Origin of the sequence: Pseudomonas sp. B5(2017), assembly GCF_002112825.1 — a bacterium.
GTDB lineage: Bacteria > Pseudomonadota > Gammaproteobacteria > Pseudomonadales > Pseudomonadaceae > Aquipseudomonas > Aquipseudomonas putida_Z.
Window position 1 is genome coordinate 342,705 of the sequence record NZ_NEIR01000001.1, and the last position, 225,347, is coordinate 568,051.

Annotated in this window: 204 protein-coding genes and 3 pseudogenes (2 of these 207 cut by a window edge); 126 read left to right on the forward strand and 81 right to left on the reverse strand. The window is 63.7% G+C overall.

The window, feature by feature from the left end; genetic code table 11:
• Positions 1–334 carry the 5' portion of a YMGG-like glycine zipper-containing protein gene (locus CAG00_RS01590; protein WP_025338638.1) on the reverse strand. Its footprint begins 140 nt before the window's first position, so only the first 334 of its 474 coding nucleotides appear in the window; it begins with the start codon at positions 332–334; its stop codon lies off the left edge, out of view.
• Positions 335–485: 151 nt separating this feature from the next.
• Here CAG00_RS01590 and CAG00_RS01595 point away from each other — a divergent pair, with 151 nt between their 5' ends.
• The 5 genes from CAG00_RS01595 to CAG00_RS01620 all read left to right on the forward strand — a co-directional run bounded on the left by CAG00_RS01595 (position 486) and on the right by CAG00_RS01620 (position 5,568).
• A complete protein-coding gene (locus tag CAG00_RS01595; RefSeq protein WP_025338639.1) occupies positions 486–1,082 on the forward strand; it encodes a paraquat-inducible protein A in 597 nt (198 codons plus the stop codon).
• A complete protein-coding gene (locus tag CAG00_RS01600; RefSeq protein WP_085592668.1) occupies positions 1,079–1,723 on the forward strand; it encodes a paraquat-inducible protein A in 645 nt (214 codons plus the stop codon). Before CAG00_RS01595 ends, CAG00_RS01600 begins: the two co-directional genes overlap by 4 nt.
• On the forward strand, positions 1,707–3,347 hold the full coding sequence (locus tag CAG00_RS01605; protein ID WP_085663282.1) for an intermembrane transport protein PqiB: 1,641 nt from the start codon (positions 1,707–1,709) through the stop codon (positions 3,345–3,347). Before CAG00_RS01600 ends, CAG00_RS01605 begins: the two co-directional genes overlap by 17 nt.
• An 11-nt stretch (positions 3,348–3,358) precedes the next feature.
• Positions 3,359–3,895: a membrane integrity-associated transporter subunit PqiC gene (locus tag CAG00_RS01610; RefSeq protein ID WP_085663283.1), complete on the forward strand. Its 537-nt coding sequence runs from the start codon at positions 3,359–3,361 to the stop codon at positions 3,893–3,895.
• Positions 3,896–4,182: 287 nt separating this feature from the next.
• Complete coding sequence (locus CAG00_RS01620; RefSeq protein ID WP_085618504.1) at positions 4,183–5,568, forward strand: amino acid permease; 1,386 nt, start codon at positions 4,183–4,185, stop codon at positions 5,566–5,568.
• Positions 5,569–5,707: 139 nt separating this feature from the next.
• Here CAG00_RS01620 and CAG00_RS01625 read toward each other — a convergent pair whose 3' ends face one another.
• Together CAG00_RS01625 and CAG00_RS01630 are read right to left on the reverse strand one after the other, a co-directional pair.
• Positions 5,708–7,159, reverse strand: coding sequence for a PucR family transcriptional regulator (locus CAG00_RS01625; protein ID WP_256578925.1), 1,452 nt, complete (start codon positions 7,157–7,159; stop codon positions 5,708–5,710).
• Between the two features lie 201 nt (positions 7,160–7,360).
• On the reverse strand, positions 7,361–9,124 hold the full coding sequence (locus tag CAG00_RS01630; RefSeq protein ID WP_085663286.1) for a phosphoethanolamine transferase CptA: 1,764 nt from the start codon (positions 9,122–9,124) through the stop codon (positions 7,361–7,363).
• A 153-nt stretch (positions 9,125–9,277) separates the two neighbouring features.
• Between CAG00_RS01630 and CAG00_RS01635 the strand changes: the two genes are divergently transcribed.
• The gene (locus CAG00_RS01635) at positions 9,278–9,424 is read left to right on the forward strand and encodes a DUF2986 domain-containing protein (RefSeq protein ID WP_023662626.1); all 147 of its coding nucleotides are present in this window, start codon (positions 9,278–9,280) and stop codon (positions 9,422–9,424) included.
• A gap of 153 nt (positions 9,425–9,577) precedes the next feature.
• On the opposite strand, the gene CAG00_RS01640 is transcribed toward CAG00_RS01635, so the two are convergent.
• Entirely contained in the window at positions 9,578–9,946 is a 369-nt protein-coding gene (locus tag CAG00_RS01640; RefSeq protein ID WP_075044839.1) for a hypothetical protein, read from the reverse strand.
• A 345-nt stretch (positions 9,947–10,291) separates the two neighbouring features.
• On the opposite strand from CAG00_RS01640, the gene CAG00_RS01645 reads away from it, so the two are divergent.
• Positions 10,292–11,224 carry a GntR family transcriptional regulator gene (locus CAG00_RS01645; RefSeq protein WP_075044840.1) on the forward strand — a complete coding sequence of 311 codons (933 nt, stop codon included), beginning with the start codon at positions 10,292–10,294 and terminating at the stop codon, positions 11,222–11,224.
• 123 nt (positions 11,225–11,347) lie between these two features.
• Here CAG00_RS01645 and CAG00_RS01650 read toward each other — a convergent pair whose 3' ends face one another.
• The 4 genes from CAG00_RS01650 to CAG00_RS01665 form a co-directional block, all read right to left on the reverse strand.
• Entirely contained in the window at positions 11,348–12,388 is a 1,041-nt protein-coding gene (locus tag CAG00_RS01650) for an AbrB family transcriptional regulator (RefSeq protein WP_085663287.1), read from the reverse strand.
• Between the two features lie 143 nt (positions 12,389–12,531).
• The gene (gene otnC / locus CAG00_RS01655) at positions 12,532–13,167 is read right to left on the reverse strand and encodes a 3-oxo-tetronate 4-phosphate decarboxylase (RefSeq protein WP_085663288.1); all 636 of its coding nucleotides are present in this window, start codon (positions 13,165–13,167) and stop codon (positions 12,532–12,534) included.
• On the reverse strand, positions 13,164–14,435 hold the full coding sequence (gene otnK, locus CAG00_RS01660) for a 3-oxo-tetronate kinase (RefSeq protein ID WP_085663289.1): 1,272 nt from the start codon (positions 14,433–14,435) through the stop codon (positions 13,164–13,166). Before otnK ends, otnC begins: the two co-directional genes overlap by 4 nt.
• A gap of 108 nt (positions 14,436–14,543) precedes the next feature.
• Complete coding sequence (locus CAG00_RS01665) at positions 14,544–15,614, reverse strand: isocitrate/isopropylmalate dehydrogenase family protein (protein ID WP_085663290.1); 1,071 nt, start codon at positions 15,612–15,614, stop codon at positions 14,544–14,546.
• A 248-nt stretch (positions 15,615–15,862) separates the two neighbouring features.
• Between CAG00_RS01665 and rraA the strand changes: the two are divergent.
• Positions 15,863–16,338 (forward strand): annotated as a pseudogene (rraA, locus tag CAG00_RS01670) (ribonuclease E activity regulator RraA).
• On the opposite strand, the gene CAG00_RS01675 reads toward rraA, so the two are convergent.
• Positions 16,335–17,273, reverse strand: a complete 939-nt coding sequence (locus CAG00_RS01675) for a GntR family transcriptional regulator (RefSeq protein WP_075044845.1) — start codon at positions 17,271–17,273, stop codon at positions 16,335–16,337. The pseudogene rraA and the gene CAG00_RS01675 sit on opposite strands and share 4 nt — an antisense overlap.
• 121 nt (positions 17,274–17,394) lie before the next feature.
• Here CAG00_RS01675 and CAG00_RS01680 point away from each other — a divergent pair, with 121 nt between their 5' ends.
• From CAG00_RS01680 to CAG00_RS01725, 10 genes are all read left to right on the forward strand, one after another.
• A complete protein-coding gene (locus CAG00_RS01680) occupies positions 17,395–18,057 on the forward strand; it encodes an aspartate/glutamate racemase family protein (protein ID WP_075044846.1) in 663 nt (220 codons plus the stop codon).
• 193 nt (positions 18,058–18,250) lie between these two features.
• Complete coding sequence (gene phbB / locus CAG00_RS01685) at positions 18,251–18,994, forward strand: acetoacetyl-CoA reductase (RefSeq protein WP_085663291.1); 744 nt, start codon at positions 18,251–18,253, stop codon at positions 18,992–18,994.
• A 92-nt stretch (positions 18,995–19,086) separates the two neighbouring features.
• Positions 19,087–20,418 (forward strand): CitMHS family transporter, encoded by a 1,332-nt coding sequence (locus CAG00_RS01690; protein ID WP_085663292.1) that lies wholly within the window; start codon positions 19,087–19,089, stop codon positions 20,416–20,418.
• A 64-nt stretch (positions 20,419–20,482) separates the two neighbouring features.
• The gene (locus tag CAG00_RS01695; RefSeq protein ID WP_085663293.1) at positions 20,483–21,370 is read left to right on the forward strand and encodes a LysR substrate-binding domain-containing protein; all 888 of its coding nucleotides are present in this window, start codon (positions 20,483–20,485) and stop codon (positions 21,368–21,370) included.
• A 149-nt stretch (positions 21,371–21,519) separates the two neighbouring features.
• Positions 21,520–24,192 (forward strand): aconitate hydratase AcnA, encoded by a 2,673-nt coding sequence (gene acnA / locus CAG00_RS01700; RefSeq protein WP_085663294.1) that lies wholly within the window; start codon positions 21,520–21,522, stop codon positions 24,190–24,192.
• Between the two features lie 121 nt (positions 24,193–24,313).
• A complete protein-coding gene (locus CAG00_RS01705; RefSeq protein ID WP_085663295.1) occupies positions 24,314–25,366 on the forward strand; it encodes a lactonase family protein in 1,053 nt (350 codons plus the stop codon).
• A 63-nt stretch (positions 25,367–25,429) separates the two neighbouring features.
• Positions 25,430–26,746, forward strand: coding sequence for an MFS transporter (locus CAG00_RS01710; protein ID WP_075044852.1), 1,317 nt, complete (start codon positions 25,430–25,432; stop codon positions 26,744–26,746).
• A gap of 157 nt (positions 26,747–26,903) precedes the next feature.
• Positions 26,904–28,157, forward strand: coding sequence for an OprD family porin (locus CAG00_RS01715; protein ID WP_085663296.1), 1,254 nt, complete (start codon positions 26,904–26,906; stop codon positions 28,155–28,157).
• A 26-nt stretch (positions 28,158–28,183) separates the two neighbouring features.
• On the forward strand, positions 28,184–28,912 hold the full coding sequence (locus CAG00_RS01720; RefSeq protein WP_085663297.1) for a transporter substrate-binding domain-containing protein: 729 nt from the start codon (positions 28,184–28,186) through the stop codon (positions 28,910–28,912).
• A 343-nt stretch (positions 28,913–29,255) separates the two neighbouring features.
• On the forward strand, positions 29,256–29,747 hold the full coding sequence (locus tag CAG00_RS01725; protein WP_013972094.1) for a GNAT family N-acetyltransferase: 492 nt from the start codon (positions 29,256–29,258) through the stop codon (positions 29,745–29,747).
• 60 nt (positions 29,748–29,807) lie between these two features.
• On the opposite strand, the gene CAG00_RS01730 is transcribed toward CAG00_RS01725, so the two are convergent.
• From CAG00_RS01730 to CAG00_RS01745, 3 genes are all read right to left on the reverse strand, one after another.
• Complete coding sequence (locus CAG00_RS01730) at positions 29,808–31,181, reverse strand: 8-oxoguanine deaminase (protein WP_085663298.1); 1,374 nt, start codon at positions 31,179–31,181, stop codon at positions 29,808–29,810.
• Between the two features lie 224 nt (positions 31,182–31,405).
• Complete coding sequence (locus tag CAG00_RS01735) at positions 31,406–32,986, reverse strand: aldehyde dehydrogenase (NADP(+)) (protein WP_085663299.1); 1,581 nt, start codon at positions 32,984–32,986, stop codon at positions 31,406–31,408.
• A gap of 262 nt (positions 32,987–33,248) precedes the next feature.
• Entirely contained in the window at positions 33,249–34,628 is a 1,380-nt protein-coding gene (locus CAG00_RS01745) for an APC family permease (protein WP_085663301.1), read from the reverse strand.
• A 281-nt stretch (positions 34,629–34,909) separates the two neighbouring features.
• Here CAG00_RS01745 and CAG00_RS01750 point away from each other — a divergent pair, with 281 nt between their 5' ends.
• The 5 genes from CAG00_RS01750 to CAG00_RS01770 all read left to right on the forward strand — a co-directional run bounded on the left by CAG00_RS01750 (position 34,910) and on the right by CAG00_RS01770 (position 42,836).
• Entirely contained in the window at positions 34,910–35,752 is an 843-nt protein-coding gene (locus CAG00_RS01750) for a helix-turn-helix transcriptional regulator (RefSeq protein WP_075044859.1), read from the forward strand.
• A 42-nt stretch (positions 35,753–35,794) separates the two neighbouring features.
• A complete protein-coding gene (locus CAG00_RS01755; RefSeq protein WP_025338659.1) occupies positions 35,795–37,177 on the forward strand; it encodes an aspartate aminotransferase family protein in 1,383 nt (460 codons plus the stop codon).
• A 189-nt stretch (positions 37,178–37,366) separates the two neighbouring features.
• The gene (locus tag CAG00_RS01760; RefSeq protein WP_085663302.1) at positions 37,367–38,860 is read left to right on the forward strand and encodes an aldehyde dehydrogenase; all 1,494 of its coding nucleotides are present in this window, start codon (positions 37,367–37,369) and stop codon (positions 38,858–38,860) included.
• Positions 38,861–39,128: 268 nt separating this feature from the next.
• On the forward strand, positions 39,129–42,014 hold the full coding sequence (locus CAG00_RS01765) for an HD domain-containing phosphohydrolase (RefSeq protein ID WP_085663303.1): 2,886 nt from the start codon (positions 39,129–39,131) through the stop codon (positions 42,012–42,014).
• A gap of 558 nt (positions 42,015–42,572) precedes the next feature.
• Positions 42,573–42,836: a DUF3077 domain-containing protein gene (locus CAG00_RS01770; RefSeq protein ID WP_085663304.1), complete on the forward strand. Its 264-nt coding sequence runs from the start codon at positions 42,573–42,575 to the stop codon at positions 42,834–42,836.
• A 194-nt stretch (positions 42,837–43,030) separates the two neighbouring features.
• Here the strand turns inward: CAG00_RS01770 and CAG00_RS01775 are convergent, their stop codons facing one another.
• Positions 43,031–44,743, reverse strand: a complete 1,713-nt coding sequence (locus CAG00_RS01775; protein WP_085663305.1) for an FAD-dependent oxidoreductase — start codon at positions 44,741–44,743, stop codon at positions 43,031–43,033.
• Between the two features lie 194 nt (positions 44,744–44,937).
• On the opposite strand from CAG00_RS01775, the gene CAG00_RS01780 reads away from it, so the two are divergent.
• The 4 genes and pseudogenes from CAG00_RS01780 to CAG00_RS27475 form a co-directional block, all read left to right on the forward strand.
• Complete coding sequence (locus CAG00_RS01780; protein ID WP_085663306.1) at positions 44,938–45,714, forward strand: IclR family transcriptional regulator; 777 nt, start codon at positions 44,938–44,940, stop codon at positions 45,712–45,714.
• 140 nt (positions 45,715–45,854) lie between these two features.
• Positions 45,855–46,907, forward strand: a complete 1,053-nt coding sequence (locus tag CAG00_RS01785; protein ID WP_085663307.1) for a Gfo/Idh/MocA family protein — start codon at positions 45,855–45,857, stop codon at positions 46,905–46,907.
• A gap of 17 nt (positions 46,908–46,924) precedes the next feature.
• Complete coding sequence (locus CAG00_RS01790) at positions 46,925–47,740, forward strand: sugar phosphate isomerase/epimerase (protein ID WP_085663308.1); 816 nt, start codon at positions 46,925–46,927, stop codon at positions 47,738–47,740.
• A gap of 368 nt (positions 47,741–48,108) precedes the next feature.
• Positions 48,109–48,225: pseudogene (locus tag CAG00_RS27475) on the forward strand (sugar phosphate isomerase/epimerase); the annotation flags it as partial.
• Positions 48,226–48,432: 207 nt separating this feature from the next.
• On the opposite strand, the gene CAG00_RS01795 reads toward CAG00_RS27475, so the two are convergent.
• From CAG00_RS01795 to CAG00_RS01815, 5 genes are all read right to left on the reverse strand, one after another.
• Positions 48,433–49,758 (reverse strand): MFS transporter, encoded by a 1,326-nt coding sequence (locus CAG00_RS01795; RefSeq protein WP_085663309.1) that lies wholly within the window; start codon positions 49,756–49,758, stop codon positions 48,433–48,435.
• 191 nt (positions 49,759–49,949) lie between these two features.
• Positions 49,950–51,629, reverse strand: coding sequence for an FAD-dependent oxidoreductase (locus CAG00_RS01800; RefSeq protein ID WP_085663310.1), 1,680 nt, complete (start codon positions 51,627–51,629; stop codon positions 49,950–49,952).
• A gap of 33 nt (positions 51,630–51,662) precedes the next feature.
• Positions 51,663–51,983 (reverse strand): NIPSNAP family protein, encoded by a 321-nt coding sequence (locus tag CAG00_RS01805; RefSeq protein WP_085663311.1) that lies wholly within the window; start codon positions 51,981–51,983, stop codon positions 51,663–51,665.
• A complete protein-coding gene (locus CAG00_RS01810) occupies positions 51,968–53,701 on the reverse strand; it encodes an FAD-dependent oxidoreductase (RefSeq protein WP_085663312.1) in 1,734 nt (577 codons plus the stop codon). The genes CAG00_RS01805 and CAG00_RS01810 overlap by 16 nt, the downstream gene beginning before the upstream one ends.
• Positions 53,702–53,706: 5 nt before the next feature.
• A complete protein-coding gene (locus tag CAG00_RS01815) occupies positions 53,707–54,516 on the reverse strand; it encodes a shikimate dehydrogenase (protein ID WP_085663313.1) in 810 nt (269 codons plus the stop codon).
• Positions 54,517–54,670: 154 nt separating this feature from the next.
• Here CAG00_RS01815 and CAG00_RS01820 point away from each other — a divergent pair, with 154 nt between their 5' ends.
• Complete coding sequence (locus CAG00_RS01820) at positions 54,671–55,441, forward strand: IclR family transcriptional regulator (protein WP_025339626.1); 771 nt, start codon at positions 54,671–54,673, stop codon at positions 55,439–55,441.
• A gap of 229 nt (positions 55,442–55,670) precedes the next feature.
• Here CAG00_RS01820 and CAG00_RS01825 read toward each other — a convergent pair whose 3' ends face one another.
• From CAG00_RS01825 to CAG00_RS01855, 7 genes are read right to left on the reverse strand one after another with little or no spacing between them, the layout of a single operon-like run.
• On the reverse strand, positions 55,671–56,714 hold the full coding sequence (locus CAG00_RS01825; RefSeq protein ID WP_013972112.1) for an ABC transporter substrate-binding protein: 1,044 nt from the start codon (positions 56,712–56,714) through the stop codon (positions 55,671–55,673).
• Positions 56,711–57,844 (reverse strand): FAD-binding oxidoreductase, encoded by a 1,134-nt coding sequence (locus CAG00_RS01830; RefSeq protein WP_085663314.1) that lies wholly within the window; start codon positions 57,842–57,844, stop codon positions 56,711–56,713. The genes CAG00_RS01825 and CAG00_RS01830 overlap by 4 nt, the downstream gene beginning before the upstream one ends.
• Complete coding sequence (locus CAG00_RS01835; RefSeq protein WP_085663315.1) at positions 57,841–59,199, reverse strand: NAD(P)/FAD-dependent oxidoreductase; 1,359 nt, start codon at positions 59,197–59,199, stop codon at positions 57,841–57,843. The genes CAG00_RS01830 and CAG00_RS01835 overlap by 4 nt, the downstream gene beginning before the upstream one ends.
• Positions 59,196–59,486, reverse strand: coding sequence for a (2Fe-2S)-binding protein (locus tag CAG00_RS01840; RefSeq protein WP_025339623.1), 291 nt, complete (start codon positions 59,484–59,486; stop codon positions 59,196–59,198). The genes CAG00_RS01835 and CAG00_RS01840 overlap by 4 nt, the downstream gene beginning before the upstream one ends.
• Positions 59,487–59,500: 14 nt before the next feature.
• Complete coding sequence (locus CAG00_RS01845; RefSeq protein ID WP_025339622.1) at positions 59,501–60,295, reverse strand: ABC transporter permease; 795 nt, start codon at positions 60,293–60,295, stop codon at positions 59,501–59,503.
• A 4-nt stretch (positions 60,296–60,299) separates the two neighbouring features.
• Positions 60,300–61,169: an ABC transporter permease gene (locus tag CAG00_RS01850; protein WP_085663316.1), complete on the reverse strand. Its 870-nt coding sequence runs from the start codon at positions 61,167–61,169 to the stop codon at positions 60,300–60,302.
• Positions 61,166–62,185, reverse strand: coding sequence for an ABC transporter ATP-binding protein (locus CAG00_RS01855; protein ID WP_085663317.1), 1,020 nt, complete (start codon positions 62,183–62,185; stop codon positions 61,166–61,168). Before CAG00_RS01855 ends, CAG00_RS01850 begins: the two co-directional genes overlap by 4 nt.
• Positions 62,186–62,434: 249 nt before the next feature.
• Between CAG00_RS01855 and CAG00_RS01860 the strand changes: the two genes are divergently transcribed.
• On the forward strand, positions 62,435–63,262 hold the full coding sequence (locus CAG00_RS01860; RefSeq protein ID WP_085618551.1) for an IclR family transcriptional regulator: 828 nt from the start codon (positions 62,435–62,437) through the stop codon (positions 63,260–63,262).
• Between the two features lie 101 nt (positions 63,263–63,363).
• Here CAG00_RS01860 and CAG00_RS01865 read toward each other — a convergent pair whose 3' ends face one another.
• Entirely contained in the window at positions 63,364–65,217 is a 1,854-nt protein-coding gene (locus CAG00_RS01865) for an ABC transporter ATP-binding protein (RefSeq protein ID WP_085663318.1), read from the reverse strand.
• A gap of 32 nt (positions 65,218–65,249) precedes the next feature.
• Positions 65,250–65,372 (reverse strand): hypothetical protein, encoded by a 123-nt coding sequence (locus tag CAG00_RS28980; protein ID WP_256578927.1) that lies wholly within the window; start codon positions 65,370–65,372, stop codon positions 65,250–65,252.
• 684 nt (positions 65,373–66,056) lie between these two features.
• Between CAG00_RS28980 and CAG00_RS01880 the strand changes: the two genes are divergently transcribed.
• From CAG00_RS01880 to bcsC, 9 genes are read left to right on the forward strand one after another with little or no spacing between them, the layout of a single operon-like run.
• Entirely contained in the window at positions 66,057–67,547 is a 1,491-nt protein-coding gene (locus CAG00_RS01880; RefSeq protein WP_085663321.1) for a BcsE family c-di-GMP-binding protein, read from the forward strand.
• Complete coding sequence (gene bcsF, locus CAG00_RS01885) at positions 67,544–67,729, forward strand: cellulose biosynthesis protein BcsF (RefSeq protein WP_039613316.1); 186 nt, start codon at positions 67,544–67,546, stop codon at positions 67,727–67,729. Before CAG00_RS01880 ends, bcsF begins: the two co-directional genes overlap by 4 nt.
• Positions 67,722–69,305: a cellulose biosynthesis protein BcsG gene (gene bcsG / locus CAG00_RS01890; protein ID WP_085663322.1), complete on the forward strand. Its 1,584-nt coding sequence runs from the start codon at positions 67,722–67,724 to the stop codon at positions 69,303–69,305. The genes bcsF and bcsG overlap by 8 nt, the downstream gene beginning before the upstream one ends.
• Positions 69,302–69,520, forward strand: coding sequence for a cellulose biosynthesis protein BcsR (gene bcsR, locus CAG00_RS01895; protein ID WP_085663323.1), 219 nt, complete (start codon positions 69,302–69,304; stop codon positions 69,518–69,520). Before bcsG ends, bcsR begins: the two co-directional genes overlap by 4 nt.
• Positions 69,517–70,224, forward strand: coding sequence for a cellulose biosynthesis protein BcsQ (gene bcsQ, locus CAG00_RS01900; RefSeq protein ID WP_085663324.1), 708 nt, complete (start codon positions 69,517–69,519; stop codon positions 70,222–70,224). The genes bcsR and bcsQ overlap by 4 nt, the downstream gene beginning before the upstream one ends.
• Positions 70,221–72,830 carry a UDP-forming cellulose synthase catalytic subunit gene (gene bcsA, locus CAG00_RS01905; protein ID WP_085663325.1) on the forward strand — a complete coding sequence of 870 codons (2,610 nt, stop codon included), beginning with the start codon at positions 70,221–70,223 and terminating at the stop codon, positions 72,828–72,830. Before bcsQ ends, bcsA begins: the two co-directional genes overlap by 4 nt.
• On the forward strand, positions 72,830–75,109 hold the full coding sequence (gene bcsB, locus CAG00_RS01910) for a cellulose biosynthesis cyclic di-GMP-binding regulatory protein BcsB (RefSeq protein ID WP_371915761.1): 2,280 nt from the start codon (positions 72,830–72,832) through the stop codon (positions 75,107–75,109). Before bcsA ends, bcsB begins: the two co-directional genes overlap by 1 nt.
• The gene (gene bcsZ, locus CAG00_RS01915) at positions 75,109–76,224 is read left to right on the forward strand and encodes a cellulose synthase complex periplasmic endoglucanase BcsZ (protein WP_085663327.1); all 1,116 of its coding nucleotides are present in this window, start codon (positions 75,109–75,111) and stop codon (positions 76,222–76,224) included. The genes bcsB and bcsZ overlap by 1 nt, the downstream gene beginning before the upstream one ends.
• Complete coding sequence (bcsC, locus tag CAG00_RS01920; protein ID WP_085663328.1) at positions 76,212–79,730, forward strand: cellulose synthase complex outer membrane protein BcsC; 3,519 nt, start codon at positions 76,212–76,214, stop codon at positions 79,728–79,730. The genes bcsZ and bcsC overlap by 13 nt, the downstream gene beginning before the upstream one ends.
• A gap of 60 nt (positions 79,731–79,790) precedes the next feature.
• Here the strand turns inward: bcsC and CAG00_RS01925 are convergent, their stop codons facing one another.
• Positions 79,791–80,708: a LysR family transcriptional regulator gene (locus CAG00_RS01925; protein WP_085663329.1), complete on the reverse strand. Its 918-nt coding sequence runs from the start codon at positions 80,706–80,708 to the stop codon at positions 79,791–79,793.
• Between the two features lie 120 nt (positions 80,709–80,828).
• On the opposite strand from CAG00_RS01925, the gene CAG00_RS01930 reads away from it, so the two are divergent.
• The 11 genes from CAG00_RS01930 to dapA all read left to right on the forward strand — a co-directional run bounded on the left by CAG00_RS01930 (position 80,829) and on the right by dapA (position 93,175).
• Positions 80,829–81,587 carry a 5-oxoprolinase subunit PxpA gene (locus CAG00_RS01930; RefSeq protein WP_085663330.1) on the forward strand — a complete coding sequence of 253 codons (759 nt, stop codon included), beginning with the start codon at positions 80,829–80,831 and terminating at the stop codon, positions 81,585–81,587.
• Between the two features lie 90 nt (positions 81,588–81,677).
• Positions 81,678–82,565 carry an allophanate hydrolase subunit 1 gene (locus tag CAG00_RS01935; protein ID WP_085663331.1) on the forward strand — a complete coding sequence of 296 codons (888 nt, stop codon included), beginning with the start codon at positions 81,678–81,680 and terminating at the stop codon, positions 82,563–82,565.
• Positions 82,562–83,533 carry a biotin-dependent carboxyltransferase family protein gene (locus CAG00_RS01940; RefSeq protein ID WP_075045569.1) on the forward strand — a complete coding sequence of 324 codons (972 nt, stop codon included), beginning with the start codon at positions 82,562–82,564 and terminating at the stop codon, positions 83,531–83,533. Before CAG00_RS01935 ends, CAG00_RS01940 begins: the two co-directional genes overlap by 4 nt.
• 232 nt (positions 83,534–83,765) lie before the next feature.
• Entirely contained in the window at positions 83,766–84,638 is an 873-nt protein-coding gene (icmH, locus tag CAG00_RS01945; protein ID WP_085663332.1) for a type IVB secretion system protein IcmH/DotU, read from the forward strand.
• 13 nt (positions 84,639–84,651) lie between these two features.
• Positions 84,652–86,730: a type VI secretion system Vgr family protein gene (locus tag CAG00_RS01950; RefSeq protein WP_085663333.1), complete on the forward strand. Its 2,079-nt coding sequence runs from the start codon at positions 84,652–84,654 to the stop codon at positions 86,728–86,730.
• Entirely contained in the window at positions 86,730–87,653 is a 924-nt protein-coding gene (locus tag CAG00_RS01955; RefSeq protein WP_085663334.1) for a hypothetical protein, read from the forward strand. The genes CAG00_RS01950 and CAG00_RS01955 overlap by 1 nt, the downstream gene beginning before the upstream one ends.
• Positions 87,650–90,868: a T6SS effector BTH_I2691 family protein gene (locus CAG00_RS01960; RefSeq protein ID WP_085663335.1), complete on the forward strand. Its 3,219-nt coding sequence runs from the start codon at positions 87,650–87,652 to the stop codon at positions 90,866–90,868. The genes CAG00_RS01955 and CAG00_RS01960 overlap by 4 nt, the downstream gene beginning before the upstream one ends.
• Positions 90,865–91,677, forward strand: a complete 813-nt coding sequence (locus CAG00_RS28985; RefSeq protein ID WP_256578928.1) for a DUF6708 domain-containing protein — start codon at positions 90,865–90,867, stop codon at positions 91,675–91,677. Before CAG00_RS01960 ends, CAG00_RS28985 begins: the two co-directional genes overlap by 4 nt.
• Positions 91,674–91,931, forward strand: coding sequence for a PAAR domain-containing protein (locus CAG00_RS01970; protein WP_085663336.1), 258 nt, complete (start codon positions 91,674–91,676; stop codon positions 91,929–91,931). The genes CAG00_RS28985 and CAG00_RS01970 overlap by 4 nt, the downstream gene beginning before the upstream one ends.
• 103 nt (positions 91,932–92,034) lie before the next feature.
• Entirely contained in the window at positions 92,035–92,187 is a 153-nt protein-coding gene (locus tag CAG00_RS28760; protein WP_155951624.1) for a hypothetical protein, read from the forward strand.
• Between the two features lie 121 nt (positions 92,188–92,308).
• Complete coding sequence (gene dapA / locus CAG00_RS01975) at positions 92,309–93,175, forward strand: 4-hydroxy-tetrahydrodipicolinate synthase (protein ID WP_085663337.1); 867 nt, start codon at positions 92,309–92,311, stop codon at positions 93,173–93,175.
• Between the two features lie 151 nt (positions 93,176–93,326).
• Here dapA and CAG00_RS01980 read toward each other — a convergent pair whose 3' ends face one another.
• Positions 93,327–95,003, reverse strand: coding sequence for an NAD(P)H dependent flavin oxidoreductase family protein (locus CAG00_RS01980; protein ID WP_139832702.1), 1,677 nt, complete (start codon positions 95,001–95,003; stop codon positions 93,327–93,329).
• A gap of 78 nt (positions 95,004–95,081) precedes the next feature.
• On the opposite strand from CAG00_RS01980, the gene CAG00_RS01985 reads away from it, so the two are divergent.
• The gene (locus tag CAG00_RS01985) at positions 95,082–96,629 is read left to right on the forward strand and encodes a PLP-dependent aminotransferase family protein (protein WP_085663339.1); all 1,548 of its coding nucleotides are present in this window, start codon (positions 95,082–95,084) and stop codon (positions 96,627–96,629) included.
• 237 nt (positions 96,630–96,866) lie between these two features.
• Here CAG00_RS01985 and CAG00_RS01990 read toward each other — a convergent pair whose 3' ends face one another.
• Complete coding sequence (locus tag CAG00_RS01990) at positions 96,867–97,265, reverse strand: tetratricopeptide repeat protein (protein ID WP_025339589.1); 399 nt, start codon at positions 97,263–97,265, stop codon at positions 96,867–96,869.
• Between the two features lie 255 nt (positions 97,266–97,520).
• Between CAG00_RS01990 and CAG00_RS01995 the strand changes: the two genes are divergently transcribed.
• The gene (locus CAG00_RS01995) at positions 97,521–99,146 is read left to right on the forward strand and encodes a methyl-accepting chemotaxis protein (protein ID WP_085663340.1); all 1,626 of its coding nucleotides are present in this window, start codon (positions 97,521–97,523) and stop codon (positions 99,144–99,146) included.
• 226 nt (positions 99,147–99,372) lie between these two features.
• Here CAG00_RS01995 and CAG00_RS02000 read toward each other — a convergent pair whose 3' ends face one another.
• The 4 genes from CAG00_RS02000 to CAG00_RS02015 all read right to left on the reverse strand — a co-directional run bounded on the left by CAG00_RS02000 (position 99,373) and on the right by CAG00_RS02015 (position 104,120).
• Positions 99,373–99,693, reverse strand: a complete 321-nt coding sequence (locus CAG00_RS02000; protein ID WP_085663341.1) for a hypothetical protein — start codon at positions 99,691–99,693, stop codon at positions 99,373–99,375.
• 145 nt (positions 99,694–99,838) lie between these two features.
• On the reverse strand, positions 99,839–101,680 hold the full coding sequence (locus CAG00_RS02005; protein WP_085663450.1) for a potassium transporter Kup: 1,842 nt from the start codon (positions 101,678–101,680) through the stop codon (positions 99,839–99,841).
• A gap of 166 nt (positions 101,681–101,846) precedes the next feature.
• Positions 101,847–103,073 carry an MFS transporter gene (locus CAG00_RS02010; protein WP_075045557.1) on the reverse strand — a complete coding sequence of 409 codons (1,227 nt, stop codon included), beginning with the start codon at positions 103,071–103,073 and terminating at the stop codon, positions 101,847–101,849.
• Between the two features lie 201 nt (positions 103,074–103,274).
• Positions 103,275–104,120, reverse strand: a complete 846-nt coding sequence (locus CAG00_RS02015; RefSeq protein ID WP_085663342.1) for a DMT family transporter — start codon at positions 104,118–104,120, stop codon at positions 103,275–103,277.
• A gap of 107 nt (positions 104,121–104,227) precedes the next feature.
• Between CAG00_RS02015 and CAG00_RS02020 the strand changes: the two genes are divergently transcribed.
• Positions 104,228–104,704: an Lrp/AsnC family transcriptional regulator gene (locus CAG00_RS02020; protein ID WP_025339583.1), complete on the forward strand. Its 477-nt coding sequence runs from the start codon at positions 104,228–104,230 to the stop codon at positions 104,702–104,704.
• A 77-nt stretch (positions 104,705–104,781) separates the two neighbouring features.
• On the opposite strand, the gene CAG00_RS02025 is transcribed toward CAG00_RS02020, so the two are convergent.
• Together CAG00_RS02025 and CAG00_RS02030 are read right to left on the reverse strand one after the other, a co-directional pair.
• Positions 104,782–105,657: a universal stress protein gene (locus tag CAG00_RS02025; RefSeq protein ID WP_085663343.1), complete on the reverse strand. Its 876-nt coding sequence runs from the start codon at positions 105,655–105,657 to the stop codon at positions 104,782–104,784.
• A gap of 227 nt (positions 105,658–105,884) precedes the next feature.
• Positions 105,885–106,736: a LysR substrate-binding domain-containing protein gene (locus CAG00_RS02030; RefSeq protein ID WP_085663344.1), complete on the reverse strand. Its 852-nt coding sequence runs from the start codon at positions 106,734–106,736 to the stop codon at positions 105,885–105,887.
• Positions 106,737–107,022: 286 nt separating this feature from the next.
• Here CAG00_RS02030 and CAG00_RS02035 point away from each other — a divergent pair, with 286 nt between their 5' ends.
• The 6 genes from CAG00_RS02035 to metC all read left to right on the forward strand — a co-directional run bounded on the left by CAG00_RS02035 (position 107,023) and on the right by metC (position 113,738).
• On the forward strand, positions 107,023–107,862 hold the full coding sequence (locus tag CAG00_RS02035; protein WP_085663345.1) for a transporter substrate-binding domain-containing protein: 840 nt from the start codon (positions 107,023–107,025) through the stop codon (positions 107,860–107,862).
• The gene (locus tag CAG00_RS02040; RefSeq protein ID WP_085663346.1) at positions 107,862–108,596 is read left to right on the forward strand and encodes an amino acid ABC transporter permease; all 735 of its coding nucleotides are present in this window, start codon (positions 107,862–107,864) and stop codon (positions 108,594–108,596) included. The genes CAG00_RS02035 and CAG00_RS02040 overlap by 1 nt, the downstream gene beginning before the upstream one ends.
• Positions 108,586–109,266 carry an amino acid ABC transporter permease gene (locus CAG00_RS02045; protein WP_085619419.1) on the forward strand — a complete coding sequence of 227 codons (681 nt, stop codon included), beginning with the start codon at positions 108,586–108,588 and terminating at the stop codon, positions 109,264–109,266. The genes CAG00_RS02040 and CAG00_RS02045 overlap by 11 nt, the downstream gene beginning before the upstream one ends.
• Entirely contained in the window at positions 109,256–110,074 is an 819-nt protein-coding gene (locus CAG00_RS02050; protein WP_085663348.1) for an amino acid ABC transporter ATP-binding protein, read from the forward strand. The genes CAG00_RS02045 and CAG00_RS02050 overlap by 11 nt, the downstream gene beginning before the upstream one ends.
• A gap of 29 nt (positions 110,075–110,103) precedes the next feature.
• Positions 110,104–110,694, forward strand: a complete 591-nt coding sequence (locus CAG00_RS02055) for a cysteine dioxygenase family protein (RefSeq protein ID WP_085619423.1) — start codon at positions 110,104–110,106, stop codon at positions 110,692–110,694.
• A 353-nt stretch (positions 110,695–111,047) separates the two neighbouring features.
• Positions 111,048–113,738: a cystathionine beta-lyase gene (metC, locus tag CAG00_RS02060; protein ID WP_085663349.1), complete on the forward strand. Its 2,691-nt coding sequence runs from the start codon at positions 111,048–111,050 to the stop codon at positions 113,736–113,738.
• Here metC and CAG00_RS02065 read toward each other — a convergent pair whose 3' ends face one another.
• Entirely contained in the window at positions 113,739–114,680 is a 942-nt protein-coding gene (locus tag CAG00_RS02065) for a LysR family transcriptional regulator (RefSeq protein WP_085663350.1), read from the reverse strand.
• 143 nt (positions 114,681–114,823) lie between these two features.
• Between CAG00_RS02065 and CAG00_RS02070 the strand changes: the two genes are divergently transcribed.
• The 4 genes from CAG00_RS02070 to CAG00_RS02085 all read left to right on the forward strand — a co-directional run bounded on the left by CAG00_RS02070 (position 114,824) and on the right by CAG00_RS02085 (position 118,725).
• Positions 114,824–115,966, forward strand: coding sequence for an iron-containing alcohol dehydrogenase (locus CAG00_RS02070; protein ID WP_075045552.1), 1,143 nt, complete (start codon positions 114,824–114,826; stop codon positions 115,964–115,966).
• Between the two features lie 45 nt (positions 115,967–116,011).
• Positions 116,012–117,355, forward strand: a complete 1,344-nt coding sequence (locus tag CAG00_RS02075) for an MFS transporter (protein WP_085663351.1) — start codon at positions 116,012–116,014, stop codon at positions 117,353–117,355.
• Between the two features lie 242 nt (positions 117,356–117,597).
• On the forward strand, positions 117,598–118,383 hold the full coding sequence (locus CAG00_RS02080; RefSeq protein WP_085663352.1) for a 2-keto-4-pentenoate hydratase: 786 nt from the start codon (positions 117,598–117,600) through the stop codon (positions 118,381–118,383).
• A gap of 108 nt (positions 118,384–118,491) precedes the next feature.
• On the forward strand, positions 118,492–118,725 hold the full coding sequence (locus CAG00_RS02085) for a hypothetical protein (protein WP_085588058.1): 234 nt from the start codon (positions 118,492–118,494) through the stop codon (positions 118,723–118,725).
• Between the two features lie 1,002 nt (positions 118,726–119,727).
• On the opposite strand, the gene CAG00_RS02100 is transcribed toward CAG00_RS02085, so the two are convergent.
• On the reverse strand, positions 119,728–120,105 hold the full coding sequence (locus CAG00_RS02100; RefSeq protein ID WP_075045548.1) for a termination factor Rho: 378 nt from the start codon (positions 120,103–120,105) through the stop codon (positions 119,728–119,730).
• A gap of 289 nt (positions 120,106–120,394) precedes the next feature.
• On the opposite strand from CAG00_RS02100, the gene pstS reads away from it, so the two are divergent.
• The 11 genes from pstS to CAG00_RS02155 all read left to right on the forward strand — a co-directional run bounded on the left by pstS (position 120,395) and on the right by CAG00_RS02155 (position 130,808).
• Positions 120,395–121,426 carry a phosphate ABC transporter substrate-binding protein PstS gene (gene pstS / locus CAG00_RS02105; protein ID WP_085663354.1) on the forward strand — a complete coding sequence of 344 codons (1,032 nt, stop codon included), beginning with the start codon at positions 120,395–120,397 and terminating at the stop codon, positions 121,424–121,426.
• A gap of 72 nt (positions 121,427–121,498) precedes the next feature.
• On the forward strand, positions 121,499–122,464 hold the full coding sequence (gene pstC / locus CAG00_RS02110) for a phosphate ABC transporter permease subunit PstC (protein ID WP_023661148.1): 966 nt from the start codon (positions 121,499–121,501) through the stop codon (positions 122,462–122,464).
• On the forward strand, positions 122,464–123,357 hold the full coding sequence (pstA, locus tag CAG00_RS02115; RefSeq protein ID WP_024086822.1) for a phosphate ABC transporter permease PstA: 894 nt from the start codon (positions 122,464–122,466) through the stop codon (positions 123,355–123,357). Before pstC ends, pstA begins: the two co-directional genes overlap by 1 nt.
• Before the next feature lie 75 nt (positions 123,358–123,432).
• Positions 123,433–124,194: a phosphate ABC transporter ATP-binding protein PstB gene (gene pstB, locus CAG00_RS02120; protein WP_031324478.1), complete on the forward strand. Its 762-nt coding sequence runs from the start codon at positions 123,433–123,435 to the stop codon at positions 124,192–124,194.
• 93 nt (positions 124,195–124,287) lie between these two features.
• Positions 124,288–124,986: a hypothetical protein gene (locus tag CAG00_RS02125; protein WP_085663355.1), complete on the forward strand. Its 699-nt coding sequence runs from the start codon at positions 124,288–124,290 to the stop codon at positions 124,984–124,986.
• Positions 124,986–125,585, forward strand: a complete 600-nt coding sequence (locus CAG00_RS02130) for a hypothetical protein (RefSeq protein ID WP_085663356.1) — start codon at positions 124,986–124,988, stop codon at positions 125,583–125,585. The genes CAG00_RS02125 and CAG00_RS02130 overlap by 1 nt, the downstream gene beginning before the upstream one ends.
• A gap of 160 nt (positions 125,586–125,745) precedes the next feature.
• The gene (locus tag CAG00_RS02135) at positions 125,746–126,300 is read left to right on the forward strand and encodes a helix-turn-helix domain-containing protein (protein WP_013972148.1); all 555 of its coding nucleotides are present in this window, start codon (positions 125,746–125,748) and stop codon (positions 126,298–126,300) included.
• A 27-nt stretch (positions 126,301–126,327) separates the two neighbouring features.
• Positions 126,328–127,674, forward strand: a complete 1,347-nt coding sequence (locus CAG00_RS02140) for a glutamine synthetase family protein (protein WP_085663357.1) — start codon at positions 126,328–126,330, stop codon at positions 127,672–127,674.
• An 84-nt stretch (positions 127,675–127,758) separates the two neighbouring features.
• Positions 127,759–128,532, forward strand: coding sequence for a gamma-glutamyl-gamma-aminobutyrate hydrolase family protein (locus CAG00_RS02145; RefSeq protein WP_025339571.1), 774 nt, complete (start codon positions 127,759–127,761; stop codon positions 128,530–128,532).
• 69 nt (positions 128,533–128,601) lie between these two features.
• Entirely contained in the window at positions 128,602–129,960 is a 1,359-nt protein-coding gene (locus CAG00_RS02150; RefSeq protein WP_085663358.1) for an aspartate aminotransferase family protein, read from the forward strand.
• A 293-nt stretch (positions 129,961–130,253) separates the two neighbouring features.
• Complete coding sequence (locus tag CAG00_RS02155; protein WP_025339569.1) at positions 130,254–130,808, forward strand: helix-turn-helix domain-containing protein; 555 nt, start codon at positions 130,254–130,256, stop codon at positions 130,806–130,808.
• Between the two features lie 31 nt (positions 130,809–130,839).
• Here the strand turns inward: CAG00_RS02155 and CAG00_RS02160 are convergent, their stop codons facing one another.
• Entirely contained in the window at positions 130,840–131,610 is a 771-nt protein-coding gene (locus CAG00_RS02160) for an SDR family NAD(P)-dependent oxidoreductase (RefSeq protein ID WP_085663359.1), read from the reverse strand.
• A 158-nt stretch (positions 131,611–131,768) separates the two neighbouring features.
• Here CAG00_RS02160 and CAG00_RS02165 point away from each other — a divergent pair, with 158 nt between their 5' ends.
• The 3 genes from CAG00_RS02165 to CAG00_RS02175 are packed head-to-tail and all read left to right on the forward strand — an operon-like array spanning position 131,769 to position 134,039.
• Entirely contained in the window at positions 131,769–132,290 is a 522-nt protein-coding gene (locus CAG00_RS02165; RefSeq protein WP_085663451.1) for a chalcone isomerase family protein, read from the forward strand.
• A 43-nt stretch (positions 132,291–132,333) separates the two neighbouring features.
• Entirely contained in the window at positions 132,334–133,860 is a 1,527-nt protein-coding gene (locus CAG00_RS02170; RefSeq protein ID WP_085663360.1) for a cryptochrome/photolyase family protein, read from the forward strand.
• Positions 133,857–134,039, forward strand: a complete 183-nt coding sequence (locus CAG00_RS02175; protein ID WP_075045543.1) for a DUF2256 domain-containing protein — start codon at positions 133,857–133,859, stop codon at positions 134,037–134,039. Before CAG00_RS02170 ends, CAG00_RS02175 begins: the two co-directional genes overlap by 4 nt.
• On the opposite strand, the gene CAG00_RS02180 is transcribed toward CAG00_RS02175, so the two are convergent.
• The 7 genes from CAG00_RS02180 to CAG00_RS02210 form a co-directional block, all read right to left on the reverse strand.
• On the reverse strand, positions 133,977–134,465 hold the full coding sequence (locus CAG00_RS02180; protein WP_085616096.1) for a DUF2878 domain-containing protein: 489 nt from the start codon (positions 134,463–134,465) through the stop codon (positions 133,977–133,979). The genes CAG00_RS02175 and CAG00_RS02180 overlap by 63 nt on opposite strands.
• On the reverse strand, positions 134,465–135,727 hold the full coding sequence (locus CAG00_RS02185; protein ID WP_085663361.1) for a cyclopropane-fatty-acyl-phospholipid synthase family protein: 1,263 nt from the start codon (positions 135,725–135,727) through the stop codon (positions 134,465–134,467). Before CAG00_RS02185 ends, CAG00_RS02180 begins: the two co-directional genes overlap by 1 nt.
• The gene (locus tag CAG00_RS02190; protein ID WP_085663362.1) at positions 135,702–136,511 is read right to left on the reverse strand and encodes a DUF1365 domain-containing protein; all 810 of its coding nucleotides are present in this window, start codon (positions 136,509–136,511) and stop codon (positions 135,702–135,704) included. Before CAG00_RS02190 ends, CAG00_RS02185 begins: the two co-directional genes overlap by 26 nt.
• Positions 136,508–137,755 (reverse strand): NAD(P)/FAD-dependent oxidoreductase, encoded by a 1,248-nt coding sequence (locus tag CAG00_RS02195; RefSeq protein ID WP_085663363.1) that lies wholly within the window; start codon positions 137,753–137,755, stop codon positions 136,508–136,510. The genes CAG00_RS02190 and CAG00_RS02195 overlap by 4 nt, the downstream gene beginning before the upstream one ends.
• 6 nt (positions 137,756–137,761) lie before the next feature.
• Positions 137,762–138,514, reverse strand: coding sequence for an SDR family oxidoreductase (locus CAG00_RS02200; RefSeq protein ID WP_085663364.1), 753 nt, complete (start codon positions 138,512–138,514; stop codon positions 137,762–137,764).
• On the reverse strand, positions 138,511–138,933 hold the full coding sequence (locus tag CAG00_RS02205) for a nuclear transport factor 2 family protein (RefSeq protein ID WP_085663365.1): 423 nt from the start codon (positions 138,931–138,933) through the stop codon (positions 138,511–138,513). Before CAG00_RS02205 ends, CAG00_RS02200 begins: the two co-directional genes overlap by 4 nt.
• A gap of 102 nt (positions 138,934–139,035) precedes the next feature.
• Entirely contained in the window at positions 139,036–139,482 is a 447-nt protein-coding gene (locus CAG00_RS02210; RefSeq protein WP_085663366.1) for a PAS domain S-box protein, read from the reverse strand.
• Positions 139,483–139,635: 153 nt separating this feature from the next.
• Here CAG00_RS02210 and CAG00_RS02215 point away from each other — a divergent pair, with 153 nt between their 5' ends.
• The 4 genes from CAG00_RS02215 (at position 139,636) to CAG00_RS02230 (ending at position 145,230) form a co-directional block, all read left to right on the forward strand.
• Positions 139,636–140,523 carry a MerR family transcriptional regulator gene (locus CAG00_RS02215; protein ID WP_075045537.1) on the forward strand — a complete coding sequence of 296 codons (888 nt, stop codon included), beginning with the start codon at positions 139,636–139,638 and terminating at the stop codon, positions 140,521–140,523.
• Between the two features lie 217 nt (positions 140,524–140,740).
• The gene (locus tag CAG00_RS02220; RefSeq protein WP_003257627.1) at positions 140,741–141,925 is read left to right on the forward strand and encodes a porin; all 1,185 of its coding nucleotides are present in this window, start codon (positions 140,741–140,743) and stop codon (positions 141,923–141,925) included.
• 274 nt (positions 141,926–142,199) lie between these two features.
• Positions 142,200–143,363, forward strand: a complete 1,164-nt coding sequence (gene nosP / locus CAG00_RS02225) for a nitric oxide-sensing protein NosP (RefSeq protein ID WP_025339567.1) — start codon at positions 142,200–142,202, stop codon at positions 143,361–143,363.
• Entirely contained in the window at positions 143,332–145,230 is a 1,899-nt protein-coding gene (locus CAG00_RS02230; protein WP_085663367.1) for a NahK/ErcS family hybrid sensor histidine kinase/response regulator, read from the forward strand. The genes nosP and CAG00_RS02230 overlap by 32 nt, the downstream gene beginning before the upstream one ends.
• Positions 145,231–145,275: 45 nt before the next feature.
• On the opposite strand, the gene CAG00_RS02235 is transcribed toward CAG00_RS02230, so the two are convergent.
• The 6 genes from CAG00_RS02235 to CAG00_RS02265 form a co-directional block, all read right to left on the reverse strand.
• Entirely contained in the window at positions 145,276–145,941 is a 666-nt protein-coding gene (locus CAG00_RS02235; RefSeq protein ID WP_013972165.1) for a response regulator transcription factor, read from the reverse strand.
• 57 nt (positions 145,942–145,998) lie between these two features.
• Positions 145,999–146,559 (reverse strand): PQQ-dependent catabolism-associated CXXCW motif protein, encoded by a 561-nt coding sequence (locus tag CAG00_RS02240; protein ID WP_075045534.1) that lies wholly within the window; start codon positions 146,557–146,559, stop codon positions 145,999–146,001.
• Positions 146,560–146,851: 292 nt separating this feature from the next.
• A complete protein-coding gene (locus tag CAG00_RS02250) occupies positions 146,852–147,643 on the reverse strand; it encodes an ABC transporter permease (protein ID WP_013972167.1) in 792 nt (263 codons plus the stop codon).
• Positions 147,640–148,380: an ABC transporter ATP-binding protein gene (locus CAG00_RS02255; RefSeq protein ID WP_038409366.1), complete on the reverse strand. Its 741-nt coding sequence runs from the start codon at positions 148,378–148,380 to the stop codon at positions 147,640–147,642. The genes CAG00_RS02250 and CAG00_RS02255 overlap by 4 nt, the downstream gene beginning before the upstream one ends.
• Positions 148,377–149,366 carry a YVTN family beta-propeller repeat protein gene (locus CAG00_RS02260; RefSeq protein WP_085663368.1) on the reverse strand — a complete coding sequence of 330 codons (990 nt, stop codon included), beginning with the start codon at positions 149,364–149,366 and terminating at the stop codon, positions 148,377–148,379. Before CAG00_RS02260 ends, CAG00_RS02255 begins: the two co-directional genes overlap by 4 nt.
• 30 nt (positions 149,367–149,396) lie before the next feature.
• Complete coding sequence (locus CAG00_RS02265; protein ID WP_085663369.1) at positions 149,397–150,590, reverse strand: ABC transporter substrate-binding protein; 1,194 nt, start codon at positions 150,588–150,590, stop codon at positions 149,397–149,399.
• A gap of 151 nt (positions 150,591–150,741) precedes the next feature.
• Here CAG00_RS02265 and CAG00_RS02270 point away from each other — a divergent pair, with 151 nt between their 5' ends.
• The gene (locus CAG00_RS02270; protein ID WP_085663370.1) at positions 150,742–152,016 is read left to right on the forward strand and encodes a histidine kinase; all 1,275 of its coding nucleotides are present in this window, start codon (positions 150,742–150,744) and stop codon (positions 152,014–152,016) included.
• A complete protein-coding gene (locus CAG00_RS02275; protein WP_085663371.1) occupies positions 152,016–152,654 on the forward strand; it encodes a response regulator transcription factor in 639 nt (212 codons plus the stop codon). The genes CAG00_RS02270 and CAG00_RS02275 overlap by 1 nt, the downstream gene beginning before the upstream one ends.
• Positions 152,655–152,815: 161 nt before the next feature.
• Here the strand turns inward: CAG00_RS02275 and CAG00_RS02285 are convergent, their stop codons facing one another.
• Complete coding sequence (locus CAG00_RS02285; protein WP_085663372.1) at positions 152,816–153,475, reverse strand: pentapeptide repeat-containing protein; 660 nt, start codon at positions 153,473–153,475, stop codon at positions 152,816–152,818.
• A 79-nt stretch (positions 153,476–153,554) separates the two neighbouring features.
• A complete protein-coding gene (gene exaA, locus CAG00_RS02290; protein ID WP_085663373.1) occupies positions 153,555–155,450 on the reverse strand; it encodes a quinoprotein ethanol dehydrogenase in 1,896 nt (631 codons plus the stop codon).
• 254 nt (positions 155,451–155,704) lie between these two features.
• Here exaA and pedF point away from each other — a divergent pair, with 254 nt between their 5' ends.
• The 16 genes from pedF (at position 155,705) to CAG00_RS02370 (ending at position 173,529) form a co-directional block, all read left to right on the forward strand.
• Positions 155,705–156,166 (forward strand): cytochrome c-550 PedF, encoded by a 462-nt coding sequence (pedF, locus tag CAG00_RS02295; RefSeq protein ID WP_046613884.1) that lies wholly within the window; start codon positions 155,705–155,707, stop codon positions 156,164–156,166.
• Positions 156,167–156,171: 5 nt separating this feature from the next.
• The gene (locus tag CAG00_RS02300) at positions 156,172–157,047 is read left to right on the forward strand and encodes an ABC transporter substrate-binding protein (RefSeq protein WP_085663374.1); all 876 of its coding nucleotides are present in this window, start codon (positions 156,172–156,174) and stop codon (positions 157,045–157,047) included.
• A 193-nt stretch (positions 157,048–157,240) separates the two neighbouring features.
• Positions 157,241–158,008 (forward strand): quinoprotein dehydrogenase-associated SoxYZ-like carrier, encoded by a 768-nt coding sequence (locus CAG00_RS02305; RefSeq protein ID WP_085663375.1) that lies wholly within the window; start codon positions 157,241–157,243, stop codon positions 158,006–158,008.
• A 40-nt stretch (positions 158,009–158,048) separates the two neighbouring features.
• A complete protein-coding gene (locus tag CAG00_RS02310) occupies positions 158,049–158,981 on the forward strand; it encodes a quinoprotein relay system zinc metallohydrolase 1 (RefSeq protein ID WP_085663376.1) in 933 nt (310 codons plus the stop codon).
• 267 nt (positions 158,982–159,248) lie between these two features.
• Positions 159,249–161,033: a PQQ-dependent alcohol dehydrogenase PedH gene (gene pedH, locus CAG00_RS02315; protein WP_025339553.1), complete on the forward strand. Its 1,785-nt coding sequence runs from the start codon at positions 159,249–159,251 to the stop codon at positions 161,031–161,033.
• Between the two features lie 162 nt (positions 161,034–161,195).
• Positions 161,196–162,716, forward strand: coding sequence for an aldehyde dehydrogenase family protein (locus CAG00_RS02320; RefSeq protein ID WP_025339552.1), 1,521 nt, complete (start codon positions 161,196–161,198; stop codon positions 162,714–162,716).
• 286 nt (positions 162,717–163,002) lie between these two features.
• Positions 163,003–163,074, forward strand: a complete 72-nt coding sequence (gene pqqA, locus CAG00_RS02325) for a pyrroloquinoline quinone precursor peptide PqqA (RefSeq protein WP_003253598.1) — start codon at positions 163,003–163,005, stop codon at positions 163,072–163,074.
• A gap of 52 nt (positions 163,075–163,126) precedes the next feature.
• The gene (pqqD, locus tag CAG00_RS02330) at positions 163,127–163,399 is read left to right on the forward strand and encodes a pyrroloquinoline quinone biosynthesis peptide chaperone PqqD (RefSeq protein WP_025339551.1); all 273 of its coding nucleotides are present in this window, start codon (positions 163,127–163,129) and stop codon (positions 163,397–163,399) included.
• 89 nt (positions 163,400–163,488) lie between these two features.
• Positions 163,489–164,652 carry an alcohol dehydrogenase-like regulatory protein ErcA gene (ercA, locus tag CAG00_RS02335; RefSeq protein ID WP_025339550.1) on the forward strand — a complete coding sequence of 388 codons (1,164 nt, stop codon included), beginning with the start codon at positions 163,489–163,491 and terminating at the stop codon, positions 164,650–164,652.
• Entirely contained in the window at positions 164,636–166,363 is a 1,728-nt protein-coding gene (locus CAG00_RS02340; RefSeq protein ID WP_085663377.1) for a NahK/ErcS family hybrid sensor histidine kinase/response regulator, read from the forward strand. Before ercA ends, CAG00_RS02340 begins: the two co-directional genes overlap by 17 nt.
• 364 nt (positions 166,364–166,727) lie before the next feature.
• Positions 166,728–167,348, forward strand: coding sequence for an isochorismate family cysteine hydrolase YcaC (ycaC, locus tag CAG00_RS02345; RefSeq protein ID WP_046613875.1), 621 nt, complete (start codon positions 166,728–166,730; stop codon positions 167,346–167,348).
• A gap of 272 nt (positions 167,349–167,620) precedes the next feature.
• On the forward strand, positions 167,621–169,774 hold the full coding sequence (locus CAG00_RS02350; RefSeq protein WP_085663378.1) for an FUSC family protein: 2,154 nt from the start codon (positions 167,621–167,623) through the stop codon (positions 169,772–169,774).
• Positions 169,764–169,970: a DUF1656 domain-containing protein gene (locus CAG00_RS02355; protein WP_046613872.1), complete on the forward strand. Its 207-nt coding sequence runs from the start codon at positions 169,764–169,766 to the stop codon at positions 169,968–169,970. Before CAG00_RS02350 ends, CAG00_RS02355 begins: the two co-directional genes overlap by 11 nt.
• An 11-nt stretch (positions 169,971–169,981) precedes the next feature.
• The gene (locus CAG00_RS02360; protein ID WP_085663452.1) at positions 169,982–170,920 is read left to right on the forward strand and encodes an HlyD family secretion protein; all 939 of its coding nucleotides are present in this window, start codon (positions 169,982–169,984) and stop codon (positions 170,918–170,920) included.
• Positions 170,921–170,942: 22 nt separating this feature from the next.
• Positions 170,943–171,842: a LysR substrate-binding domain-containing protein gene (locus CAG00_RS02365; protein WP_025339543.1), complete on the forward strand. Its 900-nt coding sequence runs from the start codon at positions 170,943–170,945 to the stop codon at positions 171,840–171,842.
• 262 nt (positions 171,843–172,104) lie between these two features.
• Complete coding sequence (locus tag CAG00_RS02370) at positions 172,105–173,529, forward strand: OprD family outer membrane porin (protein WP_085663379.1); 1,425 nt, start codon at positions 172,105–172,107, stop codon at positions 173,527–173,529.
• Positions 173,530–173,857: 328 nt separating this feature from the next.
• Here CAG00_RS02370 and CAG00_RS02375 read toward each other — a convergent pair whose 3' ends face one another.
• Positions 173,858–174,754: a LysR family transcriptional regulator gene (locus CAG00_RS02375; protein WP_085663380.1), complete on the reverse strand. Its 897-nt coding sequence runs from the start codon at positions 174,752–174,754 to the stop codon at positions 173,858–173,860.
• Between the two features lie 118 nt (positions 174,755–174,872).
• On the opposite strand from CAG00_RS02375, the gene CAG00_RS02380 reads away from it, so the two are divergent.
• A complete protein-coding gene (locus tag CAG00_RS02380) occupies positions 174,873–175,799 on the forward strand; it encodes a transporter (protein WP_085663381.1) in 927 nt (308 codons plus the stop codon).
• A 242-nt stretch (positions 175,800–176,041) separates the two neighbouring features.
• On the opposite strand, the gene CAG00_RS02385 is transcribed toward CAG00_RS02380, so the two are convergent.
• Together CAG00_RS02385 and CAG00_RS02390 are read right to left on the reverse strand one after the other, a co-directional pair.
• Positions 176,042–176,830 carry a formate/nitrite transporter family protein gene (locus tag CAG00_RS02385; RefSeq protein ID WP_085663382.1) on the reverse strand — a complete coding sequence of 263 codons (789 nt, stop codon included), beginning with the start codon at positions 176,828–176,830 and terminating at the stop codon, positions 176,042–176,044.
• A 212-nt stretch (positions 176,831–177,042) separates the two neighbouring features.
• Positions 177,043–178,764 carry an amidohydrolase gene (locus CAG00_RS02390; protein ID WP_085663383.1) on the reverse strand — a complete coding sequence of 574 codons (1,722 nt, stop codon included), beginning with the start codon at positions 178,762–178,764 and terminating at the stop codon, positions 177,043–177,045.
• A 244-nt stretch (positions 178,765–179,008) separates the two neighbouring features.
• Here CAG00_RS02390 and CAG00_RS02395 point away from each other — a divergent pair, with 244 nt between their 5' ends.
• The 4 genes from CAG00_RS02395 to CAG00_RS02410 all read left to right on the forward strand — a co-directional run bounded on the left by CAG00_RS02395 (position 179,009) and on the right by CAG00_RS02410 (position 183,796).
• On the forward strand, positions 179,009–179,938 hold the full coding sequence (locus CAG00_RS02395) for a LysR family transcriptional regulator (protein WP_085663384.1): 930 nt from the start codon (positions 179,009–179,011) through the stop codon (positions 179,936–179,938).
• A 117-nt stretch (positions 179,939–180,055) separates the two neighbouring features.
• A complete protein-coding gene (locus tag CAG00_RS02400) occupies positions 180,056–181,126 on the forward strand; it encodes a C45 family peptidase (RefSeq protein WP_085663385.1) in 1,071 nt (356 codons plus the stop codon).
• A 53-nt stretch (positions 181,127–181,179) separates the two neighbouring features.
• The gene (locus CAG00_RS02405) at positions 181,180–182,514 is read left to right on the forward strand and encodes an MFS transporter (RefSeq protein ID WP_085663386.1); all 1,335 of its coding nucleotides are present in this window, start codon (positions 181,180–181,182) and stop codon (positions 182,512–182,514) included.
• A 667-nt stretch (positions 182,515–183,181) separates the two neighbouring features.
• Positions 183,182–183,796, forward strand: coding sequence for a hypothetical protein (locus CAG00_RS02410; RefSeq protein WP_085663387.1), 615 nt, complete (start codon positions 183,182–183,184; stop codon positions 183,794–183,796).
• A gap of 387 nt (positions 183,797–184,183) precedes the next feature.
• Here the strand turns inward: CAG00_RS02410 and CAG00_RS02420 are convergent, their stop codons facing one another.
• Positions 184,184–184,414, reverse strand: a complete 231-nt coding sequence (locus tag CAG00_RS02420) for a hypothetical protein (RefSeq protein ID WP_085663389.1) — start codon at positions 184,412–184,414, stop codon at positions 184,184–184,186.
• Positions 184,415–184,706: 292 nt separating this feature from the next.
• Between CAG00_RS02420 and CAG00_RS02425 the strand changes: the two genes are divergently transcribed.
• On the forward strand, positions 184,707–184,949 hold the full coding sequence (locus CAG00_RS02425; protein WP_003257678.1) for a hypothetical protein: 243 nt from the start codon (positions 184,707–184,709) through the stop codon (positions 184,947–184,949).
• Entirely contained in the window at positions 184,946–185,740 is a 795-nt protein-coding gene (xth, locus tag CAG00_RS02430; protein ID WP_085663390.1) for an exodeoxyribonuclease III, read from the forward strand. Before CAG00_RS02425 ends, xth begins: the two co-directional genes overlap by 4 nt.
• 18 nt (positions 185,741–185,758) lie before the next feature.
• Here the strand turns inward: xth and CAG00_RS02435 are convergent, their stop codons facing one another.
• From CAG00_RS02435 to CAG00_RS02465, 8 genes are all read right to left on the reverse strand, one after another.
• Positions 185,759–186,094 carry a hypothetical protein gene (locus CAG00_RS02435; protein ID WP_256578941.1) on the reverse strand — a complete coding sequence of 112 codons (336 nt, stop codon included), beginning with the start codon at positions 186,092–186,094 and terminating at the stop codon, positions 185,759–185,761.
• Between the two features lie 107 nt (positions 186,095–186,201).
• Complete coding sequence (locus CAG00_RS02440; protein ID WP_085663392.1) at positions 186,202–187,311, reverse strand: mechanosensitive ion channel family protein; 1,110 nt, start codon at positions 187,309–187,311, stop codon at positions 186,202–186,204.
• A gap of 85 nt (positions 187,312–187,396) precedes the next feature.
• The gene (locus CAG00_RS28765) at positions 187,397–187,540 is read right to left on the reverse strand and encodes a hypothetical protein (RefSeq protein ID WP_155951623.1); all 144 of its coding nucleotides are present in this window, start codon (positions 187,538–187,540) and stop codon (positions 187,397–187,399) included.
• Between the two features lie 44 nt (positions 187,541–187,584).
• Positions 187,585–187,830, reverse strand: coding sequence for a hypothetical protein (locus CAG00_RS02445; protein ID WP_025339513.1), 246 nt, complete (start codon positions 187,828–187,830; stop codon positions 187,585–187,587).
• Positions 187,830–188,294 (reverse strand): hemerythrin domain-containing protein, encoded by a 465-nt coding sequence (locus CAG00_RS02450; RefSeq protein ID WP_025339512.1) that lies wholly within the window; start codon positions 188,292–188,294, stop codon positions 187,830–187,832. The genes CAG00_RS02445 and CAG00_RS02450 overlap by 1 nt, the downstream gene beginning before the upstream one ends.
• Positions 188,295–188,441: 147 nt before the next feature.
• On the reverse strand, positions 188,442–188,885 hold the full coding sequence (locus CAG00_RS02455; protein WP_025339511.1) for a DUF421 domain-containing protein: 444 nt from the start codon (positions 188,883–188,885) through the stop codon (positions 188,442–188,444).
• 9 nt (positions 188,886–188,894) lie between these two features.
• Entirely contained in the window at positions 188,895–189,401 is a 507-nt protein-coding gene (locus tag CAG00_RS02460) for a hypothetical protein (RefSeq protein ID WP_085663393.1), read from the reverse strand.
• Positions 189,402–189,436: 35 nt separating this feature from the next.
• On the reverse strand, positions 189,437–189,940 hold the full coding sequence (locus CAG00_RS02465) for a CinA family protein (protein ID WP_085663394.1): 504 nt from the start codon (positions 189,938–189,940) through the stop codon (positions 189,437–189,439).
• Positions 189,941–190,125: 185 nt separating this feature from the next.
• Between CAG00_RS02465 and CAG00_RS02470 the strand changes: the two genes are divergently transcribed.
• The gene (locus CAG00_RS02470) at positions 190,126–190,359 is read left to right on the forward strand and encodes a PLDc N-terminal domain-containing protein (RefSeq protein WP_004376302.1); all 234 of its coding nucleotides are present in this window, start codon (positions 190,126–190,128) and stop codon (positions 190,357–190,359) included.
• A gap of 66 nt (positions 190,360–190,425) precedes the next feature.
• Positions 190,426–190,596, forward strand: coding sequence for a hypothetical protein (locus CAG00_RS28770; protein WP_176240845.1), 171 nt, complete (start codon positions 190,426–190,428; stop codon positions 190,594–190,596).
• 50 nt (positions 190,597–190,646) lie between these two features.
• On the opposite strand, the gene CAG00_RS02475 is transcribed toward CAG00_RS28770, so the two are convergent.
• Positions 190,647–191,867, reverse strand: a complete 1,221-nt coding sequence (locus tag CAG00_RS02475) for a zinc-dependent alcohol dehydrogenase (protein WP_085663395.1) — start codon at positions 191,865–191,867, stop codon at positions 190,647–190,649.
• Positions 191,868–191,951: 84 nt separating this feature from the next.
• On the opposite strand from CAG00_RS02475, the gene CAG00_RS02480 reads away from it, so the two are divergent.
• Together CAG00_RS02480 and CAG00_RS02490 are read left to right on the forward strand one after the other, a co-directional pair.
• A complete protein-coding gene (locus CAG00_RS02480) occupies positions 191,952–192,773 on the forward strand; it encodes a DUF2238 domain-containing protein (protein WP_256578943.1) in 822 nt (273 codons plus the stop codon).
• 348 nt (positions 192,774–193,121) lie between these two features.
• A complete protein-coding gene (locus CAG00_RS02490) occupies positions 193,122–193,607 on the forward strand; it encodes a glycine zipper domain-containing protein (RefSeq protein WP_025339507.1) in 486 nt (161 codons plus the stop codon).
• Positions 193,608–193,751: 144 nt separating this feature from the next.
• On the opposite strand, the gene CAG00_RS02495 is transcribed toward CAG00_RS02490, so the two are convergent.
• The 8 genes and pseudogenes from CAG00_RS02495 to CAG00_RS02525 all read right to left on the reverse strand — a co-directional run bounded on the left by CAG00_RS02495 (position 193,752) and on the right by CAG00_RS02525 (position 199,855).
• The gene (locus CAG00_RS02495; RefSeq protein WP_085588129.1) at positions 193,752–194,111 is read right to left on the reverse strand and encodes a cupin domain-containing protein; all 360 of its coding nucleotides are present in this window, start codon (positions 194,109–194,111) and stop codon (positions 193,752–193,754) included.
• A complete protein-coding gene (locus tag CAG00_RS02500) occupies positions 194,108–194,701 on the reverse strand; it encodes a GNAT family N-acetyltransferase (protein WP_176240846.1) in 594 nt (197 codons plus the stop codon). The genes CAG00_RS02495 and CAG00_RS02500 overlap by 4 nt, the downstream gene beginning before the upstream one ends.
• A gap of 609 nt (positions 194,702–195,310) precedes the next feature.
• Positions 195,311–196,564: an organoarsenical effux MFS transporter ArsJ gene (gene arsJ / locus CAG00_RS02505; RefSeq protein WP_085663398.1), complete on the reverse strand. Its 1,254-nt coding sequence runs from the start codon at positions 196,562–196,564 to the stop codon at positions 195,311–195,313.
• Positions 196,565–196,573: 9 nt separating this feature from the next.
• Positions 196,574–197,578, reverse strand: coding sequence for an ArsJ-associated glyceraldehyde-3-phosphate dehydrogenase (locus CAG00_RS02510; protein ID WP_085663399.1), 1,005 nt, complete (start codon positions 197,576–197,578; stop codon positions 196,574–196,576).
• 23 nt (positions 197,579–197,601) lie between these two features.
• The gene (gene arsH, locus CAG00_RS02515; RefSeq protein ID WP_085588137.1) at positions 197,602–198,318 is read right to left on the reverse strand and encodes an arsenical resistance protein ArsH; all 717 of its coding nucleotides are present in this window, start codon (positions 198,316–198,318) and stop codon (positions 197,602–197,604) included.
• Positions 198,319–198,322: 4 nt separating this feature from the next.
• A complete protein-coding gene (gene arsB, locus CAG00_RS02520; protein ID WP_085663400.1) occupies positions 198,323–199,384 on the reverse strand; it encodes an ACR3 family arsenite efflux transporter in 1,062 nt (353 codons plus the stop codon).
• An 18-nt stretch (positions 199,385–199,402) separates the two neighbouring features.
• Positions 199,403–199,489: pseudogene (locus CAG00_RS29230) on the reverse strand (arsenate reductase ArsC); the annotation flags it as partial.
• 9 nt (positions 199,490–199,498) lie between these two features.
• A complete protein-coding gene (locus CAG00_RS02525; RefSeq protein WP_085663401.1) occupies positions 199,499–199,855 on the reverse strand; it encodes a metalloregulator ArsR/SmtB family transcription factor in 357 nt (118 codons plus the stop codon).
• Between the two features lie 383 nt (positions 199,856–200,238).
• On the opposite strand from CAG00_RS02525, the gene CAG00_RS02530 reads away from it, so the two are divergent.
• The 3 genes from CAG00_RS02530 (at position 200,239) to tcuB (ending at position 203,924) form a co-directional block, all read left to right on the forward strand.
• A complete protein-coding gene (locus CAG00_RS02530; RefSeq protein ID WP_085663402.1) occupies positions 200,239–201,159 on the forward strand; it encodes a LysR family transcriptional regulator in 921 nt (306 codons plus the stop codon).
• Positions 201,160–201,307: 148 nt separating this feature from the next.
• The gene (gene tcuA, locus CAG00_RS02535; RefSeq protein WP_085663403.1) at positions 201,308–202,762 is read left to right on the forward strand and encodes an FAD-dependent tricarballylate dehydrogenase TcuA; all 1,455 of its coding nucleotides are present in this window, start codon (positions 201,308–201,310) and stop codon (positions 202,760–202,762) included.
• On the forward strand, positions 202,743–203,924 hold the full coding sequence (tcuB, locus tag CAG00_RS02540) for a tricarballylate utilization 4Fe-4S protein TcuB (RefSeq protein WP_085663404.1): 1,182 nt from the start codon (positions 202,743–202,745) through the stop codon (positions 203,922–203,924). Before tcuA ends, tcuB begins: the two co-directional genes overlap by 20 nt.
• Before the next feature lie 60 nt (positions 203,925–203,984).
• On the opposite strand, the gene CAG00_RS02545 is transcribed toward tcuB, so the two are convergent.
• On the reverse strand, positions 203,985–204,878 hold the full coding sequence (locus tag CAG00_RS02545; RefSeq protein ID WP_013972231.1) for a LysR family transcriptional regulator: 894 nt from the start codon (positions 204,876–204,878) through the stop codon (positions 203,985–203,987).
• A 147-nt stretch (positions 204,879–205,025) separates the two neighbouring features.
• Between CAG00_RS02545 and CAG00_RS02550 the strand changes: the two genes are divergently transcribed.
• From CAG00_RS02550 to CAG00_RS02565, 4 genes are all read left to right on the forward strand, one after another.
• Positions 205,026–206,105: a 4-oxalomesaconate tautomerase gene (locus tag CAG00_RS02550; RefSeq protein ID WP_003256767.1), complete on the forward strand. Its 1,080-nt coding sequence runs from the start codon at positions 205,026–205,028 to the stop codon at positions 206,103–206,105.
• Positions 206,106–206,178: 73 nt separating this feature from the next.
• Complete coding sequence (gene dctA, locus CAG00_RS02555) at positions 206,179–207,492, forward strand: C4-dicarboxylate transporter DctA (protein ID WP_085663405.1); 1,314 nt, start codon at positions 206,179–206,181, stop codon at positions 207,490–207,492.
• 123 nt (positions 207,493–207,615) lie between these two features.
• On the forward strand, positions 207,616–208,920 hold the full coding sequence (locus CAG00_RS02560; RefSeq protein ID WP_025339495.1) for a CitMHS family transporter: 1,305 nt from the start codon (positions 207,616–207,618) through the stop codon (positions 208,918–208,920).
• A gap of 59 nt (positions 208,921–208,979) precedes the next feature.
• Positions 208,980–210,233, forward strand: a complete 1,254-nt coding sequence (locus CAG00_RS02565) for an OprD family porin (RefSeq protein ID WP_085663406.1) — start codon at positions 208,980–208,982, stop codon at positions 210,231–210,233.
• Between the two features lie 48 nt (positions 210,234–210,281).
• Here the strand turns inward: CAG00_RS02565 and CAG00_RS02570 are convergent, their stop codons facing one another.
• From CAG00_RS02570 to CAG00_RS02580, 3 genes are all read right to left on the reverse strand, one after another.
• The gene (locus tag CAG00_RS02570; RefSeq protein WP_085663407.1) at positions 210,282–211,181 is read right to left on the reverse strand and encodes a DMT family transporter; all 900 of its coding nucleotides are present in this window, start codon (positions 211,179–211,181) and stop codon (positions 210,282–210,284) included.
• A gap of 23 nt (positions 211,182–211,204) precedes the next feature.
• Positions 211,205–212,716: a sensor domain-containing diguanylate cyclase gene (locus tag CAG00_RS02575; RefSeq protein WP_176240847.1), complete on the reverse strand. Its 1,512-nt coding sequence runs from the start codon at positions 212,714–212,716 to the stop codon at positions 211,205–211,207.
• Between the two features lie 160 nt (positions 212,717–212,876).
• Positions 212,877–213,977, reverse strand: coding sequence for an SDR family oxidoreductase (locus tag CAG00_RS02580; RefSeq protein ID WP_085663409.1), 1,101 nt, complete (start codon positions 213,975–213,977; stop codon positions 212,877–212,879).
• 73 nt (positions 213,978–214,050) lie between these two features.
• Here CAG00_RS02580 and CAG00_RS02585 point away from each other — a divergent pair, with 73 nt between their 5' ends.
• The 8 genes from CAG00_RS02585 (at position 214,051) to CAG00_RS02620 (ending at position 221,688) form a co-directional block, all read left to right on the forward strand.
• Entirely contained in the window at positions 214,051–214,437 is a 387-nt protein-coding gene (locus tag CAG00_RS02585; protein WP_050706059.1) for a MerR family transcriptional regulator, read from the forward strand.
• A 92-nt stretch (positions 214,438–214,529) separates the two neighbouring features.
• Positions 214,530–215,054 carry an RNA polymerase sigma factor gene (locus CAG00_RS02590; RefSeq protein WP_085663410.1) on the forward strand — a complete coding sequence of 175 codons (525 nt, stop codon included), beginning with the start codon at positions 214,530–214,532 and terminating at the stop codon, positions 215,052–215,054.
• A complete protein-coding gene (locus CAG00_RS02595) occupies positions 215,051–215,887 on the forward strand; it encodes a FecR family protein (protein ID WP_085663411.1) in 837 nt (278 codons plus the stop codon). Before CAG00_RS02590 ends, CAG00_RS02595 begins: the two co-directional genes overlap by 4 nt.
• Positions 215,888–215,964: 77 nt before the next feature.
• Positions 215,965–218,403 carry a TonB-dependent receptor gene (locus CAG00_RS02600; protein WP_085663412.1) on the forward strand — a complete coding sequence of 813 codons (2,439 nt, stop codon included), beginning with the start codon at positions 215,965–215,967 and terminating at the stop codon, positions 218,401–218,403.
• A 273-nt stretch (positions 218,404–218,676) separates the two neighbouring features.
• A complete protein-coding gene (locus tag CAG00_RS02605) occupies positions 218,677–219,222 on the forward strand; it encodes a GNAT family N-acetyltransferase (RefSeq protein ID WP_085663413.1) in 546 nt (181 codons plus the stop codon).
• A gap of 70 nt (positions 219,223–219,292) precedes the next feature.
• Positions 219,293–220,279, forward strand: a complete 987-nt coding sequence (locus CAG00_RS28775) for a GNAT family N-acetyltransferase (RefSeq protein WP_218191630.1) — start codon at positions 219,293–219,295, stop codon at positions 220,277–220,279.
• 164 nt (positions 220,280–220,443) lie between these two features.
• Positions 220,444–220,929: a DUF2165 domain-containing protein gene (locus CAG00_RS02615; RefSeq protein WP_085663415.1), complete on the forward strand. Its 486-nt coding sequence runs from the start codon at positions 220,444–220,446 to the stop codon at positions 220,927–220,929.
• A gap of 42 nt (positions 220,930–220,971) precedes the next feature.
• A complete protein-coding gene (locus tag CAG00_RS02620; protein WP_085663416.1) occupies positions 220,972–221,688 on the forward strand; it encodes an SDR family oxidoreductase in 717 nt (238 codons plus the stop codon).
• A 22-nt stretch (positions 221,689–221,710) separates the two neighbouring features.
• Here CAG00_RS02620 and CAG00_RS02625 read toward each other — a convergent pair whose 3' ends face one another.
• Together CAG00_RS02625 and CAG00_RS02630 are read right to left on the reverse strand one after the other, a co-directional pair.
• Positions 221,711–222,715 carry an AraC family transcriptional regulator gene (locus CAG00_RS02625; RefSeq protein ID WP_085663417.1) on the reverse strand — a complete coding sequence of 335 codons (1,005 nt, stop codon included), beginning with the start codon at positions 222,713–222,715 and terminating at the stop codon, positions 221,711–221,713.
• 78 nt (positions 222,716–222,793) lie between these two features.
• Entirely contained in the window at positions 222,794–223,576 is a 783-nt protein-coding gene (locus tag CAG00_RS02630) for an SDR family oxidoreductase (RefSeq protein WP_085663418.1), read from the reverse strand.
• 251 nt (positions 223,577–223,827) lie between these two features.
• Here CAG00_RS02630 and CAG00_RS02635 point away from each other — a divergent pair, with 251 nt between their 5' ends.
• Together CAG00_RS02635 and CAG00_RS02645 are read left to right on the forward strand one after the other, a co-directional pair.
• Positions 223,828–224,334, forward strand: coding sequence for a GNAT family N-acetyltransferase (locus CAG00_RS02635; RefSeq protein WP_085663419.1), 507 nt, complete (start codon positions 223,828–223,830; stop codon positions 224,332–224,334).
• Positions 224,335–224,860: 526 nt separating this feature from the next.
• A protein-coding gene (locus CAG00_RS02645; protein WP_085616234.1) for an AMP-binding protein crosses the window boundary here: on the forward strand, positions 224,861–225,347 show its start. 1,061 nt of this gene lie beyond the right edge of the window; the window shows 487 of its 1,548 coding nt (coding positions 1–487); its start codon is at positions 224,861–224,863; its stop codon lies beyond the right edge, outside the window.

Sequence of the window (225,347 nt, forward strand, 5' to 3'; positions counted from 1 at the left end):
CGGCGGCCACTTCGCCGGCGCGGTTCTGCCGGTATTGCTCTTTGGCATCGTCACCGACCCGGTCATACAGCTCGTCGTGCTGGTTGCCGCGCACCTGCGCGCCTGCCGCACCGGCAACCGCGCCGGCCGCGGCACCGCGTACCCGGCCACCGACATGGGGGTCGCTGGAGGTCGCGGCACTGTTCGCGGCATTGGTCGCGACGGTATTGCAATCATTGATATCCAGTTGCATCTGCTGGCTGCTCTGGCCCTTGAGCGGCACCACCGACTGCGCCTGGGTTGCCGATGCCGCGCACAGCAGCACCAGCAGGCAACTCCACGTCATCGTACGCATGGCAAACCTCCAGCGGGTGGGGATCCCGTTTCACAGAATAGTTCGCCTTTGCTGCCGATGATGGCAGTTTTGCCGGGATGGTCTAAACCGGATATCAAGCGTGGTTCGCCTGCGTATCACGGCGTGAATCCGGGCTACCTGTGGAAACCCCATGAGCCAGACCCAGCACCTGATCATCTGTGAGTACTGTGACACGGTGTACCACCGTGCGCCGCTGCTCAAGCACCAGCGCGCCGTTTGCCAGCGCTGTGGCGGCGTGCTGTACCGGCACACCTCGCTGACCGTGCAGCAGCGGCTTGCCCTGAGCGTGACGGGTGGCATCCTGCTGGTGTTCGCCAACTTCTACCCGGTGATGACCATCGGCATGCAGGGGCTCACCCATTCCGCGACATTATGGGACTCGGTGCAGATCCTCAGCCACGGCAGTATCACCTTCATCGCCCTGGTCATGGCCTTGTCGATCATCTTTGCGCCGGTGCTGCAGATTACCCTGTTGTGCTGGCTATTGAGTTTCGCCCTGGCCGGCCAGCGCGCCCCCGGCTTTGCCCTGTGCATGCGCAGCCTGGAGAGCCTGCGGCCGTGGAGCATGCTGGAGGTGTGCCTGCTGGGGGCGATGGTGGCGGTGATCAAGCTGGCGGGGTTGCTCGATGTGATACCCGGCATCGGCCTGCTGGCCCTGGCCGCCCTGAGCATGCTGATCATCCATATCGCCGGCAAGGACATCCGCGACCTTTGGGAGCAGGTATGAATACCCCGGCCAACGCCGACGACCTGGGCCTGTGCCTGTGCCATGGCTGCGGCCAGGCCTGCGAACTGGGCAGCGGCAAGCACACCTGCGAGCGCTGTGGTGCCGCCATCCACCGGCGCAAGGCCAATGCCATCAGCCGCGGCTGGGCGTTTCTGCTGGCGGCGCTGGTTTTCTACATCCCCGCCAACCTGCTGCCGGTGATGCACACCGAAATGCTCGGCAGTGGCAGCGCAAGCACCATTGGCGGTGGTGTGCTGGAGTTCTGGGAGGCAGGGGCCTGGGACATCGCACTGATCATCTTCATTGCCAGCGTGGGCGTGCCGGCCATCAAGTTCTTTTCGCTCGGCCTGTTGCTGTTCACCGCCCAGCGCGGCTCTACCTGGGCTTGCCGACAGCGCTCGCAGCTGTACCGTTTCGTCGAGCTGATCGGCTACTGGTCGATGCTCGATGTGATGGTGGTGGCGCTGGTGGCGGCGCTGGTGCAACTGCGCGGGCTGGGCACCATCGAGCCGCGGGTGGGCATCCTGTTTTTCGGCATGGTGGTGGTACTGACCATGTTTTCTGCGATGAGCTTCGATCCACGCCTGATCTGGGATAGCCGTGCCAACGAGGGAGGCCGCATTGATGGTGCAACAGACTGACAAGCGCGAGGGCGCGGGGCAGGTTGAAGTGCACACCCGGCGCTGGAGTGTGTCGCTGGTATGGATCGTGCCGATACTGGCGATCCTGATCGGCGCTTCGCTGGTGGTGCGCAACTGGATGCAGCAGGGCCCGGTCATCGCCATTTCCTTCCACACCGGGGAAGGGCTGGTGGCGCACAAGACCCAGGTCAAGTACCGCAGCGTGGTGATCGGCGAAGTCACTACGGTGGACCTGGCCGACGACAAGAAGAGCGTGGTCGCCAAGGTCCAGCTGTCCAACGACGCCCGCGCGTTCGCCACCCAGGGGGCGCGCTTCTGGGTGGTGCGGCCACGCATTGGCGTGGGCGGCGTGTCCGGTGTGGACACGCTGCTGTCGGGCAGTTTCATCGGGGCGGATTCCGGCGAATCGAAAGTGCCGGAGAAGTCCTTTGTCGGCCTGGAGCTGCCACCGCCGATCACCTACGACGAAAAGGGCAAGCGCTTTGTGCTCACCGCCAGTGACCTGGGGTCGCTGGATATTGGCTCGTCGATCTACTACCGCAAGATCCCGGTGGGCGAGGTGGTGTCCTTTGCCCTGCAGGGCGATGGCAAGGGCGTGGAGATCGGCGTGTTCGTGCAGGCCCCCTACGACAGCTTCGTCACCGCCGATACCCGCTTCTGGAACGCCAGTGGCGTCGACATGCAGATCGGTGCCAACGGCCTGAAGATCGATACCGAATCACTGTCGTCGATTCTGGTGGGCGGGCTGGCCTTTGGCTCGCCCGACTTCGCCCCGCAAGCCGAGCCCGCTGCCGACCAGGCGCGCTTCCAGCTGTTTGCCGACCGCGACACCGCCCTGGCACCGCCCAGTGGCCAGGCGCAGTACCTGCAATTGCGCTTCGACCAGGCCATGCGCGGCCTGTCGGTGGGAGCGCCGGTGGAGTTCAAGGGGGTGGAGTTTGGCCGGGTCACTTCGGTCAAGCTCGACTACGATGCCACCCGGCAGACCTTCCCGGTGGTGGTCGATGCGGTGATCTACCCGCAGCGGCTGGGGCCGGTGCACCGCAAGATGCTGTCCGTGTTCAAGCATGCCGAAGGCGACATGGATGGCGCACGCCGGCTGATCGGCACTTTCGTCGAGCACGGGCTACGGGCCCAGGCGCGCAGCGGCAACCTGATCACCGGGCAGATGTTCATTTCCCTGGACTTCTACCCCGATGCCCCCAAGGTGGCCTTCGACAAGACCGCAGACCCTATCACCATCCCCACCTTGCCCGGCAGCCTGGAGCAGTTGCAGGAACAGCTGCAGCGGGTGGTGGAGCGCATCAGCAAACTGCCGCTGGAGAGCATCGCCAACAACCTGGACGGCAGCCTGCGAGAGTTGCGCGCCAGCCTCAAGCAGTTCAATGGCCAGACGCTGCCGGACGTGAAGGTGGCGCTGGACGAAGTGCACAAGACCCTGCGCACGGCCAATTCGGCCATTTCCGAGGACTCGCCGCAGCGCGAGCGGATGGGCGAAACCCTGGACGAACTGGAGCGCATGTCGCGTTCGCTGCGTGACCTTGCCGATTACCTGGGCCGGCACCCCGAGTCGCTGATACGCGGCCGGCCGAAAGCGGCCGCTGCCGCCGACCTTGAACCCTGAGGAGACAGCCGATGCATCGACTGCGCAATGTGTGTGGCGCCGGCCTGCTGGCCGTGCTGTGGGGCTGCAGCAGTACCCCGAACAACTATCACACGCTGGTACCGAGCGAACCGGTGCGCGACGGTGGCCAGCGCATCCAGGTGGCGAGGGTGGCCGTGCCGCCGCAGGTGGACCGCCCGCAGTTGGTGGTGCGGCAAGGGCAGAGCGGCCTGGCCATCCTCGAGACGGAGTGGTGGGGGGCCAACCTGGTGGATGAGTTCCGCAGCGCCTTGCAGGACCAGTTGGGCGGGCCGGTGGGTGGCGGCAAGGCGTTGCTGCGGGTGGACGTGCAGCGCTTCGATAGCGTGCCGGGGCGCTATGCATCGTTGGAGGCGGTATGGCGCCTGACGCGCCCGGGTGCGGCCGAACTGACCTGCCGTACCTCGCTGCAGACGCCCGCGGACAACAGCATCGCCAGCCTGGTCAATGCCCACCAGGCCAACCTGCGCAAACTGGCCGAGGCGGTGCGGGGGAGTGCCCGGCAGGGCAGCTGTTCTACATCTGCCTGAGCATCTCGCCGACCGTTGTAGGAGCGGCCTTGTGTCGCGAAAGGGCCGCAAAGCGGCCCCAGCAATTGTTGCTGTAACGCTGAAAGCCGGGGGCCGCTTCGCGGCCCTATCGCGACACAAGGCCGCTCCTACACAGAGCGCGCTTCTGCGAATTTCCCGAATTTCCTTCATACATTTGTACAGGCCAGCGCCTGCGCACCTGTTTTTTTGCGATAGGCCATGCGCTGGCCCCTGCATACCCTTGCGAAGCGGCAATGTTGATTACTAATAATAAAAGGAGACAACCAATGCCGATTCAGTCGGAGCATGACCCGCGTCTCAAGCGTGCCCTCAAGACCCGGCACATCAGCATGCTGGCCCTGGGCGGTGTGATCGGGGCCGGTCTGTTCGTAGGGTCCAGCGCGGTTATCGCATCAACCGGCCCGGGTGCCTTCATCACCTATGCCATCACCGGCCTGATCGTCGCGCTGGTGATGCGCATGCTCGGCGAAATGGCCGCCGCGCACCCGGCCAAAGGTTCGTTCGTCGACTACGCCCGGTTGGCCTTCGGGCGCCCGGCCGGGTACATGACCGGTTGGCTGTACTGGTACTTCTGGGTGATCGTGGTCGGCTTCGAGGCCGTGGTCGGCGGGCAGATCATCAATGCCTGGCTGCCCGATATCCCGGTGTGGGCCATTGCCCTGGGCCTGATGGTCGGCATGACCTTGCTCAACCTGATGTCGGTGCACTCGTTTGGCGAGGCCGAATACTGGTTCGCCGGCATCAAGGTCGCGGCCATCGTGGTGTTTCTGGTCGTGGCCGGGTTGTACGTGTTCAACCTGTGGCCTGGCTCCAGCGCCAGTTTTGCCAACCTCACCCAGCATGGCGGCTTCCTGCCCCACGGGGTGGGTGCGTTGTTCACCGGGGTGGTGGTGGTGATCTTCTCCATGACCGGTGTGGAAGTCGCCACCCTGGCAGCGGCCGAATCGGAAGACCCGTCGCGCAACATCCGCAAGGCGGTGAATACGGTGATGCTGCGCATCCTGGTGTTCTTCGTGCTGGCGACGTTCTTCATCGTGGTGGCACAGCCATGGACCTCGATCACCCCCGGCAAGTCGCCGTTCGTGACCACCCTGGAGCATATCGGCATTCCCGGCGCAGGCGACATGCTCACCGTGGTCATCCTGGTGGCGGTACTGTCGGTACTCAATGCCGGGCTGTATACCTCGTCGCGGTTGCTCTATGTGCTGGCCTCCAACGGTGAGGCGCCACGCTGGGTGGCCAAGGTCAGCGGCAATGGCGTACCCGTACGCGGGGTGATTGCCTCGACCTTGGTGGGCTATGGCTGCGTGGTGATTGCGGCGCTTTGGCCGGATACCGTGTTCCAGTTCCTGATCAACTCGTCCGGCACGGTGTTCCTGTTCGTCTACCTGGTGATCTGCCTGTCGCAGCTCAGGCTGCGGCGCAAATGGGTGGCGGAAGGTACGCTGAAGTTCGCCATGTGGGGGCATCCGTGGTTGCCGTTGCTGGTGACCGGGTCGATCGTGGCGGTGCTGGTGAGCATGGCCTTCGACCCGAGCATGCGGGTGAGCCTGGGGCAATGCGTGGTTGCGATTGTGGTGATTGCGGTTTCGTATGCGATGGTGCGGGGGCCGCGGGGGCAGCAGCCTGGTGCAGAGGTTGGGTTGAACTGAGGTGTATTTGGGGCCGCTTTGCGGTCCATCGCGACGCAAGGCCGCTCCTACAAGGGATCGCACCAGGTCGGACCTGTATGCGATCTCCTTGTAGGAGCGGCCTTGTGTCGCGATAGGGGCGCAAAGCGCCCCCAAGGGCCTAGACCAGATGCTCGAACAGGTCGGTATTCTTCCCCGCCTGAATCGCAATCCAGAACCGCGCAATCCCGCCGGTAGTGGTCGGCTTGATCCCGGTAAGCTGCTCCACCAGTTTCAGCCGGTACACCAGCGTCTGCCGGTGAATCCCCAAATCATACGCCGTGGCCTTCCAGTTGCCGTCGTTGTGCAGAAAGGTGACCAACGTCTGCAGCAGCGCCGCACCCTGGGTGCGGTCATGCTCGATCAGCGGCCCCAGGTAACGCCCCACCAGCGCCCGCGCCTCGGCCAGTGACTTGGGCGCCATGATCAGGCCGGTTTCCGCCTCGCCATAACGCAGCTGCTGCGCGCCACTTTCCTCGGCCTGGGTCAGCGCCAGGCGGGCTTGGCGCACGCTCTCGCGAAAGCCGGTGGCCGCCGCGATCGGCCCGCTGATACCAATTACCGTACCCTCGCCGAGGTTGTGGCACAGCGCCGTCAGGCTTGGCGCGTCGTCACGGCTGATCGCCAGCAGCAGGCCTTTGTCGTCGAGCAGTAGTGGCGTGGAGTGATGCAGGGCAGGGGCCTGGTGGATGTCGGCGCTGCTCCACGGGCCGTGGCTGCCCGGCCTGATCGCCAGGCTCACCAAGGTGCCGACCAGGCCACGACGCTCCAGCATCGGCCGCGCCAGGCTGAACTCCGTCTCGCTGTCGAGCAGGCTGCGCAACAGCGCTGCGCCTTCTTCGCGCTGCTGGTCGCGGTGGATCATCAGGCGTTCCAGTTCCACCCCCAGCAAGCCGACCAGCGAGCGCACCAGGATGGCGTCATCCTGCGTGCGGGTGCCTTTGCGCGCCATCAGCAGGTTGGCGCGGGTGCGGCCGCCGATCGGGATGCTTTCCACCCGCTCGGCAGCCTGCGCGGCCCGGCGGGTTTCGACCACGGTGGTGCCGCTGGGGGCATCCTCGATGGCCAGGTCGAGGCCGAGGGTGTCGGCCAGGATCGCCAGGCGCCCAGCCATGTCGGGGGCTTTGCGCAAGGCGTCGGCGTAGGTCTGGAACAGCCGCTCGCTGGCGTTGAAACGCTCGCGCTGGGCCTGCAGCACGCTCTCGATCACGTAGTGCGACAGCTTGACGAACTCCAGTTCGAAGCTGCCATGCAGCACCGGGAACAACAGGCGGTCGGCGGCGGCCAGCAGTTCGCCGGACAGCGCCGGCGCATCGGCCCGCGGCGCCACCACCAGGGCACTGGGGTTGCTCTGCACCAGTTGCTCCAGCCAGCTCACCTGGTCTGCCGGGGCGCTGGGCAGGCCGACGGCGGTGGTCATCACCAGGTCGCCTGGCGATACCCAGCGCCAGGGGTCTGGCAAGTCGACGGTGTGGGCCCAGGTGATCAGCCTGCCGGTGCCGGCCGCGCCAGCCACGGCCTGCAACTTGAGCAGTTCGATATCGATCAGGTCCTGCACCGTGAGCATGGGCATCTCTCATTCCAAAGATGCGCCAAGCATGGCGTTTTACGCTGGGGCGGTAAACCTTTGTTCGCGGTGCAGGGCCAGTGGGGCTGCTTTGCAGCCCATCGCGACACAAGGCCGCTCCCACAGGACAGTGCGCATCCTTGTGGGAGCGGCCTTGTGTCGCGAAAGGGGCGCAAAGCGCCCCCGGCAATCCCTACCGCGCAACACTCAGTTCAGGTTCTTGCCACTACTGGCCGTCTCCCGCACCCGCTCGGCCTTGTCCAGCGGCAGGTGGTCGAACTCGCGCAGACCATCCTTGCGGTACGGGTCGCCAATCCAGCGTGGTGCCACCACGAACTGCGGGCTCACCAGGCTCTTGGCCGGTTCGTAACGGTCATAGCTCAGCCCGGCCAGGTCGGACAGGGTATGGATCAGGTGCGAGCTGCTGTAGGGGCGGTCGGCCATCGCCTGCAGGTCGCGCGGGTGCTCGGCCTGCCAGCTGGGCGAAGTCCACAGCAAGAACGGGATGGTGTACATCGGCCGGGTCGGCGCGCCTTCGTTGCGCCCCAGGCGGTCGTGGTTGCCAGAGCTGTACACATCTTCGCCATGGTCGGACAGGTACAGCAGGAAGCCATTGGAGGTACTGGCCGAGTAACGCTTGATCAGGCTCGACACCACGTAGTCGTTGTAGCGCACCGCGTTGTCGTAGAAGTTGTAGGTTTCCACCTGGTCATCGGTCAGCTTGCCGGGCACCCCCTGGCGGTCTTTGAAGTGCGCGTAGTCGTTCGGGTAGCGGTAGCGATAGTCCATGTGCGTACCCAGCAGGTGCACGATGATGAACTTGTTCGGCGCCGGGTCCTGCAGGGCCTTCTCGAACGGCGTCAGCACCACGTCGTCGTACTGGCTGGCATTCTGGTTGCGCTGGTTGTTCAGGTACACCGGCGCGTCCGTCTGCTGCGAGAAGGTGGTCAGCATGGTGTTGCGCTTGGTCATGGTCTGCTGGTTGGTGATCCAGAAGGTCTTGTAGCCGGCCTGTTTCATCAGGTTGATCAGCGACGGGTCGGTGAGGAAGCGGTCCGGGTTCTGCTCGTCGCCGAAGGTGAGGATCTGCTGCATCACTTCGATGGTGTACGGGCGTGGCGACACCACGTTGCGGAACACCGTCAGGCTCTTGTCGCTGGCGGCCAGCGCATCGAGGTTGGGCGTGGTGTCGCGGTTGTAGCCGTACAGGTGCATGTGCTCGCGGGTGGTGGATTCGCCCAGCACCAGCACCAGCGTGCGCGGCGCTGCACCGCTGCTGTCACGCAGGTTTTGCAGGGGCGGCAGCGCGGCGTTCTTGGCCAGCAGCTCCTGCATGTTGTCCAGCTGCTGGCGGTACTGGCGGTAGCCGACCAGCAGTTGCCAGGGCACGGCGGGTTCCATGCGCTGCTGCACCTTTTCCGCCGCGTCGGCGAAGCTGCGTTCCTGGGTGACCATCTGCTTGTAGAACGGGTACACCAGGTTGGCCAGCAGCAACAGGGCGACCACCGGCAGGCGGCTGCGCAGCGGCAGGCTGACCGGGCGTACGCGCTTCCACAGCAGCACCGCCACCAGCGTGTACAGCAGCAGTGCCAGGCCCAGCCAGGCGCTGAAGTACTGGCTGAAGTACTCACCGGCCTCGGCGGTGTTGGACTCGAACATCACGAAGATGACGCTTTGCGAGAACTCCTGGCGATAGATGCCGAAGTAGCTCAGGCCCACCAGCGAAGCAGCCCACAACACCAGGCCGATGACCGCTGCCGTGGCGCGAGTGAAGCGCGGCAGCAGCAGTACCGGGGCCAGCCACAGGCTGCTGAGGAAGAATGCATCGCGAAAACCGGCGAACCCGGTGGTACCACTGAACAGCAGCAACGCCTGGGTCACGCCCGAGAAGTACCAGAAGAACAGCAAAAGCCAGCCCAGGCCGGCCCAGTCCACGCGTTTGGGCGAGGAGGGGGATGGAGTGTGTGACACGTATGCCTCGTCGTACTTGGCGGCCAGCGGATGTGCCCGTGGCCGGAAAGGGCGTGACGCTAATCTGCCGAGCGTGAAAATAACGTCAACGAGACGCTGGCCCAGGCAAGGTATGATGTGTTCAGCCAAACCGGACTGACAGGTCGAGTGAGAATGAACCGTCGCAAGAAGATCAAGCAGCTACTGCAGGCGCATGCCAAGAAGGCCAGCGCCAAGCTGGCGCCGCGCAAGCCCAAGTACATTTGCAAGGCCGACCGTTTGAAGATGGAGGCCGAGGCGGCGGGGGATACCCCCACCTGACTGGCGCGGACCTTGTAGGAGCGGCCTTGTGTCGCGATCGGGCCGCAGAGCGGCCCCACGATTTCAGCATTGAAGCAGATATCGCCGGGGCCGCTCTGCGGCCCGATCGCGACACAAGGCCGCTCCTACAGGGGGCGCGTTGGCTGCTTGCGGTCAACGGCGATAGTAGCGGTGGTCATCATTGTAGCGGTGGTGCATGGCCCGCTCATGGCGGTGCTCCCAGTCGCGGCGCCGTTCCCAGTCGCGTCGGCGTTCCCAGTCTCGCCGGCGCTCCCAATCACGGCGGGCCTGCTCGCGGCGCCATTGTTCGCGGCGCCAGTCGCTGCGGTGGTCATGCCAGCGGTCGTCATCGTGGGCCAGCAGTGTGGCTGGCTGTTCATCGGCCACACTGGCCACCCTGGACCAGGGGTTGCCGGCAGGCTGCAACGGTGATTGAACCACCGGGGCTGCCACTACGGGCGCCTTCATTTGTGTTGCCGATGCCGTGCCCATCGCCGCGAACGAGAACAGGCCGAGCAGCATCAACCTTGCGACATGTATTTTCATGAGCGAAGCCAACCTCTGATAACAATTGAGCCATCTGGCCAGCAGGTGGTCGGCGAAGCTTGTCTCGCGTTCCGCTACCTTTCTGTGCCTCCCACATAGACCGGTAAACGGGAAAAAGTTCGCAGCGGCAACAAGTTGTAGAACTTCTGTGGCTCAAAACAGATAGTCGGTTGCGAGCAAGCTGAATTCGCGGTGCCGAATGATGCCGCTGACCAGGGCCAGATCATGGCGCAGCTCTCAGGAGCTCTCGTTGGCTATGCTCGCGTATACTGTGGCGCAGATCCGGTAGCGCAAACACCCTCCTTTGATTGGTTCAGGTACATGGCATCGAGCACCCTCGTCCAGAGAATCGTTTCTGAAATCCGGCAAAAGATTCAGCTGGGCGAACTGGCCCCTGGCGCGCACCTCAGTGCGCAGAAGGTGGCCGACAGCTTCCACGTGTCGCGCTCGCCCGCGCGAGAGGCGCTGACCACGCTCGCCGGGCAGAAACTGCTGGAGCAGATTCCCAACCGTGGCTTTTTCGTGCTGGAGATGCCGGGAGGTATGGTGCCGGGCAGTGATGAAGTCACCTCGCTGGAAGAGCCGCCCGAGTACTACCGGCTTTCCGAAGACTGGCTCAACGACGCCATCCCGGCGGAGGTAACCGAAAAGTACCTGCGTGACCGCTACGGCCTGACCAAATTCCAGGTCACCGACATACTCAACCGGGCGGCCAAGGTCGGCTGGGCGGAACCCAAGGCAGGCTACGGCTGGCGCTTTCTCGACGTGGCCAAAACCCCGGAAACCCTCGAGCAGATCTACCGAGTGCGTGCGCTGATCGAGCCAGCGGCGCTGTTGGAAAGCAGCTTCATCGGCGACCTCGAGGTGTTGCGGCGGTTGAAGAAAGAGCAGAGCGACCTGCTGGCCGGTGGCATCGATACCTTGCCTGCAGACATGCTGCTGAAGTCGGGCATTCGTTTTCATGAGGAGTTGATCAAGCTGTCGGGCAACCCACTGTATCTGATGATCCTCAGGCAGTTGAACAACATGCGCCGGTTGATCGAGTACCGCTCGATGATCGACCGCAAGCGGCTTTATACCCAGTGTGCCGAGCACCTGCGCATGGTCGAACTGGTGGAGGAAGGGGATAACCTGGAGGCGGCGCACCTGATGAAACGCCACCTCAGTGGTTCGTTTGCGCGCAAGTCGCCGATCCTGGAGCTGCGCAGGGCGGCGCAGGGGCAACTTGTGCCGAACGTTGTTGTGGAAATCTGAACCTTGGGGCCGCTTTGCGACACAAGGCCATTCCCACAGGTACAGCGCTGTATTTGGGACCTGCGCGGTATCTGTGGGAGCGGCCTTGCGTCGCGATAGGGCTGCGAAGCAGCCCCGGCACTCTCAAGGCTCAACCGCTGCCCGTCGCCCCAACCACACCTTCAACAGCGGTTCCGCACACAACATCACCAACACCAGCCGCATGATCTGCATCGCCGTCACCATTCCCGCCCCAAGGTTCAACGCCTCCGCCGTCAGGTACATCTCGGTGGTACTTCCCGGCATCATCCCCAACGCCAGCGACAACAACCGGCTACCCGACAACCAGGCAAAGCCCCAGGCGAACAGGAAGGTGCAGCCAATCATCGCCAGGGTGAACGCCACCACCTTGCCCAGATACAGGGGGGAGCGTCGGAAGAAGCCGCGGTCAAAAAAGCTGCCCAGCGCACAACCGATCATCAACTGGCCGTAATGGCTCAACTCCACCGGTAGCGCCATGCGCAGATCGAAGCATGCCGTCAGCGCCGCACACAAGGTCATCGGCCCGAACATCCACGGGTTCGGCAGCCCCAGACGCTTCCATGACAAAGCCACCAGCACCCCACCGGCCAGCATCGGCCCCAGCCACTGCCAGTCGGCCGGCAAGCGTGGCTGCGAGGTGCCGGGGGCCGCGTGCATCAGCAGGAGCATCGCCGGTGGCACGCTGAGCACGATCAGCACCAGGCGAATGCTGTGTGCTGCGGCGATCTGGCTGACGTTTGCCCGATAGCGCATACCCAGTTGGATCATCTCGGCGAAGTTGGCCGGCATGAAGGCGAAGTAGGCGGTGGTCAGGTCCATGCCGCGGCGGTGGATGAAAGCGATGCCAACCAAAGCCAGCAGCAGGGTGACGAAGGCGGCGGCCAGCATCAGCAGGAAATGCCTCGCAAGTTCGTGCACCACCGGCTGAGTGAAGTGCAGGCCGATGGAGGTTGCGATCAGCCATTGGCCGGACTTGCGGCCGTTGGGGATTTCGGCAATGGCCCAGCCGCTGCAGCGGATGATGATCACGGCAAGCATCGAGCCGATGATCCACGGTAGGGGCCAGTGGGCGGCGCTGGCGAGTAGTGCGCCGGCGGTGCCTGTCAGCGGGGTGGCCCACCAGGTTTTCAAGGTATTGAGCATGGGGTCCCCTGGTGTTTGTTGGGGGGCTGCTTTGCAGCCCATCACGACACAAGGTCGCTCCTGCGGGAAAACGCGGGTCCCCTGAAGCAGCCTTGTGTCGCGATGAGGCGCAAAGCGCCCCCATGATTCGCCGACGCAACGCGTCACTTGACGGAATACTGCCGCCGCAACTCAGCCACCTGCTCCGGCGTCAAGGTGCGGAACTTGTGCTGGAAAATCAGCAGAAACAGCTGCGCAGTTGCCTCCAGCTCTTCCGTGGCATCCACCGCCGCATTCAGGTCGCTGCCCGCCACCACCGGCCCGTGGTGGGCCAGCAGCATGGCGTGGTGCTTGCCCGAAAACGCCCGCACCGCCTCGGCCAGTGCCGGGTCGCCAGGTGCGTAGTAAGGCACCAGCGGCAGCTTGCCGACGCGCATGGCGTAGTAGGCGGTGATGGCCGGCAGCAGGTCGTCCGGGTCCAGCCCGTCCAGCACAGATACCGCCACCGAGTGCGTCGAGTGCAGGTGCACCACTGCGCCACTGGTGGGCCGCTCCTGGTACATGGCCAGGTGCAGCATCAGCTCCTTGGACGGCTTGTCGCCGCTGACATGGCGACCCTCCCAGTCGAGCTTGGTCAGCCGTGCCGGGTCCAGCCGGCCCAGGCTGGACCCGGTGGGGGTGAGCAGCCAGCCATCGTCCAGGCGCACGCTGATATTGCCGGTGCCGCCGTGGGTCAGGCCGCGGTCGTACATCGACTTGCCCAGCAGCACGATCTCTTCCCGTTGCTTGCTTTCGTTCATGGTGCCAGCTCCAGTGCCTGGGTGAAGAAGTCGGGGCCACCGAAGTTGCCCGACTTCAATGCCAACGCCACGGGCACCTGGCCCAGTCCGAGGGTCCAGGGCACGCCAGGGGCTATCGATGGGCCGATGCGCAGCGCCTTGACGCCCAGGGCCTTGACCACCGCTCCGGAGGTTTCGCCACCGGCGACCACGAAGGTGCGCACGCCCAGTTCCTGCAGGCCGAGGGCGATCTGCGCCAGGGCGCGCTCGACAATTTCCCCGGCGGCCTCAACGCCCAGCCGGGCCTGCACGGCCTTGACCGCGTCCGGCTGTGCGCTGGCATAAACCAGCACAGGGCCTTGGGCCAGCAGTGGCTGGGCCCAGTCCAGCGCTTCAGTCACCAGGTCATGGCCTTCGGCCAGGCGCAGCGGGTCGATGGCGAAGCTGGGTTTGCCGCTGTCGTGCCAATGCGCGACCTGACCATTGGTGGCTACCGAGCAACTGCCAGATAGCACGGCAGCCAGCCCATCGACCGGGGGCAGGTCTGCCGCACAGGCGGTATCGGCCAGCAGGCCGGCGCGCTTGTAGTTGTCCGGCAGGCCCAGGGCAACGCCCGACCCACCTGTGATCAGCCGTTGTTCGCTGGCGGCTTCGCCAATGACCGTCAGATCGGCGTTGCTGATGGCATCGACGATGGCATATCCGAAGCCACCCGCTTGGGCATCGGCCAAAGCCAGGCGCACGGCTGCGGCACCTTGGCTGACAGTGGCATGGCGGACCAGGCCGACTTTGCGCGGCGTTTGCTGTTGCAGCACGCGCACCAGGTTGGAATCGGCCATCGGCGTGAGCGGGTGGTGGCGCATGCCGGATTCGTTCAGCAACGTGTCGCCGACGAACAGGTGGCCATTGAACAGGGTGCGTTGGTTTTCCGGGAAGGCCGGGCAGGCCAGGGCAAATGGCGTGTCCAGTGCGTCGAGCAAGGCATCGGCCACCGGGCCGATGTTGCCTTGCGCCGTGGAGTCGAAGGTGGAGCAGTATTTGAAGAAGTACTGCCGGCAACCGGTGGCCTTGAGCCAGGCCAGAGCCGTCAGGGATTGTTCGACTGCCTGTTCGGCGGGCAGCGTGCGGGTTTTCAGGGCGATGACGATGGCATCGACATCGGCGTCGATCGGTCCGACGGGTACGTCGATCACTTGCAGGGTGCGCATGCCGCCACGCACCAGCATGCTGGCGAGGTCGGTGCCGCCGGTGAAGTCGTCTGCGATGCAGCCCAGAATCGGTTGGCTCATGGCCAGTTCCTCCAGCCCGGCACCGAATGCGCAGGGCTCGGAACACAGGCCTGTGTGGGGGTAGGGAAGGGCGCTTGGCGGCACGCACGGGCGTGCCGCCAACTTGGGTCAACCGGCGATGGCTTCGGCCACGGCCTCGCCAAAGGCGCGGCAGCCCAGTTGGCCACCGAGGTCGGCAGTGCGCTTGGCCGGGTCTTCCAGCACAGCGTCCACGGCCTGTTCCATGGCCTTGCCGGCTTCGAACAGCGCCGGCTTGCCATGGTGCTCGCCCATCCACTGCAACAGCATGGCCACCGACAAGATCATCGACACCGGGTTGGCCTTGTCCTGGCCGGCGATATCGGGCGCCGAACCATGCTGGGCCTGGGCGCAGCAATGGATGTCGCTGGCCATCATCGAACCGGCCAGGCCCAGGCTACCGGACAGCTCGCTGGCCAGGTCGCTGATGATGTCGCCGTAGAAGTTGGTCGCCACCAGCACATCGAAGCGCTCCGGGCTGCGCACCAGGTGGGCCGTGGAAGCATCCACCAGCAGGTCGTCCAGTTGCACTTCGGGGAAGTCCTTGGCCACGTTGCGCACGCATTCCAGGAATAACCCGTCGGTCATGTGGAAGCTGTTGGCCTTGTGGATCGCGGTGACCTTGCGCTTGCGCTTCATCGCCAGTTCGAAGGCGCGGCGGGTGATGCGCTCGCAGCAGTGCCGGGTGATCTTGCGGGTTGACAGGGCCATGTCGGGCGAGGGCATCACTTCACCCCAGCCACGGCTCATGTTGCGGTCCGGGTAGAAGCCTTCGGTGGCCTCGCGCATGATCACCAGGTCCATGTGCTTGCCCGGCTTCATGTTGGATTCCAGGAAGCTGCGGGTACGCGCCGGGCGTACGTTGGCGTACAGGTCCAGGCCGATGCGGAAGCCCGCCGAAACGTTGCGACCGCCTTTCTCCGGGGCCGGGTAGTCGGCATGGGACTGGGTGCCGAGGATGATGCCGTCGTAGGTCTTGGCCTTCTCCAGCACTTCGTCGCGCAGGGTGGTGCCGTACTTTTCCAGGCTGGCGAAGCCGACGTCGTCGTAATCGAACGACAGGCCCAGGTCGAACTTGCGGTTGGCAGCGTGCAGTGCCGCCATCGACGACTCCACGATCTCGGGGCCGATACCGTCGCAGGGAAGAACCAGAATTCGCATCACACTCTCCTAACCATTTTTATTCGGGCGTTCTATTGAGGATCAAGGCGCTTCATCGACGTCGCTCGATAGTGTACGTCGTGATTACGAAATACATTAAAGGCCAGCCGACAAGCGGGTTTTCGGTGCCATTGGTTGTGCATCTTGGGTTGGCGTTATTCGCTCGACTTTGCATTTTATTGCATGCAAAACCAATTCATGCAACATTTGTTTCGGCTACGGAGCTACTGAACAAAGGAGAGCGCAACATGATCAAGACCACGGACCTGTGCGACGAACTGGGCGAGCGGGCGCGGGTGCTGGCGCCGGTATTCGTCGACTTGGGCGGCAAGCGCGACTTCCAGGGGCGGGCGGTGACGGTGAAGTGCTTCGAGGACAATTCACGGGTCAAGGAGCTGAGCACTCAGCCAGGGCAGGGCAAGGTATTGGTGATAGATGGTGGTGGCAGCGAGCGTTGCGCGCTGTTCGGCGACCACATTGCCGAAGACCTGGCGCGCAACGGCTGGGCGGTGTGCTGGTGTACGGCCATGTGCGCGACAAGGCCGTGCTGCAGGGGCTGCCTCTGGCGATCAAGGCCTTGGGCGTGACCCCGCGCAAGTCGGTCAAGCGCAACGAAGGGCAGGTGGGCCTGAGCGTGACGTTCGCCGGGCAGACCATCGCCGCCAGTGACTGGCTGTATGGCGACGATGATGGTGTGGTTGTGCTCGACGCGCCGTGCGCCTAACCCAGGTCGGCGACCGCCAGCGCCTGTTTCAAGTCCCGGGCTTCCTGGGCTTCGCGGGCGGCCTTGAGGCGGCTGACCACGTCGAGGTGCTGGCGCAGAAAGGCCGCTGCCTCTTCGCGCCGGCCTTGTTCAATCAGGTCGAGCAGCTGGATGTGTTCCTTGCACTGGCTGATCAGCCGAGGGCGGTCGACGTTGGACTGGTAGGCCATGAACCGGCGCAGCTGGTTTTGCCGGCGGATCGCTTCAAGGAAGAAGGTGTTGCCCGAGCAGCGCACGATCAGTTCGTGCAGTTGCGAGCCGATCTGGAACAGTTGCGAGCGGGACAGGGTGAAGATATCGCCATCGAGCAGTTCCTGCTGGATGCGCCGCGCCTTGGCGAAGGCAGCGCTGTCGACCTTGTAGGTGGGCTCCAGCAGCGCTGCCGGCTCGATAGCCATGCGGAAGCGGTAGCTCTGTATATGCGCTTCGGAGTCATGCAGGAAGCTGTTGATGCTCCAGCCCTGGCCCGGGTTGCGTTCGATCATGCCTTCGTTGGCCAGGCGATTGAGCACCTTGAGCAACTGGCCGCGTGGTACGTCGTACTTGCGCAGCAACTCGGCCTCGAAGAACGAGGTGCTGATCTCGCCGGCCAGTACATCGTCGACCACGCGCAGGTAGAAGTCTTCGAAGGTGTCGACGTCCAGCGGCAACTTGCGTACGTCGATGTCGCGGGCATCGCGGGTGAGAAAGTAGCCGCGGTTCGGCTCCTTTACTGCCAGGCCGAGGTCTTCGAGCAAGGCAAAGCCGCGGCGCACCGGCGAGCGCGATACACCCAGTTCCTTGGCGAAGGCTTCTTCGCGCAGCGGGTCGCCAGCGCGCATGGAGCGGGCTCGGGCCATGTCGAGGATTTTCGGTGCGAGTTGGCCGGCGAGGTCCGTTTTTATCTTGGAGGTCATGTCCTGGCGCTTCGAGCAACGGGCGGCGAGCCGCAAAAAACAGCCGGGCAACCCCCGGCCGGAAACATCATCCCTGGCAAGCCTGGCTTGCCGTCAACAATGTTTGCACCCCGGAGAACGCATGACCAGCACCAAACGCATTTTTCTCATACACGCCACGCCCGTGGCCATTGCGCCGATCAACGAAACCTTTGCCCGGCTGTGGCCCGAGGCCGAGCTGTGCAACCTGCTGGAAGACTCGCTGTCGCGCGACCTGCGCAGCGCCGGGCAGTTGACCGACGACCTGAAACGGCGCTTTTGCGAACTGGCCCGCTACGCCCGCGATGCTGGCGCGCATGCGGTACTGTTTACCTGTTCGGCGTTTGGCGAAGCCATCGAGTCGAGTCGCCGGGAGTTGGATATCCCGGTGCTCAAGCCTAATGAGGCGATGATCGACGAGGCACTGGGGCAGGCGCGCACGATAGGTATCCTTGCCACCTTCGAGCCCAGCATCGGTTCGATGAGTGAGGAGTTTGCCAAGGCGGCCGACGCGCGTGGTGTGCAGATTCGCATTGTATCGGGTGCTTGCCCGCACGCGCTGGAAGCCCTGCACCAGGGCGATGCAGCCCGGCATGACCGCCTGATTGCCGACCTGGCCGGGCAGATCGAGGCGTGCGATGTGCTGTGCTTTGCCCAGTTCTCCATGACCCGGGCCGCGGAAGGTGCGCGCTATGCCAGCGGGCGACCGGTGCTGACTACGCCAGATAGTGCGGTGCTGATGCTGCGTAGGCTTCTGGAGGCTTGACACTCGACTGGGCCATGCGGGCTTCAGTTACTGCCTATTTAAGTTCAAAAATGCATTTTTGTTTTCGTCGGGCATGCGAAATAAATTGTACTGTGTTGGCTTGCAAAACAATCAGGCTTCGCGTTAAGTAGTCAGCAACCGCCGCCACCGGTGGCCAGCAATGCTCCCCACAAAAACAATACGGAGTACACCCATGAGCAAACGTATCGCCTACGTCACCGCGGGAATGGGCGGCCTTGGCACTGCCATCTGCCAGCGCCTGGCCCGGGATGGTTTCACCGTCGTGGTCGGCTGCGGCCCTGCATCGCCACACAAGGACGCCTGGCTGGCCGAGCAGAAACAGCACGGCTTCGACTTCATCGCCTCGGAAGGCAATGTCGCCGACTGGGACTCGTGCCAGGAGGCCTTTGCCCGTATCAAGCGCGAAGTCGGCCCGGTGGATGTACTGGTGAACAACGCCGGCACCGCGATCAACGTGGTGTTCCGCGACATGCAGCCCGGTGACTGGAGCACGGTCATCGATACCAACCTCAATTCCCTGTTCAACGTCACTCGCCAGGTCATCGACGACATGGTCGCCCGTAGCTGGGGCCGGGTAATCAATATTTCCTCGGTCAACGCCCAGATCGGCCAGGTAGGCCAGGTAAACTATTCCACCGCCAAATCGGCGATTCGCGGCTTCACCCGCGCGCTGGCCCGCGAAGTTGGCGCACGCGGGGTGACGGTGAACACCGTATCGCCGGGCTTCATCACCACGGCCAAACTGCGCTCGGTCACCAGTGCCTCGGTGATGGACCGCATCATCCAGGACATCCCCGCGCGCCGCCTGGGTACCCCGGACGAAATCGCCGCCATTTGTGCCTGGCTGGCATCTGACGAATCGGGCTATGCAAACGGGGCGGATTTCTCGCTCAATGGCGGCCTGCACATGAGTTGACGGCGCAGGCCGGCTGCCTGCCGCTTTACCTTGATGCGTCTCTTCGGCGCTGACTCATAAAAACAATTGTATTTCAAGTCAAGGTGATACAAATGCTGTCAATTCTTGGATACGGCATGATCGTGACCTTCATGGCCCTGATCATGACCAAGCGCCTGTCGCCGCTGGTGGCCATGACTACGGTACCGATTTTATTCGCGCTGTTCGCAGGCTTCGGGCCGGACATGGGCGACATGATGATCGAGGGGCTGCGCAAGGTCGCGCCCACGGCGATCATGGTGATGTTCGCCATCCTCTACTTCGGGGTGATGTTCGACACCGGCCTGTTCGACCCCATAATCAAGAAGTTCATCCTGCTGATCGGCGGCGACCCGATGAAAGCGGTGGTGTTCGCCGCCCTGCTGGCGGGGCTGGTGTCGCTCGACGGCGACGGCTCGACCACCTACATGATCACTGTCACGGCCATGTTGCCGCTGTTCAAGCGCATGCGCCTGGACCCGCTGGCGCTGACCTGCGTGGTGATTCTTGCCGCCAGCGTCACCAACCTGCTGCCCTGGGGTGGGCCGCTGGCCCGTGCCGCCGCCTCGCTGCAGGTGGAAACCGCCGAACTGTTCCTGCCGTTGATCCCGACCCTGATCATCAGCTTCCTCGGCGTACTGCTGCTGGCCTGGTTCATCGGTACCCGTGAACGCCAGCGCCTGGGCCGCCTGCCGCAGTCGTTGGGCGCGGCCGCCACGGTGTTCGACGATACCGACAACGAGGCTACGCCGTCGCTGTCGGAAGAAAACGCCGAACTACGCCGGCCCAAGCTGTTCTGGCTGAATGCCGGCTTGACCATCGCCCTGATGGCTGGCCTGGTGCTGGAAATCCTGCCGCTGGCGATTCTGTTCATGGTGGCGTTCTCGATCGCCCTGGTGATCAACTACCCGCACATGCAGGACCAGCGCAGGCGCATTTCTGCCCACGCGCCGACGGCGTTGAACCAGATCGCCATCTTCCTCGCTGCCGGCATCCTCGCGGGCATCCTCTCGGGCACCGGCATGGTCGATGCCATGTCCAAGAGTTTCCTCGACATGCTGCCGGCAAGCTGGGGGCCGTACATGGCACCGATTACGGCGTTGGCAAGCATTCCCGGCACCTTCTTCATGTCCAACGACGCCTTCTACTACGGGGTACTGCCAGTGCTGGCCAAGGCCGCCGAGGTGTACGGCATCACCCATGCCGAGATCGGCCGTGCCTCGCTGGTCGGCCAGCCCATCCACCTGCTGAGCCCGCTAGTGGCCTCGACCTACTTGCTGTGTGGCCTGGCTGGGGTAGAGTTCAGTGACCACCAGAAGTACACGCTGAAATGGGCGTTCGCGCTGTGCATGCTGATCATGTTCGTGGCCATGGGCTTTGGCCTGTTCCCATGGAGCGCTGGCTGACCCGCGCCGATCAACACCGGGGTGGCCGCAGGCTGCTCCGGCTTCTGCCTTTCAGGACTTTGCCGTGCGTTACGACCTTACCAGCCTGGACCTGTTCATCACCGTGGCCCAGGAGCGCAATCTCACCCGCACCAGCCGCATCAAGCATGTGGCGGTGTCGGCGATCAGCAAGCGCATCACCGAGCTGGAGGCGCAGATCGGCTCGCCGCTGCTGGTGCGCAATGCTCGCGGCGTGGAGCTGACCCCGGCGGGGCAGTCGCTACTGTTCTACGCCCGCCAGCTCAAGCAGACCATGGCCCAACTGGATACCGAGCTGAGCGGCTACGCCAGCGGGGTCAAGGGCCATATCCGTATCCATGCCATTACCTCGGCGCTGTCGCAGTTCCTGCCGCAGGACCTGGCCGGCTTTGCCCAGCTGTACCCGGCGATCAAGTTCGACATCGAAGAGCGGGTAGGCTCGGCGGTGGTCCGTGCAGTTGCCGACGGGCGCGCCGACCTTGGCATCATCGCCGCGCAAACTCCTGCTCAGGGCCTGGAAACCTTCCCCTACCGGCACGACGAACTGACCTTGGCCGTACCTGTCGGGCATGCTCTGGCGACCCGTCAGCGGGTGCGCTTCGAAGAGGTGCTGGAGCACGAGATGGTCGGCCCGCACCTGGAAAGCTCGGTGCACACCTTGCTCACCAGTGAAGCCGAGCGGCTGGGCAAGGCACTGAAGCTGCGTATCCGTATCAGCAGCTTTGACTGCATGTGCCGCATGGTGTCGAACGGGCTCGGTGTCGCCGTGCTGCCGCGCAGTGTCATCGACCAGTACCTGCGCAGCCACAAGATCAAGGCGGTGACCCTTGACGAGCCTTGGGCGCAGCGCACCCTGCTGCTGGCGTTGCGCAAGTTCGATGGCGCCTCGGCCACCCTCAAGACCTTTGTCGACCACCTGAAACTGGCGGATTAGGGCCATTGTTGAGCGTTCGCGATTGGCGAACGCTGCTGTGGTAATTGATCAATTTTCATCCGCCCAGGCTGCTTTTACCATCGGCTCATCCACAACGCCGAGTGCCGATTGCGGCCTGTGCACACGACCAGAAACCGAGCGATACGAGCATGACCGAGACTGCCCGCGACCTGATGAGCACCCTGGAGATCGACCAGGCGCAATTTACCTACGTCGACCTGAAGAAGCTGCTGAACCCCAGCCAGCTGCAACGCCTGCCGTTTTCCATCCGTATCCTGCTGGAGAACGTCGCCCGCTGCACGCCGCAGGCGTTGCAGCCGGTGCTGGCTCGCGCCCTGGGTCAGGGCCCGGACTGCGAGGTGCCGTTCCAGCCCAACCGCCTGATGTTCCATGACACCACCTGCCTGCCGGCGCTGGCCGACTTCGCCGGCATGCGTGACGTGGTGGCCGAGCTGGGTGGCGACCCGGCGGCGATGAACCCGCAGATCCCGGCGGTGCTGACCATCGACCACTCGGTGATTGTCGAGCGCTTTGCCGAGCCGGAAGCGGTCGAACAGAACCTGGACATCGATTTTCGCCGCAACAGCGAGCGCTATCGCTTCATCAAGTGGGCGCAGAAGAGCCTGGACAACTTTGGCGTGATTCCGCCGGGCACCGGCATCATCCACCAGATGAACATGGAAGCCTTGGCCAAGGTGGTATGGGAAAGCCGCACGGAAGACGGCCAGCGCCTGCTGCACCCGGACGATATGGTCGCCACCGACAGCCACACACCAATGATCAACGCCATCGGCGTGCTGGGCTGGGGAGTCGGCGGCCTGGAAGGGCAGGCGGCGATGGTTGGCGAGCCGGTGCCGATCAACTTCCCGCAGGTGATCGGTTTTCGCGTCACCAATGCCCTGCGTCCGGGCGTGACCGCCACCGACCTGTCGCTGCATGTAGCGCAGATCCTGCGCCAGCGTTCGGTGGTGGGCAAGTTCGTCGAGTTCACCGGCCCTGGCCTGACCACCCTCAGTTGGGCGGCGCGCGGTACGGTGTCGAACATGGCGCCGGAGTATGGCGCCACCGTGGTGTTCTTCCCGTTCGACGACCAGACCCTGGACTATCTGAGACTCACCGGCCGCTCAGCCGAGCTGTGCCTGCAAGCCGCCAGCTACATGCATGCCCAGGACCTGCATCGGCGCGATGACCAGCCAGAGCCTCAGTTCGATGAACTGATCGAACTGGACCTGGCCACCATCGAGCCGAGTGTCGCCGGCCCGTACCAACCGCACCAGCGGCAGCCGCTGTCGCGCACGGGCGCCTCGTTCCAGGAGCAGGTGCTCGGTAATGGCAACCTGATTGCCGGCCCCAAGGCAGAGCAGTTTTTCGAGCCATCCTTCGGTACGCCGATCAGTCACGGCGCCGTGGTGATCTCGGCGATCACCAGTTGCACCAACACTGCCAACCCGGCGCAGATGATCCAGGCTGGACTGCTGGCGCGTAACGCCCGACGCCTGGGGCTGCAGCGCAAGCCCTGGGTCAAGACTTCACTGTCGCCGGGCTCCCAGGTGGTGGCTGACTACCTGGCCGAGGCCGACCTGCTGCAGGACTTCTCTGCCTTGGGCTTTGACCTGGCCGGCTTTGGCTGCATGACCTGCATCGGCAACTCCGGCAAGCTTGAAACCCACGTGGAAGCCTTTGCCGACCAGGGCCTGAAAGGCGTGGTGGTGCTGTCGGGCAACCGCAACTTCGAAGGCCGGGTGAACCCCAAGGTGCCCGCAGGTTACCTGGCTTCGCCGGCCCTTTGCGTGGCCTTCGCCATCGCCGGTACCGTCGAGGTCGACCTGACCCGCGAAGCGCTCGGACATGACAGCGCCGGCAACCCGGTGTACCTGCACGACCTTATGCCCAGCGACGAGGAGGTCGCCACACTGGCGGCCCGGGTGGTCAAGCCGGAATTCTTCCGGCAACGCCTGGCCACCGTCTGGGACGGTACCCACCATTGGCAGGCGCTGTCGGCCGAAGGCAGCGTGCAGTTCCCGTGGGATGCGCGGTCCACCTACCTGCGCCGTCCGCAGTATCTGGCCGATATCCAGGCCGAACCCAAGGCCAGCCTGGCGATCCAGGGGGCGCGGCCGTTGATGGTGCTGGGCGACAACGTGACCACCGACCATATTTCCCCTGCTGGCGCGATCCCTGCCAACAGCCAGGCTGGCGAGTGGCTGCTGGCGCGCGGCGAGGACCCGCAGGACCTCAACCAGTACTCCACCCGCCGCAGCAACCACGAAGTGATGTTGCGTGGCGCGTTTACCAACAAGTCGGTGCGTAACCGCCTGCTCGGCGAGCAGCAGCCAGGTCCTGGTGCCTGGGCCTGGAACGCCGACCACAGTCAGTGCCTGCCGCTGTACGACGCGGCGCAGAGCTATGCCGGTACGCCAATGGTGGTGTTCGCCGGTATCAACTACGGCGCCGGCTCCAGCCGTGACTGGGCGGCCAAGGCCCAGGCCCTGCTGGGCGTGCGCGCCGTGGTGGCACGCAGCATCGAGCGGATTCACCGCAGCAACCTGATCGGCATGGGCGTGCTACCGCTGCTGTTCAAGGGCGGCGAGAGCGTGGACGACCTGCAACTGGATGGCAGCGAGCATTTCGACTTCGTCGGCCTGGACGAACTGAGCGTGGGCGAAAACCGCATCCGCCTGCTGGTGCAGCGCCAGGATGGCCGCCGCGACGAGGCCGAGCTGATTGCCCGCATCGATTCGCAGCAGGAAATCCGCTACCTGGTCAATGGCGGGGTGCTGCCCTATGTGATTCGCAAAGTGGTCAAGCGCACCCGCAGTTGACGCTGCTGACCTGAACGATGCTGCTCTGAATGATTCAAGGCGGTGGCCGTGATGGCCACCGTGCGGGGCGCTGCTGCCGCCACAAAGGCCAGCGCTCATCCACTAACGGGAGAACTACCCAATGTTTGCCTACGTCGGTTCGCGCACCACCCGCGAGCGCAATGCCAGGGGTGACGGTATCACGGTCTATCAGGTGGACCAGCAGGCGGGCACCCTGGAGCGCGTGCAGGTGGTCGGTGACCTGGTCAACCCGTCGTTCCTGGCCCTCAATCGGGCCGGCGACCGTCTGTACAGCGTGCATGGCGATCGCAGCGAAGTCAGCGCCTTCAGCGTCGACCGCAACGATGGCAGCCTGGTCCTGCTCAACACCGTCAGCTGCGAAGGCCGCAACCCGGTGCACCTGGCGCTGGACCCGAGCGAGCGCCACATGGTCGTGTCCAACCACATTACCGGCACCCTGGCAGTGCTGGACGTACAGGCTGATGGCCGCCTGGGTGCGGTCAGCCAGCTGGTGCAACTGGAAGGGCCGATCGGGCCGCACCGGGTCGAGCAGCCATTTGCCAAGCCACATTTCAACCCGTTCGATGCCTCGGGCCAGTTTGTGCTGGTGCCGGACAAAGGCCTGGACCGGGTGTTCAGCTTCCGCTTCGACAACGGCAAGTTGTACCCGGCCGAGCAACCCTTCGTGGCCAGTCGCGAAGGCGCCGGGCCACGGCATATCGCGCTGCACCCCAATGCGCCTTACGCCTTTGCCATCAACGAGCTGGATTCCACCGTCACCAGCTACCGCTTCGACGCCATGACCGGTGCACTGCAACCGCTGCAGGTGTTGTCGTCACTGCCCTCGACCTACACCGGCAACAGCCGCGCCTCGGAAATCGAAGTGGACCGCAGCGGGCGTTTTCTCTACGCCTCCAACCGCGGTTACGACAGCATCGCAGTGTTTGCCATCGACCTGCAAAGCGGCCTGCTGACGCTAGCCGATGTGGCGCCGAGCGGTGGCAGCACGCCACGCTTCTTCACCCTTACTCCCAACCAGCGCTTTGTCTTCGCCCTGAACGAAGACAGCGACAGCATCGTTGCCCTGGCAGTCGATGCGCAGCACGGACGCTTGAGCAAGACGGGCTTTGCGGTTTCGACCGGCAGTCCGGTCTGCATGGTTTTTTCTGCCTGAACCGGGCTGCACGTATAACAATGAAAAGGGGCGGGCTCTGGCCTGCCCCATAGTGAGGTTGCCATGAACAACAACAAGACTGTCGATGAACAGGCCACGGTCCGCAAGGTCACCCTGCGCATCATCCCTTTCATGTTCCTGCTTTACATCGTGTCGTACCTGGACCGTGCCAACATCGGCTACGCGGCCCTGGAAATGAACAAGGAGTTGGCCCTGACCAGTGAAGCCTTCGGCTTCATCTCGGGTATCTTCTTCATCGGTTACTTCCTGTTCGAAGTTCCGAGCAACGTCATGCTCAACAAGTACGGTGCGCGGGTGTGGATCGCCCGCATCCTGGTGACCTGGGGAGCCATCGCTGCCGCTACCGCCTTTGCCCAGACCGCCAACCAGCTGTATGTGCTGCGCTTCTTCCTTGGCGTGGCAGAGGCCGGGTTCTTTCCGGGCGTAATCGTGTATCTGACTTACTGGTTCCGCTCCAGGGAACTGGCCACCACCGTGGCCCTGTTCACGGCGGCGATCCCGGTCAGCTACATCATCGGTGCACCGCTTTCCACCTGGATCATGGACAACATCAAGTGGCTGGACTGGAGCGGCTGGCGCTGGATGCTGTTCCTCGAAGGCGTGCCAGCAATTTTCCTCGGCGTGGCCTGCTTCCTGTTCCTGACCGACAAGCCCGAACAGGCCAAGTGGCTTACCCAGGCAGAAAAGGACTGGCTGATCGCCGAACTGGAACGTGACCGCCAGAGCCGCAAGAATGTAAAGCGCCTGAGTGTGTTCAAGACCATGGTCAACCCCAAGGTGCTGTACCTGGCGTTCATCTACTTCGTGTACCAGTGCGGCAGCCTGGGTGTCGGCTACTGGATGCCGCAGATCATCAAGGGCTTCAGCAGCAGCCTGACCCATACCCAGATCGGCCTGATCGCCATGCTGCCGTACATTGTCGCGACCATTCTGATGGTGGTGTGGTCGCGCAGCTCTGACCGGCGCAACGAGCGCAAGCTGCACTCGGCTATCCCGCTGGCGGTGGCGGCCCTGGGCCTGGTAGGTGCGGCCATGCTGCCAAGCCCGGTGGCATCGATGACGATGATCTGTGTGGCGCTGACCGGGCTATATAGCTTCAAGTCGCCGTTCTGGGCACTGCCTACATTGTTCCTCGACCGCGCCACCGCTGCGGTGTCGATTGCCGTGATCAACTCCATCGGCAACCTCGGCGGCTTTGCCGGGCCGTCGCTGATTGGCGTGGTCAAGGGCGAGACCGGCAGTGCGGCGACCGGGTTGATGTTCCTTAGTGCCTTGTTGCTACTGGCGTTCCTGATGACCTTGCTGATGCGGGTTGACAACAAGGAACCCGGTCAGCCGCAGACCGCATCCGCCCACTAGTCCCTTGGGGCTGCTGCGCAGCCCGTTCGCAGCACAAGGCTGCTCCTGCACAGGAGCACGCCACCTCTGAAGCAACACCAAACCACCAGAAGCGGCCTTGTGTCGCGACAGGGCCGCGCCGCGGCCCCAACAATCCCAGCAAATTCGGAACCGCCAGATGCACAACAACAAGAACATCCTGCGTACCCTGCTAACCCTGTCTCCCTGCCTGGCCGCCGGCACCGTCAGCGCCGAAGGCTTCATCCAGGACAGCAAGGCCAATCTGACGCTGCAGAACTACTATTTCAACCGCGACTTCCGCGACGGCACCGGCCAGTCCAAGCGCGAGGAGTGGGCTCAGGGTTTCCTGCTCGACCTGCGCTCCGGCTACACCCCTGGCACAGTCGGCTTCGGCCTGGACGCCCTGGGCATGCTTGGCATCAAGCTCGATTCAAGCCCCGACCGTGCAGGCTCTGGTCTGCTGCCGGTGCACGACGATGGGCGCGCCGCCGACGAGTTCAGCCGCCTGGGCTTGACCGCCAAGGTCAAGGTGTCTGCCAGCGAGTTCAAGTACGGCACCCTGGTCCCCAAACTGCCGACCGTGCAGGCCAATACCGGCCGCATCCTGCCGCAAACCTTCGAGGGCGGCTTGCTGACGGTCAAGGAAATCGAAGGCTTGACCTTCACCGCTGCGCGCTTCAACCGGATGACCGACCGCGACTCGACCAACGCGACCAGGATTACCCTCAACAACAAGAACCGGCGCTTCGCCGGGGCCGTTGAAGGGGATGACTACTGGATCGGCGGTGCTGACTACGCCTTGAGCAAGCAGCTGGGCATTAGCTACCAGTACGCCGAGTTGCAGGACGTGTACCGGCAGAGCTTCTTCGGCCTCAACCATGTATGGAGCCTGGGCCCGGGGAAGCTCAAGAGTGACCTGCGCTACATGCTCAGTGACGACGCCGGCAAAGCCCGTGGTGGTGCCATCGATAGCGGCGCCCTGAGCGGCATGTTTACCTACAGCCTGGGCGGCCATGCCTTTGGCCTTGGCTTGCAGAAAATGAATGGCGATACCTCAATGCCGTTCCTCAACGGTACCGACCCGTACCTGACCAACTACATCCAGATCAACGACTTTGCCGAGCCGGGCGAGCGTTCGTGGCAGTTGCGCTATGACTACGACTTCGCTGCGCTGGGCATCCCGGGGCTGAGCTTCATGACCCGCTATGTCAAGGGCGACCACGCCGATGCGGCCACCTCGACACAGCAGGGGCGTGAATGGGAGCGCAACACCGATATCGCCTACGTGATCCAGGCCGGCCCCTTGAAGAACGTTGGCATTCGCTGGCGTAATGCGGCCTACCGCTCCAATTTCGCCCGGGGTGCAGACGAAAACCGCCTGATCGTGACCTACACCTTGCCTATCTGGTAAGGCCAGAAAAATTCATGGAGAACCCGATGCCTGCCACCATCGCGCAAGCAGTGCTCAATCAACTTGCCCCCAACGGCATCCTCCCGGTTGCCATCAATCTCGGCAATCCGGTCCTCGCACAGCGTGGCCCGGACGGTGAACCGCAGGGCGTATCGGTCGCTCTTGCCAAGGCTTTGGCCGAAGAGCTTGGCGTTACCCTGCAAATGCATACCTTCGACGCCGCCGGCAAAGTTTTCGCGGCGCTGGAGGAGGGGACCTGGAATCTGGCCTTCCTCGCCATCGAGCCGGTGCGCGAAGCACAGATAGCCTTCAGCGAACCCTATGTACTGATCGAAGGCACGTACCTGGTAAACCGCGATGCGCCGTTCCAACAGGTCGAGCAACTGGACCGTGCCGGCTTGCGCCTGGCCGTGGGCAAGGGGGCTGCCTATGACCTGTACCTGAGCCGCACCCTCGAACACGCCGAGTTGGTACGTGCCGATACCTCGGCTGGCGCCGTTGACCTGTTCATCGAGCAAGGCCTGGATGCCGCGGCCGGTGTGCGTCAGCCGTTGCAGAAAGTGGCCGATGCCGACTTGCGGTATCGGGTGCTGGACGGCGCGTTCACCGCCATTCGCCAAGCCATGGCCGTGCCGCGTGGGCGCGAGCAGGCTGCAGCCTATGTGCGGGACTTTGTCGAACGGCAGTTGCGCAGTGGTTTTGTTCGTGGGGCCTTGCTGGCTACCGGGCAAACGGACGTCAGCGCACCGCGTTGAGTTTGGGGGGCGCTTTGCGCCCCATCGCGACACAAGGCCGCTCCCACAGGTACAGCGTGATCCCGAAGCCTGCGCCGTAACCTGTGGGAGCGGGCATGCCCGCGAAGCAGGCGACGCGGTGGATGGCACCGGCTTTGCCGGTGTTCGCGGCTGAAGCCGCTTCCACAGGTACAGCGTGATCCCGAAGCCTGCGCCGTACCTGTGGGAGCGGGCATGCCCGCGAAGCAGGCGGCGCGGTGGATGTGTTCGGTTACTGCGCAGGTTTCGGGTACAAGCTGTACCTGTGGCTGCGGCGCTCATTTACCATGGCGGCTGTTTTTAGCCATTACCAAGGAATCCATCCATGAGCGCCCCTCAGTTCCGCACCCCCACAGCCGCCGACGCCGAACGCTGCTACGCCATCGAAATCGGTGCCTATGAAGGCGATGAGGCGGCCACGCTGGAGAAGATCCGCACCCGCATCGCGCAGTATCCGCAGGGCTTCCTGGTGCTGGAAAACGCGGGCGAGATCGTTGGTTTCATCAACAGCGGCTGTGCCCACGAAGTGGTGATGTCCGACGAGGCATTCAAGGAGCTGGTCGGGCATGACCCGGCGGCGCCAAACGTGGTGATCATGTCGGTGGTGGTGGACCCGGCGCACCAGGGCAAAGGCTACGCCAAGCAGTTGATGGATGAATTCATCGCTCGCATGAAGGCGGCGGGCAAGCTGACCATTCACCTGATGTGCAAGGAACAGCATGTGGCGTTGTACCAGAAGCTGGGGTATCAGTACGTGAAACCGTCGCCGTCGGACCACGGCGGCATGGCCTGGCATGAGATGCTCATGGTCCTCTGATTTCGCAAGACACGGCAGCGTTGCCGGCGAAGGGCCGCCAAGGCGGCCCCGAATGGCTGCTTATTCGCCGCTGACCAGCTGGCGTGCCAACTGGTTGTGGCGCTCCAGCACCCGTGGCAGGTCGACCGTGGCCAGCTGGCCATCCTTCACCACCACACGGCCATTGATGACACTGGTGTGCACCTGGGTCGGGGTGCAGAACACCAGCGCCGCCAGCGGGTCGTGGTGGCCACCGGCATAGGCCACGTGGCCGAGGTCGAAGGCGACGAAGTCGGCCACCATGCCTGGGGCCAGGGCGCCGATGTCGTTGCGGTTGAGCACCTTGGCACCGCCGAGCGTTGCAATTTCCAGCGCCTCGCGTGCAGTCATCGCGTCGGGGCCGAAGCCCACCCGTTGCAGCAGCAGGGCCTGGCGCACTTCACCGATCATGCTGGCGCCGTCGTTGGATGCCGAACCGTCGACCCCCAGGCCCACCGGCACCCCGTGGTCGCGCATCTTGCGCACCGGGGCGATGCCCGAGGCCAGGCGCATGTTCGAGCATGGGCAGTGGGCGACACCCGTGCCGGTGCGGGCGAACAGCTCGATGCCATGCTGGTCGAGTTGCACACAGTGGGCGTGCCACACGTCGTGGCCGACCCAGCCGAGGTCTTCGGCATATTCGGCGGGGGTCATGCCGAACTTCTCGCGGCTGTAGGCGATGTCGTTGACGTTCTCGGCCAGGTGTGTGTGCAACGACACCCCGTACTGGCGTGCCAGCACGGCGGCTTCGCGCATCAGGTCGCGGCTGACCGAGAACGGCGAGCAGGGCGCCACCACGATGCGGCGCATCGAGCCGTGGCTGGCGTCGTGATAGTCCTCGATCAGGCGCTGGGATTCCGTGAGGATGTCGGCTTCCTTCTCCACCACCGAATCAGGCGGCAGGCCGCCCTGGCTGCGGCCCACGCTCATGCTGCCGCGCGCGGCATGGAAGCGCATGCCGATCTCGTCGGCGGCATGGATGCTGTCGTCGAGCTTGCAGCCGTTGGGGTAGATGTACAGGTGGTCGCTGGAGGTGGTGCAGCCGGACAGGATCAGTTCGGCCATGGCGGTCTGGGTCGACACCGCGATCATCTCGGGGGTCAGGCGTGCCCAGATCGGGTAGAGGTTGGTCAACCAGTTGAACAGCTCGCCGTCCTGGGCTGCAGGCACCACGCGGGTGAGGCTCTGGTACATGTGATGGTGGGTGTTGACCAGGCCAGGGATGACCACCTTGCCGGCCATGTCCAGCACCACATCGGCGTGCTGTGGCAGGGTATCGCTGGGGCCGACCTGGCGGATCAGGTTGCCTTCGATGAACATTCCGCCGTTCCTGATCTCGCGGCGTTCGCCGTCCATGGTGACCAGGAGTTCGGCGTTTTTGACCAGTAGCGTTCTTGGAGCATTTGTAGATGACATGGCTTAAGCCTGTCGCAATACGCATCGGCGATTACCGATGTCATAGGCGCATGGCATTGTAAGCAAGGTTTTTGCGGATTGTATACAGGGCTGGTAATCCTGTGCCGGCCTCTTCGCGGGTAAACCCGCTCCCACAGGTACTGCACAGAATTCATGAGCTGTGTAGTACCTGTGGGAGCGGGTTTACCCGCGAAGAGGCCAGTACAGGCTACCTCAATGTCAGATCAAACCGCGCCACGGCTGGCTACCCCATCCACCAACCGCGCAATCCCCAGCGGGTTGGCACTTTTCAGCGCATCCGGCAGCAGTGCATCCGGGTAGTTCTGGAAGCACACCGGGCGCAGGAAGCGGTCGATGGCCAAGGTGCCGACCGAAGTGCCTCGGGCATCGGAGGTGGCCGGGTATGGCCCGCCATGCACCATCGCGTCCGATACCTCTACGCCGGTCGGGTAGCCGTTCAGCAGCAGGCGCCCGGCCTTGCGCTCCAGCAGCGGCACCAGCGTGGCAAAGGCACGCAGGTCGTCCGGTTCGGCAATCAGCGTGGCAGTCAGCTGGCCTTGCAGGTGGCGCAGCGCTTCGGCCAGTTGCTGGGCATCGGCCACTTCCACCACCACGGTGGTCGGGCCGAACACTTCTTCCTGCAGCAGCGGGTCGCTGTCCAGCAGCAGGCTCACGTCCGCCTTGAACAGCTGTGGCTGGGCCTGGGTGCCGGCTTGTGGCTGCCCGGCCAGGTGCTGGATGCCAGGGTGCGCCAGCAGGTGCTGCACACCGCTCTGGTAGCTGCGCAGGGTGCCGGCGTTGAGCATGGTCTGCGGCGCCTGGTCGGCCATGCGCGCCACCAGCGTGTGCACGAAGCGTTCGAACTGCGGCGACTTGATGCCCACCACCAGGCCCGGGTTGGTGCAGAACTGCCCGCAACCCAGCACTACCGAGGCGGCCAGTTCGCCGGCTACCTGCTCGCCACGGGCCTGCAGGGCCTGGGGCAGGACAATTACCGGGTTGATGCTGCTCATTTCGGCGAACACCGGGATCGGCTGCGGGCGCGCAGCCGCCATGTCGCACAGGGCGCGGCCACCACGCAGCGACCCGGTGAAGCCGACCGCCTGGATGGCCGGGTGCTTGACCAGTGCTTCACCCACGCCGGCGCCATAGATCATGTTGAACACGCCTGCAGGCATGCCGCAGCCGGCCACCGCGCGGTCAATGGCCGCGGCCACGTGGGCAGCGGTCAGCATGTGCCCGCTGTGGGCCTTGAACACCACCGGGCAGCCGGCCGCCAGCGCCGAGGCGGTATCACCGCCGGCGGTGGAGAAGGCCAGCGGGAAGTTGCTGGCACCGAATACAGCCACCGGGCCGACGCCGATGCGGTACTGGCGCAGGTCCGGGCGTGGCAGCGGGGTGCGCTCGGGCAGCGCACGGTCGATGCGCGCACCGAGGAAGTCGCCACGGCGCACCACATCTGCAAACAGGCGCAGCTGGTTGCTGGTGCGGGCGCGTTCACCGCGGATGCGTGCCTCGGGCAGCGCGGTTTCGCGCATCACATGCTGGACGAAGTCATCGCCCAGTGCGTCCAGTTCGTTGGCGATGGCGTCGAGGAAGGCGGCGCGCTGTGCCGGGCTGGTGCTGCGGTAGGCCGGGTAGGCAGCCTCGGCGGCCAGCACGGCGGCTTCGACTTCGTCGCTGGTCGCCTGGTGGAAGGCGTATGGCAGTGGCTCGCCGGTGTGGGCGTCGACGCTGTTCAGCAGCACGTCACCGTTGCCGCTGAGCTGGCCGGCGATGTGGTTCAGGCGATGTTCGATGGACATTTCGTTTCCCGTTGGCAATGACAGTCGTTGGGCTGGGACTGTAGGGGGCGAAATGCGTGCTGAATAATGATTAATGCGGATCAGGTGATAACAGATTGTTATCACAACGGCCTTCTCCAAAAGTTTCCATCGTATGCACGGCCCCCTGTGGGAGCGGGTTCACCCGCGAAGCAGGCGACTCGGTGTATGGCACCGACTTCGCCGGTATTCGCGGGTAAACCCGCTCCCACAGGGACCGCGCAAATGCTTGAAAGCGCGTGGGTCACTCGGCCATCTGCAACTCCGGCAGCTTCACCCGGAACGCCCGGGTAAGCCCCAGCAGCACCACCAGGCCCATGCCCATCCAGCACAAACCGATGGTGAACGACAGGCTGGTCAGGCTGCTCCACAGCCACAGCGTGCTGAGGAAGCCCAGGCCGGGAATGGCGCCATACAGCAGGTAGTTGCGGCCACCACGCAGCTTGTGGTCGATCAGGTAGTGCTTGACCACGGCCAGGTTCACCGCCGAGAAGGCGAACAGCGCGCCAAAGCTGATCATGTTGGCCACCGTGTCGAGGCTGATCACCAAGGCAATCAGCGACAGCAGGCTGACCAGCAGGATGGCCGTGGCCGGCACGCGCTTTTTCGTCACCAGCTGGCCGAACGCACGGGGCAACGCACCGTCGCGGCCCATGGCGAACAGTACCCGCGACACGCTGGCCTGGGACACCATGGCCGAGGCGAAGCAGCCGGCCACGTAGGTGGCGGTGAAGGCGGTCACCAGCAGTTCGCCGCCGACCCGGCGCATCACGTCCACCGACGCCGAGTCCGGGTCGGCGAAGCTGCCCCAGTCAGGGAACACCATCTGTGCGCAGTACGACACCACCAGGAACAACATGCCGCCGATCAGCGACACGGCGAGGATCGCCACGGGAATGCGGTAGGTGGGGTTGCTGGTTTCCTCGGCCATGGTCGAGACCGCATCGAAGCCCAGGAACGACAGGCACAGCACGGCGGCGCCGGTCATGATCAACGGCACGCTGAAGCCTTCGTGGTGGAACGGCGCCAGCAGCGACACCGGCTGCGCCTGCCCGCCGAGGTTGTGGATGGACAGGGCGACGAACACGACGATGAACACCAGTTGCACCACCACCAGGATCCAGTTCACCCGGGTGATCGACTCGATGCCGATCAGGTTGAGGAAGGTGACCAGGGCAATGGAGCCCGCCACCCACACCCAGGCGTGGATGGCCGGGAAGTACTCCGACATGTAGATGCCGATCAGCAGGTAGCTGAGCAGCGGCAGGAAGATGTAGTCGAGCAGCAGGGTCCAGCCGGCGATGAAGCCGATGTGGCTGCCGAAGGCCTTGCGGGTGTAGGTGTAGACCGAGCCGGAGTAGGGGTGGGCCTGGACCATGCGGCCGTAGCTGTAGGCGGTCAGCAGCATGGCGGCGAGGGTCAGCAGGTAGGCGGTGGGCAGGTGGCCCTTGGTCATCTGGGTGACCAGCCCGTAGGTGGTGAATACTGCAAGGGGGACCATGTAGGCCAGGCCGAACAGCACCAGGGCGGGCAGCCCCATGGACTTGCGGAAACGGCCGTTGCTGGCGTTGGGTTGCGACGGGCTATGTGCAGGGCTATGGGCTGTACTTGTTGTTGTATGCATTGCTAACTCCTGGAAAGGGATGCAGGACGCCGCGGTATGCGAGCGGGCTCGATACCGGTGGGTGTTGTGCAAGGAGGTCGAGCGGGTGGCTCGCAGCGCTGGGGCGGGTTGATGCTCCCACACCCCGCCGGTACCCGGAATCACCCTTTGGGGTGAGCCGGCAGGGGGCTTTGCCTGCTCACCCCAAAGGGTGATTTCGGTGTTTGCAGTGCCATGGGAGTATCTGGCCAACGACGCACCGCACTGGCGGCGGTGCCTTTACTTGAGACGGCAGGCCCAAAGTGACTGATCAATTGCTTTCGCAACAGTGGTTCGAGCACCTGGCCAAGGTCACCGAGGCGATCGGCCGACCGGGCTTTGCCGCCACCCTGTTTGCTGCGCTTGGCGTGATTCGGCCGATCCAGGCGACCACGGTGTACCTGTACCCGCACGACGGCATGCCCTGCGCGCTGTTCGAGCAGGACGACAAGGCGCCCTGGCAGCCCGAGGGCAATGTCAGCCGCTACCTGTCCGGCTTCTATCTGCTCGACCCGTTCTACGGGGCCTGCGTGGAGCAGGTCGAGTCCGGTTGCTACGGCCTGTTCGAAGTGGCGCCCGACCACTTCGAGGTCAGCGAGTACTACCAGTCGTTCTACCGGCACTCGCACCTGGAGGATGAGCTCAACTACATCCTGCAGGTCGCGCCCGGGCAGAGCCTGGCGGTATCGCTGGCGTTCACCGACAAGCTCGATGGGCAAACCCGTGCGCTGTTCGCGCGTATCACGCCCTGGGTACTGGCGGTGCTCGGCAAGCACTTCGCCGGGCTGGACAGCCGCACCGGGCGCTTCGAGAACATCCTCGAGCAGCGCATCCACGCGGCGCTGAACAACTTCGGCAGCTCGCTGCTGACCGAGCGTGAGTGCCGTATCGCCCAGCTGATCCTGCGGGGCCACTCGACCAAGTCGCTGGCCGAGCGCCTGGGAGTGTCGGAGGACACCATCAAGTCACACCGCAAGAACGTCTACGCCAAGCTCGACATCGGTACCCAGTCCGAGCTGTTCTCCCTGTTCATCGACGCGCTGGCCAATGCCCAGGGCGTGCTGGGCAAGGACCCGCTGGAAAGCTACATGGGCAAGCTGCGCTGAGCGCAAGCCACCCTGCAACCCCACCGCAAAGGAAAACCAACAATGAATGCGCCTTTCGCCCCGCAACGCCAGACCCGTGACTACCAGGCAGCCGATGCCGCGCACCACATCCATGCCTTCCTCGACCAGAAGGCGCTGAACGCCGAAGGGCCGCGAGTGATCGTCGGTGGCGAACGCCTGCACCTGTGGGACAGCGAGGGCAAGCGCTACCTGGACGGCATGTCCGGCCTGTGGTGCACCCAGCTCGGCTACGGCCGCCGCGACCTGACTGCCGCCGCAGCCACGCAGATGGACCAGCTGGCCTACTACAACATGTTCTTCCACACCACCCACCCGGCGGTGATCGAACTGTCCGAGCTGCTGTTCAGCCTGTTGCCGGGGCACTACAGCCACGCGATCTACACCAACTCCGGCTCCGAGGCCAACGAGGTGCTGATCCGTACCGTGCGCCGCTACTGGCAGGTGGTCGGGCAGCCGAACAAGAAGATCATGATCGGCCGCTGGAACGGTTACCACGGCTCGACCCTGGCCGCCACGGCGCTGGGTGGCATGAAGTTCATGCACGAAATGGGCGGGTTGATTCCGGATGTGGCGCACATCGACGAACCGTACTGGTACGCCGAGGGCGGCGAGCTGACCCCGGCCGAGTTCGGCCGCCGCTGCGCCCTGCAGCTGGAGGAGAAGATCCTTGAACTGGGTGCCGAGAACGTCGCCGGCTTTATCGCCGAGCCGTTCCAGGGCGCGGGCGGCATGATCTTCCCGCCGGAAAGCTACTGGCCCGAGATCCAGCGCATCTGCCGCCAGTACGACGTGCTGCTGTGCGCCGATGAAGTGATCGGCGGCTTTGGCCGCACTGGCGAATGGTTCGCCCACGAGTACTTCGGCTTCGAGCCCGACACCCTGTCGATCGCCAAGGGCCTGACCAGCGGCTACGTGCCCATGGGCGGCCTGGTGCTGAGCAAGCGCATTGCCGAGGCGCTGGTGGAGCGGGGCGGGGTGTTCGCCCACGGCCTGACCTATTCCGGCCACCCGGTGGCGGCGGCGGTGGCCATCGCCAACTTGAAGGCGCTGCGTGACGAAGGCATCGTGCGCCAGGTGAAGGACGACACCGGGCCGTACCTGCAACGCATCCTGCGCGAGGTGTTTGCCGACCACCCGTTGATCGGCCAGGTGCAGGGCGCCGGGTTGGTGGCGGCGCTGCAGTTCGCCGAGCACAAGCCGACGCGCAAGCGCTTCGCCAACGAGAATGACCTGGCCTGGCAGTGCCGCACCTTCGGTTTCGAGGAAGGGGTGATCATTCGCTCCACCCTGGGCCGGATGATCATGGCGCCGGCGCTGATCGCCAACCACAGCGAGCTGGATGAGCTGGTGGAGAAGACCCGCATTGCCGTGGACCGCACGGCGCGCCTGGTCGGCAAGCTCTAAAAACCTGCGAGCGCTCCGCAGCCCCTGTGGGAGCGGGTTCACCCGCGAAGAATGCGACGCGGTGCATGGCACCGGCTTCGCCGGTGTTCGCGGCGGTTCGACGCCTCGATGAACCCGCTCCCCCGGGGCTGTATCGACACTGCACCTTACGAGCAACAGAGACCGCCACGACGGTCGCCTGGAGTACAAATGTACACCCTCGAATTCTGGCAACAACGTGCCTCGGACCTCTACCTCCCGGCCAATGCACTGATCGACGGCAAGCCCGTCAGCGCACAGGACGGCGCCACCTTAGCTGCCGTCAACCCCGCTACCAACAAGGTGCTGGCCCAGGTCACCGCCTGCGGCCAGGCCGAGGTCGACCTGGCCGTCGCCAGCGCCCGCAGGGCTTTCGAACAAGGCCCATGGCCGCGCATGGCCCCGGGCGAGCGCAAGAAAGTGCTGCTGCGCCTGGCCGAGCTGATCATGGCCCATCGCGAAGAACTGGCCCTGCTCGACTCGCTGAACATGGGCAAGCCAGTCATGGACGCCTACAACATTGACGTGCCGGGCTCGGCGCAGGTGTTTGCCTGGTACGGCGAGGCGCTGGACAAGCTGTACGACCAGGTGGCACCCACCGCGCCCAACGCGCTGGCCACCATCACCCGCGAAGCCCTCGGCGTGGTCGCCGCCGTGGTGCCGTGGAACTTCCCGCTCGACATGGCCGCCTGGAAGCTCGCCCCGGCGCTGGCTGCCGGTAACAGCGTGGTGCTCAAGCCCGCCGAGCAATCACCATTCTCGGCCCTGCGCCTGGCCCAGCTGGCGCTGCAGGCCGGTGTGCCGGAAGGCGTGCTGAACGTGGTGCCGGGCCTGGGCGAGCAGGCCGGGCAGGCGCTGGGCCTGCACCCGGACGTGGATTGCCTGGTGTTCACCGGCTCCACCCAGGTGGGCAAGTACTTCATGCAGTACTCGGCACAGTCCAACCTCAAGCAGGTATGGCTGGAGTGCGGCGGCAAGAGCCCCAACCTGGTGTTCGAAAACTGCCAGGACCTGGACCTGGCTGCGGAAAAGGCGGCATTCGGTATCTTCTTCAACCAGGGTGAGGTGTGCTCGGCCAACTCGCGGCTGTACGTGCAGCGCTCCATCCATGACGAGTTCATCGAGCGCCTGCAGGCCAAGGCCCGTCAGTGGCTGCCAGGCAACCCGCTGGACCCGGCGAGCCGTGCCGGTGCCATTGTGGATGCCGGGCAGACCGGCCGGATCGAAACCGCCATCGCCCGTGCCGGGCAGGACGGGGCGCGGTTGGTGTGTGGTGGCCGGCGCCTGACTATCGACGGCTCGGACAATTACATCGAGCCGACCATTTTTGCCGGTGTCGATGGCCGTATGAGCCTGGCGCGGGAAGAGGTATTCGGGCCGGTGCTGGCGGTCAGTGCCTTCGACAGTGAAGAGCAGGCCGTGCGCCTGGCCAACGACAGCATCTATGGGCTGGCGGCGTCGGTGTGGAGCGATGACTTCAACCAGGTGCACCGCGTGGCGCGGGCTTTGAAGGCCGGCACCGTGTCGGTGAACACGGTCGATGCGCTGGACGTGACGGTGCCGTTCGGCGGCGGCAGGCAGTCCGGGTTTGGCCGCGACCTGTCGCTGCACTCGTTCGACAAGTATTCGCAGCTCAAGACCACCTGGTACCAGTTGCGCGCCTGATCCCTGAAGGCATACCCAGGACCTGTAGGAGCGGCCTTGTGTCGCGACAGGGCTGCAAAGCAGCCCCAGGGTTTCAGCACGGATGCACAAATTGCCGGGGCTGCTTTGCAGCCCTGTCGCGACACAAGGCCGCTCCTACAAGGGCCGGTGCTGGCTAGAGAGGCCATGCAAGACTAAATTTCTTCTCTAGCCCGGCAAAAAGCCCGTCCGCCCTCTACACTGCTGCGGGTATCAGCCAAGGCAATGTGCCATACATGGAGTACCTGAGATGGGCTGCGTGTCGAATGGTCGTGCTGCTGGCAACGCCGGACGTGGCATTTCACTGCAGTGGCTGGTGGCACTCGCCATCGTGCTGGGCATGTTGCTGCTCGGCGCCGCCCTGGCCTGGCAGGGCTATCACGGCATTCGCCAGACCTTGGTGGCCGCAGCGGGTGATTCTGCCCAGCAAATTGGCAAGACCATCGACGAGCGCGCCCGGCGCCTGATCGACCCGGTGCACAGCAGTATCCGCCTGCTCGCCCACAACCCGGCCGCGCAAACCCCGGCGCAGCGCCTGGAACGCTTGCCGCAACTGGTCGAGACGCTGGACGCCAACCGCATGCTCAGTGCTGCCTACATGGGTTACCCCAGTGGTGAGTTCCTGCTGGTGCGCCGCTTGCGCGACCCGCAGTTGCTGCAGCGTTTCGCCGCGCCGCCGGGCACTGTGTTCCTGGTGCAGAGTGTCAGCCGTGAGGGCGGGGCGGTGCAGGGTGAATGGCGCTTCTACGACCACGCGCTGAACCTGCTGCAGGCCCAGGCCAAGCCCGAATACCGCTACGACCCGCGCACGCGCCCGTGGTTTGTCGAAGCCAGCGCCCAACCCACCACCGTGCTGACCCACCCCTATGTGTTCTACACCACCCGCGAGATCGGCCTGACCATGGCCCAGCGCAGCGTCGACGGCGGGGCGGTTATCGGCATGGACGTTTCGGTCGATGACCTGGCCAGCGAGACCCAAGGCCTGCGCATGACCCCCGGCACCGAGATCGTCGTGGTCGACGATCAGGGCAGCGTGGTGGCCTACCCGGACTTGCAGCGGGTAATCGTGCACGAAGGGCAGGCCGTGCGCCTGTCGCGCATCGGCGAACTGGGCATCCCCAGCCTGGAGCACCTTTACGCCGACCTGCCGCAAGGCACCCGCCCGCAGCCTTATCAGGTGGACGGCCAGACCTGGTATGGCATGCGTGTGCCACTGACCAACCTGGCCGGGCAGGACCTGCAGGTGCTGATTGCCGTGCCAGGCCATGAGTTGCTGGCCGGTGCGCGCAAGGTACTGCTCGAACAGTTGCTCTGGACCGCCGCCCTGATAACCGTGCTGCTGGTGCTCGGTGGTGTGCTCGGCCGGCGCATCGGCCGCCCGTTGCGGTTGCTGGCCGAACAGCTGCAAGGCGTGGCGGGTTTTGATTTCAGCCGCGAAGTCGGGGTGCGCTCGCGGGTGTCCGAGGTGCGTGAACTGAGCCGCGTGCTCAGCCGCATGTCCGGCACCATCCGCAGCTTCCAGGCGATTACCCTCACGCTCAGCCGCGAGCGCGACCTGGAGCGCATGCTCGACGGTGTGTTGACCCATCTGGTGGAAGCCGCCGGGGTCAATGCCGGCGTGGTGTACCTGTTCGATGCCGAACATGCCTTGCTGCGCCTGGCCGCGGCCTGCCGTGGCGAGCAGTACCCTGGCGAGCTGGCCGTGGATGAGACTGCCCAGCAGCACCTGGCCACGGCGGTGACCCAGGCCCTCGGCCTGCATGAGGGCAGCATGGCCTTGGTGTTGAATGACCGTAGCCAGGCGTTGCTGGGCATCCTGGTCCTGCAACTGGGCGATGGGTCTGTACACGAGCAGACAGGCCAGCCGTTCCGCAGCTTTGTTGCCGAACTGTCCGGGGTGGTGGCGGTGGCCATCGAGACGCGTCAGCTGGTCGAAGCCCAGCAACGCCTGCTGGATGCCATGATCAAGCTGCTGGCCGATGCCATCGATGCCAAGAGCCCCTATACCGGCGGCCATTGCGAGCGGGTGCCACAACTGGCGCAGATGCTGCTGGACCAGGCGGTGGCGGCCGAAACCGGCCCGTACGCCAGCTTCAGCATGACCGCGGCTGAACGCTACGAATTCCACGTGGCGGCCTGGCTGCACGACTGCGGCAAGGTCACCAGCCCCGAGTATGTGGTGGACAAGGCGACCAAGCTGGAAACCTTGTACAACCGTATCCACGAGGTACGCATGCGTTTCGAGGTGCTCTGGCGGGATGCCGAGCTGGCCTATTGGCAAGGCCTGGCCAGCGGTGGCGACCAGCAGGCGCTGCAAGCCACCCTGGCGCGCAGCCAGGCGCAGCTGCAGGACGACTTCGCCTTCGTCGCCCAGGCCAACATCGGCGGCGAGTTCATGCAGGACGCCGACATCGAGCGCCTGCAGCAGATTGGCCAGCGCCGCTGGCAGCGCCATTTCGACAACCGCCTGGGCATCTCCCGTGATGAGGTGGAGCGCTTTGCCGATGTGCCTGCGCCTGCGCTACCGGTTGACGAACCACTGCTGGCCGACCGCCCTGAGCATTGCGTGCCCTGGGGCCCGCGCAAGCCCCCGGTGGCCAAGGGCGACCCGCGCAACCGCTGGGGCTTCGACATGCGCTTGCCGGCCTACGCCAGCAATCATGGCGAGTTGTACAACCTGGCGATCCGCCGCGGCACGCTGAATGATGAGGAACGCTTCAAGATCAACGAACACATCGTGCAGACCATCATCATGCTCAGTTCCTTGCCGTTCCCCCGCCAGCTCAAGCGGGTGCCGGACATCGCCGGCAACCACCACGAGAAAATGGACGGCAGCGGCTACCCGCGCCGGCTGGGCGAGCAGGACCTGGGCATTGCCGAGCGGGTGATGGCGATTGCCGACATCTTCGAGGCGCTGACCGCGGCCGACCGGCCCTACAAGGCGCCGAAGACCGTGTCCGAGTCGGTGAAGATCCTGGTGGGCATGGCCCGTGGCGGGCACATCGACGGCCAGCTGCTGGAGCTGTTCCTCAGCAGCGGGGTGTACCGCCAGTATGCCGAGCGGTTCCTGCGTGCCGAGCAGATTGACGAGGTGGATGTGGCGTACTGGCTGGGGCAGATGCGTTGCCCGGCTTGAACGAAAAATCAGATTTAACCCCTTCCTTGTAGGCCATTTCCCAAAGATACTCACGCCGCCTGTTTCCCGTTGCGGCTGCTTTGGCAGCGCTCTAGTCTCAGCGGGTCGCTGCACATCAGCGATCGGCTTTGACAGGCCGCTTCGGGTTGATCGCATGGCTGAGGTTTCAATGGCAGCTGTGCGTAGGGCACGTTCGCGTGCGCCGGTAACTGATCAACTCCGCCGGTCTGTCAACCTACGTGCAGTTGCCGCCCTCCCGTTTGACAGCAGGTGTGTGGTAGCTCCATCAAGGAGTTGATTCATGCTGAAAGTTGTCCCCGATCCACCCCACATCCCCCCATTCCTTGGAAGACACCTTGATCCAGATGCAGATGCCCGATGGGCGCAGCACTTTGCATTAAGGCTTTATTGATTTGTCGCCAAGGCTGGCCTCTTCGCGGGTGAACCCGCTCCCACAGGATCACCACAGACTTCAAGACTTGCACAGTACCTGTGGGAGCGGGTTTACCCGCGAAAGGGCCGGCTCAGGCACTCGAGATATTTCAGGGGGATTGAATAATGACCACAGAAGACACCCAATTCACCGTCGGCAAGACCACCTTCTACCAAGGTGAAAACGGCACCCATCCACTGTTCCGCATCGAGCCCGGCATCCCCTGCCGCGATGCCCGCGAGCAGTCCTCGGAGTTGATGGGCTATGTCCGCGAACTGACCATTACCGGCCTGATGGATGAGAAACCGATGATGATCTGGGCCGCCCATTACCTGAGCGCGATGGCCAAGGCGCTGATGGATGATGCCGAGCTGGGCATGACGCACTGAGGTATCGCAGGCAGGCGCGGTTTCCTGTAGGAGCGGCCTTGTGTCGCGAAAGGGCCGCAAAGCGGCCCCGGCGTTTTTGCGGTGATGCACAGATCGTTGGGGGCGCTTCGCACCCCTTTCGCGACACAAGGCCGCTCCTACAGGAATCGCGCCGTCCATGAGGAACAGGGCACGGCCATCAGTGATCGCTCACCTCATTCATACTCCTGCGCCCCGGCAATATGCCGCCCGGCCACATAGCCAAAGGTCAGCGCCGGGCCCAGGTTGATGCCACCCGACGGATACCAGCCGCCAAACACGCTGGCCATGTCGGTACCCGCCGCATACAGGCCAGCAATCGGCTGCCCAGCTGCATCCAGCACCCGGGCATTCCCGTCGGTGCGCAGCCCGGCGAAGGTGCCAAAGCAGCCGGGCTGCACCTTCACCGCATAGAACGGCCCATGCTCGATGGGCGCCACGCAAGGGTTTGGCCCCTTGTGCTGCGGGTCACCCTGCTTGCGGTTGAACGGTGTGGAACCACGGCCGAACGCCGGGTCCTGGCCGTTGCGGGCATGGTTGTTGAAGTCGCTGACCGTGGCGCGCAACCCTACCGGGTCGATGCCGCAGGCCTCGGCCAGCTGCTCGAGGGTGGCACCCTGCTTGAGATAGCCGCTGCGCACGTGCGGCCACACCGGCAGCGGCGCCGGGCGGGCGTGGCCCAGGCCGTAGCGGCGCAGGAAGCGGTGGTCGCAGACCAGCCACGAACACACCTCTTCGCCCTGCGGCACCGCCGCGATCATCGCTGACACATAGTCGTAGTAGCCATGCGCTTCGTTGACGAAACGCTTGCCGTCGGCCAGCACGCCGATGATGCCCGGTTTGCCGCGTTCGATGATGTGCGGGAAGTGGCCGACACTGCCGTCGCGGTGCGGCACTCGCGAAACCGGCGCCCAGGCGACCGGCGACTTCAGGTCGGTGGCGACCACACCGCCGGCCGATTCGCCCAGGCGCAGGCCGTCGCCCGAACAACCCTTGGGGGGCAGGGCCAGGTTGTCGTGGCCGCTGGCATCGCGCGGGAACAGTTGCCGACGGCGGGCATTGTCGTTGGGGAAACCACCCGCCGCGAGTACCACGGCCTTGGCACGGATCAGTTGCTCGCCCTGCGGTGTAGCCACCAGCGCCCCCCGCACCTGGCCATCCTCGACCAGCAGGCGTTTGGCCGGTGCCGACTCCTGCAGGCGCACGCCCAGGTCCTGCGCCGACCTGGCCAGGCGGGCCACCAGCGCTACGCCGTTGACCAGGTGCATCGCCCGGCCATACCGGGCCAGGTGGTACAGGTGGCGGCCAAAGCGTTTGCACACGTGCAGCAAGGCCTTGGGCGAGCGGGTCATGTTGAGGAACGCGGCAAGGTCGGCACCCGCCATTATCGGCATGCCCATGAATGAGGTTTCGCGCATGGTCTTGCGCAGGCGTGGCAGCAGCGCACCGACCTCGCGGGCGTCATAGGGCGCGGCAATCACCTGGTGCCCGCCCTGGGCCGCGCCCGGTGTGTCGCCATGCATGTCGGGGATGCCGTTGCCGTCGGCAAACTGCAGCGCCGTGTGCTTTTCGAAAAACGCCACCATGTGCGGACAGGCTTCGAGAAAGGCGTCGACGCGTTCGGCGTTGTAATACGCCCCCAGTTCATTGCGCAGGTAGGTACGCGGCTGCTCGATGTCTTCCTCGATACCGGCCCGGCGTGCCAGCGGGTTGCGCGGCACCCAGGCCCAGCCGCCGGACCAGGCGGTGGCGCCGCCGAACACTGGCTCCTTTTCCACCACGATCACCTTCTGCCCGTGCCAGGCAGCCGTCACGGCCGCAGCCAGCCCGGCGGCACCAGAACCTATGACCAGTACATCGCATTCGGTTTCGTAGGGAGCGGAAGGCATTGCGGGATTCCTGTGTTGTTATTGGAACAAGGTTCCACATTATTATTGGCAGCGAATCGGCCTGCAAGGGTGTGGCGGCCCTGCCGGGCAAGTAATGGGCGATAACCGGACAGTTCGTGTCGCGCTGGCTGCAGCGGCTATCGGCGGTATGGAATCATCTTCTAGAATTCGCAAAAATTTCAGGGACCTGTGTCATGGCTGGTAGTCAGATCGAACGCGCCTTCAGTCTTGTAGAAAGCCTTACCGGTGAACCGCAAGGGCTGCCGTTGCAAACCCTGGCCGAGCGCCTGGACATCCCCAAGAGCGCCACCCATCGCATGCTCACCGAGCTGGTGCGGCTGGGCTATGTGCGGCAGAACCGGGACAACAGCCGCTACCAGCTGTCGGCCAAGCTGGTGGCGCTGGGCTTCCGTTACCTGGCCAGCAGTGGTGCCGACATCATTCAGCCGATTCTTGACCGCCTGGCCCAGGACAGCGGCGAACTGGTGCGCCTTGGCGTGATCGACGGTGCCCGCCAGACCTGGATCGCCAAGTCCCAGGGCGCCCGTTCCGGGCTGCGCTACGACCCGGACATGGGCCGCGACGCACCGCTGTTCTATACCGCGTCCGGGCATGCCTGGCTGGCCAGCCTGGACGATGAGCAGGCGCTGCAGATGGTATTGCGCCAGGGCATTGCCGACCCGGCGCAGTTCGGCCCGAATGCGCCGCGCTCCACCGACGAGTTGCTCACCTACCTGCGCCGCGCCCGCGAGCGCGGTTATGCCTGGGTCGAGGAAACCTCGGCCATCGGCACCTCGGCCCTGGCTGCGGTGGTGCGCCGCCCGCAAAGTGACGAGGTGATCGGTGTGCTGAGCATCGCCGGGCCCAGTGCGCGCCTGGCGCAAAGCCGCCTGGCAGAACTGGCGCCGCTGTTGCTGGCGGCGGCGGAGGAACTGTCGGCGGCCAGCCGGGCCAGTGAGTTGTTCGCCTGAAGGTGCATTTCCGGTCGATTACCGCACACTCTGTTCTGCGGCTGCTTCTGAAAAGCGAAACCTGGTTCTAAATTGTTGAATGTAGATTGTGGAATCGAATTCCGGAATCTGCATCACAACAATGACAAGAGGACAGGCTGTTGAACGCACCCCTTCGTATTGCCTTGATCGGCGCCGGCAGCATGGGCCGCCAGCATTACCAGCATTTGCTAAATGTGCCGCAGGCCCAGCTGTGCGCTGTGGCCGACCCGGGCCCGCAGGCCGAGGCCTTTGCTGCCGAATGTGGCGTGCCCTGTTTTGCCGACCACCGCCAGATGCTGGAGCACGCGCGCCCCGAGGCAGTGATCGTCGCCAACCCGAACAACCTGCATGTCGCCACCGCCCTGGACTGCGTCGAGGCCGGTGTACCGGTGCTGGTCGAAAAACCGGTGGGCGTGCACCTGGATGAAGTCCGCGCGCTGGTGGAAGCTTCGCGCCGCCACAATGTGCCTGTGCTGGTCGGCCATCACCGCCGGCACAACCCGCTGATCGCCAAGGCTCACCAGGTGATTGCCGACGGCAAGCTGGGCCGGCTGATCAACGTCACCGCACTGTGGCAATTGCAAAAGCCCGACAGCTATTTCGAAACCCCGTGGCGCCGCGAGCCGGGCGCTGGCTTCTTGCTGACCAACCTGATCCATGACCTCGACCTGCTGCGCCACCTGTGCGGCGAGGTGGTACAGGTGCAGGCATTCACCCGCAACGATGTGCGCGGTTTTGCCAACGAAGACAGCGCCGCGGTGCTACTGCAGTTCGCCAATGGCGCATTGGGCAGCCTGACTGGCTCCGACGCGGTGGCCGCGCCGTGGAGTTGGGAGCTGGACTCCGGCGAAAGCCCGGTCTACCCGCGCCAGGATGGCCAGCCTTGCTACCTGCTGGCCGGCACCCAAGGGGCCCTGAGCATTCCGCAACTCAAGCGCTGGCACTACGCCGAGGTCGGGTCGGGCTGGCACACGCCGTTGTTGCAGAGCGAGGAAAGCATCCCCGCCGGCGAGGCATTGACGTTGCAGCTGCAACACTTCGTGCGGGTTGCCCGGGGTGAACAGGCGCCGCTGATCGATGCCGCCGATGGTGGCCGTACCCTGGCGCTGATCGAGGCGATCCGCCAGGCAGCGGAAACTGGCCGGGCCTGTGCGCCCGAGCACATTGCTTGACTTGTCTGGTGACGATAATGACTGAACGAATTTTCTCCCTGGCGGCCCTGACGGTACTCGAGCTGACCCCGCCGGACATGGTCGAGGCAGCAGCCCGCGCCGGTTACAGCCACGTTGGCCTGCGCCTGGTGCCCGCCACCGAGCAGGAACAGCATTTCCCGCTGGTGGCCGACGCCGGCCTGCGCCGGCAGACCCAGGCGCGCCTGCGCGACACGGGCATCAAGGTGCTCGACCTCGAGATCCTGAGGCTGAAGCCGGAAACCTGTGTAGCCGATTTCGAGCCGATCCTGGCGGTGGGCGCCGAGCTGGGCGGCACGGAGCTGCTGGTGGCTGGCAACGACCCGGATGAAGCGCGGCTGACCGAGCGCTTTGCTGCGTTGTGTGACCTGGCGGCGGGGTATGGCATTCATCCGCATCTGGAGTTCATGCCTTGGACTGATGTGCGTGACCTGCGCCAGGCCATGCGGGTGGTGGCCAACGCTGACCGTGCCGATGGCTGTGTGCTGGTGGATGCCTTCCACTTCAACCGCTCCGGTTCTTCGCTGGACGATCTGGCGCAACTGGCACCGCAGCGCATGCGCTATGCCCAGCTGTGCGACGTTGCCGGCCCGGTGCCGGCCGAGATGGACGAGATCCTGCGCCAGGCACGCAACGAGCGGCGCTTCCCGGGCGAGGGCGATGCCGATCTGGTTGGCCTGCTGCGCGGTTTGCCGCCAAGTGTGCCGTTGAGCCTGGAGATCCCCACACGGCAGTTGCTGGAACAGGGCATGAGCGGCGAACAGCGTGCGCGCATGGCGCTGGAGAAGGCCATGGCAGTGCTGGCCAGAGTCTGATTGATAGCGCGCGGCGCATGGCACGGGCTACCGCCCGTGTTCGCGGGCACGCCCGCTCCCACAGAGCTGCACATGATTCACTGACCTGGCAGGGGCCTTGTGGGAGCTGCAGATTTGCGGTGAGGCTGATGGCCCTATCGCCGGCAAGCCAGCTCCCACAGGTACAGCGCGTGGCTTGAGCCCTGTGGAGCACCTGTGGGAGCGGCTTTAGCCGCGAACACCGGCGCAGCCGGTGCCACGCACCGCGTTGGATTCTTCGCGGCTGAAGCCGCTCCCACAGGTACAGCGCATGTCTTGACTCAGGCGCGACCCCATATAGTGCGTGTATCAGATTGATCAAAAAAAGGCCCGCAAGCGCCCCGCAGAGAAGTGTGCCATTGAGCCTGGAGATCCCCACGCGGCAGTTGCTGGAACAGGGCATGAGCGGCGAACAGCGTGCGCGCATGGCGCTGGAGAAGGCCATGGCAGTGTTGGCCAGAGTCTGATTGATAGAGCGCGGCGCATGGCACGGGCTACCGCCCGTGTTCGCGGGCACGCCCGCTCCCACAGGTACAGCGACAAGCTCTAGAGCAACGCTGTAACTGTGGGAGCTGGCTTGCCGGCGATGAGGCCGGGCAGGCAAGAACTGCTGTTTGCTGACTGGCCAAAAAAAGGGCCCGCAAGGGCCCCGTAGAGGAAAATGGTCAGCGCGTTCAGGCGCTCTCGATCTTGCGTGGTGCCATGAAGTACATCCACGCCAGCGCCAGGAAGTACATCGCCGGGATCATGGTGAACAACACGGCATAGTTGTTGTTGGTAGCGGTCAGCACGCTACCGACGATCTGCGTCATGAACATCCCGCCAATCGCAGCGCACATGCTGCCGAAACCGAACACCGTGCTCACCAGGTGCTTGGGCGTGTAGTCCATCACCAGGCTCCAGATATTCGCTGTCCACGCCTGGTGTGCACCCACCGCCAGCGAGATGGCCGCCACCGCGACCCACAGGCCACTGGCGTTGGCGGCAAAGGTGACGCTGACCATGGTGCAGGCGAAGATCAGCATCGACACCAGCCGCGCCGTGGTAGCGCGCACGCCACGGCCGATCAGCCAGGAAGACAGGATGCCGCCGCCAATGCTGCCGAAGTCTGCCGTCAGCCAGATGATGATCAGCGGGATACCCATCTGGGTCACGTTGATGCCCAGGCTGTATTGCTGGTTGAGGAACGGTGGCAGCCAGTACAGGTAGAACCAGAACACCGGTGCGGTAATCGCGTAGGCCACCGCGAACGCCCAGGTGCCAGGCAGGCGCAGGATGCGGCTGAACGGCACGCGGGTCGGCTCGGGCTCGTCATCCTGCTGGATGTACTCCACCTCGCTCTGGCGCACGCGCGGGTGATCTTCAGGGTTGTAGTACTTCAGCACCCACAGCACCACCCACACCAGGCCCAGGCTGCCCATGGCGATGAACGCGGCCTGCCAGCCCCACACGGCCAGAATCAGCGGCAGCAGGGCCGGCGTGACCATGGCGCCGACGTTGGTGCCGGCGTTGAACAGGCCGGTGGCGATGGCCCGTTCGCCAGCCGGGAACCACAGGCGCACGGTCTTCACGCAGGCCGGGTAGTTGGCGGCCTCGGTCAGGCCGAGGATGAAGCGGCAGACCATGAAACCGGCGGCCGAAGTGGCCAGGCCGTGAGCGCCGGTAGCCAGGCTCCACAGCAGCACGGCGAAGAAGAACGCGCGTTTTACCCCGACCTTGTCGATCAGCCGGCCCTGCAGCAGGAAGCCGACCGCATAGCCGACCTGGAACCAGAAGTTGATGTTGGCGTAGTCCATCGCCGTCCAGCTCATTTCCTTGGCCAGGACGGGCTGCATGATGCCGAGCGCAGCACGGTCGATGTAGTTCAGGGTGGTGGCGAAGAACACCAGGGCGAGCATGCCCCAACGGGTCTTGCCGACGCCGAAGGCGCCGCGAAGCTTGTCGCCGATCGAACCCTGGGGCATCCGGGGGGCGGCGGGGGTGATCTTGGAGTGGTTCATAAACTGCTCGATTCTTGAAATTGTATTCAGCTGCGGTGCTACGAGTACGTGACCGGTTCCCAGGCAGGGGGGCACGCAAGGCCGGTGCATGGTGAGCAGTGAAGGCGGCAGCGTCAATTGAAGGGAAGGGCTAGTGTTCGGTTACCGAACGGTTGCGTCGGGCCCTTGGGCGCAGCCAAGGGCAGCGTAGTTCAGGAGGTCAAGGTACTCAACGCTCTACCGGCCAGATAACCGAATGTCATCCCCGGCCCCAAGGTAATACCGCCACTCGGGTAATATCCGCCCATCACACTGTCCATGTCGTTGCCCACCGCATATAACCCGGGGATCGGCCGCGCCTCGCGGTCCAGCACCCGGGCCGAGGCATCCGTGCCCAGGCCGGCGAACGTACCCAGGCTGCCCGGCAACAGTTTCACAGCGTGGAACGGCCCGTGCAGCAGTGGCCGCAGCGACGGATTGGGGGCTTGCAACGGCTCGCCCTGCGCCCGGTTGTAGGCCGATACACCGCGCCGGAAAAGCGGATCTTCACCTTGGGCTGCATGGTGGTTGAAGTCGTGCACCGTGCGCTGCAACTGCGCAGCGTCGATCCCGCAGCGCTGTGCCAGTTGCGCCAGCGTGCGACCGCTGTGCAGGTAACCGCAGCGTTGATAGTGGCGGGTGGGGAAAGGGAAGGGCTTGGCCCAGCCGATTCCATAGCGCCGTTGCGCGGCATGGTCGCAGATCAACCAGGCTTCCGGCGCTTCACCCTGCGGCGTGGCGGCGAACAGCGCGTTCATGAAGTCGTGGTAGCAATCGGCCTCGTTGACGAAGCGCCGGCCATTGCGGCGCACGGCGAGGAAACCGGGCTTGGCGCGATCGATCAAGTGCGGGAAATGGCCGAAACTGCCATCGCTGCGCGGCACCCGCGACACAGGTGCCCAGGCCCCCGCATGGGTCGCAGTCGTCTGGACCAGGCCACCGGCCTGTTCGCCCAGGCGCAGGCCGTCGCCGCTGTTTTCCCATGGCGCGGCGGAGTAGTGCTGGTCACCGTCCGGCGCATGCGGCATCAGTTGCGCGATGCGCTGGCGATCATGCGCAAAGCCACCGCAGGCCAAAACCACACCGCGGCGGGCATGGATCAGCTGGCCGTCGGCAAACTGTGCGCCGCTGACCCGGCCTTCGCCCAGCAGGCGATTGGCCGGCTTGTCGGTCAGCAGCGTCACGCCAAGGTTCAGGGCGCTGCGCAGCAGCCGTGCCACCAGGGCGTTGCCATTGACCAGTTGCAGGCCGCGCCGGTGCAGCAGCAGGTCGCGGCCATGGCGCAGCAGGCGCTTGCCCACATGCAGCGCGGCCGTGGGCGAGCGCGTGGCGTTGAAGAAGGCGGCCATGTCGGCACCGCCGGCAATGCCCATGCCGGCCAGGCTGACGATGTCCAGCGGTGGGCGCAGCTTGTGCAGCCAGGGCCCGAGCAGGCGCCCGTCGTATGGCAGCGCGCACAGCGAACGGCCACCGCGCGCGCTGCCGTCGCCTTCGCGCATGTCGGGCATGCGGCTGCCGCACTGGAACTGTACGGCAGTGTGTTGCTGGAAGAACGCCACCATCTCCGGGCCATGGTGCAGGAAGGCGCGCTGGCGCGGGTCCAGTTCGCTGACATGGGTTTGCGCGCGCAGGTAGCGCTCCGGCGCATCGTCGGTCTCGACGATGCCTTCGGCAATGGCCAGCGGGTTGCGCGGTATCCACAGCCAGCCCCCCGACCAGGCGCTGGTGCCGCCCAGTTGGCTGGCTTTTTCCGCGACGATCACCTGCAGGCCGTGATGGGCGGCAGTAACGGCGGCAGCCAGGCCAGAGGCACCGGAGCCGATGACGAGTACGTCACATTCGAGGGGTTGCATGGTGGGGTTCCGCTCAGGCGTTGGAGGAAGGTTTTACTGCAGCGGCGAAAAACCGGTGGGCCGCAGCATTCGCGACTGCAAGTGCAGCACCGCGCCCAGCTCGCGGTTGCGCCGTGAGAACTCGGCCCAACGCGGGTCCGCTGCCATGGCTGCGCGGCGTGCCATGCGCTCGTCGAGGCTGGCATAACCCCAGATATGCACCACTTGGTTGACCTCGCCGAACTCGCTGGTGAAAAAGCCGACCAGGTTACCGAGATGCTCGCTTTGCACCTCCAGCGCGTGGCTTTGGTACAGGCTCAGCCAATCGCCCATTTTCAGTGGGTCGAGGGTGTAGGTTCTCAGTTCGTAGTACATGCTGGAGTCTCCATGGGGGTGGTTGGCGCCTGCAGGCGCGCGGCGATGTGGTTGGCAGCGAGCCAGCCGAAGGTGAGGGCAGGGCCCAGGGTGATACCGGGGCCGGGGTAGGTGCCTTTCATCAGCGAGTTCATGTCGTTGCCGACTGCATACAGCCCGGCAATCGGCTGGCCATCGCGGTTCAGCACGTTGGCCCGGGCGTCGGTCACCAGGCCGCGGGCCGAGCCGAGGTCGCCGGTGTGGATGCGGATGGCGTAGAACGGGCCGCTGGTCAGCGGCGCCAGGCATGGGTTGGGCGTGTGTTGCGGGTCGCCCATGTAGCGGTTGTAGCTGTTGCCGCCTTTGCCGAACGCGCGGTCGATGCCGTTGCGGGCGTCGGCGTTGAACTGCTCCAGGGTCTGCATGAATACCTGTGGGTCGACGCCAATGGCCTCGGCCAGGGCCTGCGCTGTTGCGGCGCGGTGCAGGTAGCCGGCGTCGATCAATGCCTGGTTGTCCACCGGCTTTGGCCGCGCCAGGCCCAGGCCGTAGCGGTTCATCGCCTCGGCATCGCAGACCAGCCAGCAGCTGGCAATGCCTTTGGCGAACATGGTCTGCACGAAGTGGTGGTAGGAATCGGACTCGTTGACGAAGCGTCGCCCGTCCTGGCTCACCGCGATCACGCCCGGCTTGGCGCGGTCGGTGACCAGGTGCGGGAAGCGCTCATGCTCGCCACTGGCATGGCGCAGTTCAGAAACCGGTGCCCAGAAGAAGTTGGCCACCAGGCCCTCACCCTGAGCTGCGGCCACGGCTTGGCCAAGGCGCAGGGCAGCGCCGTCATTGCTGGGCGGTGACATGGTCAGGTGCGGCGCTTGCCGGGCCGGCCGGTAGCTGTCGGCCAGCGCGCCTGCAGCGAACCCGCCCATGGCGCACACCACACCGCCCCGGGCCAGCACCCGTTCACGGCGCCCTTCGCGTTGCACCACCACGCCGGTGACCACGCCGCGTTCGACGATCAGCTCCAGGGCTTCGCTGCGTAACCACAGCTGCGTGCCATGGGCGAAGGCGCTGCTGGCCAGGCGGGCAATCAAGGCGTTGCCGGTGGTAAGCCGCGTGCCGCGCGGGTGATGCAGACGGTCCCGCGCATAACGCGCCATCAGCTTGAAGCAATGCCACAGCGACCGGGGCGAGCGGCGGATACTGAGGAAATGCTGGATATCCACGCGGTTGACCATCATGCCGCCGAACAGCAACATGCCGGGCGGCGGCATCTGCAGGTCCTTGAAGTACGGGCCGAGCTGCTTGCCATCGTACTCGACCATCTCCAGCGCCCGGCCAAACTGGGTGGCACCGGGGGCGTCCGGGTAGTAGTCCGGCGAGTGCGGGCGCAGGGCGTAGCGCAGTTCGGTGTTCTGCTCCAGCCAGCGCAGCGCCTGGTGGCCATGCTCGATGAAGGCGTCGACCAGGGCGGGGTCGTAGCCGTCGCCGATGACCTGCCGAAGGTAGGTGCGAATGGCCTCGGGGGAGTCCACCGCACCGGCGGCGCGGGCTTGATCGGTACCGTAGAGCCACACCGCCCCGCCGGAAATCGCCGAGGTGCCGCCAAAGTGTTCGGCCTTTTCCACCACCAGCACTTTCAGCCCATGGCGCGCGGCCGTGGCGGCAGCGGTAAAGCCACCGGCGCCGCTGCCCAGCACGACCAGGTCAAAGTTGTGTTGCGCGTGTTCATGCGTCGGCATGGCTTTCAGATCTCCAGCGGCGTGACGCCCATGAAGGCGCCCAGGTGGCCGAGCTGGGCGAAGGCCATTTCCGGTCCGGTCTGGACCGCGCAGCCAACCTGGCGTGCCCGGTTCAGCAGCGGGGTGATCTCGGGCGAGGTGACCACGTCGGCGACCAGGGTTTCGGCTTGCAAGGTGGCGAGCAGGGCGGCAGGCAGCGGCAGCTCCGCGCTGCCGCCCATGCCGACAGGGGAGGCGTTGACCAGCAGGTCGAAGCCTTCCAGCCCGTCGACCCGGGTGGCAAGTTCGACCGCGGGGAAGGCATTGCCGAGCAGCTCGCACACAGCGCCCATGCGCACAGTGCTGGGGTCGCTGAGGGTGATGCTGGCGATGCCGGCCTCGCCCAGCGCATAGGCGATGGCACTGCCGACCCCGCCACAACCGATCACCAACGCACGCTTGCCCGCCGGCTCGAAGCCATGTTTGCGCGCAGCACCGAGGAAGCCGGCGCCGTCCACGTTGTCGCCCAGCAGGCGACCGTCTTGCTCACGGCGAACTACATTGACCGAGCCCAGCGCGGCTGCGCGCTCGCTCAGGCCGTCCAGGCGGCTGGCCAGGGCCTGCTTGTACGGCACGGTGACCACGCAACCGCGCAGGTTCTGCCAGCCACGCAGGGTGCCGGCGAAGGTATCCAGCGCGGCCTCATGCAGGTCGATGGGCAGCATGGCGAGGTTGCAGTTGTTGTTGGCGAACCAGGTGTTGAAGTTTTCGGGGGACTTCACCTGGGCAATGGGCGAACCGACGATGGCGACCAGTTCAGTGGAACCACGAATCATGCTGAACTCCTTATTGGCGTTGTTATGCAGGCCAAGGGTGAGGCAAGGGGGCGTGGGCAACAATGCGCTGATCGGGCGTTTAATGCGATAATCGCATCCTTGATCCGGTTATCGCGGTAATCGGCTGTATTTGCCCTGCTTGCGAGTCGAATAGATGAACACCCCCGCTATCCACCCCCGTGACCTGATCGCCGGCTTGCAGAAGGGCCTGGCGCTCATGCAGCTGTTCAGCGCCGAGCAGCCGCGCCTTAGCGTGCCGCAGGCGGCCAGGTTGTCCGGCCTTACCCCCAGTGCCGCGCGGCGGTTTCTGTTGACCTTGGTGCACGAAGGGTTTGCCGAAACCGACAGCCGTGAGTACTGGCTTACGCCCAAGGCGCTGCGCCTTGGCCAGGCGTATGTGGACTCGGCACAACTGCCGCGCATGCTGCGGCCGATCGTCGAGCAGGTGGCGCGGCAGACCCAGGAGCATGTGTCGGTAGGTACCCGTGATGGTGACGAGATCATCCACCTGGTGCGCAGCCGTTACAGCCATGTGGCCTCGTTGTCGATCCGGCCGGGTTCGCGGGTGCCGATGTATTGCACCGCCGGCGGGCGCGTCTGGCTGGCCTGGCTGGATGAGGGGGAGCGGGATGCCTACTTTGCGCGTAACCCGCTGCGAGGGTTGACGCCTTATACGCAGACGGACCGGTTACAGCTGGAGGCGGAGTTGCTGCGGGTGAAGGAGCAGGGATTCTGTATCGTGGACCAGGAGTATGAAATCGGCATGCGCGTGCTGGGTGTGCCACTGCTGGACCGGGCTGGCCGGCTGAAAGCGACGTTGACCATCACCACCCATGCTTCGCGGTTGAGTGTGGATGAAATACGCTTGCGGTATCTGCCGACCCTGTACGAGGCCCAGGCGTTGTTGCGGCCGGTGCTGGATTGAGGTGTCAGGGTTTGGAGGTGTGTTGCCTTCTTCGCGGGAAACTCGATCTCATAGAACTGAACATGATTCATTGAGCTAGCCGGGACCCTGTGGGAGCGGCTTCAGCCGCGAACACCGGCGCAGCCGGTGCCATGCACCGCGCTGGATTCTTCGCGGCTAAAGCCGCTCCCACAGGGTACGCGGACCGACAGCGCAGCCCAAAGGGGCGGGAGCGGCCCAGGCCCTCGGCTTATCGCTCGATCTGGCGGTTCCAGCGCGCGTTCCATTCGGGGCGCTGGGTGTTGACCTGGTCCCAGTCGATGGTCACGGCAGTCTGCAGGTAGGTCTGCATGGCTTCGACCTGGCCACGGGTCTTGTCACTGGTAGGTGTGTTGGGGTTGGACGGGATCTGGTCACCCAGCTCCAGGGCCGGCGACTGCGCCTCGGGGCTGAGCAGGAACTCGGCGAGCTTCTGCGCAAGCTCCGGCTGGTCGTTGTTGGCCGTGACGCATTCGGCCTGGTTGAGCACCACGGCACCTTCCTTGGGCGCGGCGTACTCCACCGGGATGCCTTTGAGCTTCAGCGCCGTCACCTGGGTGGGGGTGAGCGGGAACAGCGCGGCTTCGTCGGTTTGCACCATTTCCGAGAGCTTGGCCGAATTGGGGATGTACTCCAGCACGTTCGGGCCCACGTTCTTCTGCCAGGCCGTGAAGCCCGGGTTGACATCGGTATCGCTGCCGCCGTGCAGGCGGTTGTACATCAGGAAACCATGCAGGCCGAAGGTGGACGATGCCATCGACTGGAACACCACCTTGTCCTTGAAGCGCGGGTCGGCCAGGTCGTTCCAGGAGGTGGGCGCTGCCCAGCCATTGGCCTTGAACAGGCGGCTGTTGTAGGCAAGCCCGGTCACGCCCAGGCTGACTGCGGCGGCCTTGTCCTTGATCAGGGCCTTTTCCGGCAACTGGGCCAAGGTCGGGTTGGGTTTGAGTGTGCTGCACAGGCCCATGCCGATGGCGCGGTACATGATGCCGTCATCCAGCACCATCACATGGATCGACGGCTTGTTCGGCGTGGCCTGGACCTTGGCCAGGATGTCGGCCGAGGTGCCGGGGACAATCACCACCTTCACGCCGTTGGCCTGCTCGAACTTTGGCAGGATATTGTCGCTGAACAGCCGTTCCATGGTGCCGCCGTTCATGCCCAGGTAAAGCGTGGGTTGGGCCATGGCGGGCAGGCAGGCGAACAGGCCGGGCACGGTGCAGAACAGGGCGAGCAAACGTTGCTTGTGCGTCATGACAGGTTTTCCTTGTGGTGGTTGGGCTGAAAGCGGTTGATGGAAAAAGCCGCAAGGCTGAGTGCCGGCGCGCCGTGCAGGATGCATTGCGCCAACGCTTCACCGGCAGCCGGGCCTATCTGGAAGCCGGCACCGGCAAAGCCGAAACCATGCAGCAGGCCGGGCTGGTGCAGGCTGGGGCCGAGCACCGGTTCGTCATCGGGCAGGTAGCCTTCGGTGCCGCTCCAGGTGCGAATGGCCTGGGCGCCGGCCAGTGCCGGGTACAGCTCGGTGGCATTGCGCAGGATGTCGAGCACTGCGGCCTGGCCCGGGCGTGCGGTGGTCGGGGTAAGGGCAAAACCGCGCCCGCCGCCCAGCACGCAGTTGCCACGCGCCACCTGGCGGGCGTAGATGCCGCCGCCTTCGACCCCGGTGCTGGCGGTCATGAACAGCGGCAGCGGCTCGGTCACCAGCATGGCGGGGTGGGCCGCGGTCAGCGGCACCGGCTCGCCGAACTGCTCGGCCAGTTGCGCCGACCAGGCGCCGGCGCAATTCAACAGCCAGGGCGCCTTGAAGCCTTGGCCGCTGCTGGTGCTTACGCTGAAATGGTGGCCGTCGTGCCCCACCTCCAGCACTTTGCACTGCTCATGCACCTGGGCGCCGCTGCGTCTGGCCGCCTGGGCGAAGGCCGGTGACACCAGCCGTGGGTTGGCATGGCCGTCCTCGGGGCAGTACGAGGCGCCGACAGCGATATCGCCCACCCAGGGGAAGCGCTGGCGCAGTTCGCGTCGTTCAAGCAGTTGCAGGCGAAGGTCAAAAGCCTGGGTACGCCGGGCATAGGCCTTCAAGGCATCGAAGTCGGTTTCGCTGCGGGCCAGCTTCAGGTGGCCGCTGCGGGCGTATTCGCCATCGATGCCGATCCAATCGCGCAGATTCCCCCAGATGGCATGGGCGCGCATCGACAACGGCAGCTGGGCCAACGAGCGGCCCTGGCGGCGCACACCGCCGTAGTTCACCCCGCTGGAGTGCGAGCCGCAGAAGTCGCGTTCCAGCAATGCCACTTGCCGACCAGCGCGGGCCAGGGTCAAGGCCGCGCTGCTGCCGATGATGCCGCCGCCGACGATGATGGCGTCCACTTCGATCAACTTCATGGTTTTATCTCCAGGCCAAAGGGCAGGGGCTTGACCGGTGCCTGGCCACGCAGGCGCCCTACCTGGTCAATGGCCCGACCACTTTCGCAGGCGATCAACTCGGCGGCAGCGGCACCGCACACTCGGCCCTGGCAGCGGCCCATGCCGACTCGGCACATGGCCTTGACCCGGTTGATTTCCCAGTGCCCGGCACGCACGGTGGCGCGGATTTCCCCGGCGCTGATCTGTTCGCAGCGGCACACGGTGAGATGGTCCGGGGCTTGGCGGGCCCACTGCTCGGGAAATGGAAAGGCCTGCTCCAGCCCTTGGCGGAAGCGCTGCAAGGTGGCCAGGCGCCTTTCCAGTTGCTGCTGGCGCTGCGGGTTGCCGGGCTTGCCGAGGTCGGCCAGCAGTGTCAGGGCGGCCAGTTCACCGCTCATCTCGGCACCGTCGGCACCGAGGATGCCGGCACCGTCGCCTGCCAGGTACACGCCGGGGCTGGTGGCCCGGCCCTGGGCGTCACGTACCGGTAGCCAGGCGCGGTTGAGCGCGCTCCAGGCGAACTGGCAACCCAGCAGGTCGGCCAGTTGGGTTTCACTGCGCAGGGCGTGGGCGAATGCCACGGCGTCGCACGGCAGGTCGTGTTGCTGGCCATTGTGCAGCCAGCGCACACCGCTGGCGCGTTGCTCGCCGTCGATACCCAACAGGGTCACGCCCTGGTGCACCGGCACACCCTTGCGGGCCAGCCAGGCTCGGTAGTACAGGCCCTTGGCAAAGGTGCCCGGTTGCAGAAGCAGGCGTGGCAGGGCACGCACCTGGGCGCTGAACGGTGAGGTGTCGAGCACCGCGCTGACCGTGGCACCGGCCTTGGCGTACTGGTAGGCCACCAGGTACAGCAGCGGCCCGCTGCCGGCCAGCACCACCCGTTCACCGATCGCGCAGCCCTGGAACTTCAGGGCGATTTGCGCAGCGCCCAAGGTATAGACCCCAGGAAGGGTCCAGCCGGGTATCGGCAACACCCGGTCGGTGGCACCGGTGGCGACGATCACCCGGTCGAACGCCAGGCGGTCGGCCAGTTGGCCCTGTTGCAAGGTGTCCAGCACTTGCTGCTCGGCGTTCCATACCAGGGTGTCCGGGCGGTAGTCGACCTGCCCGCGCAGTTGCTCGAGGGTGGCGTGCACGGCTTGCGCCTTTCCTGCCTCGAAGCCGTACAACGCTTTGGCCGAGCGGCGAAAGTTGGCCGGCTGCTGGCGGTAGATCTGCCCGCCGCCGCGGCTGGCTTCGTCCAGCAGCACCGGGCGCAGGCCGTGGGCTACCAGGGTTTGCGCGGCGCGGATGCCGGCCGGGCCGGCACCGATGATCACGATCGCACTCATGGCTGACGCCCCGGGTCGCGGGTCACGCACTGGCCCGGTTCCAGAAAGGTCGAGCAGGCGCGTACCCGGCGGCCATCCTGCAGGCGTACCCAGCAGTCCTGGCAGGCGCCCATCAGGCAGAAGCCGGCGCGTGGTTCGGCGCTGAAGTCGCTGCCGCGCAGGTGCCCGGCATTGGTCAGGATGGCAGTCAGCAGGGTATCGCCGCTCATGCCTCTGGCCGGTTGGCCGTCGAGCAGGAAGGGCACAGGCTCGCGGTCGTGTTCGGCCACGCGCTTGAACAGAGGCATGGGGGCATTCCTTGTCATTGCTTGCCCACCAGCACGCGGTCCAGGCCATATACGCGGTCCAGGGCGACCATGGTCAGGGCGGTGACGGCGATCACCAGCGCCGAGACGGCGGCCATCATCGGGTCGATGGATTCGGTGGCGTATACGTACATGCGCACTGGCAGGGTCTGGGTGGCAGGCGAGGTGACGAAGATCGACAGGGTCACTTCGTCGAAGCTGTTGATGAACGCCAGCAGCCAGCCGCCGGCCACACCGGGCAGGATCATCGGCAGGGTGACCTTGCAGAACAGCGTGACCCGGCCAGCACCCAGGCTTTGCGCGGCCTGCTCGGCGCTGCGATCGATACCGATGGCTGCAGCCAGTACCAGGCGCAGCACGTAAGGGGTGATCACCACGACATGGGCGAACACCAGCCAGGCGAAGCTGCCATTGACCCCCAGCAAGGCGAACAGCCGCAGCAAGGCCACACCCAGCACCAGGTGCGGGATGATGATCGGCGACAGCAGCAGGCCGTTGAGAAAGCCTTGGCCGGGGAAGCTGTAGCGGGTGATCGCCAGGCCCGCCGGCACGGCGATCAAAGTGGCCAGCGAGGCAGCCAGGGCCGCGAGTTTCAGGCTGTTGTAGAACGCATCGAGGAAATCGGCACGCTCGAACACGGCGCTGAACCAGCGCAGCGAGAAGCCGGCGGTGGGCAGGCTCAGGGTGTTTTCCGGGGTGAATGCCACCAGGCACACCACCACCAGCGGGGCGAGCATGAACAGCATCACCAGGGCGTGAAAGGAAAGGGCCAGCGGGCCGTTACGGGTCATCGGTTCAGACTCCAAGTGCGCGTTTGTAGCGGCGTTCGACCAGCCGGTTCCAACTGAGCATCACCAGCAGGTTGATCAGCAGCAGGGCCACGGCGATGGTGGCACCCATCGGCCAGTTCAGTTCGGCCAGGTACTGGTCGTAGATCATGGTGGCGACCATCTTCAGCCGGCGCCCGCCCAGCAGACCGGGGATGGCGAACGAACTGGCGGCCAGGCCGAACACGATCAGCGTGCCCGACAGCACGCCGGGCATGATCTGTGGCAGCACGATGCGGCGGAACACCGTCCACTGGCTGGCACCCAGTGACAGCGCGGCTTGCTCGGCAGCCGGGTCGAGCTTCTGCAGCGAGGTCCACACCGGGATGATCATGAACGGCAGCATCACGTGGACCAGGCCGATGATCACCGCAAAGGGCGTATACAGCAGCTTCACCGGCTGCCCGCCGAGGGCAGTGATGCCCTGGTTGACCAGGCCGTCGGCGCCCAGCAGCAGGCTCCAGCCGAAGGCCCGCACTACCACCGAAATCAGCAGCGGGGTCAGCACCAGGATCAGGAAGATCGAGCGCCACGGCGCGCCCATGCGGCTGAGCACCAAGGCCTCGGGGATGCCGATCAGCACGCAAAGCAGGGTGACCATGGCGCTGATCCAGAAGGTGCGGAAGAAGATCTCGTAGTAGTAGGTGTCGGTCACCAGGCTCAGGTAATGGCCGAGGGTGTACTGGCCGGCCTGGATGCCGCTGCTGTAGTCGAACGCGTTGAACGACAGCAGCACGGTCAGCCCCAGTGGCACCACCAGCAAGGCCAGGAACAACAGCAGCGCGGGGCTGCTGAGGCCGTAGCCCCAGGCGCTGCTGCGCAGCTTTGCCGCGCTCATGCCGCCACCTCGCCAGCGTTCAGTACCCGCAGCAGGGCATCGTTCCAGTCCAGGCCGACCTGTGTGCCTTCATCCAGCGGTGTGTTGCCGTCGTTGGCACGCACCACGGCCAGGTTGCCCAGAGCGGTGTCGACCCGATACAGCCACTGGCTGCCGAGGAAGTAGCGGCAGCTGATGCGGCCTGCGAGCTTGCCGCTACCGGCCGGGCCGAGGCTGATTTTTTCCGGGCGCAGGCTGAGGGTCAGCGGGCCCTGGGCATTCGCCTGCGGTTGCCCGCCGGGGCCGGTTACGCCGCGCAGGCGGTTGGCCTTGCCGACAAAGTCGGAAATGAAGGGCGTACCCGGGTGTTCGTAGAGGCGGTAGGGGTCATCTACCTGGGTGATGCGCCCGGCCTCCATCACCACCACCCGGTCGCTGATCGACAAGGCCTCGGCCTGGTCGTGGGTGACCATCAAGGTGGTAATGCCGACCTCGTTCTGGATGCGACAGATCTCGAACTGCATTTCTTCACGCAGGTGGGCGTCCAGGTTGGACAGCGGTTCGTCCAGTAGCAGTACCGGCGGTTCGATCACCAGTGCGCGGGCCAGGGCCACCCGCTGACGCTGGCCGCCGGAGAGTTCGCGCGGGTAGCGCTCGGCATGCTTGTCCAGACGCACCAGCGCCAGGGCCTGGTCGACCCTGCGGGCGATGTCGGCGTTGGCCACCTTGCGCATGCGCAGGCCAAAGGCGACGTTGTCGCGCACGGTCATGTGCGGGAACAGCGCGTAGCTCTGGAACACCACGCCCAGGCCTCGGCTGGCCGGCTTGGCGTGGGTGATGTCGCGGCCGTCGAGGACAATGCGGCCGCTGGTGACCTCGACGAAGCCGGCAATCATTTGCAGGGTGGTGGTCTTGCCGCAGCCCGAAGGGCCAAGCAGGGAGACGAACTCGCCTTTCTCGATGGCCAGTGACGAGCTGGCCACTGCCTCCGTGGCGCCATAGCGCTTGCAAAGCTTGTCGATCAACAGAAAGGTCATGGCTGTGCTCCATCGCAAACGGAACCGGGGTCAACCGGCAGTTTCAGGGTGGGCAGAGCGCCAGCGGCGAAAAGCAATGCTTTTACGGACGTTGGCGCTCGCTTCTGTGGCGGCGGCCGATGTTGTGATATCGCCCTATGGACCGGAGAGTAGGGCAATGATTAGGATGGCGACAAAGGGTAATTTCACTGGGTGACAGCTATTTTGAAATTATTCCACTGAATGGAATTTTTAAGGGTTTGACGAAAAATGGATTCCGATAAGCGAAATGAGCAGGCCAAGGAAGTAGGTGTCAGTGCGGTGTCGCGTTTGTTCGCCGTGTTGCGTGCGCTGGGAGAATGCGGCGGCGAGGGCGAGAAGGTCAGCCAGCTGGCGCAGCGGGTTGGCCTGGCGCAACCCACAACCCACCGCCTGCTGCGCAGCCTGATTGAAGAAGGCATGGTCGATCAGTGCGCGACCAGCAAGCGCTACCGGCTGAGCCTGGATTTTTTTGCCTTGGCGGCCAAGGCCGGGCAAGCCGGCAACCTGCGCGATGTGGTGCGCCCCAGCTTGCTGCGGTTGTCGGCCTCGCTGGGCGATTCGCTGTTCCTGCTGGCGCGCTCGGGGTTCGATGCGGTGTGCCTGGACCGCAGCGAAGGGCCATACCCGATCCGTACCTTCACCGGCGATATTGGCGGCCGTGTGGCCTTGGGGGTGGGGCAGGGCAGCCTGGCAATCCTGGCCTTCCTGCCGGAGGAGGAGCGCGACGAGGTGATCCGCTACAACCTGCCGCGGCTGAAGGATTTCCACCATTACGACGAAGTCATGCTGCGCGCCGAAATCGACAATGTGCGCAGCCTCGGCTATGCCGGGCGTAATACCGGAGTGCTCGATGGCATGGCCGGCCTGGCGGTGCCGATCCTCGATCGTAACGGCCATGCGGTGGCGGCCCTGAGCGTGGCGACCATCAGCGACCGCCTGGGGCCCAACCGCATGCCGACCGTGGTGGCGCTGCTCAAGCGCGAGGCGGCGGCGATTGGCGAGCGGGTCAACCCGTTCGACCCGGTGCTGCGTCGGCCTTCGCATGTGTTTGGTTGAGCTGCAGGCCCGGAGAACTCAGTACGCAAGCGGTCCGCGTACCGTGTGGGAGCGGGCGTGCCCGCGAAGAATCCAACGCGGTACCTGATCCCACCTCCTGCCTACTCCATCGCCTCGGCCACGCCCTGGTCCTCACCCAGGAACCCGCCGCTCTGGTGCTGCCACAACCGCGCATAAGTACCATTCTTCGCCAGCAGTTGCGTATGGGTGCCTTGTTCGATGATGCGCCCTTCATCCATCACGATCAGCCGGTCCATGGCCGCAATCGTCGACAACCGGTGGGCGATGGCGATGACGGTCTTGCCTTGCATCATTTCATCCAGGCTTTCCTGAATGGCCACTTCCACTTCCGAGTCCAGCGCACTGGTGGCTTCGTCCAGCAGCAGGATCGGCGCGTTCTTCAGCATCACCCGGGCAATGGCGATGCGCTGGCGCTGGCCACCAGACAGCTTGATGCCGCGCTCTCCCACCAAAGTGTCGTAACCGGTGTTGCCCTGGCGGTCGCTGAGCTGGCTGATGAAACCATCGGCCTGGGCATTGGCCGCAGCGGCGCGGATCTGCGCTTCGGTGGCATCTGGGCGGCCATAGGCGATGTTGTCGCGAATCGAGCGGTGCAGCAGCGAGGTGTCCTGGGTGACCATGCCGATGGCGCTGCGCAGGCTGTCCTGGGTGACCTTGGCCACGTTCTGCCCGTCGATGCGGATTTCCCCACGGTCCACGTCGTAAAAGCGCAGCAGCAGGTTGATCAAGGTGGACTTGCCAGCGCCGGAGCGGCCGACCAGGCCGACCTTTTCGCCCGGGCGGATGTGCAGGCTCAGGTCGTCGAGCACCTGACGCTCGCCGTTGTAGTTGAAGCCGACCTTGTCGAAACTCACCGCGCCCCCCTTGGTTACCAGCTCGGCAGCGCCGGGCGCATCCGTTACCTTGGGGCCGCGGGTGAGGGTGGCCATGCCGTCCTGCACGGTGCCGATGTTTTCGAACAGCGAGGTTATCTCCCACATGATCCAGTGCGACATGCCGTTGATACGCAAGGCCATGGCGGTGATCGCCGCCACCGCCCCGGTGCCGACCTGGCCCTGGTGCCACAGCCACAGCGCATAGCCACCGGCAGCAATGATCAAGCCCACCACCAGCGCCTGGTTGACGATTTCGAACTGGCTGACCAGACGCATCTGGCGAAAACCGGTCTGCTTGAAGTCCTCCATGGCCGCGCGCGCGAAGTGCGCTTCGCGGTTGGCGTGCGAGAACAGTTTCACCGTGGTGATGTTGGTGTAGGCGTCAGAAACCCGCCCGGTCATCGATGATCGGGCGTTGGCCTGCTCCTGGCCGACCTTGCCCAGGCGTGGCACGAAATACAGCATGGCCAGGCCGAACAGCACGACCCAGGCAATGAAGGGCAGCATCAGTTTCAGGGCAAAGCCACCGGCCAGGGCAATGATCGCGATGAAGTACACACCGATCCCGGGCAGGATCTCGATGAGGGTGAACAACACATCGCGTACCGCCAGCGCCGTCTGCATCACCTTGGTGGTGACCCGGCCGGAAAACTCGTCAGAAAAGAACGACAGGCTCTGGCGCAGCATCAGCCGGTGAAAGTCCCAACGCAGGCGCAGCGGCAAATTGATCGCCAGTACCTGGTGCTGAAGCATGGTGCGCAGCGCCACCAACCCGATGCTGACCAGCAGGACCACGCCGATACCCCACAGCACCCGGGTTTCTTCAGGGCCGACGGCCCCGCCGGCCTGCCAGGCCGAAAGCAGGTCCACGACCTGGCCGAGGAAGGCGAACAGCCAGGCTTCGTAGATCGATACCCCGGCACTGAGCAGCGCAAGCGCCAGGATGTAGCCGCGCGCGCCCCGGGTGCAGGCCCACATGAAGCGCAACAGGCCAACCGGTGGCGGTGGTATCTCGTCAGGGGGGAAGGGGTCGAGCCATCGTTCAAAAATACGCAGCATGCTTGTCTCCGAAAATCAGCTTTTGCCTGGCGCTAACCATACAGATCACTCAGGCGTGCGGGGGTTCGTGCAGTGTCGTTCTGGCACTCGCTGACCGGCTTGCCGCTGTCCAGCGCTTCCAGCACGGTCCACCGCGTCGCCTGCTTCGCGGGCATGCCCGCTTCCACAGGTACGGCGCGGGCTTCGAGCTCACGCTGTACCAGTGGGAGCGGCTTTAGCCGCGAACACCGGCGCAGCCGGTGCCATCCACCGCGTCGCCTGCTTCGCGGGCATGCCCGCTCCCACAGGCACTGCGCAGGCTTCGGGCTCGCGCTGTACCTGTGGGAGCGGCTTTAGCCGCGAACACCGGCGTAGCCGGTGCCATCCACCGCGCAGTCTGCTTCGCGGGTGAACCCGCTCCCACAGGTCCGGCGCAGACTTCGGTCTCACGCTGTACCTGTAGGAGCGGCTTTAGCCGCGAACACCGGCGCAGCCGGTGCCATCCACCGCGTCGCCTGCTTCGCGGGCATGCCCGCTCCCACAGGCAATGCGCAGGCTTCAGCCTCACGTTGTACCTGAGGCAGCCTTGTGCTGCGAAGCGCCGGGCGGGCGGCGCTCGATCTCACAGGCACCAAACATCCCCAGACATGTACCTGCTGCTAACAATTTTTTGCAATTCATTACATTTCTGCTTGATTTCATTTTGCCTCCCTGCTGTAGAATTGACGGGTTCGGTTGTTAGCTAGTAATTTCGTTGTTTTTTTGACGCTCATCATCGAGCCTCAGCGGCGCATGTGCCCGCAGCCACCTCTCAGAGCCGTTTCAATCTACTTTTCAGAGCCAGTGTTTTGACGAATGGAATGCCGTGGTTGGCTATTTCCGGCTTAGGCGCCGAAAGCAGCCAGCTTCATGTACAAGGACTGTATTGGTTGGCCTGTGACAACGCAGAAGACGCCACCGTGCTATGCCGCCAGGTGGTCGGGGGGCTGCCCGAGCACGTTCGCGCAGCCCTGGTCGCCGATGCGCAAGCCATCGGTGATGTGCTGAGTGCGCTCGATGCCGCGCAGGGCCCAGCCGAACTGGCGCTGTACGAAGCCGACCTGCAAGCCGCCCGGCACCTGGTCGATGACCTGCCGCGTATTGACGCCGCCGGGCGGGTGCTGGTGCTGTTGGCGCCCGCCGACGTCTGGGGTGCCGGCAACGTCGAAAGCTGGTGCAACGCGCTGCGCCCGGTCCTGTTGGCCGAGGCCACGCTATTGCTGGTCATCAGCAGCGGCCAGAGTGCCGGGCTGGTAGAGCGCCTGCGTGCGTTCAATCAGGGCGTCGATGGCCTGGCCCAGGTGTACCGCGGCAAAGGCGGGGTGCGCTACCTGCAGCATTTCTGGAGCAACCCGCTCGGCAAGATCGGTACGCGCGATGTGGAACTGGCGCGGCTTGAAGCGGGCTTCGCCGCCGCCGGGGCGCCGCAGGCCCCCAGCGACACCGGTGGCGACGAGCTGTTATGCCTGGCCCAGCGCCCGGTACTGGAAGGTGCACCAGCCTTCTCCGAGCACTGGCAGGTCTGCGAGAGCCTCGAGGAACTGGGTGCCAAAGCTGGCAGGGCGGTTTCCGCCACGGTCATCTTTGCCATGGACGGCGGGCAGCGCCTGGATAGCCTGGCGCGCCAGTTGCACCGCTTGCGCCAGTTGCGTGGCAGTGCCCTGAAGCTGGTGGTGCGCGAGATGGCACCGACCCTGCGCTACCAGGACGAACAACTGCTGCTGGCCTGCGGGGCCAGCCAGATCGTGCCGTTCGGCGCCAGCCTGTCGCGCTTCCTGACCATGGTCGAGAGCATCCAGGGTTACCTCTGGCGCCGGCGCCTGCCAAGCGATTTCGATGCCTTGCTCGCACGCCTGCGGCCGCTGGCAATCTGCGGGCTGGTGGCGCCGCGCGCGTTCGCCGAAGCGGTGCAGACCATGTGGCACGGGGTGCGCAACGGCGAAATCGCCCACCAGTTGCTGGTGTTGCGCCCGGCCCCAGGGCTGACCCCGCTGCAAGCCTGTTCGCGCACGGTGTTCCGCCGCGACGGCGACATCGCCTGCGTGGTGGGCGATGTGCTGTTCCTGTTCCTGTTCGCCTGTCGCTCCGAAGGCGTCGAGCAAGCCCTTGACCACATCTTCCAGTTGTCGTGGAAAGAGTTGTTCATCAGCCAGGAGGTGCTTGCCGGTGTCGACAGCCTGGCCACCCCGGCCTTCCTCGACGACAGCGTGCCACAGCCACCCCGGCTCGACGCGGCGGCGCAGCTGCCCACCCAGGCCAGGCCGGCCCTGGCGCCGCGCCGGGTGGCCCTGGGCAAGCGGGGTACGCAATGAACTTCGTGCAACTGCTGCAAGTGGTCGGCATCACGGCGCTGGTCACCTTGGCGCTGGCCCTGCTGCTGTTGCGCCTGCGCGCCACGCTGCGCGGCTGGTTGCGCCGCCGCCTTCCACCCCGTTACCTGAAACCGCTGGGCGTACGCCACCGTGCTGCACGCCAGGAACCCCGTAATGACTAATACATCCGCCACCCTCCCGGTACCGGCCCGTTGGCCTGGACTGGGAGGGTGGAACCTTTACTTCCTGGCCAAGTTCCTGCTGGTCGCCCTTGGCATGCTCGACTTCCAGGCGCTGCCGAACCTGTTGTTCGCCGCGTTTCTGCTGCTGCCGTTGCCGGGCAAGTGGCTGCGAATCGCGCGGCAGCTGGTGGCCGTACCGGTCGGCATCGCGTTGTTCTACCAGGACACCTGGCTGCCGCCCTTCAGCCGCCTGCTGGCGCAGCCGGGGGTGTTCGATTTCTCGTGGGACTACCTGCTCGAACTGCTCGGCCGCTTCATCAACTGGAACCTGCTGGGCGCGCTGGCGCTGTTGCTGGTGGGTTACCTGTACCTGCGCCATTGGCTGCGGCTGAGTACCTTGAGCCTGCTGGGGCTGGCGTGGCTGGCGGTCGGCGGCCTGCCAGCGCTGGGGTTCAATGCGGGCCAGGCGCCTGGCGCCGCGGTTGCCGACAATGCCACGCTCGACAGCTGGCTCGAGCGGTTCTTCGCCAGTGAGCGTGAACGGGTGACAGCATTCCCGGCCATGAAGGCCGATGAGCAGCCGTTCGACCTGCTGGTGATCAACATCTGCTCGCTGGCCTGGGATGACCTGTCTGCCGTCGGGCTGCGTGACAACCCGCTGTTCTCGCGCCTGGACGTGATCTTCGACCAGTTCAACTCGGCCACGTCCTACAGTGGGCCGGCCGCCATCCGCGTGCTGCGTGCCAGCTGCGGGCAGTCGTCCCACGCCGGGCTGTATCAGCCGGCCCCGGAGCAGTGCCTGTTGTTCCAGAACCTGGCCAGGCTCGGCTTCCAGAGCAACACCTTGCTCAACCACAGCGGCCGCTTCGACAACTTCATCGGCGATATCACCCAGCAGCACATGCCGCAACCCGGCCTGCGCAACACCGACTTCCCGCGGGCACTGGTCGGCTTCGACGGCTCGCCTATCGCCAGCGACCTGGAGGTGCTGCGCCGCTGGTGGGGGCAGCGCAAAGGCGCGCCGACCGAGCATGTGTCGCTGTTCTACAACAGCATCAGCCTGCATGACGGCAACCGTATCGTCACCGCCGACGGCGGTACCCGCGTGGCCGATTACGCCACCCGCGCCACCCGGCTGTTCGGCGAGCTTGGCAGCTTCCTCGATGAACTGGAGCGCAGCGGCCGCCGCGTGGTCGTGGCCATTGTCCCGGAACATGGCGCCGCGCTGCATGGCGACCGCATGCAGCTGTCGGGCATGCGTGAAATCCCCACCCCATCGATTACCCATGTGCCGGTCGGCCTGAAGTTCATCGGCATGGGCCAACCTGCCCGCAGCGAGCCGCTGCATGTCTCGGCACCCACCAGCTACCTGGCGCTGTCCGAGCTGATCTCGCGCGTGTATGCGGGCCTGGGCCAGCAGCAGGTGCTGGATGTGCCCAGCCTGCTGAGCGACCTGCCGACCACCGAACAGGTCGCGGAAACCGCAGGTGCGCAAGTACTGAACTACCAGGGGCGCGCCTACATGCGCCTGCAAGGCCAGCCCGACTGGCAGCCTGTTCCGAAGGAGCGCCCATGATCACTGGCAAGGCAGACCCTGCCGACCGCAGCGACGATATCGCCCAGTTGCGCCAGCACCTGGATATGCCGGACCTGAACTACCAGGACATCTCATTGCTGGTGGGTGTCCAGCAGGCCTTGCAGCGCTGGCCACTGTTGGGTGAAAGCTGCCGGAGCAGCGCCCAGGGCACCTTGTACACGGTGGCGCCGCGGCGCCAGGTGCTGTCGCCATGACCAGCCTGGCGTTGCACGGCGTTCGCGGTGGCCTGGGGCGCAGCGCCTTGCTGGCCGCGCTGGGGCATGCGTTGCAGGGCGTAGGTGAGCGGGTGCTGCTGGTCGACCTGTGCCCAAGCAACCTGCTCGGCCTGCACTTCAATCTGCCCCTCGACACGCACGAGGGCTGGGCGCTTGCCGAGCGGGAAGGGCGGCCATACAGCGATGCCATGTACGAGGTGCTCGATGGCCTGTACCTGATGCCGTTCGGCAATCTGCCTGCCGGCACGCGGCCGCCGTTGCCCGACGCTGAAGCATGGCGCGCGCGCCAGGCCGAGCTGGCCGAACACTTCGACTGGTTGCTGTTCGACCTGCCGCAACTGCCGGCCGATGCCGCTGGCCAAAGCGTCGAGACTGACGTGCGGGTGTTGGTGGCCGAGGCCGAAATGGCCAGCCACCTGCTGCTCGGGCGCCGGCAGGTCGAGCACTACGACCTGTTGCTGGTCAACCGCTACGACCCCGCCAGCCGCTTGCAGAGCGACCTGCTGATGGTGTGGCGCGACCTGTTCCGTGATCGCCTGCCGATCCAGGTGGTGCACCGCGACGAGGCCTTCCTCGAGGCCCTGGCGTGCAAGGCACCGCTTGGCCACTACGCGCCGCAGAGCCTGGCTTGCCGGGACGTGCAGAGCCTGGCGGTGCGCTGCCTGACGAGGCGCCAGTCGTGACCCTGACCCCTCTGTCGGCCTACGCCTGGTTCCGCACACGTGGCGCGCGGCAGCCGGTCGCCTGGCTGTTTACCCTTGGCGTGTGGCTGGCCTTCCTGTTCCTGCGCCTGGAGTCGCCTGCCTGGCAAGCCCTGTTGGCCGAGCGGCAGCGGCTGTACCCGCAACTGGCGGGCAAGCGCCCAAGCCTGGGCGACCCGCTGCGCCTGCTGATCCAGAGCCTGTGGCTGCTGGTCCGGCGTCAACCGCTGCCTCGCGAACCGGGGTTTGCCCGGCGTGCCTGGGGGGCAGTGCGTGCGCAGCTGCGCGGTATGCGCCAGGTGCTGCGCCGTTACCATGGCCTGCTGATCGACCGCCTGCAGCAGCTGCCTGCGCGCTACCGCGCCAGCGCTTTCAAGCAGCAAGCCTCGGCACGCCTGCGCGGCTTGAGCGTTTTCGCCCGGTGGGTTTTCTACAGCGTGCTGACCCTGGGCGCCATCGGCCTGGCCGTGCTGTGCGTGACCGAACCGTTCGGCTACCTGGCGCAGCTGGTGTTCATCTGCCTGCTGCTGGGCATTGCCCTGCTGGTGCGGCACATGCCGGGCCGCTTCCCGACCCTGATGCTGATCGTGCTGTCGACGCTCATCTCCTGCCGCTACCTGTGGTGGCGCTACACCTCGACCCTGAACTGGAACGACACCACGGGCCTTGTGTGCGGGGTGATCCTGCTGGCGGCAGAAACCTATTCGTGGTTCGTGCTGATCCTGGGCTACATCCAGACCTGCTGGCCGTTGCAGCGCAAGCCGGCGAACCTGCCGGCAAATCCGGCGCACTGGCCGACCGTCGACCTGATGATCCCCACCTACAACGAAGACTTGTCGGTGGTGCGCACCACGGTGCTGGCCGCCCTGGGCCTGGACTGGCCGCGCGAGTGCCTGCGCATCTATATCCTCGACGACGGCCGGCGCGAGGCGTTCCGTGCGTTCGCCGACGAAGTGGGGGTGGGCTACATCGTGCGGCCGGACAACAAGCACGCCAAGGCCGGCAACCTCAACCATGCGCTGGGCGTGACCGACAGCGAGCTGATCGCCATTTTCGACTGCGACCACGTGCCGGTGCGCTCCTTCCTGCAAATGACAGTCGGCTGGTTCCTCAAGGACCCGAAGCTGGCGCTGGTGCAGACGCCACACCATTTCTTCTCGCCCGACCCGTTCGAGCGCAACCTGGGCTCGTTCCGCCGTCGCCCCAATGAAGGCGAGCTGTTCTACGGCCTGATCCAGGATGGCAATGACATGTGGAACGCGGCGTTCTTCTGCGGCTCGTGTGCCGTGCTGCGCCGTACCGCGCTGGAGAGCATCGGCGGTTTCGCCGTCGAAACCGTGACCGAAGATGCCCATACCGCCTTGCGCATGCACCGCCAGGGTTGGTCATCGGCCTACCTGAGCATTCCGCAGGCGGCCGGCCTGGCCACCGAGAGCCTGTCGGCGCACATCGGCCAGCGCATTCGCTGGGCCAGGGGCATGGTGCAGATCTTCCGTACCGACAACCCGCTGTTCGGCCGTGGGCTGAGCCTGTTCCAGCGGGTGTGCTATGCCAACGCCATGTTGCACTTCCTGGCTGGCCTGCCACGGCTGGTGTTCCTGACTGCGCCGCTGGCGTTCCTGTTGCTGCATGCCTACATCATCTACGCCCCGGCGCTGATGATCCTGCTGTACGTGCTGCCGCACATGATCCACGCCAGCCTGACCAACTCGCGCATGCAGGGCAAGTACCGGCAGACCTTCTGGGGCGAGGTCTACGAGACCGTGCTGGCCTGGTACATCGCCCGCCCGACCACGGTCGCACTGTTCGCGCCGAAGAAGGGCAAGTTCAACGTCACCGCCAAGGGCGGCCTGATGGAGCAGGAGCAGTTCGACTGGCGCATCGCCCAACCCTACCTGTGGCTGGCGGCGCTCAACGTGGCCGGCCTGGGCTTCGCCGTGTGGCGCCTGTTCACCGGCCCGGCGGCGGAAATCGGCACGGTGATCGTCAGCTCGCTGTGGGTGATCTACAACCTGCTGATCATCGGCGCCGCCGTCGCCGTGGCTGCCGAAGTGCGCCAGGTGCGCCGCGCCCACCGGGTGCAGATGCGCTTGCCGGCGGGGCTGGTGCTGGCAAGCGGTCACGCCTACCCCTGTACCCTGGTCGACTACTCCGACGGCGGTGTCGGCCTGCAACTGCACCGGGGCCTCGAGTTGCAAGCGGGGGAGCGGGTGCGCCTGCTGCTCAACCGCGGCCAGCGCGAGTTCGCCTTCCAGGCCTGTGTCACCCGTACCGTCGGGCAACACGTGGGCCTGGTGTTCCATGACCTCGGCCAGCAACAGCGTATCGACCTGGTCCACTGCACCTTTGCCCGTGCCGATGCCTGGCTTGGCTGGAACGAGCAGCATGAGGTCGATCGCCCGCTGCGCAGCCTGGTCGACGTGCTGAAGCTGGGCGGTGTCGGTTACCTGCGGCTGGTCGAACACTTGCCGCCATGGGTGGGGGCGTTGCTGCGCCCACTGCACGCGCTGGCGAACTGGCTGGCCAGCTACAGGCCCCGCACACCGCAGCCTGTCCCTTCCTTGAACCCTGTTGATCGAGACGCATGATGACTGGTTATCCCGCGCGTACCTGGGGCCTGGCGATGGCGCTGCTTGCTGCCTTGTCGCAGAGCGCCGCTGCCGCCTCCGTAGCCCCGCTTGCCGAGCCAGCCGTACCCACGGTACCGAACTGGCCGGTTGCGAAAACCTTCGAGCAGCTCGGGCATGCGTCCGACAGCCTGTTGCTGGGGGTGCGCAACAGCGAGCATATCGAATTCGGCCTGCGGCGCGACCGCCTGGCCACCGACGCCAGCCTGCAGCTGGACTACACGCCATCGCCCGCACTGTTGCCGAACCTGTCGCACCTGCGCGTGTACCTGAATGACGAACTGATGGGCGTGGTGCCGGTGGAAAAGGATCAGCTTGGCCAGCGCGTGCGCCGTCAGCTGCCGCTGGACCCGAAGCTGCTCAGCGATTTCAACCGGGTACGCCTGGAGTTCGTCGGGCATTACACCGACATCTGCGAAGACCCTGCGCACAGCGGCCTGTGGCTGAACCTGAACCGCAAGAGCCAGGTGCAGCTGCACGAACAGGCCCTGGCCCTGGACAACGACCTGGCGTACTTCCCGCTGCCGTTCTTTGATGTGCGCGACACCGGCAAGGTAACGCTGCCGGTGGTGTTCAGTGGCGTGCCGAGCCTGGGCGAGCAGCGTGCGGCGGCGATCCTGGCGTCCTACTTCGGCAGCCAGGCCGGTTGGCGCAAGGCGACTTTCCCGGTGCTGTACGACAGCCTGCCGGCCCGTGGCGACAAACCCACGCCGAGCATCGTGTTTGCCAGCAACGACCGTCGCCCGGCCTTCCTTGCCGACCTGCAGCAATTCCCGCCGGTCGACGGCCCGGTACTGCAGATGATCGACCACCCGGACGACCGCTTCAGCAAGGTGCTGCTGGTGCTGGGCCGCAACGACGATGACCTGGTCAAGGCCGCCTCGGCGCTGGCGGTTGGCAACAACCTGTTCCGCGGTGCCCGGGTGAAGGTCGAGCAGATGACGGCACTGCAGCCGCGCCAGCCCTACGATGCGCCGAACTGGACACGCACCGACCGCCCGGTACGTTTCGCCGAGCTGCTCGATTACCCCGAGCAGCTGCAGGTCAGCGGCCTGCAACCGCGGCCGGTTACGCTGGAGCTGAACCTGCCGCCGGACTTGTTCGTCTGGCGCAACCAGGGCATTCCGCTGCGTACGCTGTACCGCTACACGGCCCCGGCAGTGAGCGACGAATCGCGGTTGAGCATCAGCGTCAACGACCAGTACATCACCAGCATGCCGCTGGTGGGCAATGACCGGCGCGGCGGTACGCTCGAGGAAATGCGCCTGGCGGTGCTGTCCGGTGACAACAGCGCATTGACCGAGAAGTCGCTGGTACCGGCGTTGAAGATCGGCGACCGCAACCGCCTGCGCTTCGATTTCAGCTTTGCCAGCACCCTGGGCAGCGCCCAGCGCGAACGCTGCCAGACCTCGTTGCCGGTGGATGTGCGCGCGGCGATCGACGACAACTCGACCATCGACCTGTCCGGTTACCACCACTACATCGCCATGCCCGACCTGCGCGCATTCGCCCGCAGCGGCTTCCCGTTCAGCCGCATGGCCGACCTTTCCGAAACGCTGGTCGTCATGCCGGCCAGGCCCACGGCGATGCAGGTGGGCACCTTGCTCGATGCGGTCGGCGGGTTGGCCGGACAGATCGGCTACCCGGCGCTTGGCCTGCGGCTGGTCGATGACTGGAAGCAGGCCGCAGCGGCCGATGCCGACTTGCTGCTGCTCGGCAGCCTGCCCGAGGCGCTGGGGGATGCGCCCAACCTTGGCCTGCTGCTCAGTGCCCAGCGGGACTGGCTGCTGCAAGGCCGTAGCACAGGGCTGCCGGGCAGCCAGCGCTTCGATACCGCGCCGGTGGCCGCGAGCAGCCGAGTGGCAGTCAGCGCGCAGGCGCCGATTGCGGCCATCACCGGGCTGAAGTCGCCCTTCCATGAGCAGCGCAGCGTCGTAGCCCTGCTGGCCAACAGCGATAGCGACCAAGCGTTGCTGCGCGATGTGCTCGGCGATGTGGGCAAGCTCGATGCGGTGGCCGGCTCTGTGACGCTGGTGCGCAGCAGCGGCGTCACCAGCCAGTTCGTCGGCGAGCACTACTTTGTAGGCGCGCTGCCGTGGTGGCTGCTGCTGTGGTTCCACCTGTCCGAACACCCGGTGCTGCTGGCGGCGATCGCGGCCATTTGCGTGGTGCTGTTTGCCTTCCTGTTGTGGCGGGCACTGCGCTGGGCAGGCAAGCGCCGTCTGGGCGAGGCGGGGTGATGATGCGTCAGTTGCTGGTGGGGCTGGTCGCCTTGGGCCTGCCCGTCGTCACGAGTGCCGCACCGGCTTGCAAATGGCCGGCCTGGGACCGCTTCAAGGCCGAACTGGTGAGTGTCGACGGTCGGGTCATCGACCCGAGCGACGAGCGCCTGATCACCACCTCGGAAGGGCAGAGCTACGCGCTGTTCTTCGCCCTGGTGGGCAATGACCGGCAAGCCTTCGCGCAGTTGCTGCGCTGGACCGGCAACAACCTGGCGGAGGGCGACCTGGCCCGGCATCTGCCCGCCTGGCTGTGGGGCCGTAACGGCCAGCAGCAGTGGCAGGTGCTGGATGCCAACAACGCCAGCGATGCCGACCTGTGGATTGCCTACAGCCTGCTGGAAGCCGGGCGGCTGTGGGACGAGCCGGCCTACACGCAGCTGGGCCAGCGCCTGCTGTGGCGTATCGCCGCGCAGACCGTGCGCAAGCTGCCGGGCCTGGGGGTGATGCTGCTGCCGGGGGACTACGGCTTCGAAGATGCTCGCGGCGCCCGCTTGAACCCCAGCTATTTGCCGCCGCAGTTGTTCGATCGCTTCAGCCTGGTCGACCCGTTGTGGGGCGAGCTGGCGGCCAACACGCGGCGTTTGTGGCTGGCTTCGTCGCCAAAGGGCTTTGCTCCGGACTGGCTGCTGTGGACGCCAGCCGGTGAACTGGCAGCGGACCCGCAACATGGCAGTGAAGGTGACTACGACGCCATCCGCGTCTACCTGTGGGTCGGCATGCTGGCCAAGGACGCGGCGCAGCGTGCCGAACTGGTGGCCCACTATGCCCCGATGGCGGCATTGACCACGCGCCAGGGGTTGCCGCCAGAGCATGTGGATGCGCAAAGCGGTATTGCCAGTGGCCATGGCCCGGCGGGTTTCTCTGCGGCGTTGCTGCCGTTGCTGGCAGCATCGCCGGAGCACGTCGCGGGCCTGGCGGCCCAGCGTCAGCGCCTGCGCGAGCAGCCAGTCGAAGCCAAGGCCTATTACAGCCAGGTGCTGGCGCTGTTTGGCCAGGGCTGGGACCAAGGCCGTTACCGTTTTGACCCGCACGGCCGCCTGTTGCCGGCCTGGAGCGCGCCATGCAGCGAATGATCGGTGTGCTGATGCTGGCGGCAGTGACCTGCCAGGCCACGGCACAACCCAAGGATGCCGGCGAACAGCGCCAATGGCTGCTGGACCAGGTGCGTCGCGGCGAGGCGCTGCATCGTGACGACCTGGTGCGCGATGCACTGGGGCGGCTGCAATTGCTCGAGCCGCGCAACCCGGATGTGTTGCTGGCGGCCCTGAGCCTGGCATTGCGCGAAAAGAACAACACCGAGGCCGAGCAGTTGAGTGCGCGGATCAATGCCATCGCGCCTGGCAGCTTGCAGGCACGCCAGGCCAGGCGCCTGCTCGAGCTGCAGCAGCCGGAGCGCGTGCGGCAATTGCAGCAGGCCCGCTTGCTGGCGGTCACCGGGCGCAATGAAGAGGCGCTGGCGGCCTATGAGCAGTTGTTCGCTGGTGAACCGCCAAACCTGGAATTGGCCCTGGACTACTGGCGCGTGCGCGGCAACCTCCCAGGCCAGCGCCCAGAAGCGATCAGGCAGCTGCAGCAACTGGACCAGCAGTACCCGGGCAGTGCCGGGCTGCGCCAGACCTTGGCCGGTTGGCTGTTCGCCGAAAATCGCGACCGCGAAGCCTTGGCCTTGCTCGACCAGCTGTCGCGCGACCCTGGCGCACGGGATGCCGCTGCCCAGCGGGAGTTCGACTACCTGTCCGGGCAAGCGGTGAGCGCCGCCAGCGCGGCGGCCTGGCAAGCGTTTCTCCAGCGTTACCCGGCCTCACCGTTGCAGGCGCAGGCCAGCGAGACCCTGCAACAGCAGCGCAAACTGCTGGCCGACCCGTCCTGGCAGGCTGGCCAGCGGGGCTTGGCATTGCTCGACAAGGGCCGCAACGCTGAAGCCGAAGCACAACTGCGCCGGGCGCTGCGCCAGTATCCGGATGATGCCAGCCTGCAGGGGGCACTGGGCTATGCGCTGATGCGCCAGAGCCGCTACGAAGACGCCAATGCGGCGTTCCGGGCGGCAAGTGCCAAGGAGCAGGACACCTACTGGATCAGCCAGTGGAAGGACCTGGAGTCGTCCAGCCAGTATTGGGCCCTGCTCAGCAAAGGCGAGCGGGCACTGCAGGCGAAAGACCTGCGCGCTGCCCGTGCCTTCTACCAACAGGCACGCCAGCAGCGCCCGAAGGAGGAATACGCCTTGCTGGGCCTGGCGGATGTCTCGCTGGCCGAGGGCGATACAGCCGCCGCCGAGCGGCAATTCCTGCAGGTTCGGCGCATGGCACCGGATAACGAAAGTGCCGTGCGCGGCCTGGTGCGTGTGTACCAGGCGCAATCGCCCGACAAGGCGCGGGCGTACCTCGACAGCCTGTCGCCTCGGCAGCAAGCGCAGTTCGCCAGCCTGCGCCGCAGCCTGGAACTCGCACGCCTGCGCCAGCAAGGTGACCAGGCCATGCAGCTTGAGGACTGGGCGGCGGCCAGCCAGGCGCTGGGCCAGGCCACGGCCTTGGCCCCCGATGAGCCCTGGCTGGTCTACCAGCTGGCCAGCAGCCTGCGCCACCTGGGGCGCACCGCCGAAGCCGACGCGGCATTCGCCAGCATCGTGCAGCGCCAGCCGGGCGACCCATCTACCCGCTATGCCCATGGCCTGTTCCTGGAGTCCAGCGACCGCGATGCGCTGGCCCTGGACAGCCTGGGCGCGGTGCCGCAGGGGGCCTGGAGCGCGGACATGCATGCACTGGAGCAGCGTATCCGCCGCCGCATGACCCTGGCCTCGGCGCAGCAGCTGCAGGCGCAAGGCCGCACGGCTGAAGCGACCCGCCTGCTCGAGGCCAGCCTGGCGCGTGGCGAAGGCAGCACCGACGACCTGATGCTGCTGGCTGACTGGGCGGCGGCCAATGGTGAGCCTGGCAAGGCGCGCGGTTATTACCAGCGCGTGCTTGTCGTGCAGCCTGGGCAACCCCAGGCGCGCCTTGGCGTGATCGAAAGCGCGGTGGCCGAAGGCAACCTGGCACAGGCCCGGCACATGCTGGCTGTGCAGGTACCGCAACTGGCTGCCGATGACAGCAACGCCCAGCGGCGCCTGGCGGCTGTCTGGGTCGCCTTGGGCGAACACGACCAGGCGGCCAGAATGCTCGACCAGATCGCAGCGCAGCAGCCTCGCCCCGACCCCTTGTTGCGGCGCGACGCTGCCCGCCTGGTGGCGCAGGATGACCCGCAACGGGCGCTGGACCTTTACGCCGCAGCGATGGCCGATGCGCAGTTGCTCGAGCGTGCTGCCGTGTCGCCACGGGATGACCGCGCACTGACGCTGGCCAGCCGTGAGCAGGATGACGACGACTGGCTGGCACGCAGCCTGCGCAGCGACGTCGATGCGCTGTATCGCCAGCGCAATACCCATGTGACGTTGATGCACGACTACGGTTGGCGCGAGGACGACGGCACGCCGGGCACGTCCGAACTGAGTACCCAGTCGACCCTGCTGCATGTCGATACCCCTTGGCAGGACGGCACCGCCTTTGCGCGGGTGGAGCGCATCGGCATGGATGCGGGGTCGTTCGAGCAGAACGACCAGGGGCGCTATACCCCGGATTTCGGCACCTGTCAGTTTGTTGGCAGCACCGCTGACGGGAGGTCGCTCCCCGCGTGCAAGGGCGGTTCGCAAACGGCGGACGGTAGCGTGCTGGCGCTGGGCTGGCAGGGCAGCCGCTGGGCCTTCGACCTGGGCACTACCCAGGGCTACGCGATCAACAACTGGTTGGGTGGCGCTACGGTCAACGGTGACCTCGGCCAGCTTGGCTGGTCGCTGACCGCTTCGCGGCGGCCGATGAGCAACTCGCTGTTATCGTTTGCCGGGGCACGTGACCCGCGCACGGGCGTGCGCTGGGGTGGGGTCACGGCCAATGGCGCCACGCTTGGCCTGAGCTGGGACCAGGGCGGTGACAATGGCGTCTGGGCCAGCCTTGGGCACCACTGGCTGTATGGCGAAAACGTCGCCGACAACCAGCGCACCCGGGCCATGGCCGGCTGGTACCACCGCGTGGTGGAAAAAGCCGATGAGCGTGTGCGCGTGGGCCTTACGCTGATGCACTGGCGTCACGACAAGGACCTGGGCGGCTACAGCCTGGGGCAGGGCGGCTACTACAGCCCGCAGCGCTACACATCGGTTGGCGTACCGGTCAGTTATGCCTGGCGCAACTACGACTGGTCGGTGCTGCTGGAAGGCTCTGTCAGTTGGTCCCAGGCCCACAGCGGTCGCAGCCGCCTGTACCCGGACGCGCACGTCAACCGCAAGGTGCTGGCACAGTATGACGTTGGCTCCAACATCGACGCCATGAACGACGCCAGCGACAGCAGCGGGCTGGGCTACCGACTGCGCGGGCTGTTCGAGCGGCGCCTGAGCGACCAGTGGGTGTTGGGCGGCGGCTTCGACTGGCAGCACAGCGATGACTATGCGCCTAGCCATGGCATGCTCTACCTGCGCTACCTGTTCGAGCCGTGGCGAGGCAACCTGGCGCTGCCGGTGACGCCGCTGGAGCCCTATAGCGAGTGGCGTTGATTCCGAATGCAGACGCTGTGTGCGGATTTACCCGTGAAGAGTCGGGCCTGCAGGGAACGGTCAGCGCCGTGCCGACAACTGCTGCGGTGCCAAAAAAGCATCATGGAAGTAATTGCGCACAGCCTGCATCGCCGGGCTGAACGCCCGTTCCCGGTGCCAGGCTAACCCGACGCTCATCGGTGTCACCGGGTCGCTGATGGTCACCGTCTCGATTCGCTTGCCCTCCAGCGACCAGGGCCGGTGCACCAGGTCCGACAGGATCGCCACACCGCTGCCATTGGCGACCATGCTGCGCACGGCCTCCACCGAACTGGTCCGCACCCGCACTTGCGGCCGCTGCCCGGCCTGTTCCCAATAGCGCATGGCGCTTTGCTCGGCCTCATCCACGATCAGCAGGATGAACGGCTCGCAGGCCACATCGGCCAGGCTTACCGCCGAGCGCTCGCACAGCGGATGGTGGCCGGGCAGCCACAGGCGGCGCTCGGAGTTGAACAGGGTTTCCGAGACGATGTCCGGGTGGGTGAGGTTGGCGGTGAGCACCACTGCCATGTCGAAACGCCCCTCCAGCAAGCCTTGCTCGATGGCGCTGCGTTCCTGTTCGTACAGCTCCAGGGTCACGTCCGGGTGCCAGTGCTCCAGCCGCTGCAGGTGATGCGGCAGGAAGTAGCCAATCACCGTATAACTTGCCGCCAGGCGCAGCAGGCCGCTGGCGCGCACGTCCGGCAGCGGGCTGTTCAGCGCATCGTCCACGCTGCGCAGGATCACGTAGGCGCGGTTCAGAAAGTGCCGGCCGGCCTCGGTCAGGCTCATGCCCTGGGCCGAGCGCTGGAACAGCAGCACGCCGAGCATCGCCTCCAGCTCCTTGATCGCCGTGGTCACTGCAGACTGGGAAATGTTCAGGTGGATTGCCGCCTGGGAAATCTGGCCGATCTCGGCGGTGGCGACGAAATAGCGGACCTGGCGCAGGGTAAGTGACACGGTAGGCTCCCGGGGTATCTGATTTTCAGAAGACACCCTATCTGTTTATAGATCTTCCCAAGGGGGTGCGGAGAATCTAACGTGGCTTGCATGCAGTCACAAGCGCCAGGAGAGACAGTCATGCAGGTGGTGGATTTCAACTCGGACATGGGTGAGGGCTTTGGCCCGTGGACCATTGGCGACGGCGTCGACAACGAGCTGATGGGCTACATCAGCACGGCCAACATCGCCACCGGCTTCCATGCCGGTGACCCCGGCACCATGCGCCGCACCGTCGAGCGGGCCAAGGCCCTGGGCGTCGCAGTGGGGGCGCACCCTGGGTTCCGCGACCTGGTCGGCTTCGGCCGCCGACACATCAATGCCCCGGCCCAGGAACTGGTCGACGACATGCTCTACCAGCTCGGCGCCCTGCGTGAAATTGCCCGCGCCCAGGGCGTGCGCCTGCAGCACATCAAGCCGCACGGTGCCCTGTACATGCATCTGGCACGTGACGAAGAAGCTGCACGGCTGCTGGTGGAAAACCTGCGGGTGATCGAGCCGGAGCTGCTGCTGTACTGCATGCCGGGTTCGGTGATCTGCCGCATTGCCCAGGAGCTTGGCCAGCCGGTAGTTCGCGAGTTCTACGCCGACCGCGAGTACGACCTGAGCGGGTCGATCGTGTTCACCCGCAACGTGCGGGGCCATGAGCCCGGGGCGGTCGCCGAACGGGTGTTGCGGGCTTGTCAGCAAGGCGTGGTGCGCACGGTCGAGGGGCAGGACCTGGCCATCGAATTCGATTCCATCTGCTTGCACAGTGATACCCCGGGGGCGCTCGACCTGGTCGAGGCCACGCGCCAGGCGCTGGACGCTGCCGGTATCGTGGTGCGCGCGCCACGCTGAATCCGTGGGGCATCCGGCAGGTATACGCCGGAGCCCGTGCAATTTGCTTTCGCCTGCCTTTCTATAAAGATTCCAAGAAAAGGAACAGTCATGGCCGAACCGCTTGCTACAACCCCGATCCGCTACAGCTTTGGCGCCGACGAGCACCTGTTTGCCGAAGTCAGCGAGAGCATGTCGCTGGAGGCTTTTTTCAAGGGCATGGCCGTCACCCGTGCGGTGGAGCGGCTGGCCCTGGATGGCGTGCTGGATGTGTGCCTGGCCAACGCCTCGTTCCAGATCCGCTTCGACCCGGACCGTATCGCGCCGCAGGCACTGCTGGAGGCGGTGCGCGGCGCCGAAGCGCAGGCAGTGGCCGAGCGCTCGTTGCAGACGAGGATCATCGAGATTCCAGTGCTGTACAACGACCCTTGGACCCATGAAACGCTGATGCGTTTTCGTGACCGCCACCAGGACCCGGGCAGCACCGACCTGGAGTATGCCGCGCGGATCAACGGCCTGGCCGATGTCGAGGCGTTCATTGCCGCGCACAGCGGCGCGCCGTGGTTCGTGTCGATGGTCGGGTTCGTTGCCGGCCTGCCGTTCATGTTCCAGATGGTCGAGCGCGAGCGGCAACTGCAGGTGCCCAAGTACCTGCGCCCGCGTACGGACACCCCCAAACTCACCCTTGGCCATGGCGGCTGCTTCGGCTGCATCTATTCGGTGCGCGGGGCAGGCGGCTACCAGATGTTCGGCGTCACCCCGGCGCCGATCTATGACCCGCAGCAGACACTGAACTACCTGAAGGAGCACATGGTGTTCTTCCGCCCGGGAGACATCGTGCAGTTCAAGCCCATCGACCGCCGCACCTACGACCATGCGGTGGCGGATGTCGAAGAAGGCCGCTTCGACCTGCGCATTCGCCCGGTGGAGTTCTCCCTGGACGCGTTCCTCGCCGACCCGGTCGGCTATCCACGGACCCTGCAGGAGGTGCTGGCATGATCAAGGTACTCAAACCCGGGCTGGCTACCTCGGTGCAGGACCTGGGCCGCGAAGGCTACTACCACCTGGGCATCCCGCCGTCCGGCGCCCTCGATCAGTACGCCCTGAGGGCGGCCAACCACCTGGTGGGCAACCCGGCCGGCGCCGCGGGCCTCGAGTGTGCGCTGGTGGGGCCGGAGCTGGAGTTCCAGCAGGATGCCCTGGTGGCGGTTTGTGGTGCGCAGATGCCGGCCTTGCTCGATGGCCGCGAGCAACGCCCGGACACGGCGTTTGCCGTACGTGCCGGGCAGGTGTTGCGTTTCGGCTTCCCTACCGCAGGCGCCCGGGCCTACCTGGCGGTGGCCGGCGGTATTGATGTACCCGAGGTGCTCGGCAGCCGCTCCACCTATGCGTTGGGTGCATTGGGTGGCTTCCATGGGCGCAAGCTGATGGCGGGTGACCTGTTGCCGGTCGGCGTACCCAGCGGCAAGACCCGCGCCGGTGCGAGCCTGCCAATGGCCTTGCGCCAGGCCTTGGGTGGCGAGGTGGTGCTTCGGGTGGTGCCGGGGCTGTATTTTCATCGCCTGACCAAGGCTGCGGCGCAAAGCTTTTTCACCGAAGCCTGGACGGTAGGCTCCGAGGCAGACCGTATCGGCTACCGCTACAAGGGCGGCAGTGCCTTGAGCTTCCAGCCACGGGAGCAGCCGTTCGGGGCCGGCTCGGATCCATCGAACATCGTTGACAGCTGCTACCCGATCGGTTCGATCCAGGTACCCGCCGGGCTGGAGCCGATCATCCTGCACCGTGATGCGGTGTCGGGCGGCGGCTACGCCATGATCGGCACGGTGATCAGCGCCGACCTGGACCTGATCGGGCAGATGCAGCCCAACCAGCAGGCGCGGTTCCTGGAAGTCAGCCTGGAGGACGCACTGGAGGCTCGGCGCTCGTACAAGAAGAAGCTGGGTTGCCTGGCCAGGTTGTTTGGCTGATTGATCGGTTGCGGCGCTGCGCCGCCCACACAAGGGCTGGCGCAGTCGTTGCAGGAGCGGCCTTGTGTCGCAAAGGGGCCGCAGAGCGGCCCCGGAATTCCGGCATTGCAGCGTCCAGACAAGCCACGAGGCGAAAATTCCTACAGCGTTTTGGGAAGCCCTACGCTCCTCGAAGAATTGATTCCCCGATAGTGTTCATGTCTTCAGCCTACTGGAAGACAAGGACCTCTTCATGCCCGGCCCATCTGCTGTTCGTCCTGGAAAATCCCAGGCCGCCAACGCTGTTCATGACGTAACCGAAAGCAGCCTGCATGCCATGCTCGATGTCCCGGGGGGCACCGATTCACCCTATCCACCCGGTCAGGGCAGGCGCGCAGATCATCAGGGTTATCCGGCCGACCCGGACTTCCGGCTACGCGGCGGCTTCGCCAACCTGATGCTCGACGCGGCCAACCCGCTGTTCGGCCTGGTCATACGCCTGCGTACGCTGGATGACCTGCCCAACATCGAACAGGTGCACAAGGCCCTGCAGACCCAGGTCAGCGCCATCCGCGAGGAAATACAGCAGCACGGTTATTCCGCCGTGCACCTCGAAGTCTACTCCTATGCCTTGTGCCTTTACCTGGACGAGGCCGTGATGAGCCGCCCCTGGGGGAACAATTCGTGCTGGAGCCACGAACCGCTGCTCAGCATCTTTCATGACGAAACCCAGGGCGGCGAGAAGATCTTCGTGTTGCTGGAGCGGTTGATGCAGTCGCCCAAGGAGTTCCAGGATGTGCTGGAGTTCCTGTACTTCTGCTTTTGCCTGGGCCTGAAGGGCAAGTACGCCCTGGACCCGAAGTGCGATGAAATCATCAACGCCCTGATTTCGCGGATGCACAAGGTCATTCGTGAACTGCGCGGCCCCACGCCGGAATTCGTGGGCGACCCGTATACCAACGTGGTCCATCGCCCCCACCGCAGGCTGCGCCGGGAATGGCCCTGGTGGAGCCCGTTGGTGATCTCCGCCATCGCCATGGTCTGCGCCTACTGCTACTACAGCTACCGCCTGAGCTTGATCACCGCCGAGGTGCTGGAATCGCTCAACGGCATCTTGCAGCAGTAGCAGGGGGATCCGCATGCCTAGCCAATCCGACTTGCGTTTCACCTTCCAGCTGCTGGCTGGCCAGATTGACTTCGAAGTGGTTTCGTTCGAACTCGACGAAATGATCAGCTCACCGTTCCAGCTGAAACTGGAACTGATCAGTTTTGAAGACGAGGTCGACTTCGGCCAGTTGCTCGACAAACCAGTGCTGTTCACGATCTGGCGCGGTGAGCGCCCCTTGCGCTATGTGCACGGCCTGGTCAGCAGTTTCAGCCAGGGTGAGACGGGGTTCTATCGCACCCGTTACCGCGCATTGGTCGAGCCCGTGCTGGCCCGTGCCGGCTTGCGTTCGAACTGGCGCATCTTCCAGCAGAAGACCGTGCCGCAGATTCTCGAATTGATGCTCAAGCGCCAGGGCATTGCCCGTTTCGAAATCAAGAGCATGGGCGAGCATCAGGTGCGTGAGTTCTGCGTACAGGCCGGTGAAACGGACCTCGACTTCATCGCCCGCCTGGCGGGTGAAGAGGGCTTCGTCTATCGCTTCGAGCACACGCCTAAACAACACCTGCTGGTCATCACCGACCGACTGCTGGCGCTGGGGCCGATCAGCCGAAGCGCGCTCAAGGCCGACGACGAAGGTGATGACTTCTTCGACGAAGACGACATCGGCCCCGACCAGGTGCTGTACCGCGCCAACAGTGGTGGCGACCAGGCCAGGCCTTGCCTGCGCCGCCTGCGTTACAGCGAACAGGTGCGTACCGCCCGCCAGGTGCAGCGGGACTACACCTTCACCAACCCGCAGTACCGGCAGGAACACCGCGCAGGTGACAGTAGCATCACCCATCAGTCCCGGGACTATGAGCGCTTCGACTACCCTGGCCGCTACAAGCGCGATGCGGTCGGTGTGCCTTTCACCGCTACCCGCCTGACGGCCCTGCGCCATGACGCCCGTATTGCCGAAGTCGAGGGTGACGATGTACGCCTGCAACCGGGGCTGAGCTTCACCCTCATCGAACACCCACGCAAAGACCTCAACGCCCATTGGCGTGTGATGCGTGTACATCACGAGGGCAGCCAGTTCACCAGCCTGCAAGAAGAAGCTGCCGGGGCCGAACAAGGGACACGCTACTCGCAGGAAGCCGTGCTGGTGCCCGGCCGGATCGAATGGCGTCCGGCGCCACTGCCCAAGCCACGCATCGACGGCCCGCACATGGCCACGGTCGTCGGGCCGCCCGGGGAAGAGATCTACTGCGACGAGTGGGGCCGGGTCAAGGTGAGCTTCCCCTGGGACCGGGAGAGCGAGAACAACGAGTTCAGCTCCTGCTGGGTACGCGTGTCACAAGGTTGGGCAGGCGGCAGCTGGGGCTCGATGGCCATCCCGCGCATCGGCCAGGACGTGATCATCCAGTACGTCAACGCCGACCCCGACCAGCCGATGATCACCGGGCGTACCTATTGTGGCGACCAGCTGCCGCCGTACGACCTGCCCGAACACAAGACCCGCATGACCATCAAGAGCCAGACCCACAAGGGCGATGGTTTCAACGAGCTGCGCTTCGAGGACGAACTCGGCAAGGAAGAAGTGTTCATCCATGCCCAGCGGGACCAGAACAATGTAGTCGGCAATGACGAGACCACGCGTGTGGGGCGTAATCGTGTCGAGCAGGTCGGTAATGATGAGCACTTGAATATCGGCCATGACTTCCGCCAGGAAACCGGGGGCGACCATACCCAGCTCATTGGGCAAAACTGCCGTGTAGATATCAAGCATGACCTGTTCGAGAAAGTAGGCAACGACCGTAGCGAATCAACAGGGGCCAATCACCAGGCCTTTGTAGGAAAGGACGCCGAGCTTGTCGTCAAAGGTGCGCAAAAGGTCACCGTCGGGCAGGGCATGGAGCAACATACGACGATCTATCAGCTGCGCGCCAGTGAGCGCATCGAGTTCAGAACCGCGGGCGGCAGCATTGTGCTGGACGGGCAGGGCATCACCATCAACGGGCTGAAACTCGACCTGCTGGGGCAAACCAGCGCGGCTGCGTCAGGGGCTGGAAACAGCCAGCCACTCTCGCTTACGCCTGACGCCAGCAACAAGTGCGAGGCCAAGGTCTGATGCGCACGGATAACCTGGCCAGGCTCATCGAAAGCCATCATGGGGCGCACTTGTACTGCCATGTGCTGATAGACCCGCTTGCGACTGCTCACGATGGCGACCACGCCGTGCTTGCCCTGCTGCGCAATGCCCTGGGTGAGCAGGCATTGACCCGTGTGCACCGGGCCGACCTGGCCCATGCCCCCCAATTGCATCCCGTACTGGTCTGCCTGGCTTCGCCCGGCACGGTCCCCAGTCGCCGCCTGCTGGAACTGACCGCCCGGGCAGCGCAGAGGGCGTTGTTTCAGCAACGGCGTTACCTGTGTGGCTGGCTGTTCAGTGAGGCGCCTTCGGCCGCTGTCGCGTCCCATCTCACGGCCTTGTGTCGGCTACCCGATTCCTATCGGGAATTTGGCTGCTACCCGGTCTACGAACCCGTCCGTCTGGAGTTGCTTGCGGCGACGTTCGAGCGGCTTGAACAAGGCCCATGGTGGCCGATCAGTGACTGGGTGTTCCTGAGTAGCGGTGGGAGGTTGGCAAGCCTGAAAGGGCAGAGCGGGCAGCGACACCCTTTGCCGACCCCTGCGCGGCGAATTCAGGATGACGTGGGGCTGATCGAACGTGTGCTGGCTACCTGGAGAGTGTTGCGGGCGGGTTCGCAGCACACCAATCAGTGTCAGATTCCACCGTTTGCTGCGGTGCGTGCTTCGAACCATGTCGATGATGCACGCAGGTTGGGCCTGAGCGAGATGGAGGACATCGTGGCCTTCGCTCTCCATCACCTGTGCATTCACCCCAGGCTGCATAGCGTACCTGCGGTGGGCGAAATGTTCGACGCAGCGGCCAGAGGTCAGGCGCCTCTTGCCGCATTGCTCGCCCGCTACTCCGAGGCGCAATGGCGCCAACTGATCGAATGCCTGCCGAAATCCGAGAGTCGCTTATGACCATCAGCCAACGTATTGCCCTCGCGATCGCCGAAGCCGGGCTGCCACACGACCAGTGCATGTCCTGCGAGCGCCAGGGCCTGCCAATCCTGCCGCTGCGTCGCGCCCTGGTGCCGGATACCCGCCCTGAGTGTGTCTCCACCGTGGCGGATAACCGGCATATCTCGACAAAGATCGGCTTGCGCACCTTGCGCATGGGCTACCTGTATGTCCTGCTCGACCAGCAGGTCTGGCATGCCTATGCGGTCAGCGAGCAGGGTCACCTGCGCCGCTTCAACCCTTACGAGCCGCCAGACGGCCCGCCTTCGCCGCTGCCCGAAAAATGCGTGAACGCAGATCACGACATTCCTTCGGCCTTTCTCAACATCGATACCAGCAGGTACGCCAGCGCCTGGCTGGCCTTCTCCAGCGATCCTTGGCCGGTGAGCGTGCTGAACGCCTACAAGAGCGGCGCGTCGCCTGCGCATCGCTTCGAGGGCCTGGACCTGATTCAGGCCCGCAACAATCCCGAACTGCTGGGCATCGCCATGACGCCCGATAAGCTTGGGGTCGACCAGCAGGTATTCGAGTATGCCCAGCATGGCTGCGCCCCCTTCGACAGTGCGCATGGCTTCCACAGCCGCTGGTTGCGCCGGTTCGCCCTGCGCGGCTATCTGGTCAATGCGATCAACCGGCACAAGCTGGAAAACGGCGTGCTGGCAGTAGTGCTCGACGACACCGTCGGGCTGATTCAGGAGTACAACCATCAGCGTCTGAACTGGGTACTGAAGCGTCAGGCCTGGCGTGAAGAACCGATGCGCGCCTATCAGCTGCAGACCTCGCAGATCCTGCAGATCATTCGTGCCACGCACAGGGAATGGGCGGCGCAGAAGGTGCCGTCGCTGGAACCGATGACGGGCGATGGGCCGCCGGTGTTCACCGACCCGGCTGTCGAGCGGCAGCTATTGGTCGAGCGTGCGCAGCAGGAGAGTGACGAGCGGCTTGAAGAGCGCTACCACGAACCGCAGCGGGCCGCGTTCCAGGCTGAATACGAGCAGCAGGAGCGCGAGTTTCAGCGTTACATCGACAAGGACACAAGGGCGTACGTTGCCTTGTTCGATACGCCCATGTTCAAGGTGGCCGAGGCGTACGACTACGACGGTAACGATCGTGAGTCCGGGGTGGCCTACGCCAAGACCATGGCCCTGTGCCTGGGCGGTGGCGTTACGGAAGCTGTCGTCCCCCGCCTTGAACCGCATATTCCCGCTTCCGGCACCAGCGAACTGCTCTGGTTGAAATGGCTGCAGGACCCGGACAGCCCGCCCTACCGCGCCTTGTTGATGCGGGATCGCTCTCTGCTGGCCGGGCTGCTGCCCAGTTTCTCCGCCACAGAAGCGATCAACTGGAACGACAGCGACAAGCTCTACGGCATGCTGAGCAAGATCATCGCCAGCGATGACGCCGGCCTGCGCATGCGCAATACCCTCAAGCAGGCCATTGCTGAAACGCAGGGCGCGCTCAATGCGGCCAGTCAGCGGCTGGCGCCATGTCTGTCACCTGGCATTCAGAAGGCCGTGCGGCATCTGAACAGCGCCACGCAGTTTCTCTACAACGGCGTCCACCTGATCGAGCTGGAAGTGAAGATGAAGCTGGGCGAGTACTACGCCTTGCAGAGCGCCCACCTCCGGGAGTTGCAGCACAAGGCCAACGCGTCGATCGCCGAGGCGCGGGACCGGATGCGCCGCAATATCGATGACTTCGAGTTTGGTTCGATGAAGGCCATGCGCAAGGTGCGGCCGATCATCCAGCACGGGCTGATGAGCCTGGCCGTGCTTGACCCGCGGTTCACCAATTCGATGATCAGCGTAACGGTGTGGGTCGAGGGCAAGGCTGAGGAAGTGCATGGGCGGTTGTTCAAGGAGGCCAGCATGGGGGTGACCCAGGCGAGCAGTGCGGCGCAGCTTGCCTTGGTGGATATCTCGGTGGCAGCGGGGACGTTGGAAACCGATGCGCGCAGGTTGTTGCAGGGGATGAAGATCACAACGCAGCAGGCGGCCCGATTGGTTAGAACCGGTTTTTCCGGGTTGCGCGGGATCGCTGGCAGCTGGGAGGTTCTGCTGGCGATAGGCGGGTTGTATCTGCAGCAGGACAGCCTGGGCAGGAATCAGGAAAAGGCGGAAACGGAGATTGGGCCCAAGGCGTTTGAGGCCAAATTGGCGTTGCAAGGATCTCAATTGGGCGTGTTGGGAGGGCAAATCGAGTTGGTTGGGCTCATTTTGAGATCAAGCGCTGGTCCACTGAATTTGGCACGGGCAAAGGGTGTAGCAGCCACAGGGGAGGCCTTGATAAGGCTTGGTGCTTTGGTAAGTGTGGTTGCAGGGGTCTTTGATACGGCTCAAGCAATCAATGCCATGAGGCGCACCGCCGCTGCGGGTGATGATGTAGCGTACTACCAACATCTAACTTCAGCCGTTTTTTATGCTGCTGGAACTATCGCGTTCGGAGTCGCAGTACTCAATCCGTTATTTTTCGGCCCGCTGGGATTGGCGATAGCCCTCACGCTTGCTGCTTATCAACTAAGCAAACGGGCTGAGAAAAATGAATCAACTGATTTGGAACGCTGGGTAAGGCGGTGCTGCTTTGGAAAGGCAGACGAAAAGCCGAGCGTTCATTGGAATTCTCCAGAACATGCGGATATCGCTTTTGCCGAACTCAATGCTGCCACGTTAGGGGTGCAGGCGAAGTTGCACTTTGAGTCGCACTTGGCAACTGATCCAGGTCTTCCGAAAATCGGTGGCTTGATTAGTGTCGAAATAATGAGGGAGCTAAAATTCTTGATCGCTTTGCCTATGTACGACGAGCGGTCTTCGGGATATCACTGGAAATTGATCGTGCATCGTCACGGTGATGGCCATCACCCTGATTACGTTGGCGGGGAAACTATTGCTTCGGGCAATTTCTTTGCAAACTCTGAAGAGCCTCTCTCACCGTCCTCTTCATTTTCCAGCTTTACATCGCCGCGAATACCCGACCACGACCGCAATTATTCAATCAGCGAGAAGCGAAAACCTTACCCTGCGGGGTTCAGTCAGTTAGAAATTTCTGGCTCGATATCGCTCATGGCAACTATAGGAAACCACACGATACTGGCAGCTACGCTGTTGGTGATGTACTGGCCGGATCGGAGCTTGCCAGGTGGGTATATTGAGATTTGTGCCAGGGAGATTAACGAGTGAAGCGTGATGGTAAAGTTCTGTGGGAGCGCGCTTTAGGCTGGAGTCATGACCTTCCCAAGGTAGATGAAGTGCCAAAGTGGCGGGAAGTGTGGGCAAGTGTCAAACCGTCGCCCAACTACCTCGATGATGTTTATCTCGAGTTACCTCGGAGTAGCATTATCCTCCGAGGTGTCATATTTTTAGTTGGGATTCCGGGGTTGATTTTTATTCTGGGATTGACGCTTTGCCTCTACTGGGGTCTTTTGCATGACGGTTGGCAGCGCGATTGGCTAATAAACATATCAATAATTTTTCCTCCGGCAATACTATGGGCTTTGATTCCCTATGTCAGACTTGATCTGGTTACGCCTAGAGATGAGCCAATTCGCTTCAATCGACTCCGCCAAAAGATATACATTTATGAGTTTCGATATGACCGCATCTTCATCTTCAGCGGCAAACACTGGGGCGTCAAACCGGTCGCCTACAACTGGGACGACGTAACCGCCGAAGTCTACCGAGTCTACGCCCCTGGCCACGGTGGGCTGATCGAAAACGTCATGCTGTCCGTCCGCAACCCGGAAACCAACGAAGTCATCGACCGCGTCTTCTTCACCCACGACCTGTACCACGGTGAAGCCTACTGGGCTATCGCCCGGCTATTCATGCAGCAAGGTCCCGAAGCCCTGCCGAAGTTCGTGCACCCACCCCGTGACTGGAACGATGACGATGGCCTGAGCCACATGCATTGCAGGGCTCCCAAGGTTCATTGGCCAGAGGACATGGACCGTGAATCTCGTACCGGGCCATCAGAAGGAGAAGCTCAATGAACCCTGTCGTACTTGTAGGTCATCGACATGTCTGCCCGCTACATGGCACCAACCAGGTAGAAAGCGGCAGTGCCACGTACACCTTCAATGGCAGGGCGGTTGCCAGGGTGGGGGATCGGACCACGTGCGGCGCCGTGATCGAGAGTGGGGCTGAGCATTTCCTGGTCGAGGGCGCGGCCGTGGCGCGTAAAGGTGACCGGACGGATCACGGTGGTGTGCTGGAGGAGGGTGATGCTGGGTGGATGCTGGATTGATCAAATACCTCTTGTACAAGATCGGGCCCGCAGATCTCTGTGCGGCTTTGGCAGTGAACACCAGCGCAGCCGGATGGGTTTGCTATCTCGGTGTTGACACCGAGTGCGCCGCGCCACCATTATCCAGCCATATCCACGCAACGGGCTTGCCAGCATGTCCATTTCCAACCACGCCATTTTCGCTTCGGGCTTCATCGCCCAGGCAGGCGCGTGCGTTGCCGTTGCCAAGAAATCCAAGAAACAGCCGCTCATCTGACCGAGGCGCGCTGTCTCGTCAGGTGGGCTGACGAGACAGAAGGCGCCAGGTATCCCTGCCAGACCACTTCGACTCTTCGCCCTGCTGACGCTGACTTTCGGTCAACATCAGGAGTTTTTGCATGTCGAATTTCCGTGGTATCTGGATCGCCCTCGTCACGCCCATGCGCGCCAATGAAATCGACTTCGCCGCCCTGGAAAAGCTGGTGAAGAAGCTGCTGGAAGAGGGTGTGGCCGGTTTTGTGGTATGCGGTACCACGGGCGAGGCAGCGGCGCTGTCCAAGGCCGAGCAACTGGCCGTGCTGGACACTGTGCTGGCCTGGGTGGAGCCGGGCAGGGTGGTGATGGGCCTGTCGGGCTACAACCTGCGCGAGCTGTTGGCCTTCCAGGCTGAAATCCAGCGGCGTGACATTGGCGGACTGCTGGTCCCTGCACCGTGCTACATCCGTCCTTCGCAGGCCGGCATCGAGGCGTTCTTCAGCACCGTGGCGGATGCCGCCAGCGTGCCGGTGATCGTCTACGACATCCCCTACCGCACCGGGGTACGCATCGAGCGTGAAACCCTGCGGCGCATCGTGCGCCACCCTCGCATCGCGGCGGTGAAGGACTGCGGCGGCGACAGCGAGACCACCATGGCCCTGATCCAGGACGGCCACGCCCAGGTGCTGGCCGGTGAGGACATGCAGATCTTCAACAACCTGTGCCTGGGTGGCGCAGGGGCCATTTCGGCTTCGGCGCATGTACGCGCCGACCTGTACGTGCGCATGCTGCAGCAGGTCGACCATGGCGACTGGGTAGCCGCGCGCGGAACGTTCTACCAGTTGCTGCCGTGGATGAAGATGGCCTTTGCCGAGCCCAACCCGGCTGTGGTCAAGGCGGCCTTGCAGCTACAGGGGCTGATGAGCGACGAACTGCGAGAGCCCATGCAGCCGTGCACCGAGATGACCCGGGGCAAGCTGCAAGGCGTGCTGGATTCGCTCGGTGCTTGAGATAGAACGGCACATAACTCATTGAATCAACAGGGCCCCTGTGGGAGCGGCTTTAGCCGCGAACACCGGCGCAGCCGGTGCCATGCAGCGCGTTGGATTCTTCGCGGCTAAAGCCGCTCCCACAGGGTACGCGGATCGCTTGCTTCTGAATCTATGAAAGCGGCCTGGCCTCGCCAATCAGGATGTCTTCGAAAAACGCCCCGACCGGCTCGGTAGGGTGGCACAACTGGATCTCCAGCACCCACACCACTTCGCTCGGGACGATTTCCACCTCGGCCAGTTTGTCCTGCCCATACAGCACATGCGGGAAGTCGGCGATGCGATGCCCGGCCAGGTTGCGCTCCAGCTGCCAGCCTTTTGCCTGGGCACTGCGCTCGGCGAAGTCGTACAGTTCGCGCCCGGTCAGGCCACGGCCCCAGGCCTGGCGGGTTTCGTCGAACACTTCATGCAGTGCCTTGACGCAGGCGTGGTGCAGCTCGTGCTGGCCGAACACGAAGGTGTCGCCATAGTCGCCCTCATAGCCATCCCATACCGGGCCGACATCGACCACGACGATATCCGTGTTACGTAATACACGTTGCAGATCAATGCCTTGGCGCGGCGTGCGCACGGTGTCGTCGCCAAAGCGGATGTAGGTCGGGTGCCAGGTGTGCGATGCGCCCATCGCCTGCAAGGTTTGCGCGGCCATCTCCAGCGCCTGGGCGGTGGTCATGCCGACTTTCAGCTGGCTGGCGATCGCTGTCACGGCCCGTACCGACTGCTCGCGGGCAGCGAGCATGCCGTCCAGCGAGTAGCGCGGGCCGACTTTTTCCAGCTCCGGGTGCAATGGGCTGGCTGTTGAGGCCTCGGGCGCCAGTGCGCCGCTGGCAACGAAAGCCTCCGCGACAAAACGATGGGGCTGCAGGCCTGCTGCGAGGCACCGCTCGCGAACCTGGCTGATCATCGTGGCATTGCCGCAGGCATAGACCTGGGTGTCGGCCCAGCGATGGGCCTGGGCCAGCGCCACCTGCTGCACGCGCTCCCGGTCCGACAGCACCGGGTGCCAGCGAAAGTGAGCGTGTGCACGGCTGGCCTGGTCGAGAAACTCACGGTCATAGAAGTCGGCGTCCGATCTGCCGCCCCAGTACAACGTGACCTCGGCATCACCTGCCAGGGCGGTCAGCAGCAATGGCTTGATGCCGGCGTAACCTGTGCCAGTGGCGAACAGCACCAGGGGCCGCTGGTCCTCGTGCTGCCAGGTGCAGGCACCCACCGGCCCTTCCAGCTTCAAGCTGTCACCTGCTTGCAGGGTTGGCAGCAGGCGTTCGGTAAACAGGCCGCCGCTTACCTTGCGGATGTGAAACACCAGTTGACCCTGGTCCTGGGCGGGCAGGTTGGCGATGGAAAAACAGCGGCTGTCACCGTTGTCGAGCCGAAAGCGTACGTACTGGCCAGCCCGTACCGCCAACGGCTGTGCAGGCTGCAGCACCAGTTCGATGATATCGGCGCTCAGTTCGCGTTTGCCATGAACCTGCGCGTGGATTTCCAGCGCCTGGGTTTCCAGGGACCAGCCGGGGATTTCCAGGCGCATGTCGCTGCAGGCGTGGCTCTGGCACAGCAACATTTCGTCGGCGGCTAGGGGGTAGCAGGGCGCGGGCATGTCTGCCGTCCGCTGCTTGTCCCGATACTGCCCCGACACCACCTTGACCTTGCACGAGCCGCAGGCGCCGCGGCGGCATGAGAAGGGCACCGGCAGGCCGCTGGCGAGCATGGCATCGAGCAGCAGCTCCTGGCTGGCGTCGAAGGTTTTGCCCGAGGGCGACAATTCAATGACGTGGCGGTTCTGCATGGGCACCTCGGGGCAAGTGGAGGTTCGATTGTTGCTATAGTCCAGGACCAGTAGAACCTCCAGTTTCGGTTAATTCACATGGTCCAGCTTCGCAAATGGCAGCCGCTGCTCAAGCTCGACGGAGCGCAGCCGCAGGCTTCGTACAGGCAGATCGTCGAGGGCCTGGTAGCCGCGATCTCCGAGGGCCGCCTGCGCCCTGGCACGCCGTTGCCCGGCACGCGGGAAATGGCGCAGCTGCTGAATGTCAACCGCAAGACGGTGATCCTCGCCTACGAGGAAGCCGAGACCAAAGGCTGGCTGGAAAGCGTGCAACGCCGTGGCACCTTCGTCAGTCGGCAGCTGGCGGCTGGCACCCAGGCCGAGCCCGATGCAGCGCAGCCCTTTGCCCTGGTGCTACAGGAGGAGCCTGCCGTTGCCTACTTCGCGGCCAACGAACAGGCTGCCGCGCAGCAGGATCGGCCGGGTGCGCTGTTCTTCGACAACGGCGCCTGTGACCACCGCCTGCTGCCGCAGACCGTTCTGCACCGTTATTACCGTAATGCCTTGCGCAACAGCTTTGCCGCCAACACCGTGCGCCATGGCAGCGCGTGCAGCAGCCACTCCCTGCGCAGCGCCTTGGCCGACATGCTGCGGCACAATCGCAGCCTGAACGTTGGCGCCGAGCATATCTGCCTGACCCAAGGCGTGCAGATGTCGCTGTACCTGGTGGCCAGCGTGCTGCTCAAGCCCGGTGACGTTGTGCTGGTCGAGCGCCTGAGCTATCCGCCCGCGTGGGAGATCTTCCGCCAGCTGGGCGCCCGGCTGGTCACCGTGGACCTAGATGACGAGGGCTGCCGGGTCGAGCAGATCGATGCACTTTGCCGGCTGCACCAGGTGCGCATGCTGTACATCACTCCCCATCACCAGTTCCCGACCACGGTCAGCCTGCCTGCCGGGCGCCGCCAGCAGTTGCTGGAGCTGGCGCGGCAGCACGACTTTTGCGTGGTCGAGGAAGACTACGACCATGAGTACCACTTCGCCGGGCGGCCTTACCTGCCGCTGGCCAGCGACCGTCAGCAGCGGCACGTGATCTACATTGGCTCATTGTCCAAGTCCCTGGGCAGTACGTTCCGTTGCAGTTTCATCGTGGCGCCGGCGGAGGTGACCGTGGCGCTCGAACGCAGGGCGACGCTGACCCTGGGGCAGGGCGATGCGGTGATGCAGCAGATGCTGGCGGACTTGATCAATGATGGCGAGCTGAAGAAGCACTTGCGTCGGGTTACCCGAGAGTATCGCCGGCGTCGAGAGACCCTGTTGGCTTGCTTGCACGATGCCTTTGGCGAGCAGGTAACCGTGCGCGAGCCGGAAGGTGGGCTGGCACTGTGGGTGAGGTTTGCTGACGGGATCGATGTGGATCAGTTGGTTGGCAAGGCGTTGGAGTTGGACCTGGTGGTACGCAGTGGCCGGCAGTTTTCGCCGTTTGGTCATGCGGAAAATGCCCTGCGCCTCGGTTTCGCCTCGCTGGACATGGATGAAATCCGGCTGGCTACACAACGTTTGGCGCAAGCGGCGAAGGCGATTGCAACAGCGGTCCAGCGCAATCCCTGTGGGCGATCACCCAGCCTCTTGGGTTGCGCTGTCGAGTAGAAAACTGAATTCGCAAGCGGTCCGTGTACCCTGTGGGAGCGGCTTTAGCCGCGAAGAATCCAACGCGGTGCATGGCACCGGCTGCGCCGGTGTTCGCGGCTAAAGCCGCTCCCACAGGGTCCCTGCTGATGCAATGAGTTATGGGTAGTTCCATGAGAGCTGACTTGCGGGTGATCACCGGCGCAGCCGGTGGCAAAGCAGGTCAATGGTGGCCTTACGCGCAGCGTCTGATCGCCGTCAGTGTGCAGCCGTCGGCAGCATGCCCGAGCCCTGGGCCTTGTGTGCGGCTTCTATCAGCTGCAGGTTGCGGCTGCGCAGTGCGTGATTGTTGCCAACACGCAGGTTTGAGCGAAGCGCCAGGGTTTCGGCCTGTTCATACTGCCCTTGCTGAAGGCGCAAAACGCCAAGGTAGTGCAGCGTTGCCGGGTTGTTCGGCTGAATGTGCAGCGCACGCTCCAGGGTGGCCGCCGCCTGGTCCAGTTGGCCGTCGGCATACTGTTGCGAGGCGGTTTCGATCAGCACCGTCGAGGCATTGTTGCTGCGTGCGGGCGCGTAGCGTTCGCCGGCCAGTGCTCCCTGTGCCGTGATTGCGCTGAACAACAGGAGCAGGGCTGACAGAACAGGTGTGCTGGGCATCGGCGGTAGACTCGGCAGGGCTTGGGCAAGCCCCTGGCTGGAGGGCGAGGGGATGCTATCGACCGAATTGGAGCGTTGAAGTTCCCGCCTGGTCGGCTTGTTGCCTGTTGCCCGGTCTTTGCCTCGACAACATCTGTTCGGTTACCGCCCATAACCGTACTCCGGCGCCTCAAGCCTGGGGCAGTACCTCCGATAGCAGCACACCCACCGTCGAATCATCGACCAGAAGTGGTGCCAACAAGGAGTACTGCCCGCATGCTTGCCAACCTGAAGATCCGCACCGGAATGTTCTGGGTGCTGTCGCTGTTCAGCGTGACCCTGCTGTTTTCCACCGTCAGTGCCTGGCGGGCGGCGGTGGGCAGTGACCAGCAGATCACCGAACTGGACCAGACCGCGCACCAGTCGGACCGGTTGAACAATGCGTTGCTGATGGCGATTCGCGCCAGTGCCAATGTGTCCTCGGGCTTCATCGAGCAGCTGGGTGGTCATGAGGAAAGCGCCAACAAGCGCATGGCGCTGTCGGTCGAGCTGAACGACAAGAGCCAGAAGCTGGTGGACGAGTTTGTCGAAAACGCCCGCGAGCCTGCGTTGCACGCACTGGCAACCGCGCTGCAGGCCACCTATGGCGAGTATGCCACGGCGGTCGCCGGGCAGCGTGAGGCAACCCGTCAACGTTCGCTCGAGCAGTATTTCAAGGTCAACACCGACGCCGGCAACGCCATGGGCCGGCTGCAGGCGCTGCGTCAGCAACTGGTCGGCGCATTGAGTGAGCGCGGTCAGCAGATCATGCTGGAATCCGACCGGCGCCTGGCGCGTGCGCAAATGCTGAGCCTGGGGCTGCTGGGCGTGACGCTGTTGTTGGCGGCGCTGTGCTGGGCCTTTGTTGCCCAGCGCGTGCTGCACCCGCTGCGCGAAGCTGGTCGGCACTTTCAGCGCATTGCCGGTGGCGACCTGAGCGTGCCGGTGCAGGGGCAGGGCGGTAACGAGATCGGCCAGCTGTTCCATGAACTTGAACGCATGCAGCAGAGCCAGCGCGACACCCTGGGGCAGATCAGCAGCTGCGCCAGGCAACTGGACGCAGCCGCCACGGCGCTGAATACCGTCACCGAGGAAAGTGCCAACAACCTGCGCCAGCAGGGCCAGGAGCTGGAGCAGGCCGCCACCGCCGTCACCGAAATGACCACGGCCGTGGAGGAGGTTGCGCGCAATGCCATCACTACCTCGCAGACCACCAGCGAATCCAACCAGCTGGCAGCGCAAAGCCGCCGGCAAGTCAGCGACAACATCGACGGCACCGAGGCCATGACTCGGGAGATCCAGGCTAGCAGCGCGCATCTGCAGCAACTGGTCGGGCAGGTGCGGGACATCGGCAAGGTGCTGGAGGTGATTCGCTCGGTGTCCGAGCAAACCAACCTGCTGGCGCTCAATGCCGCCATCGAGGCCGCCCGTGCGGGCGAGGCTGGGCGCGGCTTTGCGGTAGTGGCGGATGAGGTGCGTACGTTGGCGTACCGCACGCAACAGTCGACCCAGGAAATCGAGCAGATGATCGGGCGCGTGCAGGCGGGTACCGAAGCGGCCGTGGCCTCGATGCAGGCCAGTACCAGCCGCGCCCAGTCGACGCTGGACGTGACCCTGGCTTCGGGGCAGGTGCTGGAGGGTATCTACAGTGCGATCGGCGAGATCAACGAGCGTAACCTGGTGATTGCCAGCGCAGCCGAAGAGCAGGCCCAGGTGGCGCGAGAGGTGGACCGCAACCTGCTGAACATTCGCGAGTTGTCGACATCCTCGGCAGCGGGGGCGCAGCAGACCAGTGAGGCAAGCAAGGCGTTGTCGGGGTTGGTGGGGGAGATGACGGCGTTGGTGGGGCGGTTCAGGGTTTGAGGTCTGGCGGGCACCAGGCTGTGGGAGCGGGCGAGCCCGCGAACACCGGCGTAGCCGGTGCCATCAACCGCGTCGCCTGCTTCGCGGGTAAACCCGCTCCCACAGGGACCCCACCAGCCGAAGGAATGTGCTGTACCTGTGGGAGCGGGCGAGCCCGCGAACACCGGCGTAGCCGGTGCCATCAACCGCATCGCCCGGTTCGAGGGCACGCCATGTGCGCTTTCAGTTATCGATCATGCTTCGAAGAGGAGCGCCCGGCCTTGTTGTGTTCCTTGGAATGGGCAATGCCGGACCGGGTAGTGCCACGGCCGTTGTCATCATTGCGCAGGCTTCCATAGTGATTGCCGCTCTCGCCATGGTTGCGGGTGGCCTTGCCGGCATGATCACTCTCGTAGCCGGCGCCATTACCGTTGAACCCACCTTTGCCGCCGCCATTGCCATTACCTTTGGCATATGCGGAACCAATCGGCGAGATATCGGCAGGCAACAATGCAGTTGCGCCGAGCGCCAGGGCACAGGTAAAGACGGCTACCAGGGTTTTTTTCATGTTTGTTCGCCTCCAGAAGGCGCAGGGGGGAGCTTGAGTGCGGATACGACATAAGGTTGCTTTTTAAGTTCCGCAGTGCGCAGCCGTTCGATGAAGCGGCTGCCAGGCCCTTTCAGTACCTGGCAGCCTCAAGCTTCATGACTGTTCAGATCTCGACCTGAGTGCCAAGCTCGATCACCCGGTTCAGCGGCAGCTTGAAGTACTTCAGGTTGCTGTTGGCATTCTTCAGCAGGAAGGCAAACAGGTGCTCCCGCCAGCGGGCCATGCCCATCTGCCTGCCTGCAATGACCGTCTCCCGGCTGAGGAAATAAGTGGTGCGCATGGGGCCGAACTCAAGGTCCGCACGTTGGCAGCGGCTTAGCGCCAACGGTACGTCGGGTTCCTCCATGAAGCCGAAATGCAGGCTCACGCGGAAGAAGCCATCACCAAACGCCTCGACCTCAAAGCGCTTGCCAGCGCTGACCCGTGGCTCGTCCTCGAACACGACGGTCAACAGCACCACCTGTTCATGGAGTACCTGGTTATGCAGCAGGTTGTGCAGCAAGGCGTGAGGCACCGCCTCGGGCCTGGCGGACAGGAACACGGCAGTACCGCCCACGCGGTGAGGCGGCTGGGCCTTGAGGCTGGTAATGAACAGGTCCAGCGGCAGCGAGCTCTCGTCCAGCCGCTCGACGATCATCCTTCGCCCGCGTTTCCAGGTGGTCATCAGGATGAACAGCGCCAGGCCGGCAATCACCGGAAATGCACCGCCCTGGAGGATCTTCGGCGCATTGGCGGCGAAATACAGGCTGTCGACCAGCAGGAACGCCAGCAGCATCGGCACCGCCAGCCAGTGTGGTGCCTTCCACAGCAACAGCACCACTGCCGAGGCCAGCAGCGTGGTGATCAGCATGGTCCCGGTCACGGCTACGCCGTAGGCTGCCGCAAGCGCCCCGGACGACTCGAAGCCGACCACCAGCAGCACCACGCCAACCATCAGTGCCCAGTTCACCATGCCGATGTAGATCTGCCCCTGTTCCTCGCTGGAGGTGTGCTGGATGAACATGCGCGGTACGTAACCCAGCTGGATGGCCTGGCGCGTCAACGAGAACGCACCGGAGATCACGGCCTGGGACGCGATGATGGTGGCCAGCGTGGCCAGCCCGACCATGGGCAGCAGGGCCCATTCGGGTGCCAGCAGGTAAAACGGGTTGCGCACTGCCTGCGGGTCGCCGAGGATCAGCGCGCCCTGGCCGAAGTAGTTCAGCACCAGGCCGGGCAGCACCAGCAGGAACCAGGCCCGGGCAATGGGTTTGCGGCCGAAGTGCCCCATGTCGGCGTAGAGGGCTTCGGCGCCGGTCAGCGCCAGCACCACCGCGCCCAGAATCGCCACCCCCATGCCCGGGTGGAGCACGAAGAACTTCACCGCCCAGAGCGGGTTGAGTGCCTGCAGCACCTCCGGGCGCTGGACGATGCCGTGCAAGCCCAGCGCACCCAGTACGACGAACCACAGCACCATGATCGGCCCGAAGAGGATGCCGATGCGCGCGGTGCCGTGCTTCTGGATCAGGAACAGCGCCACCAGCACCACCACCGACAGCGGCACGACCCAATGTTCGATACCGTCGAAGGCCAGTTGCAGGCCCTCGACGGCCGATAGCACGGAAATCGCCGGGGTGATCATGCTGTCGCCGTAGAACAGCGCGGCGCCGAACAGGCCGAGCAGCACCAGTATCCTACCCAGGCGCTGGTAGGGCGCCGCCGCCCGATGCGCCAAGGCGGTCAGGGCCATGATGCCACCTTCGCCCTGGTTGTCAGCACGAAGGATGAACAGTACGTACTTGAGCGACACCACCCAGAGCAACGACCAGAACACCAGTGACAGCACACCCAGTACGCCGGCGGTGTTGGCCTGCACGCCGTAGTGCCCGGCGAACACCTCCTTGAGGGTGTACAGCGGGCTGGTGCCGATGTCGCCATACACCACGCCGACAGCGGCGACGAGCATGCCGATGGGGTTGGACTTGCCGGGAACGGATTGATTTGCGATGACGGTGGACTGGCTCACGAAGGGCTTCTCTGGACTGGCGGGTAGAAATGCATGCCATCCCTGAGCATCGCGCGCCCAGTATTCCTTCTGTCTGTCGGCTCAGCCGTAAAAAGAGCGTAAAAAATCAGCCAGGTTGCGCCGCCAGGCTGTTGCTGACATTACGCCCCAGCACCAGCACCGTAGCGAAACCGCAGCCCACCAGGGCCGTGGCCAGGCTCAGCAGCACCGAGCTGCCCAGCTGGTCGACGATCCGCCCGCCGAAGAACGAACCCAGCGCAATGATCACCTGGAACATGGCGACGAACAGCGGCATGCCGCGTTCGACATCCTTGGGCGCGACGACGAACATCCAGATACTGGCGCAGGCCGGGAACGCGCCGAAGGCGAAGCCCCACAACCCGATCAGCATCGCTGCACCGGTCATGCCGGTGGCGAAGTGAGGGAACAGGGCAGTGCTGGTGCCGATCATCAACGCTACCAGCAGCAGGGTGTGACGTACGCTGCGGTTGGCGGCGAAACCGGCGAAGATATTGCCGAATACCCCGGCCACGCCATAAAGCAGCAGCAACGAGCCAATGGTCGGCCCATCGAAGCCGGAGCTTTGTTTGAAGAAGGGCGCGACATAGGTGTACGCGGCAAAGTGCGCCAGGCCGATCAGCAACACGGCGATCAGGCCAACCCGCGCCTGTGGGTTGATGAACAGGGCCGGCAGGTCGCTGATGCGAATGGCCTTGTCCGGGTTGAGACGCGGGAGCAACAGGATCTGCGCCAGCAGCACCGGTACGCCCAGTAGCGCGGTTACCAGAAAGGTCATGCGCCAGCCCATCAGGCCGCTCAACCAGGTGCCTACCGGCACGCCCAGCACGGTGGCCAGGGTTACACCGACCATGATGATCGAGGTGGCCTGGGCTACGCCGACGCCCTTGGGCGCCAGGCGGCCGCTGAGGGCAATGGCCGTCGCCCAGAAGCCGCCGATACTCACGCCCAGCAGCACGCGGCCGAACAGCAGCAGGTTGAAGTCACTGGCGTAGGCCACCACCGCGTTGGCGATGATCATGATCAGCGTCAGGCCGATCAGCAGGTAGCGACGGTCCAGGGCGCCAATGCCCACCGACAGTAGCGGGGCGGCGAGGGCGGCCATGATGCCGGGCAGGGTAACCATCAGGCCGGCGTGGCCTGCACTGATGCCGAGGTCGCTGGCGACATCGTTGAGTACACCCACCGGCAGGAATTCGCTGGTCACCAGGGCGAAGGCGCCGACGGCGACCGAAAGGATTGCCAGCCACTGCTGGCTGACGCTTTGTTGATCATGTTCGGGGAGGCCGCTAGGGGCCTGGCTGGCACTTGGCATGGTATTGGATTCCAAGAGAGGGATGTCGCCTGAAGCAGGCGCAAGGAGCGGGGGAAATTTGCTGGCGATTATAGGGGGCGCTTTTGCCAGGCCAACATGCGGGTCGCTCGATAGTAATCATCAGCGCAATCGATGAAACGCCTTGCGCAGAGCGCCCGCTGTTGGAGGGAGAGTAATGCTGCAGGTTCCGCAAGCAGGCTTTCAGCGGCGCTGGCCAACCAGCGCAGCGCCTGCGCAGGCCAGGGCAATCGCTGCAATGCCCAGCCACTGGAGCAGCGTCAGCACCTCGTTGAGGATCAGCCAGCCGGCTATGGCCCCGGCGGCGGGTGAAGCGCTGAGCAGCACGCCAAAGATGCTCGGTGGCAGGTGCCGCATCGCATACATGTCGAGCAGGAAGGGCACGGTGCTGGAGAGCAGGGCGACGCCCAGGCCTACCGTGAGCACCCAGGGCGCCAGCAGGTCGGTACCTGCCTGGTCAACGCCTAAGGGTACACCCAGCAACGCTGCGAACAACATCCCGGTGGCGACCGCCTGCTTGCCGTGAACCGCCACCTTGCTGCCGAGCATCACATACAGCCCCCAGGCCAGTGCAGCGGCGAGCGAGTACAACACCCCGCGCGGGTCCAGGCCATGGCTATCCGTACCCCAGGGCAGCAAGGTGAGGCCGGCGACCGACAAGGCGATCCAGAGCAGGTCGATTCGGCGTCGGGAAGACAACAAGGCAGCCCCCAGAGGGCCGATCACCTCGATGGACACCGCGATACCAACCGGGATGTAGAGAAATGCCCGATAGATAAGCAGATTCATCAGCCCCATCATCACGCCGTAGCCCAGCAGGTGAAGCATGTTCGCCTGCTGCCAGATGCGCCAGGGCCGCAACACGCCCAGCAGGATCACGGCTGACAGGCCTAGGCGCAGCGCGGCCACGCCCTCGGGGCCGACCAGTGGGAACAGGGTCTTGGCCAAGGCAGCACCGGTCTGCACAGACACCAGGGCGGCGATGGCAGCGCCGACAGGAGCGAATGCTCCAACACTTTTTGAGTCCACGCTCGTCTCCAGCGACATACGAGACGCAATTTTAGGGCTCGGCGTTCGAAGGAATTGCTGTGAAAATAGCCCCCTGATGAGCGAACTGCTTTCTTTGGAACCCGAAAATGAGTGACTCCACCAGCCGCCCGCTTGACGGCTTCGATCATGCGATTCTGCGGCTGCTTCAGCGCGACAACAAAACCTCCCAGCGAGCGATTGCCGAGGAAATCGGCCTGTCCACGCCTGCTGTACAGCGGCGTATCGCCCAGATGGAGGCAAGCGAGGTGATCGTCGCCAACGCTGCGGTGATCGCCCCGGAGAGTGTCGGCCAGATGATTACCGCCATTGTCGAATCGCGCTTGCGGGACGACCGATCCCTGGTGATGGACCGCGCCAAGCGGTACTTCGCCAATGTCGAGGAGATACAGCAGTGTTACTTCGTCAACGGCGGGGTTTCGTTCATCATCGTCATGCTTGCCCGTGATGTGGCGCATTTCGAAAAGCTGGTCAGGCTGCATTTTGCGGATAACGAGGACATCCTGACCTACCGAACGCTGATTGTTCTGGACAAGGTCAAGGTCGGGTTGTCTGTTCCGGTCTGACCCGCGAAGCAGGCGCCGCGGTGGATAGCGCGGGCTTCGGTGGAGGACACGCAAGCGTCCTCCACAACACCTGCATCCTATGGCGACACCAGCACATCGCATTGGGATTCGTTCAGCACATGCTTGGTTACACTGCCTATCAGCAGCTCTTCAAGCGCGCTTTCCCCTTGCTTGCCAACCACGATCAGGTCGCATTCCAGCTCTTGTTCCTGCTCGGCAATCCGCCAGCCAGGGTCGCCATGCACCACGATCTGCCGAGCATCTGCCACTCCGGCGGTTTCGCTCAAGGCCGCGAGCTGCTTCACCGCATCCTTGCGGATGACATTGCGGTAGTGTGCAAGCGTGTCATGGTCGATGTGGGCGAAGCGCATGCTGCCTTCGAACGGCGCTTCGTACACATGCAACAGAATGATCTCGGCCTGTGGGGCAATGGCTTTTGCCAGTTCGATGGAGCGCAGTGATGAAGGCGAAAAATCAACTGCAACCAGCAAGGTCCGGTAGGCATCGCGTGGCGCCTGTTTGACCACCAGTAAAGGGCAGGGCATGCGGTTCAGCATCTTCTGCACAGTGGAGCCCAGCAGCAGGCGCCGCGCCACGCTCTGGCCCTTCGCCCCGCACACCAGCAGGTCGCTGCGTTTATCCTGCACCACACGGGTGATCTCCGTGGTCACCGAGCCGTGCGCGACCTGCACGCCAGCGGCGATGTCATGGCGCTGGAACAGCATTGCAGCCAGTGCGCGAATTTTTTCGCCTGCGGTGTCCAGCACGCGTTTCAGCAGGTCGTCACCCGGTGCCACCAGCTGTTTCAGGCGCTCGAAGGGGGCCGGGTTGGCAACGTACAGCAGGTCCAGCGATGCCTGTTGCTCCTTGCTCAGGTACGCAGCGCGTTCTGCCGCGTTGCGGGCAGACGTGGACAGGTCGGTGGCTACCAGTATGTGGTTCAGCGGGCTCATGTGGGGCTCCTTGTCCAAAGCCGCGCACAGTGATCGATGGCGATGGCCTTGAGCACAATGCGCATGGCGGTTTTCGATTTGTTCCTTGCTGACAGCCATCGTCGCGCGAACCGGGGGCGGCGGCTTGATATGCGTCAATGGAGTGAAGGACCGAGCTCGAACTGACCACTGCTGCGCACCACCTCAACGCCAGCGGGCTGCCTATGAATTAGCCAGGGCGGCGCGCATCACAACCCCGCGCTGGCGCGCACCATCGCATAGGCCTGGCGCACCAGCGGGTTCACGGTGTTGGCCCGCACCCACAGGTAGTAGGTCACGTCGGGCAGTGTCGGCAGGCCATCGCTTTGCCCTAGCACGCGCATGTCGGGGCCGACCATTTCCTGGCTGCGTGCGGTAATGCCCAGGCCCGCGCGCACCGCCGCCTTGACGCCGATCAGGTTGGATGCCAGATAGGCCTGGCGCCAGGCGATGCCGGCTTGCTCCAGCGCCTCCAGCGCCAGCTTGCGGTACAGGCTGGGTTCGTCCACCAGCACCAGCGGCAGGGGCTCCCCCGGCAGGTGCTGATAGTGCGCCGCGCATATCCACCACACCGGCGAGGTGCGCAACGCAAAGCCTTCCAGGCCCGGCGCGGTGCGGGTCGAGATGACCATGTCGACCTTGCCGCGCTGCAGGTCTTCCATCAGGAACGGGCTGCGGCCAACGTCGATCTCCAGGCGCAGGTTGGGCGCCGAGCGGGCGATGTGGCTGAGCAGTGGCGGCAGGATGGTGTCGGCGATGTCGTGGGGCGAGCCGATCCGCAGCACGCCGCTGGGGCCGTCCTGGCGCAGGCCGGCGAGGGCCTCGTCGTTGAGCGTGAGCATCTGCCGGGCATGGCGCAACAGCTGGCGGCCGGCATCGGTCAGGGACTTGTGGCGACCTTGCTTGCGCAACAGCGGCACGCCCACCTGCTGCTCCAGGCGCTGCATGTGCTGGGTCACCGAAGCCTGGGTGCGGCCCAGGTTACGGCCGGCCTCGGCGAAGCTTGAGTGGTCGGCGATGGCGACAAAGGTGCGGAGCAGGTCGAGGTCGAGGGCGCTCATGGGGTCGGCCGGGTAGGGAGGTGGGGCGGGGCGCGGTGCTTTCCCGCTGTTTTACATTACTGATGGTCGGTTAAAGATAATGAATCTTTATCTGTTGGTCGATTGGATATCACCGCTCGATAGGGATTCTCCAGCAATTACGGTGCTTATGCCCGTTTTGCAAGTTTTCTGGATGCGCTGCGTTATAACGATAGGCAATATTTGAATTTCCCCTCGCCCCTGCAACTTCCTAGGATGCGCCCTCATTGGCCGGGTGTTCCGGCTGCCGGGATGAGGAGCCCCCACCATGTCGCTGTCCACCTTTGCCCGTCGCGGGCTGTTCGCATCGTTGCTGGCCACCGCTACCCTGGCCACCAGCGGCCTGGCCCAGGCCCATGCCACCCTGGACAAGATCCAGCAGCGGCACAAGCTGGCCGTGGGTGTGGTGCTTTCCGGTGGCCCGTTCGGTGCCATCGACCCGGCCACCCGCGAGCCGATCGGTTTCAGCGTCGACCTGGCCCGTGACCTGGCACGCCAGCTGGGCGTGGCGGTCGATCTGGTCGCCGTGCAACCGGCCAACCGCGTGCAGTTTCTGCAGCAGGGCAAGGTCGACCTGCTGATCGCCAACATGGAATGGACCCCCGAGCGTGACAAGCTGTTGGGCCACGTGCCCACGCCGTTCTACCGTGTCGGCGGCACCGCAGCATTGGTCAAGGACAGCCCGATCAAGACCTGGGCCGACCTCAAGGGCCAGCCGGTGTGCACCAGCCAGGGCAGCAGCTACACCCAGGCGCTGGTGGAACTGGGCGCCGACCTCAAGGCTTTCAAGACCTCCGCCGAATCGCTGCTGGCCCTGCGTGGCAACAACTGCGTGGCCGCGGTGCACGATGCCACGCTGATCAACCCGCTGCTGGCCAAGGGCGGCGAGTGGGGCGCCTACCGCGCCCTGGCTCCCGAGCTCAATCCGGCGCCATCGGTGATCTGGACGCGCCTGGGCGAGACCGACACCCAGCAGCGCCTGGACCCATTCGTCAAGCAATGGCACCGCAGCGGCTGGCTGATCGAACGTGAGCAGGCCAACCACATCACCCCGGCCTCGCCTGCGCTGGTGGAGCTGCGCGCCAAGCTGCAGGGCGAAGGCGCCTGATGAGCGAGGCTCTGCACTGGCTGGTCGGGCAGCTCGCCCGAGTTGGCCTGAACTACAACTTCCTGTTCGACGGCTACGCCAGCGGCAAGCTGCTGGAAGGTGCGCTGACCACGCTCTGGCTGTGCCTGTTCAGCATCGCCGGCAGCCTGCTGGTCGGCGTGCTGCTGGCGGCGGCGCTCACCGCCAGGAGCCGCTGGCTGGCCTGGCCGGCGCGGGCCTTCATCGAGGTCACGCGCAACACGCCGACGCTGGTGCAGCTGTACTGCGCGTTTCTGGTGCTGAACATGCTCATCAGCCAGAGCCTGGGCAATGCCAACCCGATGACACCCTTTGCCTGGGTGGTGCTGGTGATTGCCCTGCACAAGGGCGCCTTCCATGCCGAGGCTTTGCGCGCCGGCATCGAGGCGGTGCCGACGGTGACCCTGGAGGCGGCCAGCTCGTTGGCCTTCAGCCGTCGCCAGCAACTGCTGCAGGTGCAACTACCGTTGGCCGTGCGTTTCGCCTTGCCGGCGCTGGTCAACAACCTGATCGACCTGGTGAAGATGACTGCCGTGGCCTCGGCGATTGCCGTCAACGACATCACCTACGCCTCGATCATGATCTGGACCCAGGGCGACAACGTCATCGAACTGATGATCCTGATCCTGGCTTTCTTCGGCCTGCTCAGCTTCGCCGTCAACTGTGCCGGTCGCGCCCTGGAAGCGCGCCTGAGGATGCCTGGCTATGGCCACTGAGAACCTCGCCGCGCTGTGGCATTGGTCACCGACCCTGGGCGCAGGCCTGTTGCAGAACATTCAGATCAGCGTCGGCGCCATTGCCCTGGGCACGCTGCTGGGCTTGTTGCTGGGCATCCTGTTGCTGTCGCCGGTAGCGCCGCTGCGCGGCATCGCGCGCCTGTGGGTGCAGGTGTTTCGCAATGCGCCGTGGCTGGTATTGATCTACTTCACCTCGTACGTGTTCCCTTTCGATATCCAGGTTGCCGGCACCTGGCTGGCCTTCCCCGACTGGCTGAAGGTCACCATCGGTCTGGCGCTGCCGGCCAGCGCCAATGTTGCCGAAATCTTCCGTGGTGCAGTCGCCTCGATCCCGGCCACCCAGTGGGAGGCTGCGCGCTCGCTGGCCTTCAGCCGCGCGCAGATCTTCCGGTCGATCATCCTGCCGCAGTGCCTGCGACGCATGCTGCCGCCGTGGATGAACCTGTATGCGGTGGTGACCATGGGCACCGCCCTGGCTTCGCTGGTGGGCGTGCACGACCTGATCGACAGCGCGCAGATTGCCGCCAATACCGTCAACCGCAGCGGCTTCACCGTGCTGGTGTACTTCAGCGTGCTGGCGCTGTTCTTCGCCTACTGTTACCCGATTGCCCGCCTGACCCAACGCCTGGAGCGTCGCTATGCCTTCTGAACCCTTGATCCAGCTGCGTGACGTGCACCTGGCCTTCGCCGACAACCCGGTGCTGCGCGGTATCGACCTCGATGTGCAGGCCGGCCAGGCGGTGTCGATCATTGGCCCGTCGGGTTCGGGGAAGTCGACCATCCTGCGCTGCATGACCGGCCTGTTGAGGCCGCAGCAGGGCAGCATCCGTATCGGCGGTACCCAGGTCGAGCGCTTGCGGGGCGAGGCCGAGCTGATTGCGCTGCGCAAGCAGGTGGGCTTCGTTTTCCAGCAGTACAACCTGTTTCCGCACCTGAGCGTGCTGGACAATCTGCTGATCGCCCCGACCAAGGTACTCGGTCGCCAGCGTGGCGAAGCTCGCGATCTGGCCCTGGCGCTGCTCGACAAGGTACGCCTGGGCCACAAGGCCGCGGCGTTTCCGGGCGAACTGTCGGGTGGGCAGCAGCAGCGCGTGGCCATCGCTCGCGCCCTGGCGATGCGGCCCAGGTTGATCCTGTTCGACGAAGTGACCTCGGCGCTGGACCCGGAGATGGTCGGCGAAGTGCTGGCGGTGATCCGCGAGCTGACCGAGGAGGGCATGACCTGTGTGCTGGTTACCCATGAAATGCGCTTTGCCGAAGAGATCAGCGACCGGGTGTATTTCACCGAGCATGGCCGCATCGTCGAGCACGGCAGCGCCGAACAGCTGTTCCGCGCCCCGCAGCACGAACGTACCCGCGCTTTCCTGCAGCATGCGCTGGGCGAGGGCGGGCAGCGTCCGAGCCGCCCGGCGCCCGATGTATTCAGCAACCTGGGGCGCTACAGCCTCAGCGTTTGATTTCCGCTAGCGAAGAAGAGAGACCGAGCATGTCCCGTGATTCCGTGATCCAGCCGTTCCTGGCGCAAGTGCGCGCCATCCATGCGCGGGGCGTCGATCGCGCCGCGCTGCAGCAGATCGTCGTTTTGCTCGAAGGGCTGGCCGAGTGCCGCGAGCTGTTCAACTTCGAGCGCTTTCCGGCGCCGGATGCTGCGAGTGGCGAGACCCAGTTCCGCTATCGCCTGAACGACGACGGCGAGTCGCCGACCTTGTATGTCAACTCGCTGCTGCCGGGCAAGGCGACCTTGCCGCACAACCACGAAACCTGGGCAATCATCGTTGCTGTCGAGGGGCAGGAACTGAACCGGGTGTACCGCCGCGAGGATGACGGCAGCGACCCGGCCCGTGCCCGCCTGGCGCTGGAGCGTGAGATCGTGGTGCAACCGGGGACCTCGGTGGCCTTCCTGGGCGAGGACCTGCATGGCATTCGCGTCGAAGGCGATAAGCCGACCTTGCACTTCCACCTTTATGGCCGGCCGCTGGAGTCGCTGGAAAATCGCTATGGGGTCAAGGACGACGGCAGCGTGGTGAACTACAACAAGTCACAGATGGCGCCTTCGATCGAGGCTTATGGCCTTTGATGTGTGCGGCCTGTGCCGGCCCTTTCGCGGGTGAACCCGCTCCCACAAGTAATGCACGGCGCGGTCCCTGTGGGAGCGGGTTCACCCGCGAAGAGGCCGGAACAGGCACCGCATTTTCCCAACCTGATCAACCAAGGACTGCGTCCCATGATCCCCAGCATCACCGGCGCACCTGCATGACTGGCTATTTTGATGCGTGTGGCCTGTGCCGGCCCTTTCGCGGGTGAACCCGCTCCCACAAGTAATGCATGGCTTGTAAGCACGGCGCGGTCCCTGTGGGAGCGGGTTCACCCGCGAAGAGGCCGGCACAGGCACCGCATTTTCCCAACCTGATCGACCAAGGACTGCGTCCCATGATCCCCAGCATCACCCCCGCGCACCTGCATGACTGGCTGTTCGACGGCCAGGAGATCGCCCTGTTCGACCTGCGCGAACATGGCCAGTACGGCGAAGCTCACCTGTTCTACGCCGTCAACCTGCCGTACAGCCGGCTGGAAATCGAGGCCCCGCGCCTGGCGCCCAACCCGGCGGTGCGGCTGGTGGTCTACGATGCAACCGGCGGCGAGCTGGCGCAGCGCGGCGCCCGGCGGCTGCAGGCCCTGGGCTACACGGCGGTACACTGGCTCGAAGGCGGCAGCCTGGGGTGGCAGGCCGCAGGTTTCGAACTGTTCGCTGGCGTGCACCTGCCATCGAAGGCCTTTGGCGAGCTGGTCGAGCACGCGTGCCACACCCCGCGCATCAGCGCCCCGCAACTGGCCGAATGGCAGCGTCAGGGCAAGCCGCTGGTGCTGCTCGACGGCCGGCCGCTGGACGAGTTCGCCAGGATGAACATCCCCGGCGCCACCTGTTGCCCCAACGGTGAGCTGGGCTACCGCCTGGAAGACCTGGTGCAAGACCCGCACACACCGGTAGTGATCAACTGCGCAGGCCGCACGCGCAGCATCATCGGCGCGCAAACCCTGATCAACCTCGGCATCGACAACCCCGTCTATGCCCTGGAAAACGGCACCCAGGGTTGGTACCTGGCGGACCTGCCTCTGGAGCACGGCGGGCAGCGCGGCTATCCGCCCCACAGTGGCCAGGCGTTGGCAAAGCAACGGACGCGAAGCGTGGCCTTGGCGCGCAAGGCGGGGGTGCAGTGGGTGGCGGCAAAGCAGGTGCTGGAATGGCAGCAAGAGGCACAGCGCACGCTGTTCCTGTGCGACGTGCGCACCCCGGAGGAATTTGCCGCCGGCAGCCTGCCCGGTGCGCAACATTGCCCGGGAGGCCAACTGGTGCAGGGCACCGACCTGTACATCGGTGTGCGCAAGGCGCGCGTGGTGCTGTTCGACGACGACGGTGTGCGCGCGCCGGTGGTGACCAGCTGGCTGCGGCAGATGGGGCATGATGCCTATGTGCTCGAAGGCGGCCTGGGCAGTGGCCTGGCACTACCGGGCAAACCCGGTCTGGCTGTGACCCTGACCGAGGCCAGCGCCGAAGAACTCGACGGCGCCTTGCTGCTGGACCTGCGCTCGAGTACGGCCTACCGCAGGCGCCACCTGCGCGGCGCGCAGTGGGCGATCCGCCCGCAACTGGCCGAGCAGGTGCGCACGCAGCCGCGGCGCCTGGTATTCATCGCCGATGACCCTCGCGTCGCCGAGCTGGCGGCCAGCGAATTGCCCGCTGCACAACGCCAGGCGGCGCGCCTGTTCCCTCGGGCGTTGCAGGCCGGGTGGCCCCAGGTCGAGGATGATGCTTCCCTGGCAGACGCCGCCTGTATCGATTTCCTCTTCTTCGTCCACGACCGCCACGCCGGGAACAAGGAGGCCGCACGCCGTTACCTGGCCTGGGAAACCGGGTTGATCGCGCAGATGAGCGCCGCCGAAGTCGCCAGTTTTGCGCCATTGACCCACGCCGACCCGATCGCCACGCGGTTGGTGCATGCCGGTCGTGGCGAGCCGGGCCAGGGTGCGCATGGCGTCAATCCGCCGGTCAGCCGCCTGAGCACGGTGCTGTTCGACAGCGTCGCCGACCAGCGCGAGGCACGCAGCCGTCGTGACCAGCAACGGGTGCTCAGCTATGGCGCCCGCGGCAACCCCACAGCCTTTGCCCTGGAAGACCTGGTCAGCGAACTGGAAGGCGGCCACCGCACCAAGCTGTTCGCCACCGGGCTGCAGGCCATCACTCAGACGTTTCTCGCCTACCTGCGCCCCGGCGACCATGTGCTGCTCAGCGATGGCGTGTATGGGCCGGTGCGGCGCCTGGCGCGCGAGCTGCTGCAGCCGTTCGGCGTGCAGGTCAGCTATTTTGCCGCGGACGGGCAGGGCCTTGAGGCCGCGCTGCGCCCGAACACGCGCATGGTCTACAGCGAAAGCCCGAGTTCGTTGCTGTACGAACTCAACGACCTGCCGGCCATGGCTGCTCTATGCAAGCCGCGCGGGATCCTGCTGGCGGTCGACAACACCTGGGGTTCGGGCTATCTGCACCAGCCGCTGGCGCTGGGCGCGGACATTTCGGTGATGGCCCTGACCAAATACCTGGGCGGGCACAGCGACGTGATGCTGGGCAGCGTCTGCACCACCCGCGAGGCCTTCGCCGCGTTGTCGCGCAGCAGCGATACCTGCGGTTGCACGGTCAGCCCGGACGATGCCTGGCTGGTACTGCGCGGTGCGCGCAGCCTGGCCAGCCGCATAGCGGTGCACGAGCGCCAGGGCCTGGAAATCGCCCACTGGCTGCAGGCACGAGAGGAAGTGGCGCGGGTGTACCACCCGGCGTTGCCGGAGCACCCGGGCCACGCCCTGTGGCGCCGCGACTTCAAGGGCAGCAATGGCCTGCTCAGCATCGAGCTGGCCGACAGCAGCCTGAGCCGGGCTGAAACCTTCATCGATCGCCTGCGCCTGTTCGGCATCGGCGCGTCCTGGGGTGGTTACGAGAGCCTGGTGACCTTGGCCGAGCTGGGCGAGCGAACCTTCGCCACACCCGTGCGTGGGGCCCTGGTGCGCCTGCACGTGGGCCTGGAGGCGGTCAGTTCGCTGCAGCGCGACCTGGACCAGGCGCTACGCTGATCAGCTGTCGGTATGGTGTGCGCCGTGCGGCAGCAGCAGTTCGGCGAGCGTGTCCATGGCCGGTGTCGCCTGGCTGCCTTTGCGGGTGACCAGCTCGTACGGGTCGCTGACCGAGCCCATGGTCAGGGGCAGAATGCGCACCTGTTGGTTCATCGCGCATTGCCGGGCCACGTCGATCGACACCAGTGCCACGAAGTCGGGGTGGTTCTGTAGCAGCGACAAGGTCGCCAGGATCGAGGTGGTTTCCACCAGGTGCAACGGGAAGCGCAGCCCGGCATCGTGGAATTCGCGCTCCAGCTGTACCCGCATCGGCATGTTGGCCCGGTACACGATCCAGCGGCTCTCGGCCAGGTCTGCAAGGTTCAGGTTTTGCGCGTGCTTGAGCGGGTGGTCGATATTAGCGATGACCGCCAGCGTCTCGTCCTGGACAAAGCTGCTGGCAAACAGCTGAGGGCTATTGCTCACGCTGGTGCGGCACAAGGCGACGTCCAGGCGACCGCTCTCGATCTGTGCCAGCAGCGACTGGCTGGTGTCTTCGATGATCTCGAACGACATCTGCGGCTGGATGCTGGCCAACTGCGACACCGCCCTCATCAGCAATGGCACCGCGCCCATGATTGCCCCCACCGCCAGCCGGCCGCCGACCCCGCGCAGGATGGCATCCAGGTCATGCCGCAGGTTTGAAATGTCCGTTTGCACCACGCGCGCGTAGCGGATGGCGCAGTGCCCGGCAGCCGTGGGCTCCAGCCCGCGATTGGTGCGGTTGAACAGCACCGTGCCGAAGGTGGTTTCGATTTCCTGCAACGCCTTGCTCGCTCCGGGCTGGGTAAGCCCGACGCTGCTTGCCGCGCCGAGCAGCGAGCGGTGCTCGTCCAGTTCGATGAGCAGGCGCAGGTGGCGGGCGTGGAGCCTGGACATGATCGAGTTGAGTGAAGGGGTCATCTGGTATGCGTCCGGGTTATACCGATATGGATTGTTCTCAATACCATGGCCAGGCGCGAATTCCTATACTGGCGCTGCACGGTGTCGCATCCAGTGCGGCGGAACCGCCCATAACAATAGCGCCAGGAGGCTGTGAAGGCCCTATGTCCCTGATCAACTACATCACCCAGATCCAGTTCGATATCGGCGCCATTGCGCGCCTGCCTGCCGAGTGCGAGCGCATTGGTATAACCAGGCCTTTGATCGTGACGGACCGTGGCGTGCGTGCTGCCGGTATCGTCGATGTGGCCTTGAGCACCTTCAGTGACAGCAGCGCGCAATTGCCGATCTATGACAGCACGCCGCCCAACCCGAACGAGAACGCCGTGCGTGAAGCGGTTGCCATGTTCCAGGAATGTGGCTGTGACGGGATCATTGCCATTGGCGGGGGCTCGGCGATCGACCTGGCCAAAGGTGTGGCCGTGTGTGCCAGGCACGACGGCCCATTGAAAAGCTTTGCGGTGATCGAAGGCGGCTTGGCCCGCATTACGGCGGCAACCGCACCGGTAATCGCCGTGCCGACCACGGCGGGCACCGGCAGCGAGGTAGGGCGGGGCGCCATCCTGATTCTCGATGACGGGCGCAAGGTGGGCGTGATCTCGCCCCATGTGGTGCCCAAGGCTGCCATCTGCGACCCGGCGCTGACCCTTGGCCTGCCGGCGCAACTCACCGCCGCCACCGGCATGGACGCCATTGCCCACTGCCTGGAAACCTTCATGGCGCCTGCATTCAACCCGCCCGCCGACGGCATTGCCCTGGACGGGCTGTGGCGCGCCTGGCGCTTCATCGAAACCGCCACCCGCGAGCCCGGCAACCTGGATAGCCGCGTCAACATGATGAGCGCCTCGCTGCAAGGCGCCCTGGCATTCCAGAAGGGCCTGGGCTGCGTACACAGCCTCAGCCACGCACTGGGCGGCATCAACCCACGGCTGCACCACGGCACCCTCAACGCGATCTTCCTGCCCGCCGTCATCACCTTCAACCGCAAGGCCGAGACGGTGCTGAACGAGCACAAGATGCAACGCATCGCCCAGGCGATGGGGCTGGCCGACGAAGGCCAGATCGAAGACGCGATCCGCCACATGACTCGTGCGCTGGGCCTGCCGACCGGGCTGCGCGAGCTGGGCGTCAGCGAAGAGCTGTTCCCGCGCATCATCCAGGGTGCGCTGGCCGATCACAGCCACCGCACCAACCCGCGTGAAGCGTCTGCCGAGGACTACCAGTGGCTGCTTGAGGCATCCATGTAGCTCACTGATCCGCTGTTCAACCAATAACAACAAAAGTGAACGCCCATGACTACCAAATATGCGCAAGCCGAGCTTGATCGCGAGCCTGAAGCGATCGCGAGCTCGAACCCGTTCAGGAAGTACCAGGTCATCACCGTCAGCCTGCTGCTGGTGATTGGCATCATAAACTACGTCGACCGCAGCGCGCTGTCGATCGCCAACACCTCGATCCAGCGGGACATGGTGATCACGCCCTCACAGATGGGCATTCTGTTGTCGGCATTTTCCCTGGCATATGCCTTTTCCCAGTTGCCGCTGGGCATGATCATCGACCGCCTGGGCAGCAAGATTTCGCTGGGGGCTGCACTGCTGGGCTGGTCGGTGGCGCAGACGGCCTCCGGCCTGATCAACAGTTTTTCCGCGTTCATCGGGCTGAGGGTGGTGCTGGGGATCGGCGAGGCGCCGATGTTCCCGTCGGCGGCCAAGGCGCTGGCGGAGTGGTTCGAGGCCGAGAAACGCGGCACGCCGACCGGCATCGTGCTGTCATCGACCTGCATCGGGCCGTGCATTGCGCCGCCGTTGCTGACGCTGCTGATGGTCAACTGGGGCTGGCGAGGCATGTTCATAGTCACCGGGGTGTTCGGCATCCTGGTCGCCGCTTGCTGGTTCGCCTTCTATAAAAGCAAGGAACGTTACCTGGCCGAGTTGCCTGCCGAGGAGCGTGAACGCCTGTTGGCGGCCCAGGCGCAGAAGCAGCCAGTGGCAACGGCCAGGCCGAGCATGAAGGCACAACTGGCGGCATGGGCCGAGTTGTTCCGGCACAAGAGCACCTGGGGCGCTGTGCTGGGCTTCATGGGGGTGATCTACATGCTGTGGCTGCACCTGACCTGGTTGCCGGGCTACTTCGAGCGTGAGCACGGGCTGAGCTTGTACAAGACAGCCTGGGTGGTGTCACTGGCCTACGTTTTCGGCGCCCTGGGCACCATTGTGGCGGGCCGTGTGTGCGACCGCCTGGTGAAGAACGGCGCCAGCGTGCTGGGTAGCCGCAAGCGGGTAGTGGTGAGCGCGTTGTTCGCGGCGGCGGCTTTCACCGTGCCGCTATCGTTCGGCAGCGGCTTCATGCTCAGCGTGGCCCTGCTGTGCTGCGCGTTGTTCAGCGTGAACATGGCCAGCTCCACCGCCTGGATGATCGCCAACACCGTCGTGGATAGCCGGCGCGTGGCCTCGTTTGGCTCCATCCAGAATTTCGGCGGTTACCTTGCGGGTTCGGTGGCACCGATCGTGACGGGGTTCAGCATTCAGCAGACCGGGTCGTTTGCCTCGGCGTTCCTGATCAGTGCGGCAGTCGCGGCGGTGGCGGCGATGGCCTACGTATTGCTGCTGAAGCAGCCGGTGTCTGCTGACAGGTAATCCTGTAGGAGCGGCCTTGTGTCGCGATGGGCCGCAACGCGGCCCCGGGGTTTCAGCGCAAATGCACGCATTGCCGGGGCCGCTTTGCGGCCCATCGCGACACAAGGCCGCTCCTACACGGGATTGCGTCAGGCAGGGTCATAACGGTTTGTGATGCCAGACATCATGACAATATATTTATCCTTATCAATGCCACGCTCTAGCATCTGTTGCCCGCCATCGCCCATCAATCAAGAGGTCTTATGAACAATTCGCTCTTCATTCCCCAGCGTACCGCGGCATTGTTGCTGCAGCACTGGCTTAGCGGTGAGCTGCTGGCGGAACTGCCCGCCAGCCTCAAACCCGAGACGTTGAAACAGGGCTATGACAGCCAGGACGAGTTGTTTGCGGCCGCCGCAGGCCAGCGCGCCGGGTGGAAGCTGGGTGTCGGCAGCCCCGCAGCCATGCGTGCAGCCAATTTGTCCCGGCCCTTGATTGGCCAGTTGGAGGCGGGGCGTTGTCATGCTGGTGGTGTGCATATCCGGTTGCCGGCAGTTACACCGGTAACCATCGAATGCGAGGTCGCCTTCGTACTGGATCGCGATATTCCACCCCAGGTTGGGCGGGTGCCAGCCAGCGAAGATATTCGCGCAACCTGCGTCACCTTCGAAGTGGTGCGCTCGCGCTTCGTCGATCGCAAGATTGTTGGGTGGCCAAGCTTCGTGGCGGACAACGTTGGGTTTGAAGCGCTGGTGATTGGCAACAGCCTGGCAGCAGGCATCGATGTGCCGTTGCTGGCTGACCTGGCCGAAACCACCGAGGTATACGTAGACGGCCAGTTGCGGGCGCGGGGCTTGTCTGGCGATGCGGCGACCGACCCGTTGGCATCGCTGGCCCACCTTTATGCGCATGCCGCCGAACGTGGCCAGACCCTGAAAGCAGGCGATGTGGTGACTACAGGGGCCATGTGCCAGCCATTCGACCTGAACGAAACAGGGCATCAGGTTAGCGCCAGGTATCTTGGCCAGGAGCTGTTGTTTACGCTGTAGCGATGCCCCAGCCTTTTCGCGGGTAACCACGGCGTTGCGATTGTTTGTATGAGTCACCTTGATGCTTTCCCTTAGCGGTACTAATACTAAGAGACTGCCGGGAGGGGGATGAACATGCAGACGCGCTTTGTTGTGGTTCCCGCTGTGCCGCTCAAGAAAGAGATTTACCCGCGTAGTCTTGGCTTTCCCGCGACGTTAGGGGAGGGTTATGACCTTTATGACACACAAGAAAAGCTGCGCCTGACCTTCAACTACCCGACACGCGCCGAGGCGGAATTCGTATGCGCGTCCCGCAACAGTTGCCGGGATGCCGACGCGGCGGATATCGCCGGGATTGGTTGATGCAGTTGAAGCTTCGCGGAACTTGAGTGCGATGCGGTCCAGGTGGGCGCAACTGACTTGCTCAATTTTTTGAGACGTGCGCGGTCCCTGTGGGAGCGGGTTCACCCGCGAACACCGGCGTAGCCGGTGCCATGCACCGCGTTGCATTCTTCGCGGGTAAACCCGCTCCCACAGGGTTCGCGCCTGGCCCAAGATCGGCACCATTCCTGTAAAGGCCATAGCCTTGCCCAAGGATCGTGAAGCTTGCACGGCTCGGTGTGGGAGCGGGTTCACCGCGAACACCGGCGTAGCCGGTGCCATGCACCGCGTTGCATTCTTCGCGGGTAAACTCGCTCCCACAGGGATCGCGCCTGGTTCAGGGTTGGCGCCATTCCTGTAAAGGCCATAGCCTTGCCCAAGGATCGTGAAGCTTGCACGGCTCGGTGTGGGAGCGGGTTCACCCGCGAACCGGCGTAGCCGGTGCCATGGACCGCGTTACATTCTTCGCGGGTAAACCCGCTCCCACAGGGATCGCGCCTGGTTCAGGGTTGGCGCCATTCCTGTAAAGGCCATAGCCTTGCCCAAGGATCGTGAAGCTTGCACGGCTCGGTGTGGGAGCGGGTTCACCCGCGAACCGGCGTAGCCGGTGCCATGGACCGCGTTACATTCTTCGCGGGTAAACCCGCTCCCACAGGGATCGCGCCTGGCCCAAGATTGGCACCATTCCTGTAAAGGCCATAGCCTTGCCCAAGGATCGTGAAGCTTGCACGGCGCGGTGTGGGAGCGGGTTCACCCGCGAACACCGGCGTAGCCGGTGCCATGCACCGCGTTGCATTCTTCGCGGGTAAACCCGCTCCCACAGGGATCGCGCCTGGCCCGAGATCGGCACCATTCCTGTAAAGGCCATAGCCTTGCCCAAGGATCGTGAAGCTTGCACGGCTCGGTGTGGGAGCGGGTTCACCGCGAACACCGGCGTAGCCGGTGCCATGCACCGCGTTACATTCGCCGGGCCGGGGGCTTGTGTCATGCGTGTTTGAGCGCTTCCACCAATTGTGCCTTGGTCATGGTGGAGCGCCCCTTGATGTCTTTGCTGCGCGCTTCCTTCATCAGGCTCTGCTTGCTCTGGGTTTCCAGGGAACTGCCCGATGTGCGGGAATGACCCTGGCGTGACTTCGCTGCCCGTTTGGCCGAGTCCGAGCGAGCAGTTTTCTTCTCGCTGGAAGAGGTGGCCTTGCCCGAGCCGCCTTTCTTCTCGCCACCACCGGACTGTTTGTTGACGGTGGCCCAGGCGCGTGCTTCGGCCTGGTCTTCCGGCACGCCTTTGTGCTCGTAGCTTTCCTCGATATGTTCGGCCTTGCGCTTCTGCTTGTCGGTGTACTTGTCCTTGTCGCCGCGTGGCATGGCATTCACTCCCGTCTGGTTCGCATGAGCGGTTGAATGCCGCGGCAACACCCGAGTACCCCGTAATCGACCAGCGGTGCCAGGAAACCTGTCGCCCACTCGAAACAGTCATTCAACCGACACATCGAGGCCTTAGGGTTGAGACAGGAACCCGTCCAGGGCTCTGCTCACTGATGTTGCCGTGATGGCGCCGCCAGACGGCTCTACCGTGCGGCTTGCCATTCATTGGTCACAAAGCTGTAACATTGCTGCTGCAAAGTGTGCCGGCCATCACACGGAGCGCTTTTCGATGATACGCCTGATGAAGTCTGCTGCACTCGCCGTTGCCGTTTCGCTTTGCGCCACTTCGGCATCCTTCGCCGCAGAGAACGTCCGCCTGACCGGTTCCGGCGCCAGCTTCCCGGCACCGATCTACCTGACCTGGTTCAAGGCCTTCAGCAAGGAAACCGACGGTGTCACCGTTGACTACCAGTCCAAGGGGAGCGGGGCGGGTGTTCAGGACTTTCTGAACAAGACCGTCGACTTCGCCGCCAGCGACTCGGCAATGAAAGCCGAAGAAATCGCCAAGGTCGGCGAGGGCGTGCAGTTGCTGCCAATGACCGCCGGTGAAATCGTCCTGGCTTACAACCTGCCGGGCAACCCTAAAGGGCTGAAGCTGCCACGCGATGTGTACTCCAACATCTTCCTCGGCAAGATCACCCAGTGGAACGACCCGCAGATCGTCGCGGCCAACCCTGAGCTGAAACTGCCAGCCACCCCGATCACCGTGGTCGTGCGTGCCGACTCCAGCGGTACCACTGCGGTATTCACCAAGCACCTGTCGGCCATCAACGCTGACTTCAAGCAAGCGCTGGGTGAAGGCAACACCGTCAACTGGCCGGCCAGCGACAAGTTCATCAAGTCGCCGAAGAACGACGGCGTAACCGCCACCGTCCGCCAGACCCCAGGCGCCATCGGCTACATCGAATACGGCTTCGCCAAGCTGGCCAAGGTCGACTTCGCCCAGCTGCAGAACAAGGCCGGCCAGTACGTCGTGCCGAACGCCGAGAGCGGTGCCGAGGCGCTGGCTGCGGTGCAGATGCCGGAGAACCTGGTGGCCTGGCTGCCTGACCCGGACGGTGCCAAGTCCTACCCGATCACCTCCTACACCTGGATGATCTTCCGCAAGGACAACGGTAACCCGGCCAAGGCCAAGGCCATGCGCGAAATGGTCGAATACAGCCTGACCAAAGGCCAGAAGATCGCCGACTCGATGGGCTACATCCCGCTGCCAGCGTCGGTTGTCGATCAGGTACGCAAAGCGTCCGCCAACATCCAGTAACACGCCCAGGCGCTCCCGGTGTGGTCTGGCGGCCATGCCGGGTGTGTTTGCCCTCTGTCCCGGAACTTGCCAATGAACACTCCTTTTGCCATCCCGGCTAACCCCGACTCTGCGTGCCAGCCACCGTCTGCGAAAGACTTCCTGGTTGATCGCACCTTCCGTGCGCTTGCACGCATCGGTGTGGTGCTGGTGCTGGCGCTGGTCTTCGCGCTGGTCTACGAAGTGGGCCGCAAGGCACTGCCAGGCATCGAGAAGCACGGCTTTGACGTGCTGTTCGGCAGTGTCTGGGACGTCAACCAAGGCAAGTACGGTATTCTGCCAGCGATCTGGGGCACCCTCTACAGCGCCCTGATCGCCCTGTTGATCGCCGGTTTCTTCGGCGTCAGCATGGCCATTTTCCTGACCCAGGACTTCCTCCCGGCCCGGCTGGCGGCGGTGTTCCGCACCATCGTCGAGCTGCTCGCTGCCATCCCCAGCGTCGTCTACGGCCTGTGGGGGATCTATGTGGTCATCCCGGCCATTCGCCCGCTGACCACCTGGCTGAACAGCGAACTGGGCTGGATTCCCTTTTTCGGTACTTCCCTGAGCGGCCCGGGGCTGCTGCCTGCCGCGCTGGTACTGGCGATCATGATTCTGCCGACCATCGCCGCCGTTTCGCAGGACGCCCTGACCAGCGTGCCGATGAAGACCAAGCAGGCCGCCTACGGCCTGGGCGCCACCCACTGGGAGGCCATCCTCAAGGTAATGGTGCCATCGGCAGCCACTGGCATCTTCGGTTCGCTGGTGCTCGGCCTGGGCCGTGCGCTGGGTGAAACCATGGCGCTGGCCATGCTGGTGGGTAACGCCAACAACATTTCCCTGTCCTTGTTCGCCCCGGCCAACACGCTGGCGGCCTTGCTGGCGCTGAACTTCCCGGAGGCCGGCCCGAACGAGATCGAGGTGCTGATGTACGCGGCACTGGTACTGATGTTCATCACCCTGGCGGTGAACGTACTCGGCTCGATGATCATGCTCTACGCCCAGCGGGGTAACAAATGATGACCAACCTCACCACCCCTGCAAACGCGTTGCCCAGCCTGCAGCGCAAGCTGGAAGGCCGTTCCCTGCGCAGCCTGGTGTTGACCACGCTGGCATGGTTCGCGGCACTGGTGGCCAGCGTGCCGCTGATTTCCGTGCTGTACATGCTGATCACCCGCGGCGGCGCACGCCTCAACCTGGAGGTGTTCACCGAGTTGCCGCCCACCGGCTTCGAGATGGGCGGGGGCTTTGGCAACGCCATGGCCGGTACTTTCGTCATGGTCGGCATTGCTGCCGCCATCGCCGTACCGGTCGGTATCCTGGCCGCGGTGTTCCTGGCCGAACTCGGCCCGGACAGCAAGCTGGCCAACGCCGCGCGCTTCGCCGCCAAGATGCTCACCGGCCTGCCGTCGATCCTGGCCGGCGTGTTCGCCTACGCCTTGGTGGTGATGACCACCGGCACCTACTCCGCCCCGGCAGGTGGTGTGGCCCTGGCGGTACTGATGCTGCCCATCGTCGTGCTGACCGCTGAAGAGTCGATGAAGATGGTGCCCAAGATCATGAAGGATGCCGCCTACGGCATGGGCTGCACCCGTGCCCAGGTGATCTGGAAAATCGTCCTGCCCACCGGCCTGCCGGCCATCCTGACCGGCGTCATGCTGGCCGTGGCCCGTGCCGCCGGCGAGACCGCGCCGCTGCTGTTCACCGCGCTGTTCAGCAACTACTGGATCCTGCATGACGGCGACCTGGCAGTCATGAACCCGACGGCCTCGCTGGCCGTACTGATCTACAACTTCTCCGGCATGCCATTCGACAACCAGCTCGAGCTCGCCTGGGCGGCCTCGCTGGTACTGGTGATGATCGTGCTGGTAATCAACATTCTGAGCCGAGTATTCGGCAAGCCCAAGTATTGAGAAAGGGAGCATCCGACCTTGAACGTATCCACTGCGCCAAAAGCCGCTCCCGTGGTCAGCGAAGCCCCCATCGTCATGGACTGCAAGCTGGACAAGATCTTCTACGGCAACTTCATGGCCGTTCGCGACAGCCATGTGCCGATCCGCAAGAACGAGATCACCGGTTTCATCGGGCCGTCCGGCTGCGGCAAGAGTACCGTGCTGCGTAGCCTCAACCGCATGAACGACCTGGTGAAGGGCTTCCGCTTCGAAGGCCATGTGCACTTCCTGGGCCAGGATGTCTACGGCAAGGGCGTCGACCCTGTGGTGGTGCGCCGCTACATCGGCATGGTGTTCCAGCAGCCCAACCCGTTCTCGATGAGCATCTTCGACAACGTCGCCTTCGGCCTGCGCCTGAACCGCTACAAGGGCGACATCGGCGACCGCGTCAAGCACGCACTGCAGGGTGCCGCGCTGTGGGACGAGGTGAAGGACAAGCTCAAGGTCAGCGGCCTGGCCCTGTCCGGCGGCCAGCAACAGCGTCTGTGCATCGCCCGCGCCATCGCCACCGAGCCGGAAGTGCTGCTGCTGGACGAACCCTGCTCGGCACTCGACCCGATTGCCACCCGCCGGGTGGAGGAGCTGATGGTCGAGTTGAAGAAGGACTACACCATCGCCCTGGTGACCCACAACATGCAGCAGGCGATTCGTGTGGCCGACACCACCGCGTTCTTCTCGGTCGATATCTCCAAGGGCACCCGCACCGGCTACCTGGTCGAAATGGGCCCGACCACGCAGATTTTCCAGAACCCGCGTGAACAGCTGACCGCCGACTACATCAGCGGCAAGTTCAGCTGAGGCCGTACCTGCCAAGGTGGCCGGGTGTTGCAGCCAGGAAGGCTGCAACACCCGGCCGCATTACCTTCCGCCAAGTGTTACCAGGGATTTCCAATGCCAGCGACGCGTCGTCTTGATCTGCCAGCGGTAGAGCGCGCACTGCGTGAGGTGCAGGCCCGCTTTGCCGAACTCAGCCAGCATTTCACCGAACCGCGGGATCCATTCACCGACGAGGTGCTGCTGAATGTGGTTGAAGGCTATGCCCTGATTGACGACTATGTCGCCCGGGGTGTCGACCTTTTCGACCTGCAGCAGCTGAACCTGATGCTGGAGATCAATGCCACCGTGCTGTGCGGCAGCGACCCGGCACGCAGGCTGGAATTTGCCCCGCACCTGGCGGCGACCGAGGCGCACTTTTTCAACAATGTGGAGGGCGGCATCAAGGACCTCTACAACTGGTATTGCTCGTATGGCAGCGACTCGATCTGGAAGCGCGCGGCGGGTGTCTACGTTCGAATTCTGAGCAAGCCGCAGTTGTTCATCGAAGGCAACAACCGCACAGGGTCGCTCATTGTCAGCTACTTGCTGATGCGCGCGGGGCTACCACCATTCGTGCTGTCGCTGGACAACGCCGAGGGTTACTTCAACCCGTCTTCGGTCATACGCAACTCCGCCAAGCATGGGGTCAAGGCTTTGTACGAACTACCCAAGATCAAGAAAAAGTATGCAGCTTTCCTTGAAGCGCACGCGCCCGAGCCCGGCAAGTTCTTCCTGAGCGGCACATCCATGCCTGCGCGCGAGAGGTGCCGCTGATGCAAAGCCCTTCTCTGTTCCAGCGCGGGCGGCAAGCCCTCGAGCGCACGTTCAATCGCCCGCAGGTACGCATTTCGTTCGATATCGACGACACGCTCGCCTGCCAGGCCGAGCACGCCGCCGCCGAGCACAGCAAGCTGCCGGCGTTCGTCCACCGCTGGTTGGGTGAACCCCTGCGCAGTGGCACGCGCTCGCTGATCCGCGACCTGCGCCGCCAGGGTTGCAGCATCTGGATCTACACCTCGTCGGGGCGCACGCCGTCCTACATCCGCCGTTGGTTGATGCTCTACGGTATCCGCGTCGATGGCGTGGTCAACAGTGACCGGCACCAGCATATCCTGGCCGTGAACGGGCTTGAGAATGCGCCTTCGAAGTTGCCGTCGGCCTTCGATATCGACCTGCATGTCGATGATTCCGAGGGCGTGCGGCTGGAAGGCGTCGACCACGGTTTTCGCGTGGTGGTGGTGTGCCCCAAGGATGAGAACTGGGCGCAGAAAGTGATGGATGCGGCGGTCGATGTCCAGGCACAGCTGGCCTGGCAGCAACCGCACCGCTATGAAATGCCGGTACGGCAGCGTTCGCAGGCCCTCGCTTCCTGAGGGCTTCAAGGTACTTTTCTCGTTACGCCTCTTCGCTACTTGTTGCCCCCCCATACCTCCATTCGCGGCTTCCCATTTTCAGCTTCGGCTTGACTCGTGAAATTTTTCATGTAATTTTTCATGAAAAATAACTCTAATAATTTCACGGCAGTCTCAAACGATGAAGATGCACGAAGAGGTTGAAGCCCTCGCGATCCTTATTCACGACCTGCGCAAATTCAAGAACCTGACCCTGGGCGAACTGGCCGAGCGCATCAACCGCTCGGTCGGCTTTCTGTCCCAGGTCGAGCGCGGTGTTTCGCGCCCTACCGTGGCCGACCTCACCGCCATCAGTGAAGCGCTCGGCGTATCCACCGCGTACTTCTACAACCTGAGCAAGCCGCGCAGCGTCAGCTGGGTCACGCGCCCCCACGAGCGGCGCACGCTGTACCTCGAGTCGGGCATTACCGATGTGCTGGCTTCGCCCACCATTGGCGGCGCGTTCTCCATGCTCGACAGCCATCTCGAGCCAGGCGCCAGCAGTGGCGAGCTGTACCTGACTGACCGTTCCGAGCAGGGCTGTTTCGTGCTCGAAGGCGAACTCACGGTCTGGCTGGACCACGGCGACGCCGTGACCCTGCAGGCCAACGACTGCTTCCAGCTGCACCCCCACGCGCAGTTCCGTTACGCCAACCTGACGGAAAAAACCACCCGCGTGCTCTGGGTCTTCAACTGAATTCGTTCACCTCACAAGGACAAGAAGATGAGTGTCGTCTTTCCGGATCTGCTGACTGAAGTGCGCTCGTTCCGAGCGCAGCACCCAGAAATACGTTATGTCGACCTGATTGCGCTGGATATTCCCGGGCACTTCTACGGCAAGCGCTACCCCATGGACATGCTGGAAAAAGTCGCAGCCGGCGCGCCGCTGAAGTTGCCGCAGAACTGCGTGCTGCTGGGCACCCAGGGTGGCCTCTACCCGATCGGTGACTACTGCTTCGCCGACGGCGACCCGGATGCCGCCCGCCGCCTGGTGCCGGGTTCCCTCAAGCCGGTGCGCTGGGAAAAGGAACCGATCGCGCAGATGCTCATCACCTCCGACGGCACTGCCAAGCCCATCGAGTTCGAGCCCCGTGAAGTGCTGGCCCGGGTGATCCAGCGCCTGGCCAGGCGCGGCATTCGCCCGGTGGTGGCCTTCGAGCTGGAGTTCTACCTGTTCGACCGCAAGCTCGACAACGGCCTGCCACAGTACCCACGCGACAAGGCGACCGACGACCACGACGACCAGCCGAACATGCACATCGAGCGGTTGTCGCGTTTCGCACCGGTGCTGCACGAGATGGTCGATGGCGCCAACGAGCAGGGCGTGCCGGCGAACGTCATCACCGCGGAGCTGGGCCCAGGCCAGTTCGAGATCAACTTCTCGCACAGCGACGATGCCATGAGCGCTGCGGACTGGTCGGCGCTGTTCTGCCGCAGTACCCGCGGTATCGCGATGAAGCACGGCTACCGAGCCAGCTTCATGAGCAAGCCGTACCTCGACGCGCCGGGCAGCGGCATGCATGTGCATGTCAGCCTGTACGACAACGCCGGCAACAACATCCTGGCCGGCGATGACCAGCGCAAGCTGCGCCATGCGGTGGCAGGGTGCCTGGAGCTGCTGCCGCACTGCATGCCGATCTTCGCCCCCAACCACAATGCCTACCGCCGTTACGGCGCCATGGTCAACGCGGCGAGCAAGGCCAGCTGGGGTTTCGAAGATCGCGATGCGTGTATTCGCATCCCCGAGTCCGACCCGCGCAACCTGCGCATCGAACACCGCCTAGCCGGTGCCGATGCCAACCCGTACCTGGTGCTGGCGGCCATCCTGACCGGGATGGAGCATGGCCTGGAACGTGGCGTCGAGCCCATTGCCCCGCTGAACGACAACCGCCAGAGCGGCATCGAGTTCCCCAAGGATGCCTTCAGTGCCCTGGCGGCCATGCGTCACCACCCGGAGGTGAACGAGGGCCTGGGCAGTGAATTCGTGATGGTCTACTGCGAAAACAAATACCAGGAGCAACTGGACTTCATGCGCCACATCGATGCCCGCGAATACCGCTGGTTCCTGTAGCTGCCGGGGTTGGTGCAGCGCCGCTGCACCCTGCCTTTCTACCGTTTCAATACAACGCGCAATATGGATTTGCCGGAGGAAGATATGCCACGTGTGCCCGTTATCGGCATTACCGCATGCACCAGCATGATCGAGCTGCATGCAACCCAGACCATCAGCGAGAAGTACGCGCGCGCGGCGGCCAAGGCAGCGTGCGGGCTGCCCATCGTGATACCCAGCCTCGCAGACCTGATGGACAGCGCCGATATTCTCGACGTGGTGGATGGGCTGATCTTCACCGGTTCGCCGTCCAACATCGAACCGTTGCACTACAACGGCCCGGCCAGTGCAGCGGGCACCCATCACGACCCGCTGCGTGATGCCACCACCTTGCCGCTGATGCGTGCGGCCATCGCCGCCGGTGTGCCGGTGCTCGGCATCTGCCGTGGCTTCCAGGAAATGAACGTGGCGCTGGGTGGCACCCTGCACCAGAAGGTGCATGAGACCGGCATGTTCATGGACCACCGCGAAAGCAAGGGTGAGCCCATCGAAAAGCAGTACGGCCCGCGTCACGCCCTGCATATAGAGCCCGGCGGCATGCTCGACCGCATGGGCTTGCCGGCGGTCATCGATGTCAATTCCATCCACGGCCAGGGCATCGATGTACTGGCCCCCGGGCTGAGGGTGGAGGCGCTGGCACCCGATGGCCTGGTGGAAGCGATTTCGGTCGAGAACAGCAAGGGTTTTGCCCTGGCTGTGCAATGGCACCCCGAGTACCAGGTCATGGACAACCCACATTACCTGACCATCTTCCAGTCCTTTGGCAAGGCCTGCCGGCATCGCTCGGTATTGCGCCAGATGCTGTTGAAGTCCGCCTGACAGCGATCTATCCCAATTACAAAAAAGTACCTGCGTAGCACGGCTGCGCAGCTTGATGGAGTGAAGTCAATGAGTGAGCAGAATTCCCAGACCCTCGCCTGGCAAGCCATGAGCCGCGACCACCACCTGGCCCCGTTCAGCGATGTTCGGCAACTGGCCGAGAAAGGCCCGCGCATCATCACCTCGGCCAAGGGTGTGTACCTCTGGGATAGCGAAGGCCGCAAGATTCTCGATGGCATGGCCGGGCTGTGGTGCGTGGCGGTGGGCTATGGGCGCGATGAGCTGGCCGACGTCGCCAGCCAGCAGATGAAGCAGCTGCCGTACTACAACCTGTTCTTCCAGACCGCGCACCCGCCCGCGCTGGAACTGGCCAAGGCGATCGCCGACGTGGCCCCGCAAGGCATGACCCATGTGTTCTTCACCGGCTCCGGCTCCGAAGGCAACGACACCGTGCTGCGCATGGTCCGCCATTACTGGGCGCTCAAGGGCCAGAAGAACAAGAAGGTGATCATCGGCCGCATCAACGGTTACCACGGCTCCACCGTGGCCGGCGCGGGCCTGGGCGGCATGAGCGGCATGCACCAGCAGGGCGGGCTGATCCCGGATATCGTGCATATCCCGCAGCCGTACTGGTATGGCGAAGGCGGCGACATGACCGAGGCCGACTTCGGCGTGTGGGCGGCCGAGCAGCTGGAGAAGAAGATCCTCGAAGTTGGCGTGGACAACGTTGCCGCCTTCATCGCCGAACCGATCCAGGGCGCTGGCGGGGTGATCATTCCACCGCAGACCTACTGGCCGAAGGTGAAGGAGATTCTGGCCAGGTACGACATCCTCTTCGTCGCTGACGAAGTGATCTGCGGCTTCGGCCGTACAGGCGAGTGGTTCGGTAGCGACTACTACGACCTCAAGCCCGACCTGATGACCATCGCCAAGGGCCTTACCTCCGGCTATATCCCCATGGGCGGCGTGATCGTGCGAGATGAAGTGGCCAAAGTTATCAGCGAAGGCGGCGACTTCAACCACGGCTTCACCTATTCCGGCCACCCGGTGGCGGCTGCGGTGGGCCTGGAGAACCTGCGGATACTGCGTGATGAAAAGATCATCGAGCAGGTGCACGACAAGACCGCGCCTTACCTGCAACAACGCCTGCGCGAGCTGGCCGACCACCCGCTGGTAGGCGAGGTACGCGGCCTGGGCATGCTCGGCGCGATCGAGCTGGTGAAGGACAAGGCCACCCGTGCGCGTCATGAAGGCAAAGGTGTCGGCATGATCTGTCGCCAGCATTGCTTCGACAACGGGCTGATCATGCGTGCCGTGGGCGACACCATGATCATCGCGCCGCCGCTGGTGATCAGCATCGAGGAGATCGACGAACTGGTGGAGAAGGCCCGCAAGTGCCTGGACTTGACGTACGAGACTGTTCGCTGAGCGTCTGGTCAAGGCAGTTACCCCCACCTGATCGGTTGCGCGGTCCGGTGTAGGAGCGGCCTTGTGTCGCGATGGGCTGCAAATCAGCCCCGGCAATTTGTGCATCTGCGCTGAAACCCAGGGGCTGCTTTGCAGCCCATCGCGACACAAGGCCGCTCCTACAAGGGCCCGCGTCAACCGACCAGGCATATCTTCGCCGGCTCGTGCAATGCCGCGAAGTATCTTGCTTTGTGAAATGAATCATGTACTTTTCAGGGCATCAATTTTTCCCATCCGAAAGTCGCGATTCAACCATGAAAGTGCACGAAGAGATCGAAGGCCTGGCCGTACTGATTCGCGACCTGCGCAAGTTCAAGGGCCTGACACTGGGCGAACTGGCGCAGCGCATCGGCCGTTCGGTGGGCTTTCTGTCCCAGGTCGAACGGGGCGTATCCCGCCCAACCGTGGCCGACCTCACGGCTATCAGCGAAGAGCTCGGCGTCTCCACGGCCTATTTCTACAAGCTGGACCAGCCGCGCGAACTCGAGTGGGTCACCCGCCCTCACGAGCGTCGTACCCTTCACCTGGCCGGTGGCATCACCGACGTGCTGGCATCCCCCACGATAACGGGCGCGTTCTCCATGCTCGACAGCCACCTGGAGCCTGGGGCCAGCAGTGGCGAGGAGTACCTGGACGACAGCTCGGAGCAGGGCTGCTTCGTGCTCGAAGGCGAACTGACCGTATGGCTGGATGGCGGCGAGCCGGTAACGCTGCGCGCCAGTGACAGTTTTCAGCTGCAACCCCACGCAAGTTTTCGTTACGCCAACCTCACCGACAAGCCCACCCGCGTGCTCTGGGTGTTCAGCTGACAAGAGAAGCCAAGCCATGCTGGCTTTGGCGTCACCAGGCAATCGGTGTGCCGTCCCACGCCCAGAATGTACCGCTCTGGTCGGGGCCGTGTCGGCTCACCAGCGCTAGGATGCATGTCGCTGCAAATGCCGGCGAGAACAGTTTTCCCGGCGGTACATTGCCCTGAAAGGGTTGGGAAAGGCGGGTGTCGGTGGTCCCGGGATGCAGCAATAGTACTGTGGAAACAGGGTTCAGTCGCTTGAGTTCGATGCTCGCAGTGTGCAGAAGCTGGTTGAGCGCGGCCTTGCTGGCGCGATAGCTGTACCACCCGCCAAGATGGTTGTCGCTGATCGACCCGACCCGCGCCGACAGTGCCACATAGGTCATTGGTTGCTGTCGCAACAAGGGCAGCAAGTGCCTGAGCAGCAGGACAGGGGCGAAACAGTTGGTCGTGAAGCTGGCCAGCAGCCCAGCCATGTCCACCTGTGTCAGCGCTTTTTCGGCCCGTGCGGGTGCCTCTTGCAGCACGCCAAGCGTACACAGTACAAGGTTCAGCTGGTCGCAGCAGGCGCCCACCCGTGCCGCCAGTGTTTGCAGTGCCACTTCGGAACACGCGTCGCAGTCGATGCGAACCAACTGTCTTGGGTGCTCGGCGAACAAAGCATCCAGCGCAGGGCTGCTGGTGGCATGTCGCGAGACGGCAAACACCCGCCCGATGTCGGCGCGCCCCAGCAACTGCGTGCACAGTGCAAGGCCGATTCCCTGGCTGGCTCCGCAGACCAGTACGTTGGCGGGAGAGTGAAGGTCATTGATAAGGCTCACTGAACTGCCTCCTTTTCCTGGCACCACCGTATGTCCGCCTGTTCACCACTTACGCCGACATGTCGCTACGGGGTAGATACGTAAAATTGTACAATATGGCTAAAATCTGTACATAATTAACAATGTTGTACAGGTATTTTGGAGTGCTCGAGGTTACCATGGGGCGCACTGCTCGTTGGACCTGGCTTTGCCTGCTACTGACAGGCCTGTCCGAGGCGGCGGACTGGCGAGCAGAGCTCCCGGGGGCGCAACGGCTGGGCTCCGGTGAGTTCACCTGGTTCGGCCTGCGTCTTTACACCGCACAGCTATGGGCAGCAGGTCCGGTTCAGGGCTGGAACCGGCCTTTTGCCCTTGAACTCGCCTATCACCGAACGCTGTCCAGAGACATGCTGGTGAAGGCCAGCCTCGAGGAAATGTACCGCCTGGATCCTGATAGCCTGACGCCGCAGCGGCGCGCGGCGTGGTCCCAGGCCATGCAGCAGGCGTTCGTGGATGTACGCCCTGGGATGCGCATCACCGGCTTGTACATGCCGGGGCAGGGCTGCCGCTTCTACGTCGATGGCAAACTCAGCCGGGCGGTCGCCGACCCCGTTTTTGCACGGGCGTTCTTCGCCATCTGGCTCGATCCACGGGCCAGGGATCAACAACTGCGTCAGCGTCTGCTGGGGGGCATGCCATGAATCTGCATAGCGGTAACGCTGACCAGCCAGGGGGATCCTGAAGATGCGCCTGGGTCTGGTACTGGGTGACCAGCTGTCCTTCGATCTGGCCAGCCTCAACGCCCTCGATCCTGCCCGCGATGCTGTGCTGATGGCAGAAGTGGAAGGGGAAGCCAGGTATGTGCCGCATCATCCATTGAAGATCGTCCTGATCTTCAGCGCCATGCGGCACTTCGCCCAGGCGCTGCGCGAGCGCGGTTGGCAGGTGCATTATGTGCAACTTGATGATGACGGCAACAGCGGAACCATCGTTGGCGAGTTGCGGCGCTGGCAGCAGGCCCTGGGAGCCACGCATATTCACCTGACCGAGTGCGGAGAGTGGCGCCTGGAGCAGGCGTTGCGCGATGCCGCACTGCCGCTTGTGTGGCATCGCGACACGCGATTTCTCTGTTCTCGCGAAGCCTTCGCGCGCTGGGCCCGGGAGCGCGGCCAACTGCGCATGGAGTACTTCTACCGTGGCATGCGCAAGCGTACCGGTCTGCTGCTGGAGCCTGACGGCAGCCCGGCAGGTGGAACCTGGAATCTCGATGGCGACAATCGCAAGGCCTTGCCCCGCCAGCTGCGTGGCCCCTTCGCCGCGCATTTCGAGCAGGACGAGATCACGGCAGCGGTAATAGCCCTGGTACGCCAACGCTTCAGCGACCACTACGGAGCCATCGACTGTTTCGACTACCCGGTGACCCATGCCGAGGCAAGGCAGCTCTGGCAACACTTTCTGGATTTCGGCCTGGCAGCTTTCGGTGACTACCAGGATGCGATGGCCGAGGGCGAGCCGTACCTGTTCCATGCGCGCATCAGTGCGGCGCTGAACATCGGGCTTCTGGACGTACGTTGCCTGTGCGAGGAGGTCGACAAGGCCTGGCGCGAGGGGCGAGTACCGCTCAATGCAGCAGAGGGCTTCATCCGCCAGTTGATCGGCTGGCGCGAGTATGTGCGCGGCATCTACTGGCTGCGCATGCCGGAGTATGCGGCGCTCAACTACCTGGGCAACGAGCGAGCGTTGCCGGAATTCTACTGGACCGGGCGCACCCGCATGCGCTGCATGGAGCAGGCCATCGGCCAGACCCTTCGCCTGGGCTACGCTCACCATATCCAGCGGCTTATGGTCACCGGCAACTTCGCCTTGCTGGCCGGTATCGCCCCAGCCGCGATCTGTGAGTGGTACCTGGCGGTCTACATGGATGCCTTCGACTGGGTCGAGCTGCCCAACACGCTTGGTATGGTGATGTACGCCGACGGCGGCTACCTGGGGTCCAAGCCTTACTGCGCCAGTGGTCGTTATATCCAGCGCATGTCCGACCATTGCAAGGCGTGCAGTTACAGGGTTGACCACGTGACCGAGGTGGATGGCTGCCCGTTCAATGCCTTGTATTGGCATTTTCTGATTCGCCATCGCTCGGAACTTTCGGCTAACCCGCGTCTGGCGCTGGTCTATCGAAGCCTGGATGGCATGGCGGCTGACCGTCGCGATGCCGTGTGGCAGCGTGGCCAGTCACTGCTGGCACAACTCGATGCGGCGCAGCCGATATGAAAAAGGGTCTTTTGCCCAGCAAGATCTGCGTAGTGTGTGGGCGGCCGTTCAACTGGCGCAAGCGCTGGGCGCGTTGCTGGGCGCAGGTGCGCTACTGCTCCGAACGATGCCGCAAGTCAGCACCGCACCGCGAGGCGCGCGAGCAAGGGCAGGGTAGCGGCCCATATCGGCACCAGTAACAGGCCGGTTTCCAGCGTGCCCATGGGCAAGTCGACATTTGCCAACCTCGCCCCGCTCAGATAGGCCAGAGGGCCGCCAACTGCACCCACCAGCGCACCGAGCCGCCAGTGCCTGTCGGCCCATGCCAGGCTGTGGCGCATGCCGCTGGCCAGCACCAGCCACAGCAGTGCAAGCCACAGCGGCAGTGGCCAGGTGTCGAAACCGAACACGCCCAGCGCGCCCAGCACGCTGTCCAGCACACATCCCACCGGCGTTACGCGCAACAGCGCCTTGACCTCTGCGTGGACGTCCGGGCACAGGCTCAGGTGCACGGCCAGGCCAGGAATCACAAGCAACGACAGGAAGGTTTTTTCGGCCCCCAATACGCATAGCCACCAGCCAGCCTGTAGCCACAAGGCATTGGCGAGCAGCCAGCGACGGCTCATCAGGCACTGCCAGGCAAGGGCGCGCGCCGTGCCTGGGGCGCTGCCCAGAGCAGATGCGCGACACCGATGGCGCGCTCCTCAAAACCGCCTTGGCAGTAACACAGGTAGAATTCCCACAGGCGCTGAAACATGTCGTCATAGCCCAGGTCCGTCAACGTAGCGCGTGCCTGGCGCAGGTTTTCTCGCCAGTGTCGCAGGGTGCGGGCATAGTCCTGGCCGAAATCTTCCATGTGCAAGAGGTTGAGTGCGGTGTGCCGGCTGGCAGTTTCCAGCAACACGCTCAACGAAGGCAGGGCGCCACCGGGGAAGATGTAGCGCTGGATGAAATCGACCGACCGCCGCGCCTGTGCATAGCGCTGATCGCGGATGGTGATCGCCTGCAACAGCATCAGGCCGTCTGGCTTGAGTAGCGAGGCGCACTGTCGGAAATACACCGGCAGGTAACGGTGGCCGACAGCCTCGATCATCTCGATCGAGACCAGTTTGTCGAAGGTGCCTTGAAGATCGCGGTAGTCTTCGCGAAGCACTTTCACGCGCTGCTCCAGCCCCAGGGCCTGAACGCGTTGCAGGGTATGGCTGTACTGCGCCTCGGAAAGCGTGGTGGTGGTGACCTTGCAGCCATATCGGGTGGCGGCGTGGATTGCCAGGCTGCCCCACCCGCAGCCGATCTCCAGCAGATGGTCGGCAGGGCACAGTTCCAGCTTCTGGCAGATGCGCTCCAGCTTGTGCAACTGAGCTTGTTCCAGCGTCTGTTCAGGGTGTTCGAACCGGGCTGCCGAATACATCATGGTGGGGTCCAGCAGCCGCTCGAACAGGGCATTGCCCAGATCGTAGTGCGCCAGGATATTGCGGCGGGCACCGCGCCTGCTGTTGCGGTTGAGTTTGTGCTGCAACCGCAGGGCAGGGCGGCCGAAGCGGGCCAGGCCACCCTCGAGGGTGTCAAGTACCTCAAGGTTTGCGACAAACAGGCGAGTCACCAGCGCCAGGTCGGGACTTCGCCAATAGCCGTGGATGTAGGCTTCGCCAGCACCGATCGAACCATTGCCGGCTATCAGGCTCCAGGTGATGTCATCAAGGATTTCCACCTCGGCCTGCAGCGGGCTGTCGGCGTCACCGAAGCTCCATTGCTGCCCGTGGCTGAGCAGGCGCAAATGGCCATGGCGCAGCCTGCCCAGGCTGGCGAGCACGGCGTTTCGTGCCAGGCCACCGAACAACGGCCCGAGGCCGGCGAACTTGCTAACGCTCAGGGTGGGGTTCGACATCATCAGGGTCCTCGCAGGAATGGCCGAGCGCCAGGTCACTCTGGCTGGGCGTGTGGTCATGGATGGGCGTGCGTTTGAACAACAGGCGCAGTGCCTGCCAGTAGATGGCCGCGACGGTGCGCAGGCTCATCCAGGGGAAGGCCAGTACGTATCGGTGCACGGCGGCTTTATCCAGCGGCTGGCGCTGCAGGGCCAGGTCGGCCTCGAACACCTTGCTATCGGCTTGCCAGTTCTCCATGTGGATGCGCACATGCTCTGCGTCCAGGGCAAAGTGCAAGCGATAGTCCATGTGCAGTGGCATGAAAGGCGACACATGAAAGGCCTTGGTGACAGTGAAGGGACTGGCAAGGTTTTCGCTGACCGGCAGCACGTAATGGAAGCGTTCGCGCCATGGCGTGTTTCGCACCTCCAGCAGGATTGCCGTCAGTCGTCCGTCGCGGTCATGGCAGAAATAGAAACTGACCGGGTTGAACGACAGCCCCCAGCAACGCAATTGCGTGAGCAGGTGCACCGGCCCCTCAGGCATCTCTCCCGTCGCGTTGTGCACCAGCGAACGTGCAGCCTGGGCCAGCGTCTCGCCGCGGCGGGTCCGAGCTGGCAGGTAATCTGCCGGGTGCCAGCTGAGCGGCGCCAGACGCCAGCGCCACAGCCAACGTGACAGGCCTGTCAGCCAGGCTTGCTCGTCCAGGTCCAGGTAGAACATGCCGATCCTGTAGCGGAAGGCGTGGGGGCGCGGCGCCAGGCGCCGGTGGCTGACCCAGCCTACGCAAAGGCTGCTGTTCACAGGTGCTCTCCGAAATGCGCGGCTACCTTCAACGCACTGACCACGCCATCCTCGTGAAAGCCGTTGCCCCAGTAGGCGCCGCAGAAGTAGCTGTGGCGATAGCCCTGCAGCTGTTCCTGGCGCGCCTGCGCGGCGCACGCCGCAAGGCTGTATTGCGGATGGTCGTACTGGAAGCGGGCAATGATCTGCGCCGGATCCACCAGCGCGGTCTGGTTGAGGCTCACGCAGAACGTCGTCGGTGCCTGGATGCCTTGCAGAATGTTCATGTTGTAAGTCAGCGCGGCAGGCGCCTGCTGTGGCCCGCCGAGCCGGTAGTTCCAGCTGGCCCAGGCGCGTTTGCGGCGGGGTAGCAGACGGGTATCGGTGTGCAGCACCACATCGTTGCTGGCATAGCCGATGGCGCCGAGCACTTCCCGCTCCTGCACGCTCGGCGCTTCCAGCAGCGCCAGGGCCTGGTCGCTGTGGCAGGAAAACACCACATTGTCGTAACGTTCGGTACCGGCAGCGCTCATCAGGGTGACGCCACCTTCGTCGCGGCTGACCCGGTAAACCTTGCAGTCGAGGCGGATGCGCCCGGCAAACGGTCGGCACAGCGGACCGACATAGCTGCGCGAGCCCCCTTCGATCACGCGCCACTGTGGGCGTTGGTTGACCGACAACAAGCCGTGGTTGCGACAGAACCGCACAAAGAACGCAAGTGGGAAGCCGAGCATGTCCGCGCGGGACATCGACCATATCGCCGAGCCCATCGGTACGATGTAATGATCGATGAAGCGCTGCCCATACCGCTGCACCTGGAGGTAGGCGCCCAGGGTAGCGTTGGCATCGATACGCTGGTTATCCAGGTCGGCGAGCGCCTGACGGTTGAAACGCAGAATGTCCCTTAGCATCCCCCAGAACCCCGGGGACACCAGGTTGCGGCGTTGGGAAAACAGGGTGTTCAGGTCGTGCCCGTTGTATTCCAGGCCGGTGGCCGGATCATGCACGGAGAAACTCATTTCGGTCGGCCGCGAGGCGACTTTCAGGTGCTCGAGCAAGCGTATGAAGTGCGGATAGGTCCAGTCATTGAATACGATGAAGCCGGTATCTATTGCATGGCGTTCACCCTGCCAGATCACGTCGAGGGTATGCGTGTGGCCCCCGATCCATTGCTCGGCTTCGAAAACCGTAACCTCATGCCTGCGTGACAGCAGATGAGCGCAGGATAGCCCTGCGATGCCGCTGCCGATTATTGCTATACGCATGGATCATCATTCCTGTTCATGACGGGCAAGGTGTTGCCCTAGCGCCAGGCGCAGGCGTGCGGGCAGTGCGCCTAGCAGTCGCAGTACCAGGGTGAAAAGCTGGGGGAAGTTGATTTCCAGCGGGCGCTCGGGAAGGCGTCTGGCGATATGGCTGGCTGCGCGCTGTGCCGACCATAGCTGGGGCATGGGGAAATCGTTGCGACGGGTCAATGGCGTATCTACAAAGCCAGGGCTGACAAGGGTGACGGCGATGCCCTCGCGGGCCAGGTCGATGCGCTGCGATTCCACCAGGTAGCGCACGGCTGCCTTGGACGCGCCATAGGCACCGGCGCGGGGCAGGGCCAGCCAGGTCACCGAACTGCCCATCACTACCAGGTGAGGGTGCTGACCGGCGCGAAGCAAGGGCAGGGCCGCTGCCAGGCAGTAGCTGACGGCAAGGAAATTGGTACGGACCACGCGCTCGACAAGGGCTGGGTCGAAATGGCCCGGTTCCAGGTACTCGCAGGTGCCTGCATTGAGGATCACCCGGTCCAGCGCTCCCCAGGCCTGCTCGATACGGGTTGCGATCCCGGATACCTGTACAGGGTCGTCGAGGTCGCCGATGGCCAGCAGCACCTGCCCGGGAAAGTGTTCAGCCAACGGCGCGAGACGATCCGCATTGCGTCCGCCCAAGGCAACCTGGTGGCCTTGCTCCAGCAGGCATTGTGCAAGTGCGGCACCGATACCGCTGCTTGCGCCTGTCAGCCAGCAGCGGCTCATGCGACCCTGCCTTTGAGCCATCGAATCGCACGGCCCATGACCGGAACGTGTTCGTAGAGCAGTGCTGCTGCGTCGAAATAATCCTGGTGGAAATGGACCCGTTCATGCCATTGCAGGTAACTGCATCCCTGCAAGGTGATCTGCTCACCACCGGCCAGGCGTGGATGGCGGAACTGCAGGGTCCAGCGCAGGTAACCTTGCCCGGGCGTCACTTCGTCGGCGCTGGAAAAGGCATAGCGGATATCGTGAGCGTTGGCGTACAACTGCGCGAAATAGGCCCGCAGAGCCGGCAGCCCCTGGATCTGATGCAACGGATCGCGAAAGGTGACATCGTCGCTGTACAGCTTTTCAAGGGTGCCGAGGTTGCCCCCGTCGACGCGGCTGAAATGCTCGGCGAATTGCTGCAGATACGCTGACATGCTGGGCTCCAGGAAATCCTGTACAGAAATGGCTTGCTGTACAGGTATAGCTGAAGTCTAAGCGTAAATCTATACAAGTCAACGACCTTGTATAGGTTTTGGTCAGCGCTCCGCCTGGCCCAGTTGCCGGCGCAATTCAGCTACCTCGGCCTCCAGCTCGCGTAGCTTTTCCTCGGCGAAAACCTGCGCTGTAACGTCGCGCTGGATGCCGATGTAGTACGTCAACTGGTCCGCTTCGTTGTGCACGGGCGTGATGGACAACTCGTTCCAGAACAGGCTCCCGTCCTTGCGGTAATTGCGTAGCACCTGGCAGCATGGGAGGCTTCCACGGATTGCCTCGCGGATGCTGTCGAGGCCCGCCTGGTCATGATCTTCGCCCTGCAGAAAACGGCAGTCCTGATACAGGATTTCCTCGGCGCGATAGCCGGTCAGGCGCTCGAAGGCGGGGTTGACGTAGATGAGGATGCTGTCGTCGCCTTCTTGCTCTGCGACGACGATGCCATCGTTGGAATGCTCGACCATCAGTTGCAGGAGTTTCGCGTTGATCATGGGGCCCACCTACAGGCATTTGTATGCGAAGTGCGCAGCCTGGCCTGCGTGCAGAAGGCCTCGGCGCCGTTTGTTGCATGATGAACCAACGAGGCTCGCCGCAGAAGGTGCATATGGGTTTAGAATGTGCCACCCCCCAGATAAACCCTCATCATGACTGACGCCACCCCAGCCGATTTGTTACCCATGCGCGATGTGGTCAGCCTGACCGGCATCAATCCGGTGACCTTGCGGGCCTGGGAGCGGCGCCATGGGTTGATAAGCCCGCAGCGCACCGAGGGCGGCCATCGCCTGTACACGGCCCGGGATGTCCAGCGCATACGCGACATCTTGCACTGGACCGGCAATGGCGTGCCCATCAGCAAGGTAGGCGACATCCTCGCAGGTCAGCCAGATGCGCCGGTGCAGCAGCACTCGGGCTTCGACGACTGGCGCGTCGCCGTGGAGCGCGCCACCCAGGCATTCGATACACAAGCGTTGGAAGCCATCCACGGGCAGTTGTTCACCATCCTGCCCAAGGCCAGCGTGCTGCGCCAGGTGCTGATGCCGGTCTGGCATGGCCTGGCTTCAGGCATTGCGCCGGGCCAGCGTAGCCAATGGCTGTTTCTGGACATGTTCCTGCGCGCCCGCCTGCTGCTGCGTCTGCAGATGAACCAGGCCGATGCGCCGCGCGTGCTGCTGGCAGGCACCGAGGGGCAAGCCGAACTGCAGGTATTGTGTACCGGGCTGTTGTTGAGCGGCGAACAGCAACGCATCGAAGTACTCGGGTGCGGGCAGCCGCTGGAAGAAATCCCCATGCTATGTGCGGCGATGCAGCCTGCGGCACTGGTGATCAAGGTTCAGGTGCCGGTGGACCCTGCCTTGGCCAGGCGCCTGCGTTCGCTGCAAATGCAGATCGCTTGTCCGCTGGCCTTGATTGGCGAGGGGCTGGCCGATTCGCCACCCGCCTGGCAAGGCCTGCCGTTGTGTCTGCTGGACGAGCAACGGGCTGATGCCTCAAGCACGCTAGGCGCGTTGCTCAGTGGTGCCCTGGACCTTTGACCGGGGCTCGCTCCAGTCTGCCGTATTGATCCTCGCCTGCTCCTGTGGGTTACGCCAGAAGTCTTGCCTCTGGGTGTAACCCGGTCCTGGGCCGGAATCATCACGCCCCGCGCGCAGGCCCAAAGCACCTGGCAGCCCCCTCCAAGGCAGCGTTTCTGGCTGTTTGCCAGCTTCTGATAATCGCCTCCGACATCCCGTCCCCGTTTCGGAGCGCGCCATGTACAACAATAAGAATCTGTCCCCACGCTTGTTGGCGGCTGTTACCGTCAGCCTCTCGACCCTTTGCCTGAGCAGCCTCGCCCAGGCCGAGATCATGCTGTACGACAAGGACCAGACGACGTTTTCCACCGACGGCTATATCAACGCCTTCTACGTCAACAGCGATGTCGACCGGCAGGGCGAGCAGTTCGATCGCCGCCAGTCACGGGTGAAAATGGGCTTTCTGCCCAATTACCTGGGCTTCAACATGGGCAAGCAGGTGGATGACCTGAAGCTCGGCGCGCGTGCCTCGTTCTGGGTGACCATCAACGACAGCGAAACCAACGGCACCGACACCGCCATCGATGTGCGCCAGTTCTACGGCACCGTGGCCAACCCCGAGTGGGGTGAGGTGCTGATTGGCAAGGACTTCGGGCTGTTCGCCCGTTCCAATATCCTGCTCGACGAACTGCTGGCCGGTTATGGCCAGGTCAGTGACACCCTGGGGCTGGTGGACGGCGGCGGGGTATCGTTCGGCAACATCGGTAGCGGTTACCCGTACCCGTTCCCCACCTCGCAGATCACCTACCGCACGCCAGTGATGGACGGCCTGCGGGTGGCGGTGGGCATCATGGACCCGGTGGACACCAACGACAGCAGCCCGACCGGCAAGGCCTATCAGGAAAACCCGCGTACCGAAAGCGAGATCACCTACCAGTTCGACCTGGGTGGGGCGCAGATCTACAGCTGGCTCAACGGCAGCTACCAGACCTCCGACAACACCGACCCGGCGGTGCAGTCGGTCACCTCCAAAGGTGTCGGCTACGGTGTGCAGGCGAAGATGGGGGGGCTGTCGCTGACCGGCTCGGGGTTCCAGGCCAAGGGCATCAACCCGTTCTTCACCAACAACGCTGGCGAGCCGACCTTGCGCAATGTCGACAGCGATGGCTACCTGCTGCAGGGCTCCTACAAGGTCGGCAAGAACCGGGTGGCGCTGTCCTATGGCAAGACCAAGGACGATGGCAACGGCGCGGTGGGCAGTGGTGCGGATTACGAGACCCGCGGCGTGGCGCTGTTCCATGACGTCAACGACAACCTCAAGCTGGTTGCCGAGTACAACCAGTTTTCCATCGACGGCCATGAAACCAGTGACCAGAACGAAGACACCGATACCTTTGCGGTGGGGGCGGTGCTCACCTGGTAGCCCTCGGCCTCGGCTCAAGATTGCTGGGGCTGCTGTGCAGCCCTTTCGCGACGCAAGGCCGCTCCCACAATGTCCGCGCAGGGTTCGTGAATTGGGCTTGCGCGGTCGATGTGGGAGCGGCCTTGCGTCGCGAAAGGGCCGCGCAGCGGCCCCGGCAATCTTCAGGAAAAGCTATTACAACCATGGAACCGCCCACCCGCTACCCAAGTAGCATTCGTCGTCGATGATCGCCTTCGTACACTCACCACTCAGCCACCCCGCGCCGGAGACCACGATGCAGCAGGCTCACAACGACGGTGTGGTCAGCGCCATGTCCCAGGCAACCGACGCCCGGCAGGCAGCCCAGGAGCTGGCGGCGCAGTTGCTGCACCCGCACCTGGGCTTCGTGCTGTTCTTCTGCTCCGCCGAATACGACCTGCAAGCCTTGGGCGAAGCCCTGGAGCAGGGTTTTGGCGGCATCCGCCTGGTCGGTTGCACCAGCGCCGGCGAAATCACCCCGCTGGGCTACGGTCGCAATTGCATAACGGCAGTCGGGTTCGATCATCGGCACTTTTCCATCGCCACCGAACTGATCGATGAAATGGAGCGCTTCAGCCTGATCGACGCCCAGCAGATGGTCGAGCGCCTGGTCGGCACTTGCCGCAGCAACACCCTGGCGCCGATCAAGGGCCACAGCTTTGCCCTGACCCTGCTCGACGGCCTGTCCAGCCGCGAGGAAATGGTGCTCGCCGCCCTCAGTGCGGCCCTGGGCGATATCCCGCATTTCGGCGGTTCGGCCGGCGACGACAACTACCTGACCCGTACCCACGTGTATTTCGGCGGCGCGTTCCACCACGGCGCCGCGGTGGTGGTGCTGGTCAATACCTGGCTCGACTTCGAAGTGTTCACCACCCACCACATCCTGCCGCGTCAGGAAAAGCTGGTGGTCACCGGTGCCGACAGTGCCCAGCGCCGGGTCTTCGAACTGAATGCCGAGCCTGCTGCCGAGGAATACGCCCGGCACATCGGCGTGCCAGTGGCCGAGCTTGATCATCAAGTGTTCGCCGCCCATCCGCTGGCCGTGCGCATCCATGACCAGTATTACGTGCGGGCGATCCAGCAAGTGCACCCGGACCTGAGCCTGAGTTTCTACTGCGCGGTGGAGAACGGCATCGTGCTCACCGCCATGACCCCGGGCCCGCTGTTGCCGAACCTGCACCAGTTGTTCGACGGCTTGCAGCAGCGCCTCGGCCCGCTGCTGCTGACCATCGGTTGCGATTGCTTCCTGCGGCGGCTGGAGCTGGAAGCCCGGCACGGCCTGGAGCCGATCGGCGCGTTCCTGCGCGAGCAGCGGGTGATCGGCTTCAACACCTACGGAGAACAGTTCAATGGCATGCACATCAACCAGACCTTCACCGGGGTCGCCATTGCCCGCAACCGGCCTCCTGTCGGTCGCTGAACTGCAGGCCGAGGTTGCCCGGCTGCAGCACCAGAACCACAAGCTGCAGCGTATCAACGGCGCACTGATCGAGCGTATCGAGTCTGGCGTCACGCGTGGCAACGACCCTTATGCCGCGTTCCAGCATTCGGTGGTGCTGGCCGAGCAGGTGCGCGAACGCACCGAAGCGCTGAACCAGGCCATGGCCGAGCTCAAGGCCGTCAACCACCTGCTCAGCGAGGCCCGGCAGCGTGCCGAGACGGCACACCAGCACCAGATTCGCCTGATCACCGACCATGTGCCGGCGCTGATCGCCTACCTGAATGCCGACCTGGTCTACGAATTCACCAACAAGGTCTATGAAGAATGGTACTGCTGGCCTCGCGGCGTGATGCTGGGCCAGAGCCTGCGCGAGGCCCACAGCGAGCAGCATTACCAGCGCCTGGAGGCCTACGTGGCGCGGGCGCTGGCGGGGGAGAGCGTAACCTTCGAGTTTGCCGAAACCAACATCAACGGCCAGGAACGCTACATGCTGCGCTCCTACGTGCCGAACCGCCTGGCCAATGGCGAAGTGGTGGGCATCTTCGTATTGATCCGCGACATCACCGAGCGGCGCAATACCGCGCAGGCGCTGCACCAGGCGTATCAGCATCTGGAGCAACGGGTACGCGAGCGCACTGCCGAGCTGACCAGCCTGAACGAACAGTTGCTGCGCGAAATCGAGGAGCGCAGCCGGGTGGAATCGCGCCTGCGCGAGGCCAAGCGCGAGGCCGAGCAGGCCAACCTGTCGAAAACCAAGTTCCTTGCCGCCGTCAGCCATGACCTGCTGCAGCCACTGAACGCGGCGCGGCTGTTCACCAGTGCCTTGCTCGAACACCGCGAGCCACACAACAGTGCTCACCTGGTGCGTAATGTCAGCAACTCGCTGGAGGATGTGGAGAACCTGCTAGGTACCCTGGTGGATATTTCCAAGCTCGATGCCGGCGTGATCAAGGCCGATGTCGCCCCGTTCGCCCTGCGCGAACTGATGGACAACCTCGCTGCCGAATACGCCCAGGTGGCGCGCAGCGAAGGGCTTGAGCTGCATTTCGTGGGCTGTTCCGCCGTGGTGCGCAGTGACATTCAGCTGCTGGCGCGGATCCTGCGCAACCTGCTCAGCAATGCCATTCGCTACACCCGCAGCGGCCGCGTGGTGCTGGGCTGCCGGCGCCAGCGTGGCGGCTTGCGGATCGAGGTATGGGACAGCGGGATCGGTATCGCCGAAGAGCACCTGGAAGAAATGTTCCAGGAGTTCAGGCGCGGCGATGTGCAGCGCCCGGACCAGGACCGTGGCTTGGGCCTGGGGCTGGCGATCGTGGAAAAGATCGCCGGCATCCTCGGCCACCGGATTCGGGTGCGGTCATGGCTTGGCAAAGGCTCGGTGTTCGCGGTCGAAGTGCCGCTGAGCGCCACCGCGCCAAAGGCCCAGCCGAGCCTGGCGATCAGCGAACCGATGCTCGAGCGCCTGCGCGGGGCGCGGGTGTGGGTGCTGGATAACGATGCGGCGATTTGCGCCGGCATGCGCACCCTGCTGGAGGGGTGGGGTTGCCGGGTGGTCACCGCGCTGTCGGAGGAGGACCTGGCGCGCCAGGTGGACAACTACCATGCCGAGGCCGACCTGCTGATCGCCGACTACCACCTGGACAACGACTGCAATGGCGTCGACGCCGTGGCGCGAATCAATGCCCGCCGCGCCCAGCCCTTGCCGGCGATGATGATCACCGCCAACTACAGCAACGAGCTCAAGCAACAGATCCGCGAGCTGGGCCACACCCTGATGCACAAGCCGGTGCGGCCGATGAAGCTGAAGGCGGCGATGAGCCATTTGCTCGGCAGAAGCGTGGTATAGCCGCCGGCCTCTTCGCGGGCAAGCCCGCGAAGAGGCCGGAACAGGTCAACGCCGCAGGTAATCACCAAAATCGATATCACCGGCACTGAGGATGGCCTGCACCCGGTTGTGCACGTTGAGTTTGCGCAGGATCGCCGAAACATGGGCCTTGACCGTGGTCTCGGCGATATCCAGGGTGTAGGCGATCTGCTTGTTCGACTCGCCCTTGGTCATGCGCTCGAGCACCAGCAGCTGCTTGCGGGTCAGGGCCTGGAGCATCTCCGGCGGGAAGCTCGGGGCATCGTTCAGGCGCCGGCTGGTGCTGCTTTTCTGGGCACGGATGATGTCGGGCGGCAGGTAGACGTTGCCATTGAGGATCTGCTCGATCGCCTCGATCATCTGTGAGCGGGGCGAGGACTTGGTGATGAAACCCACCGCACCATAAGTGATGGCCTGCAGCACGATCTGCTTTTCCTGCTCGGCCGAGACGATCACCACCGGCGTGGTCGGTGCCTCGTTGCGCAGGGTGATCAGGCCATTGAGGCCATGCATGCCGGGCATGTTCAGGTCGAGCAGGATCAGGTCGAGGTCGTCGTGCTCGTGGGTCAGCGCCAGGGCGCTGTCCAGGTCGGCAGTTTCCATGACTTCGCTGCCCTGGAAGCCATCGCTGATAACGTTGTGGATAGCTTCGCGAAACAGGGGGTGATCGTCGGCAATCAGAATTTTGTACATGGCCTTTTCACCTCGTTTTTATTGGATGGAGCGGGCACGCGTTTGCAGGCGATGAATTCAGGGGAAGGGTTCTGGCTGCGCCGGTTGCAGCGGCAGGTTGGCCTGCTGCCAGGCGTCCAGGCCGTCGCGGTACCAATACAGATTCTTATAGCCCAGGGCTTTCGCGCGTTTTACCGCGTTCCAGCTTAACCAGCAATCGGAGCGGCAGTAAAAGACCAGCGGTTGCTCCGTGCGCCCGGCGGTGGCTTGTTGCAGGTTGCGCACGAAGTAATCGTGCCACGCCGGGCTCAGCTCACCGTCGCCGGTGTTGGCCAGCCAGCGGCTGCCGGGGATGTTGGCGTGGGGTTCATCTTCGATGAAGCGGCCTTGCAGCCATTGGCGGCGGTAGACGTCGATCAGTACCGGCCTTGGGGTGTGCCCCAGCAGGGCTTGCAGGGTGGCAGTGTCGATGACCTGGCCGCCCTCGACCTGTTGTGGGGTCGGGCTGCGGTAGAGGGTGGTGCGATAGCCGTCGGCGGAGAATAGCGGCGTGGTGTCGGCCTGGGCGATGCCCAGCGTCAGGCTCAGGGAAAGCGCCGCCAGCAATGGGCGTGGCAGCCGGGGCAGGGCACGTGGCATGGGGTTTGTCCTTTTTGTTATAGGCCCATTACATGCCAGTGGCGGTGCATTGTGAATGCGACGATCAGACAGCAAAGGCAGTACCAAAGTAGTAGAAAGCCGGGCGCCTCTGGCCTGATCCTGCCCAATATCTGAATGCATGCGCGATCCCTGTGGGAGCGGGTTTACCCGCGAACACCGGCGAAGCCGGTGCCATGCACCGCGTCGTCTTCTTCGCGGGTAAACCCGCTCCCACACGGACCGTGTTCCTTCAACGGGTTCGGCGAAGGGTCCGGAGGGAGACAGCTGCCAATCAGCGCGGCTTGCGCAGCGCCGCATGCTGGGGGTTGAAGGTAAGGATCGCCAGCAGGGTGAACAGCACGGTCAGCCCCAGGCATACCGCCAGCGCCAGCGGGTTGAAGCGCTCATACAAGGCAAAGCGCACCAGCTCCACGGCATGGGTGAACGGGTTCACTGCACACAGCCAGTACAGCCACTGGCTGGCCTCGCGCATCTTCCACAACGGGTACAGCGCCGAGGACAGGAAGAACAGCGGGAATATCACGAAGTTCATCACCCCGGCGAAGTTCTCCAGCTGGCGAATCGCATTCGACAGCAACAGCCCCAGGGCGCTGAGCATCAGCGCCACCAGCAACAACGCCGGCAGCGCCAGCAACAGGCCCGCAGCCGGTGGCTGCACGCCATACAACCAGGCAATGGCAAGGAAGGCGTACACCTGCAGCAGGGAGATCAACGAGGTTGCCAGCAGCTTGCTGCCGAGCAGGAAGGGCCGCGGCAACGGGCTGGTCAGCAACACGCGCATGCTGCCCATCTCCCGGTCATAGACCATCGACAGCGAGCCCTGCATGCCGTTGAACAGCAGGATCATGCAGGCAAGGCCCGGGATGATGTACACCTCGTAGGGGATGTAGGTGTCGTAGGGCTCGATGATCGCAATGCCCAGGGCCGCGCGAAAGCCGGCGGCGAACACCAGCAGCCACAGCAGCGGGCGCACCAGGGCGCTGAGAAAACGGGTGCGCTGCAGGACGAAACGCAGGCATTCGCGCAGGAGAATGCCGTTGAAGCACTGCCAGTAAGCGTTCATCGGGCATTGGCTCCTGTGGGGGCGCTGGTCAGGCGGGCAAAGGCATGGTCGAGGTCACCGCCGTGCTCCAGGCTCAGGGCGTCGGCCGTGCCGCTGGCCACCAGGCGCCCTTGATGCAGGATCAGCAGGTCATCGCTGGGCTGCACTTCGTCCAGCAGATGGGTGGTCCACAGCACACTGAGGCGCTGCTCGCGGCACAGCAGCCGCAGGTGCTGGTTGAGCGCCAGGCGGCTGGCCGGGTCAAGGCCGACGCTGGCCTCGTCGAGCAACAGCAAACGCGGTTCATGCAGCAGCGCGCGGGCAATCTCCACCCGGCGTCGATGGCCGATGTTCAGCGCCCGGACCGGCTCACGCCGCCGTTCATCGAGGCCCTGGCGGGCCAGTTCGGCATCGACCCGAATATTGCCCTGGCGCCGCGACAGGCCATGCAGCGAGGCGTGGTAGCGCAGGTTCTGCTCCACGCTCAGGTCAAGGTCCAGGGTGCTTTGCTGGAACACCACGCCCAGCTGGCGCAAGGCCGGGCGTGTGGCGTTGCGCAGCGAGCAGCCGCACACGCGGATGTCGCCATGCTGCAGGTCGTACAACCGGGTGAGCAGGGCGATCAGGGTCGACTTGCCGGCGCCGTTGGGGCCCAGCAAGGCGGCGAAACGCCCGGGCGCCAGGCTGAAGCCGACCTGCCTGAGCGCCTCGCGCTGGCCGTAGGCAAAGCTCACGTCACTGACTTCGAGGGTATTCATGGCGTCACCACCACGCCCCAGGGGTAGCGGCCGACCTTCACCGACTTGAGCACCTTGAGGCTTTTTGCATCGATCACCGAAACGTCGCCGCTGACCCCGTTGGTGGCCAGCAACTGGCTCTGGTCCGGGGTGAACGCCAATTGCCAGACCCGCCGGCCCACCAGCAGGTAGTCGAGTACTTCATAGGTCTTGGCATCGACCACCGCCACATGGTTGGCCGGGCCCAGGGCGACGAACGCGTACTTGCCATCGGCGCTGAGCTTGATGCCTACCGGCTGGACCTTGTCCGGGTGCACGCCCTTGATCTGGAAATTCAGGGTTTTCAGCACCTGGCGGCTGGCCACGTCGAGGATGGTCACCGTGCCGCCGATTTCTGCCGAGGCCCACAGCCGCGAGCCGTCCTGGCTGAACTCGACGAAGCGTGGCCGCTGGTCCACCGGGGTGCTGTCCGCCAGGGTCTGGGTGCTGGTATCGATCCAGTGCAGCATGTTGGTGGTTTCGCTAGTGTTGACCGCCCACTTGCCATCCGGGCTCACCGCCATGCCTTCGGGCTCGATGCCGACGTCGATCTGCCCGAGCACTTTGTCGGTCTGGGTGTCGATCACCGTCACCAGCGCGTCGTCCTCGTTGGACACGTACAACCAGCGGTCGTTGGGGTGCAGGGCGAACTGCTCGGGGTCCTTGCCGGAGGGCAGCTCCTTGATGATCTTGCGGGTGGCCACGTCCATCACCTGCACACGGTCCGAATCGCTGGCGCAGATGTACAGCAGCGTGTTGTCGTGGGACAGCAGCAGGCCGCGCGGGCGCTGGCCCACTGGCAGGGTCTCGGTGACTTGCAGGGTGTGCATGTCGATCAGGCTGAGGCTGTTGTCCTTCTCGTTCGACACCCAGGCGGTGGCGGCCACGGCATGCCCGCCGGCAAGCGCCAGGGCGCCCGACAGCAGGCTGGGGTAAAGCAGTGCCCGGTGAAACGGGGAGCGGCGCATGGCGAAATCCTTTTTGTTGTGGTTATCGGGTCAGGGGTAGCCGCAGGTCACTTCGGGCTTGTCGTACCCCAGGCTGTCCATTTCGTTGAACGGGTGCAGGAAGCCCTCCTGCGGCGAGGTGCTGACCAGGGCCCGCGGCTGCACCAGCGGGATTGGCTGGCGCAGCTCGCCGTTCCACGGGCGGTAGCTGAGCTTGCGGCCCTTGAAACCGTCCAGTGGCAACTGCTCGCTGAGCAGCAGTTGCTGCAGGGCGCGGGGGTCGGCCTGGCGCAGTTTGCTCACTGCGCTGGCGACGCTGCGCACGGCCATCCAGGCGGCGAAGTCGCGGTCGTTCATCCAGCGCCCGGCCTGGGCTTCGAAGCGCTTTTGCAACTGCGCCGCGCCGAAGGTTTCCACGGTCTTGTGCCAGCCGGTGGGGGTCAGGCCCTGGGTGCCGGCTACCGGGCGCGGGTACCAGGTCTGGTAGGGCAGGTACTCGCCGAAGTCGCCGCGCTCGTCGGCCACCAGCACCACGTCGTACTCGGCGGTTTGGGTGAACAGCGGCATGTCGGCCTGGGCGCTGCGGCGCTGGTCGTTGTCGAATGTCCAGGCTTTCTCCGCGACCAGCTGCATGCCAAAGCGCTTCATGGACCGGCGCAGGGCCGCCGCGTAGTCGCGGTCGTCGTCGGTCTGGCCGACGATCAACAGCGCTCGCTGCCATTTGCGCAGTACCAGGAATTGCGCCAGGGCATCGGCCAGCATGGCGCGGCTGGGCAGGCTGTGCAGCACATTGCCCAGGCACTGGCTGCTGCGCAGGCTGTCGTCCGGGCTGCCGGCGTTGAACAACAGGCTGTCGGGCAGGGCGGCAGACAGCGCGCGCAGGCTGGCGGCGGGGGCATTAACCACGAACAGCCGCAGGCCCTGGTCATGCTGGGCCTTGGCGGCTTGCAGCAGGGCTTCGGGGCTGTCGACGCTGGCATTGGCCAGGTGGAATTCCTGCTTGAGAAAACGCCCGCTGCTGTTGCTGTCGACAATCGCCAGTTCGGCGCCCTGCAGCCCGGCATCGGTGGGCTCGGGAAGGATGTTGGACAGCAGCGGGCCGGGATCGGGGCGATAGCCGAGGTAGCCGATGCGCACCTGCAACGGTTCTGCGGCCTGGGCCTGCACAGCGGGCGCCGGGCTCGCAGAAAGCGTCGCGGCCAGGGCCAGCAGGCAGGTCAAGGCAAGGTGGGCAGGCTGGCGCATAAGGCAACTCCACGGCAGATGGCGCCAGCATAGGAAGCCCGCCGGGAGGGGGAAATATGCAGAAAGTAGCGCTCGGCCGGTACCAAGGTAGTAATTCACCACACGGGCCCGGGTTTTACGATGAGCCGCAGCCCCTGGAGGAGAATTGCCCATGCGCCTTGTCAACCTGTCGGCCCTGTGGCGAATCAACCTCTGGGTCACCTGTTGCTTCGCGCTGGTGACGCTGGCCTGTGCCGGGGTGCTGCTGCGCCAGGCGGTGGCTGATGTGGAGCGGGAGTTGCAATCGGCGCAAGCCGTGGTGGCGTACCTCGGGGACACCGCCGAACGCGCCCCGCAGAGCCTGCAACCACGGCTGACGCAAAGCCTGCGCCATGTGCGGGTGCACTGGCTGGCGGCGGATGAACCTGCTCGGCTGCCGCAAGAAACCGGCCTGGATGCCTGGCTGGGCCGCCAGCTGCTTGGCCAGCGCCATGACAGCAGCCGGCTGCTGGAGCTGGGTGACGGCCGCCGGGTAATGATCGCCGTGGATGCGCGGGATGAAATCGACGAGGTCCGCGACTCCCTGCAGCAGCTGTTGGTCCTGTGCGGCCTGGCGTTGTTGCTGAGCTTGTTGACCATCCGCTGGGCGGTGCGGCGGGGCATGGGCTTGCTGGACGATCTGCTGCAGGCCTTGCGCCAGGTCTCGGGTGGGCAATTGACCGCACGCCTGAATGAGGCCGGCCTGCCGGAGGCGCGCCAGCTGGCCGAGCATTTCAACCGCATGACCGCGTCTCTGCAGCAGGCCCGTGCCGACAATACCCAACTCACCCAGGCCCTGCTGGCGGTGCAGGAGCAGGAGCGCACCCAGCTGGCGCAGACGCTGCACGACGACCTCGGGCAATACCTGGCGGGTATTCGGGCCCAGCTCTGCCTGCTGCGCATGGTCGCCGACCAGCCCGCCGTGGTGGCGCAGACGACACGTACCCTGGAGCTTGATTGCGAACGCCTGCAGCAAGGTTTCCGCGCCCTGGTACACGACCTGTACCCGCTGGCGCTGCAGCACATGCCGCTGGCCGAAGCCTTTGGCCTGCTGGTGAGCCAATGGCAGGCTAGCCAGGGTATCGATTGCCGCCTGCGGGTCGGCGAGCAGCTGCCGGCGCTGCCCGGGCCGAGCAGGACGCATCTGTATCGCTTGCTGCAGGAGGCATTGACCAACGTCGCCCGGCACGCCGGCGCCAGCCAGGTGCGGGTGCGCCTGCAACGCAGCGCCAAGGGCTTGCGCCTGCTGGTTCGCGACAACGGTTGCGGTGCCAGCGAGCCCCAGCGCCCCGGGGTAGGCCTGCACTCGATGGCCGAGCGCGCCCGCAGCCTCGGCGGTGAACTGCGCATCCTCAGCCGCCCGGGTGCCGGCTGGGCGCTGGACCTGAACATTCCCATGGAGGTGTGATGAATATCGTGTTGGTCGATGACCACGCCGTGGTCCGCCAGGGCTATGCCAGCCTGTTGCGGGCAGTGCTGCCGACAGTACAGGTGCGTGAGGCTGCCAGTGGCGAAGAGGCGCTGGCCCGGGTTCAGGAGCAGGTGCCCAACCTGGTGATCATGGACTTCGGCCTGCCAGGCATCAGCGGCCTGGAAACCACCCGGCGCCTGCGTCAGCGCCTGCCGCAATTGCGGGTGCTGTTCTTCAGCATGCATGACGAACTGCCGCTGGTGCGCCAGGCGCTGGATGCCGGTGCCTCGGGCTACCTGACCAAGAACTCGGCGCCCGAAGTGCTGATCGAGGCGGTGCAGCGGGTGTTGGCCGGGCATGCCTATATCGAACAGCCCCTGGCCACCCAGCTGGCCTGCACCTCACAGCAGAATGCCAGCGACCCGCGCTTGCAGCGCATGACCCAGCGTGAGCTGGAGATTTTCATGATGCTGGCCAAGGGCACACCGGTGCGGGGGATTGCCGAGCAGCTGTGCATCAGCGCCAAGACCGTGTCCAACCACCTGACCTTGCTCAAGAGCAAGTTGCAGGTCAGTTCCCATGCCGAGCTGGTGCATCTGGGGATTGATCTGGGGGTGGTGCGGGTGGCGGGGTGAGGTTTCTTTGAAGGCCAACATATGACTAATGGATTTAGCAGTGACTCTGTGGGAGCGGGTTCACCCGCGAATGAGGCGACTCGGTATATGGCACCGGCTTCGCCGGTGTTCGCGGGTGAACCCGCTCCCACAGGGGAACAATGTGCCCAAGCACGCTTTGCTCAATTGTCCCAGGTGTCGGGGCACCCCTCGCACCCCTCCATGTTGGCCTCCTGAAAATTCCCGTAATGCTGCCGCGCCCCGCGCAAGTCGGCGCGGGCCAGGTTGCTCTGGCCAAACTTGGCCTCCTGCAGGTTGGCATCGCCAAGGTCGGCCTCTTGCAGGTCAGCCTTGCTCAGCCAGGCCATTTCCAGGTCCGCCGCGCGCAGGTTGGCCTGCTGCATCTTTGCCCCTGACAACCTGGCGAACTGCAGGTAGGCCGCGCTGAGGTCGGCCTTGGCAAATTGCGCACCCTGGGCAAACAGGCCCCAGCCCTGAATGGCCACGAGCCGGCCATGGCTCAGGTCGGCAAGGCGCAGGTTGCTCTGCTGCAGGCTGGCGCGCGTCAGGTTGGCGCCTTGCAGGCTGGCCTTTTCCAGGTTGGCCAGGTCCAGCCGGGCATGGCGCAGGTCGGCATTGCGCAGGTCGGCGCCGGCCAGGTTCATCTTGCGCAGGTCCTGGTTGGCCAGGTTGGCGCCCCGCAGGTCGGCCCCCGGGCACTGGCTGGCTTCGGCAATCACGCAGCCGTTGATGATCAGGGGGGGATCGTTGCCAGCGTCGTCGGCATTCTCGGCCATGGCAGGGGCCAGCACGATCAGCAAGGCAAGTGGCAAGTAGTTCATGGCGAAAGGCTCTCAATGTGAAGTCGGGTATGCACCCTGGGGCCGCAAAGCGGCCCCAGTGATACGTCAACTCATGCAGTCAACGCTGTGCAGTCTTGTTGTCCCAGCTGGGGATCTTGAACACCCAGAACGAACCACCCTGGGCCACCGGTTTGGTCAGTTCTGCCATGTCACCGCCCCACAGCGGCACCGCACCGCCGTAGCCCACGGTCACGCCGATGTACTGCTCGCCGTCCTGTTCCCAGGTGATCGGCGGCGAGACGATGCCGCTGCCGGTCTGGAACTTCCACAGCTCCTTGCCCGTCTTGGCGTCGAAGGCCTTGAAGAAGCCGTCGCCGGTGCCGGTGAACACCAGGTTGCCCTTGGTCGCCAGCACGCCGGCCCACAGCGGCAACTGCTCCTTGTGCTCCCACACCAGCTTGCCGGTGCTCGGGTCCATGGCGCGCAGGGTGCCGACGTGGTCGTCATACATGCGCTTGATGCGGAAGCCCATGCCCAGGTAGGCCGAGCCCTTCTTGTAGTTCACTTCCTCGGTCCAGTACTCCTCCTTCCACTGGTTGCCAGGGATGTAGAACAGGCCGGTGTCCTGGCTGTAGGCCATGGGGTTCCAGTTCTTGCCGCCAAGGAAGGGTGGCGAGACCTCCACCGGCTTGCCCTTGGTTTCTCCCGGCAGCGGTTTGGCCGGGCGCTGCCCGGGGTTTTCCACCGGGCGCCCGGTCTTGAGGTCGATGTGGCTGGCCCAGGTGATGTTGTCGACGAAGGGGAAGGCGTTCTGCAGTTTGCCGTTGCTGCGGTCCACCACATAGAAGAAGCCGTTGCGGTCGGCGTGGCCGGTGGCCTTGACCAGCTTGCCGTCCTTGCCCTTGTAGTCGAACAGCACCAGTTCGTTGTTGCCGGAGAAATCCCAGGCATCGTTGGGCGTGTGCTGGTAGAACCACTTCACCTCACCGGTGCTCGGGTCGACGCCGACCTGCCCTGAGGTATACAGGCTGTCGTAGTCATGCGGGTTGCCGCCTTTCGAGGTGCGCGCCCAGGTGTTCCAGGGGCCAGGGTTGCCGGCGCCGACAATGATGGTGTTGGTCTCGGGGTCGAAGCTGGCGCTTTGCCAAGGCGCGCCGCCGCCGTGGCTCCAGGCTTCGACCTTGCCGGTTTCGGTGGTGGGGTCGTCCGGCCAGGACGGTGCCTTGACGTCACCGGTCGGCGTGCTGTCCTTGCCGTTCAGGCGGCCCATGTGGCCCTCGACGAAGGGCCGCATCCACACCTCTTCGCCGGTGTCCGGGTCGCGGGCGAACAGTTGGCCGACCACGCCGAATTCATCGCCGGAGCTGCCGTGGATCAGCAGTACCTTGCCGCTGGTCTTGTCCTTGATCAGCACCGGGGCGCCGGTCATGGTGTAGCCGGCGGCGTGGTCGCCGAACTTCTTGTTCCACACCACTTTGCCGGTGCGCTTGTCGAGGGCGATGACCCGCGCGTCGAGGGTGCCGAAGTAGATCTTGTCGCCGTAGATCGCCGCGCCACGGTTGACCACATCGCAGCAGGGGCGAATGTTGTCCGGCAGGCGGTGGTTGTAGGTCCACAGGCGCTTGCCGGTTTTCGCATCGAGGGCGAACACCCGCGAATAGGAGCCGGTGACGTAGACCACACCGTCACTGACGATGGCCTGGGATTCCTGACCGCGCTGCTTTTCGTCGCCGAAGGAATAGGACCAGGCCGGGGTCAGCTTGAACACGTTCTGGTCATTGACCTGGGCCAGCGGGCTCCAGCGCTGGGCGTTGGTGCCCATGCCGTACTGCAGCACGTCCTGGGTGGTCAGGTGGTCGTTGGCGATGTCTTCCCAGGTCACGTTCTTGCCGGCAGGTGCGGCTGGGGCGGTGGCGGCGGTGGCCGCGTTGCTCAGGGCCAGGCTACCGGCCAGCAGCAAGGCCCGCACGCTCAGGGCCAGAGGGGAAAGGGCGGGTAGCGTTCTTGTTGTCATGGTTGCAGTTCCCAGTGGAGGTTTTGGCCTGCACAGGGTGGGACGGGGCGGGCGTCGCCGGATACGGAAAATGTCCCGCCCTTGCCGGGAATAGTTCCCGCAGGGCACCTCATTTGGCCCTTCGCCACAAGCCCTACTACCAAGGGAGTAAGGCGCGGCCACCAAAGCAGCATTCGGCCGCTTGCGGGCTGTTTCTAAGATGGCGACACGGCCTCTGTGGTTGAGGCCTTGCGTGCAATCGTGAGGGCATAAAAATGACAACAAAACGCAACGTCTTGCTGGCTGCCGGGCTGCTTGCCAGTGCAGTGCTGACCGGCACGGCCTGGGCACATGGCAATGTGGTGCCCCAGGCCGTGGAAACCCAGGGCCTGACCCCGATCAAGGACGCTGGCGTGACCCTGGACGGCGATGGCTGGGCGGCGGTCAACCCGTACCGCAGCTCTCCCGAGCACGACAAGGCCGTGGAAATCGGTGCCTCGGCCTACAACCAGAACTGTGCCGCCTGCCATGGCCTTGAGGCCAAGTCCGGGGGCATCGCCCCGGATTTGCGCATGCTCGATGCCGGCGAGGCGGGGGATGAATGGTTCGTCGAGCGTGTACGCCATGGTGCGGTCCGCGACGGCCGGGTGTACATGCCGAAAATGGCCGACTACCTGAGCCAGGAGGCCCTGTGGGCGGTGCGCACCTACCTGGACAGCGTGCACGTCGAGGAGTGACGGCCATGCGTCTGTTGGCGGTGCTGTTGAGCGGCCTGCTGCTGTGTTGCGCGGCGGCGCAGGCGCAGGTGCGCAGCTACGACGCGATCATCGCCGCTGGCGAACTGAAGGTGGCGGTGTACAAGGACTTTGCGCCCTACAGCTTCGAGGACCACGGCCAGCCGCGCGGTGTCGACGTGGAACTGGCGCAGGCCCTGGCCACGGCGTTGGGGGTGCGCTTGCAGCTGATCTGGGCGCCACCTGGCGAGAAGCTCGACGACGATCTGCGCGACTACATCTGGCGTGGCAGCCCGCTGCGCCACCAGCAGCTGGCCGACCTGATGATGCGGGTGCCGTACGACCATGCCTACGCGCAGCGGCGCAACGAGGTGGGCGAGCTGGAAAACGCCCAGGTGGTCATGTTCGGCCCCTATCAGGAGGAGCGCTGGCAGGTCGCCTACGATCGCCGCCGCCTGGCCTCGGTGGCCAGCGTCGCGGTGTTCCAGCAGCACCCGATCGGGGTCGAGGTGGATAGCGTGCCGTCGTTCTATCTGACTTCTGTGTTCAACGGCATGCTCAGCGCCAGGACCCATCATTACCCCAATGTGCAGCAGGCCTTCGGTGCCATGCAGGCCGGCCAGGTGGATGCGGTGATGGCGATGCGCGGCGAGGTTGACTGGCAACTGCACCAGGCCGCCGACCCGCAACTGGCCCTGGCGGAAAACGCCTACCCGAACCTTGGCAAGCAGGCCTGGGAGATCGGCATGGCGGTGCATGAAAGCAACCGGCAGCTGGCCTATGCGCTGGAGGAAGCGCTTGAGGCGTTGATTCGTGATGGGCGGATGAAGGCGATTTATGCCGGTTACGGCCTGCGTTACCAGGTGCCGGAAATGTATCAGTAACAAGCTTCGCAGGCTTGTGGGTTTCTAAAGGCAACACATCCCCCTGTGGGAGCGGGTTCATCGAGGCGTCGAACCGCCGCGAACACCGGCGAAGCCGGTGCCATACACCGCGTCGCATTCTTCGCGGGTGAACCCGCTCCCACAGGGACCGCGCAAAGTCAGTGAGAGCCGTGTTGATTAATGGGAGTGGGCGATGAACTGGCGAGCAACTTTGCTGCTGGCCTGCTGGATGCCCTGGGCCGCACAGGCCCAGGCCAGCGAGCCGAGTAACCACAAGGACCCGGTGCCGTCGGTGATGTGGGACTTCTACCACAAGCAGCTGCTGGGCCAGGCCGCGTTCGTGTTCGATGACCGGGTCAAGCTGCTGGCGCCGCCGTTTGCCGAGGACGCCCGCCAGGTGCCGCTGGAGATCGACGCCCGGGCGTTCAGCGGCGAGGTGGTGCGGATTCTCGCCTGGGCCGAACTCAACCCGCTGCCGCGCATTGTCGACTTCCAGCCCGGCGAGCGCGTGCTGCCCTGGTTGTCGATCCGCATCCGCATCGAGCAGGCCACACCGCTGCGCGCTGCGGTGCTGACGCGCGACGGCCTGTGGCACGTCGGCTCGGCCCTGATCGATGCCGCTGGCGGCGGTTGTACCGCGCCCAGTGTGGTACGTACCCAGCCCGGCTGGGAGGAGCACCTCGGTGAAGTCCTGGGCGGGCGCTACCCGCGCGGCGACAGCAGCCGCTTGCGCCTGCAGGTGGCCCACCCGATGGACAACGGCCTGGTCAGCGGCATTCCCGAATTCTTCCTCAACCATGCCGAGCTGCAAGGCGCGGACGGCCAGCGCCTGGCCAGCCTGGAACTGTACCCGGCGGTCAGCGAAAACCCCAACCTGGGCTTCGACATCCAGGGCCCTGGGCCGACCCGGTTGGTGTTGCAGGACAACAGCGGCAACCAGTTCGAGGCGGCAGTGCCCTGAACGCCTTGCCCGACTCCATCCCTGATCAGAGGCGCCCGTCATGCGTTGCATTCTGCTGTTGCTGCTGTGCCTGGGCCTGCCGGCCTGGGCAGACCTGGACTATCGGCTCAAGCCCCGGCAGATCGCCGAGAGCACCTGGCTGCTGGAGGGCAGCACCGACAATTTCGCCAAGGACAACGGCGGCAATATCGTCAACACCGCGTTCATCGTCACCGACAGCGGGGTGGTGGTGATCGACAGCGGGCCGTCGAAACGCTACGGCGAAGCCTTGCGCCAGGCCATTGCCGCCACCACCGACAAGCCGGTGGTCGAAGTGCTGCTGACCCATCATCACCCCGACCATGTGCTGGGCAACCAGGCCTTTGCCGATGTGCCCATCGGCGCCCTGGCCGGTACCGGCAAGCTGTTGCGCCAGCAGGGCGAGGCCATGGCCGAGAACATGTACCGCCTGGTCGGCGACTGGATGCGCGGTACCGAGGTGGTGCTGCCGACCCGGGTGCTGGCGCCGGGTATTCACGAGGTGGGTGGGCACCGCCTGCGGCTGCTGGCGCTGGGCGGGCATACCGGTGCCGACCTGGCGATTCTGGATGAAAACACCGGCGTGCTGTTCGCCGGCGACCTGGTGTTCCACGAGCGCGCGCTGACCACGCCCAACACCCCTGGTCTGGAGGTGTGGCTGAAGGACCTGGACACCTTGCAAGCGCTGCCCTGGAAGCAGCTGGTACCCGGTCACGGCCCGCTGGCCAGCGATGCCCGGCCGTTTGCGCAGATGCGTGACTATCTGGGCTGGCTGGATGGGTTGATGCGTGACGGCGCGGCGCGTGGCGATGACATGGCCGAGATGATCCGCAGCCCGATACCCGAGCGGTTTGCCGGTATCAGCCTGACCCGATACGAGCTGATTCGCAGTGTCAGCCACCTGTACCCCCGCTACGAACGCCAGCAGCTGCGGCGCGTGGACAGCAAGGGCTGACACGGTCCCTGTAGGAGCGGCCTTGTGTCGCGAAAGGGCTGCAAGGTAGCTCCGGCAATTTTAGTCATGGGCACAAATCCTGAGGCCGCTTCGCGCCCCTTTCGCGACACAAGGCCGCTCCTACAGGGAACCGCGTAGGTTCACTGATACCAAGGAACTAGAAAACTCCGCACTGCGGGCAATTGTTGGCAAGCAGGTCGGGACCAAGAATTCCCGACACACCGGGAAGTTTTCCCGGATACAACAAAAAAACCAAAGGTAGCCGTCATGACCCGATCCACACGTCGTCCCGTGTTCGCCTTGAGCCTGGTGCTCAGCGCCATGCTGCTTGCCGGTGCAGCCCACGCCGCTGTCAGCAATGAAGAAATTCTCCAGGACCCGAAGAACCCGCAGCAGATCGTGACCAATGGCCTGGGCGTGCAGGGCCAGCGCTACAGCCCGCTGAACCTGCTCAATACCGACAACGTCAAGGACCTGCGGCCGGTCTGGGCGTTTTCCTTCGGTGGTGAGAAGCAGCGCGGCCAGCAGGCCCAGCCGCTGGTCAAGGACGGGGTGATGTACCTGACCGGCTCCTACTCGCGGGTGTTCGCCGTGGACGCCCGTACCGGCAAGAAGCTGTGGCAATACGATGCGCGCCTGCCCGATGACATCCGCCCGTGCTGCGACGTGATCAACCGCGGCGTGGCGCTGTACGGCAACCTGGTGTTCTTCGGCACCCTCGATGCCAAGCTGGTGGCGCTGAACAAGGACACTGGCAAGGTGGTATGGAGCAAGAAGGTGGCCGACCACAAGGAAGGCTACTCCATCAGCGCCGCGCCAATGATCGTCAACGGCAAGCTGATCACCGGCGTTGCCGGCGGCGAGTTTGGCGTGGTGGGCAAGATCCAGGCCTACAACCCGGAAAACGGCGAGCTGCTGTGGATGCGCCCGACCGTGGAAGGGCACATGGGCTACGTGTACAAGGACGGCAAGGCGATCGAAAACGGCATTTCCGGCGGCGAGGCAGGCAAGACCTGGCCCGGCGACCTGTGGAAGACCGGCGGTGCGGCACCTTGGCTGGGCGGCTACTACGACCCGGAAACCAACCTGATCCTGTTCGGCACCGGCAACCCGGCACCGTGGAACTCGCACCTGCGCCCGGGCGACAACCTGTATTCCTCGTCGCGCCTGGCCCTGAACCCCGACGATGGCACCATCAAGTGGCACTTCCAGAGCACGCCGCACGACGGCTGGGACTTCGACGGCGTCAACGAGCTGATCTCGTTCAACTACAAGGACGGCGGCAAGGAGGTCAAGGCCGCCGCCACCGCTGACCGCAACGGCTTCTTCTACGTGCTGGACCGCACCAACGGCAAGTTCATCCGCGGCTTCCCCTTCGTCGACAAGATCACCTGGGCCACCGGCCTGGACAAGGACGGCCGGCCGATCTACAACGAGGCCAGCCGGCCGGGGGCGCCGGGTAGCGAGGCCAAGGGCAGCTCGGTGTTCGTGGCGCCGGCGTTCCTCGGTGCCAAGAACTGGATGCCGATGGCCTACAACAAGGACACCGGGCTGTTCTACGTGCCGTCCAACGAGTGGGGCATGGACATCTGGAACGAAGGCATCGCCTACAAGAAGGGCGCGGCGTTCCTTGGCGCCGGCTTCACCATCAAGCCGCTCAACGAAGACTACATCGGCGTGCTGCGCGCCATCGACCCGGTCAGCGGCAAGGAAGTGTGGCGCCACAAGAACTTCGCGCCGCTGTGGGGCGGGGTGCTGACCACCAAGGGCAACCTGGTGTTCACCGGCACGCCGGAAGGCTTCCTGCAGGCGTTCAACGCCAAGACCGGCGACAAGGTCTGGGAGTTCCAGACCGGCTCCGGCGTGCTCGGCTCGCCAGTGACCTGGGAAATGGACGGCGAACAGTACGTTTCGGTGGTTTCCGGCTGGGGCGGCGCGGTGCCGCTGTGGGGCGGCGAAGTGGCCAAGCGGGTCAAGGACTTCAACCAGGGCGGCATGCTCTGGACCTTCAAGCTGCCCAAGCAGCTGCAAACGGCAAGCGCCAGTCGCTAAGCCGATAACCCGCCGCTTGCTGCAGCAGACCCTGCGGCAGGCGGCCCTACTACCAAATGACGAGAGCCCCGCTGCCAACGATGCATTCGCCCGGCAGGCGGGGCTTTTTACCATCGGCCCATCGCCTGTCGCCGGACAGGCATCGACCCGCAGAGGCTCAGCATGATCTACGCACAACCCGGAACCCCAGGCGCCATCGTGTCCTTCAAGCCACGCTACGGCAACTTCATCAACGGTGAATTCGTGCCGCCGCTGGGCGGCCAGTACTTCACCAACAGCTCGCCGGTCAACGGCCAGCCGATTGCCGAGTTCCCGCGCTCCGGCGCCCAGGACATCGAGCAGGCCCTGGACGCCGCGCATGCCGCTGCCGAGGCCTGGGGCAAGACCTCGGTGCAGGACCGCGCCCTGGTGCTGCTGAAGATTGCCGACCGCATCGAACAGAACCTCGAAGTACTGGCCGTTACCGAAAGCTGGGACAACGGCAAGGCCGTGCGCGAAACCCTCAACGCCGACGTGCCGCTGGCGGCGGACCACTTCCGCTATTTCGCCGGCTGCATCCGTGCCCAGGAAGGCGGCGCCGCCGAGATCAACGAAGGTACCGTGGCCTACCATATCCACGAGCCGCTGGGCGTGGTCGGGCAAATCATCCCGTGGAACTTCCCGCTGCTGATGGCCGCCTGGAAGCTCGCCCCGGCCCTGGCCGCCGGCAACTGCGTGGTGCTCAAGCCGGCGGAGCAGACGCCACTGTCGATCACCATTTTCGCCGAGCTGATCGCCGACCTGCTGCCGGCAGGCGTGCTGAACATCGTCCAGGGCTTTGGCCGCGAAGCCGGCGAAGCCCTGGCCACCAGCAAGCGCATCGCCAAGATCGCCTTCACCGGTTCCACCCCGGTGGGCTCGCACATCATGAAGTGCGCGGCCGAGAACATCATCCCGTCCACCGTCGAACTGGGCGGCAAGTCGCCGAACATCTTCTTCGAAGACATCATGCAGGCCGAGCCCGCGTTCATCGAAAAGGCAGCCGAAGGCCTGGTGCTGGCGTTCTTCAACCAGGGCGAAGTGTGCACCTGCCCGTCGCGGGCGCTGATCCAGGAGTCGATCTACGAGCCGTTCATGGCCGAGGTGATGAAAAAGATCGCCAGGATTACCCGTGGCAACCCGCTGGACACCGCGACCATGGTCGGTGCCCAGGCATCGGAGCAGCAATACGACAAGATCCTTTCCTACCTGCAGGTTGCCCGGGAGGAGGGCGCGCAGCTGCTCACCGGTGGCGCTGCCGAACGGCTCGACGGCGACCTGGCCAGCGGTTACTACATCCAGCCGACCCTGCTCAAGGGCAACAACAAGATGCGCGTGTTCCAGGAGGAGATCTTCGGCCCGGTGGTGGGCGTGACCACCTTCAAGGACGAAGCCGAAGCCCTGGCGATCGCCAACGACAGCGAGTTTGGCCTGGGCGCGGGGCTGTGGACCCGTGACATCAACCGTGCCTACCGCATGGGCCGTGGGATCAAGGCCGGGCGCGTGTGGACCAACTGCTACCACCTGTACCCGGCGCATGCCGCGTTCGGTGGCTACAAGAAGTCCGGGGTGGGCCGCGAGACGCACAAGATGATGCTCGATCACTACCAGCAGACCAAGAACCTGCTGGTGAGCTACGACATCAACCCGTTGGGCTTCTTCTAAACCAAGGATCAGCTTGACGCGATCAGCTGTAGGAGCGGCCTTGCGTCGCGAAAGGGCTGCAAGGCAGCCCCAGGTTTTCGGCCATGTGGCACAGATTGCTGGGGCCGCCATGCGGCCCTTTCGCGACGCAAGGCCGCTCCTACAGGTATCGCGCAAGCTTTTGGGTTTTTTGCTCCCCCTACCAACGCACCCCGCAAACCTGTCCCAAAGTAGCATTCGGCCCCGCCGCCGCCCGTGCATTAATGCCTCTACCGGAATCGCCCGGCACCAAGAAGAGGAATGCCCCATGTGGACTAAACCCGCCTTTACCGACCTGCGCATCGGCTTCGAAGTGACGATGTACTTCGCCAATCGTTGATGCCTGTCCGGCCATCACCGCGATGGCCGGGTCTTCACTGAGCAAACCTGTTGTGAACCTGATCGATCGTGAACAAGCCCTGGCCTTGCGCAAGGGCTTTCGCCTGCGCTGGGAGCCGCGCCAGGCGTGCCATGTGCTGCTGTACCCCGAGGGCATCATCGAGCTCAATGCCAGTGCCGGCTGGGTGCTCGAGTTGCTGGACGGCCAGCGCAGCGTGGCGGCTGTCATCGACCGCCTGGCACAGCGCTTCCCTGGTGTGCCGGGGCTCGACGAGGACATCCTGGCGTTCCTGGAGGTGGCCCGTGCCAAGTACTGGATCGAATGAGCCGTGGTCACGCTTTGGTCTGGTTGCTTTCGCTACGGGATGCTTTACGCTGGCGGTTACCTTCCAGAACAATAAGAACAGGCTTCCCGATGAGCCAGAGTTTCAGCCCGCTTCGCAAGTTCGTTTCACCCGAGATCATCTTTGGTGCCGGCTGCCGGCACAATGTTGCCAATTACGCCAAGACCTTCGGTGCGCGCAAGGTGCTGGTGGTCAGCGACCCCGGTGTGATTGCCGCCGGTTGGGTGGCGGACGTGGAGGCCAGCCTGCAGGCCCAGGGCATCGACTACTGCCTGTACAGCGCCGTATCACCCAACCCACGGGTCGAAGAGGTGATGCTCGGTGCCGAGATCTACCGGCAGAACCACTGTGATGTGATCGTCGCGGTCGGCGGCGGCAGCCCGATGGATTGCGGCAAGGCCATCGGCATCGTGGTCGCCCACGGGCGCAGCATCCTCGAATTCGAAGGCGTGGACATGATCCGCGTGCCCAGCCCGCCGCTGATCCTGATCCCGACCACGGCCGGCACTTCGGCGGACGTGTCGCAGTTCGTGATCATTTCCAACCAGCAGGAGCGCATGAAGTTCTCCATCGTCAGCAAGGCGGTGGTGCCGGACGTGTCGCTGATCGACCCGCAAACCACCCTGAGCATGGACCCGTTCCTGTCGGCCTGCACCGGTATCGATGCGCTGGTGCATGCCATCGAAGCCTTCGTTTCCACCGGCCACGGCCCGCTGACCGACCCCCATGCGCTGGAGGCCATGCGCCTGATCAACGGCAACCTGGTGGAAATGATCGCCAACCCCACCGATATCGCCCTGCGCGAGAAGATCATGCTGGGCAGCATGCAGGCGGGGCTGGCGTTTTCCAATGCGATCCTGGGTGCGGTCCACGCCATGTCGCACAGCCTGGGCGGGTTCCTCGACCTGCCGCATGGCCTGTGCAATGCGGTGCTGGTGGAGCACGTGGTGGCGTTCAACTACAGCTCGGCACCGGAGCGTTTCAAGGTGATTGCCGAAGTGCTGGGTATCGACTGCCGCGGCCTCAACCACCGGCAGATCTGCGCGCGCCTGGTCGAGCACCTGATCGCCCTGAAGCATGCCATCGGCTTCCACGAAACCCTGGGCCTGCACGGGGTGCGCACGGCCGATATCCCGTTCCTGTCGCAACATGCGATGGATGACCCGTGCATCCTCACCAACCCGCGTGCGTCGAGCCAGCGTGATGTCGAGGTGGTCTATGGCGAGGCCCTCTGACGAGCAGCAACGGGCGCTGGCCGGGCTGCTGGGGCTGGGCGACCACTCGGCGCGCAAGAGCCATTACCCGGAGCTGGCGGCGCGCCTGGACGAGCTGGAGGCCGAACGCAACCGCTACAAGTGGCTGTTCGAAAACGCCGTGCACGGGATTTTCCAGGCCAGCCTGCAAGACGGCATGCGTGCCGCCAACCCGGCGTTGGCACGCATGCTGGGTTACGACAACCCGCAAGCGTTGCTGTTTCCGCTGACGGACCTTGCCGCCAACCTGTTTGTCGGCGGGGCCGAAGAATTGCACGCCATCACCGCGACCCTCGCCCGTGAACGCAGCCTGCACGGCTATGAAACCCGCTTGCGGCGCAAGGATGGCAGCCACCTCGATGTGCTGATGAACCTGTTGCTCAAGCCCGGCCAGGAAGGGCTGGTGGAAGGGTTTGTCGCCGACATCACCGAACGCAAGCTGGCCCAGCAGCGCCTGCAGCAACTGAATGACGAACTCGAGCAACGGGTGGCCGCCCGCACCGATGAACTGCTGGAGGCCAACCGCAATCTGCAACAGCAGATCGCCGAGCGCAAACAGATTGCCCGCGCCCTGCGCGATGCCCGCGACGCCGCGGAAACCGCCAACCGCAGCAAGGACAAGTACCTCGCTGCCGCCAGCCATGACCTGCTGCAACCGCTGAATGCCGCGCGGCTGCTGATCTCGACCTTGCGCGAAAGGCCATTGCCAGACGCGGAAAAGGTGCTGGTGGAGCGTACCCACCAGGCCCTGGAGGGTGCCGAAGACCTGCTGACCGACCTGCTGGACATTTCCCGGCTCGACCAGGCGGCGGTCAAGCCGGACGTGGCGCTGTATCGCCTCGACGAACTGTTCGGGCCACTGGTCTCGGAGTTTCGCACGGTGGCCGATGCGGCAGGCCTGAAGCTGCGCGCGCGCATTGGCGACTACGCCATCAGTACCGACCTGCGGCTGATGACGCGTATCCTGCGCAACTTTCTCAGCAACGCCTGCCGTTATACCGACGAGGGCAGGATCCTGCTGGGGGCCAGGCGCCGCGGCGATCACTTGCGCCTGGAGGTGTGGGATACCGGGCGGGGCATCGCGGCGGATCGGCTGCAGGCCATCTTCCTCGAGTTCAACCAACTGGACGTAGGCCGCGCCGCCGACCGCAAGGGCGTGGGCCTGGGGCTGGCCATCGTCGAGCGGATCGCCAAGATTCTCGGCTACCGCATCGAAGTGCGTTCGTGGCCGGGGCGTGGCTCGATGTTCAGCATCGACGTGCCGATCGGCGAAGCCATGCCGCTGCCTATCCACCAGGCCGCGCCGCAGCCGGGCGCCGGCAACCCGTTGCCGGGCCGCCGCCTGCTGGTACTGGACAACGAAGTGAGCATCCTCGAGAGCATGGGCGCGCTGCTCGGGCAGTGGGGCTGCGAAGTGGTTACCGCGACGGACCAGGCCGGGGCCTTGCTGGCCTTGCAGGGGCGGGCACCGGAATTGATCCTGGCGGACTTTCACCTGGACCACGGTGTTGTCGGCTGCGAGGTGGTCAGGCACTTGCGTGAACATTTCGGCGCCGCCATTCCCGCGGTGATCATCACTGCCGACCGCAGCGATCAGTGCCGACGCTCCTTGAACAAGCTCGGTGCGCCGTTGCTGAACAAGCCCGTCAAACCGGGGAAGTTGCGTGCGGTATTGAGCCAGTTGCTGGGCTGAAGCCTCAACCCCACGGCCTTGCGCGACAGATAACTGAATTCGCAAGCGATCCTCGTACCCTGTGGGAGCGGCTTTAGCCGCGAAGAATCCAACGCGGTGCATGGCACCGGCTGCGCCGGTGTTCGCGGCTAAAGCCGCTCCCACAGGGGCCCTGCTAATTCAATGAGTCATGTGCAGTTCTATGAGCGCAGCCTTGTGCTGCTCCTACAGGGGGGCGCGCAGTGCCAGGTGGCTGTTCCTGAAATGGGACTCTGTGTTGCGGATGTCAGCCTGTCACGGCTCTGCCTGGCTGGTTATCTTACCGGGGCGCCATTGTTTGGGCGAAGTCATACCAAACGCATCCAACCCGAGTAAGGAAAACATCATGGCCTTTCAATACAAGCGACTGGACAAGAATAACGCCGCCGTACTGCTGGTGGATCACCAGACGGGTTTGCTCTCTTTGGTAAGGGATATCGAACCCGACCGTTTCAAGAACAATGTGCTGGCCCTGTCGGACCTGGCCAAGTACTTCAAGTTGCCGACCATCCTCACCACCAGCTTCGAGAACGGCCCAAATGGCCCGCTGGTGCCCGAACTCAAGGAGCAGTTCCCTGACGCGCCGTACATCGCGCGCCCGGGCAACATCAATGCCTGGGACAACGAAGACTTCGTCAAGGCGGTCAAGGCCACCGGCAAGAAGCAGCTGATCATCGCCGGCGTGGTGACCGAGGTTTGCGTGGCCTTCCCGGCACTGTCGGCCCTGGAGGAAGGCTTCGATGTGTTCGTGGTCACCGATGCCTCCGGCACCTTCAACGAACTGACCCGTGATTCGGCCTGGCGCCGGATGGAAGCCGCCGGCGCGCAACTGATGACCTGGTTCGGCGTGGCCTGCGAGCTGCACCGCGACTGGCGCAACGACATCGAGGGCCTGGGCACGCTGTTCTCCAACCACATCCCGGACTACCGTAACCTGATGACCAGCTTCAGCAAGCTGTCGAAGTAATCCGGCCGGGGCGCCATGCGCGTGCATGGCTCCCCGATCGCTTGTGTCACACGTCAGTTTTGTGCCGCCGGTGCCTGCGCCTCGAGCAGGGCGGTACCCAACCTGTCGTCAGTTAATCTGCTTATATATCTTACGGTTGCTCGACTCGCGCACTTGAACGGTAATGTGAGTGTGCTCGCGGATGCGCAGAGACGCCTCCAGCTCATGAATCAACCCGGCCCGGAATGCCATGCGCCCATGCGCGGCTCCCTGGCCGTGTCCCGAGGTGCCGGATGGCTCCACTGATTTCCTATTTCAAGATGGCCTTGAACCCTGGCCGTGTGGTGCTGTTCTTCGCGCTGCGTACCATCGTTGCAGGCCTGTTGTGCCTCTACCTGGCGTTCATCTTCGACCTGGAACAACCGAAGTGGGCGCTGATGACCGTGATCATCATCAGCCTGCCGTTGGCCGGCATGACCCTCAAGCGCAGTTTCGCCCAGGTAGTGGGTACCGCAGCGGGGGCGGCCATGGCGGTGGTGATCATGGCCTTTTTCCCCCAGGCGCCAATGCCTTTCATCGTCTGCCTGGCCCTGTGGCTGGCGTTCTGCACGGCGGGCGGCACGCTGCTGCGCTATACCGACTCGCATGCCTTCGTCCTCAGCGGGTTTACCGCTGTGGTGGTCGCGATGCTGGCCGTGCCGGAACCGGACGGCATCCTCCTGCTGGCCATCACCCGGTTGACCGAAACCCTGCTGGCGGTGGCCTGCGTGGCCGTGGTCAGTTTGTTGAGCGCGCGCCCACAGGCAGTGGCGCAGGGCTACTTCAGCAAGGTCGATAGCCTGGTCAAGCTGATCGCCCGGCACGCCGCCGAGGTGGTGCGCAGCGAAGAGGACGAAGCCGCGCTGCACCAGCGGCAGGCGCAATTGATCAGCGAGATCAGTGCGCTGGAAGGCCTGCGCCGTCATCTCTATTTCGATGCGCCGCACCTGCGCAACGCCGATGGGCTGGTGCAGCTGCTGGCCAACCAACTGGTGCTGCTGGTGTCGCGCCTGCTGGTACTGCGCCAACAGCGGCAGTTGATCAAGCAGCACTGGCAAGGGCCGTTGCCAGAAGAAATCCAGCTGTTGCGCCAGGACGAGCTGGACAACCTGGAGGCACTGGCCCGTGACGGCGTGAAGTTGTCGGCGCAGCGCCGCGAAGCGATCCACCACCTGTACCAGCGCTTCGACGCCGCCGCTGACCGGGTCGAGTTTCTCGACGAGCCCTTGCCCCCGCGCATGCGCTCGCTGGCCTGGGCCCTGCGCTGGGAGCAGGCGCGCCTGCTGCAGCAGCTGAACGAACTGATCGAGCTCAACGAGGCGATCCAGCAGGGCAGGGGCGCCAGTTGCCCCCATGCCCAAGGGCAGGCCAGCGCGCTGCATCTGGACTTCCGCCTGGCCGGCATGAACGCCGTGCGGGCGTTCCTGGCGTTGTTTCTCGCCGGTTGGTTGTGGATCGAAACGGCCTGGGACGGCGCGCGTTCCGGGGTGATCCTGATCGGTGTCATGTGCTCGCTGATGGCGACGCTGCCGCGGCCGTTGCTGGCCAGCCAGAACTACAACCGCGGCCTGCTAGTCGCGCTGCTGTTGTCCGCCGTGTACCAGTTTGCCCTGCTGCCGATGTTCACCGATTTCGAAATGCTTGCCGTGTGCCTGGTGCCGTTGCTGTACCTGGCGGCCGTCGGCCTGGCCAGCCCCATGACCGCCGGCATCGGCATGGGCATCGGGTTGATCAGCCTGTTGATGATCGGGCCGCAGAATGTCGGCGCCTACCACAACAGTGCCATGCAGTGGTTCGAGTTTGCTGGTGGCTATGCGGCGGCTGGCGGGCTGGCGATGGTGGTGTTCGCCCTGGTGTTCCCGTTCAACCCGCAAAAGCGCATGGCCCGGCTGTTCCGCCAGACCCGCGAGGATGTGCATGAGTACGTGACGGCACCTGCCAGCGTGGCGCGTCAGTTCGATTTCGAGAGCCGCATGCTGGACCGCCTGTCGGCGATGATCGGCCTGTTGCCCGCCGCCACTGATACGCGCTCCCGGGAGTTGTTCGATTGCAGCCTGGTGTGCCCGGCGCTGGCCATTGCGCTGGGCCAGGCGCATGCCCAGTGCGTCAACCTCACGGTGTTGCCTGAAGGCACGAAGGCGCGTTTGCGCCTAGGGTTGCAGGAGATGGCGGATCTGATCGGTGCACGCCGGCGGGTGGATGTCGACGGGCTGTTGCGCGAGCTGGCCGAGCTTGCCGAAACCCTGGATGCGCTGCACCAGGCACACGCCGAGGCGGGCCGCGAGACGCTGCGGCAGTTGTTCATCCTGCGGGTCGCGCTATCGGTTGCCGGCCAGTTGCTGCAGCGCTATCGACCGGTGCTGGCAGCGCAGACGTTGCCTGAGGAGGAGGGCGCCTATGCCCGTTGATTTCGAGTTTGGCGGGGTCTACCTGCCGCCGATTGCCCAGGCGTTGTTGCTGGGGTTGCCGTTGTTCCTGGTGCTGGACGCCCTGTTGCGGCGCAGTGGCGTGCTGGCGCGTGTGTGGCACCCGGCGCTGTTGCAGGGCGCCTTGTATGCCGCGATCTGCGCGGCGCTGGTGTTGTCGATGGGAGTGAGTGCCTGAATATGCCTGTGTTGAAACCTGTTCTTGCCAAAGCCGTGACCCTGGCGGTGCTGGCGCTTGCGGTGATGCTGGGCTGGTTTGCCTGGGACTACTACACCCGTGCGCCCTGGACCCGTGATGCCCGTGTGCGGGCCGATGTGGTGACCCTGTCGGCCGAGGTGGCAGGGCGCATCATCGAGCTGCCGGTGCAGGACAACCAGTTCGTCAGGCAGGGCGACCTGCTGCTGCAGATCGACCCGGCGCGCTACGAGCTGGCCGTGCTGCATGCTGTGCGAGCCGTCGAAGTCGCGCGTGCGGCGCTGGGCCAGTCGCAGGCCGCCATCGTCGCCAACGAGGCGCAGCTCAAGCAGCGGCGCAGCGAAGAGCAACGCCGACGCAAGCTGCAATCGATGTCGGCAATCTCTGCCGAAGAATGGGAAAAGGCCGGCACCGACGTGGCCGTGGCCCAGGCCGACCTGCTGCGCGAACAGTCCAACCTCGGCCTGGCACAGGCCAACGTGCAACTCGCCGAGGCCACGCTGCAGCAGGCCCGGCTCGACCTCGAACGCACCCGGGTCAGCGCCCCGGTCAGCGGTTACGTGACCAACCTGCTGACCCGCCAGGGCGACTATGCCCAGCCGGGCATGCCGCTGCTGGCGCTGGTCGACAGTTCGTCGTTCCACGTCAGTGGCTATTTCGAGGAAACCAAGTTGCCGAAAATCAAGGTGGGCAGCCGTGCGCGCATCGCCCTGATGAGTGGCGAGGTGCTGGATGGCACGGTAGAGAGCATCGCCTATGCCATTACCGACCGCGAGAACCAGCCGGGCAACCGCCTGCTGGCCAACGTCAACCCAAGCTACACCTGGGTCAAGCTTGCCCAGCGGATCCCGGTACGGCTGCGCCTGGAGCGCAGTGCCGATGCGCCACCCTTGCGTGCGGGTACCACTGCCACCGTGACCATTCTCGAATAGCTGGGGGTGGGCGATGAGCATGATGTTCGATTTGAATGAGCTGTACCTGTATACCAAGGTGGTCGAGTGTGGCGGTTTCGCATCGGCCGGGCGCGCGCTCGGCCTGCCCAAGTCGCGGCTGAGCCGGCGAGTCGCCAATCTGGAGGACCGCCTGGGGGTGCGCCTGATCCAGCGCTCCACCCGGCAGTTCGCGGTCACCGAAGTGGGGCTGGAGTACTACCATCACTGTATGTCGATGGTCGATCGGGCATTTGCTGCCGAGGACGCTATCCAGCGCAGCCGCGCCGTGCCCAGCGGCATTGTCCGGCTGGCCTGCAGCACCTCGCTGCTGGATGCACGCCTGGCGCCGATGCTTGGGCAGTTCATGGTGCAATGCCCGGCGGTGGAGTTGCTGGTGAAGAGCTACAACCGGCGGGTCGATGTGATCGGCGAGGGCTTCGACCTGGTCCTGAGCGTGCGCCATCAACCGCTGGAAAGCAGCGAGCTGGTGATGCGCAAACTGGCGCAGAGCCGCCAGTGCCTGGTGGCTTCGCCCGGCTTGCTGGCGCAGTACGACCGCCCTCTGCAGCCTGCCGACCTGTTTGAACTGCCCAGCCTTGGCTGGGGGGCGAATGTTCAGGAGTACGTCTGGGACCTGGACGGCCCCGAAGGCGGGGTGGCGTCCATTCGCTTCCGCCCACGGTTGGTCTCCGACGATATCGCGGTGCTGTACCAGGGCGCGCTCGCGGGCGTGGGCGTGGTGCTGCTGCCAGCGGATATGGTGAAGGATGACCTGGCCGCCGGGCGTTTGCTGAACGTGCTGGAGAGCTGGGTACCCAGGATGGGCGAGGTAATCGCCCTGTTTCCTTCGCGGCGGGGGCTGACGCCAGCGGTGCGGGAGTTGATCGACTTTCTTGCGGTGGCGTTCGAGCGGTCGGCGTAGCGCCTTTGACGGAGTGGCAGCGTTCACCAGGCAGAACGCTGCGGCGCATTTCATCACCTACCGTCCGTTGCGTCGTGCACCTATCATTCAAGCTTTGCAGCCTGTGCAGCAGGGTGGCCACAGGCAATCGTCAATCGGGAGTTTCAATGTCAGAGCGGCGCAGCGTTGCGCCTGCCGGCTGCCGGCTGCCGGCTGCCGGTTAGAGGAGCAGCACATGAGTACATGCGCCAACTATCCCTTGGCGGGCATGAGGTGCACGGCGATGGCGACCCTCGACGCGAATCGGCGCCTGCTGCTTTGCCCGTTGGGGCTCGGCCTGGTGCTTGCGGCGCCTGCCCAGGCCGACAACGCCCTGGGCCAGAAGGACAACATCTTCACCGGTGTCAATGACCGGCAGGCCGTGGAACTGGGCATCCCGCCCGGTCTGGTCGAAGGCGCGCGCCTGGATGCGCTGGTGAGGAACTACTATTTCCAGCGCGATAACCACTCTGACCTGGTACCCCGCGACCCGACCGAATGGGCCCAGGGTTTTCTGTTTTCGTTCCGCTCGGGCTTCACCGATACGCCTGTCGGGTTGGGCGTGGATGCGCACGCCTTCCTCGGCATCAAGCTCGATGGCGGCGGTGGAAGTGGCGGCGCTGGCTTGCTCCCGCTGGACTCATCGCTCAAGCCGGGTGACACGTTTTCCAGTGCCGGCGCGGCGCTCAAGCTGAGGTACCTCGACACGTTAGTGAAGGCCGGCGACCAATTGGTCGAGAACCCGGTGGTGGCGAGCGGCACAAGCCGCCTGTTCCCGCAGACGTATCGTGGCGTCACCCTGAAGAACCATGGCATCGACGACCTGTGGCTGGATGCCGGGTTCGCGGAATCTACCCGGCTGCGCAACCAGAGCGGCCACTCCCACCTGGTCACCGCCTATGGCGCGCGCAACAGCGCGGGTGTGGCGGCGGACCGCGAAAGCCCTCATATCGGCTGGCTTGGCGCGGTGTATGGCCGGCCGCAAGGGCTGCAGCTGACCGTTTATGGCGGCCAGCTGGAAGACATCTGGAATCAGTATTACCTGGGGGTTTCGCAGGTGTTTCGGGTCAATGATGCGCTACTGCTCAAACCCTACCTGCACTATTTCAAGACCCGGGACCAAGGGCGCAGCCAGCTGGGTGACATCGATAACGACACCTACAGCGCCGGTATCTCCGCGACAGCCTATGGCCAGACCCTGACCCTGGGCTTGCAGAAGGTCGACGGCCGAACGCCGTTCGACTACATCACGCAGAACGACCGTGTCTTCCTTTACCTGAGCAACTCCCAGCAATTTGCCGATTTCAACGGCCCCGGTGAAAAGTCCTGGCGCCTGCAGTACGAAACCAGCCTGGCGCCGCTGGGGGCGCCTGCGCTGCAGTTCATCGCGGCCTACACCCGGGGCGAGGCCGACCTCACCCGGGTCGACCCAGCAAGCGTCGGTTATGGCTATATCTACAACCCGGACGGCAAGCACGCCAAGCACTGGGAACGTGACCTTGCCCTCAAGTACCAGGTGCCAGCCGGCCCGGCGAAGGACCTGTCGTTGACCCTGCGCTGGGCAACGCACCGCGAGGGTGATGGCTATACCGCGCCCGGCAATACCCGCGGCAACTCCAGTGCCGATGAGTACCGCCTGATCGTCGATTACCCGATCAGCCTGTTCTGATTGCGTGATGTGCGTTGGCCACGACGCACAGGCCCGCTGAAGGGATGATGCTTGGTCATGCAAGCCAGCTCTCCTAGAACTGCACATAACTCGTTGAATTAGCAGGGCCCCTGTGGGAGCGGCTTTAGCCGCGAACACCGGCGTAGCCGGTGCCATGCACCGCGTTGGATTCTTCGCGGCTAAAGCCGCTCCCACAGGGTGACGCGGACTGCTTGCGAATTCAGTTCTCTACGCGACAGCGCAGCCGTACTTGTGGGAGCGGGCGTGCCCGCGAAGGGCCGCAAGGCGGCCCCGGCCTGACATCGGCCAGGCGCCGGCATAGCGCCGGTCATTCCCAGATATGTTCGGCCAGAAAGTCGATCAGGCTGCGCACTGAGGGCAACAGGCCGCGGCGGGAAGGGAACACCGCATGGACGATGCCGCAGCGCGGTTCCCATTGCGGGTTGAGCTCCACCAAGCGGCCGTTATCCAGGTCCTGGTCAACCACCATGAACGGCAATTGCACGATGCCTACACCGTCAAGCGCCGCCTGCCGCAGTGCGCTCATGTCATCGGTGATGTAGCGCGGCGTGTGGCGGATTTCGGCATGCGCGCCGTCGGGCCCTTCAAGTTGCCAGATGTGGTCCCTGGGTGGCCCCCAATCCAGGCTCGGCTGCTCACCCAGGTGCTCTGGTTCGACGGGCAGCTGCAGCGCCAGCCGCTCCACCAGCGAGGGGCTCGCGACCAGCCGCTGTGGGCTCCTGGCCAGTGTGCGCATGACCAGGTCGCTGTCCTCCAGCGGCGGGAAGCGCACCCGCAGCGCCAGGTCGAGGCCTTCGCCCAATACATCCACACGGCGGTTGGTGGGTTCCAGGTGCACCTTCACTTTCGGGTTTTCGGCCATGAATCGACTGACCAGCCCGCCAACCCGGTAATGCAGCAGGGTTGTCGGGCAGCTCATGCGGACGGTGCCCTGGGGCTCGGCGCGGGTGCGTTCGACCACCCATCGGGCCGCTTCCGCTTCCACCAGCATGGCCCTGCAATGCTGGAAGAACTCCTGGCCCGTCTCGGTCACCGAAAAGTGTCGGGTGGAACGCTGGAGCAGGCGTACGCCCAGGCGCTCCTCCAGCTGCAGGACGCGCCGGCTGAGTGTTGATTTCGGAATGTTCAGTGCCCGCCCGGCCGGCGCGAAACCGCCGTGCTCGACGACTTGGGCGAAGTAATACAGGTCGTTCAGGTCTTCCATGTTCGATCGTTCACCAGATGGAACTCTGTGACCAATCTATCAGCTCTATCGCATGCAGGGTGAGAGCACTAACGTTTCCAGATTGGCGTTGAAACATGAATGCCCACAGGAGACCTGGATGAGGCCTTACAGAAAGTCCGCTGCACTGTTGTCGCTGGCGACGGCACTGGGCAGCGCAGAAGTCGTGGCCGATGCTGTCAGCCTGCCGCCGTTGCCGCTGGGCAACACCAGCTTCCTGGATGGCGTCGTACGGCCAGGCATGCTGTTCGAACTGCCGATCCAGCACTATCGCGCCCAGGACGCCACGGACAGCCACGGCAGTGCGGTGCCGGGGCGTCAGAAAGTGCACAGCACCACGGTGCTGCCGCACCTGGCCTACATCACCGAGCACAAGCTGCTGGGCGCCAACTACGGTATGGAAGTGCTGTTGCCGCTGGTGCACCTGGAAGTCGATATCGACAACGGCCCGGACGGTTCACGCACGCGCCAGGGCGACCTGATCTTCAGCCCGTTGCTCCTGCAATGGGCGCCGGTGCAGCTGTTCGGGCGCCCGTACTGGCAGCGTTTGAACCTGGTGATCACCGCGCCCACCGGGGATTACGACCGTGATGCCAGCATCAACGTCGGCAGCAACCTGTGGGTGGTCAGCCCGCATTACGCCTTTACCTGGGAGCTGACCGACCGGCTCGAGGTCAGTGGGCGCCTTCATTACGCCTGGTCGAGCCGCAACGAAGACCCTGCCAGGCGATTGCAGGCCGACGACATCCAGCCCGGCGAGGCGGTGCACAGCAACTTCTCGGTGTCTTACGCAATCTCCAATGCCTGGCGGGTGGGCCTTGCCGGTTATCACCTGGGGCAGATATCGGCCGACCGGATCGACGGCCACCGGCAGTCAGCGTCCAAGGAGCGCGTGCTGGCCCTGGGGCCTGGCGTGATGTACAGCAGAGGCAAGCAGGCGTTCTACGCCAACTTCTATGTCGAGCAAGGTGCAAGGAACCGGTCCGAGGGCAATCAGCTGACGTTGCGCTACCTGTTGCCCTTCTAGATCGGCACTGGTACGCCCGAATGAAAACCTGTGGGGGGGGGAAGCCCGCGAAGGGCCGCAAAGCGGCCCCAATTGCCTAAACGACCGGCATTAGGCTACAGCCCGACTGCGTCAGCAACGGTAGGCGATACGCGCAGCTTGCAGAACCGCGCCTGGCGCAAGGCTTGCGCTGTACCTGTGGGAGCGGCTTCAGCCGCGAACACCGGCCAAGCCGGTGCCAGACACCGCGGTTGCGCAATGCCTCACTGCACCTCGCACGCTTCCTGCGAAGGCACACCGTAGGACACGTAGTACGCCAACCCCACGAAGATCGCCCCACCCACCGCATTCCCCAGGAACACGGCCACCAGGTTCTCCGCCAACTGCCCCCAGCTCAAGTACCCGGCAAAGATCGCTGCCGGAATCAGGAACATGTTGGCAACCACGTGCTGGAAACCGATGGCGACGAACGCCATGATCGGGAACCAGATGCCGAGAATCTTGCCGCTCATTTCACGGCTGGCATACGACAGCCACACTGCCAGGCACACCAGCCAGTTGCAGCCGATTCCGGACACGAAGGCGTGGAGGAAGTCGGCGTTGGTCTTGCTGGTCGCAGCCGCCAACATCTTGTTCAGGTAGGCCCCCTCGGTCAGGCCCAGCAGGTGACCGAAGCACCCGGCAACGAACAGTGCACCGAACAGGTTGGCGACGGTCACCAGCAGCCAGTTGCGCGCCACGGCGCCTGGGCCGATACGCCGGGCGAACATCGCCAAGGGCAGGCTCATCATGTTGCCGGTGAGCAGTTCGCCACCGGCCAGGATCACCAGGATCAGGCCGATGGGAAATACCGCGGCGCCCAGCAGTGTGCCGAACGAGGCCCACTGTACCGGGATCATGGTGCTGACGTGGATAGCCAGGAGAAACCCCAGCGAAATGAATGCACCTGCGAGAAACCCCAGGACCAGTGTCGCATGGGTGGATAGATGGGCTTTTTTGACGCCGCTCTCGATGACGAGCTCGGTGATACGGGTGGGGCTATTGACGGACATTTCGCAAACTCGAACACAGTGACGGCGACGCAACTGGCAGGCACGCCGTGGTGGGGCTTGATCAGTACGGGTAGGCTGCGCAGCTGGCGCAAAGGTGTAACGCGCACCTTTGGGCCAGCTGCGAAGAGGGCGGCAAGCTACATGAGGCAATTTGACGCGGTCAAATCGATGGAATGGATGAGCTGATAGACCGCGTCGATGAGGCCCGCAGGTCAGCGCGCGTAGATCAGCTTCCCGGCAAACCAGGTCTGCAGCACTTGGGTATCGCGCAGCGTTTCGGCATCGACGTCGAGCACGTCGCGGTCAACCACGATCATGTCGGCTTGCTTGCCAACCTTGAGCGAACCGATCTGCTGCTCCAGGCGCATGGTGCGGGCGGCGTTGAGTGTATAGGCCTGGAACATCACCTGGCGGTCGATGGCTTCAGCAGCGTTGAGCACACCTTTGGGCCCCTTGCGGCTGATGGCTTGGTAGATCGCCTGCCAAGGGTCCGGGGTGGTGATCGGCCAGTCGCTGGCGCCGGCAAGGGTGGCGCCATGCTTGAGCAGCGAACGGGCCGGGAAGGTGTGCATGAAGGCCATGGCGTTCACGTACGGCTTGACCAGCTCCATGTTCGATTGGTCGGCGCTGGCCCAGTACAGCTGCATTGCTGCAATCACGTCGAGCTGCTTGAAGCGGGCGTATTCCGTGGGGTTGACCATCTGCAAGTGGGTGATGGAATGGGGGATGCCGCTGTGGCGATCACGCCGTGCCTGCTCGATGCCGTTGAGCGCCTCGCGCACGGCGCGGTCGCCGATGGCATGCACGTGCACCAGCCAGCCACGGGCGTCGGCGGCACTGACCAGCTCGCCAAAGTGCTTCGGGTCCAGCAGCAGTTCGCCGTGCTTGCCAGAGTTGCTGTAGGGCTCGAGCATCGCCGCCGTTTGCGCTGGCGCTTCGGCAACGCCGTCGGCAAACACCTTGATGCCTGGCAGGGTGAGGTTGTGCACGCCGAGAAATTGCCGGCGTACCTTGTCCAGTTCGTCCAGGTCGGCGGGGCGTGCCCTGGAATCGGCCATCAGCAGGGCGGCGACGTGGGCGGTCAGCTCGCCGCGCGCGGAGAGGTCCTTGTACACCGGCAGCACGCCCAGCGAATGGTTGTTCACATCGGCCCCCGGCAGCTCGTTGGCCAGCGGGTCCATCCAGCCGGTGATGCCCAGTTGCTTGTAGTGGTCAAGGGCCATGCGCCCTGCGCTCAGCAGGGTGGCATGGGGCAGCGCGGGCAGCAGGTCGGTCACCGGGTAGTAGCTGGCATCGGCGAGGAAACCGTTTGGGGTTCCGTCCGGGTGTTGGCCGATGGTGTTGCGTGCCTCGGCAGGCAGGGCAGCGATGGTGTCGGCATCGATTGCGGCGCGCTTGAGCATGGCCTGGTTGGCCCAGCCGGTGTGCATGTCGTTGGCGGCGAACAGGATCGGTTGCTCGGCCCATTCGCCGTGGTTGAACCGCTGTTCCAGCGCCGGAATGTCATTCCAGTAGGTGCCCGGTACACCACCGACGACAAGGAACTCGCCGCGCACGGCCTTGCCGTCGCTGCGCCACTGGCGCAGGCGCCGTTCCAGTTCGTCCAGGGCAACCTGCTCGCCGGCGAGGTCGGCCAGCACCAGTTGCAGGCCACCCTTTATGGCATGCGAGTGGGCGTCGAGCATGCCCGGCATCAGCACCTTGCCACCCAGGTCGATGACCCGGGTGCCTTCGGCCCTAAGGCGTAGCACGGCCTGGTCGGAACCTACCGCGACGATTTTCTCGCCCTCGACAGCCACGGCCTGCTGCAAGGGCTGGCCGGGCTCGGCGGTGTAGACCTTGGCGTTGTGCAGGATCAGGTCCACTGCCGCGAAACCCGGCATGCAGGTGCAGGCCAGGCCGGCGCTGATTGCCATCTTCAGGAGCTGCTTCATGCTGTGCCTCGTTCTTGTCGTGATGGCGCCGCAGCCTAGCCAGGGGGCCAGGGCGGATAAAGGCGAGGGCAGGCACAACTTTTTTCGTGATGAGGAAAGAATCCCGAGCCCGTATTTGCCAGGCTGCAAGCAGCGGACCTTGCCGTGCCTATTCAAATCGCCGGCATTTGCGGGTTTGATAGGAGGGGCAGATACTCGCCACCCTCGCATCACTCCCACCGTTTGTGCCGAACAGGAAGAAACCATGGACAAGATGATGGCCCTGACCATCTTCGTCGCTGCCGCCGAGCACGGCAGCTTCAGCCGTGCGGCCGAGCAACTGGGCAAGACGCCGTCTGCCATCACCAAGGCTGTTGCGCACCTGGAGAGCGAACTGGGCGTGCGCCTGTTCGAACGCACCACCCGGCGCATGGCGCTGACCGAGGCCGGTACCTTGTACCTGGAAGGCGCGCGCCAGGCGTTGATGCACCTGCAACGGGTGACCGAGGAAGTGGAGCAGTTGCAGCACGCGCTGCGCGGTACCCTGCGCATTACCGCGCCACCGTCGTTCGGCCCCGCGTTTCTCAACCAGGTGTGTTGCCGCTTCATGCGCGAGCACCCGCAGGTGCGCCTGGAGGTCAACCTCAACGATGCCAACGAAGATCTGATCGATGGCGGCTACGACCTGTCGCTGCGCGACGGCCCCACCGATCAGCCGGAGCTGATCGCCCAGCCGCTGATCGAGAACCGCGTGATCCTTTGCGCCAGCCCTGCCTACCTGGCCCAAAAAGGCGAGGCGATCACTCTGGAGAACTATGCCCAACACGACTGGCTGCTGTTGCGCCACCCGCTGCTCAACCGCAGCTTCTGGTGGATCGAACACGGCGGCCAGACGCTGCGTGTGCGTCAGCCCACCCCTCGACTGGTGAGCGACAACTTCGACTTCCTGCTGGCCTGCCTGCTCGATGGGCAGGGCTTGCAGTTCGTACCCACCTGGTGTGCCGCCCCCTACCTGGCCAACGGGCAGCTGGTGGAGGTGATGCCCGACTACTGGCGGGCGCTGAGCGCGTTCGGCCCGTGGGTGCACGTGCTGTATCTGCCGCACCGGCGCAATACCCGCAAGGTGCAGGCGTTCATTGCCTTGCTGCATGAGCACCTGCACGGGCAGGGCGCGCAGGCGCTGGCACGGAGCTGAGTTTTTCCATCGGGGCACAAAAGTTGTGCGGGTTGTGGCGATGATCGATTGGGGGAGGCCTCGTTAGGCTAGCGGTGCTTGCCTGACCACCGCGGCCTGTACCAGGAGTTCCCCGCCTTGAAGATCCACACCCATGTCAGCGACATCCGCAACCCCCTCGAGCGTGGCCACCAGATTGGCGCGCGCTTCGCCGAGCAGATCCGTACCACCACTGCACTGTACCTGGGCTTTTTCTCGCGGGTTGGCGTGCCCTTGAGTGAGGCGCAGCGCATCGGCGAAAACAGCTTGGCAGCCCTGGAAGCCTGGGGCCCGGGCCTGGCCGCTGAAGTGGCCGGCATGGCCAGCGGTGCCGAGCTGCCGCTGTGGCAGCTGGCGAGCCTGAACGCCCGCACTGAAGTACTGGCGGCCCGAACCCGCCACAGCGAATGCTCCACCACCGTGCATGCACCCCGTGGCGCACGTGCGCCGCGGACCCTGCAGACCTGGGATTGGCATGACAGCCTGTGCCCCCATGGCCTGATGCTGGCGCTGCACACCGAGCGCGGCATGAACGTCAAGCTGTTCTGCGAGTTCGGCATGCTCGCCAAGCTTGGTGTGAACAGCGCGGGCCTCGGCCTGCACTTCAATATCCTCCACCACACCAGTGACAACGACAGTGGTGGTGTGCCGGTGCACGCCATCGCCCGGCGTCTGCTGGAGGAGGCCAGCAGTGTCGAGGAGGCCATCGAGCTTGCTCGTTCGGCGCGGGTCAGTGCCTCCACCGTGCTGACAGTGTTCTCCCGCCAGGACCGCAGCCCGCGCGCGGCCAGCATCGAATTGAGCCCCGCGCGCACCGCCTTGGTCCTGCCACGGGAAGACGGCTGGCTGCTGCACACCAATCACTTCCTCGACCCAGAGCTGGGCCTGGGCGAGCAGGTCGCCGACCGTGCCGATACCCAATGCCGCCTGGGCCACCTCGAGCAGGTGGTCGGTCAGATGACCAGCGCTGACCTGCGTGCCCGGGCCGAGGCCATGTGCGGCGCCGAGGGCGACAGGGCGCCGATCTGCTTCCACCCGGACATGGCCATGCCCGATACCGAGCGCTGGGAAACCTTGCTCAGCGTCGGCATCGACACCGAACGCTGTGCCCTGCAGTACGTGGCCGGCACGCCTGTGCAACTGGCCAAGGCCGGCTTCGACACTTTCTGAGCCAACCCGGTGCCGCCAGCTCAAGGCGACGCCGCTGAACGAGAACAACAACAATGCATGCGCAACATTCCCGCCCTGCGTCATCCCGTTCCGCCTTGCGAACCTTCTGCGTCTCCGGACTGGGGACGGCGCTGGAGTTCTATGACTTCATCATCTACGGCACCGCCGCCGCACTGGTGTTTCCCCAGGTGTTCTTCCCGCAGATGGACCACTTGACAGCCACGTTGGTGGCCTTCAGTGCTTTCGGTGCGGGCTTTCTTGCCCGACCGTTGGGTGGCCTGGTGTTCGGCCACTTCGGTGACCGCATCGGCCGGCAGAAGGTACTGGTTGCCACCTTGCTGTTGATGGGCATGAGCACCTTCCTCATCGGCTGCCTGCCCGGCCATGCCAGCGTCGGTGTGGCCGCGCCGATCCTGCTGGTGCTGCTGCGCCTGGTCCAGGGCTTTGCGGCTGGCGGGGAGTGGGGTGGTGCCGCGCTGTTCGGCATCGAGGCTGCGCCACCGGGGCGACGCGGGCTGTGGGGTAGCTTCACAAGCATGGGGATTGGCGTGGGTGGCATCCTCGGGGCTGGGGTGTTCGCCATCGTCAGCGCGGCGTTTGACGACAACCTGGTCGATTTCGCCTGGCGCATCCCGTTCTGGCTGGGCGGTACCTTGGTGCTGATCGGCCTGTACGCGCGCCTGAGGGCACCGGCAGCGGCCACCACGCCCGTGACCAAACCTGAACATGCACCGTTGGCCGCGGCCCTGCGCCAACGTCCGCGGCAGCTGTTGCTGTGCACCGGGATCGCCTTCGGTTACTGCACCATCGCCTACATCGGCAGCACCTTCTTCCTGACTTACGCCACACAGGTGGGCTTTGGCAGCACCGAGGCGTTGATGTTCGACCTGGCGATGTCGGTCGCCATCGTGCTGTCTGCGCCGTTGTTCGGCTACCTGTCGGACCGTTTGGGGCGGCGCACGGTGATGTGCTTCGGCGCAGTGGCAATGGCCGTGGGGCTGTTCGTGTTCTTTTCCCTGGTGGGCATGAAGAGTTTCGCCATCGCCTTGTGCGGCTACAGCCTGACCGGCCTGTTGATGGGCGCGACCCAAGGGCCTATTCCGGCCTTCCTCGGCGAGCAGTTCCCGCGCAGCATGCGCTACTCGGGTATCTCGGCCAGCTACCAGATTGGCGCCGCGCTGGGCGGCGGCACCGCATCGAGCATCGCCACGGCAATCCTGATCCTCACCAACCATGACCCGTTGGGCGTGGCGCTGTATGGCGCGGGGGCACTTGCACTGGTTGCGGTGTGTTCGCTGATGCTGCGCGAGACATCGCGGTTGAGCATGGCGCAGATCGATGAGGAGGTGCCGGGGCGCGTGGCGTCTGCGGCATTGGGCAGTCATTGAGGGTATTTGCGCTGCCTGCCATCACCCAGGACAAATTTGAGGGTGTTGGCAGGCTGAAGGCGACAGACGGGCTGCTGGCAGTGCGAGGCGATCGGAATGGGTCTGGTCTTGGCCTGACTGATGGCACTTCAGCCACGGCCACCTGCAAAACGAGATCTGCGAAACTGCGGAATAGAGCATTCAAAGTCACTTGCGAAGTTTGGATCCAGTTGTCGATAAAACTTTCCACTCGGTCAAATTACAACAACTTAGCAAACTAACTAACTTGACTTAGTGTACCGCCTGTCGGTCGTTTTGCTCGAGAAATGAACGATTTGGGCGACGCTGACTCCTATTTGCCAGCAGGTGCCTTCAATGTGATTGCACCTCGCGCCTTTCCCCCAGAACTTATGGACGTTCAACCTCATCGGCATCGCAGGGATGCTCATGGGGCTTTTTTTTTCCTGAATAGTGGAGCAATGCCATGCCCAACCGAGGCTCTTCGGGTGAGCCACCGTGTGTATTGAATAATGATCTGCTTTTTCATTTAACGATTCGAATTTGGCTTTGCCGCTGCGATTAAATCGTTCGCACGCCTATTGCAAGGTCATCTAGCGCTAACGCATTACGTGGAGAAAACGTCGTGGAGATTAATACAATTATTAGCCTGTTCGGGCAGAAAGAATCCATGGAGCTGGTGCGGTTGTCGGTGATTTACGTTCATTTACTGGCCTGTTGCATTGCCATTGGCCTGGTATTCGCCAGTGACGCCGAGATGGTCAGGAACTTGTTGAAAGGTCATAAAGAGGCCGGGCATGACAGTAAGCATATGACGAGCTTGCAGAAGTCCGTGGCCAATGCCCTGATATTCTTGTGGCTCTCGGGCGCCGCAGTGATTGGAATTGACTACCTCGATAAAGGTATGAACTATTTTGCCAATCCGAAACTTCAAGCGAAGGTCATTATTGTCATGTTGCTGACCTTCAATGGCATGCTGTTGCATCGTTATGTATTGCCTGCCCTGCTCAAAGCGGGCAACTTGCTGGACCTTAATTTTGGCGTGCGGATGTTCGCACTGTTCTCCGGCGCACTGTCGGGTGTGTCCTGGTTGTATGCGGCGATGCTGGGCGTTGGCCGGCCACTGGCCTGGAAATACTCGCTGACCGAGTTGCTGCTGGCTTATCCGGTACTGATCCTGCTTGGCTTTGCCATGATGGCTGCCCTGACCCAGTGGGCACGCAAACGCAGCCAGGCCGAACCGGTTCCGGCGCCTGTCTGGCGACTGGCTGGCATTCCTACCTGATTGCCTGAGTAACGCTTCAATTACGCCGCGAACCGGGAAACCTGGTTCGCGGCGAGCTCGTTTCATGCGCAGCGTCCGGGCGGTTCGGCTGGCGGTTGGTAAAGGCCCGAAGTGATGTGTCGCCTGATCCGGCCTCTTCGCGGGTGCGCCCGCTCCCACAAGGTCCCGCGCAGTTCTGTGGGATATCGCCCAGTCCTTTGGGCTGCGCTGTCGCGTAGAGAACTGAATCCGCAAACAGTGCGCGTATCCTGTGGGAGCGGCTTTAGCCGCGAAGAATCCAACGCGGTGCATGGCACCGGCTGCGCCGGTGTTCGCGGCTAAAGCCGCTCCCACAGAGTCCCCGTTGATTCAATGAGTTATGTGCTGTTCTCCCCATCCGCTGACGGCTCAGGCGCGAACCAATAGAAATATCGCCGGTAGCAGTTGCCCGCCGTCAGGCGGCAGGCCGCCTGCATTGGTTTTTTGCGCTCGTTGCAGCGTGGTGGCGATGGTGATTTCCGTTCGCGACTCGATACTCCGCGCCACACCTCCCACCGAGCCTTCACCGAAGCCTAGCAGCGAGCAGCCGTTGTTGATGAGCACGAAGAAAACGATCACCCAGAATGGGCCGCAGTTCATGGTGCAAGCCCCAGGGCGTCGATGGCTGCGCAAGAAACGATGGAAACGCTATCGCCAAGGTCCGCTGCATCAGCGCCTTGTCTCATTGAGTTGAAAATGGGGGAGGCCATGTACCCGCTCCAGATGTTGCTTGTGGAGCTAATGGTGACGGCGCGGTGATTCAATGAAAAACGATGCTCAGTGATCCAGGATATCGATCCGCTTGATCATTGAACGTAGCGATCAGCGTCGGATTTGAACGTCGCTGCATGGTTGAGGCTCTTAATGCAAAGGACACCGTGAGGGCTCCCTTATGAGCATTGAACGCAGCATCCCTGAGCTCGAGGCCTGGTACGCCCAGTACGACGACATCAGTTACCGCCGTGAGTCGCCGGATGCCTACCACCATGAACTGCTGCGCACCGCCGAGGCGCTGCGTGACGATGGCGCCATCGATTGGGACGACTGGCTGGCACTCAAGGCATTGGCCGATGACGCTCATGTGCGTGCTCTGGAAGATGCCGTGCAGGCCCACGTCAGCGACCCCGACGCATGAAAGCGCTGAAGATTGCCACGTTCAACATCAACGGCATTCGTAGCCGGCTGCCGGCACTGCTGGCCTGGCTGGAGCGGGAAAAGCCCGACATCGCCTGCCTGCAGGAACTCAAGGCGGCGGATCAGCAGTTTCCTCGCCAGGCGCTCGAAGCGGCGGGTTATGGTTGCCTCTACCAAGGGCAGCCTTCGTGGAATGGCGTGGCCATTCTGGCGCGGGGCAGCGAACCGCTGGAAGTACGTCGTGGCCTGCCTGGCATGGAGGACGACAACCAGAGCCGCTACCTCGAGGCAGCCGTGCAGGGAGTGCTGGTGGCATGCCTGTATCTGCCGAACGGCAACCCGCAACCGGGGCCGAAATTCGATTACAAGCTCCGCTGGTTCGAAAGCCTGATCGCCCATGTGAAAGGGCTGCATGACAGTGGTCATCCCGCGGTGCTGGCGGGTGATTTCAATGTGGTGCCTACCGACATGGATATCTACAACACGCGCTCCTGGATGAAGGACGCGCTGCTGCAGCCCGAATCACGTGCGTGCTACCAGAAACTGCTGAATCAAGGCTGGGTCGATGCCATTCGTCATCTGTATCCGGACGAACGCATCTATACCTTTTGGGATTATTTCCGCAACCACTGGGCCCGCAACGCCGGGTTGCGTATCGACCACCTGCTGCTCAACCCCGAGCTCGCGCCTTACCTGAAGCGGGCTGGTGTCGATGCCTGGGTGCGTAACGAACCCAAGGCCAGCGACCATACACCAGTCTGGATCGAGCTGAGCACGCGTCGTCGGCCGTAGGGCAGTTCGAGCGAACCTTCAACTACCGGAACTACCGCTGGAGCCCGAACCACCGGAGCCTCCGGTCCCGTTGCCGCGTTCCGATCCATTGCTGTCACTACCCGATCGGTCGGTAGTGCCATCGCCACCGGTATTGTCAGTATCATTGCTATCGGTGCCGCCAGAGCCCGTCCCCATGGCATCCGCAGGCGTGCCGGAGCCGGTCGCTCCGCCTTGGCCGTTCATGTGCCCACTGTCATGCGGCTGCGTGCCAGGAGCACGCTGATCGTTCATGTCGGTGGCTGCCAGCACCACAGGTGCGCTGACCCCCAGGTACAGCGCGAGCAGTAACGAATGAGGCTTCGTGATCTTCATGGCGATACTCCGTTGCGGGTTGGTCACCTTCTGTTCGGCCTGCATTACCCACGGCCGTGCCGTGAAAGCGACGGAATGCTTGGAGCGCGGACATGCACGGGGGCGGGTTACCCCACGTGAATACTTTGAGGCCCGCGCTTCGATTCCTCTGGCAAGGCCGTGACCTTGATCGCGCGTACCGGTACGGCGAATTTTGCACCCACCTTCGAGAAGCGCTCGAGCAGGTGGAAATTGATCGCTTGCTGGATGTCCATGTACAGGTTGTAGCCGGGGTCCTTGACGATATACACGCACTCGAATTCCAGCGCCTCCTTGCCGAAGCCGCGCAGGTGGGCACGGTCGAAGCGCACCTGCTGCTGTGCCTTGATCGCTTCCTCGACAATGGCGGGTGCTTTCTTCACGGCCTCGGTTGGCGTGTCGTAGGACAGGCCGAACTCGAATACGATCCGTCGTTCCTGCAGGCGCTTGTAGTTCTGGATGGTGCTGCTGATCATGCTGGCGTTGGCCATGACGATCTGCTCGCCGCCCAGGCTGCGGATGCGTGTGGTCTTCAGCCCCACGTGCTCCACCGTGCCGGCCAGCGGGCCGATGACGATGAAGTCGCCCACTTCGAACGGCTTGTCGACGGCGATGGATAGCGAGGCGAACAGGTCGCCGAGGATGTTCTGCACGGCCAGTGCAACGGCGATACCGCCTACCCCCAGGCTGGCGACGAAGGCGGTGATGTTCACGCCCAGGTTGGACAGCATCGCCAGCAGCACCACTGACCACAACAGCACCCGCGCGCCCCATGCCGACAGCGTGGCCAGCGCGCTGCCCTGGTTCAAGCCGTCGGTGCGATGCCGGGCGAAGTAGCGACTCAGGCCCAGGCCGATGGCGCGGTTGGCCCACAGCCCGATCTGCAATGCCGCGACCACGAACCACAGGCTCCCGACCCGGGTCAGCCAGCGCTCGGGCAGGTCGAGCATGCTCAGGCCCACCAGCAGCGAGGCAAGGAACAGCAGAAAATTGCTGGTCCCGGCGAGCACCTTGGCCAGCACCTGGCTGAGCGCGCCGTCACGCTCGGACCAGCGCCTGACCCGATGCAGCATGAAACTGATGGCCGCCCGCGCCACGAGGAATGTCAACAGCGCTACCGTCAGTGCCAGCAAAAAATTGAGAACGGAAACTCCGAACAGTGTGGTATCGGTGAACAAGGCGATGATGCGATCACTCATGAGACACTTGCCTCCTTGCGCAGGATTGGTGACTGGGGGAGCGGCATTGCCGGCGAAGCAGGCAACGCCACTCGTCAGGTGAGCCTCAGCCGTCGGACTGCTCCTCTGGTGGCACCTGGCCTTCGGGCCAGTCGGGCGCTTGCTGCTCCTGTTCCTGTTCAGGCACAGGCTCGCCTGGGTTGTGGGGTACTTCGTCCACGTACGGGTCGGGTGTATTGGGTTCGATCATGGTCTGGCTCCTCGCCGTTGGGCTTTCAGGCATGGGCCGGGCTTTCAGCCCGACTCCACGGCAGTGTTTTTCTTCCAGCCCCGCAGGTTCATGGCGCACAGGCAGCCTTGGAGGAGGATCAGCGCCCAGGCTTGCGCCTGCCACCCCCAGGCGGCCCACAGCACGTTGCTTGCAATGAAGCAGCAGAAACCCAGCTTGCGCCGGCCTGGGCGCCGTGAGCCGATGCACCAGGCGGCAAGTACCGTCAGGACCATGGCGGGCCATTCAAGAAAGTCGATCCAGGCCTCCATCACGCGGCACGCTGTTCGCCCTTGAGCAGTTTCTTCTGCGCTTCCATGGCCTGGCCGAGCTCATCGAGTTCCTGCTTGCCCAGCAGCTTGCGGGCGGTCGGGAACAGCTCGCTTTCTTCCTCCTCGATATGGTGTTCCAACAGTTCCTTCATCACCTTGACCCGCCCGGCGAACTCGACGGTACCGGTCTCGGTTTGCAGCAGGTCCGGCAACACCAGCGAGTCGACGGTGCGGTGCTCTTCCTTGGCTTCGTAATACATCTTCGCTTCTTCCTTGCCGCCGGCCTGCTTGATGGCCGGGTACAGGAGCTCTTCTTCCAGGGCGGTGTGGATGCTTACTTCCTGCTTGATGCGTTCGAGCAACTCGGCGCGCTTCTTCACTGCGCGCTCAGTGGTGGAGGACAGTTCCTCCAGCAGCTTCTTCACCAGCTCATGGTCCTGGATCAACAAATCGATAGCGTTCATGCAACACCTCTTAGGGGCTGGAAAAATCACGATTGCCTTCGATGGAGTAGGGCCCGCGCGCCAAGGTTCAAAGAGGATGATCAACGTACTGGTTTCGCGAAGGCTGCACCCGCAAGAAACCACGCAGGTTGCACCGGTGCGGCAGGGTCACTCCTGTGGGATGATCGAGATCTTGCCGTTGCGCTCGACGATGGCGAACTTGATCTGCCCGACGCTTTCGATGCCCTGGCTGTCCCGCGCCGATTCGAGAATGTCGTCTTCGGTCAGCCGCGCCCGCCGCATTCGGTGGTGGAGAAAGCGCCCATGGTCCACGACCAGTGTCGCGTGGCCGTCGACCAGCCGGGCCAGGCGCCTGGAGTTGAGCTTGGCCAGCGAAAGGCCGACATCCAGGACGATCAGTGTGGCGATCACCAGCATGGCGTTGGTGAACGAGAAGTCCTCGCCGAGCAATGCCTGCTGGGTTGCTTCGCCGATGATCAGCAGCAGGACGAAGTCGAAGGTGGTCAAGTCTGCCAGCGAGCGCCTGCCAGCCACGCGAAACAGCAGCATCAGCGCGATGTACATGCCTGTCGCACGGAGAATGGAGTCCATGTCGCGCTCCTACGGGTAGAGAAAGGTCGAGAAATGCACTGCGCTGCCCGGGCCGGCGCTGACAACACCTTCGAGCGTGCCGACGTGTTCGCTGCGCAGGGTCAGGTAGAGGGTGGCGATACCCTCTTTGCTGGTGCCAAGCTGGAGCAGAAGCGACCTGCCATGGGAAAGCGATACTTGCGGCTCTGGCTGCAGCGTTTCGATGCTGGCTTCGCGTAGCAGGGTCCCCCCGAGCAACAACATCACAGGCTCCCCGGCAGTACCGCGAACCGTGATGAGCAGGTTGTCGGTGGTGCCGCTGCGGCTGAGGCGCTGATACTCCACATGCACCCGGCCGTCCTCACTCATGAGCTGGGCGTCACTGAGCGGACCGTTGCCGAACAACCCGGCCAGGCCCAGCAGCACGACCAGCACCAGCGCGTACCATCCTACCCGTTCGAAACGCCAGACCCGCTGCTGCATTCGCATGTCTTCTTCGACGGGGTGGTGCCTTGAAGCCAGCTCGTCTTCGTCCATGCTCGTAGCCCCTCTTGTAGCCCCTCACGTAGTCCTCAGGCGCGCTCGCCGCGCAGCCAGCGTTGGTGGTAATGGGCCAGGTGCGACAACCCGTAAAGCGCGCCTTGGCGGATTACCTCCGCGCGCTCGCCAAAAAAGCGCTGGCTGCGAGTGAACACGGCCAAGGGCTCGCCGGCAAAGGCCCAGGCAAAGCACACCGTGCCCGGGGCGATGGCACCCTGCGGATCCGGCCCGGCAACACCCGTGCTGGCGATGGCGACGGTGGCGTCGCTGTCTTTCAAAGCGCCGAGCGCCATCTCCCAGGCTACCGCCTCGCTGGTCAGGCCGTAGCGCTCGATAGTCTGCGGGCTGACGCCGAGCAGACGTTTCTTGGCACTGGGCGAGTACACCACGTAGCCGCTTTCCAGTACCTCACCGGTCCCCGGCACTGCTGCCAGCAGCGCAACCATGGCACCGGCCGTGCAGGATTCTGCCGTGGTCAGTACCAGCTTGTGGGCCTTGAGGTAATCAAGGGCCTCGAGTACGGGGTCGGTCGTCATGGATAGTCACTCGTGCGTTGTCTTGTGGTGGACGTGTTTCCTGCGGGATTGGTTCATTGCTTGTGCCACCGATCAATGGCGGGGAAAGCTTCCTGAACTTTGTTCCGCTTGCTGGCTTCCTCTGGGTAGGAGGGTGGTAGCGCGGGCCACGCGCTGCTGCCGGAACAACCGGAGGAGAAGTGATCATGACCGAGCCTGTGACGTATTTCTGGATCGCTGTTGCGGCGATCATCGTGTTGCTCGATCTGTGGGCCATCGTCAGTGTTTTCCGCAGTGACAAGAGCGACGTGACGAAGGCGATGTGGGCACTGTTGCTGTTGGCGCTGCCCATTGTCGGCCTTGCCATCTGGGGCGTGCTTGGGCCGCGTGGAATCAAACGCGGTACCGGGCCGTCGTCGCCTGAACATAGCAAGGGGTAGGAGGGGAAATGAAGAAAGGATCGGAGACACCTCGCAGCGGAACCCAAGGTGAAGAGGAACGGGACAATGACGCGCAGCGTCCTGATGGGTCAACTGGCACGTCCCATGATTCCACTGCGCAGAAAACAGCTCGTGATGAACGCAACGCAAGCGGTCCGCGTAACCTGTGGGAGCGGCTTTAGCCGCGAAGAATTCAACGCGGTGCATGGCACCGGCTGCGCCGGTGTTCGCGGCTAAAGCCGCTCCCACAGGTTCCCTGCTGATTCAATGAGTCATGGGCAGTTCGATCATCGCTGTATCCCCCCGAATGCATGGTCAGGTCCCAATGTACCGGCGGCAGCGCCCGGCACGAGGATGACCTTGCGGCAGTCGTCCTGCTTCTGGTCGAACAACTTGTAACCCAACGCCGCTTCTTCCAGGGCCAGACGGTGGGTGACGATCAGTTCCGGTTCCAGGCGCCCGGCCTCGATATGTTCGAGCAGTTCAGGAAGGAATTTCTGCACGTGGGTCTGGCCCATCTTGAACGTCAGGCCCTTGTCGAAGGCATCACCGAACATGAACGCGTGGATAAAGCCCGCATAGACCCCAGGCACGCTGACCACGCCGCCCCGGCGCACCGCGGCGATGCTCTGGCGCAGCGCCTTGCCGCTGCTGCCCTCGATCTTCAGCGTGGTCAGTACTGTTTCGGTGGTACTGCCCTTGGCCTCGAAACCGACCGCGTCGATGACGGCGTCCACGCCGCGCATGCCTGGGGTCAGGCGGATGATGCTGTCGGCCGGGTCATCATCCTGCTCGAAGTTGATCGGCACCACACCGTAGGCGTCGCGAGCGAACGCCAGGCGGTAGTCATTGTCGTCGACCATGAAGATCGTCTGGGCGCCCAGCATGCGCGCGCAGGCTGCGCTCAGCAGGCCGACTGGCCCGGCGCCATAAATGGCTACTGTCGAGCCGGGGCCGACCTGCGCATTGGTAACGGCCTGCCAGGCTGTTGGCAGGATATCCGAGAGGAACAGCACCTTGTCGTCCGGCAGGGCGGTAGGCACCTTGAACGGGCCGACGTTGGCCTTGGGCACCCGCACGAAATCCGCCTGGCCGCCGGGCACGCCGCCATACAGATGGCTATAGCCGAACAGTGCGGCCCCGGGCGGGATGCCTTTCTTGTTGATGATTGCACCGCGGCCGGTGTTGGTGGTTTCGCAAGCGGCAAACTGGTCGAGCTGGCAAAAGAAGCAGCTGCCGCAGGCGATCACGAAGGGAATCATCACGCGGTCACCGACCTGTAGGTTGGTCACCCCGCGGCCGGTATCTTCGACGATGCCCATGAACTCGTGGCCGAAGATGTCACCCGGCTCGGTCTGTGGAATCTTGCCATGATAGAGGTGCAGGTCGGAGCCGCAGATGGCGGTAGCGGTGACCCGGAGGATGATGTCGTCCTCGTCCTGGATGATCGGGTCGGGGACATTGTCGACCCTGACGTCCTGGTTTCCGTGGTATGTCAGTGCTCTCATTGGTTCATCTCCTGCAGTGGCGGGTCCGGGTGGTCTATGCAGGGGAAGCCAAGGGGGGAGGTAAAGTTCAGGTGGAATCATCCAGTGGCAGGTTTCAGTGCCACCGGCCCCAGCCAACGTAACGAAGTCGTTGGGGTGACATGGCTTCAGCTGAAAACAGCTACCGGAGGAAACTTTAGCTGCCCTGTCAGGCTCAACCGTGCTCAAGCCGAGCGTAAAGCCATGAACAATAATCCAGCGTCGCAAACAAGCTTTGCCCCGTCGGCCACGCCAAGGCAGGTTGCGGGTGTGCTGGCATCGGCCACGTTGATGGTGCTTGCCTCGGGGGTTGCGCCGCATGACCGTGCAGATTGGTGGCTGGAAAACGTTTTGCCGCTGGCACTCCTGCTCACCTTGGCTGCAACCAGCCGCTATTGGCGCTTTTCGTGGCATGCCTACCTGGCAATCATGGTGATGCTGGCGATTCATGAGCTAGGCGCGCATTTCACCTATGCCAAGGTTCCCTATGACGCTTGGCTGCGTGCGCTTACCGATCACTCTCTGAATGCCTGGATGGGCTGGCAACGCAACCAGTTCGATCGTCTGGTGCATCTGAGCTACGGCCTTCTGTTCGTCTTGCCGATCAGGGAACTGCTCCAGCGCCAGGTCCTTTTGCGGGGCGGCTGGTTGGCGTTGTGCGCTGTTTCTTTCGTGCTTGCGACATCGGCGCTGTACGAACTGCTGGAATGGATAGGCGGCCAATACCTGGGCGATGACCGGGCACAAGCCTTTCTCGCGACCCAGCAAGACCCTTGGGATGCGCAAAAGGACATGGCCTTGGCTTTGCTCGGCGCACTTTTCACCTTGTTGATCCAGTGGTTTGGGTCACGCAAGCTTTGGGGTAGAAAAGTAGTGTTTGTGGAGTAGAGGCACAGCTGACGGGGCAGGACTTATCGCTGTGTAGGAGCGGCCTTGTGTCGCGAAAGGGCTGCGAAGCAGCCCCAGGGTTTCGGTGCAGACGCATAAGTTGCTGGGGCTGCTTCGCAGCCCTTTCGCGACACAAGGCCGCTCCTACAGGGCCAGCAGGTAGCATCCAGCGCGACACTGGAAAGGCCTTTCGCAATCAGCCTGTGACCAGCGAAAATCCCTAAAGTTTCCGTTGGGAAAACAGTAACTTGGAGAATTTTTCCAAGTCGTGTCACTCGTCGGATTTCCATTGTAAGGCCCTGTGCAGAGCCTCAGGATCGCCTCCGTATCCCTCTGAGGCTTTCACATATGAAGTACTCCTCGATTCTCTTGTTGTCACTTGGCCTGCTGAGCGGCGTTGCGTCGGCAGGCGGCAATACCGAAGCAGGTATAGGTGGCGCATTGGGTGGAGTATTGGGCTCGGTCGTCGGCCAGTCGATCGGCGGCAGCACCGGCTCGGCAATCGGCGCGGGCCTGGGTGGCGCGGCCGGTGGGGCGGTGGGGGCCGACAAGCACAGCCGTGGCGAGGCGGCCATTGGCGGCGCACTGGGTGCAGCTGGCGGTAACGTGGTGGGTCGCAAGATGGGCGGCACCACTGGCAGCATGATCGGCGCAGCAGCCGGTGGCGGTGTGGGTGGTGCCTTGGGCAACCACATGGGCCGGGAATACGATGACGAAAGCGGGCATCGCTATCGTGATTATGACGACGATGACGATGATCGGGGCTGGCGTCGTCACCGCCACGACCGTGGCAATCACTACGGCTGGCGCAACAAACACCGCCACGACGACTGATCCCGCCGAGGCGGTTACGCTGTTTCTTTACCTGCTTGGGGCCGCTTTGCGGCCCTTTCGCGACACAAGGCCGCTCCCACAAAGGCTCTGTTCCATGCGCGACAGCGCAGCCGTGAGGTAGAGGGCTGTTGTGGCCTGCCGTGCCTAGTTCGCTGGCAAGAGGATCACGAAGTTCTTTTTCATGTCTTCCAGCACGGTCCATTTGCCCTTGGCGCCCGGTTCGATGATGAACGTGTCACCAGCGGCCAGTTTGACGGGGGCGCAACCCTCAAGCTCGATGACGCAGCATCCACTCAGGACATGGCAGAACTCCCAAACCTTGTAGTCGATGCGCCACGCTCCGGTGCTGGCTTCCCATTCTCCGGAAATGCGACCTTGCTGTTCATCGTGATAGTACTTGGACGTCAGCGTATGAGGGGTGCCTTCCACGACCTCTTCAAAAAAGGGAAGGTCGCGTATCGGTTGGATATCCAGTTCGCGGAACACGGTCAGTTTCTTGTTCATGGCTTTTTCTCGAGCACGTTTTGGTTAGGGCGATACATCAAATAGGCTTCACCGGTTACGCCCAGCATCGGGTGCGGAACTATCTGGCAGGTTTTAACAATTTGAAAACCGTGACGTTCGTAGAAGCGGCGTGCACCGTGGTTTTCTGCGTAATCGATCAGGCATAGCCCATTCAGGCCAGACTCCTCGGCGCGCTGCTGGGCGTGGCGAAGAAACTGGACGCCCAGCCCCTGGCTGCGCCAGGCTTCATCCAGGGCCAGGCTGGATATGTACAAGGTGTCGGGTATTTCCATGTCGGAATAAGGCGCGAGGACCGGGTCTGCCTCGACAGACCTGTCAGGGGTCTCGCGCAAGGCATAGCTATGCATCATGCCGATGACACGCCCTTCGAAAGTGGCCATCAGGCAGTTCTTGTAGGAAAAGTCGCCTTGTTCCCTGGCATAGCGAGACGCACCGACGCTCAGCAATGCTTCTCCAGGAGCGGCAAGCTTGCTCCATATGTAATCGGCCATGCCCTCCGATGTCAGTTGAAAGAAGCGCGCAATATCGTGCGCGTCCGAGGCTTGAGCGGGCCTGAAGTCGATAGGCATGTACAGTGCTCCCATGGGACCGGGTGGTCAGTTTTCAAGGATTACGCCTTTGGCAGGGAGGCAGGGTAGGCGGGTTGAAAGGTGCCCATCATGCTGTGGGCGAACACCGTCAGCACGGTGTGCGACGCTGTCCCATGCGCAAAGGCATGGCGGCATCTGTAACCGGGGCCGCTTCGCGGCCCATCGCCGGCAAGCGCGGCTCCCACAGGTACAGCGCATGCATGAAGGCTGGTGATATTCCCGAGGAAGATTGCCCAGCCCCTTTGGGCTGCGCTGTCGCGCAGAGAACAAATATCGCTCGTCTGACGCGTCCTTTGTAGGAGCATCCTTGTGCTGCGAAGAGGCCGGTACAAGCAACAGAGCGTGGATCAGTGTAAGCGCCGGGTCGTTAGCAGCCATCCGAGACCAACCGCTATGGACCCAAAGCGGACGCTAAAAGATAACTGATTTTGTAAGCGCGACGCGTACTCTGTGGGAGCGGGTTTACCCGCGAAGCAGGCGCCGCGGTGGATGGCACCGGCTGTGCCGGTGTTCGCGGGTGAACCCGCTCCCACAATGATTTCTGTTGGGCAGAACGACAGCCAAGGATCGATTGTGGGCAGCTGTGGATCACCCCTTTACCTTTTCCTCTTCGCTAGCCTGGAGCACCCCGGCAGCATGCCTTGGCAATGCGATAGAAATCAGGGCAGCCAGCAGAACAAACGCTGTGGAGATCCACAGGCAGGCTCCCAGCCCGTAAGCCTGGAATACCCAACCGGAAAGCAGCGTACCGACCAGCCGCCCTAGCGCGTTGGACATGTAATAGAAGCCCACATCCAGCGATACCCCGTCTTCCTTGGCATAGCTGACGATCAGGTAGCTGTGCAGCGACGAATTCACGGCGAACAGCACGCCGAACAGCATCAGCCCGCCCAGAAGCACCACCTGCGCCGACCAGCCTGCCGACAGGCCCAGGGCGATAAGCGCCGGCAGCCCGGCAAGGGCAATCGCCCAGATGAAGGCCGCGCGACCGTCAGGCACATGGCCGCGTTTCTTGCCAGTGATGTGGGGCGCAAGCGACTGGACGATGCCGTAGCCGATTATCCATGCAGCCAGGAAGCCGCCGACCAGCCAGAAGTCCCAGCCAAAAGCCGTGCTCAGGTACACCGGCAAAGCCACGACGAACCAGACGTCACGGGCGCCAAAGAGAAACAGCCGTGCGGCCGAGAGAATGTTGATGGCCCGGCTCTTGGACAGCATGTCGCGGAACTTCGGTTTGGCCTTGGCCTTGCCCAGGTCTTTCTTCAGCAGGATCAGGCTGCCGATCCAGATCAATGCCAGTACCGCCGCCATGGCCAGCACCGCCAGGGTGAAGCCGAGCAGGGCGAGCAGGGCACCACCAAGGAAGAAGCCCACGCCCTTTAGCGCGTTTTTCGAACCGGTGAGAATGGCTACCCACTTGTACAGGGTGCCTTGCTGGCTGTCCGGCACCAGAAGCTTGATGGAGCTCTTGGCGCTCATCTTGTTCAGGTCCTTGGCGATGCCGGACAGCGCCTGTGCCGCCATCACCCAAGGCACTGTCAGCCAGGCTGCCGGCACCGTGAGCATCAGCAAGGCCAGCACCTGCATGCCCAGGCCGATGTTCATGGTGCGGTTGAGCCCCAGGCGGGCGCCGAGGTAGCCGCCCACCAGGTTGGTGATCACGCCGAACACTTCGTAGAACAGGAACAGCGCCGCAATCTGTAGCGGCGTGTAGCCCAGCGAATGGAAGTGCAGTACCACCAGCATGCGCAATGCGCCGTCGGTGAGAGTGAAGGCCCAGTAGTTGCCGGTAACCAGCAGGTACTGACGCACTTGTGCAGGCAGGGCTGACAACGCCTTCATGATTGCCGGTTACTCCGCTGCGCCGACCAAGCGTGCCAGTTCAGCTGCACGGTTGGCGTAGCCCCACTCGTTGTCGTACCAGGCGTAGATCTTCACCTGGGTGCCATTGACCACCATGGTGGACAGCGCGTCGATGATCGAAGACCGTGGATCGGTGCGGTAGTCGATGGACACCAGAGGGCGTTCTTCGTAGCCGAGGATGTCCTTGAGCGGCCCTTCGGCAGCGGCTTTCAGCAGCGCATTGACCTCGTCAACCGTCGTCTCACGCTCCACCTCGAACACGCAGTCGGTGAGCGAGGCGTTGGCCAGCGGTACACGCACAGCGTGACCATTCAGCTTGCCGCGCAGCTCAGGGAAGATCTCGGCGATTGCGGTAGCCGAACCCGTGGTGGTCGGGATCAGGCTCATGCCCGAGGCACGGGCACGACGCAGGTCCTTGTGTGGCGTATCGAGGATGCTCTGGGTATTGGTGAGGTCGTGGATGGTGGTGATCGAGCCGTGGCGGATGCCCAGGTTTTCGTGAATCACCTTGACCACCGGGGCCAGGCAATTGGTGGTGCAGGAAGCGGCGGTGACGATACGGTGCTGCGCCGGGTCGAACAGGTGCTGGTTGACGCCCATCACCACGTTCAGCGCGCCTTTCTCCTTCACCGGAGCGCAGACCACCACGCGTTTGACGCCCTGATCCAGATAGGCCTGGAGCACCGCTACCGACTTCATCTTGCCGCTGGCGTCGATGACCAGATCACAGCCCGACCAGTCGGTGTCGGCGATCGTCTTGTTCGCGGTGACTTTGATGCGCTTGCCCTCGATCACCATCGAGTCGCCTTCTGCCCGGGCTTCACGCTGCCAGCGGCCGTGGACCGAATCGAAGTTGATCAGGTGGGCGTGGGTCTCGGCGTCCCCGGCCGGGTCATTGATCTGGACGAATTCGAATTCCGGCCAGCCCCAGGACGCGCGCAGCGCCAGGCGACCGATACGGCCAAACCCATTGATGCCTACTTTGATTGCCATGGTCTTGTTCTCGAGTTGTGACTTCAGATGGATCGTTGATTGACACGCCTGGACAGTTCCTCGGCCGACTCCTTGCGCTCGGAGTAGCGGTCGACGAGGTAGTCGGCGCGGTCGCGTAACAGCAGGGTGAACTTCACCAGCTCTTCCATGACATCGACGACACGGTCGTAGTACGGGGACGGTTTCATGCGGCCCGTTTCGTCGAACTCCAGGTAGGCCTTGGGTACGGACGACTGGTTGGGGATGGTGAACATGCGCATCCAGCGGCCAAGCACGCGCAACTGGTTGACCACGTTGAACGACTGCGAACCGCCGCATACCTGCATTACCGCAAGGGTCTTGCCCTGGGTCGGCCGTACGGCGCCCATGCTCAGGGGGATCCAGTCGATCTGCGACTTGAACACACCAGTCATCGCGCCATGACGTTCCGGGGAGCACCAGACCATGCCTTCCGACCACAGCACCAGGTCGCGCAGCTGCTTGACCATCGGATGGTCATCCGGCGCGTCATCCGCCAATGGCAGGCCGGACGGGTTGAAGATTCGCGTCTCGGCACCGAAGTGCTCCAGCAGGCGGGCGGCTTCTTCGGTCAGCAGGCGGCTGAAGGAGCGTTCGCGGGTCGAGCCGTACAGCAGCAAGATGCGAGGCTTGTGGGTGGACTGCTGCTCGATCGCCAGTTTCTCGGCTGTCGGCAGATCGACCAGGTCGTTGTCGATGTTGGGAATGGGGTGTTCGGTCATGGTTTCACTCCTGGGACAAGGCGCCAGATGGCTGATCGAACCAGCGACGCTTCAGCCACCAGGCCACGCCAACCAGCGAGATCAGTACCGGCACTTCCACCAAGGGCCCGATGACGGTGGCAAACGCGACCGGCGAGGCGAGGCCGAAGGTGGCGATGGCCACCGCGATGGCCAGTTCGAAGTTGTTGCTTGCCGCAGTGAAGGCCAGCGCAGTGGTGCGGGGGTAGTCGGCCTCCAGCAGCTTGCCCATCCAGAAGCTGATGAAGAACATCACCACGAAATAGATGGTCAGCGGGATGGCGATGCGCAGCACGTCCAGCGGCAGTTGCAGCACCATGTCGCCTTTCAGGCTGAACATGGCAACGATGGTCAGCAGCAACGCCACGAGGGTGAGCGGGCTGATTTTGGGAATGAAGTGTTCCTGGTACCAAGTGGCACCTTTACGGCTGATCAGGGTCTTGCGGGTCAGGAAACCGGCCAGGAACGGGATGCCCAGGTAGATCAGCACCGATTGGGCTATATCGAGGAAGCTGGTCTCGATGACGCTACCTTCCAGGCCGAACAGTGGCGGCAGCAGGCCCAGGAAGATCCAGGCGTACACGCTGAAGAACAGGATCTGGAAAATGCTGTTGAAGGCGACCAGGCCGGCCACGTACTGGTTATTGCCGCCGGCGATCTGGTTCCATACCAGCACCATGGCGATGCAACGCGCCAGGCCGATGAGTATCAGGCCGGTCATGTACTCGGGCTTGTCGGAAAGGAACACTACTGCCAGCCCGAACATCAGCACCGGGCCGATCACCCAGTTCTGGACCAGCGACAGGGCGAGGATGCGCTTGTCCTTGAAGACCTGTGGCAACTCCTCGTATTTCACCTTCGCCAATGGCGGGTACATCATGACGATCAGGCCGATTGCGATGGGGATGTTCGTCGAGCCCACCGACAGGCTGTCCAGCCACGCTGGCAACCCCTGGAACAGGCTGCCGAGAGCGATCCCCAGGCCCATGGCCAGGAAGATCCAGACCGTCAGGTAGCGGTCGAGGAAGGAAAGCCGGCTTTTGCTCATGGTGTATCTCCCTGAACGTCAGAGCGTTCCGATGCGCGCTGGTTCGGCCTTGAGCCGGGCGGCATCCAGTTGTTCGAAAGGCAATGCGAGAAATGCCTTTTTTCTCGGCAGTGGTCAGCAGCAGGCAGCGACGCGCTGAGGGCGGTCACCCATGGTGTCCAGTCGTTTGGAGCTGGTGCTCAACCATTCGCGATTGGCCTCCAGCGTGGTTACCAGGACATCGCGTACCCAGGCGGGCAGTTCTGGATGCAGGCGGTAGTAAACCCATTGGCCCTGCCTGCGGTCTTCAAGCAGGCCGCAGGTGCGCAGTTGTGCGAGGTGGCGGGAAACCTTGGGTTGGCTTTCTTCCAGGGCGCAGATCAGTTCACAGACGCACAGCTCTTCCTCACGAGTGATCAGCAGCATCATCCGAATGCGGTTCTCGTCGGCGAGGCATTTGAAGACCTGGGTCGGGGTCAGCGAGTCAGTCATGGGTGTTCTCGGTGCGGGCAACTGGTGCCTATGGCGGGGTATTCAATGTATATGTTTTTTCGAATATACGGATTTTCGAATGTATTGCAAGGCCGCCGGATCTGTTCTGCGCACCTTGTGAAAGCAACGGCCTTGCTCAATTCCCAAAGCTGGCGCGATCCCTGTGGGAGCGGCCTTGTGTCGCGAAAGGGCTGCAAAGCAGCCCCAGCAATTTCAACTTTTGCGCATCAAACCTGGGGCCGCTTTGCGGCCCTTTCGCGACACAAGGCCGCTCCCACAGGGTCCCCGTCAACTTGATGAGGCACGGTAGCGTTCTGTCGATCAAGGCTGTGCAAATACGTTTAACATGCTCCAGGCCTGCCCCCATCGTTGAAGAGATCTGTATGGAGTTACGTCAGCTTCGCTATTTCCTGAGTGTTCTGGAGTACGGCAGCCTAGGCAGGGCTGCGGTCGAGCTAGGGGTTGGCGCCTCGGCTTTGAGCCAGCAGTTGTCGAAGCTGGAGAGCGAGGTGAGTATCCGGCTTTTGACACGTTCGAGCACCGGCGTCGCGCCGACGGCGGCCGGGCTGGCCTTCGAGTACCATGCGCGTCTTGCGCTTCGTCAGGCGGAGCATGCTGTCCTGGCGGCACAAAGTGGTCGCATGAGCGGCTATGCCAGCGTGGGGCTGGCACCGACCACTGCATCGATCCTTGGCTTGGCGTTGATCGACAGGATGCGCGAACGCTATCCCGACATCCGGCTGCACCTGGTGGAAATGCTGTCTGGTTATCTGATGAACCAACTCAATGCCCGGCACCTCGACCTGGCGGTGCTGTTCCAGGCAGAGACGGGGCCGCGGCTGGAGGTACGGGCGCTTCTGACGGAGCGGCTGTTCGTGCTGGTTCCCGCGCCACTGGTCAAGGACGGCTGGGGCGAGTCGCTCACGTTGCAACAGATCGCGACGCTGCCGTTGGTTATGCCAAGCACGCAACACGGTCTGCGAACGACGTTGCGCTCGATTTTCGAGCGGGCAGGGCTGGAGGCCAGCATCGTCATGGAAGTCGATGGTTTGTCGCTGTTGATGGATTGCGTGTGTGCGGGCCATGCCGCCACCATCCAGCCCGGCGCGACGGTGGCCCGGGCGCATCAGGCGGGCCTGCGCGTGTTTGCCATCGATGAAGCACAGGCGCAGCGTCGCAATGTAATTGTCAGCCTGACCGATGACGAGCTCTCGCCGGCAGCGTTGGCAACGCGGATCGTACTGCAGGAGGTCGCTCGGGATCTGGTGGAACAGGGCCGATGGCCTGGGGCCCGGCTGCTTTGACCCGGATTCTGGGTACGCTCATCCAGCCCCTTTAGAAAAACTGAATGCCTCCCCTCGACGATCGCGTTTCGCACCCTCCGGGCTCTCATTAAAGTCCCTGGTCACGAGGAGCAGCCGAACATTCGGCTCTTCGTGATCTGGAGGCGAAATGATCGATGTGCTAGTCATCGGAGGGGGCAATGCCGCCCTCTGTGCCGCGCTGATGGCGCGAGAGGCCGGAGCCAGCGTGCTGCTACTCGAGGCCGCACCCCGCGCCTGGCGTGGTGGCAACTCACAACACACGCGTAACCTGCGGTGCATGCATGATGGCCCCCAGGACGTACTGCTCGAGGCGTACCCGGAAGAGGAGTTCTGGCAAGACCTGCTGAAGGTCACCGGTGGCCAGACCAACGAAAAGCTTGCGCGCCTGGTGATTCGCGCATCCTCCAGCTGCCGTGGGTGGATGCGCCGGCATGGCGTGCATTTCCAGCCCTCATTGTCTGGTGCGCTGCACACCGCACGGACCAATGCCTTCTTCATGGGCGGCGGCAAGGCGCTGGTCAATGCCTACTTTCGCAGCGCCGAAAACCTTGGCGTACAGATACGCTACGACACACCGGTAGCCGACATCGAACTGCGGGACGGACGCTTCGTTGCGGCCCATGTGCCGACACGTGAGGTTCAGGGTCGACAACTGCCTGCCGAGCGCATCGAGGCGCGTACCTGTGTGCTTGCCGCCGGTGGTTTCGAGTCCAACCGCCAATGGTTGCGCGAGGCGTGGGGGCAGAACGAGCGAGGGGAGTGGCCTTCGGACAACTTCCTTATCCGTGGTACGCGTTTCAATGACGGTGTGCTGTTGCGCCGCATGATCGAACAGGGCGCCGACACGATTGGCGACCCGACCCAGGCACATATGGTGGCGATCGATGCCCGCGCACCGCTATACGACGGCGGCATCTGCACGCGCATCGATTGTGTGTCGCTGGGCGTGGTGGTCAACCGCGATGGCCAGCGCTTCTACGATGAAGGCGAGGATTTCTGGCCCAAGCGCTATGCCATCTGGGGGCGCCTGGTGGCGCATCAGCCAGGGCAGGTGGGGTTTTCGATCATCGACCGGAAAGCCCTCGGGCGCTTCATGCCACCGGTTTTCCCGGGCGCCACCGCCGATAGCCTTGAGGCGTTGGCCGGCCTGCTCGGTTTGCCTGTGCAGGCCTTCCTCGAAACCGTGCATGCCTACAACCGAGCCTGCCAGGTGGGCACTTTCGACCACACCCGGCTGGACGACTGCCACACCGTTGGCCTGGAACCGGTGAAAAGCCACTGGGCGCGCCCGATCGATACACCTCCCTACTACGGCTACCCGCTGCGCCCTGGCGTGACTTTCACCTACCTGGGGCTGCGCACCGATGAAACCGCCGCCGTCCATTTCGACGGGCGTCCCAGCCCGAACCTGTTCGTTGCCGGTGAAATGATGGCGGGCAATGTACTAGGCAAGGGCTACACCGCAGGTGTCGGTATGTCCATCGGCACCGCTTTCGGCCGTATCGCCGGGACCAGCGCCGCTGCAGCGGCGGGTTACGAACATCCAGAAAAAGAGAATCGCCATGACTGCGCAACTGCCTGAACCACGCCAGCCTGATGCCGCCGGGTCGGCCCTCGAACTGATCCCGGTGTTGAACGTCGAGGAGCGAGAAGTGGACCGGCAAATGCGGATATGCAACGCCTGTCGCTACTGCGAGGGCTTTTGCGCAGTTTTCCCGGCAATGACCCGCAGGCTGGAGTTCGGCAAGGCCGACATCCATTACCTGGCCAACCTGTGCCACAACTGCGGCGCTTGCCTGCATGCCTGCCAGTACGCTCAGCCCCACGAATTCGCCGTCAACGTGCCGCAGGCGATGGCCAAGGTGCGCGGGCAGACCTACACCGAGTACGCATGGCCGGCCCTGTTCGGGCAGCTGTATCGGCACAACGGCGCCTATGTTGCCAGTGCCTTGGCAGTGGCCTTGTCGCTGTTCCTGCTGCTGGCGTTGTGGGTCAACGGCACGCTGCTACCTGGTCGGCTGGCGGGCAATTTCTATGCGGTCTTCCCGCACAACACCCTGGCGCTGATGTTCGGTAGCGTCTTTGTCGCTGCAGGCTTGGCTCTGGCGGTGGCGGTACGTCGCTTCTGGCGTTCGGTCTCGCCTGCCGAGGCGCTGGCGCAACCGGCAAAAGGAGCTGTGCTTGAGGCATCAAGCGCGGCGTTGACCCTGAAATACCTGGACGGCGGGCACGGCCAAGGTTGCAACAACGCCGATGATCGCTACACGCTCTGGCGCCGTCGCTTCCATCACTTCACCTTCTACGGCTTCATGCTGTGCTTTGCTGCCACGGTGGTCGCCACCGGGTATCACTATCTGCTGGGCCAGCAGGCGCCGTACCCGCTGCTGAGCGCACCGGTGTTGCTCGGAACCCTGGGCGGAATTGGCTTGATTGTCGGGCCTGCCGGGTTGCTGGCGCTGAACCTGCGCAGGGCGCCGGAGCAGGGCGATGTGGCCCAGCGCCCTATGGATCGGGCCTTCATCCTGCTTTTGCTGTTGGTCAGCGCCACAGGCCTTGCCCTGCTGGGGCTGCGTGATACCGCAGCGATGGCGATCGTGCTGGCGCTTCACCTGGGGACGGTGATGGCGCTGTTCATCACGCTGCCCTATGGCAAGTTTGCCCATGGCCTGTTCCGCAGCGCGGCACTGCTCAAGTTTGCAATCGAGAAGCGCCGCCCCAACAAGCTGGGCCTGGGCGGGGAGTGAACCATGAACTCAGCCCGTATTTCCCCCGCGCCGTGCCGAGCCGGAAGCAAGGCATTTCGTTCAGCGGTTGGGCCACTTGTCCAGCAGGATCGACACGAACTTCTCCGCTGCCGGCGACAGCGACGCCCCTCTGCGGTAGACCAAACCAAGGGTACGGGTTACCTGGGGTTCGATCAGCGGCACGCTGACCAGCGTCGGGTGGTCGGCGCTGGGCATGGCCAGGCTGGGCATGGCCGACACGCCCAGACCGGCCTCGACCATGCCCAGCGAGGTGGACAGGTGCTGAACCTCGTAGAACCACTTGGGCCGCAGGTTGAGACCGGACAGGGCATGGTCCAGCAGCATCCGGTTACCGCTAAGCCGGCCTACGCCAATCAGGCGGTAGTCGGCCAGTTCTGTCCAGGTGACGGCTTCACGGTTCGCCAGCTTGTGGTCCCTGCGGCAGGCCAGGACGAAATGTTCCTGTACCAGGGAGACGAACTCGATGTCCGGGTGCTGGCCGCTCATCATGTTGATGCCGAAATCGGCTTCACCGCGCAGTACGGCTTCGAGCCCGTCGTTGGCACTGAGGTCCAGCAGACGAATGCGGATCTTGGGGTATTGCTCGTTGTAGTCACGGATCACCGACGGCAGGAAATAGAACGCTGCAGTCGGAATACAGGCGAGGGTTACCTGACCGGTCTGTCGTTCTGCGAGTTCGCGAATGCTCAGGATCGAGTCTTCGAAGTCATCCAGCAGGCGCCTTGCCTTGGGCAGGAAGTCACGCCCGACGCTGGTCAGGCTGACGCGACGAGTAGTGCGTTCCAGCAACGAAGTGCCCAAGCCTTCCTCGAGCTTCTTGATCCGCCGGCTCAAGGCGGGCTGCGACAGGTGCAACGCTTCTGCGGCTTCGTGGAAGCTGCCGAGTTCGGCGATTTTCACGAAAGATCGTATGTCTTGCAGCTCATATTCCATCTCGGATCGCTCTTGGCAGTCAGTTCTGAATTGATGCTTGGATCGCAATAATAGCTACGATATTTGCATTGGATTGATTTATCCATCCCTGTCAATCTTTTGTCCACAGCATCAATGATCTCCATTGATCAACAAGAGTGCGAAATCATGCAACGAATTCCTTGCGTACTCATGCGCGGTGGCACCTCCAAGGGCCCCTTTTTCCACGCATGGGACCTTCCTGCCAATGTGGTCGAACGCGACGAATTGCTGATCAACCTGATGGGTTCCGGGCATGAACTGGAAATCGACGGCATCGGTGGCGGTAGCCCGCAGACCAGCAAGGTAGCGATTGTCAGCCCCTCGCTGCATGCCGACGCCGACGTCGACTACCTGTTCGTGCAGGTCATGGTCGCCCAGCGCCGGGTCGATACCGCGCCCAACTGCGGCAACATGCTGTGCGCCGTTGGCCCGTTCGCCATCGAGCAAGGTCTTGTCAAAGGTCAGGACGGCAAGACGCTGGTGCGTATTCGCAACCTCAACACCGGCACTTTCGTCAATTCGCTGGTGGAAACCCCCGGCGGCATCGTGCGCTATGAAGGCCGCACGGCGATCGATGGCGTACCGGGCACTGCCGCTCCGGTGCACCTGACCTTCCTCGATGCGGTCGGCAGCAAGACCGGCAAGCTGTTCCCGACCGGCAAGGCCAAGGATGTGATCGACGGCGTTGCGGTCACCTGCATCGACATGGCCATGCCGATGATGGTGGTGGAGGCCAGCCAGCTGGGCGTCACCGGCTCGGAATCCCCGGCCGAACTCGACGCCAACGGCGAACTGCTCGAGCGCCTCGAGGCGTTGCGGTTGAAAGCCGGCAAGGCCATGGGCCTGGGTGATGTCAGCGGTATGGTCATCCCCAAGCCTGTACTGGTGTCCAAGCCCCGTTATGACGGCACGTTGCAGGTCCGCTACTTCATGCCGCACAACTGCCACCGAGCCTTGGCCATCACCGGAGCGATAGGGCTGGCGACTGCCTGCGTCAGCCCAGGTACGGTGATCGGCGAACTGCTGGGCGAGGGCGCCGAGCAACTGGCCGAGGTACGCCTGGAACACCCAAGCGGTGGTATCGATGTCGCGCTGTCACGAAGCGGCGCCGATGGCAAGACGATTCAGGCCTCTGTGGTGCGAACCGCCCGGCGGCTGTTCTCAGGCTTCGTTTACGCGCCTACATTCCGCAGGTTGGCGGGGTAGGCCCAGGCGGTAGTCCAGACCTGTACATTCGCAACAAGCGCATCCGCACAATTTCAACAATGGGTGATGCCTCATGAGACTCGCCAAATCGCTGTACTTCCAGATCCTCTGCGCCGTCCTGCTGGGCGTGGTGGTCGGTCACTTCTGGGCGCAACAGGCCGTTGCGCTCAAGCCCCTGGGTGATGCGTTCATCAAGCTGATCAAGATGATGATCGCGCCGGTGGTCTTCTGCACCATCGTCACCGGTATCGCCGGGATGACCGACAAGCGCTCCCTCGGGCGTTTGATGAGCAAGACCTTGCTGCTGTTCCTGGTATTGACCGTCATCAGCCTGATGATCGGCCTGGCAGCGGTTTACCTGTTCCGCCCAGGTGTCGGCATGAACATCGACCCTGCCACGCTAAGCACCGCGGGGCTCGGCCAGTACGCCGCGTCTGCGGCAAAGCTCAGCGTGGTCGACTTCTTCATGCACATCATTCCCGACACCTTCATCGGGGCGTTCAACAAGGGCGAAGTGTTGCCGGTGCTGTTCATCGCGGTGCTCAGCGGTTTTGCCCTGTCGTCCATGGGCGAGAAGGGCAAGCCGGTACTCGATGTGCTGGAGTCTGCCTCGACCATGGTGTTTCGCATCTTTGGCTACCTGATGCGCTTCGCCCCGGTCGGCGCCTTCGGTGCGCTGGCCTTTACCGTCGGGCAGTACGGCGTGACGTCCCTGGGGGCACTGGCCAAGCTGGTCGGTACGCTCTACATCGCCTGTGCGTTCTTCGTGCTGGTGGTGCTCGGTGGTATCTGCCGTGCTCACGGCTTCGGCCTGTGGAAGCTGCTGCGCTATTTCCGCGAGGAGTTTCTGGTGGTGCTCGGCACCTCGTCCACCGAGCCCGTGCTGCCACGCATGCTGGAGAAACTGGAGAAGCTGGGCTGCAAGAAAGGCGTGGTCGGGTTGGTGCTGCCAACCGGCTATTCCTTCAACCTCGACGGAACTGCCATCTACCTGTCGTTGGCGGCAGTCTTCATCGCTCAAGCCTGCAACATCGACCTGAGCCTGGGCCAGACGGTGACGATGCTGGCGATCATGCTGTTGTCGTCAAAAGGCGCAGCGGGTGTGACCGGTAGTGGCTTCGTTGCACTGGCTTCAACCTTGACCGTGATTCACGACATCCCGTTGGCAGGGCTTGCCTTGCTGATCGGCATCGATCGCTTCATGTCCGAGGCGCGTGCCCTGACCAGCCTGGCCAGCAACGCCGTAGCCACCGTGGTCATCTCGCTGTCGGAGAATGCCTGTGAACGGGAAACCTTGCTGCGCCGCCTGAACGGCATTCCGGCTGCACCGGACGAGGCGGATATTGCGCAGGCCGACTGGTCTGCCGAGCCTCGGCATCACAGCTGAAAGCCTCTTCCATCTCCCATTGTTGACTTAAAATCCCACTCAGCATCCTGGCGATGCCGAGTGGGGTAGGGGGCCGTCTGCCTTGCCGATGGCCGCAATAGAATAAAAACAAGAGAAAAGACCATGCTCGCACTCCTGGGCCTGATCATGGTGGTGACCTTCACCTACCTGATCATGAGCAAACGCCTGTCGCCAATCGTTGCGCTCACCGTGGTACCCATTGTCTTCGCTGTGATCGGTGGCTTCGCCCCCGAACTGGGCAAGATGATGCTCGATGGCTTGAAAATGGTGGCGCCCTCGGCAGCGCTGTTGCTGTTCGCCATCCTGTTCTTCGGCCTGATGATCGATGCCGGCCTGTTCGACCCGCTGATCCGCAAGATCCTCAAGCGCGTCAATGGCGACCCGGTCAAGATCGCCATCGGTACCGCGCTGCTGTCGCTGCTGGTGGCGCTCGACGGTGACGGCACCACCACCTACATGATTACCTGCGCGGCCATGCTGCCGCTGTACAAGCGCATCGGCATGAACCCGATGATCCTGGCCACGGTATCCATGCTGTCGCTGAGCATCATGAGTGGCATGAGCCCTTGGGGTGGGCCGGCCACCCGGGCCATTGCCGCGCTCGGGCTGGATGCGACCGAGTACTTCATCCCGATGCTGCCGACCGTGATCGGCGGTGCGGCCTGGGTGGTGTTCACCGCCTTCCTGCTGGGCCGTGCCGAGCGCCGACGCATCGGCAACATCGCCCTGGAGTCGGGTGGCGGCAACTGCTACATCAAGGAAATCCTCGGCGACAACCCGCACAAGCGCCCGCGCCTGGCGTATGTGAACCTGGTGCTGGTGATCGCCGTCATGACGGCGCTGGTGATGGGCGTCATGCACTCTGCTCTGTTGTTCATGATCGGTTTCGTTGCAGCGCTGATGATCAACTACCCACAACTGGATCTGCAGAAAGAGCGCATCCTCGCCCACTCCGGCAACGCCATGACAGTGGTACTGCTGGTATTCGCCGCAGGCATCTTCGCGGGGATCTTCTCGGGCACCAAGATGGTCGATGCACTGGCGCAGACCCTGGTCGACTGGATTCCCGAGGCTTGGAGCCACTGGTTCCCGCTGGTGGTGGCGCTGACCAGCATGCCGCTGACCTTCGTGCTGTCCAACGACGCTTACTACTTTGGCGTGGTGCCGATCCTTGCCAATGCTGCGGCCGCCTACGGCATCGACCCGGTTGAAATCGCCCGCGCCTCGGTGCTGGGGCAGCCGGTGCACCTGATGAGCCCGCTGGTGGCCTCGACCTTGCTGCTGGTGGGCATGGTCGATCGCGACATCGGCGACTTCCAGAAGGCCACCGTGAAATGGGCGGTGCTGACATCACTGGTCATCACCGCACTGGCCTTGGTCACGGGTGCCTTGTCCTTCTTCGTCTGATCTGCCTCGGGCGCTGCTGGGCGCCCACCTCATCCAAGAACAACAACAGAGTATCGAAAATGTCCCGAACTGTTTTCCGTGGGGCCACCTGTGGCCTGCTCTGCGGCTGGCTGCCTGTGGCCGGCGCTGCCGGATTCATCGACGACGGCAAGCTCAAGCTGCAGCTGCGCAACGTTTACTTCAACGAAAACTTCCGCGACGAACAAGGCATGAGCGCCCGCGCTGCTGCAACTGCAAAGAGCGAGCGTGTGGAATGGGCACAGGGTTTTCTGCTCGACTACCAATCAGGGTTCACCCAAGGCCCGCTGGGGCTGGGGCTCGATGCCCTGGGGCTTGTAGGCGTACGGCTCGATTCGGGCCGCGGGCGCAGCGGTACCGGCTTGCTGCCGGTGCATGACGATGGCCGTGCCGCGGACGAGTTCGCCAGTGCCGGTGTGACGGCCAAGGCGCGACTGGGGCAGACCATCGTCAAGCATGGCACCTTGCTGCCCAAGACACCGGTGCTGGTGTACAACGATGCGCGATTGTTGCCGCAGACCTACCAGGGTACGCAGCTGACCAGTACTGATGTCGATGGCCTGACCCTGACCGCCGGCCGCCTGGACCGTTTCAAGCAGCGGGACTCCTCCGACAGCACCGGCCTGTTCCTGGATGGTTACAGTGGCAGCGAGTCCGGCGATTTCAGCTTTGCCGGGGCCGACTATGCCGCCAGCAAGCAGCTGCGCTTGAGCTATTTCCACGGCCAGCTCGAACACTTCTATCGCCAGGACTACCTAGGTCTGGTCCACGACCTGCCGTTGGCCGGCGGTGTATTGACCACCGACTTGCGCTATTTCAAGAGCCGCGACAGCGGGGCCGCTCATGGTGGTCAGATAGACAATGACATGTTCAGTGGGCAGCTGTCCTATACCCACTCCGGGCACACTGTCGGTGCCGGTTACCAGGTGCTCGACGGCGAGGCAGGGCTGCCATACATCAGCGGCGCGACGGTCTACTCGTTCAGTAACGTTGGCATCGGCAAGTTCATCGAGGAGGAAGAGAAAACCTGGATGGCCAGCTATGCCTACAACTTTGCTGCGGCCGGTGTCCCCGGGCTGACCTTCATGGCGCGTTACCTGAGCGGGGACAACGGTCGCTCGGCTGATGCCGGGCTCAGCGAGTGGGAGCGTGACGTGGAGCTTGCCTATGTGGTGCAATCCGGGCCTGTGAAAGGTCTGGGTGTGAAGCTTCGCAACTACGTCTACCGCTCTGACTTTTCCCGAGGGCGCGACAGCAACCGGATCTACCTGACCTACGATATTGCGATCTGGTAATGCGGCCGTGCGAGCATGCATGCCTCGAGGTGCTTGCTCGCACGCGTTTCATGCTTTGGACGGCTGTGGCGCTTTCTTGCCCAGTCGGATCAGCTCATTGGAGAAGCACAGGCCGAAGAGAATCAGCCCGGCCCCCAGGTACAACGTGTCCCGCGGTACTTCATTGAGCACCACGAACGCCAGCAGTGCGGCAAACAGCGGCTCGGTCAGCTCCAGCGCCTGGACTTGCGAGGGTTTCAGGTATTCGATGGCCTTGGTGGTACAGAAGAAGCCGAGGATGGTCGGCAACGCGGCCAGCGCCAGCAGTGCCATGACCGCCACCAGCGACAGCTCGCCAATGTTGAACCCATCGGTTGCAGCCGGCATCAGCAGGTAGAGGCTGCCGAAAAACAATAGTTGCCGGGTGAAATGCAGCCCCCCGGAAACGCCCATGCGCTTCATGGCAACCGAAAATGCGCCATAACCGCAGCCTCCGATCGAAGCGAGCACTGCACCTTGCAGTGTAAAGCCTTGTTCCAGGTCGGCGCCAAAAATCACGGCAATGCCAGCTATGGTCAAACCGGCGCCTACCGTCGCGTTGGCGGTGATCGGGTCCTTGAGAACTATTCGCCCCAGTATTATCGAAGATATGGACGCGCTTGCCATCAGGATCACCACGACGCCTGCCGCGGCGTAATGGCTATAGGCCGAGGTTTCAAAGTGGAACAACACAAAAATGCCGAGAAATGCGCAAACGGCAGCATGGAACCACTTGGCCGTATGCAGGGGCCGCTTTAGAAACAGGAGCAATGCTGACAGCAACAGGCAGCCGAGGACTGTTTTTATCAGGGCGATGCTGCTGGAGCTGAATCCACTGTTCATCAACACTTTGCTGAGTACGCCGATCGTTGCATTCAATGCAGCGGCGCAGAGTGCAAAGAGTACGCCTTTGCCGAAATGAGATTGCATTTGTACATTCCTTGTTATTGGCTTTATGCCTTCGCCCGGTCGACATGCAGGCGATTGCGGCCCGCCTGCTTGGCGATGTAGAGCGCCCGGTCGGCGCGTTCAATCAGCGATGGCGGGCTTTCGAGGGCCGCTCCATCGGCGCAGGCGATGCCGATACTGGCGGTCACATGCCCGAAAGGGCTGCCTTCGTGAGGGATAGGTTGCAAGGCCAGGCGCTCGAGCATCAGCCTGGCGACGACGACCGCTCCGTCGTTGTCGGTATCGGGCAGGATCACGGCAAGTTCCTCACCCCCGTAGCGTGCCAGCAGGTCGCGAGGGCGGCGGATGCAGGAAGAGAGCAGGGCAGCCATCTGCTGCAGGCAGGCGTCGCCAGCCGGATGCCCATAGGTGTCGTTGTAGCGTTTGAAATGATCGATGTCGATCATCAGCAAAGCCAGCGTGGTGCCGTTTCGATGGGCGGTGCGGATTTCCTGGGTCAGCGCCTCGTCAAAGCAGCGCCGGTTGGCAAGCCCCGTGAGCGCATCGTGCATCGCCAGGCTTTCGAGTTGTTGATTGCTCTCCAGCAACTGCTGCTGGGTCAGTCGAAGCTCGCTTTCGACCGCACTGCGCCGGCTCATGGCGCGAATCAGCAGCCAGCCAATGGCCCCGATCAGTACCAGCAGCGCAGCGACCACCAGTGACGACAGCAGCGCCTCGAGCCGCCAGGCCGAGAGTGCTTCCTGCTTGCCCAGCGCGACCGTTGTCACCAGGGGTAGCTTGTCGCTCTTGCGAAACGCATAGAGGCGCTCCACGCCGTCCAGGCTGGAGGTGAACGATGCGGTGCCCGCTGGCTGGTCAACGAGATACTTGGTAAAGATGGGCGACTTCGAAAAGTTGCGCCCCATGTCCTGTTCCCGAAATGGGTAGCGCACCAGCATGGAACCGTCGGTGTAGGCCAGCCCGATGGCACCGTCATGGCCGACATCCAGTTTGCCGAAAAGCTGCAGGAAGTTCTCCACGCCAAGCGTCATGGCGACAACGCCGGCGAACTCGCCGTGGTCATCGTTGAACCGCCGGCTGATGGTGATCACCCATTCCTGGTTGACGCGGCTACGGATTGGCAGGCCGATGAAGGGGTCGCGGGATGGGTCGTCACGGTGGTGGATGAAAAAGGCTCGATCGCTGCTGTTGGCACCGACGGGTGTCGGCTGGTTGGATGACATCAGCCAGCGTCCGTCCCTGGCGTAGATCATGATGCCGCTCATCGGCGGCATCAATGGTTGCTGGCGCTTTACCAGTTGATCCAGACGTTCGATCTGCGCAGGCCCGGCGCCCTCGGTTTCCAGGCGCTCGACCAGGCCGAGCAGCAGCATCGAGCTCTGCCGGACGATACCTTCCGAATAGGTGGACAGTGCCTGGGTCAGGTTCAGGCCATGGACATTGACGTCTTCCAGGGCGCGCTCGCGAGAAGCCATGACCTTCCACAGCGTTAACGATGCGAGAGAGCAACCGATGACCGATAGCAGTAGCACAACGAGGTGGATGTCACGCTTCACGTCAATTCACACGCCTTTTTCCCTAAAGACCAAGTTGAGCGTCGACACGCTTTAACTAACCAGACGGTCAGGAAGTAACCATCCGGTTCATGCGCAATAATATAACACCGAAGTTGCTGGAGTGTTCGACAGAATTACGCGCTCTGTCAGAACCCGTTTGTTATCTTCCGCCAGGTTTTGCAGAAGTGTGAACATGACGAGAGGGCAAGTAACCCTGGACGTAGCGCACGGTCTTTTCCAACGTTCGCGCCATGTCGGGATGTGCCAACTGATACTTTCGTTCCAGTTGCTGGCTGTCACTCATGTCGAAGCGCTGAGTCTGGATGAAGTTCAATGACTCGGTGCTGATCGAGAATCGGGTGGCCAGGCCGGGAATCGCCAATAGCCACTTCAGCAACCCTATGGGTACATGGCGGCGGGGGGGCTTTATATCCAGCGTTTGTGCCAATTGCTCGAGCATACCCTGCAGGTTCGGGGTGTGCTCATACAGCGCCAGGACCTGCCGGTTGGCCATCGACGGGTCGAACGCCACGCAGGTCATCATCTTTACCAGGTAATCGACGCTGACCAGTGGCAACCAGTGTCTGGCGGAACCAGGGACAGCCTTGAACCGGCCCAGTGCCAGGTTTCGAATGAGGTCGGCCAGAGGTTGCCCTTGAGGGATATGCCCGCTCTCGCTATGGCCACACACCGTAGCAGGATGAACGATCGTGTAATCCGCGCCTGCCTCCTGCATGTAGCGGATGACTGCAAAATGGGACTCCAGCTTGCTGCCTTCGTAGCCACCCACACGACCGTAGACTGCGGGCCAATTGGTGTTTTGAGGGCGCTCGTGATCAACCCCGATACTTGAAAGATGGGTAAGGTTCTGCAGCATATAGCCGCCCACCATCAGCAAGCGGATACGCTGGCTCGCCGCGAGCCTGGCGACTCTCAGCGCACCTTGTACATTGACTGCGCGGGCCTGCTCCATTGTCAGGCCCCAGGTAAACTGCGCCGCGAGGTGGAAGACCACAGCGACTGAAGCTACGCATTGCCTGCCTGTTTCGCTGAGTCCAAGTCCATCCCTGCTGATGTCTCCTTCAACTGCATTTATATATGCAGGGTTACCTCCCAGTTGGCCTACTTGCGCTTTGAGGTGTTCGATATTTTCAGGGTTGCGCATGAGCACCCAGGTCTTGTGCCCTGTCGCAGTAAGACGGGCCAGTAGGTGTTGGCCGACAAACCCACTGCCGCCGGTAACGAAGCATTCCACGCTCATATCTGAATCCTTGTCTGGATGATTGGCGCAGGCTAAGGTGTAGAGCGTACTCTACAGTCAAGGAATTTTTACTGTGAATGTTGGAGAGTTGGAGCGCCGGAGTGGCGTCGGCCGCCATACATTGCGTTATTACGAGCAACTCGGGCTTATCGTGGCCCACCGCCAAGCCAACAACTACCGCAGCTACAGCGACCAGACCGTTGTTGATCTGGCGTTTATTCAAAGCGCCCAGAGCGGCGGTTTCTCGCTCGCCGAGATCGGCGACATCCTTGCGGCCAAGCGAGGTAATACGATCGATTGCGCGCAAGGCGCGATGTTGGTAGCCAGCAAGATGGCCGACATTCAAGCGAAGATCACCACGCTGCAAGCCGCCTATGTCCTTCTGGACGCGGAGCGTGCAAAGCTTGAAGCCAGTGCCATTGCCAACGGGCTGACCATTCCTCACCTGCCTGCGATTTAGCGTGGCTCGACGCCGTAGCTTGTTTATTCGCAATTATTTCTCATTTACACTTGTGTCTTGTTTCGGGGCCTCCCTCTTATTCAGGATGCATCGTGTCGTTCGAACCCGCCAAACCGACGCTGCTGTCTACATTGGTACGTCACTATGACTATCTGGTGGACCACATTCGCCGACGCTTCGGCGACAGAAGCATGGCGCGCGATGTAGTGCATGACGTGTGCGTGCAGTTGCTTGAGCGCGGTGAGAAAGACGACGTCCGAACCCCACTGGCCTTGCTACGAAAAATCTCCCACGACACCGCCGTGAGTCGCTATCGTAGCGATCGCCGCCGAGGCGCCTGGGTAGAGGCTATCTCCGAGCTGCCTGAGGTGGCCTGCCCGGCAGCCACCCCGATGACCAGGTATGACAGCGAGCGCGAGTTTCAACTGCTCGTCGACGCTATCACAGACCTCCCACCTCGCTGTCAGGCTGTTTTCGTCATGCACAAGATTCACGAAATCCCCCAGGCAGAAGTAGCCGCTCGCCTCGGTATCTCCATCAAGACAGTGGAAAAGCACCTGCGCCTGGGGTTGGCTGCGTGCAGGCAACGGCTTGGGCGCGATGAGGTGCATCCGTGACCAAGCAGCCCGAACAGGCGCCGCTGGACGAGGCCCTGGGGCGACATCGTGAAGAGCTCAAGCAGCTGTTCCCCATGCCGCCGTCCAGGCCTGCGCCCTCGAAAGCGGTGAAGTCGGCAGGTATCACGCTGGCGCTTGCGATCGCCTTTGCAGCCCTGGCGTGGCTGAACCCTGCCTACAAGAGCGAGCGTTTCGCTACCGCCATTGGTGAGCGGCGCGCTGTGCTGCTGGGCGATGGAAGCAAGCTGCTGCTCGACAGTGGCACGCATGTCGATATCAGTTGGCGTCTGCTCAGCCGCGAAGTCGACCTGCGCGCAGGGCAGGCGCTTTTCGATGTGTCCTCGGCCGTGTACCGCCCCTTCGTGGTATCCGCTGGCCTGGCGAAAGTCGAGGTGCTCGGTACGCTGTTCAATGTTCGCCGCCTGGATAACGACGCGGTGCGTGTGTCCTTGGCCCGTGGGCGCGTGGACGTCACCGCGGCGGCTGCAGCACAAGCGCCTGTCACCCTCAGGCCAGGGCAACAGGTCGACTCGATTGGCGGGCAACTGATGCCGGTTGCGAAGGCTGACGCCTCCAGGGCGATGGCATGGAAAGATGATCGCATCGTGTTCGAGCAGACGCCGCTGGATGAAGCGGTGTCGTTGCTGCGCCTCTATCGCAAGGCCCCCATCGAGCTGAGCGACCCAAGCCTGGCCGCACTCAAGGTGACAGGGGTGTTCGAGGCGCACAATGTCGACCTGCTACTGGATCTGCTGCCAAGCATCCTGCCCGTCGCCGTGCTGCGAGAAGGGGATGGCAGCGTCCGGATTCAACCCAAATCGACAAGAAAATAATTCTCAGGCGCAGGTAGGGTTTCTCGATCCCCATGGCGGCTACTGGAAAAGCCCAACCATAAAAAGGAACTCGAGAAGTGCATTTTCCCCTCCGCAGTCGCCAACTACGCCTGTCATTGCTCGCCAGTAGCCTGCTCATCGCAATGTCGGCCCAGGGCCGGGAAAAGGTGAACGTCGATCTCCCCGCCGCGCCGCTGGGCGAGGCCATCAACGCGCTAGCACAGCAGTCTTCGGTGCAGATCATCTTTGCCAGCGATCTCGGTGCAGGCAGAAACGCGCCTGCGGTGAAAGGGCGGTTCACACCTGAGGAAGCACTTCAAACGCTGCTCAAGGACAGTGGCTTGCAGGTACAGGCCAAGGATGAGCGCACGTTCGTCATCGTCGCGCAGGGTACCCCTGCATCCAGCCCCGCACCCCACAGCGTGCCCGTGGAAATGGCGCAGATGGAAATCACCGCCTCGCGCACCAGCAGCAGCCTGGTTTCCGCAACGCGGCAATCCACCGTTCTGGAGCATGAACAACTGCAGGAGCTGCGCCAGGGTTCAGAAAGCCTGGCCACGGTACTCGCCAAGGCGATTCCTGGCATGTCCGACTCCAGCCGCACCGTCACCGAGTATGGCCAGACCCTGCGCGGGCGCAGCATGCTGGTCATGGTCGACGGGGTGCCGCTCAATACCAACCGCGACTCTTCGCGCAACCTGGCCAACATCGACCCGGCACTGATCGAACGGGTCGAAGTCATCCGTGGCAGCAGCGCCATCTACGGCAGCGGCGCCACGGGGGGCATCATCTCCATCACCACACGGCCTGCAGGTGGCGAAAATCGTGCCGAAACCAGCCTGAGCGCCACCTCGCCGCTCACCCGCCTGGGCAGCGATGGCCTGGGGGGGCAGTTCCAGCAGTATTTCGCAGGCTCTCAGGGTGCGGTGGACTACTCGTTCGACTTCGGTACCCGCCACATTGGTGCCTCGTACGATGCGCATGGCGACCGGATCGCCCCGGAGCCCAGTCAAGGCGACCTGTTCGATTCGAACATCTACAACATTGGCGGCAAGCTGGGGCTGCACATCGACGAGAACCAGCGAATCCAGCTTGCAGTCAGCCACTACGACGCCCGCCAGGACACAGACTACGCTACAGACCCAAGCGTCGCGAAACTCCCCGCAGGCTCTGTGCCGGCCAATGCCATCAAGGGCCTGGACCTCGACGAGCAGAACCGCATTCGCAACACCCTGGTGAACCTGGAGTACGAGAATCTCGACATTCTCGGAAGCCGGCTTTCTGCCCAGATGTACTACCGTGACTACTTCACCCGCTTCACCCCGTTCGACGCCCGGGCCGTTGCCACCCGTGGCGGCAACATCGACCAGATCATGCAGAACAGTGAAGTCTTCGGCAGCCGCCTGACCCTGCGCACGCCACTTGGCGACAGCGGCAGTACCGAGCTGGTGTGGGGTGGCGACTATAACCAGGAGCGCAGCGACATGCCGCTCGACGTCTTCGACCCGGCGGCTTATGACGCCAGTGGCGGTTTGGTTTTCGACAAGACCGGCAAGCTCACCTACATGCCCCCGCTGAGGACGCGAAGCGCCGGAGCGTTCGCCCAGCTGCAGCATCGCTTCGACGAGCATTGGTCTATCGACGGCGGCCTGCGCTACGAATACTCCACCGCCGAGTTCGATGACTTCGTTCCGTTGTCTGAATCCACGGCTGCCTCCCCGGTGGCGGTGAAGGGTGGCGACATTCATTACGATGCGGTTCTGTCGAACCTGGGCATCGTCTACTCACCGGTACTTGGCCAGGAAATCTACGCCTCTTTCAGCCAGGGCTTTCAATTGCCCGATGTGGGCATTCAGTTGCGCAATGCGCGCCGTGGTTTCGACATCGACGCATCGAACCTGGAGCCGGTCAAGACCAACAACTATGAGCTTGGCTGGCGAGGAGAGCTGGGTAGCAACACCCTCGGCACCTTGGCGCTGTTCTACACCACCTCCAAACTGGGGGATGTGCAAAGTTTCAATAATGGCCTGATTCTGACCCGCACCAAGGAGCGCATCTACGGCGCTGAAGCCAGTGCCGATTGGCTATCGGACGATGCGGTGTGGGGCGCAGGGGGGAGTGCGACCTGGATGCGCGGGCGAGAAAAACCGGACGGCAAAGGCTGGCAAGACATGACCGGCTATCGCGTTCCGCCGCTGAAGCTGACCGCCTACGTGCAATACAAGCCGACCCTGGATTGGAGCAACCGCTTGCAAGCCACGTTCTTCGACGCCAAGGACTACAGGCTCGATGGCGTGGACAGCTTTGGTCGACATCAGGTGAGCAGCTATACGACAGTCGACCTGGTCAGCCAGTACCAGATCTCCACTGACGACAAGGTGAGCGTCGGCATCCAGAACCTGTTCAACCGCGACTACTACCCGCTCTACAGCCAATTGCTGCGCAATAACAACAACACCAGCCACTTGCCGGCACCCGGCACTGTGTTGACTGCCAGCTATACGCACAATTGGTAAGGTGCTGAGCAATCACCGGGCCGGTATCGAGCCCGGTGGTCATTTACATGTTTCGCTCTACCAGGCATGAGGAAGGTGGAGCGGACTATCTATATTTGGCAGATAGCGCTCAGTGCCAATGCTGTCGGCCTGGGGACAGTGTTCAGACAGTTTGCGTTGCTGCTGTACAGGACAAGCCTGAGGGCTACCCGCTGAAAGCGGCAGTTGACCGTTGCATGCCTGGTGGCATGGCAGGTGCAGTAACTGTGTTGAATACTTTTGAGGTCTGATCACATGGAACCCGTCAGCCTGCTACCCAAGCTCCTTGTTCGCAAGCCCGTCAGCGCTGATGCCGCTGCCATTGCCATCCTTCACATCCGCAGTTGGCAGAGCGCCTATGAAGGGCTGTTGTCGAGCCGTTACCTGAGCGCCCTGGACAGCAGTGTGGAACGCCGTGTGGGTTTCCTGAGGCAGGCAATCGAGTCTGGCAATCCTTCCATTCGCGTAGCCGAATTGAATGGGCAGGTGGTTGGCTGGGTTTCCTTCGGCCCTAGCCGCGATCAGGACGCTGTGGATGGCACTGCCGAACTGATGGCGATCTATTTGGCCCCGACCTTCTGGGCGCATGGCATAGGTACGGCTCTGTGGGCAGAGGCCCTGCAGGCGATAAGGAACAATGGGTATCAGCGGGTCTGCGCATGGGTACTTGATGGCAACGAGCGCGCCAAACGCTTTTACCTCAAGCATGGTTTCACTGCGCAGGCTGCAAGCCAGCGCGTCTTTGAAGAGAACAGTGAGCCACTTGCGATAACCCGCTTTGGCTTGATGCTCGAACCCTGACGAGGCTTTTTCGCTCTGCGTGCTTCAGGCCAAATGGCACGAACAAATGGCGAATCAAAGGAGAGCGCACATGGACTTGCTCATTGCCCCGGCAGCCCCTGAGGACCTGGCAGGCATCGCGGCCGTGACGGTGAAGGCCTGGCAGACAACGTTTCAGGGCATCCTGCCGGATGCATTTCTGGCCGGATTGACCACCGAGGCTCAGCAACAACGGCATCAGGCCCTGTTCGCTGTCAGTGGCGTGATCTACCACGTGGCCAAGGTAGCGGGCGAGATCGTCGGCTTCTGCTCGGGAGGGCCGAACCGAAGCCCGGGGTTCGGGGAGGCTAACGAGCTCTATGGTCTTTATCTGCTGCCGCATTGGCAAGGACAGGGCGTTGGGCGCCAGCTGCTGCTGGCCGTGGCGATGCAGCTGCAAGCGCCGGGCCGGCAAGGTTTGCTCGCCTGGGTGCTGACGGATAACCCGAATCGGTACTTCTACCGACGCTGCGGTGGCCGGGAGGCGTCTGTACGGTCCATTGAACTGGCAGGGCAATCACGGCCGCTGACGGGTTATCGTTGGTCGTCTGCCCCTCCAGCCGATACCCGAGTGTTCAATCCAGACCATTACCTTGAAACGCTCGGTGGGCGCGTGTTCAGCCAATCGCGCAACGCCGACGCTTGGCGGCTCACCCTGCTGGCGCTGGAGGCTGCGCTAACGCGCAGTGGCCCGAAAGCGCGATTGCTGTTGGTCGTGGGCATGCAAGCTGCGGGGAAAACCACCTGGATCGAGCAGCATCGTGGGGCAGGGGATGATAACGGTTGCCTGTATTTCGATGCAGCACTGCCGCGGCGCGTGCATCGTGCACCAATTCTGGCGTTGGCCGCGCGCGTTGGCGTGCCGGTCTCGGCGGTCTGGGTTCGTGCCTCGGTGGAGCAGGCACTGGCACGCAATGCGTTACGCCGCGCGGATCATCAAGTGCCGCGGGAGAGTATCGAGGCAGTTGCGGCTGCATTCGAGCCGCCTTGCAGGTCAGAGGGGTTTGTCGAGGTTGTCGAAGTAACGGGCAACGATTGAGATGGCCACCCCTCCAATCGCGTGAAGTAGAACCTGGCTTAACCTGGTTCGCCAGCATGGAAGCCTTCCTGGAAAACGGTATTGACCTCGAGTTAAGTGGAGGTTCTAGAGTGTCGTCCGGACTCTCTCGCAACTTCCGGAAACGAACTCACAAAGGACCAGGAATGGACACTCCGACCTCACTGCTGATTTTTCAGATCACCTGCTGCATTGGCTTGAGCCTGTGGCTGAGCATCAGTCTGATCAACAACCTGCATGCCTTTGCCAGTTCGGCCGGGGCGATCGGGGCGACCATGTCGATGGCGCCGCTGGCCCAACCGCCCGCAATCAGCCTCCCACTGCTGGGGCGAGCGATGACCTCTCCCTCTCTCCATCGCCTGGCCTTGTCGATCATCGTGCTGATACAGGCCGCCGCCGCCCTCACGGCCTGGGTCGGGTGCTATGAGCTGGTGCTTGGCGCCGGCCTGGAGGCTTCGCTGCCCTGGTTGAATCTGGCCTTGAGCGCAGCGCTCGGCTTCCTGCTCGCCATGCTGCTGGGCGGGATATGGTTCGGCTACTGGATCCGTCAGGAAGGGTTGCAACTGACCCATCTGCTGCTGATGGTCTGGATCCTGCTGCAGTTCGTCGTACTCAATGTCCAGTGGGGTTGATCGGTCGATGGATACTTGCAGGATGCCAGGAAGGAGCAACAGATGAAGACGATGATCGTAGGCGCCAGCAGGGGGTTGGGCCGTGCCTTGCTCGAAGGGCTCGGCAAGCCAGGGGACACGCTGATCGGCGTATCCCGCAAACAGCCGGTCGACCTGGCCCTTGCCTCGGGCATCGATCTGCACTGGATCGATGCCGACCTTGCCAAGCCAACGGCAGCTGTCGCACAGATCGCGGATCGAACACCTGCCGATCTGGATGTCCTGATCTGCAACGTCGGCATCTGGGAAGAACACGCCTTCAGCGAGCACTACGCATTCCTCGACGACAGCGACGAATCGATCACCAGGCTGGTCGAGGTGAACATCACCGCCACGCTGCTTCTGCTCAAGCGGCTGGTGCCGAAGTTGCTGGGTGCGCCCCGGCCGCAGTTGATCCTTACCGGTTCGACCTCGGCCCTTCGCCAGAGCGGGCGCCCGGAGGTGGCGTTCGGTGCCTCCAAGTTCGCCCTCAACGGCATGGCTGATGCGCTACGCGAAGGCTTCAGGGATGACAACTTGGCGGTGACCGTGCTTCACCTGGGTTACCTGAATACCGACGACTCCCTGAACACGCCATTGGCGCAAGCCGCAGCACGAGGCGAACGGCGCCAGGTACCGGTGCATGATGTGGTCACCATGGTCGACGCGCTGTTGCGCTTGTCCGAGGCTTCGTTCGTAAGGGAGCTGATCTTGCCGGCGATCGGCGATGAGCGCTTCTGACGCCAAAGCTGCCATTCAGCACTCACGTTTGGTGGCTGTGCTGCCTCCGGTACTCGCCCGGTGTCATGCCTGTCCAGGCTTTGAAGGCGCGCAGGAAAGAATTGGCATCCATGAACCCGATCAGGAACGCAATTTCCCCGGGGGACAGGGTTGAGCGAGACAGGTAATGGCAAGCCAGGCCCTGACGCGTGCCATTGAGTATCTCCTGATAGTTCAGCGCCTCGTCTGCAAGATGACGCTGGAGTGAGCGCTTGCTCATCGCCAGACGACTGGAGACATCATGGATGCTGCTCCGCCCGCTCGGCAGCATATCGAGCAGCGCGCTGTGTACTCGTTCTTGGGTGGTGGCGCCGGCTTCGAGCTTTGAAAGCCGTGTCCGGAGTTCCGGCTCGAAGAATTGCCACATGGCAACGTTCTCGGTAAGGAAAGGGCGCGCAGCATCTTCTTTGGAGAAGCGAATACGATTGCAGTCGCCTTGTCGCAAGCTACATCCCAGGAACTCTTCGCACGGTTTTGCTGGTTCGGGCAGCGCAACCAGCTCTGCCTCCAGCGGGGTGATCGTTTGCCTTGTGGCGAGGCGCGCCAGGTGGGTAAGGAAAACCAGTTCCATCGCAAGGAGGCTGCGCGGGAGCGGACGGTCGTATCCGTAGCACTCGATAAAAACCTCGGTATAAGCGTCGTGGAAGACCACATCCAGTGCCAAGGGACCACACAGACGCTTGTACTCGGCAAGCCGGGTGAGCGCTACGTTGAAGTCCGGGCTGCACAGGCAAGCAAAAAGAGCCGGATCGAAGGCTTCGACTGAAACGGCACCACCGAGTCGCAGTGGTAGATGCGACTCTCCGACCAGCTGCTCAAGGCTTTCGAAAAGTCGAAAATACTCAGGTGGCGAGAGCACGGAGTCCTTGCGGCTGAATAGATCAGCCGGTAGCTCGGCCAAGGCCAGCAGGTCCCCAGGCGCTACTCCCAAATCAGCAATGATCACCTTCCACCCAGCATGCACGGCGAAGTTCTTGGCTTGTTTCATTATCGAGGCATCTCTTTGCAGCGCATTGCCTTGGCACGCAAGTCAGCAAGGCGAACGGGTAGGGCTTCTCTGGCGTTCTCAGGATGCCTTTTCCATTGCCTTGCGGGACATCCTGAGCACCAGTTTGCGAGGCAACAGCGGAACAATCCAGTCGAGCATGACGCGCAACTTGCCTTCATTGAACGCAACCAGTTCACCGCGCTCCATGGCCTGGTAACCGCATTGCGCCACGGATTGTGCCGTCCTGGCATTGTTCCAGGCATCCACACCCTGCAGATCACCTGCGGCGACGAAACCTGTTGCGACTGCTCCCGGGCACAGCGCAGTGGCGGTTACACCGTATTCCCGGGTTTCCTCGGCGATAGCCTGGGTGAAGGATGTCACGAATGCCTTGGTGGCGTAGTAAACCGCCTGCAGGGGGCCTGGTATGAACGAGGCGGTCGACGAGACGTTGAGAATACGCCCGTGTCGACGCAACACCATCGCCTTCAGATAATGATGGGTCAGAGCGGTAAGCGCGGCCATGTTCACTTGCATCATGGCTAGATCGGCAGCGATGTCGCGTTCGACGAACTTCCCGTGGCCACCGAACCCGGCGTTGTTGATCAGAACGTCGATGGACAACCCCAATGCTTCGGTGGCAGCGAATACCCGATCTGCTGCGCCAGGATCGGCCAGGTCTTCCACGATTACATACACTTTCACGCCGTATCGAGTCTGAAGTTCCTGCTTGATGGCCTCCAGCTTGTCACGCGAGCGCGCTACCAGGACGACATCGCCACGCTTGGCCGCATGGAGGCGTGCCAGTTCCAGTCCGATGCCACCCGAGGCGCCAGTGATCAATGCGGTGTCAGTAACCATGTTTTCTCCTTGCTTGGTGCAATACGTTTGGGCAAGGAGATGCTACGGTGCGGGTTTGGGGATGGCACTAGCACAAGATGCCATGGCTAATTCCGATTGCGCCAAGCTGTGGTTCGCGCAACGCGAGCCAAGCGTTATCCATTACTTGATAGCGACTGCTTTCTAGCCGAAGCAGACATCAGGTGTGGCCGCAGTCGAGCCGCAGCTGGCATGCTTGTTGATCGCTAGCGGGAAGACGCAGGGAGTCTACGATGGAACGGTCTTGCATTACTTATTACCTGGAAATGACCTCGGCTTCCGAGCTGCAGGAAAAACCACAGCGTCACGACCTTCAGATCATCGAATGTGAAGTGCCTCAGGCGGAATTCAATCGGTTTCTCTACAAGCTGGTAGGAACGCCCTGGGAGTGGGGCGATCTTGATAGCTGGAGCAGTTCCGAATGGCAGGCACTCGTTGAACAGGAGTGCCACCGTACCTGGGTTGCCTATCACCGCGGCGCGATAGCCGGCTATTACGAGCTTTATCGCCCCGATGGCTGTAACTGCGAAATCCGCTACTTCGGGTTGGCACCGCAGTTTCTAGGGTGTGGCTTCGGCGGGGCACTCTTGAGTCACGCTGTTCGATCTGCGTGGGAATGGCAAGGTACAGAGCGGGTGTGGGTACACACATGCACGTTCGACCATCCTGCCGCGCTTGGAAATTATAAGGCGCGCGGATTTCGTGTTTTCAAGCTGGAGGAGACGCAGCCAAGCCAATGAGCGCTGACGCCAGACTGCGAAAGCTCGCCATGGAAGAAGGCGGCCGTTCACGAGTGGCCGTTTTCGACCCTTGGCTGTCATTTTGCCCCACAGCAATCATTGTGGGAGCGGGTTCACCCGCGAACACCGGCACGGCCGGTGCCATCCACCGCGGCGCCTGCTTCGCGGGTAAACCCGCTCCCACAGAGTACGCGTCGCGCTTACGAAACCAGTTATCTTTTAGCGTCCGTTTTGGGTCGAAAGCAGCCGGTCGCCACTGACCGCAATCGACCCATAGCGGACATCTGAAGGCCGGCACTGACTACAGTGCGTTGGTACGGTATCCGCTATGGGTCGAAATCGCTCCCTCATGAAACAACGCTGCCACAGACAATGACTGCCATATCCCAACCGATCGCCAGCCCCAACATGTCTGGGCCTTACGCCAGCCAATAAAGGTATGGCTCACATCTGAATCTTGTATTTCATCTGCACGCGTTCGCCTGATTAGCATCGTCGATGTCTTCCTGTCGACGAGAACAACAACGTGAACCTTGGAACGATCATTACCCGAAGTGCCCGCTACTGGCCGGACCACATCGCCGTGGCGGACAGCCAGACACGCGTCACATACGCCCAACTGGAGCACCGCAGCAACCGCTTGGCCTCAGCGCTGGGTACGCTAGGCGTGGGTGTCGGGGAGCATGTGGCGATACTCGCCGCCAACCGCGTGGAGCTGGTCGAAGCTGAAGTGGCGCTGTACAAGGCGGCGATGGTCAAGGTGCCGATCAATGCGCGGCTGTCAGTGGATGAAGTGGTGCGGGTGCTGGAAGACTCCTGCAGCGTTGCACTGATCACCGATGCCAGTTTTGCCCAGGCGCTCGCAGCGCGGCGCACGGAGTTACCGCTGCTGCGCCAGCTGATCGTGCTGGAAGACGAGGGCGGTGATCTGGGTTATGCCGCGTTACTAGAGCGCGGCAGTGAGGCACCGCTGGGCCTGGACCCGGCCGACGATGCGCTGGCCGTGCTGCATT

What these genes read in the sequence shown, in the direction of transcription:
- CAG00_RS01605 (WP_085663282.1), top strand. Translation starts at nt 1,707, where the DNA reads ATGGTGCAACAGACTGACAAGCGCGAGGGCGCGGGGCAGGTTGAAGTG.
- metC (WP_085663349.1), top strand. Translation starts at nt 111,048, where the DNA reads ATGATCCCCAGCATCACCCCCGCGCACCTGCATGACTGGCTGTTCGAC.
- CAG00_RS01930 (WP_085663330.1), top strand. Translation starts at nt 80,829, where the DNA reads ATGCAGGTGGTGGATTTCAACTCGGACATGGGTGAGGGCTTTGGCCCG.
- CAG00_RS02050 (WP_085663348.1), top strand. Translation starts at nt 109,256, where the DNA reads ATGCCTTCTGAACCCTTGATCCAGCTGCGTGACGTGCACCTGGCCTTC.
- CAG00_RS02545 (WP_013972231.1), bottom strand. Translation starts at nt 204,878, where the DNA reads ATGGAATATGAGCTGCAAGACATACGATCTTTCGTGAAAATCGCCGAA.
- pstA (WP_024086822.1), top strand. Translation starts at nt 122,464, where the DNA reads ATGACCAACCTCACCACCCCTGCAAACGCGTTGCCCAGCCTGCAGCGC.
- CAG00_RS01810 (WP_085663312.1), bottom strand. Translation starts at nt 53,701, where the DNA reads ATGCCGACGCATGAACACGCGCAACACAACTTTGACCTGGTCGTGCTG.
- CAG00_RS02000 (WP_085663341.1), bottom strand. Translation starts at nt 99,693, where the DNA reads ATGAAAAAAACCCTGGTAGCCGTCTTTACCTGTGCCCTGGCGCTCGGC.
- CAG00_RS02450 (WP_025339512.1), bottom strand. Translation starts at nt 188,294, where the DNA reads ATGAACGCTATCGATTTGTTGATCCAGGACCATGAGCTGGTGAAGAAG.
- CAG00_RS01840 (WP_025339623.1), bottom strand. Translation starts at nt 59,486, where the DNA reads ATGCCTCTGTTCAAGCGCGTGGCCGAACACGACCGCGAGCCTGTGCCC.
- CAG00_RS01980 (WP_139832702.1), bottom strand. Translation starts at nt 95,003, where the DNA reads ATGCAGAACCGCCACGTCATTGAATTGTCGCCCTCGGGCAAAACCTTC.
- CAG00_RS02460 (WP_085663393.1), bottom strand. Translation starts at nt 189,401, where the DNA reads ATGGACGAAGACGAGCTGGCTTCAAGGCACCACCCCGTCGAAGAAGAC.
- CAG00_RS02395 (WP_085663384.1), top strand. Translation starts at nt 179,009, where the DNA reads ATGGACAAGATGATGGCCCTGACCATCTTCGTCGCTGCCGCCGAGCAC.
- CAG00_RS01610 (WP_085663283.1), top strand. Translation starts at nt 3,359, where the DNA reads ATGCATCGACTGCGCAATGTGTGTGGCGCCGGCCTGCTGGCCGTGCTG.
- CAG00_RS02125 (WP_085663355.1), top strand. Translation starts at nt 124,288, where the DNA reads ATGCCAGCGACGCGTCGTCTTGATCTGCCAGCGGTAGAGCGCGCACTG.
- CAG00_RS02440 (WP_085663392.1), bottom strand. Translation starts at nt 187,311, where the DNA reads ATGAGTGATCGCATCATCGCCTTGTTCACCGATACCACACTGTTCGGA.
- CAG00_RS02140 (WP_085663357.1), top strand. Translation starts at nt 126,328, where the DNA reads ATGAGTGTCGTCTTTCCGGATCTGCTGACTGAAGTGCGCTCGTTCCGA.
- CAG00_RS02300 (WP_085663374.1), top strand. Translation starts at nt 156,172, where the DNA reads ATGCGTCTGTTGGCGGTGCTGTTGAGCGGCCTGCTGCTGTGTTGCGCG.
- CAG00_RS01760 (WP_085663302.1), top strand. Translation starts at nt 37,367, where the DNA reads ATGTACACCCTCGAATTCTGGCAACAACGTGCCTCGGACCTCTACCTC.
- CAG00_RS01955 (WP_085663334.1), top strand. Translation starts at nt 86,730, where the DNA reads ATGCGCACGGATAACCTGGCCAGGCTCATCGAAAGCCATCATGGGGCG.
- CAG00_RS01770 (WP_085663304.1), top strand. Translation starts at nt 42,573, where the DNA reads ATGACCACAGAAGACACCCAATTCACCGTCGGCAAGACCACCTTCTAC.
- CAG00_RS02375 (WP_085663380.1), bottom strand. Translation starts at nt 174,754, where the DNA reads ATGGAAGACCTGAACGACCTGTATTACTTCGCCCAAGTCGTCGAGCAC.
- CAG00_RS02025 (WP_085663343.1), bottom strand. Translation starts at nt 105,657, where the DNA reads ATGAGCCCGCTGAACCACATACTGGTAGCCACCGACCTGTCCACGTCT.
- CAG00_RS02465 (WP_085663394.1), bottom strand. Translation starts at nt 189,940, where the DNA reads ATGACGACCGACCCCGTACTCGAGGCCCTTGATTACCTCAAGGCCCAC.
- CAG00_RS02070 (WP_075045552.1), top strand. Translation starts at nt 114,824, where the DNA reads ATGTCCCTGATCAACTACATCACCCAGATCCAGTTCGATATCGGCGCC.
- tcuA (WP_085663403.1), top strand. Translation starts at nt 201,308, where the DNA reads ATGATCGATGTGCTAGTCATCGGAGGGGGCAATGCCGCCCTCTGTGCC.
- CAG00_RS02635 (WP_085663419.1), top strand. Translation starts at nt 223,828, where the DNA reads ATGGAACGGTCTTGCATTACTTATTACCTGGAAATGACCTCGGCTTCC.
- ycaC (WP_046613875.1), top strand. Translation starts at nt 166,728, where the DNA reads ATGGCCTTTCAATACAAGCGACTGGACAAGAATAACGCCGCCGTACTG.
- otnK (WP_085663289.1), bottom strand. Translation starts at nt 14,435, where the DNA reads ATGAGCCAACCGATTCTGGGCTGCATCGCAGACGACTTCACCGGCGGC.
- CAG00_RS02005 (WP_085663450.1), bottom strand. Translation starts at nt 101,680, where the DNA reads ATGCTCGTCGCCGCTGTCGGCGTGGTGTATGGCGACATCGGCACCAGC.
- CAG00_RS02445 (WP_025339513.1), bottom strand. Translation starts at nt 187,830, where the DNA reads ATGGAGGCCTGGATCGACTTTCTTGAATGGCCCGCCATGGTCCTGACG.
- CAG00_RS02550 (WP_003256767.1), top strand. Translation starts at nt 205,026, where the DNA reads ATGCAACGAATTCCTTGCGTACTCATGCGCGGTGGCACCTCCAAGGGC.
- ercA (WP_025339550.1), top strand. Translation starts at nt 163,489, where the DNA reads ATGAGCCAGAGTTTCAGCCCGCTTCGCAAGTTCGTTTCACCCGAGATC.
- CAG00_RS02215 (WP_075045537.1), top strand. Translation starts at nt 139,636, where the DNA reads ATGACTGACGCCACCCCAGCCGATTTGTTACCCATGCGCGATGTGGTC.
- CAG00_RS02250 (WP_013972167.1), bottom strand. Translation starts at nt 147,643, where the DNA reads ATGAACGCTTACTGGCAGTGCTTCAACGGCATTCTCCTGCGCGAATGC.
- CAG00_RS01735 (WP_085663299.1), bottom strand. Translation starts at nt 32,986, where the DNA reads ATGTCCATCGAACATCGCCTGAACCACATCGCCGGCCAGCTCAGCGGC.
- CAG00_RS02620 (WP_085663416.1), top strand. Translation starts at nt 220,972, where the DNA reads ATGAAGACGATGATCGTAGGCGCCAGCAGGGGGTTGGGCCGTGCCTTG.
- dapA (WP_085663337.1), top strand. Translation starts at nt 92,309, where the DNA reads ATGTCGAATTTCCGTGGTATCTGGATCGCCCTCGTCACGCCCATGCGC.
- pstB (WP_031324478.1), top strand. Translation starts at nt 123,433, where the DNA reads ATGGACTGCAAGCTGGACAAGATCTTCTACGGCAACTTCATGGCCGTT.
- CAG00_RS02285 (WP_085663372.1), bottom strand. Translation starts at nt 153,475, where the DNA reads ATGAACTACTTGCCACTTGCCTTGCTGATCGTGCTGGCCCCTGCCATG.
- bcsQ (WP_085663324.1), top strand. Translation starts at nt 69,517, where the DNA reads ATGACCAGCCTGGCGTTGCACGGCGTTCGCGGTGGCCTGGGGCGCAGC.
- CAG00_RS02475 (WP_085663395.1), bottom strand. Translation starts at nt 191,867, where the DNA reads ATGAGAGCACTGACATACCACGGAAACCAGGACGTCAGGGTCGACAAT.
- CAG00_RS01805 (WP_085663311.1), bottom strand. Translation starts at nt 51,983, where the DNA reads ATGTACTACGAACTGAGAACCTACACCCTCGACCCACTGAAAATGGGC.
- CAG00_RS02020 (WP_025339583.1), top strand. Translation starts at nt 104,228, where the DNA reads ATGAGTGACTCCACCAGCCGCCCGCTTGACGGCTTCGATCATGCGATT.
- otnC (WP_085663288.1), bottom strand. Translation starts at nt 13,167, where the DNA reads ATGAACGAAAGCAAGCAACGGGAAGAGATCGTGCTGCTGGGCAAGTCG.
- CAG00_RS02200 (WP_085663364.1), bottom strand. Translation starts at nt 138,514, where the DNA reads ATGAGCCGCTGCTGGCTGACAGGCGCAAGCAGCGGTATCGGTGCCGCA.
- CAG00_RS01880 (WP_085663321.1), top strand. Translation starts at nt 66,057, where the DNA reads ATGCCGTGGTTGGCTATTTCCGGCTTAGGCGCCGAAAGCAGCCAGCTT.
- CAG00_RS01665 (WP_085663290.1), bottom strand. Translation starts at nt 15,614, where the DNA reads ATGCGAATTCTGGTTCTTCCCTGCGACGGTATCGGCCCCGAGATCGTG.
- CAG00_RS01950 (WP_085663333.1), top strand. Translation starts at nt 84,652, where the DNA reads ATGCCTAGCCAATCCGACTTGCGTTTCACCTTCCAGCTGCTGGCTGGC.
- CAG00_RS01640 (WP_075044839.1), bottom strand. Translation starts at nt 9,946, where the DNA reads ATGCTGCTCGGCCTGTTCTCGTTCGCGGCGATGGGCACGGCATCGGCA.
- CAG00_RS02615 (WP_085663415.1), top strand. Translation starts at nt 220,444, where the DNA reads ATGGACACTCCGACCTCACTGCTGATTTTTCAGATCACCTGCTGCATT.
- pedF (WP_046613884.1), top strand. Translation starts at nt 155,705, where the DNA reads ATGACAACAAAACGCAACGTCTTGCTGGCTGCCGGGCTGCTTGCCAGT.
- CAG00_RS01850 (WP_085663316.1), bottom strand. Translation starts at nt 61,169, where the DNA reads ATGAGCGCGGCAAAGCTGCGCAGCAGCGCCTGGGGCTACGGCCTCAGC.
- CAG00_RS02570 (WP_085663407.1), bottom strand. Translation starts at nt 211,181, where the DNA reads ATGCAATCTCATTTCGGCAAAGGCGTACTCTTTGCACTCTGCGCCGCT.
- pedH (WP_025339553.1), top strand. Translation starts at nt 159,249, where the DNA reads ATGACCCGATCCACACGTCGTCCCGTGTTCGCCTTGAGCCTGGTGCTC.
- CAG00_RS01600 (WP_085592668.1), top strand. Translation starts at nt 1,079, where the DNA reads ATGAATACCCCGGCCAACGCCGACGACCTGGGCCTGTGCCTGTGCCAT.
- bcsR (WP_085663323.1), top strand. Translation starts at nt 69,302, where the DNA reads ATGATCACTGGCAAGGCAGACCCTGCCGACCGCAGCGACGATATCGCC.
- CAG00_RS02235 (WP_013972165.1), bottom strand. Translation starts at nt 145,941, where the DNA reads ATGTACAAAATTCTGATTGCCGACGATCACCCCCTGTTTCGCGAAGCT.
- CAG00_RS02365 (WP_025339543.1), top strand. Translation starts at nt 170,943, where the DNA reads ATGTTCGATTTGAATGAGCTGTACCTGTATACCAAGGTGGTCGAGTGT.
- CAG00_RS02435 (WP_256578941.1), bottom strand. Translation starts at nt 186,094, where the DNA reads ATGAAGATCACGAAGCCTCATTCGTTACTGCTCGCGCTGTACCTGGGG.
- CAG00_RS02425 (WP_003257678.1), top strand. Translation starts at nt 184,707, where the DNA reads ATGAGCATTGAACGCAGCATCCCTGAGCTCGAGGCCTGGTACGCCCAG.
- CAG00_RS02405 (WP_085663386.1), top strand. Translation starts at nt 181,180, where the DNA reads ATGCATGCGCAACATTCCCGCCCTGCGTCATCCCGTTCCGCCTTGCGA.
- CAG00_RS01755 (WP_025338659.1), top strand. Translation starts at nt 35,795, where the DNA reads ATGAATGCGCCTTTCGCCCCGCAACGCCAGACCCGTGACTACCAGGCA.
- CAG00_RS02030 (WP_085663344.1), bottom strand. Translation starts at nt 106,736, where the DNA reads ATGAGCGCCCTCGACCTCGACCTGCTCCGCACCTTTGTCGCCATCGCC.
- CAG00_RS02155 (WP_025339569.1), top strand. Translation starts at nt 130,254, where the DNA reads ATGAAAGTGCACGAAGAGATCGAAGGCCTGGCCGTACTGATTCGCGAC.
- CAG00_RS02320 (WP_025339552.1), top strand. Translation starts at nt 161,196, where the DNA reads ATGATCTACGCACAACCCGGAACCCCAGGCGCCATCGTGTCCTTCAAG.
- CAG00_RS01845 (WP_025339622.1), bottom strand. Translation starts at nt 60,295, where the DNA reads ATGACCCGTAACGGCCCGCTGGCCCTTTCCTTTCACGCCCTGGTGATG.
- CAG00_RS01780 (WP_085663306.1), top strand. Translation starts at nt 44,938, where the DNA reads ATGGCTGGTAGTCAGATCGAACGCGCCTTCAGTCTTGTAGAAAGCCTT.
- CAG00_RS01800 (WP_085663310.1), bottom strand. Translation starts at nt 51,629, where the DNA reads ATGCAACCCCTCGAATGTGACGTACTCGTCATCGGCTCCGGTGCCTCT.
- bcsF (WP_039613316.1), top strand. Translation starts at nt 67,544, where the DNA reads ATGAACTTCGTGCAACTGCTGCAAGTGGTCGGCATCACGGCGCTGGTC.
- CAG00_RS02180 (WP_085616096.1), bottom strand. Translation starts at nt 134,465, where the DNA reads ATGAGCCGTCGCTGGCTGCTCGCCAATGCCTTGTGGCTACAGGCTGGC.
- CAG00_RS02055 (WP_085619423.1), top strand. Translation starts at nt 110,104, where the DNA reads ATGTCCCGTGATTCCGTGATCCAGCCGTTCCTGGCGCAAGTGCGCGCC.
- CAG00_RS02045 (WP_085619419.1), top strand. Translation starts at nt 108,586, where the DNA reads ATGGCCACTGAGAACCTCGCCGCGCTGTGGCATTGGTCACCGACCCTG.
- CAG00_RS01790 (WP_085663308.1), top strand. Translation starts at nt 46,925, where the DNA reads ATGACTGAACGAATTTTCTCCCTGGCGGCCCTGACGGTACTCGAGCTG.
- CAG00_RS01720 (WP_085663297.1), top strand. Translation starts at nt 28,184, where the DNA reads ATGCCTGCCACCATCGCGCAAGCAGTGCTCAATCAACTTGCCCCCAAC.
- CAG00_RS02175 (WP_075045543.1), top strand. Translation starts at nt 133,857, where the DNA reads ATGAAAAAGGGTCTTTTGCCCAGCAAGATCTGCGTAGTGTGTGGGCGG.
- CAG00_RS02265 (WP_085663369.1), bottom strand. Translation starts at nt 150,590, where the DNA reads ATGCGCCAGCCTGCCCACCTTGCCTTGACCTGCCTGCTGGCCCTGGCC.
- CAG00_RS02220 (WP_003257627.1), top strand. Translation starts at nt 140,741, where the DNA reads ATGTACAACAATAAGAATCTGTCCCCACGCTTGTTGGCGGCTGTTACC.
- CAG00_RS02380 (WP_085663381.1), top strand. Translation starts at nt 174,873, where the DNA reads ATGAGGCCTTACAGAAAGTCCGCTGCACTGTTGTCGCTGGCGACGGCA.
- CAG00_RS01705 (WP_085663295.1), top strand. Translation starts at nt 24,314, where the DNA reads ATGTTTGCCTACGTCGGTTCGCGCACCACCCGCGAGCGCAATGCCAGG.
- CAG00_RS02135 (WP_013972148.1), top strand. Translation starts at nt 125,746, where the DNA reads ATGAAGATGCACGAAGAGGTTGAAGCCCTCGCGATCCTTATTCACGAC.
- CAG00_RS01715 (WP_085663296.1), top strand. Translation starts at nt 26,904, where the DNA reads ATGCACAACAACAAGAACATCCTGCGTACCCTGCTAACCCTGTCTCCC.
- CAG00_RS02100 (WP_075045548.1), bottom strand. Translation starts at nt 120,105, where the DNA reads ATGCCACGCGGCGACAAGGACAAGTACACCGACAAGCAGAAGCGCAAG.
- CAG00_RS02195 (WP_085663363.1), bottom strand. Translation starts at nt 137,755, where the DNA reads ATGCGTATAGCAATAATCGGCAGCGGCATCGCAGGGCTATCCTGCGCT.
- CAG00_RS02350 (WP_085663378.1), top strand. Translation starts at nt 167,621, where the DNA reads ATGGCTCCACTGATTTCCTATTTCAAGATGGCCTTGAACCCTGGCCGT.
- CAG00_RS01725 (WP_013972094.1), top strand. Translation starts at nt 29,256, where the DNA reads ATGAGCGCCCCTCAGTTCCGCACCCCCACAGCCGCCGACGCCGAACGC.
- CAG00_RS01820 (WP_025339626.1), top strand. Translation starts at nt 54,671, where the DNA reads ATGAACACCCCCGCTATCCACCCCCGTGACCTGATCGCCGGCTTGCAG.
- CAG00_RS02145 (WP_025339571.1), top strand. Translation starts at nt 127,759, where the DNA reads ATGCCACGTGTGCCCGTTATCGGCATTACCGCATGCACCAGCATGATC.
- CAG00_RS01990 (WP_025339589.1), bottom strand. Translation starts at nt 97,265, where the DNA reads ATGCCCAGCACACCTGTTCTGTCAGCCCTGCTCCTGTTGTTCAGCGCA.
- CAG00_RS02270 (WP_085663370.1), top strand. Translation starts at nt 150,742, where the DNA reads ATGCGCCTTGTCAACCTGTCGGCCCTGTGGCGAATCAACCTCTGGGTC.
- CAG00_RS02420 (WP_085663389.1), bottom strand. Translation starts at nt 184,414, where the DNA reads ATGAACTGCGGCCCATTCTGGGTGATCGTTTTCTTCGTGCTCATCAAC.
- CAG00_RS02305 (WP_085663375.1), top strand. Translation starts at nt 157,241, where the DNA reads ATGAACTGGCGAGCAACTTTGCTGCTGGCCTGCTGGATGCCCTGGGCC.
- CAG00_RS01865 (WP_085663318.1), bottom strand. Translation starts at nt 65,217, where the DNA reads ATGCTGCGTATTTTTGAACGATGGCTCGACCCCTTCCCCCCTGACGAG.
- CAG00_RS02085 (WP_085588058.1), top strand. Translation starts at nt 118,492, where the DNA reads ATGAACATGCAGACGCGCTTTGTTGTGGTTCCCGCTGTGCCGCTCAAG.
- CAG00_RS02470 (WP_004376302.1), top strand. Translation starts at nt 190,126, where the DNA reads ATGACCGAGCCTGTGACGTATTTCTGGATCGCTGTTGCGGCGATCATC.
- bcsC (WP_085663328.1), top strand. Translation starts at nt 76,212, where the DNA reads ATGCAGCGAATGATCGGTGTGCTGATGCTGGCGGCAGTGACCTGCCAG.
- CAG00_RS02260 (WP_085663368.1), bottom strand. Translation starts at nt 149,366, where the DNA reads ATGCGCCGCTCCCCGTTTCACCGGGCACTGCTTTACCCCAGCCTGCTG.
- arsB (WP_085663400.1), bottom strand. Translation starts at nt 199,384, where the DNA reads ATGAGCAAAAGCCGGCTTTCCTTCCTCGACCGCTACCTGACGGTCTGG.
- CAG00_RS02040 (WP_085663346.1), top strand. Translation starts at nt 107,862, where the DNA reads ATGAGCGAGGCTCTGCACTGGCTGGTCGGGCAGCTCGCCCGAGTTGGC.
- CAG00_RS02625 (WP_085663417.1), bottom strand. Translation starts at nt 222,715, where the DNA reads ATGAAACAAGCCAAGAACTTCGCCGTGCATGCTGGGTGGAAGGTGATC.
- CAG00_RS01825 (WP_013972112.1), bottom strand. Translation starts at nt 56,714, where the DNA reads ATGACGCACAAGCAACGTTTGCTCGCCCTGTTCTGCACCGTGCCCGGC.
- CAG00_RS02525 (WP_085663401.1), bottom strand. Translation starts at nt 199,855, where the DNA reads ATGACTGACTCGCTGACCCCGACCCAGGTCTTCAAATGCCTCGCCGAC.
- CAG00_RS02075 (WP_085663351.1), top strand. Translation starts at nt 116,012, where the DNA reads ATGACTACCAAATATGCGCAAGCCGAGCTTGATCGCGAGCCTGAAGCG.
- CAG00_RS01830 (WP_085663314.1), bottom strand. Translation starts at nt 57,844, where the DNA reads ATGAAGTTGATCGAAGTGGACGCCATCATCGTCGGCGGCGGCATCATC.
- phbB (WP_085663291.1), top strand. Translation starts at nt 18,251, where the DNA reads ATGAGCAAACGTATCGCCTACGTCACCGCGGGAATGGGCGGCCTTGGC.
- tcuB (WP_085663404.1), top strand. Translation starts at nt 202,743, where the DNA reads ATGACTGCGCAACTGCCTGAACCACGCCAGCCTGATGCCGCCGGGTCG.
- CAG00_RS02560 (WP_025339495.1), top strand. Translation starts at nt 207,616, where the DNA reads ATGCTCGCACTCCTGGGCCTGATCATGGTGGTGACCTTCACCTACCTG.
- CAG00_RS02010 (WP_075045557.1), bottom strand. Translation starts at nt 103,073, where the DNA reads ATGCCAAGTGCCAGCCAGGCCCCTAGCGGCCTCCCCGAACATGATCAA.
- CAG00_RS01765 (WP_085663303.1), top strand. Translation starts at nt 39,129, where the DNA reads ATGGGCTGCGTGTCGAATGGTCGTGCTGCTGGCAACGCCGGACGTGGC.
- CAG00_RS01960 (WP_085663335.1), top strand. Translation starts at nt 87,650, where the DNA reads ATGACCATCAGCCAACGTATTGCCCTCGCGATCGCCGAAGCCGGGCTG.
- CAG00_RS02510 (WP_085663399.1), bottom strand. Translation starts at nt 197,578, where the DNA reads ATGGCAATCAAAGTAGGCATCAATGGGTTTGGCCGTATCGGTCGCCTG.
- CAG00_RS01675 (WP_075044845.1), bottom strand. Translation starts at nt 17,273, where the DNA reads ATGACCTCCAAGATAAAAACGGACCTCGCCGGCCAACTCGCACCGAAA.
- bcsZ (WP_085663327.1), top strand. Translation starts at nt 75,109, where the DNA reads ATGATGCGTCAGTTGCTGGTGGGGCTGGTCGCCTTGGGCCTGCCCGTC.
- CAG00_RS28770 (WP_176240845.1), top strand. Translation starts at nt 190,426, where the DNA reads ATGACGCGCAGCGTCCTGATGGGTCAACTGGCACGTCCCATGATTCCA.
- CAG00_RS01680 (WP_075044846.1), top strand. Translation starts at nt 17,395, where the DNA reads ATGACCAGCACCAAACGCATTTTTCTCATACACGCCACGCCCGTGGCC.
- arsJ (WP_085663398.1), bottom strand. Translation starts at nt 196,564, where the DNA reads ATGAAGGCGTTGTCAGCCCTGCCTGCACAAGTGCGTCAGTACCTGCTG.
- CAG00_RS02065 (WP_085663350.1), bottom strand. Translation starts at nt 114,680, where the DNA reads ATGACCCCTTCACTCAACTCGATCATGTCCAGGCTCCACGCCCGCCAC.
- CAG00_RS02410 (WP_085663387.1), top strand. Translation starts at nt 183,182, where the DNA reads ATGGAGCTGGTGCGGTTGTCGGTGATTTACGTTCATTTACTGGCCTGT.
- CAG00_RS02255 (WP_038409366.1), bottom strand. Translation starts at nt 148,380, where the DNA reads ATGAATACCCTCGAAGTCAGTGACGTGAGCTTTGCCTACGGCCAGCGC.
- CAG00_RS01795 (WP_085663309.1), bottom strand. Translation starts at nt 49,758, where the DNA reads ATGAACCACTCCAAGATCACCCCCGCCGCCCCCCGGATGCCCCAGGGT.
- CAG00_RS01855 (WP_085663317.1), bottom strand. Translation starts at nt 62,185, where the DNA reads ATGACCTTTCTGTTGATCGACAAGCTTTGCAAGCGCTATGGCGCCACG.
- CAG00_RS01620 (WP_085618504.1), top strand. Translation starts at nt 4,183, where the DNA reads ATGCCGATTCAGTCGGAGCATGACCCGCGTCTCAAGCGTGCCCTCAAG.
- CAG00_RS02275 (WP_085663371.1), top strand. Translation starts at nt 152,016, where the DNA reads ATGAATATCGTGTTGGTCGATGACCACGCCGTGGTCCGCCAGGGCTAT.
- dctA (WP_085663405.1), top strand. Translation starts at nt 206,179, where the DNA reads ATGAGACTCGCCAAATCGCTGTACTTCCAGATCCTCTGCGCCGTCCTG.
- CAG00_RS02170 (WP_085663360.1), top strand. Translation starts at nt 132,334, where the DNA reads ATGCGCCTGGGTCTGGTACTGGGTGACCAGCTGTCCTTCGATCTGGCC.
- pstS (WP_085663354.1), top strand. Translation starts at nt 120,395, where the DNA reads ATGATACGCCTGATGAAGTCTGCTGCACTCGCCGTTGCCGTTTCGCTT.
- CAG00_RS02385 (WP_085663382.1), bottom strand. Translation starts at nt 176,830, where the DNA reads ATGTCCGTCAATAGCCCCACCCGTATCACCGAGCTCGTCATCGAGAGC.
- icmH (WP_085663332.1), top strand. Translation starts at nt 83,766, where the DNA reads ATGCCCGGCCCATCTGCTGTTCGTCCTGGAAAATCCCAGGCCGCCAAC.
- CAG00_RS02565 (WP_085663406.1), top strand. Translation starts at nt 208,980, where the DNA reads ATGTCCCGAACTGTTTTCCGTGGGGCCACCTGTGGCCTGCTCTGCGGC.
- CAG00_RS02370 (WP_085663379.1), top strand. Translation starts at nt 172,105, where the DNA reads ATGGCGACCCTCGACGCGAATCGGCGCCTGCTGCTTTGCCCGTTGGGG.
- CAG00_RS01860 (WP_085618551.1), top strand. Translation starts at nt 62,435, where the DNA reads ATGGATTCCGATAAGCGAAATGAGCAGGCCAAGGAAGTAGGTGTCAGT.
- CAG00_RS28980 (WP_256578927.1), bottom strand. Translation starts at nt 65,372, where the DNA reads ATGCCCGCGAAGCAGGCGACGCGGTGGACCGTGCTGGAAGCGCTGGAC.
- CAG00_RS01595 (WP_025338639.1), top strand. Translation starts at nt 486, where the DNA reads ATGAGCCAGACCCAGCACCTGATCATCTGTGAGTACTGTGACACGGTG.
- CAG00_RS01985 (WP_085663339.1), top strand. Translation starts at nt 95,082, where the DNA reads ATGGTCCAGCTTCGCAAATGGCAGCCGCTGCTCAAGCTCGACGGAGCG.
- bcsB (WP_371915761.1), top strand. Translation starts at nt 72,830, where the DNA reads ATGACTGGTTATCCCGCGCGTACCTGGGGCCTGGCGATGGCGCTGCTT.
- CAG00_RS02630 (WP_085663418.1), bottom strand. Translation starts at nt 223,576, where the DNA reads ATGGTTACTGACACCGCATTGATCACTGGCGCCTCGGGTGGCATCGGA.
- CAG00_RS02605 (WP_085663413.1), top strand. Translation starts at nt 218,677, where the DNA reads ATGGAACCCGTCAGCCTGCTACCCAAGCTCCTTGTTCGCAAGCCCGTC.
- CAG00_RS01940 (WP_075045569.1), top strand. Translation starts at nt 82,562, where the DNA reads ATGATCAAGGTACTCAAACCCGGGCTGGCTACCTCGGTGCAGGACCTG.
- CAG00_RS02130 (WP_085663356.1), top strand. Translation starts at nt 124,986, where the DNA reads ATGCAAAGCCCTTCTCTGTTCCAGCGCGGGCGGCAAGCCCTCGAGCGC.
- CAG00_RS02455 (WP_025339511.1), bottom strand. Translation starts at nt 188,885, where the DNA reads ATGGACTCCATTCTCCGTGCGACAGGCATGTACATCGCGCTGATGCTG.
- CAG00_RS01625 (WP_256578925.1), bottom strand. Translation starts at nt 7,159, where the DNA reads ATGCCCATGCTCACGGTGCAGGACCTGATCGATATCGAACTGCTCAAG.
- arsH (WP_085588137.1), bottom strand. Translation starts at nt 198,318, where the DNA reads ATGACCGAACACCCCATTCCCAACATCGACAACGACCTGGTCGATCTG.
- CAG00_RS01935 (WP_085663331.1), top strand. Translation starts at nt 81,678, where the DNA reads ATGGCCGAACCGCTTGCTACAACCCCGATCCGCTACAGCTTTGGCGCC.
- CAG00_RS02490 (WP_025339507.1), top strand. Translation starts at nt 193,122, where the DNA reads ATGAAGTACTCCTCGATTCTCTTGTTGTCACTTGGCCTGCTGAGCGGC.
- CAG00_RS28765 (WP_155951623.1), bottom strand. Translation starts at nt 187,540, where the DNA reads ATGATCGAACCCAATACACCCGACCCGTACGTGGACGAAGTACCCCAC.
- CAG00_RS02340 (WP_085663377.1), top strand. Translation starts at nt 164,636, where the DNA reads ATGGCGAGGCCCTCTGACGAGCAGCAACGGGCGCTGGCCGGGCTGCTG.
- CAG00_RS02205 (WP_085663365.1), bottom strand. Translation starts at nt 138,933, where the DNA reads ATGTCAGCGTATCTGCAGCAATTCGCCGAGCATTTCAGCCGCGTCGAC.
- CAG00_RS01970 (WP_085663336.1), top strand. Translation starts at nt 91,674, where the DNA reads ATGAACCCTGTCGTACTTGTAGGTCATCGACATGTCTGCCCGCTACAT.
- CAG00_RS01745 (WP_085663301.1), bottom strand. Translation starts at nt 34,628, where the DNA reads ATGCATACAACAACAAGTACAGCCCATAGCCCTGCACATAGCCCGTCG.
- CAG00_RS01650 (WP_085663287.1), bottom strand. Translation starts at nt 12,388, where the DNA reads ATGCTCAATACCTTGAAAACCTGGTGGGCCACCCCGCTGACAGGCACC.
- CAG00_RS01835 (WP_085663315.1), bottom strand. Translation starts at nt 59,199, where the DNA reads ATGAGTGCGATCGTGATCATCGGTGCCGGCCCGGCCGGCATCCGCGCC.
- CAG00_RS02035 (WP_085663345.1), top strand. Translation starts at nt 107,023, where the DNA reads ATGTCGCTGTCCACCTTTGCCCGTCGCGGGCTGTTCGCATCGTTGCTG.
- CAG00_RS02310 (WP_085663376.1), top strand. Translation starts at nt 158,049, where the DNA reads ATGCGTTGCATTCTGCTGTTGCTGCTGTGCCTGGGCCTGCCGGCCTGG.
- CAG00_RS02580 (WP_085663409.1), bottom strand. Translation starts at nt 213,977, where the DNA reads ATGAGCGTGGAATGCTTCGTTACCGGCGGCAGTGGGTTTGTCGGCCAA.
- CAG00_RS01730 (WP_085663298.1), bottom strand. Translation starts at nt 31,181, where the DNA reads ATGTCATCTACAAATGCTCCAAGAACGCTACTGGTCAAAAACGCCGAA.
- xth (WP_085663390.1), top strand. Translation starts at nt 184,946, where the DNA reads ATGAAAGCGCTGAAGATTGCCACGTTCAACATCAACGGCATTCGTAGC.
- CAG00_RS02240 (WP_075045534.1), bottom strand. Translation starts at nt 146,559, where the DNA reads ATGCCACGTGCCCTGCCCCGGCTGCCACGCCCATTGCTGGCGGCGCTT.
- CAG00_RS01710 (WP_075044852.1), top strand. Translation starts at nt 25,430, where the DNA reads ATGAACAACAACAAGACTGTCGATGAACAGGCCACGGTCCGCAAGGTC.
- CAG00_RS02390 (WP_085663383.1), bottom strand. Translation starts at nt 178,764, where the DNA reads ATGAAGCAGCTCCTGAAGATGGCAATCAGCGCCGGCCTGGCCTGCACC.
- CAG00_RS02185 (WP_085663361.1), bottom strand. Translation starts at nt 135,727, where the DNA reads ATGTCGAACCCCACCCTGAGCGTTAGCAAGTTCGCCGGCCTCGGGCCG.
- CAG00_RS01815 (WP_085663313.1), bottom strand. Translation starts at nt 54,516, where the DNA reads ATGATTCGTGGTTCCACTGAACTGGTCGCCATCGTCGGTTCGCCCATT.
- CAG00_RS01635 (WP_023662626.1), top strand. Translation starts at nt 9,278, where the DNA reads ATGAACCGTCGCAAGAAGATCAAGCAGCTACTGCAGGCGCATGCCAAG.
- CAG00_RS28775 (WP_218191630.1), top strand. Translation starts at nt 219,293, where the DNA reads ATGGACTTGCTCATTGCCCCGGCAGCCCCTGAGGACCTGGCAGGCATC.
- bcsG (WP_085663322.1), top strand. Translation starts at nt 67,722, where the DNA reads ATGACTAATACATCCGCCACCCTCCCGGTACCGGCCCGTTGGCCTGGA.
- CAG00_RS02355 (WP_046613872.1), top strand. Translation starts at nt 169,764, where the DNA reads ATGCCCGTTGATTTCGAGTTTGGCGGGGTCTACCTGCCGCCGATTGCC.
- CAG00_RS02165 (WP_085663451.1), top strand. Translation starts at nt 131,769, where the DNA reads ATGGGGCGCACTGCTCGTTGGACCTGGCTTTGCCTGCTACTGACAGGC.
- CAG00_RS02530 (WP_085663402.1), top strand. Translation starts at nt 200,239, where the DNA reads ATGGAGTTACGTCAGCTTCGCTATTTCCTGAGTGTTCTGGAGTACGGC.
- CAG00_RS02150 (WP_085663358.1), top strand. Translation starts at nt 128,602, where the DNA reads ATGAGTGAGCAGAATTCCCAGACCCTCGCCTGGCAAGCCATGAGCCGC.
- CAG00_RS02080 (WP_085663352.1), top strand. Translation starts at nt 117,598, where the DNA reads ATGAACAATTCGCTCTTCATTCCCCAGCGTACCGCGGCATTGTTGCTG.
- nosP (WP_025339567.1), top strand. Translation starts at nt 142,200, where the DNA reads ATGCAGCAGGCTCACAACGACGGTGTGGTCAGCGCCATGTCCCAGGCA.
- CAG00_RS02495 (WP_085588129.1), bottom strand. Translation starts at nt 194,111, where the DNA reads ATGAACAAGAAACTGACCGTGTTCCGCGAACTGGATATCCAACCGATA.
- exaA (WP_085663373.1), bottom strand. Translation starts at nt 155,450, where the DNA reads ATGACAACAAGAACGCTACCCGCCCTTTCCCCTCTGGCCCTGAGCGTG.
- pstC (WP_023661148.1), top strand. Translation starts at nt 121,499, where the DNA reads ATGAACACTCCTTTTGCCATCCCGGCTAACCCCGACTCTGCGTGCCAG.
- CAG00_RS01775 (WP_085663305.1), bottom strand. Translation starts at nt 44,743, where the DNA reads ATGCCTTCCGCTCCCTACGAAACCGAATGCGATGTACTGGTCATAGGT.
- acnA (WP_085663294.1), top strand. Translation starts at nt 21,520, where the DNA reads ATGACCGAGACTGCCCGCGACCTGATGAGCACCCTGGAGATCGACCAG.
- CAG00_RS01690 (WP_085663292.1), top strand. Translation starts at nt 19,087, where the DNA reads ATGCTGTCAATTCTTGGATACGGCATGATCGTGACCTTCATGGCCCTG.
- CAG00_RS02500 (WP_176240846.1), bottom strand. Translation starts at nt 194,701, where the DNA reads ATGCCTATCGACTTCAGGCCCGCTCAAGCCTCGGACGCGCACGATATT.
- CAG00_RS01995 (WP_085663340.1), top strand. Translation starts at nt 97,521, where the DNA reads ATGCTTGCCAACCTGAAGATCCGCACCGGAATGTTCTGGGTGCTGTCG.
- CAG00_RS02210 (WP_085663366.1), bottom strand. Translation starts at nt 139,482, where the DNA reads ATGATCAACGCGAAACTCCTGCAACTGATGGTCGAGCATTCCAACGAT.
- CAG00_RS01645 (WP_075044840.1), top strand. Translation starts at nt 10,292, where the DNA reads ATGGCATCGAGCACCCTCGTCCAGAGAATCGTTTCTGAAATCCGGCAA.